General features: G+C 64.0%; 209 protein-coding genes, 4 pseudogenes and 1 riboswitch (2 of these 214 cut by a window edge). Of the genes and pseudogenes, 103 read left to right on the top strand and 110 right to left on the bottom strand.

All coding sequences use genetic code 11. From position 1 onward, the window contains the following. From ACSSVC_RS15930 to ACSSVC_RS15905, 6 genes are all read left to right on the top strand, one after another. Positions 1-571 carry the final stretch of an aminotransferase class III-fold pyridoxal phosphate-dependent enzyme gene (locus ACSSVC_RS15930; protein WP_492612522.1) on the top strand. 2477 nt of this gene lie to the left of the window's left edge, so the window shows 571 of its 3048 coding nt (coding positions 2478-3048); its start codon lies off the left edge, out of view; its stop codon occupies positions 569-571. Between the two features lie 190 nt (positions 572-761). After that, positions 762-1550, top strand: a complete 789-nt coding sequence (locus ACSSVC_RS15925) for an ABC transporter substrate-binding protein (RefSeq protein ID WP_492612521.1) — start codon at positions 762-764, stop codon at positions 1548-1550. 63 nt (positions 1551-1613) lie between these two features. Further along, on the top strand, positions 1614-2261 hold the full coding sequence (locus tag ACSSVC_RS15920; protein ID WP_346636052.1) for an amino acid ABC transporter permease: 648 nt from the start codon (positions 1614-1616) through the stop codon (positions 2259-2261). 9 nt (positions 2262-2270) lie between these two features. Further along, positions 2271-2930, top strand: a complete 660-nt coding sequence (locus ACSSVC_RS15915; RefSeq protein WP_346636051.1) for an amino acid ABC transporter permease — start codon at positions 2271-2273, stop codon at positions 2928-2930. Then, a complete protein-coding gene (locus ACSSVC_RS15910; protein WP_346636050.1) occupies positions 2927-3691 on the top strand; it encodes an amino acid ABC transporter ATP-binding protein in 765 nt (254 codons plus the stop codon). The genes ACSSVC_RS15915 and ACSSVC_RS15910 overlap by 4 nt, the downstream gene beginning before the upstream one ends. A gap of 205 nt (positions 3692-3896) precedes the next feature. Then, positions 3897-4289 (top strand): MerR family transcriptional regulator, encoded by a 393-nt coding sequence (locus tag ACSSVC_RS15905; protein ID WP_346636049.1) that lies wholly within the window; start codon positions 3897-3899, stop codon positions 4287-4289. On the opposite strand, the gene ACSSVC_RS15900 is transcribed toward ACSSVC_RS15905, so the two are convergent. Continuing rightward, positions 4275-5255: an NAD-dependent epimerase/dehydratase family protein gene (locus ACSSVC_RS15900; protein ID WP_404939301.1), complete on the bottom strand. Its 981-nt coding sequence runs from the start codon at positions 5253-5255 to the stop codon at positions 4275-4277. The genes ACSSVC_RS15905 and ACSSVC_RS15900 overlap by 15 nt on opposite strands. 359 nt (positions 5256-5614) lie before the next feature. Here ACSSVC_RS15900 and ACSSVC_RS15895 point away from each other — a divergent pair, with 359 nt between their 5' ends. From ACSSVC_RS15895 to ACSSVC_RS15885, 3 genes are all read left to right on the top strand, one after another. Further along, on the top strand, positions 5615-6322 hold the full coding sequence (locus ACSSVC_RS15895; protein ID WP_346636128.1) for a lecithin retinol acyltransferase family protein: 708 nt from the start codon (positions 5615-5617) through the stop codon (positions 6320-6322). A gap of 190 nt (positions 6323-6512) precedes the next feature. Further along, positions 6513-7172, top strand: a complete 660-nt coding sequence (locus ACSSVC_RS15890) for a hypothetical protein (RefSeq protein ID WP_346636047.1) — start codon at positions 6513-6515, stop codon at positions 7170-7172. A 109-nt stretch (positions 7173-7281) separates the two neighbouring features. Further along, a complete protein-coding gene (locus ACSSVC_RS15885; protein WP_446439992.1) occupies positions 7282-7710 on the top strand; it encodes a hypothetical protein in 429 nt (142 codons plus the stop codon). Between the two features lie 156 nt (positions 7711-7866). Here ACSSVC_RS15885 and ACSSVC_RS15880 read toward each other — a convergent pair whose 3' ends face one another. Then, positions 7867-8553, bottom strand: coding sequence for an HD domain-containing protein (locus ACSSVC_RS15880; protein WP_492612520.1), 687 nt, complete (start codon positions 8551-8553; stop codon positions 7867-7869). Next, positions 8550-9158 carry a TetR family transcriptional regulator gene (locus ACSSVC_RS15875; protein ID WP_492612519.1) on the bottom strand — a complete coding sequence of 203 codons (609 nt, stop codon included), beginning with the start codon at positions 9156-9158 and terminating at the stop codon, positions 8550-8552. Before ACSSVC_RS15875 ends, ACSSVC_RS15880 begins: the two co-directional genes overlap by 4 nt. Before the next feature lie 105 nt (positions 9159-9263). On the opposite strand from ACSSVC_RS15875, the gene ACSSVC_RS15870 reads away from it, so the two are divergent. After that, positions 9264-10778: a 2OG-Fe(II) oxygenase gene (locus ACSSVC_RS15870; protein ID WP_492612518.1), complete on the top strand. Its 1515-nt coding sequence runs from the start codon at positions 9264-9266 to the stop codon at positions 10776-10778. A gap of 128 nt (positions 10779-10906) precedes the next feature. Here the strand turns inward: ACSSVC_RS15870 and ACSSVC_RS15865 are convergent, their stop codons facing one another. Continuing rightward, complete coding sequence (locus ACSSVC_RS15865) at positions 10907-11593, bottom strand: pYEATS domain-containing protein (protein WP_446439988.1); 687 nt, start codon at positions 11591-11593, stop codon at positions 10907-10909. 495 nt (positions 11594-12088) lie between these two features. On the opposite strand from ACSSVC_RS15865, the gene ACSSVC_RS15860 reads away from it, so the two are divergent. After that, positions 12089-12625: a hypothetical protein gene (locus ACSSVC_RS15860; RefSeq protein ID WP_492612517.1), complete on the top strand. Its 537-nt coding sequence runs from the start codon at positions 12089-12091 to the stop codon at positions 12623-12625. 765 nt (positions 12626-13390) lie between these two features. On the opposite strand, the gene ACSSVC_RS15855 is transcribed toward ACSSVC_RS15860, so the two are convergent. The 6 genes from ACSSVC_RS15855 to ACSSVC_RS15830 form a co-directional block, all read right to left on the bottom strand. Further along, a complete protein-coding gene (locus ACSSVC_RS15855; protein WP_161466957.1) occupies positions 13391-13798 on the bottom strand; it encodes a hypothetical protein in 408 nt (135 codons plus the stop codon). Between the two features lie 331 nt (positions 13799-14129). Then, positions 14130-15065 (bottom strand): PoNe immunity protein domain-containing protein, encoded by a 936-nt coding sequence (locus ACSSVC_RS15850; protein WP_492612516.1) that lies wholly within the window; start codon positions 15063-15065, stop codon positions 14130-14132. A gap of 160 nt (positions 15066-15225) precedes the next feature. Further along, positions 15226-15774 (bottom strand): cupin domain-containing protein, encoded by a 549-nt coding sequence (locus ACSSVC_RS15845; protein ID WP_015635120.1) that lies wholly within the window; start codon positions 15772-15774, stop codon positions 15226-15228. Positions 15775-16043: 269 nt separating this feature from the next. Then, positions 16044-17324, bottom strand: a complete 1281-nt coding sequence (locus ACSSVC_RS15840; protein ID WP_492612515.1) for an NAD(P)/FAD-dependent oxidoreductase — start codon at positions 17322-17324, stop codon at positions 16044-16046. A 55-nt stretch (positions 17325-17379) separates the two neighbouring features. Beyond that, on the bottom strand, positions 17380-18870 hold the full coding sequence (locus tag ACSSVC_RS15835) for an aldehyde dehydrogenase (RefSeq protein WP_492612514.1): 1491 nt from the start codon (positions 18868-18870) through the stop codon (positions 17380-17382). Between the two features lie 33 nt (positions 18871-18903). Next, the gene (locus ACSSVC_RS15830; protein ID WP_072452431.1) at positions 18904-20280 is read right to left on the bottom strand and encodes a glutamine synthetase family protein; all 1377 of its coding nucleotides are present in this window, start codon (positions 20278-20280) and stop codon (positions 18904-18906) included. 266 nt (positions 20281-20546) lie between these two features. On the opposite strand from ACSSVC_RS15830, the gene ACSSVC_RS15825 reads away from it, so the two are divergent. The 5 genes from ACSSVC_RS15825 (at position 20547) to ACSSVC_RS15805 (ending at position 25753) form a co-directional block, all read left to right on the top strand. Then, complete coding sequence (locus tag ACSSVC_RS15825; RefSeq protein WP_123393014.1) at positions 20547-21302, top strand: gamma-glutamyl-gamma-aminobutyrate hydrolase family protein; 756 nt, start codon at positions 20547-20549, stop codon at positions 21300-21302. Positions 21303-21538: 236 nt separating this feature from the next. Continuing rightward, on the top strand, positions 21539-22681 hold the full coding sequence (gene potA, locus ACSSVC_RS15820; RefSeq protein ID WP_346636035.1) for a polyamine ABC transporter ATP-binding protein: 1143 nt from the start codon (positions 21539-21541) through the stop codon (positions 22679-22681). Between the two features lie 44 nt (positions 22682-22725). Beyond that, positions 22726-23607, top strand: a complete 882-nt coding sequence (locus ACSSVC_RS15815) for an ABC transporter permease subunit (RefSeq protein WP_172681993.1) — start codon at positions 22726-22728, stop codon at positions 23605-23607. Then, positions 23604-24500 (top strand): ABC transporter permease subunit, encoded by an 897-nt coding sequence (locus ACSSVC_RS15810; RefSeq protein ID WP_072452432.1) that lies wholly within the window; start codon positions 23604-23606, stop codon positions 24498-24500. The genes ACSSVC_RS15815 and ACSSVC_RS15810 overlap by 4 nt, the downstream gene beginning before the upstream one ends. A 146-nt stretch (positions 24501-24646) precedes the next feature. Beyond that, on the top strand, positions 24647-25753 hold the full coding sequence (locus ACSSVC_RS15805; protein WP_404939970.1) for a polyamine ABC transporter substrate-binding protein: 1107 nt from the start codon (positions 24647-24649) through the stop codon (positions 25751-25753). Positions 25754-25981: 228 nt separating this feature from the next. Here the strand turns inward: ACSSVC_RS15805 and ACSSVC_RS15800 are convergent, their stop codons facing one another. Next, the gene (locus ACSSVC_RS15800) at positions 25982-27496 is read right to left on the bottom strand and encodes an MFS transporter (RefSeq protein ID WP_492612513.1); all 1515 of its coding nucleotides are present in this window, start codon (positions 27494-27496) and stop codon (positions 25982-25984) included. A 135-nt stretch (positions 27497-27631) separates the two neighbouring features. Between ACSSVC_RS15800 and ACSSVC_RS15795 the strand changes: the two genes are divergently transcribed. From ACSSVC_RS15795 to ACSSVC_RS15765, 7 genes and pseudogenes are all read left to right on the top strand, one after another. Beyond that, the gene (locus ACSSVC_RS15795) at positions 27632-28522 is read left to right on the top strand and encodes a LysR substrate-binding domain-containing protein (RefSeq protein WP_346636032.1); all 891 of its coding nucleotides are present in this window, start codon (positions 27632-27634) and stop codon (positions 28520-28522) included. A gap of 309 nt (positions 28523-28831) precedes the next feature. Continuing rightward, a complete protein-coding gene (locus ACSSVC_RS15790) occupies positions 28832-29356 on the top strand; it encodes a DUF2867 domain-containing protein (protein ID WP_492612512.1) in 525 nt (174 codons plus the stop codon). A gap of 26 nt (positions 29357-29382) precedes the next feature. Next, positions 29383-30552: an N-methyl-L-tryptophan oxidase gene (gene solA / locus ACSSVC_RS15785; protein ID WP_492612511.1), complete on the top strand. Its 1170-nt coding sequence runs from the start codon at positions 29383-29385 to the stop codon at positions 30550-30552. Positions 30553-30720: 168 nt separating this feature from the next. Next, positions 30721-31161 carry a CBS domain-containing protein gene (locus tag ACSSVC_RS15780; RefSeq protein WP_123724511.1) on the top strand — a complete coding sequence of 147 codons (441 nt, stop codon included), beginning with the start codon at positions 30721-30723 and terminating at the stop codon, positions 31159-31161. A gap of 449 nt (positions 31162-31610) precedes the next feature. Next, positions 31611-33836 (top strand): LTA synthase family protein, encoded by a 2226-nt coding sequence (locus tag ACSSVC_RS15775; RefSeq protein WP_404939268.1) that lies wholly within the window; start codon positions 31611-31613, stop codon positions 33834-33836. 213 nt (positions 33837-34049) lie between these two features. Further along, positions 34050-34826: pseudogene (locus tag ACSSVC_RS15770) on the top strand (CHASE3 domain-containing protein); the annotation flags it as partial. After that, on the top strand, positions 34818-35681 hold the full coding sequence (locus ACSSVC_RS15765; RefSeq protein ID WP_404939968.1) for a methyl-accepting chemotaxis protein: 864 nt from the start codon (positions 34818-34820) through the stop codon (positions 35679-35681). The pseudogene ACSSVC_RS15770 and the gene ACSSVC_RS15765, both read left to right, overlap by 9 nt. Here the strand turns inward: ACSSVC_RS15765 and ACSSVC_RS15760 are convergent. Next, positions 35671-36882, bottom strand: a complete 1212-nt coding sequence (locus tag ACSSVC_RS15760; RefSeq protein WP_492612510.1) for an MFS transporter — start codon at positions 36880-36882, stop codon at positions 35671-35673. The genes ACSSVC_RS15765 and ACSSVC_RS15760 overlap by 11 nt on opposite strands. A gap of 159 nt (positions 36883-37041) precedes the next feature. Here ACSSVC_RS15760 and ACSSVC_RS15755 point away from each other — a divergent pair, with 159 nt between their 5' ends. Continuing rightward, positions 37042-38007 carry a helix-turn-helix transcriptional regulator gene (locus ACSSVC_RS15755; protein ID WP_346636022.1) on the top strand — a complete coding sequence of 322 codons (966 nt, stop codon included), beginning with the start codon at positions 37042-37044 and terminating at the stop codon, positions 38005-38007. A gap of 83 nt (positions 38008-38090) precedes the next feature. Then, the gene (locus tag ACSSVC_RS15750) at positions 38091-38933 is read left to right on the top strand and encodes an NAD-dependent protein deacetylase (RefSeq protein WP_446439977.1); all 843 of its coding nucleotides are present in this window, start codon (positions 38091-38093) and stop codon (positions 38931-38933) included. A gap of 3 nt (positions 38934-38936) precedes the next feature. Here ACSSVC_RS15750 and ACSSVC_RS15745 read toward each other — a convergent pair whose 3' ends face one another. Continuing rightward, entirely contained in the window at positions 38937-39839 is a 903-nt protein-coding gene (locus ACSSVC_RS15745) for a LysR family transcriptional regulator (protein WP_346636020.1), read from the bottom strand. Positions 39840-40061: 222 nt separating this feature from the next. On the opposite strand from ACSSVC_RS15745, the gene ACSSVC_RS15740 reads away from it, so the two are divergent. The 3 genes from ACSSVC_RS15740 to ACSSVC_RS15730 are packed head-to-tail and all read left to right on the top strand — an operon-like array spanning position 40062 to position 42646. Further along, positions 40062-40760, top strand: coding sequence for a CoA transferase subunit A (locus tag ACSSVC_RS15740; RefSeq protein WP_011060621.1), 699 nt, complete (start codon positions 40062-40064; stop codon positions 40758-40760). Between the two features lie 36 nt (positions 40761-40796). Then, positions 40797-41456 (top strand): CoA transferase subunit B, encoded by a 660-nt coding sequence (locus ACSSVC_RS15735; protein ID WP_011060620.1) that lies wholly within the window; start codon positions 40797-40799, stop codon positions 41454-41456. Positions 41457-41467: 11 nt separating this feature from the next. Then, on the top strand, positions 41468-42646 hold the full coding sequence (locus ACSSVC_RS15730) for an acetyl-CoA C-acetyltransferase (RefSeq protein WP_492612509.1): 1179 nt from the start codon (positions 41468-41470) through the stop codon (positions 42644-42646). Positions 42647-42679: 33 nt separating this feature from the next. Here the strand turns inward: ACSSVC_RS15730 and ACSSVC_RS15725 are convergent, their stop codons facing one another. After that, the gene (locus tag ACSSVC_RS15725) at positions 42680-43603 is read right to left on the bottom strand and encodes a LysR family transcriptional regulator (protein WP_446440588.1); all 924 of its coding nucleotides are present in this window, start codon (positions 43601-43603) and stop codon (positions 42680-42682) included. A 129-nt stretch (positions 43604-43732) separates the two neighbouring features. Between ACSSVC_RS15725 and lysA the strand changes: the two genes are divergently transcribed. Further along, positions 43733-44965 (top strand): diaminopimelate decarboxylase, encoded by a 1233-nt coding sequence (gene lysA, locus ACSSVC_RS15720; protein WP_446440589.1) that lies wholly within the window; start codon positions 43733-43735, stop codon positions 44963-44965. A 7-nt stretch (positions 44966-44972) separates the two neighbouring features. On the opposite strand, the gene ACSSVC_RS15715 is transcribed toward lysA, so the two are convergent. Both ACSSVC_RS15715 and ACSSVC_RS15710 read right to left on the bottom strand, forming a co-directional pair. After that, positions 44973-46697, bottom strand: coding sequence for an alkaline phosphatase D family protein (locus ACSSVC_RS15715; RefSeq protein ID WP_346636372.1), 1725 nt, complete (start codon positions 46695-46697; stop codon positions 44973-44975). Between the two features lie 36 nt (positions 46698-46733). Then, positions 46734-48170 (bottom strand): MFS transporter, encoded by a 1437-nt coding sequence (locus tag ACSSVC_RS15710; RefSeq protein ID WP_492612508.1) that lies wholly within the window; start codon positions 48168-48170, stop codon positions 46734-46736. Positions 48171-48297: 127 nt separating this feature from the next. On the opposite strand from ACSSVC_RS15710, the gene ACSSVC_RS15705 reads away from it, so the two are divergent. Together ACSSVC_RS15705 and ACSSVC_RS15700 are read left to right on the top strand one after the other, a co-directional pair. Beyond that, complete coding sequence (locus ACSSVC_RS15705; RefSeq protein ID WP_492612507.1) at positions 48298-49221, top strand: LysR family transcriptional regulator; 924 nt, start codon at positions 48298-48300, stop codon at positions 49219-49221. A gap of 26 nt (positions 49222-49247) precedes the next feature. Further along, a complete protein-coding gene (locus ACSSVC_RS15700; RefSeq protein WP_346636369.1) occupies positions 49248-49703 on the top strand; it encodes a hypothetical protein in 456 nt (151 codons plus the stop codon). A 75-nt stretch (positions 49704-49778) separates the two neighbouring features. Here the strand turns inward: ACSSVC_RS15700 and ACSSVC_RS15695 are convergent, their stop codons facing one another. From ACSSVC_RS15695 to ACSSVC_RS15645, 11 genes and pseudogenes are all read right to left on the bottom strand, one after another. Continuing rightward, a complete protein-coding gene (locus tag ACSSVC_RS15695) occupies positions 49779-51071 on the bottom strand; it encodes a methyl-accepting chemotaxis protein (protein ID WP_492612569.1) in 1293 nt (430 codons plus the stop codon). 120 nt (positions 51072-51191) lie between these two features. Then, positions 51192-51539 (bottom strand): annotated as a pseudogene (locus ACSSVC_RS15690) (cache domain-containing protein); the annotation flags it as partial. 543 nt (positions 51540-52082) lie between these two features. Continuing rightward, the gene (locus ACSSVC_RS15685; RefSeq protein ID WP_346636367.1) at positions 52083-52499 is read right to left on the bottom strand and encodes a fascin domain-containing protein; all 417 of its coding nucleotides are present in this window, start codon (positions 52497-52499) and stop codon (positions 52083-52085) included. 324 nt (positions 52500-52823) lie between these two features. Further along, positions 52824-53117 (bottom strand): DUF3144 domain-containing protein, encoded by a 294-nt coding sequence (locus ACSSVC_RS15680; RefSeq protein WP_047285710.1) that lies wholly within the window; start codon positions 53115-53117, stop codon positions 52824-52826. A 212-nt stretch (positions 53118-53329) separates the two neighbouring features. Further along, positions 53330-54442, bottom strand: coding sequence for a site-2 protease family protein (locus ACSSVC_RS15675; protein ID WP_492612506.1), 1113 nt, complete (start codon positions 54440-54442; stop codon positions 53330-53332). A gap of 151 nt (positions 54443-54593) precedes the next feature. Further along, the gene (rtcA, locus tag ACSSVC_RS15670) at positions 54594-55622 is read right to left on the bottom strand and encodes an RNA 3'-terminal phosphate cyclase (RefSeq protein ID WP_492612505.1); all 1029 of its coding nucleotides are present in this window, start codon (positions 55620-55622) and stop codon (positions 54594-54596) included. Positions 55623-55630: 8 nt separating this feature from the next. Beyond that, complete coding sequence (locus ACSSVC_RS15665) at positions 55631-56419, bottom strand: nucleotidyltransferase domain-containing protein (protein ID WP_346636364.1); 789 nt, start codon at positions 56417-56419, stop codon at positions 55631-55633. A gap of 15 nt (positions 56420-56434) precedes the next feature. Beyond that, complete coding sequence (locus ACSSVC_RS15660; RefSeq protein WP_404939256.1) at positions 56435-57064, bottom strand: hypothetical protein; 630 nt, start codon at positions 57062-57064, stop codon at positions 56435-56437. Between the two features lie 16 nt (positions 57065-57080). Continuing rightward, entirely contained in the window at positions 57081-58424 is a 1344-nt protein-coding gene (locus tag ACSSVC_RS15655; RefSeq protein ID WP_492612504.1) for a HEAT repeat domain-containing protein, read from the bottom strand. Between the two features lie 4 nt (positions 58425-58428). Continuing rightward, entirely contained in the window at positions 58429-59655 is a 1227-nt protein-coding gene (locus tag ACSSVC_RS15650; protein ID WP_492612503.1) for an RtcB family protein, read from the bottom strand. 761 nt (positions 59656-60416) lie between these two features. Beyond that, positions 60417-61967, bottom strand: coding sequence for an RNA-binding protein (locus tag ACSSVC_RS15645; RefSeq protein ID WP_492612502.1), 1551 nt, complete (start codon positions 61965-61967; stop codon positions 60417-60419). 204 nt (positions 61968-62171) lie between these two features. Between ACSSVC_RS15645 and rtcR the strand changes: the two genes are divergently transcribed. Further along, positions 62172-63776 carry an RNA repair transcriptional activator RtcR gene (gene rtcR / locus ACSSVC_RS15640; protein ID WP_446440595.1) on the top strand — a complete coding sequence of 535 codons (1605 nt, stop codon included), beginning with the start codon at positions 62172-62174 and terminating at the stop codon, positions 63774-63776. On the opposite strand, the gene ACSSVC_RS15635 is transcribed toward rtcR, so the two are convergent. The 3 genes from ACSSVC_RS15635 to ACSSVC_RS15625 form a co-directional block, all read right to left on the bottom strand. Then, positions 63773-64192: a PaaI family thioesterase gene (locus ACSSVC_RS15635; protein ID WP_346636359.1), complete on the bottom strand. Its 420-nt coding sequence runs from the start codon at positions 64190-64192 to the stop codon at positions 63773-63775. The genes rtcR and ACSSVC_RS15635 overlap by 4 nt on opposite strands. An 87-nt stretch (positions 64193-64279) precedes the next feature. Further along, positions 64280-64510, bottom strand: coding sequence for a helix-turn-helix domain-containing protein (locus ACSSVC_RS15630; RefSeq protein WP_123725008.1), 231 nt, complete (start codon positions 64508-64510; stop codon positions 64280-64282). A 9-nt stretch (positions 64511-64519) separates the two neighbouring features. Next, positions 64520-65080, bottom strand: coding sequence for a DUF2975 domain-containing protein (locus tag ACSSVC_RS15625; RefSeq protein WP_346636358.1), 561 nt, complete (start codon positions 65078-65080; stop codon positions 64520-64522). A 364-nt stretch (positions 65081-65444) separates the two neighbouring features. Here ACSSVC_RS15625 and ACSSVC_RS15620 point away from each other — a divergent pair, with 364 nt between their 5' ends. Further along, positions 65445-66242: a DUF4349 domain-containing protein gene (locus ACSSVC_RS15620; RefSeq protein WP_346636357.1), complete on the top strand. Its 798-nt coding sequence runs from the start codon at positions 65445-65447 to the stop codon at positions 66240-66242. A 264-nt stretch (positions 66243-66506) separates the two neighbouring features. Here the strand turns inward: ACSSVC_RS15620 and ACSSVC_RS15615 are convergent, their stop codons facing one another. Both ACSSVC_RS15615 and ACSSVC_RS15610 read right to left on the bottom strand, forming a co-directional pair. Then, positions 66507-67130, bottom strand: a complete 624-nt coding sequence (locus ACSSVC_RS15615; RefSeq protein WP_446440597.1) for an ATP phosphoribosyltransferase regulatory subunit — start codon at positions 67128-67130, stop codon at positions 66507-66509. Between the two features lie 490 nt (positions 67131-67620). Then, positions 67621-68712, bottom strand: a complete 1092-nt coding sequence (locus ACSSVC_RS15610; RefSeq protein WP_492612501.1) for a DUF1615 domain-containing protein — start codon at positions 68710-68712, stop codon at positions 67621-67623. 228 nt (positions 68713-68940) lie between these two features. On the opposite strand from ACSSVC_RS15610, the gene ACSSVC_RS15605 reads away from it, so the two are divergent. Then, positions 68941-69555, top strand: a complete 615-nt coding sequence (locus ACSSVC_RS15605; RefSeq protein ID WP_123725004.1) for a LysE family translocator — start codon at positions 68941-68943, stop codon at positions 69553-69555. A gap of 63 nt (positions 69556-69618) precedes the next feature. Next, positions 69619-71169: an FAD-dependent oxidoreductase gene (locus ACSSVC_RS15600; protein WP_446440599.1), complete on the top strand. Its 1551-nt coding sequence runs from the start codon at positions 69619-69621 to the stop codon at positions 71167-71169. Here ACSSVC_RS15600 and ACSSVC_RS15595 read toward each other — a convergent pair. Continuing rightward, complete coding sequence (locus tag ACSSVC_RS15595; protein WP_492612500.1) at positions 71156-72013, bottom strand: SDR family NAD(P)-dependent oxidoreductase; 858 nt, start codon at positions 72011-72013, stop codon at positions 71156-71158. The two genes, ACSSVC_RS15600 and ACSSVC_RS15595, sit on opposite strands and share 14 nt — an antisense overlap. A gap of 198 nt (positions 72014-72211) precedes the next feature. Here ACSSVC_RS15595 and ACSSVC_RS15590 point away from each other — a divergent pair, with 198 nt between their 5' ends. Then, positions 72212-73120, top strand: a complete 909-nt coding sequence (locus ACSSVC_RS15590; RefSeq protein WP_404939242.1) for a LysR family transcriptional regulator — start codon at positions 72212-72214, stop codon at positions 73118-73120. A 55-nt stretch (positions 73121-73175) separates the two neighbouring features. Here ACSSVC_RS15590 and ACSSVC_RS15585 read toward each other — a convergent pair whose 3' ends face one another. The 6 genes from ACSSVC_RS15585 to ACSSVC_RS15560 all read right to left on the bottom strand — a co-directional run bounded on the left by ACSSVC_RS15585 (position 73176) and on the right by ACSSVC_RS15560 (position 81110). Continuing rightward, on the bottom strand, positions 73176-75650 hold the full coding sequence (locus tag ACSSVC_RS15585; protein WP_492612499.1) for a TonB-dependent siderophore receptor: 2475 nt from the start codon (positions 75648-75650) through the stop codon (positions 73176-73178). Positions 75651-75753: 103 nt separating this feature from the next. After that, complete coding sequence (locus ACSSVC_RS15580) at positions 75754-76725, bottom strand: FecR domain-containing protein (protein ID WP_346636349.1); 972 nt, start codon at positions 76723-76725, stop codon at positions 75754-75756. Beyond that, a complete protein-coding gene (locus ACSSVC_RS15575; protein ID WP_492612498.1) occupies positions 76722-77243 on the bottom strand; it encodes a sigma-70 family RNA polymerase sigma factor in 522 nt (173 codons plus the stop codon). Before ACSSVC_RS15575 ends, ACSSVC_RS15580 begins: the two co-directional genes overlap by 4 nt. A gap of 118 nt (positions 77244-77361) precedes the next feature. Further along, entirely contained in the window at positions 77362-78336 is a 975-nt protein-coding gene (hemB, locus tag ACSSVC_RS15570) for a porphobilinogen synthase (protein ID WP_346636347.1), read from the bottom strand. Between the two features lie 220 nt (positions 78337-78556). Continuing rightward, positions 78557-79399 (bottom strand): PhzF family phenazine biosynthesis protein, encoded by an 843-nt coding sequence (locus ACSSVC_RS15565; protein ID WP_492612497.1) that lies wholly within the window; start codon positions 79397-79399, stop codon positions 78557-78559. 1006 nt (positions 79400-80405) lie between these two features. Next, entirely contained in the window at positions 80406-81110 is a 705-nt protein-coding gene (locus ACSSVC_RS15560; RefSeq protein ID WP_346636431.1) for a glutathione binding-like protein, read from the bottom strand. Between the two features lie 218 nt (positions 81111-81328). Between ACSSVC_RS15560 and ACSSVC_RS15555 the strand changes: the two genes are divergently transcribed. Together ACSSVC_RS15555 and ACSSVC_RS15550 are read left to right on the top strand one after the other, a co-directional pair. After that, positions 81329-81991, top strand: coding sequence for a histidine phosphatase family protein (locus ACSSVC_RS15555; protein WP_492612496.1), 663 nt, complete (start codon positions 81329-81331; stop codon positions 81989-81991). A gap of 101 nt (positions 81992-82092) precedes the next feature. Beyond that, the gene (locus tag ACSSVC_RS15550; RefSeq protein WP_404939236.1) at positions 82093-83148 is read left to right on the top strand and encodes a permease; all 1056 of its coding nucleotides are present in this window, start codon (positions 82093-82095) and stop codon (positions 83146-83148) included. 169 nt (positions 83149-83317) lie between these two features. On the opposite strand, the gene mnmH is transcribed toward ACSSVC_RS15550, so the two are convergent. The 3 genes from mnmH to ACSSVC_RS15535 are packed head-to-tail and all read right to left on the bottom strand — an operon-like array spanning position 83318 to position 85860. Then, a complete protein-coding gene (mnmH, locus tag ACSSVC_RS15545) occupies positions 83318-84415 on the bottom strand; it encodes a tRNA 2-selenouridine(34) synthase MnmH (RefSeq protein WP_492612495.1) in 1098 nt (365 codons plus the stop codon). Beyond that, a complete protein-coding gene (gene selD, locus ACSSVC_RS15540) occupies positions 84415-85449 on the bottom strand; it encodes a selenide, water dikinase SelD (RefSeq protein WP_492612494.1) in 1035 nt (344 codons plus the stop codon). The genes mnmH and selD overlap by 1 nt, the downstream gene beginning before the upstream one ends. 45 nt (positions 85450-85494) lie before the next feature. Then, complete coding sequence (locus tag ACSSVC_RS15535) at positions 85495-85860, bottom strand: nuclear transport factor 2 family protein (protein WP_404939230.1); 366 nt, start codon at positions 85858-85860, stop codon at positions 85495-85497. A gap of 250 nt (positions 85861-86110) precedes the next feature. Here ACSSVC_RS15535 and ACSSVC_RS15530 point away from each other — a divergent pair, with 250 nt between their 5' ends. Next, positions 86111-87067 (top strand): nucleoside-specific channel-forming protein Tsx, encoded by a 957-nt coding sequence (locus ACSSVC_RS15530; RefSeq protein ID WP_446440605.1) that lies wholly within the window; start codon positions 86111-86113, stop codon positions 87065-87067. A gap of 107 nt (positions 87068-87174) precedes the next feature. Then, positions 87175-88203, top strand: a complete 1029-nt coding sequence (locus ACSSVC_RS15525; protein ID WP_404939228.1) for a purine-nucleoside phosphorylase — start codon at positions 87175-87177, stop codon at positions 88201-88203. Positions 88204-88310: 107 nt separating this feature from the next. On the opposite strand, the gene ACSSVC_RS15520 is transcribed toward ACSSVC_RS15525, so the two are convergent. From ACSSVC_RS15520 to ACSSVC_RS15510, 3 genes are all read right to left on the bottom strand, one after another. Then, the gene (locus tag ACSSVC_RS15520) at positions 88311-89267 is read right to left on the bottom strand and encodes a quinone oxidoreductase family protein (protein ID WP_492612493.1); all 957 of its coding nucleotides are present in this window, start codon (positions 89265-89267) and stop codon (positions 88311-88313) included. A 41-nt stretch (positions 89268-89308) separates the two neighbouring features. Next, positions 89309-89482, bottom strand: a complete 174-nt coding sequence (locus ACSSVC_RS15515) for a DUF1427 family protein (protein ID WP_346636422.1) — start codon at positions 89480-89482, stop codon at positions 89309-89311. Between the two features lie 222 nt (positions 89483-89704). Beyond that, entirely contained in the window at positions 89705-90481 is a 777-nt protein-coding gene (locus tag ACSSVC_RS15510) for an AraC family transcriptional regulator (RefSeq protein WP_346636421.1), read from the bottom strand. A gap of 235 nt (positions 90482-90716) precedes the next feature. Between ACSSVC_RS15510 and ACSSVC_RS15505 the strand changes: the two genes are divergently transcribed. Next, the gene (locus ACSSVC_RS15505; protein WP_011060569.1) at positions 90717-90944 is read left to right on the top strand and encodes a DUF6555 family protein; all 228 of its coding nucleotides are present in this window, start codon (positions 90717-90719) and stop codon (positions 90942-90944) included. A gap of 46 nt (positions 90945-90990) precedes the next feature. Here the strand turns inward: ACSSVC_RS15505 and ACSSVC_RS15500 are convergent, their stop codons facing one another. Further along, positions 90991-91161, bottom strand: a complete 171-nt coding sequence (locus ACSSVC_RS15500; protein ID WP_123723590.1) for a metallothionein — start codon at positions 91159-91161, stop codon at positions 90991-90993. Between the two features lie 252 nt (positions 91162-91413). Between ACSSVC_RS15500 and glcD the strand changes: the two genes are divergently transcribed. Genes glcD through glcF form a run of 3 tightly spaced genes read left to right on the top strand, consistent with a single transcriptional unit; the run spans position 91414 to position 95198 of the window. Beyond that, entirely contained in the window at positions 91414-92913 is a 1500-nt protein-coding gene (gene glcD, locus ACSSVC_RS15495) for a glycolate oxidase subunit GlcD (protein WP_492612492.1), read from the top strand. Further along, entirely contained in the window at positions 92913-93977 is a 1065-nt protein-coding gene (gene glcE, locus ACSSVC_RS15490) for a glycolate oxidase subunit GlcE (protein WP_492612491.1), read from the top strand. The genes glcD and glcE overlap by 1 nt, the downstream gene beginning before the upstream one ends. 3 nt (positions 93978-93980) lie before the next feature. Further along, positions 93981-95198 (top strand): glycolate oxidase subunit GlcF, encoded by a 1218-nt coding sequence (glcF, locus tag ACSSVC_RS15485; RefSeq protein ID WP_346636418.1) that lies wholly within the window; start codon positions 93981-93983, stop codon positions 95196-95198. 19 nt (positions 95199-95217) lie between these two features. Here glcF and ACSSVC_RS15480 read toward each other — a convergent pair whose 3' ends face one another. After that, positions 95218-95664 (bottom strand): DMT family transporter, encoded by a 447-nt coding sequence (locus tag ACSSVC_RS15480; protein WP_492612490.1) that lies wholly within the window; start codon positions 95662-95664, stop codon positions 95218-95220. A gap of 2 nt (positions 95665-95666) precedes the next feature. Further along, positions 95667-96092 (bottom strand): DMT family transporter, encoded by a 426-nt coding sequence (locus ACSSVC_RS15475; protein ID WP_404939964.1) that lies wholly within the window; start codon positions 96090-96092, stop codon positions 95667-95669. Positions 96093-96284: 192 nt separating this feature from the next. Here ACSSVC_RS15475 and ACSSVC_RS15470 point away from each other — a divergent pair, with 192 nt between their 5' ends. Further along, complete coding sequence (locus ACSSVC_RS15470) at positions 96285-97247, top strand: LysR family transcriptional regulator (RefSeq protein WP_346636415.1); 963 nt, start codon at positions 96285-96287, stop codon at positions 97245-97247. A 378-nt stretch (positions 97248-97625) separates the two neighbouring features. Here the strand turns inward: ACSSVC_RS15470 and ACSSVC_RS15465 are convergent, their stop codons facing one another. Beyond that, complete coding sequence (locus tag ACSSVC_RS15465) at positions 97626-98945, bottom strand: Nramp family divalent metal transporter (RefSeq protein WP_446440610.1); 1320 nt, start codon at positions 98943-98945, stop codon at positions 97626-97628. A gap of 157 nt (positions 98946-99102) precedes the next feature. Here ACSSVC_RS15465 and ACSSVC_RS15460 point away from each other — a divergent pair, with 157 nt between their 5' ends. Continuing rightward, positions 99103-99564, top strand: a complete 462-nt coding sequence (locus tag ACSSVC_RS15460) for a thiol-disulfide oxidoreductase DCC family protein (protein WP_346636413.1) — start codon at positions 99103-99105, stop codon at positions 99562-99564. 19 nt (positions 99565-99583) lie between these two features. Here ACSSVC_RS15460 and ACSSVC_RS15455 read toward each other — a convergent pair whose 3' ends face one another. From ACSSVC_RS15455 to folE, 3 genes are read right to left on the bottom strand one after another with little or no spacing between them, the layout of a single operon-like run. Beyond that, entirely contained in the window at positions 99584-100111 is a 528-nt protein-coding gene (locus ACSSVC_RS15455; protein ID WP_492612489.1) for a DUF3833 domain-containing protein, read from the bottom strand. Positions 100112-100135: 24 nt separating this feature from the next. Then, on the bottom strand, positions 100136-100663 hold the full coding sequence (locus ACSSVC_RS15450) for a chalcone isomerase family protein (RefSeq protein ID WP_346636411.1): 528 nt from the start codon (positions 100661-100663) through the stop codon (positions 100136-100138). Then, positions 100664-101224 carry a GTP cyclohydrolase I FolE gene (folE, locus tag ACSSVC_RS15445; protein ID WP_404939218.1) on the bottom strand — a complete coding sequence of 187 codons (561 nt, stop codon included), beginning with the start codon at positions 101222-101224 and terminating at the stop codon, positions 100664-100666. 433 nt (positions 101225-101657) lie between these two features. On the opposite strand from folE, the gene ACSSVC_RS15440 reads away from it, so the two are divergent. After that, on the top strand, positions 101658-102422 hold the full coding sequence (locus ACSSVC_RS15440) for a hypothetical protein (RefSeq protein WP_346636409.1): 765 nt from the start codon (positions 101658-101660) through the stop codon (positions 102420-102422). 190 nt (positions 102423-102612) lie between these two features. Next, on the top strand, positions 102613-103191 hold the full coding sequence (locus tag ACSSVC_RS15435) for a DcrB/PsbP domain-containing protein (RefSeq protein WP_346636408.1): 579 nt from the start codon (positions 102613-102615) through the stop codon (positions 103189-103191). Positions 103192-103204: 13 nt separating this feature from the next. Here ACSSVC_RS15435 and ACSSVC_RS15430 read toward each other — a convergent pair whose 3' ends face one another. From ACSSVC_RS15430 to ACSSVC_RS15410, 5 genes are all read right to left on the bottom strand, one after another. After that, positions 103205-103918 (bottom strand): alpha/beta hydrolase, encoded by a 714-nt coding sequence (locus ACSSVC_RS15430; protein ID WP_492612488.1) that lies wholly within the window; start codon positions 103916-103918, stop codon positions 103205-103207. Next, positions 103915-104379 carry a hypothetical protein gene (locus ACSSVC_RS15425; protein WP_346636406.1) on the bottom strand — a complete coding sequence of 155 codons (465 nt, stop codon included), beginning with the start codon at positions 104377-104379 and terminating at the stop codon, positions 103915-103917. The genes ACSSVC_RS15430 and ACSSVC_RS15425 overlap by 4 nt, the downstream gene beginning before the upstream one ends. Positions 104380-104500: 121 nt before the next feature. Next, positions 104501-105613 carry a succinylglutamate desuccinylase/aspartoacylase family protein gene (locus tag ACSSVC_RS15420; protein WP_404939214.1) on the bottom strand — a complete coding sequence of 371 codons (1113 nt, stop codon included), beginning with the start codon at positions 105611-105613 and terminating at the stop codon, positions 104501-104503. Between the two features lie 114 nt (positions 105614-105727). After that, positions 105728-106507, bottom strand: coding sequence for an ABC transporter substrate-binding protein (locus tag ACSSVC_RS15415; RefSeq protein ID WP_346636404.1), 780 nt, complete (start codon positions 106505-106507; stop codon positions 105728-105730). A gap of 274 nt (positions 106508-106781) precedes the next feature. After that, positions 106782-107216: a rhodanese-like domain-containing protein gene (locus ACSSVC_RS15410; RefSeq protein WP_346636403.1), complete on the bottom strand. Its 435-nt coding sequence runs from the start codon at positions 107214-107216 to the stop codon at positions 106782-106784. A gap of 103 nt (positions 107217-107319) precedes the next feature. On the opposite strand from ACSSVC_RS15410, the gene ftrA reads away from it, so the two are divergent. Beyond that, positions 107320-108288, top strand: coding sequence for a transcriptional regulator FtrA (gene ftrA / locus ACSSVC_RS15405; protein ID WP_346636402.1), 969 nt, complete (start codon positions 107320-107322; stop codon positions 108286-108288). 152 nt (positions 108289-108440) lie between these two features. Here the strand turns inward: ftrA and cobF are convergent, their stop codons facing one another. Both cobF and ACSSVC_RS15395 read right to left on the bottom strand, forming a co-directional pair. Beyond that, on the bottom strand, positions 108441-109202 hold the full coding sequence (gene cobF, locus ACSSVC_RS15400; RefSeq protein WP_404939210.1) for a precorrin-6A synthase (deacetylating): 762 nt from the start codon (positions 109200-109202) through the stop codon (positions 108441-108443). A gap of 87 nt (positions 109203-109289) precedes the next feature. Beyond that, positions 109290-109853, bottom strand: a complete 564-nt coding sequence (locus ACSSVC_RS15395; RefSeq protein WP_404939208.1) for a histidine phosphatase family protein — start codon at positions 109851-109853, stop codon at positions 109290-109292. A gap of 214 nt (positions 109854-110067) precedes the next feature. On the opposite strand from ACSSVC_RS15395, the gene ACSSVC_RS15390 reads away from it, so the two are divergent. The 11 genes from ACSSVC_RS15390 (at position 110068) to ACSSVC_RS15340 (ending at position 124085) form a co-directional block, all read left to right on the top strand. Beyond that, positions 110068-112065, top strand: a complete 1998-nt coding sequence (locus ACSSVC_RS15390; protein ID WP_446440616.1) for an EAL domain-containing protein — start codon at positions 110068-110070, stop codon at positions 112063-112065. Between the two features lie 598 nt (positions 112066-112663). Then, on the top strand, positions 112664-113518 hold the full coding sequence (locus ACSSVC_RS15385; protein WP_492612487.1) for a MurR/RpiR family transcriptional regulator: 855 nt from the start codon (positions 112664-112666) through the stop codon (positions 113516-113518). Between the two features lie 2 nt (positions 113519-113520). Continuing rightward, positions 113521-114165 (top strand): cysteine hydrolase family protein, encoded by a 645-nt coding sequence (locus ACSSVC_RS15380; protein WP_346635725.1) that lies wholly within the window; start codon positions 113521-113523, stop codon positions 114163-114165. Next, positions 114162-115517: a glutamine synthetase family protein gene (locus ACSSVC_RS15375; RefSeq protein WP_404939204.1), complete on the top strand. Its 1356-nt coding sequence runs from the start codon at positions 114162-114164 to the stop codon at positions 115515-115517. The genes ACSSVC_RS15380 and ACSSVC_RS15375 overlap by 4 nt, the downstream gene beginning before the upstream one ends. Further along, on the top strand, positions 115501-116253 hold the full coding sequence (locus tag ACSSVC_RS15370) for an N-formylglutamate amidohydrolase (protein WP_404939202.1): 753 nt from the start codon (positions 115501-115503) through the stop codon (positions 116251-116253). Before ACSSVC_RS15375 ends, ACSSVC_RS15370 begins: the two co-directional genes overlap by 17 nt. Before the next feature lie 184 nt (positions 116254-116437). Then, on the top strand, positions 116438-117787 hold the full coding sequence (locus ACSSVC_RS15365; RefSeq protein WP_123723563.1) for an APC family permease: 1350 nt from the start codon (positions 116438-116440) through the stop codon (positions 117785-117787). Positions 117788-117960: 173 nt separating this feature from the next. Next, entirely contained in the window at positions 117961-118977 is a 1017-nt protein-coding gene (locus ACSSVC_RS15360) for an arginine N-succinyltransferase (protein ID WP_346635722.1), read from the top strand. A gap of 49 nt (positions 118978-119026) precedes the next feature. Further along, positions 119027-120100: an arginine N-succinyltransferase gene (locus ACSSVC_RS15355; RefSeq protein ID WP_346635721.1), complete on the top strand. Its 1074-nt coding sequence runs from the start codon at positions 119027-119029 to the stop codon at positions 120098-120100. 33 nt (positions 120101-120133) lie between these two features. Then, positions 120134-120336: riboswitch (cobalamin riboswitch) on the top strand. Between the two features lie 29 nt (positions 120337-120365). Then, positions 120366-122414 (top strand): TonB-dependent receptor plug domain-containing protein, encoded by a 2049-nt coding sequence (locus ACSSVC_RS15350; RefSeq protein ID WP_492612486.1) that lies wholly within the window; start codon positions 120366-120368, stop codon positions 122412-122414. An 11-nt stretch (positions 122415-122425) separates the two neighbouring features. Beyond that, the gene (locus tag ACSSVC_RS15345; RefSeq protein ID WP_346635719.1) at positions 122426-123178 is read left to right on the top strand and encodes a (2Fe-2S) ferredoxin domain-containing protein; all 753 of its coding nucleotides are present in this window, start codon (positions 122426-122428) and stop codon (positions 123176-123178) included. Next, complete coding sequence (locus tag ACSSVC_RS15340) at positions 123171-124085, top strand: ABC transporter substrate-binding protein (RefSeq protein ID WP_446440621.1); 915 nt, start codon at positions 123171-123173, stop codon at positions 124083-124085. Before ACSSVC_RS15345 ends, ACSSVC_RS15340 begins: the two co-directional genes overlap by 8 nt. A gap of 184 nt (positions 124086-124269) precedes the next feature. Here the strand turns inward: ACSSVC_RS15340 and ACSSVC_RS15335 are convergent, their stop codons facing one another. After that, complete coding sequence (locus ACSSVC_RS15335) at positions 124270-125352, bottom strand: diguanylate cyclase (RefSeq protein WP_346635717.1); 1083 nt, start codon at positions 125350-125352, stop codon at positions 124270-124272. A 309-nt stretch (positions 125353-125661) separates the two neighbouring features. On the opposite strand from ACSSVC_RS15335, the gene hglS reads away from it, so the two are divergent. Both hglS and ACSSVC_RS15325 read left to right on the top strand, forming a co-directional pair. After that, positions 125662-127056 carry a 2-oxoadipate dioxygenase/decarboxylase HglS gene (gene hglS / locus ACSSVC_RS15330; RefSeq protein WP_492612485.1) on the top strand — a complete coding sequence of 465 codons (1395 nt, stop codon included), beginning with the start codon at positions 125662-125664 and terminating at the stop codon, positions 127054-127056. A 145-nt stretch (positions 127057-127201) separates the two neighbouring features. Continuing rightward, on the top strand, positions 127202-128608 hold the full coding sequence (locus ACSSVC_RS15325) for an FAD-binding oxidoreductase (protein WP_346635715.1): 1407 nt from the start codon (positions 127202-127204) through the stop codon (positions 128606-128608). Positions 128609-128623: 15 nt separating this feature from the next. On the opposite strand, the gene ACSSVC_RS15320 is transcribed toward ACSSVC_RS15325, so the two are convergent. After that, a complete protein-coding gene (locus ACSSVC_RS15320) occupies positions 128624-128980 on the bottom strand; it encodes a hypothetical protein (protein WP_317072614.1) in 357 nt (118 codons plus the stop codon). 208 nt (positions 128981-129188) lie between these two features. Between ACSSVC_RS15320 and ACSSVC_RS15315 the strand changes: the two genes are divergently transcribed. Next, positions 129189-129575 carry a hypothetical protein gene (locus tag ACSSVC_RS15315; RefSeq protein WP_404939190.1) on the top strand — a complete coding sequence of 129 codons (387 nt, stop codon included), beginning with the start codon at positions 129189-129191 and terminating at the stop codon, positions 129573-129575. Positions 129576-129912: 337 nt separating this feature from the next. On the opposite strand, the gene ACSSVC_RS15310 is transcribed toward ACSSVC_RS15315, so the two are convergent. The 4 genes from ACSSVC_RS15310 to ACSSVC_RS15295 all read right to left on the bottom strand — a co-directional run bounded on the left by ACSSVC_RS15310 (position 129913) and on the right by ACSSVC_RS15295 (position 134827). Continuing rightward, positions 129913-130500, bottom strand: coding sequence for a hypothetical protein (locus ACSSVC_RS15310; RefSeq protein WP_404939188.1), 588 nt, complete (start codon positions 130498-130500; stop codon positions 129913-129915). A 104-nt stretch (positions 130501-130604) separates the two neighbouring features. After that, entirely contained in the window at positions 130605-131687 is a 1083-nt protein-coding gene (locus ACSSVC_RS15305) for a lipocalin-like domain-containing protein (RefSeq protein ID WP_346635712.1), read from the bottom strand. Then, positions 131677-134157, bottom strand: a complete 2481-nt coding sequence (locus ACSSVC_RS15300; protein ID WP_492612484.1) for an ABC transporter permease — start codon at positions 134155-134157, stop codon at positions 131677-131679. The genes ACSSVC_RS15305 and ACSSVC_RS15300 overlap by 11 nt, the downstream gene beginning before the upstream one ends. A 1-nt stretch (position 134158) precedes the next feature. Further along, a complete protein-coding gene (locus tag ACSSVC_RS15295; protein WP_346635710.1) occupies positions 134159-134827 on the bottom strand; it encodes an ABC transporter ATP-binding protein in 669 nt (222 codons plus the stop codon). A gap of 184 nt (positions 134828-135011) precedes the next feature. On the opposite strand from ACSSVC_RS15295, the gene ACSSVC_RS15290 reads away from it, so the two are divergent. Next, on the top strand, positions 135012-135560 hold the full coding sequence (locus ACSSVC_RS15290; RefSeq protein WP_346635709.1) for a YniB family protein: 549 nt from the start codon (positions 135012-135014) through the stop codon (positions 135558-135560). On the opposite strand, the gene ACSSVC_RS15285 is transcribed toward ACSSVC_RS15290, so the two are convergent. From ACSSVC_RS15285 to pedF, 11 genes are all read right to left on the bottom strand, one after another. Continuing rightward, positions 135534-136385 carry a VanW family protein gene (locus ACSSVC_RS15285; protein WP_492612483.1) on the bottom strand — a complete coding sequence of 284 codons (852 nt, stop codon included), beginning with the start codon at positions 136383-136385 and terminating at the stop codon, positions 135534-135536. The two genes, ACSSVC_RS15290 and ACSSVC_RS15285, sit on opposite strands and share 27 nt — an antisense overlap. Before the next feature lie 136 nt (positions 136386-136521). Further along, the gene (locus ACSSVC_RS15280) at positions 136522-138249 is read right to left on the bottom strand and encodes a PAS domain-containing hybrid sensor histidine kinase/response regulator (protein WP_404939178.1); all 1728 of its coding nucleotides are present in this window, start codon (positions 138247-138249) and stop codon (positions 136522-136524) included. Continuing rightward, positions 138233-139396: an alcohol dehydrogenase-like regulatory protein ErcA gene (gene ercA / locus ACSSVC_RS15275; protein WP_346635706.1), complete on the bottom strand. Its 1164-nt coding sequence runs from the start codon at positions 139394-139396 to the stop codon at positions 138233-138235. Before ercA ends, ACSSVC_RS15280 begins: the two co-directional genes overlap by 17 nt. Before the next feature lie 273 nt (positions 139397-139669). After that, entirely contained in the window at positions 139670-140584 is a 915-nt protein-coding gene (gene pqqB / locus ACSSVC_RS15270) for a pyrroloquinoline quinone biosynthesis protein PqqB (protein WP_492612482.1), read from the bottom strand. A 61-nt stretch (positions 140585-140645) separates the two neighbouring features. Beyond that, a complete protein-coding gene (gene pqqA, locus ACSSVC_RS15265) occupies positions 140646-140717 on the bottom strand; it encodes a pyrroloquinoline quinone precursor peptide PqqA (RefSeq protein WP_011060521.1) in 72 nt (23 codons plus the stop codon). A 313-nt stretch (positions 140718-141030) separates the two neighbouring features. Then, complete coding sequence (gene exaC, locus ACSSVC_RS15260; protein WP_492612481.1) at positions 141031-142551, bottom strand: acetaldehyde dehydrogenase ExaC; 1521 nt, start codon at positions 142549-142551, stop codon at positions 141031-141033. Between the two features lie 287 nt (positions 142552-142838). Then, a complete protein-coding gene (gene pedH, locus ACSSVC_RS15255; protein WP_346635703.1) occupies positions 142839-144614 on the bottom strand; it encodes a PQQ-dependent alcohol dehydrogenase PedH in 1776 nt (591 codons plus the stop codon). 139 nt (positions 144615-144753) lie between these two features. Continuing rightward, positions 144754-145683, bottom strand: a complete 930-nt coding sequence (locus ACSSVC_RS15250; RefSeq protein WP_492612480.1) for a quinoprotein relay system zinc metallohydrolase 1 — start codon at positions 145681-145683, stop codon at positions 144754-144756. A gap of 35 nt (positions 145684-145718) precedes the next feature. Next, the gene (locus tag ACSSVC_RS15245; RefSeq protein ID WP_346635701.1) at positions 145719-146489 is read right to left on the bottom strand and encodes a quinoprotein dehydrogenase-associated SoxYZ-like carrier; all 771 of its coding nucleotides are present in this window, start codon (positions 146487-146489) and stop codon (positions 145719-145721) included. Positions 146490-146497: 8 nt separating this feature from the next. Beyond that, positions 146498-147373: a substrate-binding periplasmic protein gene (locus ACSSVC_RS15240; RefSeq protein WP_446440687.1), complete on the bottom strand. Its 876-nt coding sequence runs from the start codon at positions 147371-147373 to the stop codon at positions 146498-146500. 5 nt (positions 147374-147378) lie between these two features. Next, on the bottom strand, positions 147379-147840 hold the full coding sequence (gene pedF, locus ACSSVC_RS15235) for a cytochrome c-550 PedF (protein ID WP_346635699.1): 462 nt from the start codon (positions 147838-147840) through the stop codon (positions 147379-147381). Positions 147841-148093: 253 nt separating this feature from the next. Between pedF and exaA the strand changes: the two genes are divergently transcribed. Next, entirely contained in the window at positions 148094-149989 is a 1896-nt protein-coding gene (gene exaA / locus ACSSVC_RS15230; protein WP_492612479.1) for a quinoprotein ethanol dehydrogenase, read from the top strand. Between the two features lie 208 nt (positions 149990-150197). Then, positions 150198-150857, top strand: coding sequence for a pentapeptide repeat-containing protein (locus ACSSVC_RS15225; RefSeq protein WP_492612478.1), 660 nt, complete (start codon positions 150198-150200; stop codon positions 150855-150857). Between the two features lie 946 nt (positions 150858-151803). On the opposite strand, the gene ACSSVC_RS15220 is transcribed toward ACSSVC_RS15225, so the two are convergent. The 5 genes from ACSSVC_RS15220 to ACSSVC_RS15200 form a co-directional block, all read right to left on the bottom strand. After that, complete coding sequence (locus ACSSVC_RS15220) at positions 151804-152028, bottom strand: type II toxin-antitoxin system RelE/ParE family toxin (protein ID WP_346632062.1); 225 nt, start codon at positions 152026-152028, stop codon at positions 151804-151806. Between the two features lie 101 nt (positions 152029-152129). Further along, a complete protein-coding gene (locus ACSSVC_RS15215) occupies positions 152130-152366 on the bottom strand; it encodes a type II toxin-antitoxin system ParD family antitoxin (RefSeq protein WP_011060512.1) in 237 nt (78 codons plus the stop codon). Positions 152367-152408: 42 nt separating this feature from the next. After that, entirely contained in the window at positions 152409-153047 is a 639-nt protein-coding gene (locus tag ACSSVC_RS15210) for a response regulator (protein ID WP_041117219.1), read from the bottom strand. Further along, on the bottom strand, positions 153047-154318 hold the full coding sequence (locus ACSSVC_RS15205; protein ID WP_346631579.1) for a sensor histidine kinase: 1272 nt from the start codon (positions 154316-154318) through the stop codon (positions 153047-153049). Before ACSSVC_RS15205 ends, ACSSVC_RS15210 begins: the two co-directional genes overlap by 1 nt. Before the next feature lie 2 nt (positions 154319-154320). Next, positions 154321-154443 carry a hypothetical protein gene (locus ACSSVC_RS15200; protein WP_019092738.1) on the bottom strand — a complete coding sequence of 41 codons (123 nt, stop codon included), beginning with the start codon at positions 154441-154443 and terminating at the stop codon, positions 154321-154323. 191 nt (positions 154444-154634) lie between these two features. Between ACSSVC_RS15200 and ACSSVC_RS15195 the strand changes: the two genes are divergently transcribed. From ACSSVC_RS15195 to ACSSVC_RS15170, 6 genes are all read left to right on the top strand, one after another. Further along, positions 154635-155819 (top strand): ABC transporter substrate-binding protein, encoded by a 1185-nt coding sequence (locus tag ACSSVC_RS15195; RefSeq protein ID WP_492612477.1) that lies wholly within the window; start codon positions 154635-154637, stop codon positions 155817-155819. A gap of 30 nt (positions 155820-155849) precedes the next feature. Next, positions 155850-156824, top strand: a complete 975-nt coding sequence (locus ACSSVC_RS15190; RefSeq protein WP_041117213.1) for a YVTN family beta-propeller repeat protein — start codon at positions 155850-155852, stop codon at positions 156822-156824. Continuing rightward, positions 156821-157579, top strand: a complete 759-nt coding sequence (locus ACSSVC_RS15185) for an ABC transporter ATP-binding protein (protein ID WP_492612476.1) — start codon at positions 156821-156823, stop codon at positions 157577-157579. The genes ACSSVC_RS15190 and ACSSVC_RS15185 overlap by 4 nt, the downstream gene beginning before the upstream one ends. Continuing rightward, positions 157576-158367: an ABC transporter permease gene (locus ACSSVC_RS15180; protein ID WP_233323636.1), complete on the top strand. Its 792-nt coding sequence runs from the start codon at positions 157576-157578 to the stop codon at positions 158365-158367. The genes ACSSVC_RS15185 and ACSSVC_RS15180 overlap by 4 nt, the downstream gene beginning before the upstream one ends. Before the next feature lie 231 nt (positions 158368-158598). Further along, positions 158599-159141: a PQQ-dependent catabolism-associated CXXCW motif protein gene (locus ACSSVC_RS15175; protein ID WP_311168208.1), complete on the top strand. Its 543-nt coding sequence runs from the start codon at positions 158599-158601 to the stop codon at positions 159139-159141. Positions 159142-159190: 49 nt separating this feature from the next. Next, positions 159191-159856: a response regulator gene (locus tag ACSSVC_RS15170; RefSeq protein ID WP_492612475.1), complete on the top strand. Its 666-nt coding sequence runs from the start codon at positions 159191-159193 to the stop codon at positions 159854-159856. 189 nt (positions 159857-160045) lie between these two features. On the opposite strand, the gene nahK is transcribed toward ACSSVC_RS15170, so the two are convergent. The 4 genes from nahK to ACSSVC_RS15150 form a co-directional block, all read right to left on the bottom strand. Then, on the bottom strand, positions 160046-162697 hold the full coding sequence (gene nahK / locus ACSSVC_RS15165; protein WP_346631584.1) for a hybrid sensor histidine kinase/response regulator NahK/ErcS': 2652 nt from the start codon (positions 162695-162697) through the stop codon (positions 160046-160048). Then, positions 162627-163790, bottom strand: a complete 1164-nt coding sequence (nosP, locus tag ACSSVC_RS15160) for a nitric oxide-sensing protein NosP (protein ID WP_446440579.1) — start codon at positions 163788-163790, stop codon at positions 162627-162629. The genes nahK and nosP overlap by 71 nt, the downstream gene beginning before the upstream one ends. Positions 163791-164183: 393 nt before the next feature. Beyond that, entirely contained in the window at positions 164184-165368 is a 1185-nt protein-coding gene (locus tag ACSSVC_RS15155; protein WP_492612474.1) for a porin, read from the bottom strand. Positions 165369-165576: 208 nt separating this feature from the next. Continuing rightward, positions 165577-166623, bottom strand: coding sequence for an Ldh family oxidoreductase (locus ACSSVC_RS15150; RefSeq protein ID WP_492612473.1), 1047 nt, complete (start codon positions 166621-166623; stop codon positions 165577-165579). 131 nt (positions 166624-166754) lie between these two features. On the opposite strand from ACSSVC_RS15150, the gene ACSSVC_RS15145 reads away from it, so the two are divergent. The 6 genes from ACSSVC_RS15145 (at position 166755) to ACSSVC_RS15120 (ending at position 172018) form a co-directional block, all read left to right on the top strand. Beyond that, complete coding sequence (locus tag ACSSVC_RS15145; RefSeq protein WP_047285528.1) at positions 166755-167630, top strand: MurR/RpiR family transcriptional regulator; 876 nt, start codon at positions 166755-166757, stop codon at positions 167628-167630. A gap of 16 nt (positions 167631-167646) precedes the next feature. Further along, positions 167647-168399: a transporter substrate-binding domain-containing protein gene (locus ACSSVC_RS15140; RefSeq protein ID WP_346631588.1), complete on the top strand. Its 753-nt coding sequence runs from the start codon at positions 167647-167649 to the stop codon at positions 168397-168399. Between the two features lie 87 nt (positions 168400-168486). Further along, positions 168487-169206, top strand: a complete 720-nt coding sequence (locus tag ACSSVC_RS15135) for an ABC transporter permease (protein ID WP_053150433.1) — start codon at positions 168487-168489, stop codon at positions 169204-169206. Continuing rightward, positions 169203-169913, top strand: coding sequence for an ABC transporter permease (locus ACSSVC_RS15130; RefSeq protein WP_350404616.1), 711 nt, complete (start codon positions 169203-169205; stop codon positions 169911-169913). The genes ACSSVC_RS15135 and ACSSVC_RS15130 overlap by 4 nt, the downstream gene beginning before the upstream one ends. A 46-nt stretch (positions 169914-169959) precedes the next feature. Continuing rightward, positions 169960-171201, top strand: coding sequence for an NAD(P)/FAD-dependent oxidoreductase (locus ACSSVC_RS15125; protein ID WP_492612472.1), 1242 nt, complete (start codon positions 169960-169962; stop codon positions 171199-171201). A gap of 16 nt (positions 171202-171217) precedes the next feature. After that, positions 171218-172018, top strand: a complete 801-nt coding sequence (locus tag ACSSVC_RS15120; RefSeq protein ID WP_108542691.1) for an amino acid ABC transporter ATP-binding protein — start codon at positions 171218-171220, stop codon at positions 172016-172018. A gap of 774 nt (positions 172019-172792) precedes the next feature. Here ACSSVC_RS15120 and ACSSVC_RS15115 read toward each other — a convergent pair. Beyond that, positions 172793-176485, bottom strand: coding sequence for a YobI family P-loop NTPase (locus ACSSVC_RS15115; RefSeq protein ID WP_492612471.1), 3693 nt, complete (start codon positions 176483-176485; stop codon positions 172793-172795). A 571-nt stretch (positions 176486-177056) separates the two neighbouring features. Here ACSSVC_RS15115 and ACSSVC_RS15110 point away from each other — a divergent pair. Further along, positions 177057-177338, top strand: a complete 282-nt coding sequence (locus ACSSVC_RS15110) for a hypothetical protein (protein ID WP_492612470.1) — start codon at positions 177057-177059, stop codon at positions 177336-177338. 637 nt (positions 177339-177975) lie between these two features. Here the strand turns inward: ACSSVC_RS15110 and ACSSVC_RS15105 are convergent. Further along, entirely contained in the window at positions 177976-178677 is a 702-nt protein-coding gene (locus ACSSVC_RS15105) for a hypothetical protein (protein WP_492612469.1), read from the bottom strand. Between the two features lie 18 nt (positions 178678-178695). Here ACSSVC_RS15105 and ACSSVC_RS15100 point away from each other — a divergent pair, with 18 nt between their 5' ends. The 5 genes from ACSSVC_RS15100 (at position 178696) to ACSSVC_RS15080 (ending at position 181910) form a co-directional block, all read left to right on the top strand. Further along, positions 178696-179736, top strand: coding sequence for a hypothetical protein (locus ACSSVC_RS15100; protein ID WP_404939132.1), 1041 nt, complete (start codon positions 178696-178698; stop codon positions 179734-179736). Between the two features lie 153 nt (positions 179737-179889). Continuing rightward, positions 179890-180408, top strand: coding sequence for a hypothetical protein (locus ACSSVC_RS15095; protein ID WP_311168195.1), 519 nt, complete (start codon positions 179890-179892; stop codon positions 180406-180408). A gap of 97 nt (positions 180409-180505) precedes the next feature. Further along, entirely contained in the window at positions 180506-180700 is a 195-nt protein-coding gene (locus ACSSVC_RS15090) for a hypothetical protein (protein ID WP_375379733.1), read from the top strand. 590 nt (positions 180701-181290) lie between these two features. Further along, entirely contained in the window at positions 181291-181473 is a 183-nt protein-coding gene (locus tag ACSSVC_RS15085; RefSeq protein WP_492612468.1) for a type II toxin-antitoxin system HicA family toxin, read from the top strand. Between the two features lie 35 nt (positions 181474-181508). Continuing rightward, positions 181509-181910 carry a type II toxin-antitoxin system HicB family antitoxin gene (locus ACSSVC_RS15080; protein WP_015634980.1) on the top strand — a complete coding sequence of 134 codons (402 nt, stop codon included), beginning with the start codon at positions 181509-181511 and terminating at the stop codon, positions 181908-181910. Positions 181911-182066: 156 nt separating this feature from the next. Here the strand turns inward: ACSSVC_RS15080 and pdxR are convergent, their stop codons facing one another. Continuing rightward, the gene (pdxR, locus tag ACSSVC_RS15075) at positions 182067-183470 is read right to left on the bottom strand and encodes a MocR-like pyridoxine biosynthesis transcription factor PdxR (RefSeq protein ID WP_492612467.1); all 1404 of its coding nucleotides are present in this window, start codon (positions 183468-183470) and stop codon (positions 182067-182069) included. Positions 183471-183557: 87 nt separating this feature from the next. Here pdxR and ACSSVC_RS15070 point away from each other — a divergent pair, with 87 nt between their 5' ends. From ACSSVC_RS15070 to ACSSVC_RS15060, 3 genes are read left to right on the top strand one after another with little or no spacing between them, the layout of a single operon-like run. Further along, positions 183558-184004: a GNAT family N-acetyltransferase gene (locus ACSSVC_RS15070; RefSeq protein ID WP_346631605.1), complete on the top strand. Its 447-nt coding sequence runs from the start codon at positions 183558-183560 to the stop codon at positions 184002-184004. Then, positions 184001-184621 carry an FMN-dependent NADH-azoreductase gene (locus tag ACSSVC_RS15065; protein WP_346631606.1) on the top strand — a complete coding sequence of 207 codons (621 nt, stop codon included), beginning with the start codon at positions 184001-184003 and terminating at the stop codon, positions 184619-184621. Before ACSSVC_RS15070 ends, ACSSVC_RS15065 begins: the two co-directional genes overlap by 4 nt. A 28-nt stretch (positions 184622-184649) precedes the next feature. Continuing rightward, the gene (locus ACSSVC_RS15060; RefSeq protein ID WP_346631607.1) at positions 184650-185081 is read left to right on the top strand and encodes a carboxymuconolactone decarboxylase family protein; all 432 of its coding nucleotides are present in this window, start codon (positions 184650-184652) and stop codon (positions 185079-185081) included. Between the two features lie 623 nt (positions 185082-185704). On the opposite strand, the gene ACSSVC_RS15055 is transcribed toward ACSSVC_RS15060, so the two are convergent. Both ACSSVC_RS15055 and ACSSVC_RS15050 read right to left on the bottom strand, forming a co-directional pair. After that, positions 185705-186259, bottom strand: coding sequence for a hypothetical protein (locus ACSSVC_RS15055; protein WP_492612466.1), 555 nt, complete (start codon positions 186257-186259; stop codon positions 185705-185707). Between the two features lie 242 nt (positions 186260-186501). Next, a complete protein-coding gene (locus ACSSVC_RS15050; protein ID WP_346631609.1) occupies positions 186502-186930 on the bottom strand; it encodes a MarR family winged helix-turn-helix transcriptional regulator in 429 nt (142 codons plus the stop codon). A gap of 132 nt (positions 186931-187062) precedes the next feature. Between ACSSVC_RS15050 and ACSSVC_RS15045 the strand changes: the two genes are divergently transcribed. Next, entirely contained in the window at positions 187063-187431 is a 369-nt protein-coding gene (locus ACSSVC_RS15045; RefSeq protein ID WP_346631610.1) for an antibiotic biosynthesis monooxygenase family protein, read from the top strand. Between the two features lie 32 nt (positions 187432-187463). Further along, positions 187464-187922 (top strand): hypothetical protein, encoded by a 459-nt coding sequence (locus tag ACSSVC_RS15040; RefSeq protein WP_492612465.1) that lies wholly within the window; start codon positions 187464-187466, stop codon positions 187920-187922. A gap of 410 nt (positions 187923-188332) precedes the next feature. On the opposite strand, the gene ACSSVC_RS15035 is transcribed toward ACSSVC_RS15040, so the two are convergent. Further along, a complete protein-coding gene (locus tag ACSSVC_RS15035; RefSeq protein WP_446440587.1) occupies positions 188333-189121 on the bottom strand; it encodes a methyl-accepting chemotaxis protein in 789 nt (262 codons plus the stop codon). Positions 189122-189190: 69 nt separating this feature from the next. Then, positions 189191-189943 (bottom strand): annotated as a pseudogene (locus tag ACSSVC_RS15030) (MCP four helix bundle domain-containing protein); the annotation flags it as partial. 533 nt (positions 189944-190476) lie between these two features. Between ACSSVC_RS15030 and ACSSVC_RS15025 the strand changes: the two are divergent. Continuing rightward, entirely contained in the window at positions 190477-190833 is a 357-nt protein-coding gene (locus ACSSVC_RS15025) for a DUF6572 domain-containing protein (protein ID WP_346631613.1), read from the top strand. Between the two features lie 125 nt (positions 190834-190958). Here ACSSVC_RS15025 and ACSSVC_RS15020 read toward each other — a convergent pair whose 3' ends face one another. The 4 genes from ACSSVC_RS15020 to ACSSVC_RS15005 form a co-directional block, all read right to left on the bottom strand. After that, positions 190959-193328 (bottom strand): penicillin-binding protein 1A, encoded by a 2370-nt coding sequence (locus ACSSVC_RS15020; protein ID WP_446440567.1) that lies wholly within the window; start codon positions 193326-193328, stop codon positions 190959-190961. Between the two features lie 116 nt (positions 193329-193444). Further along, positions 193445-195355: a penicillin-binding protein 2 gene (gene mrdA / locus ACSSVC_RS15015; protein ID WP_492612464.1), complete on the bottom strand. Its 1911-nt coding sequence runs from the start codon at positions 195353-195355 to the stop codon at positions 193445-193447. A 23-nt stretch (positions 195356-195378) separates the two neighbouring features. Continuing rightward, complete coding sequence (locus ACSSVC_RS15010; protein WP_492612463.1) at positions 195379-197076, bottom strand: peptidoglycan D,D-transpeptidase FtsI family protein; 1698 nt, start codon at positions 197074-197076, stop codon at positions 195379-195381. Between the two features lie 82 nt (positions 197077-197158). Beyond that, positions 197159-197461 carry a peptidoglycan-binding domain-containing protein gene (locus ACSSVC_RS15005; protein ID WP_346631617.1) on the bottom strand — a complete coding sequence of 101 codons (303 nt, stop codon included), beginning with the start codon at positions 197459-197461 and terminating at the stop codon, positions 197159-197161. A gap of 193 nt (positions 197462-197654) precedes the next feature. Here ACSSVC_RS15005 and ACSSVC_RS15000 point away from each other — a divergent pair, with 193 nt between their 5' ends. Then, the gene (locus ACSSVC_RS15000) at positions 197655-198566 is read left to right on the top strand and encodes a LysR family transcriptional regulator (RefSeq protein ID WP_346631618.1); all 912 of its coding nucleotides are present in this window, start codon (positions 197655-197657) and stop codon (positions 198564-198566) included. Positions 198567-198695: 129 nt separating this feature from the next. On the opposite strand, the gene ACSSVC_RS14995 is transcribed toward ACSSVC_RS15000, so the two are convergent. Beyond that, positions 198696-199565: an AraC family transcriptional regulator gene (locus ACSSVC_RS14995; RefSeq protein WP_492612462.1), complete on the bottom strand. Its 870-nt coding sequence runs from the start codon at positions 199563-199565 to the stop codon at positions 198696-198698. A 370-nt stretch (positions 199566-199935) separates the two neighbouring features. Here ACSSVC_RS14995 and ACSSVC_RS14990 point away from each other — a divergent pair, with 370 nt between their 5' ends. Beyond that, entirely contained in the window at positions 199936-200367 is a 432-nt protein-coding gene (locus ACSSVC_RS14990; protein ID WP_492612461.1) for a hypothetical protein, read from the top strand. On the opposite strand, the gene ACSSVC_RS14985 is transcribed toward ACSSVC_RS14990, so the two are convergent. Together ACSSVC_RS14985 and ACSSVC_RS14980 are read right to left on the bottom strand one after the other, a co-directional pair. Then, positions 200308-200562, bottom strand: coding sequence for an Imm32 family immunity protein (locus ACSSVC_RS14985; RefSeq protein WP_346631622.1), 255 nt, complete (start codon positions 200560-200562; stop codon positions 200308-200310). The two genes, ACSSVC_RS14990 and ACSSVC_RS14985, sit on opposite strands and share 60 nt — an antisense overlap. A gap of 145 nt (positions 200563-200707) precedes the next feature. Further along, positions 200708-201592 carry a LysR family transcriptional regulator gene (locus ACSSVC_RS14980; RefSeq protein WP_077933763.1) on the bottom strand — a complete coding sequence of 295 codons (885 nt, stop codon included), beginning with the start codon at positions 201590-201592 and terminating at the stop codon, positions 200708-200710. A gap of 117 nt (positions 201593-201709) precedes the next feature. Between ACSSVC_RS14980 and ACSSVC_RS14975 the strand changes: the two genes are divergently transcribed. Together ACSSVC_RS14975 and ACSSVC_RS14970 are read left to right on the top strand one after the other, a co-directional pair. Next, positions 201710-203089, top strand: a complete 1380-nt coding sequence (locus tag ACSSVC_RS14975) for a M20 family metallopeptidase (RefSeq protein WP_492612460.1) — start codon at positions 201710-201712, stop codon at positions 203087-203089. A 75-nt stretch (positions 203090-203164) separates the two neighbouring features. After that, the gene (locus ACSSVC_RS14970; RefSeq protein WP_492612459.1) at positions 203165-204451 is read left to right on the top strand and encodes an MFS transporter; all 1287 of its coding nucleotides are present in this window, start codon (positions 203165-203167) and stop codon (positions 204449-204451) included. Positions 204452-204996: 545 nt separating this feature from the next. On the opposite strand, the gene ACSSVC_RS14965 is transcribed toward ACSSVC_RS14970, so the two are convergent. The 6 genes and pseudogenes from ACSSVC_RS14965 to ACSSVC_RS14940 all read right to left on the bottom strand — a co-directional run bounded on the left by ACSSVC_RS14965 (position 204997) and on the right by ACSSVC_RS14940 (position 211238). After that, entirely contained in the window at positions 204997-205719 is a 723-nt protein-coding gene (locus tag ACSSVC_RS14965; RefSeq protein ID WP_492612568.1) for a hypothetical protein, read from the bottom strand. A 145-nt stretch (positions 205720-205864) separates the two neighbouring features. Continuing rightward, complete coding sequence (locus ACSSVC_RS14960) at positions 205865-206938, bottom strand: 2,3-butanediol dehydrogenase (RefSeq protein WP_492612567.1); 1074 nt, start codon at positions 206936-206938, stop codon at positions 205865-205867. Between the two features lie 88 nt (positions 206939-207026). Continuing rightward, positions 207027-208139, bottom strand: a complete 1113-nt coding sequence (locus ACSSVC_RS14955; protein ID WP_446440563.1) for an acetoin dehydrogenase dihydrolipoyllysine-residue acetyltransferase subunit — start codon at positions 208137-208139, stop codon at positions 207027-207029. Further along, on the bottom strand, positions 208139-209152 hold the full coding sequence (locus ACSSVC_RS14950) for an alpha-ketoacid dehydrogenase subunit beta (RefSeq protein ID WP_065363510.1): 1014 nt from the start codon (positions 209150-209152) through the stop codon (positions 208139-208141). The genes ACSSVC_RS14955 and ACSSVC_RS14950 overlap by 1 nt, the downstream gene beginning before the upstream one ends. 30 nt (positions 209153-209182) lie before the next feature. Next, entirely contained in the window at positions 209183-210160 is a 978-nt protein-coding gene (locus ACSSVC_RS14945) for a thiamine pyrophosphate-dependent dehydrogenase E1 component subunit alpha (RefSeq protein ID WP_236204160.1), read from the bottom strand. 2 nt (positions 210161-210162) lie between these two features. Further along, positions 210163-211238: pseudogene (locus tag ACSSVC_RS14940) on the bottom strand (ATP-NAD kinase family protein). Between the two features lie 355 nt (positions 211239-211593). Between ACSSVC_RS14940 and ACSSVC_RS14935 the strand changes: the two are divergent. Further along, a complete protein-coding gene (locus ACSSVC_RS14935) occupies positions 211594-213462 on the top strand; it encodes a sigma-54-dependent Fis family transcriptional regulator (protein ID WP_492612458.1) in 1869 nt (622 codons plus the stop codon). 107 nt (positions 213463-213569) lie between these two features. Here ACSSVC_RS14935 and ACSSVC_RS14930 read toward each other — a convergent pair whose 3' ends face one another. Continuing rightward, on the bottom strand, positions 213570-214583 hold the full coding sequence (locus ACSSVC_RS14930; RefSeq protein WP_492612457.1) for an AraC family transcriptional regulator: 1014 nt from the start codon (positions 214581-214583) through the stop codon (positions 213570-213572). A gap of 171 nt (positions 214584-214754) precedes the next feature. Between ACSSVC_RS14930 and ACSSVC_RS14925 the strand changes: the two genes are divergently transcribed. Together ACSSVC_RS14925 and ACSSVC_RS14920 are read left to right on the top strand one after the other, a co-directional pair. Further along, on the top strand, positions 214755-215606 hold the full coding sequence (locus tag ACSSVC_RS14925) for a 3-hydroxybutyryl-CoA dehydrogenase (RefSeq protein WP_492612456.1): 852 nt from the start codon (positions 214755-214757) through the stop codon (positions 215604-215606). After that, positions 215599-216195 carry a TetR/AcrR family transcriptional regulator gene (locus ACSSVC_RS14920; RefSeq protein ID WP_346631631.1) on the top strand — a complete coding sequence of 199 codons (597 nt, stop codon included), beginning with the start codon at positions 215599-215601 and terminating at the stop codon, positions 216193-216195. Before ACSSVC_RS14925 ends, ACSSVC_RS14920 begins: the two co-directional genes overlap by 8 nt. A 3-nt stretch (positions 216196-216198) precedes the next feature. Here ACSSVC_RS14920 and ACSSVC_RS14915 read toward each other — a convergent pair whose 3' ends face one another. Both ACSSVC_RS14915 and ACSSVC_RS14910 read right to left on the bottom strand, forming a co-directional pair. After that, positions 216199-216834: a response regulator transcription factor gene (locus tag ACSSVC_RS14915; protein WP_492612455.1), complete on the bottom strand. Its 636-nt coding sequence runs from the start codon at positions 216832-216834 to the stop codon at positions 216199-216201. Next, positions 216831-218720 carry a PAS domain-containing sensor histidine kinase gene (locus tag ACSSVC_RS14910; protein WP_492612454.1) on the bottom strand — a complete coding sequence of 630 codons (1890 nt, stop codon included), beginning with the start codon at positions 218718-218720 and terminating at the stop codon, positions 216831-216833. Before ACSSVC_RS14910 ends, ACSSVC_RS14915 begins: the two co-directional genes overlap by 4 nt. A gap of 328 nt (positions 218721-219048) precedes the next feature. On the opposite strand from ACSSVC_RS14910, the gene ACSSVC_RS14905 reads away from it, so the two are divergent. The 5 genes from ACSSVC_RS14905 (at position 219049) to ACSSVC_RS14885 (ending at position 224515) form a co-directional block, all read left to right on the top strand. Continuing rightward, the gene (locus tag ACSSVC_RS14905; protein ID WP_346631634.1) at positions 219049-220671 is read left to right on the top strand and encodes an acyl-CoA synthetase; all 1623 of its coding nucleotides are present in this window, start codon (positions 219049-219051) and stop codon (positions 220669-220671) included. Positions 220672-220889: 218 nt separating this feature from the next. After that, on the top strand, positions 220890-222662 hold the full coding sequence (locus ACSSVC_RS14900) for an acyl-CoA dehydrogenase C-terminal domain-containing protein (RefSeq protein ID WP_346631635.1): 1773 nt from the start codon (positions 220890-220892) through the stop codon (positions 222660-222662). 121 nt (positions 222663-222783) lie between these two features. Next, complete coding sequence (locus ACSSVC_RS14895) at positions 222784-223197, top strand: LIC_13387 family protein (RefSeq protein WP_346631636.1); 414 nt, start codon at positions 222784-222786, stop codon at positions 223195-223197. 47 nt (positions 223198-223244) lie between these two features. Continuing rightward, positions 223245-223850: a hypothetical protein gene (locus ACSSVC_RS14890; RefSeq protein WP_346631637.1), complete on the top strand. Its 606-nt coding sequence runs from the start codon at positions 223245-223247 to the stop codon at positions 223848-223850. Positions 223851-223900: 50 nt separating this feature from the next. Next, positions 223901-224515: a hypothetical protein gene (locus ACSSVC_RS14885; RefSeq protein WP_446440558.1), complete on the top strand. Its 615-nt coding sequence runs from the start codon at positions 223901-223903 to the stop codon at positions 224513-224515. Positions 224516-224582: 67 nt separating this feature from the next. On the opposite strand, the gene ACSSVC_RS14880 is transcribed toward ACSSVC_RS14885, so the two are convergent. Together ACSSVC_RS14880 and ACSSVC_RS14875 are read right to left on the bottom strand one after the other, a co-directional pair. Continuing rightward, complete coding sequence (locus tag ACSSVC_RS14880; RefSeq protein ID WP_346631639.1) at positions 224583-224768, bottom strand: DUF2188 domain-containing protein; 186 nt, start codon at positions 224766-224768, stop codon at positions 224583-224585. A 95-nt stretch (positions 224769-224863) separates the two neighbouring features. Next, positions 224864-225070, bottom strand: a complete 207-nt coding sequence (locus ACSSVC_RS14875; protein ID WP_185073403.1) for a DUF6021 family protein — start codon at positions 225068-225070, stop codon at positions 224864-224866. 164 nt (positions 225071-225234) lie between these two features. Here ACSSVC_RS14875 and ACSSVC_RS14870 point away from each other — a divergent pair, with 164 nt between their 5' ends. Continuing rightward, positions 225235-225308 carry the beginning of an HAD family hydrolase gene (locus ACSSVC_RS14870; protein ID WP_346631640.1) on the top strand. Its footprint extends 547 nt past the window's final position, so 74 of the gene's 621 nt are visible here — the first part of the coding sequence; it begins with the start codon at positions 225235-225237; its stop codon lies off the right edge, out of view.

The raw sequence follows: 225308 nt of genomic DNA, 5'->3' as shown, positions 1-225308 counted from the left end.
TGAAGTCCAGGTCGGCTTTGGCCGAGTGGGCAGCCACTGGTGGGCCTTTGAAACCCAGGGCGTGGTGCCCGATGCCGTGTCCATGGGCAAACCCATTGGCAACGGCCATCCCATGTCGGCGGTGGTGACCACACGCGAGATGGCCGACAGCTTCAACAACGGCATGGAGTACTTCAATACCTTCGCCGGCAGCCCGGTTTCATGTGCCGTGGGGCTCAGCGTTCTCGATGTGATTGAGCGCGACAACCTGAAACTCAACGCGTTGACGGTGGGCAACTATCTGCTCGAAGGCTTTCGCAAGCTGCAGCAGCGATACGCGGCCATTGGCGATGTACGCGGACTGGGGCTGTTCCTCGGGATCGAACTGGTCACTGATCGCAAGAGCAAATCTCCGGCCACGCAACTGGCCAAAAAGGTCGCCGATGGTGCCCGGGAGCGCGGCGTTCTGATCGGCACCGAAGGCCCCTATGACAACGTTCTGAAAATGCGCCCATCGATGATTTTCAGTCACAAGAACGCCGACTTCCTGCTTGAGGTGCTGGACGAAAGCTTCCAGGCTGCCCTGCGCTAGAGCGTCCGGATCGGCGCGCGAGTGACAGCCTGCGCGCCCGGCCGACATAGTGTCGGCCAACTCCGGCAATGTGTCCGGCTGGCGGACACCTTGCCTGGTGCTTTCCAGAACGGCCTATGCAAAGCTTTTCCCGAGGCCTGGGTGAAGAGCCCAAAAACAATAATTAATAATTCTTCAAAGGTGCCATCCAATGCTAACCAGAACGCTCAAGGGTCTGCTTGCTGCATCCACCGTCGCGGCCGCGGCGCTCCTCTGTCCTACAGCCGTTCAGGCAGATGACTTGCAGTCGATCCAGGAGTCCAAAGAGATTCGCATCGCCATGAGCGGTCAATACTCGCCCTTCAGCTTTGCCAACGAGCAGAACCAGATCGTCGGATTCGACGCCTCCATCAGCGAAGCCCTGGCCCAACGGCTCGGGGTGAAAGTGAGCATTGTCACCACGCCCTTCGACGGGATCATTGCCGGGCTCCTGGCCAAGAAATATGACGCCATCATCGCCTCGATGACCATTACCCCGGAGCGCCTGAAGGCCGTGGATTTCGTTGGCCCCTATTACCACGCCGGCCGCACCATCGTGGTGAAAGAGGACTCGCCGATCAACAGCCTGGATGACCTGAAGGATGTGACGGTGGGCGTTACCCTTGGCGATGCCCACGACAAATGGGCCAGGGCGCGCGGCAACCTGAAGGTGAAGACCTACAAAGGCCTTCCCGAAATGCTGGTCGACCTGGAGGCCGGGCGCCTCAACGCGCTGGTGATGGACAGCGTTCCGGTGCTGGTCGCCGTCAAGGAAACCGGGCAGAAAGTTCGCATCATCACGCCACCCGACAGTGACGGCGGCGTTGAAGGCATGGGCATTGCGCTGCGCAAGCACAACCCTGAACTCAAGGCTGCAATGCAGAAGGCGCTGGACGACATGCTCGCCGACGGCAGCTACGAAAAGATCTCGATGCAGTGGATCGGCAAAGACATTCGCTGACTCAGCTGCAGCCTGGCTCGACCTGTCGTCGGGCCAGTCAATCCGACTTTTCCGAGCCTGCCCATGGATCTGACACTTATACAGCGCACCCTGCCGTTCTTTCTGGAGGCGGCCTGGATCACGGTGCAAGTTTCGCTACTGGCACTGGTGCTGGGTTTGCTGGTGGCAATCGTGCTGGTTGCTGCCCGACTGTCCGGCTTTTTCCTGCTTCGATGCCTGGCCAGGGTCTACGTCAGCGTTTTTCGCGGCACGCCCTGCCTGGTCCAACTCTTCCTCATCTACTTTGGCGGCCCGCAAATCGGCCTTGAGCTGGAACCGTTTTCCGCTGGGGTCCTGGGCCTGGGCCTGAACATCGCGGCCTACATGGCCGAATCCATTCGTGGTGCGATCAGCAACGTCGATCCCGGTCAGGTCGAAGCCGCACGTTCAATCGGTTTCGGCAAGGGCCAGACCCTATGGCTGATCACACTTCCGCAAACCGCGAAGCTGATGATCAGGCCTCTGGGCGTCAATGCGGTCGCGCTGATCAAAGGCTCGGCCCTGGTTTCGACCATCTCCGTGGTTGAACTTTCCTACACGGCGCAGCGCTTTATCAGCTCCACGTACAAGCCGTTCGAGATATTCATGGTGTCGGCCATTTTGTACATCGCCATGGTCTACACGGTCAGGCTGATGGTTGACCACCTCGATAAACGCTTCGCGGCAAAGTGAGACGCCTCAATGCCAAGCCTTGACCTGAGTATCGTGACACCCTATTCCGAGCTGCTGGCGACCGGGCTCTGGTGGACCATCGTCTTGTTTCTCTGCTCCAGTGTATTGAGCCTGATTGCCGGAATAGCCTTTGCCCTGATCGTTCTCTACACCCCCAAACTGGTATCCCTGCCCATACGTTTCATGACCTGGCTGCTGATGGGTACGCCACTGCTGCTGCAGCTGTACGTGATCTATTACGGCCTGGTGCAAGTGGGGATTGATATCCCGGCACTGATGGCCGGCATCATCGGCCTCAGCCTGCACTTCGCCGTCTACAACGCCGACGTTATTCGTGCCGGGGTGATGTCGGTCGACCCCGGGCAGATTGAAGGTGCGCGCTCCATTGGCCTGAGCCGCAGTCAGACCCAGCGCTACGTGATTGTGCCGCAAGCACTGCGCAGCACTCTGGCGCCGCTGGGCAACAACCTGATTGTCCTGTTAAAGGACACATCCCTGGTGTCCATCATCGGTATTGCCGAGCTGGTCTACAGCGCCCAGCGCGCTGTGAGCGAGACCTATAGCCCGTTCGAATTCTATTTGGCCGTCGCGGTGATTTATTACGCGGTCAATCTTGTTCTGGAAGCCGGCCTGCACCTTCTTGAAAATAAGGTAGAGATGTCACGATGACCACAGAAAAGCTCATGGTTGAAGTCAAGGGTGCGCGCAAGGCTTATGGCGCACTTGAAGTGCTCAAAGGCATCGATCTGTCTGTCTCGCGCGGACAGATCATCGCCATCATCGGCCCCAGTGGTTCGGGCAAAAGCACCCTGCTGCGCTCAATCAATCACTTGGAAGTGCTGAACGAGGGTGAAGTCTGGCTAGAAGGCGAACACGTCAACCGGCCCTTGAAAGGTCGCGCATTCGAACAGCACATCAATAGCGTGCGCCAGCAGATGGGCATGGTGTTCCAGCACTTCAATCTGTTCCCGCACTTGACCGTGCATGAAAACATCGCCCTCGGACCGATCAAGCTCAAAGGGTTGAGCAAAACAGCGGCTCGCGAACTGGCCATGGAGTACTTGGCCAAGGTGGGCCTGGCCAACAAGTTCGACGAGTACCCTTCTCGCCTGTCCGGCGGACAGAAGCAGCGCGTGGCCATTGCCAGGGCCCTGGCGATGCGCCCCAAGGTCATGCTGTTTGATGAGGCCACCTCGGCGCTGGACCCGGAGCTGGTGGAAGAGGTCAACCAGGTCATGAAACAACTGGCCGCCGAGCACATGACCATGTTGATCGTCACTCACGAAATGCGCTTTGCCGGTGAAGTGGCCGACCGGATCATCTTCATGGACGGCGGGGTGGTGGTCGAGGAAGGAGCGCCGCAAGAGATCCTGCAAAACCCGACTCACGAACGAACCCGATCATTCTTGAAAAAGCACCTGCACGCCTAGATGAGTTGCGCTCGCCCCCTGTCGAAGGTTGTTTTGCGTCAGGGGAGCTGTGTTTTCCGAGCACTTGCCGACCTCTCTGTTCGTGGCCCGCGGATGCTGGCACTAGCGGGTGATGGTGCCTTCACGGCAAACAGATCCAGCCAAGCGTCATCGAACCACAGTCAGTAAACTGCGGGCCGGAACTGGATGAGCGAGAGAGCGTTGTATGTACATAGGTGAACTTGCCACGTTGTCGGGATGCACGCCCAAAGCCCTGCGTCTGTATGAGCAACTGGGCCTGCTGACCCCGCAGCGCCGTGGCAGTTATCGGCTGTACAGCCCCCATCACTTGACGCTGGTGCAGATGATCCGCAGCGCCCAGGCGGTGGGGTTCAAACTGGCAGAGATGAGCGAGTTGCTGGCCGCCAAGCACCATCAGGCCCCCTTCCCCCTGGCACTGGCCAATCAGGGTATCGAGGCCAAGCGCCTGGAGTTGCAAGCGCAGATCCAGGCCTTGCAGAGCCAGGAGCAGCAACTGACGCAGTTGCAACAACAGATCAACCAGCAGTTCGCCCCCGCAGCAGTGCCGAGTGCTGCGCCAGAATCAGCGCAGCAATAGATGGGCAAATGCCTCCCTGAGGGCGTCATGGGGTGAGCGCGGCTGGTAGCCCAACTCGTTGATGGCCTTATCGATGCAGTAACGCTGGCGCACCCCATAAAACATCCGCACCTGGCTCAGCAGCAACTCCGCGGGCTGACCGGTGTAGCGCGCCCGCTGTTCTTGCAGCCAGGCGATCAGCAACAACAAACCCTTGGGCGCGCGGCGCGGTAGCCGATATTCGGGGCAAAGCGTGTTGAGCGCTGCGATGACCTCGGCCAACGATGAAGACTGTTGATTGGCCAGTAGGTAGCGCTGGCCCGGGCGACCCTGCTCCGCCGCGCGGATCAAGCCATCGGCCACGTCACGCACATCGACAAAGTTGAAATGAAAATTCGGGTCCAGCACCAGCTTGCGCCCCAGCACCGCCGCCAGAAATCCCATCGTGTCCGTCAGCCGCGTGGCATGAGGGCCGATGATCGCCGAGGGCAATACCGCCACCGTCGGCAGGCCATAGGCCTGGGCCATGTCCCAGGCGGCGCGCTCAGAGAGAATTTTCGACCGGTAGTACGGGTTTTGCTGATCGCTGTTCCAGCTGTTTTCATCCAGGCGCTGACCGTTGTGCCCAACCGCTGCCACGGAGCTGACATAGACCACACGCCGGACCCCGGCCTCGGCCGCAGCGCGCAGCACATTACGCGTACCTTGCACGTTGGCCTCGACGATCTCGGCGTAGGGATTCCTCGCCCAGTGCTTGAACACGGCCGCCACCTGATACAGCACCTCTACCCCTTGCAGGGCCTGACGCAGAGAGTCAGGGTCTTGCAGCTCGGCGCGTACCTTCTGGCAGTCGAGGCCGTTCAGGGCGGAGCTTCGGTCCGGGTCACGCACCCCGGCGCGCACCTGTTGCCCGCGAGCCAGCAGCGCCCGCACCAGGGTGTTGCCCAGATGCCCATTGGCACCGGTGACCATCGATACTCTACTCATGGATTGCCTTATCCGCTGACGGCGGAAGCTGAAACAGACAAGACAGGATGCGGGTTGTCCCAAGGGACAGAGTCAAGCACTGATCTCAGACACCGTTGTAGACGAGGACACAGCCCCTTCCCTGCCTGCCTATTCGGCGCACGACACGGTGCCGCGCCCCGATAGCGGCATTTTGATAGCAATGTCCTTGTGCCGTTGTTTATGATGCAACCCATGCTCGGGGCGACAATATTGGCTATACGCCCATGAGCCACTGGAAATGCCTGCATGAAGACTGCGACACGGATCAAGCCCCTCGATATCACCGGAACGCTTGCGAATGCCGCCTCCAAAAGCACATCACTGGAGCCTTGTTGGACATGTACCCCACTGGAACTCATCTGATTGTCGGCCGAGGTCTCTATACCCATCACGGGATTTTTGTCGGCAGGAATCGCGTGATCCACTACTCAGGCATGGGTTCGGGGCTTCATAAGGGATGCATCGAGTCGACCTCCCTTGCAGACTTCCTGCAAGGCAAGAACGCCAGGATCAAGACTTACCGGAAAGTCTATTTCAGGGGGCCCGATATCTGCCGTCGGGCCCGATCCAGACTGGGTGAGGATCAATACAATCTTGTGTTCAACAATTGCGAGCACTTTGCCAACTGGTGCGCCACCGATCGACACACCAGCGAACAAGTCAGAGTCGCCAAACAGCGTCTGGGCGCACTTGCCAACAGCCTGCTGATGCACCACGCAGCCAGACAAACGGCAGAGCAAACCACCAAGGTCTTGCTCACCCAAGGTGGCGCCGCCGCTGCACGCAACATGCTGGCCAGAAAGGCCGCCAGCACCACCGCGAGCCAAGTAGCGCAGTCATTGACCAGCCAAGCCCTGGCCAAGGGTGCCGTCAGTACCGCATCTGGTCTGGCCGCCGCTGGCGGTACCTCCAGCTTGACCGCTGCAGGTCTTGGCGCCCTGGGGTTCGCTGGAGGAACAGCCCTGGCCCCCGCACTAGCGACCGCAGCAGTGGCCGCAGGCGCGGCGTATCTGGTGGGCAGCCTCTGGGATTGGCTTACGGATTGATCGTGGCTGGTCGGATGCTCATCAACGCCTCGATAAAATGCGCCGTGCCCTGCTCTTTTCCTATGGTTGGTACTCAGAAAAAATCAGCAAGAAACCCGAAAAACGCAGCACCAACGCCTGCTAAACTCCCGTCCCCGAACCCACTTGAAGGTGACCACAGCTTCCGGTCGCCCATTGAAAGGACTCTCCCATGAACAAGCTGACCTACAGCCTTTTTGCCTCAACACTGGCACTGTCCGTTGACGTTGCCCATGCCGCCTCCGTGGCCGAAGTCTTCACCGGCGACATGCTGGGCACCAATCAGCGTTACTTTGAATCCGTCGCCGGAATCCCTCGGGAGTCCTTCGGCGATGAACACAAGTTCAAAGTCCAGGGTTGCGACATCACCGCCACGGTAGAGGGCGGCAAAGTCAGCAAACTGCGCATGGAACTGACGCCCAAATGCCAGGCCGACCTGACCCAGTTCGTCGGCACCTACGCCCCGGCGCCAGGCAAACCTCTCACCGTCGGCGCCTTTACCGAGTCGTCCGGTGGCGGCCTGAGCTACAGCGCCAGTTGCCTGAGCATGTGCGGCAATGCCGCCGACCCTTCGGTCTATGCCCACTGGGAAGGCCCCCATGCCGTGGATTTCAAGGAAGTGCTGCTGGAGGTGGTGCTGGTCTCCGATGCCGCGCTCAACGCCGCCGACCAGTGGGAATCGCAGATGCGCAAAGCAGAAGGCGAAGACTACGTGATGGAAACACGCTTCAACTGCGACCGGAAATACGACGCCGCCGCGCAGAAGGCCTTTGACAAAGTGCAGGTCAGCGCGGTCACCATCGGCACCGGGCTCAAAGCGTCCGGTTGCTGACATTCAGCCCAAGAAGCCACACAGCAGCCGGGAGTGGACAACGACCGGCTGCGACGCTGCTGCCTCCACTTTCCACCCAACGCCCCCAGAGAACGCCCAAGGGAGGGAGATGAAACCCTTGTCCTCCCATGCAGGCACGCGCCGGCCATGGTACGTAAAGCTGCTCTGGATACCGCTGCTGTTTGGGCTGGTCACGCATTGGGACTTTGCGTTGCCAAGGGTGAATGTGCACTACTCCCAAGCCGGCCGGGATGAGCTCAGGTACATCTGGAATGTCCAGGATCGGATTGATAAAGGAGCAATGCTGCCCGGAGGCGGCGCAACCGGTCATGGCGCGCTCTTCCCGGACGATGAGTTCTTCATGGAGTTTTCCTGGTGGAGCAAGAACACCGGGCGTAATCACTGCATCAGCATCACCCCGCAATGGCCCAACACCCATATCTACCTGAACGCCGACGGCGACATCGACAGGCGAGAAAAGAGCGCAACCGATGGGCACCGGTTGGCGGAGTGTCGATGGGATCGGGCCAAGCCTTAGGTCGAGATCACGGGCGCAGCGGCAGCCTGTGTGACCTGTAACCATGGTTTTTGGGCCGGCGATGCCCCGTCATCTGTTTACGGTGACGGCTTGAACTGCAGAATGGCAAGGCACGTGCGAAGGCGAAATACTCGCCCCTCCACTGGGGTCCGTTCCTCAGCCGAGGCGGTCGATGGCGCTTGCAAGATTGACGCGGGCTTGCTGTTCGAATGCATCGAAGTACGGTGCGGTCGTATAGATGCGCCCGCGTGCCAGGAAGCCCTCCAGGACCTGGCGCCGCTTTCGGCGGTACACAAACAGAGGCACATATCGGTACTCGCGACGGACTTGGCGGTCGTACTCCTCAAACCGCGCGGCCGATGCCCCAAGGATCGCCAGATCCGTGTCCACCAACACGGCCTCGTCTGCCGACGCTGGAGCGCCGTCGTGTCGCGTCACCATGATCAGGCCGTAAAGCCTGCGTCGGATTTCATCGCCCAGGCCGCTATCGCGTGCCACGTCGTCCAGCCATTGCGCACTGCGCAGCTCGTTGTCGCTGCGAAGTGGGTCGTATATGGCGTCATGAAACCAAAGTGCGAGATCGACTTCAGCGGGAGCGTGGCAGGCTGCGTTGATGAGTCGGCGCACCTGGAGGCATTCCTGCAAATGCTGGCAGTTGTGGTACGCACGGTGCGGCTCGCGGTAGCGTCGAAGGAGCTCTTCGTAAGTTTCTCGCGCCGGGCATCCGACGCCAAGCTCCGCCCAGAGGCGAGCCCAGGCGGCGAAATCCACACCGTCAGGCACCTCGGGGGCGCTGTGCGCGCCGACCGGGAAGAGGCTGCTCCCTTCTGGCGTTCCCCTCATCGCTCCTCCTCCCCATCAATGTAACGCTCGACCCAGGCGATCAACGTCGGTGCGGCGAAGGCCGTCGGCAGCAGTGGCCGCGCCGTGGTGGACAGCGTGAACGCCCCCTGGATAAAGCATGTAATGCCCGCCACCAGCGCGTCGAGCCCTCGGGCGCGGCGTCCGCGTTCGGCGAATCGCTGCCGGAGCAGGCCCTTGAGGAGCTTCATCTGCGCCGCTAGCACAGCCTGATAGACCTCGCGCACGTCTGGGTCGTGGGCCGACTGCTCGCCGATCATCACCCATGCCGCCACCGCATCGGGCTGCGCGTCCGCACCATAGGCAAGGTGTGCGGCAATGTAGGCCTGAAGCCTTTGCTCCGCCGTCTGGGCCGCAGCGGCCCGGGACTCGTAGCGCTGATGGGCGTAGCCGGCCAGTGAGTCGACCAGTGCCACCAAAATCTCGCGCTTGTCCTTGAAGTGGTAGTGCACAAGGCCAGGCGCTAGCTCCGCATGCCGGGCGATGGCCGCTATGGTTGCGCCTGCGTAGCCGGCCTTGGCCATGACGGCCTGGAGTGCCGCCACGATCTGGCCGCGTCTTTCATCAGTGTTCGAGCGCCGTGCCATGTCACCTTTCCAATGTTGGTTGCGCGACCAGCTTAGCATTGACATCGACCCCGTCGCACCCTAGCTTTGCAAATATTGGTTATCAGACCAACTTTGGAGATCACGATGAATTCCTTCGCTGAAAAACTGGTGGCCGGGGCGACTGCTCCGTCGGCCTCGGTCGAACTACCGCTGGGTGACCGGGTGCGGTGTGTCCTGGTCCACGAGTTCCTTGCGGCCAGCGAATGCGAGGCATTGATAGAAGCCACGGAGCAGTGCGGGTTCGCCAGCGCAGGGTCGGACTACCCGTCCTCCTACCGCGATAATGACCGGATCGTGGCAGACGACCCAGCTCTGGCCGGGCGACTATTCGAACGTTTGAAGCACTGCGCCTTGCGGATGCCGAGGCTCGGGACGGTGATCGATGAGGACGGCTGGCATCTGGTCGGCATCAATGAGCGGCTGCGCTTCTGCCGCTACCGGCCCGGCACCCAGTTCCGCGCCCATCAGGATGGTGTACACCATCGCCAGCGCCAACAGTCACGCCTGACCTTCATGATTTATCTTAACGACGATGCATTCAGCGGCGGAGAGACGCTGTTCTTCGAGGGACGGTCCGCAGCCATGTCGAACCGGGATTCCACGCTCAGGCTGCGCCCCCGAAAGGGCAGCCTGATCGTATTCGATCACACCCTCTGGCACGCCGGCGCCTTAGTGGACGCTGGCCAAAAATACGTCATGCGCAGTGACCTGATGTACGAGCCACAGCAATCCTTGCACGTCGACGGCCCCTTCCAGCCGGGCCACCGCGGTTACGTATGGGCGCTTGCCGACCTTGGCGACAGGGGCTTGGCAAGCGCCGGGCGTGACGCAACCATCCGGCTGTGGGATCGCGAGGGCCGGTGCCTGGGCCAGCTTGACGGACATACACAATCCATTCTGGGTCTGGTGGACGTGGCGCCTGGCGAGCTTGTTTCTCACTCGCGGGATCGAACAGTCCGGCATTGGTCCTTGGCGACCGGAAAATCCACGTTGGTCGGCACATCGGACTCGGCCGTCCTGTCCTCGGCAAGGTTAGGCGCTGACCGCCTCGTGACCGGGGCTGCTGACGGTTGCCTGACAGTCTGGAACCTGACGACAGGTGCCACGGACAAGCGTCGGGCCCACGCCTGCTGGGTCTGGGCGATCGCGCCTACGGCCAACGGTGGTTTCGCCACCGCATCGGAGGACGGAACCGTCAGGCTGTGGCACCCCGAGGAGCGGGACTGCGTACAAGTGCTCGATCTGGGCCGCCCCCTGAGAACGCTGGCGAGCTGGATCGACGCCGATGGCAGCGTCACCTTGGCCGCTGGTGATCTCGACGGCGCGGTGCACCTGCTAGCGACCGAACCGATGCTCGCGCTCCTGGATTGCCTTGCCGCTCATGACGGGCCTGTGCGGCGCGTGCGCTTCAAGGCGCGACACATGCTGCTGACCTGCGGCGAGGACGGATTCGTCAAGCGCTGGAACCTGCCCTCACGGCAGGGGGCGATCATCGGCTCACACGACAACTTTGCAACCGATGTGCTCCCCACCCGCGCCGGTGGCTGGATCAGCTGTGGGTATGACGGCCGGATATTGGTGCATGGCGACAAGGGCTAGGGTTCAGGTGGGCACCGTCGCCGACTCCGTGTCTACCTATTGGCCGGGGCCGCTTTCGGCTGTGGACTCAACGTATAGGTTGCCACTTGCTCTGGTGCATTAATGTACAAATGCTGAGGGCGAGTGTTCTAGATGCGTGGGCCGTCGGGGCGCAAATCAATGAAGCGGTTAAGCTTCAGAGGTTGGTCGCTACCGCGAAAGTAGACGTCGGCCTCGACAATTGAAGTTCCATTGGCCAAGTCCTTCATCTTGAATCTTGACGCGCGGTCGCGAGTCTCTCTTGTTCTGAGCGCTTCAGGCCAAGTGTTTTCGAGGCGGTAAACTACCCTGTCCACGTGCTCCATGACGACGTCTGGCGCCATAACAACCACCTCAAACTGGTAATACGCTCGACCGTCGCCACCGTACAAACGTGTTCCTGTCTCCGAAAAGAAGCTCGTGTGCAGCAGGGCGATGTTTTCCAGCGTTACATTCTGCTCCTCGCTGGGCACAGGAATCTTCCGCGCTTGCTCGGGAAGACTCTGGATCTCAAGAAAGCTTCCAATTTTTAAGCCGGCCCCTCCCTTGATTCGCTCGGCTATCTCTAAGAAAAGTCTTTCGACGTACGGCTGGAATAGAACCATTACTACAAGGACGATAATCGGCCATATGAGGCTTGTAATAATGCTGACAACTGGCACGGTCATTCGCTCAGGTGGAACCAGGAAGAGCGCGTGTACAAACAAAACTCCACATAGTGCAATGATCGCAGCCTTACGCTGCCGAGCCCTTGCCTTCAACTTGCCCTTATCTTCCGGCGAACGTGTGCTATCCATGTGTTGATCCTCCTGTATTACCCCCGAAAGCGTGCTACTGCCGTGCAGCGTTCAATTGGCCGTGAACAAAAAACGGCAGAGTCCGTCTGCAACTAAAATCAGGTTAGGTGAGGAAGTGGATGAGCGGATTTTTTTTATGGAACGTGCGTGCGCCACATCTGTATGACATCTCCCGGAACTGAAGGCCCGGTGGGCAAAGAGACACGCTCAAAGTTAAAAACGGCCAATAGCGGACGTTTAGAGTAGAGAAATAAATCTGTCCGTGTTTCTTGTGGCGACCACTACAGTTCAGCTTTCATGTAGAAACGCGGGTTTCGATTTTTACTTGGGCTCTTCACACCGCCTGGGCCGGAAGCAGACAGCTGTAGAGATGGGATTCGATAGCCGAGTTAAAGGGCCACCCTGCCTTTCTGCGCCTTTGGTCAACAGGTCGCTGGTATGATCCGCGTCCGGAGCCGCCTGCTGGAGGCGGTGTGTTTGAGCACAGGAAGTCCCATGAAAAGAATGCTGTTCGGTGTGTGTCTGCTTTCACTGGCCGGTTGTGTCAGCTCGCCCGATACCTCCTTCACCCAGGCCACCCCAGGTTGCAAAGCGGCCACCTCTGAGGTCAATGGGAAACCGGTCACCACGCAGTTCTGCATCAAGACCATCGCCTTCAAACCCTCACAATACCGAGTCACTGTTAACGATCAGGTGCTGTTCACCGGTACTGACTTCCAACCCGTCGCCTTTACCAAAACCATTAAGGAAGGTCCGGCCAAGGGCACATGCAACGAGCTGATCGAATTGCAGGGCTCCGACTCGACAACAGTGCCATTGAACGAGTTGCCCACCGAATTGGTGGCAGGCTGCCGAATTACGGCAGACGCGGCCGGCAACTCCCAAGCCTTCAGCAAAGACGACGCCTGCGACAAGGCGTTCTACAAGTCGCTGGCGCCGTTGCTGGGCAAGGTGATGCCGGTTGAAGTGGCCCGCCAATGCAGCGTGACGGTAGGCGAGCAGACCGTGTTTGACCAACGTTTCAACTTTTAGAAAAAGGCACTGGAGCAGAGGGGCAGATTGACTTTCTCTGCTCTAGCCGATAGCAATCGGCACAAAACAGCGTTAACCGTCGAACAATCGCTAAGAAATCTGATCACCTATCACTACGATAGATACTCCGAACGTTACGCTAGATAGCCGGGTAAGCTCAGCCAATGCCCGCAAAGGGGCAGGCAAGTCGTAAAGTCTTAATGGATTCAGTGGACGGTATTGCAGCTCATATCCGTTCAAGGCTTGGTGTGCATCGCGATGAACGTCCGACCAGTCATATGCAAACAATCCACGTTTGGCAAAGGCAACGAAAGCGTTTGCGCTAGACATGGAGGTGACCAGACTTACATCGGACACCTCCGGCAATGAACAGACCCATTCTTCGGAGTGCTCGACGGAGGGAATTGCGGAGTCAGGAATCGGCCCCGGACCAGCCGTAGTGAAAAGCGCAACCTGCCCGATGGCATCAGTGGCGATCCATCCAACATCAAAGCCCTGAAGATCGTGGGGAGTAACCATTGGCACCTACTTAGAAAAAAGAGGCTAGTTGATTTTTAAACCCTAGTTTCCCAGATCTGAGTGTGTAAAAGCGCGTCGACGAATTGCCAAGTCGGGAAGAAATGCGACGATATTATCTCCCCGCTCCAAATGTCCGATCCTGGCCGATTGCGGCCTGTCACGAACGGTAGAAATCGGCCAAATGCAATCATTGAGTATCAAGAGGCGATTCAGTAGAACCGCGGCCTGTAGATCCTTTTGCGTTCTTCAGTTCAATGCAGTGGCCTTTTTTTCAACTAGCCCAGCTCCCACTACCAGCATTTCAGGCAAGCTTTTTCTATCTTCGTCTGATGCAGCGCCGATATGAACATCACCTTTCCACAGCTCCCCAGCTACAACTCTAAGATCTAGGTCTGTCTGAGTGCTTCTTAAATCCTCGTGCCCAACGTAGTGCCAGCGTTTTTTTTGAATAGGTGCTTTTGATGTGTAAAGCAGGAGATCAAATCTGTCAGGTAACTCGTCCGGAAGTCTTTGTTCAGTAGAAAAAAATTTATATATTCCAAGCAAAATGGTGTCTTTGTATCGCTCTGATACATACAAAACCTTGGCTGGCTTAAATCCTCCTTCTACAGGGATCAATACGATGTCACCAGCTATCGTTTTCTTGAGTTTCACAGTCCGAGTCTCTTCAAAGTTTCATTAAATAACTGATCGGTACCGGTTAGCGACGGCCCGTCTTCGGCCGTCGCTATGCATGGTCAAACCTCAGTCTGCTTCGCCCTCTCCAGGGCGTCATCGGTCTCAATACCCAGATATCGAACGGTGCTCTCCAGCGTCGAATGGCCGAGCAGCAGTTGAACCGCCCGCAGGCTCTTTGTCCTGCGATTTGAAGCCTTACTCGGATGGCCGAGATTTCTCTCAGGATGCCATTGAGTCGATAGCAGCCCCTTCTGCACTCGACCAGAAACTAGCGTTGGAAAACGCTACAACGAATGGCAGCCCACCCCTACCCCTGCGCCACCCAATACCAAACCGCTCCCCCCTCAAACGCCGGCATCACTTCCCCCTGCGCAAAGTAGCGCCGCGACTCCGGCTCCGCCGGGGTAAACCAATAACCGGCCTTACTACAGGTCTCCCCCGCCACCACCGGCGCTACACGTTTCGGGTGGCTCGGCCGGAGGTTCCTCGCATAGGCCACCAGATCCTTGGGATAGACCCTATGCTCGACCCCGCTGTCATCAAGGCCATACAGAAAGGCGATGGCTGCCGCCTCGAACGCCCAATACCCGCAATAGCTGCCCTCGTCCCCTTGCAGGTGGCTGTCGTGCCAGGGTGCCTGTTCGAACTCGGGGTACCAGTCGTCACAGTACTGCTGCAGAAGGTCGCTGGCTTCGGCCGGGTCGTCGGCGTAGATGGCCTGTATCAGCGGTGTGTAGACATCGTGGTACCAACGGTCCACGTCATATCGATCGGGCAGCAGTTTGCACAGCAGGTCCTCGTAGAGGGTGTCGTCCCCGGCGTAGCCCGCCGGGTCGATCAGGGCCACGAAGCGTTGGAGCAGGTCGCTGCGGTGCAGCAGGATGCACAGGCTGAACACCTGGACGCACTCTTGGTACTGGTCGAGCCAATCGTCGATCGCCAAGGGGGTGATGTTCGGAATCTGGTTGTATTCGGCCAGTTGTTTTTGCAGGTGTTCGTAACTGTCCACCAGGGTTTCCAGCAGGGGAATCAGCAGGTCGATGCTGTGGCCGGCGGTGTAGCGGATGAGGATTTCCTTGAAGATCCACTTCTGGAAATGCCGGGCCCTGAGGGACTTTTCCTGTGCTTCGGAGTCGGACTCAAAGGTGTGTTCGGCAAAGAATTCCACGCTGTGCTGGTAGTTGCTGAAGAAGTTCTCCAGGCGTGCGGCGCTGAGGAATGCTTGTCGTCTGTCCTTGATCATTTGTCGTCCTTGTTTGCCCGACGCCCGCTCCAGACCCTGTCCGCAAGCGTGGTTACGGCAGTCTCCGGGGCGTGGGCCGGTCTAAAAAACAAAGCCCGCGACACAAGGCGCAGGCTGGATAGGGTTGCAACAGGTCGAGCCGGATCAGTCACCCAGCCACTTAGAAGTTCGCCGGGGTGTTGGCGCTGATGATTTCCGCCTCATCCTGGCCAATGTTGCGAAAGCTGTGGGGCAAGGTGGTGGGGAAGTAATAGCCATCCCCCGGGTTGAGCACGCTGACTTGACCGTCCACGGTCAATTCCACGGTGCCGCGGGTTACCAGGCCGCACTCTTCGCCTTCGCTGTGCACGATGGCTTCTTCGCCGGAGCTGGCGCCGGGGGCGTACTGCTCGCGCAGAAAGCGCATCTGCCGGTTGGCCACCGGGGCGCCGATCATCAACAGGCGCAGGCCGTCGCGGCCCAGGTCCGGCTGTTCGTTGGCGCGGAACACGTATTGGTGCTCCCGGGGTGGCTGGTCGAAGGTGAAGAAGTCGGCCAGGGACATGGGGATGCCTTCCAGCAGCTTTTTCAGGGAGCTGACGGAGGGGCTGACGCGGTTCTGTTCGATCAGGGAAATGGTGGCATTGGTGACGCCGCTACGCCGGGCCAGCTCGCGCTGGGAGAGTTTGTAGCTTTCGCGAACGAGTTTGAGTCGGGTGCCCGTGTCCATAACAGCCTTATGTGAGAGGAACTTAAGGGTATTTTTGCGGCGGTTGGGTCGCGAACTTCGCGATTTGGCTGCCCCTGGAGCCTGAAAAGGCGGCTATTTAAACATGTTTGACAGGCAAGCTGTAAAGACTGGCGATGGGCGTGAAGGCTGGGTGATGGAGTGTCGGTTTTCCGGGGCTTTGCGAGGCTTTTTCCGGGGCGGGTCAAGGGCCGGAGCTTCGCGAGCAAGCTCGCTCCTACAGGAGTGTGGGCTGTAGGAGCGAGGTGGCGTCAGATGCCGAAGCGGTCGCGCAGGGCGTAGTACGCGGCGCCCATGGCGGTCAGTGGGGCCTGGAAGGTGCGGCCGCCGATCATCGGCATGTGTGGCAGGGAGGCGAAGGCGTTGAAGCGCTCGGCGTCGCCGCGGATCATTTCGGCAATCAGCTTGCCCGCCAGGTGCGAACAGGTAACGCCGTGGCCGCTGTAGCCCTGCATGTAGTAGGCGTTCTTTTCAATACGGCCGAATTGCGGCATGCGCGACATGGTCAGCAGGAAATTTCCGGTCCAGCGGTAGTCGATCTTCACGTCCTTGAGCTGGGGGAAGGTCTTGAGGATCTTCGGCCGGATCAGTTGCTCGATGTCGTCCGGCTCCCGGGCGCCGTAGACCACGCCACCGCCGTACAGCAGGCGGTTGTCGCCAGTGAGGCGGAAGTAGTCCAGCAGGTAGTTGCAGTCTTCCACGCAGTAGTTGTTGCTGATCAGGCTGCGGGCCAGTTGTTCCGGCAACTGTTCGGTGACCACGATCTGTGAACCGCAGGGCATGCTCTTGCGGGTGACGCGGGGGTCGAGGTCTTGCTGCAGGTAGGCGTTGCCGGCGATCAGCAGGTATTTGGCGCGCACCACGCCCTTGGCGGTGCGCACCACGTTGGGTTCGCCGTAGGTGATTTCCACCGCCGCCGACTGTTCGAAGATCTTGCCGCCCAGGCCGATGATGGCGCTGGCTTCGCCCAGGGCCAGGTTCAGCGGATGGATGTGACCGCCCTGCATGTCCAGCAGGCCGCCGATGTAGTTCTTGGTCCCGACTTCGCGGTCGATCTGCGCCTTGTCGAGCATCTTCAGGTTGTGGTTGCCCAGGCGTTCCCAGTTGCGTTTCTGTTCCGCCAGGCCCTTGAGCTGCTTGTTGTTCAGGGCGGCGAAAATGCCACCGGGGCGGTAATCGCACTGAATGTCGTAGTGCTGGATGCGCTGACGGATGATGTCGGCGCCTTCGAAGATCATGCTGCCGAGCACTTCGGCGCTTTTTTCGCCGTAGCGTTCTTCGATCACGTCGACGTCGCGGCTATAGGAATTGACCAATTGCCCGCCGTTGCGTCCGCTGGCGCCGAAGCCGACCTTGGCCGCTTCCAGCACGGTGACGCTGTAACCGGCTTCCGCCAGGAACAAGGCCGAGGACAGGCCGGTGTAGCCGGCGCCGATCACGCAGACGTCGCACTCCACACTCTCTTCGAGTTGCGGGTAGTCGGTGGTCTGGTTGCGGGTCGCCGCGTAGTAGCTGTTCACGTAGGTTTGCATGAGAAATTCCCCAGCGGGTACGGGCCCAGGCCCGCCGCCGCTGTTGTTATAAGAGTTAGAGCTTGATCCAGGTCGCTTTGAGCTCGGTGTATTTGTCGAAGGCGTGCAACGATTTGTCGCGGCCGTTGCCGGACTGTTTGAAGCCGCCGAACGGCGCGGTCATGTCGCCGCCGTCGTACTGGTTGACCCATACGCTGCCGGCCCGCAGGCCACGGGCGAAGCGATGGGCGCGGCTGAGGTTGCTGGTCCAGACCCCGGCCGCCAGGCCGAAGATGCTGTCGTTGGCAATCTGCAGCGCCTCTTCTTCCGTATCGAAGCTGATGAGCGACAACACCGGTCCGAAGATTTCTTCCCGGGCGATGGTCATGGCGTTGGTCACCCCATCGAAAACAGTCGGCTCGACATACAGGCCGCCTGTGCTTTCCAGGGTGCGGACACCGCCGGCCAGCAGTTGGCCGCCCTGCTCCTTGCCGATCTCGATATAGCGCAGCACGTTGTCCAGTTGGCGCTGGTCCACCACGGCGCCGACCCGGGTTTCGGGATCGAGGGCGTGGCCCGGCTGCCACCCCTTGAGGGCCTCCACCAGCAGCGGGATGAACTGCTCGCGGATCGAGCGTTGCACCAGCAGGCGCGAACCGGCGGTGCAGACTTCGCCCTGGTTGAAGGCAATGGCTGCAGCTGCCGCTTCTGCGGCTTCGCGCAGGTCCGGGGCATCGGCAAACACCACGTTGGGGCTCTTGCCACCGGCTTCCAGCCACACCCGCTTCATGTTGCTTTCGCCGGCATACACCAACAATTGCTTGCCCACGGCGGTGGAGCCAGTGAAGGCCAGCACGTCCACGTCCATGTGCAGGGCCAGGGCCTTGCCGACGGTGTGGCCGTAACCCGGCAGGACGTTGAACACGCCCTGGGGGATACCGGCGTCCAGGGCCAGCTGGGCGATGCGGATCGCGGTCAGCGGCGACTTTTCCGACGGTTTGAGAATGAACGAGTTGCCCATTGCCAGGGCCGGAGCGAACTTCCAACTGGCCATGATCAGCGGAAAGTTCCACGGCACGATGGCCGCCACCACGCCCGCCGGTTCCCGGGTCACCAGGCCCAGCTGGTCGTGGGGCGTGGCCGCCACTTCGTCGTAGAGCTTGTCGATGGCTTCGGCGTTCCAGCGGATGGCGTTGGCCGTGGCCGGAATGTCGATGGCCATGGCGTCGCCAATCGGCTTGCCCATGTCCAGGGTTTCCAGGAGCGCCAGTTCTTCCTGGTGCGCAAGGATCAGTTCGGCGAAGCGAAGCAGAATGCGCTTGCGCTCGGCCGGGGCCTTGCCCGACCAGACGCCACTGTTGAACGCCTGGCGCGCCACGGCTACTGCACGATCGGCATCGGCCTGATCGGTGCTGGCGACGTTGGCCAGAAAGCGCCCGTCCACCGGGCTCAGGCATTCAAAGGTGGCGCCACTGGCGGCGGCGCAGTACTGGCCGTCGATAAAGGCACGGCCTTCGAGGCTGAGGGACTGGAAGTGCTGCTCCCAGTCGCTGCGGGATTTAGTCATGGCAAATACTCAAGGCAGGCAGTGACACGGTCATCAGACCGTGTGCAGGTACCAGTTGTATTCCAGGTCGGAGATGGAGTTTTCGAACTCCGCCAACTCGCTTTCCTTACAGGCCACGAACACGTCGATGTACATCGGGTCGATGTACTTGGCCATCACTTCGCTGTCGTCCAGTACGCGCAGGGCGTCACGCAGGTTGGTGGGCAGGCTTTGTTCGTTCTGCTCGTAGGAGTTGCCTTCAACCGGCGCTCCCGGATCGATCTTGTTCGTCAGACCATGGTGAATACCCGCCAGCACCGAAGCCATCAGCAGGTAAGGGTTGGCGTCGGCGCCGGCCACCCGGTGCTCGATACGCACCGCATCGGCAGAACCGGTGGGTACGCGCACGGCCACGGTGCGGTTGTCGATGCCCCAGGTCGGCGAGTTCGGCACATAGAACTGTGCACCGAAACGGCGGTAGGAGTTGACGTTGGGGCACAGGAAGGCCATCTGCTGCGGCAGGGTGTCGAGCACGCCGCCGATGGCGTGGCGCAGGGCTTCGTTGGTTTGCGGGTCTTCGCTGGCGAAGATGTTGTTGCCCTGCTTGTCGAGGATCGAGATGTGCACGTGCAGACCGTTGCCCGCCTGGCCCGGGTAGGGCTTGGCCATGAAGGTGGTGTCCATTTCATGGTCGTAGGCGATGTTCTTCACCAGGCGCTTGAGCAGCACCGCGTAGTCGCAGGCTTTGATCGGATCGCTGACGTGGTGCAGGTTGACTTCGAACTGCGCCGGGGCGCTTTCCTTGACGATGGCATCGGCAGGAATGCCCTGCTCTTTCGCGCCTTCAAGGATGTCTTGCAGGCAGTCGACGTACTCGTCCAGATCGTCGATCAGGTAGACCTGGGTGGAATGCGGACGCTTGCCGGAAATCGGCGAACGGGGCGACTGCGGACGGCCGTTCACGTTGTCCTGGTCGATCAGGTAGAACTCCAGTTCAAAGGCCGCGCAGATGGTCAGGCCCATCTCATCGAACTTGCTCACCACCTGGCGCAGCACTTCACGGGGGTCGGCGAAGAATGGCTGGCCTTCGATCTCGTGCATGGTCATCAGCAGTTGCGCGGTGGGGCGCTTCTGCCAGGGTTCGACGCTCAGGGTGCCGGGGATCGGATAGCAGATGCGGTCGGCATCGCCGATGTCCAGGCCCAGGCCGGTGCTTTCCACCGTGGAGCCGTTGATATCCAGGGCAAACAGCGAGGCCGGCAGGTTGATGCCCTTCTCGTAGACCTTGTGCAGCGCGGTGCGCTCGATGCGCTTGCCGCGCACCACACCGTTCATGTCTGCAATCAGCAGATCGACGTAGAGAACCTCGGGGTGTTTTTTCAGGAAGGCATTGGCTTCATTGAGTTGAATGGCACGCGGGGGGACCGACATGATGCACCTATTGTGTTAATTATTATGTTCACTGCTGTGACACGCCAGCAGTCAACCCGAAAGAAAAACCGGAGTCAATAGCCAACAGCAGGCGCCATTCGTCAATTATTTTGCCTCACGAAAGACCAATACACCCCGAGATCCGCGCCATTCGCGGCTTTCAAGCGAACAATGTTTAGAATTTTTTACATGGAAGTTGTTAATTAAAATCAACGAGGATAAGCTCTGGAAAAACTCGTTCCAGCGTGAATTTCGAGGTGATAAAAATGGCATTCAAGCCATTGATCGGCGTTACTGCGTGCGTCAAAGAGATCGGCCTGCACCCCTACCACGTCAGCGGCGACAAGTACTTGCGTGCTGTCAGCGTCGCGGCCGAGGGCCTGCCCCTGATCATTCCTTCCCTGGCGGATCTGATCGATATCGACGATCTGCTGCACAACATGGACGGGCTGCTGTTTACCGGCTCGCCGTCCAATGTCGAACCCTTCCATTACCAGGGCACGCCCAGCGAGCCGGGCACCGCCCACGACCCGCAGCGCGATGCCACCACCCTGCCCCTGCTGCGCGCCGCCATTGCCGCTGGCGTACCGGTGCTCGGCATCTGCCGTGGCTTCCAGGAAATGAACGTGGCCTTCGGCGGCAGCCTGCACCAGAAGGTGCATGAACTGCCGGGCTACATGGACCACCGTGAAGCCGACGATCCACGCATCGAAGTGCAGTACGCCCCGGCGCACCCGGTGGCAATCCAGCCCGGCGGTGTGTTCGAGGCCATGGGCCTGGCCGGCGAGATCCAGGTCAACTCGATTCACAGTCAGGGCGTCGACCGCCTGGCCCCCGGCCTGCGGGTCGAGGCCGTGGCCCCGGATGGCCTGATCGAGGCACTGTCGGTGGAACACAGTAAGGCCTTCGCCTTCGGCGTGCAGTGGCACCCGGAATGGCAGGTGCTGTCGAACCCGGCCTACCTGCGGATCTTCCAGGCCTTTGGCGACGCCTGCCGACAACGGGCTGCGCAACGGCGCTGAGCGCCGATCGAAAAACCCAGGCATTCAATAGGATTCACCACGCCCTGCCCCACGGCGAGCGCGCCTGTGCGCGCCCGACGTCCGGCGTGAGCAACACACGGCAAGACCACAACAACAAATAGCGTCAGGCCGCCAGGGAGGCAGCGCCGAATCAGCCCGCACCCCCTGCGGGCTGGCAATCAAACTTTAAGCCCGGCCGAATTGGCCAGGCTGCTGACACCTGTTGGGAGTTTCACATGGCAAACGCCTCCAGCACTTACCGCAAGGCCCTCGAAGGCACCCCGAGCCCGCAGAAGGTCTTGGTCAAGATCGACCGCGTGACCAAGAAGTTCGATGAAACCGTGGCCGTGGACGATGTCTCCCTGGAGATCCACCAAGGCGAAATCTTCGCTCTGCTGGGCGGTTCCGGCTCCGGCAAATCCACCCTGCTGCGCATGCTCGCCGGCTTCGAGCGCCCCACCGAAGGCCGCATCCTGCTGGATGGCGTGGACATCACCGACATGCCGCCCTACGAGCGGCCGATCAACATGATGTTCCAGTCCTACGCCCTGTTCCCCCACATGACCGTGGCCCAGAACATCGCCTTCGGCCTCAAGCAGGACCGCCTGCCGGCCAGCGAGATCGACGCCCGGGTCGAGGAAATGCTCAAGCTGGTGCACATGACCCAGTACGCCAAGCGCAGGCCGCACCAGCTGTCCGGCGGCCAGCGTCAGCGCGTGGCCCTGGCCCGCTCCCTGGCCAAGCGCCCCAAGCTGCTCTTGCTGGACGAACCCATGGGCGCCCTGGACAAGAAACTGCGCTCGCAGATGCAGCTGGAACTGGTTGAGATCATCGAACGCGTGGGCGTGACCTGCGTGATGGTGACCCACGACCAGGAAGAAGCCATGACCATGGCCCAGCGCATCGCCATCATGCACCTGGGCTGGATCGCCCAGACCGGCAGCCCGGTGGACATCTACGAGGCCCCGGTGAGCCGCCTGGTGTGCGAATTCATCGGCAACGTCAACGCCTTCGACGGCACCGTCACCGAAGACCTGGAAGGCTACGCCATCATCGACTGCCCGGACCTTGAGCAGCAGATCTACGTCGGCCACGGAGTCAGCACCTCGGTGCAGGACAAGTCGGTGACCTACGCCATCCGCCCGGAAAAGATGCTGGTCACCACCCTCAAGCCCGACACCCGCTACAACTGGTCCAAGGGCAAGGTACATGACATCGCCTATCTGGGCGGCCACTCGGTGTTCTACGTCGAGCTGCCCGGCGGCAAGATCGTCCAGTCGTTCATGGCCAACGCCGAGCGCCGTGGCTCGCGGCCAACCTGGGACGACGAAGTCTACGTCTGGTGGGAAGACGACAGCGGCGTGGTACTGCGAGCATGAGTACCTCGACCATGAGCACTTTCAATCAGAAGCTGTTCCGTATGCTGCCCAGCGGTCGCAAGCTGGTAATCGGCATCCCTTTCCTCTGGCTGTTCCTGTTCTTCATGCTGCCGTTCTTCCTGGTGATGAAGATCAGCTTCTCGGAAGCGGCCCTGGCGATTCCGCCCTACTCGGAGATCTACAGCTACGCCGAGCAGAAATTCCAGCTGCTGCTGAACCTGGGCAACTACGCCATGCTCGCCGGCGACGAGCTGTACATCTCGGCCTACCTGGGTTCGCTGAAAGTGGCGCTGCTCAGCACCCTGATGTGCCTGGTGGTGGGTTTTCCCATGGCCTATGCCATCTCCAAGACCGGCAAGGAAACCCAGAACGTCTTGCTGCTGCTGATCATGATGCCGACCTGGACCGCGATCCTGATCCGCGTCTACGCCTGGATGGGCATCCTCAGCAACAACGGCCTGCTCAACAGCTTCCTGTTGTGGACCGGGCTGATCAGCCAGCCGCTGGAAATCCTCAACACCAACACCGCCGTCTATATAGGCGTGGTCTACGCCTACCTGCCGTTCATGGTGCTGCCGCTGTACGCCAACCTGGTCAAGCATGACCAGAGCCTGCTGGAAGCCGCTTCGGACCTGGGTTCGAGCAACTTCAACAACTTCTGGAAAATCACCGTACCCCTGGCCAAGAACGGCATCATCGCAGGCTGCATGCTGGTGTTCATTCCGGTGGTGGGCGAGTTCGTGATTCCGGAGCTCTTGGGCGGTCCGGAAACCCTGATGATCGGCCGCGTGCTGTGGCAGGAGTTCTTCAACAACCGTGACTGGCCGGTGGCCTCCGCCCTGGCGGTGGTGATGCTGGCGATCCTGATTATCCCGATCCTGCTGTTCAACCGCAGCCAGGCCAAAGAGATGGAGGCACGGGCATGAAACGCTTCGAATTTTCCAAACTGATGCTGGTGCTGGGCCTGCTGTTCATCTACTTGCCGATGCTGATCCTGGTGATCTACTCGTTCAACGCCTCCAAGCTGGTGACGGTGTGGGGCGGCTGGTCGATCAAGTGGTACGTCGGCCTGCTGGACAACCAGCAGTTGATGGGCTCGGTGATGCGTTCCCTGGAAATCGCCTGCTACACCGCCATTGCCGCGGTGGCCCTGGGCACCCTGGCGGCCTTCGTGCTGACCCGAGTCACGCGCTTCAAGGGCCGCACCCTGTTCGGTGGCCTGGTCACCGCGCCGCTGGTGATGCCGGAGGTGATCACCGGTCTGTCACTGTTGCTGCTGTTCGTGGCCATGGCGCAATTGATCGGCTGGCCCATGGAACGGGGCATCGTCACCATCTGGATCGCCCACACCACATTCTGCGCGGCCTATGTAGCCGTGGTAGTCTCCGCGCGCCTGCGGGAGCTGGACCTGTCCATCGAAGAAGCGGCCATGGACCTGGGAGCGCGACCGTTCAAGGTGTTCTTCCTGATCACCATCCCGATGATCGCGCCGTCACTGGCGGCCGGCGGCATGATGTCCTTTGCCCTGTCCCTGGATGACCTGGTGCTGGCCAGCTTCGTTTCCGGCCCGGGCTCCACCACCTTGCCGATGGAAGTGTTCTCGGCGGTGCGCCTGGGGGTCAAACCGGAGATCAACGCCGTGGCCAGCCTGATCCTGCTGGCGGTGTCCCTGGTGACCTTCCTGGTCTGGTACTTCGGCCGTCGCGCCGAAGCCGCCCGCAAGCGGGCGATCCAGGAAGCCATGGACTTCACCGCCAACGAATCCTGGCAACCGCCGGCGGCGAAAAAACCTGCTGTACGAGCACCGGCGACGGCCTAGCCATCGTCTCTTCGCCAGCAAGCTGGCTCCTACAGGGTCTGCACTGTCTCTGTAGGAGCGAGCTTGCTCGCGAAAGTCTCCACCCTGATATCCACCTTGCACACGCAGCAATCTGCACAATAAGAAATGGAGTTGTAGTGATGAAAATGCCTGGCAGGATACTGCTCGCCAAAACCCTGCTCTCAGTGTCCTTGATGGGCGCACTGGTGACCGGCGCTCAAGCCAACGACAAGGTGCTGCGCGTCTACAACTGGTCGGACTACATCGCCCCGGACACCCTGAAGAAGTTCGAGGCCGAAACCGGTATCCACGTCACCTACGACGTCTTCGACAGCAACGAAACCCTGGAAGCGCGCCTGCTCACCGGCAAGTCCGGCTACGACATCGTGGTGCCGTCCAACAGCTTCCTGGCCAAGCAGATCAAGGCCGGGGTCTACCAGGAGCTGGACAAGTCCAAGCTGCCCAACTGGAAGAACCTCAACCCGGTGCTGCTCAAGAACGCCTCCGCCAGCGACCCGGACAACGCCCACGCCTTCCCCTACATGTGGGGCTCGATCGGCATCGGCTACAACCCGGACAAGGTCAAGGCGGCCCTGGGCACTGATGCCCCGACCAACTCCTGGGACCTGCTGTTCAAGCCGGAGAACGCCGAGAAGCTCAAGGCCTGCGGCATCAGCTTCCTCGACTCGCCCACCGAGATGCTCCCGGCGGCCCTGCATTACCTGGGCTACCCGGTGACCAGCAAGGACAAGGCGCAGATCCTCGAAGCCCAGGAGCTGTTCATGAAGATCCGGCCTTCGGTGACCTACTTCCATTCTTCCAAGTACATCTCGGACCTGGCCAACGGCAACATCTGCGTGGCCGTGGGTTACTCCGGCGACGTGCTGCAAGCTCGTTCCCGCGCCGAAGAGGCCGGCAACAAGGAGAAGGTCGCGTTCAGCATTCCCAAGGAAGGCGCCGGCAGCTTCTACGACATGATGGCCATCCCCAAGGACGCCACCAACGTCGACAACGCCTACCTGTTCATGAACTTCCTGATGCGCGCGGACATCATCGCCGAGGTCACCAACAGCCTGGGCTACAGCAACGCCAACGCGGCAGCCACGCCACTGGTGGACGAAGCGATCCGCAATGACCCGGCGTCCTACCCGCCGCAAGATGTGCTGGCCACCCTCTACGCGGTGCCGGACCAGCCGATTGCCATCCAGCGCGTGATGAACCGCGGCTGGACCCGGATCAAGCTGGGTAAATGATTCAAGGTGCCCGCCGCTGGCGGGCACGGCTCGCCTTTTTCCGTTCATGTCGCGCCTTACCACCGCGACACTCCTGCGAACGGCTTCACCCGGCTCCCTCGGTTGGGGTGAATCCTTGGCGCCTTCGGGCGCCTTTTTTGCTTTCCCTGCCGCCGCAGGCTGCGAACGGCTGGGGCAACACAAGGGCCTGCGACCGCTTTTCGCAATCTCGCTGACGCGCGGCAGCGGCTACTGCGCGATCGACTCCGCTGGCTTTTGCTGCCATGGGGCGAATATCAGCAGGCTGAACAATGCCAGCCCCCAGACACTCAAGCCGCCGTACAGCATGACCCAGCCAAAGCCATGGACCAGGGCCGCCTGCGGCGTACCTTCCGCCAGCCACGGCAAAGCGTCCAAAGAGCCGCTGCCAGAGGCAATCTGCTGCGCCCAACCCCGCAGTTGCCCGGCATCCAGCGCCCCACTCAGGTGACGCCGCAGGTAGGCGCCCACCCCCGCCACCAGGATCAAGCCCATCAAGGCAATGTTCAGCGCCAGGGAAATCATCCGCGCACTCATGTCGATCCCCGAGGCCATGCCGGCCTGATCGGCGGGCACCGACCCGGTGGTGGTATTGGTCACCGGCGTATTGCAGATGCCCAGACCGATCCCCGCCAGCAGCGCGCCGGGCAGCATGAACACACCGCTGCTGGCGGCCCACTGGCTGGCACCAAACATCGCCACAAAGCCCAGGCCGATGCCGGACAACCCCAGAGGAATCACCCAACCGGCCTCGAAACGCAGGGCCAGGCGTTCGCCCACGGGCGGCAGGATCAGGGTCGGCAAGGTATAGGCCAGCAGCGCCAGCCCGCTGTGCAGGCTGTCGTAGCCCAGGGCACCGTGGAAGTAGATCGGCAGGTAGATCATGAACGGCCAGAAGCTGAAATTCATCCCCATGGAACCGAGCAACGCCCCGGAAAACCGGCGGTTCCTGAATACCCCCAGCTCGAACATCGGTTGCCGGCTGCGGCGCTCGGCACGGATAAAGGCAGCGAAGCAGCCCAGGGTCGCAAGCACCACGGCCAGGGCGCTGAAGCGGCTCAGGGTCGGGCCCTGGGTCAGCACAAAGGTCAGGCCGAACACCGCCAGCGACAGCAGCACGATGCCGGCGCTATCGAGCTTGCCGACCCGTGCCTGACGGGCCTCCTCGACCCCGGCCACGGCAAGCCCCAGGGTCAGCAGCGCCAGCGGCCCGTGCACCAGGAAAATCCACGGCCAGCTGGACAGCGACAGGATCGCTCCGCCAATGATCGGCCCGAACCCCAGGCCAATGCCGAACACCACGCCCCACGCGGCGAAGGCCCGGCTGCGCTCACGGCCCTGACGAAACTGCTGGGACAGGATCGCCACCTGGGTGATCAGCATCGCGCCCCCGGCCAGGCCTTGAAGGGCCCGGCTGGCGATCAGCACCGTCATGTTCTGGGCCAGACCACAGAGCAGCGAGGCCAGGCCGAAGGCGACGATGCTGAAGACAAACACCCGCTTGCGGCCAAAGCGATCGGCCAGGGCGCCGGTGGCCATCAGCACCACGGTGCAGGCGATGGTGTAGGCATTCATGATCCATTGCAGGTCGGTAAAGCGGCCCTGCAGACGGTCTTCCAAGGCCGGGAGAATCACCGGCACGCTGGAGATTTCCAGGCCGAACATCAGCGCGGCCAGGCAGACCGCCGCCAGGGCCAGGGTGTTGCGTGAAGAAGGTTGAGGCATCGAGGGTTGTCCGCAAGTGGTGTCGCCACCCGTCCCGGGGCGACTGAGGGGTCAAGTCTGGGCAACGCCACTCAATGACGGAAATGATTAGATTTTGTAGGATTGAGCAATCTCCATCATGAATGGCAGCCTGCCTTGAACATCGATCCCACCCTGCTGCGGGCCCTGGTCGCAGTCCATGAATGTGCCGGCTTCACCCGCGCCGGCAAGCGCCTGAACCTGACCCAGTCGGCGGTCAGCCATCAGATCCGCCGTCTGGAAGAGCAACTGGGCCGGCCCCTGCTGCTGCGCACCACCCGGCGCCTGAGCCTGACCGAAGACGGCCAGGAAGTGCTGCAGCACGCGCAACAGATCCTCGCCTCCCTGGACGCCCTGGCCCGGCGTTTCCAGCCGTCGCGGCTGAGTGGCGTGGTGCGCTTCGGGGTGCCCGAGACCTTTATGGGGGAGCGCCTGCCGCCACTGCTCTGCCAGTTTTCCCGAGCCTTTCCCGAGGTGCGCCTGGACGTCAGCGTCGGCACCTACCTGGACCTGCGCCAGATGCTCAAGGCCGGGGAACTGGACCTGGCGGTGGTGCTCTCGGAGCCGGGGCGGCGCGACAGCGGCACCGTGCTGCGCAGCGCCCGGTTCGTCTGGGTCGCCGCCGAGCACTTCGACCTGGCCCCGGGCACCTCGCTGCCACTGGCCCTAGCGCCGGCCCCCTGCGTCAATCGGCAGATCGGCCTTGATGCCCTGGGCGAAAGCGCCGCCAGTTGGCATGTGGCGTTCAGCTCGCCAAGCCAGGAAGGCATTCGCACGGCAGTGCTCGCCGGTCTCGGAGTCACCGTGCAGATGGCCAGCGACCTGCGCCCGGGCCTGCGCATCGTCGATGGTGAATACGGCCTGCCGGGGTTGCCCGGAGCGCGCTTCCTGCTGGCCTGGAGCAGCGGCGAAAAGACGGCGGCGGCCCAGGAGTTCGGCCAGTTGCTGCTACAGAACGCCGAGCCGGCCGCCAAGGGGGAAAAAGCCGCGGTCCGCCAGCAGGCTTAAGTGGCAAGCAGCCATTGCGTTGGCGGAATTCAGTCCGCGTGCCAGCCAATTCCGTCGTTCAATGGCCGGCACAGGTCCCTTCGACCTACTGGCAACTTCGTGCGTGTTTTTGCTGATTCCGGCCCGAGCAGCGCGGATAACCGCCGAATCCCTGCGCGCTGCCACCTGGCAATGGCAACCCTTGCCCAGCGGCAACTGGCCGCTGCACAACAGTAAGTTCTGCGCCCCAAGAAGTGGTATTTTTTGCCGCTTCTGGCGTGGCTGATCGGCATGCAGCCCAAGCCGCCAGTTCTACAGGGAGCCGTATCGATGAAAACCGCTGTTCACCCTTGCCCACTGCCCAGTGACTCCAGCATCGCCGCCCTGGCCCCGGGCGCGACTTTCATCGACTGCCGCCGCACCCTGGCGACCGACGCCGAACGCAGCGCCATGCGCCACCTGCTGAACCTGATGAGCCAGACCCCGGCCTGGATCGACCGCATGATGGGCCTGCGCAATCGCGTGGTGCAGCTGTTCGGCCTCAAGGACCTCGGACGCCTGACCCGCATCGACCTGGCGCGCCCCGACGAGGATTACCAGCCCGGCGACCGGGTCGGCATCTTTACCCTGATCTCCCAAAACCCCGATGAAGTACTGGTGGTGGACCGCGACAAACATCTGGACGTGCACCTGTCCCTCAACCGCCAGCCGCTGAACGCCGAGGGCCTGCGCCCGGTGGTGCTGTCCACCGTGGTCCATCCGCATAACGGCCTGGGGCGCCTGTACATGCTGCCGGTGGCCCCCTTCCACCGGATCATCGCGCCCATGACCCTGGCCACTATCAATAACCGCTGAGCCTTCATCCCCCCAAGGATCTTGCCGTGCAGACACCTGATTTCGATGTTGTCGTCGTAGGCCTGGGCGCCATGGGCGCCGCCACTCTCTATCAACTGGCCAAGCGCGGGGTGAAGGTGGCGGGCATCGACCGCTTCGCCCCGCCTCACGACCAGGGTTCCAGCCATGGCGACACTCGCATCACCCGCCAGGCGGTGGGTGAAGGTGCGGCCTATGTGCCCCTGGCGATCCGCTCGCAGCAGATCTGGCGCGAACTGGAAGGCGAACTGGACGTGCAGCTGTTCGAGCAGTGCGGCGTGCTGGTGATGACCGCCAGCACCGACCCACAGCGGCCGGCGGACGCCCGGGATTTCACCGACAACAGCATCGAGCTGGCCCGACGCTATGGCATCGAGCACCAAGTGCTGGACGCCACCGAGATCCGCCGGCGCTTCCCGCAGTTCGCCCCGCTGGATGACAGCGCCCGGGGCTATTTCGAACCCGGCGGCGGTTTTGTCCGACCGGAGCGCTGCATCGACGCGCAACTGACCCGGGCCCGGCAACTGGGCGCGACCCTGATCACCGGCCAGACGGTGCTGGAGCTCAAGTCCGCTGCCGAGGGGGTGGAGATCATCAGCGCCGGTTCGTCGATCAGCGCCCGGCGAGTCATCGTCAGCGCCGGCATGTGGTCGGCGCAACTGCTGGGGACACCCTTCGACTCGCTGCTGCAGGTCTGTCGCCAGCAGCTGTACTGGTTCCGCCTCGATGAACCGCAACACTACCCGACGCGCTCGCCGAGCTTCATCCTCCACAGCGCCGACGATGTCGACACCTGCTACGGCTTCCCGCCGATTCCCGGCGAAGGCTGCGTGAAGATCGCCACCGAGCAGTACAGCGCCAGCAGCCAGCCGGACAGCCTCGACCGCCAGCCCAGCGATGCCGATGCCCAGCGCCTGTTCCGCGACCTGGTGGCGCCGCACATGGCCGGGCTGGCGCCGGAACTGGTGAAGGCCAGCGTCTGCGCCTACACCGTGACCCCGGATTCGGGCTTCATCATCGACCGCCATCCGCGCCTGGCCAACGTCACCGTGGTCAGCGCCTGTTCCGGCCATGGCTTCAAGCACTCGGCGGCGATTGGCGAAGCCCTGGCCCAGCAACAGGTCGAGGGCCGCAGCGAAATCGACCTGAGCAGCTTTTCCCTGCAGCGCTTCAACTGACGGCAACGGCCTCCAAATGGGGGCCGCCCTGAAAAAAACCTCCAGGCTGACGTTTTTCGCCGTTTATCTGCCGTTTTCAGCCTTGCCGGTTGGCCCAGTCTCTACGATTCTTTAGAAACCCCTCAGGGCGGCGCATCGCCGCCCCACGTAGAACCATCGGAGCGCCCCATGAAGAGCGTCGCAGAACTGCTGAAACTCAAGGCCAAGCACAACCAGCAAGTGCACACCATCGCCCCGCACCAGATGGTGCTGGAAGCGCTGATGCTGATGGCCGAGAAAAACGTCGGCGCCTTGCCGGTGATGGAAAACGGCGCAGTGGTCGGGGTCATCAGCGAGCGCGACTATGCGCGCAAACTGGTGCTCCACGGCCGCTCTTCAGTGGGCACCCCGGTGAGCGCCATCATGAGCTCGCCGGTCATTACCGTGGACTCCCACCAGAGCGTGGAAACCTGCATGAGCATCATGACCGACAGCCACCTGCGTCACCTGCCGGTGGTGGAGAACGGCCAGTTGCTGGGCTTGCTGTCCATTGGCGACCTGGTCAAGGAAGCCATCGCCGAACAGGCCGATCTGATCCGCCAGCTGGAGCAATACATCCGCGGCGAATAGGCCCGCTCCCCGTAGTCGGCTTGCCGGCGAACAGGCGCGCTAGCCCTGCACCGCCCTGGCCGACGCCTTCGCTGGCAAGCCAGCTCCTACATAAGCCCCACAAAATTGCACAGCCCCCCGTAGGAGCCGGCTTGCCGGCGAAAAGCCCCGCAAGCCCGGCACCGCCCTCGCGGACGCTTTCGTTGGCAAGCCAGCGCCTGCAACAGTTCGGCGCCATCAACGTGGAGCAGATCCAGCGGTGCTGGTTTTTTCACACTCTGAAATAGTAAATCCCGCCACGTACGGCTCCGCCCCTAACCGCCGCCAGACGCCTGAGCACGGCCCCTCAGCCCAATCTGAAGAACACCCAGGCCAATTCGCAACTCGGCGAAAACTGAATTCCCCCCACGAATAAGAAACGTCTTGCCTGCCACTCTTGTTAACATCGCGCACATTTGTGTGAAGATTTAATGACAGGCAGGTTATTTGTGAAGTTGATCCGTCGTTGCCTACAACACCCTCTCGCTCCCCTGTGTGCCTTGTTCGGCCTGCTGTTGCTGGTGCCAATGGGCGCGCGCCTGGCCCTGGGCTGGTCCAACCCGCTGGGGTACCTGTCCGACCTGGCCAGCGCCAGTCTGCTGACCCTGCTCTTGTACCGCCGCCCCTGGTGGCTGGCGCTGCCAGTGCTGCTGGTCTGGGCACTCTTGACCCTGGTCAGCGCCGAGCTGGTGAGTGCCGTGGGCCGCATGCCCAACCTCGCCGATCTGCACTACCTGGTGGACCCGCAATTTGTCGGCAATTCCACCGGCGGCGGCCTGACCCACCCTGAGCTGGGGCTGACCCTGCTGCTGGGGCTGGTGCTGTGGCTGGTGGTCCAGCGCAGCAGTCGCGCAGTGAAGGCCCCGGCACTGCCACGCACACTCTGGATTCTGCCGCTGGGCTTGTTCCTGGCCCACGGCGCCACCCAGTACCTGAAACCCAGCGAAGCCGATCAGTGGCAGCTGTTCAACCTGCCCCACCAGGCCCTGGCCACTGCCACCGGCCAGGCGCAGATGCGGGTCGAAGACTGGCTGCAAGGCGATGTCGCCGATGTGCCGCCGCCCATGGCCGGCCTGACCCGTCTCGACCTCGAAGGCCAGCCGCTGCTGCCCAGCGCCGGTCGCGCGCGCAACGTGCTGCTGATCACCCTGGAAGGCATTCCCGGAGCCTATATCCGTACCAACCGCGAGGCCCTGAACAGCCACTACCAGGAAGACCTGATGCCCAAGCTCAGCGCCTGGGCCGAACGCGGCATGAACACCCCGGACTACGTACTGCACAGCCACCAGACCATTCGCGGCCTGTACGCCATGCTTTGCGGCGACTACGACAAGCTCGACAACGGCACCCCCAAAGGCGTGGAGATGCTCACCCAGAGCCAGCGCAACCAGGCCTGCCTGCCCGCGCAGATGCACAAGTTCGGTTTCAACACCCACTACCTGCAAGGCGCCGGCCTGCGCTTCATGGCCAAAGACAAGATCATGCCGCACATCGGCTTTGACGCGACCCATGGCCTGGAGTGGTTCAAGAACGACAACTACCTGGAGTTCCCCTGGGGCAAGGACGACAAGGCGTTCTTCGAAGGTGCACTGACCTACGTCGATCAGTTGAAGAAGAAAAAACAGCCTTGGATGCTCACCCTGCTCACCGTCGGCACCCACCAGCCCTACTCCGCGCCCGAGGACTACCTGGAGCGCTATGAGACGCCGAAGCAGGCGGCGGTCGGCTACCTGGACGACGCCATCGACCAGTTCCTCAAGGGCCTGGAGCGCAAGGGGGTGCTCAAGGACACCCTGGTGATCATCACCTCCGATGAATCCCACGGCATCGACGGCGTGCGTCTGGCCTCGTCCTGGGGTTTCAACCTGACACTGGCCCCGGACCAGGACCTGCTGCCCCATCTCAAGTCCGGGACCTACGGCCACGTCGACCTCAGCGCCTCGGTGCTGGACTACTTCGGCCTGCCGGTGCCCGCCAGCCTCAGCGGCCGCTCGCTGTTTCGCGACTACGCCCAGGGCCGGGAAATCATGTCCTACACCAACGGCAAGCTGCGCTACCACGACGGCCAGGGCACCTTCACCGAGTGTGATTTCCAGCAACGCTGCCGCTACTACGCCAGCCCCGGTTTCATCGCCGACAGCGCCAGCCTGCAAGGCCAGTACGGCGGTCTGCGGGCCCGGCAGATCAGTGCCCGGGCCGCGCACCTGGATCGCAGCCTGCTGCAATCGCCACTGAACCAGCACTATCAGTTCGGCAGCCCGGCGATCATCCCGCTGCAGGCGCAGATCAAGGATGACTGGGCCGACAACCTGATCGGTGCCCAGTACCTGGAAATGCCCAAGGGCTCCCAGACCCGGGTGCGCTTCACCGTGCGCTCCGCCGACCCGCAGCAGAACGCCTACATCCTGCTCAAGGGCAAGGAACTGGAACAGGACGTGCCCCTGGGCCTGCCGGAAGAGATGCTGGTAACCCCCGACCAGCCGTTGCAGATGGACTTCAGCTTCGACAACCCGGAAACCCGCAAGGCCTTCTCCTTCCACCTCCTGGGCTACGGCCTGGGTGCGGTGGAAGTCAGCGATTTCAGCGTGATCACCGAGTTGCCGGGGCAACCTGAAAGCGTCGATCCCGAGGAAGACAGCAACGCCCACTCCAGCTGAACCCTGCCGCACATCGAGCAGCGCCCTTCAGGGCGATGCTCGATGTGCCCCTGTGCAAACCCCGCAAAAAAAACTTTCCTGTACATGAAACTTTTTTTGTACAGAAAAAGTCGGACCGTTGATGTCATTTAAACATCATTGAGCTATCACGCTGCGTCTTCGAGGCACGGCCTTGTGAAGCATTCAGTCAACGGTTTAGGAGCGGTCCTTCCTATGTTTTCCAATCTGAGCATTTCGCAAAAGCTCTATGCCGGTTTCGGCGTCGTCCTGCTGATCCTCCTGCTGCTGGTGCTTGCGGCCCTGCGCGGCTTCGATCAGGTCAGCAGCAGTGTCAAAAGCAACATCCACAGTTACCAAGTGCTGAGCCAGTCCGACGCCCTGCTGCGCAGCCTGATCAACATCGAGACCGGCATGCGCGGTTATGCCCTGACCGGCCGCGACAGCTTCCTCGAACCTCTGGAGCAAGGCGAAAAAGCCTTTACCGACGACTACGCCCGGATCAAGAACAGCACCGCCGACAACCCCGAACAGCAGGCGCGCCTGGAGCGACTCAAGGCCCTGCACGACCAGTGGCTGCAAGACGACGTCCAGGGCAACCTGGCCCTGCGCCGGGCGATCAATGCCGGGAGCCAGCCTGCAGCAGCCATGGCCGCGCAGATCAGCGCCGGCCGCGACAAGGCCAAGATGGACGCCATGCGCCAACTCACCAGTGAGTTGCGCGAAGCGGAAAAAAGCCTGCAGGACGCTCGCAGCCAGGCCATGGACGCCGCCAAGTCTTCCGCCCTGGCGGTCCTGATCGGTGGCGGTTTGCTGGCGGCGGTGCTGGCCATGCTCGTTGCCTGGTCGCTGTCCAGCAATCTGGTGGGACGTATCCGCCAGGCCGTGGAGGTGGCCAAGGCCATCGCCGCCGGCCGTCTCGACAGCAGCATCAGCACCACGGGCCGCGATGAAGTGAGCAACCTGCTGCAAGCCTTCGCCGCCATGCAGGAGCGCCTGCGGACCATGATCAGTCAGATCAAGCTGGGGGCCGACCAGTTGGTCAGTGCCTCCCAGAGCATTTCCAGTGCCTCGTTGCAGCTCTCGGCCTCGGCCCAGGAACAGTCCCACTCGGCCTCCTCCATGGCCGCCACGGTGGAAGAGCTGACGGTGAGCATCAACCATGTGGCAGACAACGCCGGGGATGCCCACGCCCTGTCCAGCGAGTCCGGGCGTCAGTCCGAGGAAGGTGGCAGCGTGATCCAGGACACCCTGGGCAGCATGCGCCTGATCGCCGAAACCGTGCAGGCTTCGGCCAGTCAGATCGGCGAACTGGGCCAGCACGCCGAACAGATCTCCAGCATTGTCAGCGTGATCAAGGGCATCGCCGAACAGACCAACCTGCTGGCCCTCAATGCGGCCATCGAAGCCGCCCGGGCCGGGGAACAGGGCCGTGGTTTTGCCGTGGTCGCCGATGAAGTGCGCCTGCTGGCCCAGCGCACGGCCAATTCGACCCAGGAGATCACCGAGATGGTCGACAAGATCCAGATGGGCACCCGGGAAGCGGTGAGCAGCATGGACGTCGGGGTCAATCAGGTGAAGAGCGGCGTCGAACTGGCCCAGCAGGCCGGCGAGGCCATCGTCAACATCCGCACCTCGTCGGGCAATGTGGTGCGGGTGGTGGACCAGATCTCCCTGGCCCTGCGGGAACAGACCGCCGCCAGCCAGGATGTGGCGCGCAATGTCGAACGCATCGCCCAGATGTCCCAGCAGAACAGCCAGGCCGTGGAAGAAACCACCGAAACCGCCCGCTCCCTGCAGCAACTGGCGCAAAACCTGGAGCAGCAGGTGAACGTGTTCAGGCTCTAGGACTGGCGTTGGCACTGCCCGACTCAAGAGCTCGGGCACGCACCAGCAGCAGACTCAGCACCGCCCCCAGCAGCAGGACCGCGATCAGCATCAGCCAGGCGCTGGCAAAATCCGCCACGCCTTGCTGCACGGCACCGAACAGCACCGGCCCAAGGGCGAACCCGGCGAAGAAGCCCGCCGAGAGCAGACCCGAGGCGGAGGCCGGGCTGCCAAAGGCCGGATCGCGCAGCAGCATGCTCATGGCGATGGCATGGGTGGCCACGGCGGTCAGGCCCATGCCCAGGGCGCCGAACCACAAGGGCCAGTGCGCCTGGGGCGTGGCCTGGGCAGTGACCGCCAGGGCCAGGCTGGCCAGGAGCAATAGCGTCAGGAGCAGCCAGGATTCCTCGGTCATACGTGCCGCCAATGGCGTCAGCAGGGTCCGGGCCAGGATGCCCATGACCCCGAACCCGGCGACCATGGCCCCGGTCTCGCCGACCGCCACCCCTTGGCGAGCCGCGAATACCCCAAGAAAGGTCACGAAGGACGAGAGCACCAGGCCGACACACAACTGCACGCTGAGCAGCAGCGTCAGCCGTGAATTCGGCCGGGGAATCTTCAGGCTCATGGTCTTGCCCGCTGCGCTGCCCGGCGCCACCTTTGGCCCCCACAGGGCCAGCAGCAAAGTCGGCAGGAGCAGGCAGGCCAGGGCTGCGCGCCAGCCCAGAGACCCGGCCAGAGGCGGCAGCAACAGGCCGGCGATCAGCGCGGACAGTTGCACCCCGGACTGTTTCAGCCCCACCACCGCGGCCTTGCTGCGGGCCTCGACACACTCGGCCACCAGCAGATTGGTCACCGGGTTGGCCAGGGCCTGGGCCACTCCACAGATCGCCAGGGCCAGCAGCAGCCCGGCAAATCCCGGCAAGCTGACCAACAGGCCATACCCCGCCAGGGTCGCCCAGAACAGCAAGGCCAGGCCTCGTCGGATGCCGAGCCGGTTCACCAGCGGCCCGGCCCACAGGGACAGCACTGCCGCCAGGCCAAAGGCGCTCATCACCAGCCAGCCCAGCCAATGGGGCGCCACCCCAAGATCGGCGATCAGCAAGGGCCCGAGGGTGCCGATGGCGTAGAAGATCAGCATCGGCAGGCCCATGGCACAGACCAGTACCACGCGCAGCCAGAGCCCCCGGGGACTGGCAGTTTTCAAGTTCTGAGGGTTCATTGCTTGCTCCTTTGCAGGTGGGGCGCCGCAAGATTGCAACGCTCACCCCAGCGTGGGAAACAGCTTACTTTTTAGCGAGAATGCTTATCATGCGTGTTCATATGGGAAACGGATCCATTCCCATGGCAAACGCAGAACATCCATTGCAGGAGCGCGAACATGGCCGTTGCACCCGGTTCTTCCCAGTCCTATCGCTTGCCGTGCCACGCACCACGCGAGCACAGCCAGGCCCCGGGCGGCGGGTCACGCCAGCAGTTGCCCCAGGCCCTGGGCGATTGCCATTTCGAGAGCCTGCCCCTGGCCCCGGACCTGACCCTGGTGCGCTCGCGCTATCACCCCAATCGCCCCTTGATCGAAGAGGCCAGCAGTTGCCACGCCGGCCGTCTACTGGTGATCACCTGTGCCCTGCAAGGCACCTCGGGCTACCTGGACGCCAAGGGTTCGAGCCTGGCGTTTCGCGCCGGACACACCACCGTCACCGCCTTCCAGGCCAGCCGGGGCGAACGCCGTTATGGCGCCAATGAAACGGTGGAGCAACTGCGCCTGCTGGTGGGCGAAGCCCTGCTCCAGCAGTACCTGGGCCCCGCCCGGGCTCGCCAGTTGCTGGGCCAGGACGCCTTGCAGCTGTTGGCCTGCGGGCCCACTTCCCGGGCCAGTGCCGGCCATCTCAGTGCCCTGGCCCAACCCTTGGGCCGGCAGCCGCCACCGACGCTGGAGCTGCACATCCACGCCCTGAGCCTGCTGTCCTTGCAATTGCAGGCCCTGGCCCCCGCCCCTGTCGCCCCGGGCAGACGCCTGAAGGCCGCCGATCTTGAACGGCTGCAGCAGGTGCGCGACCTGATGTTCGAGCAGATGCACCAGCCCTTGAGCGTGGCTTATCTGTGCGCCGCTGTGGGTCTCAACGAGTTCAAGCTCAAGCAGGGCCTGCGCGAGCACTACAACACCACGCCGCAACGCATGCTCCTGGAAATCCGCATGGGCCATGCCCATCGCCTGCTGGAAGGCGGCTGCCAAGTGGCCCAGGCGGCCTATCAAGTGGGCTACCGCTTTCCCGGCAACTTCAGCGCGGCCTTTACCCGGTTCTATGGCAAATCGCCCAAGTCGGTGTTCGGCCCCCGGCGCTGAACCTTGGGTAAAACACTGGCGCCGCGAAGGCTTTGCGTCTATTTCTGGTAGGCGTCCCTGGCCACTGGAAACGAGTGCAGCCCATGATCGACCACCCTACTGCCCCACCGTTCGAGCAACTCGCCGCCGCCATGCACGGCAAGCCTTTCATGGTCCTGACCGGGGCCGGCATCAGCACCCCGTCGGGCATCCCCGACTACCGCGACAGCGAAGGCGTGCGCCGTGGCAAGCAGCCGATGATGTACCAGGAGTTCGTCAGCCAGGCCAACGCCCGTCGTCGCTACTGGGCCCGGGCCATGCTCGGCTGGCCGCGCATTCGCCAGGCCCGGCCCAATGCCGCGCACCAGGCGTTGGCGCAATTGCAGGCAGCCGGCCGGATTGCCGGAGTGATCACCCAGAATGTCGACACCCTGCACGATCAGGCCGGCAGCCTGGAAGTCATCGAATTGCACGGCAGCCTGCATCGGGTGCTGTGCCTGGACTGCGGCCAACGCAGCCAGCGTGATGCCATCCAGCTGCAGTTGGAGGCGCACAATCCCTACCTGGCCGGCGTCGACGCGGTGCAGGCGCCGGATGGCGACACCCTGCTGGACCCGGCGTTCGAGGAACGCTTCCAGGTGCCCCGTTGCCCCTACTGCGACGGCGACCGCTTGAAGCCCGACGTGGTGTTCTTCGGCGAAAACGTCGCCCAGACCACCGCCGCCCGGGCCTTGGGGGCGGTGCACGAGGCCGCCGGCCTGCTGGTGGTGGGTTCATCGCTGATGGCGTATTCGGCGTTTCGTTTGTGCCGAGCGGTGGCTGACCAGGGCAAGCCGCTACTGGCCATCAACTTCGGCAAGACCCGCGCCGACGAGTTGCTGGACCTCAAGCTCGGCGAGCCCTGCGACCGACTGCTGCCGCTGCTGGCCGAGCGCCTGCTGCGCTAAGCCTCAAAGCATTGCCACGCGCAGGCCGAGGTTTTCCTCGCGCAGGATGTCGAACAGCGCCTGGGCCGCGGTGGACAGTTCGTCCCCCGGCTTGGTCAGTACGCCGATGGCCCGCTCCACCACCGGCTCGTCCAGAGTCAGGCAATGCCCGCCCAGCTCGCGCATATGCTGGGCACACAGCGCCGGCACGGCACTGACGCCCAGGCCGCTGGCGACCATGCGTCCCACGGTCGCCAACTGATGGCTTTCAAATTCCACCGGCAACTGCACGCCCCGGGCCCGCAGGTGATCCTCCAGCATCACCCGCACCATGGACGGCCGCTGCAGGGTGATAAAGGGCTCCTGCAACAGCGTCTGCCAATCGATGCGGCTGCGCTGCGCCAGGGGCGAATCCTTGGCCACCACCGCCACGAAACGGTCGACGTACAGCGGGGTGAACTGCAGGGAAGAGCTGTCCTGAGGTTCGAAGGCCACCCCCAGTTCCACCTCGCGGTCGCGGACCATTTCCAGGACCTGCTCGTTGACCACGTCGTTGACCGTGACGTTGACCTGGGGGTAACGGGCGCGAAAGTGCTTGAGGATCGGCGGCAGCAGGTTGCCGGCAAAGGACGGCATGGCCGCCACGGTCACCCGCCCGCGTTGCAGGGTGAAACGCTGGCGCAGTTCGTCCTCGGCGTTGTCCCAGTCGGCGATCAGCCGTCGCGCCAGAGGCAGCAGGGCCTCGCCTTCCGGGGTCAGGGCGACGTTGCGCGTGTTGCGGGTAAACAGGCGCCCGCCCAGGCCTTCTTCCAGGGCCTTGATGGTCAGGCTCAGGGCCGACTGCGACAGGTGCAGGCGTTCGCAGGCCAGGGCAAAGCTCAAACTGTGGGCCACCGCCAGAAAGGCCCGTATCTGTTTAACCGTCATCTGTCATCCTCAGGAGAGCAGCGGCAAGCTATAAGCTTCAAGCCGCAAGCTTGGAGCTTGGAGCTTGGAGCTTGGAGCTTGGAGCTTGGAGCTTGGAGCTGATTATGCTGTTTTTCAAATCAATCAACCTTAAAAATCAACTTAACAAATCAATCCCGCAGCGCAACACTGATCCGCAAACGGCTGGCCAGCCGCCAACGAACAAGAAAGAGGATGGTGCAAATGGCAGGTTTCGATAAGCGCGTGGCGTCCTACGAGGAAGCCCTGGAAGGTCTGCAAGACGGCATGACCGTGATCGCCGGCGGCTTCGGTCTGTGCGGTATCCCCGAGAACCTGATCGCCGAGATCAAGCGTCGCGGTACCCGCGACCTGACCGTGGTGTCGAACAACTGCGGGGTCGACGGTTTCGGCCTGGGCGTGCTCCTGGAAGACCGCCAGATCAGCAAGGTGATCGCCTCCTACGTCGGTGAAAACGCCCTGTTCGAGAAACAGCTGCTCAGCGGCGAAATCGAAGTGGTACTGACCCCCCAAGGCACCCTGGCGGAAAAAATGCGCGCCGGCGGCGCCGGTATCCCGGCCTTCTTCACCGCCACCGGCGTCGGCACCCCAGTGGCCGACGGCAAGGAAACCCGCGAATTCAAGGGCCGCACCTACCTGATGGAAGAGTCCATCACCGGTGACTTCGCCATCGTCAAGGGCTGGAAGGCCGACCATTTCGGCAACGTGGTCTATCGCCACACCGCGCAGAACTTCAACCCCCTGGCGGCTACCGCCGGCAAGATCACCGTGGTCGAAGTGGAAGAAATCGTCGAGCCGGGCGAGCTGGACCCGACGCAGATCCACACCCCCGGCATCTACGTCGACCGGGTCATCTGCGGCACCTTCGAGAAGCGCATCGAACAGCGCACCGTGCGCAAGTGATCGCCCTTCCCCAGCCCGACTAAAAGGACAACAAACATGGCTCTTACCCGCGAACAAATGGCTCAGCGCGTCGCCCGCGAACTGCAGGACGGCTTTTACGTCAACCTCGGCATCGGCATCCCGACCCTGGTGGCCAACTACATCCCCGACGGCATGGAAGTCATGCTGCAATCGGAAAACGGCCTGCTGGGCATGGGCGCCTTCCCCACCGAAGACGAAGTCGACGCCGACATGATCAACGCCGGCAAACAGACGGTGACCGCACGCATCGGCGCTTCGATCTTCTCTTCCGCCGAATCCTTCGCGATGATCCGCGGCGGCCATATCGACCTCACCGTGCTGGGCGCCTTCGAAGTGGACGTGCAAGGCAACATCGCCTCCTGGATGATCCCCGGCAAGCTGGTCAAGGGCATGGGCGGCGCCATGGACCTGGTGGCCGGTGCCGAGAACATCATCGTCACCATGACCCACGCCTCCAAAGACGGCGAATCCAAACTGCTCAGCCGCTGCAGCCTGCCGCTGACCGGCGCCCAGTGCATCAAGCGCGTGCTCACCGATCTGGCCTACCTGGAGATCGAGAACGGCGCCTTCATCCTCAAGGAGCGCGCCCCCGGGGTCAGCGTCGAGGAAATCGTCAGCAAGACCGCCGGCAAGCTGATCGTGCCGGACCACGTGCCTGAAATGCAGTTCGCCTGAGGAGCCCCATCATGCAAGACGTCGTCATCGTTGCCGCCACTCGTACCGCCGTAGGCAGTTTCCAGGGCTCCCTGGCGGGCATTCCCGCCGTTGACCTGGGCGCCGCCGTGATCCGCCAACTGCTGGCCCAGACCGGCATCGACCCGGCCCAGGTCGACGAAGTGATCATGGGCCAGGTGCTCACCGCCGGCGCCGGGCAGAACCCCGCCCGCCAGGCCGCGATCAAGGCCGGTCTGCCCCACGCCGTGCCCGCCATGACCCTGAACAAGGTCTGCGGCTCGGGCCTCAAGGCCCTGCACCTGGGCGCCCAGGCCATTCGCTGCGGCGATGCCGAAGTGATCATCGCCGGTGGCCAGGAAAACATGAGCCTGTCCAACTACGTACTGCCCGGCGCCCGCACCGGCCTGCGCATGGGCCACAGCCAACTGGTCGACACCATGATCAGCGACGGCCTGTGGGACGCTTTCAACGACTACCACATGGGCATCACCGCCGAGAACCTGGTGGACAAGTACGGCATCAGCCGTGAAGCCCAGGACGCCTTCGCCGCCGCTTCCCAACAGAAGGCCGCAGCGGCCATCGAGGCCGGGCGCTTTGTCGACGAGATCACCCCGATCCAGATTCCCCAGCGCAAGGGCGAGCCGCTGACCTTCGCCACCGACGAGCAGCCACGCCCCGGCACCACCGCCGAAGCCCTGGCCAAGCTCAAGCCCGCGTTCAAGAAAGACGGCAGCGTCACCGCCGGCAACGCCTCGGCGCTGAACGACGGCGCTGCCGCGGTGATGCTGATGAGCGCCAGCAAGGCCCGGGCCCTGGGCCTGCCGGTCCTGGCCAGAATCGCCGCCTACGCCAACGCCGGGGTTGACCCGGCGATCATGGGCATCGGCCCGGTCTCCGCCACCCGTCGCTGCCTGGACAAGGCCGGCTGGACCCTGGACCAACTGGACCTGATCGAAGCCAATGAAGCCTTCGCCGCACAATCCCTGTCCGTGGCCAAGGAGCTGGAATGGGACGCGAGCAAGGTCAACGTCAACGGTGGCGCCATTGCCATCGGGCACCCGATCGGCGCGTCGGGCTGCCGGGTGCTGGTGACCCTGCTGCATGAAATGCTCAAGCGCGATGCCAAGAAAGGTCTGGCGACCCTGTGCATCGGCGGCGGTCAGGGCGTGGCATTGGCCATCGAGCGCTAGGGTTTCCTCGCCACACTAGAGGCGCTGTTGCAGTTACAGCGCCTGCACTAGCCTGCTCAACTGCTCATCCAGACGCCCCGCCTCACCCCGCAACGACTCGCAGAAGCCCTCGACAAAACTCGATGAAGGCCGGTAGTCAGGGCGGATCAGCATCACTCGATACGGCACCGACAACTGCAACGGACGGATCGCCAAGCCACGCCCCACCTCTTCCATGGCGCTCAAGGGATTGATGATCGCCACCCCCAGTTTCTGTCGCACCATGGCGCACACCGAGGCGGCGTTGGTGGTTTCCACCACCACCCGGCGGTCGACCCCGGCCTGGCGAAAGTGCTCGTCCAGGGTCTGCCGGTAGATATCCAGGCCCGAGAGGTTGATGAAGTTCTGCCCACGAAAATCTTCAGAGGCCAGCCGCGACTTGACCAGCAGCGGATGGTCGTCCGGGAGGATGCAGACCATGTCGGCGCAAAACAGCAGTTCCCCCTGGGTGCCTCGTGGCAGGTGCTCGCTTTCGGTGAGGCCCAGGTCATGGCGCTGGGCACTGAGGGATTCTTCCAGCAGCGGCGATTCCTGGGCGGTGATGCTCAGGCCGATCCCCGGGTGCCGCTCCTGGAAGTGCTTGCACACCCTCGGCAGCAGGGTCTGGGAGAACAGCGGCAGGCAGCTCAGGCTCAATTGGCCATGCTCGAAACGACGGATCGACTGAGCCACGCTGTTGATCCGCTCCAGCCCCACATAGGCCCGTTCCACTTCCTCGAGCAGCAGCATGGCCTGGGCCGTGGGCAGCAGGCGCCCGCCTTCACGGTCGAACAGGCGCAGACCGGAAAGCGCTTCCAGCCGCGCCAGTTCCCGGCTCACCGTGGGCTGCGAGGTGAACAGCAGGCGCGCGGCGCCAGTGACGCTACCGGCCTGCATGATGGCGCGGAATACTTCGATATGCCGCAGGGAGATGTCCATGAACAAAGGCTCGCTTGATCGCTCGACCCATATCAAATCTGAATCATGTAACAAAGAATAGATATTTTATTGAATAGCCAGAAATCGGCATGCTGCAGCCACTCTCACTGACCACAGACCGCAATCGCCATGGCCATTCCCTTCTCTCCCGCTCAACTCGTCGCCGCTGCCCGCCAATATGGCACCCCGCTGTGGTGCTATGACGCCGCCACCATCCAGGCGCGCATTGCCCAGTTACAGGCCTTCGACGTGGTGCGCTACGCGCAGAAAGCCTCGTCCAACCTGCACCTGCTGCGCCTGATCCGCGAAGCCGGGGTGCGGGTCGACGCCGTATCCCTGGGGGAAATCGAGCGGGCCCTGCTGGCCGGCTTCAGCCCGGTCGATGCCGGTATCGTCTTCACCTGCGACCTGTTCGACGAAGCCACCCTCAAGCGTGTGGTGGAGCTGCAAGTGGAAGTCAACGCCGGCTCCATCGACATGCTCCGTCAACTCGGGGAACAGTCCCCGGGGCATCGGGTCTGGCTGCGGATCAACCCGGGCTTCGGCCACGGTCACAGCCGCAAGACCAACACCGGCGGCGAGAACAGCAAGCACGGCATCTGGCACGATCAGGTCGACGAAGCCCTGGCGGTGATCCGCCAGCACGGCCTGCACCTGGTGGGCCTGCACATGCACATCGGTTCCGGGGTCGACTACGACCACCTGGAGCAAGTGGGCGCGGCCATGGTGGCGGCGGTGAAATCCCTGGACCACGACATCGAGGCGTTCTCCATCGGCGGTGGCCTGTCCACCCCTTACCGCGACGGCGACACTGCGGTGGATGTGCAGCGCTACGCCAATGCCTGGAGCGTTGCGCGCCGGGAGATCGAGGCCTACCTGGGCCACGGCGTGCGCATGGAAATCGAACCGGGGCGTTTCCTGGTGGCCGAGGCCGGTTGCCTGGTCAGCGAAGTGCGGGTGGTGAAGACCGCCGGCCAGCATCACTTCGTGCTGGTGGACACCGGCTTCAACGACCTGATGCGCCCGGCCATGTACGGCGCTTACCACGGCATGAGCCTGCTGGACGCCGCCGGCCAGCCGGTGCAGCGCCCGCAACAGCTGACCGTGGTCGGCGGCCCGCTGTGCGAGTCCGGCGACATCTTCACTCAGGACGACGAATGCCTGACCCCGCGCCTGCTGCCCCAGGCCCAGGTCGGCGACCTGCTGGTGCTGCACGACACCGGCGCCTATGGCGCCAGCATGTCCTCCAACTACAACAGCCGGCCGCTGCTGCCGGAAGTGCTGTTCGCCAACGGCCAGCCACAGCTGATCCGCCGGCGCCAGCCACTGGCCGACCTGCTGGCGCTGGAACTGGGGCTGTAAGGCGCCGTTACCAGGGCTCCAGCCGCAGCCGTTCCGGCTGGTTGTTGACCCCATCGTCCTGCTTGCGGGTCACCAGCGGCTCACCGTCGGCGCCGTAGAACTGCACCACCAACTCGGCGCTGTCGGGATGCAAGTCGAGACGGGCGAAGTTATCAGCCTGGGTAAAGGCCCAGGTGTGGTAATCCATGGTGTGGGTACCGTCGAGGAGCGCAAAGCTGTCCGGCGTCTGCGGCGCCGTTGAGTCGTGCACGTAACCGGCCGGGTCACCGTCGGCAAAGGGAAAGGGCCAGTAGAAGGCCGACGAGGTGACGGCGTAGGACTTCAGGGCCTGACCCGCGGCACTGAACGCCAACCGGGAAATGTTCGAGCAGTGAATGTCTCCGGACAGGAACACCACGTTCTGCACCTGGTGCTCGATCATGGTTTCCAGCACCGCGCGCCGCGTGGCGGGGAAAGCCGACCAGGAGTCGCTGTCGTTCTTGTGGCGCACGGCATCAGAGTCTGTGCCCACGGTATCCACACCGTTGGGCACAAAGACGCTGGAAGTGACCACGAACTTGGGGATGTTGCCCCGATCCTCTTGCATGTGCCGCAACCAGGCACACAGCCGGTCGAGCTGACCCGGTTCGCTGGGATGCAATGAAGGACGGCCCAGCAGATGGTTGTCCTCCAGGGCGTCCGGCACATCGTCGAGGAAGCGCTGGGTACGGGTGTCGAGCACGAAGAACGGGTAGTTGCCACAAGAGAAGTCATAGAACAGCTGGTTGGTCTGCAACTGCTGCAGGTACTTGTCGTCACCGGTCATGGCCCGGCCATGGACATAGCTGTCGGCAAAGCGCGGTCCATGGCTCCACTGGTAGCTCATGTAAGCCCCCATGGCGAAGTTGAACAGCAGGCGCTTTTCACGGTCCTTGCGAATCCGGTCCTGGGTCCAGTTGTCCTCGATCTCGTGGTCGTCAAGGATCATGTAGGTGGGCAGGTGGGCCAGCAATTGGCGGATGTTCGGCGAGCCGAAGGCGCTGTGGTAGCGCTCCTCGAATTCCTCGAAAGTATCCGCCAGGCCCACCGGCACCAGGCGGTTGAACAGGTCGGCATAGATCTGGTCACCCACCATCAGCACCAGTTGCGCATCCCCATGGTCCGCCAGCATCGGCCCGAAGATGGTGTCGGAATGCTTGCGTTTCCACAGCAGCCCCGGGTAGCGGCAGGACCCCAGCAAAAAGCTCAGGGGCGCCGGTTTGGCGGCGGCGCTGGCGTGGGTGGTGAACTCGGCCTCGACGTACATCTTGTCGACCCCGGTGCGGTTCAGGTCATTGGCCCAGGCTCCAGGCTCGGGCAGGCGCTGCACCACCGACTCGCTGGAAACATCATCATCGTTGTTGCCCGAGTCATCGACGTTGAGCGACGCCATGCGCACCCGATACCGGGTGTCAGGCGTCAGCAAAAAGGGCTTGAGCTGCTTGCGCGCGGCCTGGCTGCCCCACAGGCTGGTGTCCACCCCGAGATTGAAAGTGCCGGTACGGTGATACTCGCGTCGCAGGCGAAAGTAGAAGATGTTGTCCGCCGCGACCCGGCCGTTGCTGCCCACCACGCCAATCACGCCGATGGTGCGGATATCCTCCGCCACGCCCTTCTCGTCCAGGGCATCGGAAGCGGCGATCCATAAACGGCAGGACGTATCGGTGGTGTGCCCGACAATCGGGCCTAAAGAAGGAGTGCGAAGTGTGCTCACGGTGACCTGCTCCTTGGTGGGGTGTGCAGGCCAAGCTTAGTTCGGGCGCGGCAACCGACAAGCCCGATCAGGCGCCTCGGACAACCGGTCGCAACGGGCGACAATCAGCGCCAGCAGCATCAAGACGGCGGCGACCGCAAAGGTCCAGTGCATGCCGCGGGCCACCGCCGCGACATCGGCAGGACCGCCCTCGCCCGTCTGCGACATCCCGGCAAACAACGCCCCCATGGCGGCGGCGCCGCTGATCAGACCAAGGTTGCGTGACAGGCTCAACAGGCCCGCCGTCAGCCCCCGTTGCTGCGCTGTCACGTCGAGCATCACCAGGCTGTTGTTGGCGGCCTGGAACACCGCATAGCTGGCGGTCACCAGGGCAATGGGCAACAAGTACCCCGCCAGCCCCAGGCTCGCGGGCAACAGTGCCAGCAGGCACAGACCGATGAACATGCCCAGCAGCCCGAGCCGGCACAAGAGCCGGGCGCCGAGCCTATCCACCAGGCGCCCGGCGGGCACCCCGCTCAGGGTCGCCACCAGCGGGCCCAGGGACAGGCACAGGCCCACCCAGACGGTCGCCAGCCCCAGCCCCTGGGACAGATAGAAAGGCCCGATCACCAGAGTGGTCATGATCACCGTGGACACCAGCAGGCTCAGTAGCAGGCTGCGGCGCAGTTGCGGCCGGCGCAGCAAGGCAGGCTGAAACAGCGGCGCGGCGGCCCGTCGCTCTACCCACGCCAACAGCACGCCCGCTGCCACCGCTGCCGACAACAGCCCCAGGTTCAACAGGGCCAGCGGGTTGTCCCCCAGGGTCAGGGCCAGGGCATAGGCACCCAGGCTCAGGGCCAGGAGCACAGTCCCGGGAAGATCGAAAGCGCTGGCTGAGGTGGCCTTGGGGTCCTCGGGCAAGCAACGCCAGGCCAGCAGCCAAGCGAGTAGTCCCAACGGCACATTGACCAGGAAAATCCAGCGCCAGCCAACACCGGCCAGCAACAGGCTGCCCAGGGACGGACCCAGGGTGGTGCCCAGGGCCGACATGCTGCCCAGCACGCCCATGGCCGTTCCCGTGTGGGCCTTGGGTAGCGCATCGCCCACCAGGGCCATGCTCAGGGCCAGCATCAGTGCCGCCCCCAGGCCTTGCAGGGCCCGGGCCGCCAGCAGCCAGCCGAGGCTGGGGGCCAGGCCACAGAGCAGCGAAGCCAGGGTGAACAGGGCGATCCCGCCCAGCAGCACCCGGCGCCGACCCAGCAGGTCTCCCAGGCGCCCGGCGCTGGCAATCAAGGTGGTGATCACCAGCAGGTAGGCCAGGACAATCCACTGCACCTGCTGGAAGGATGCCTCCAGGCTCCTGGCCAGGCTCGGCAGCGCAGCGTTGGCGATGCTGGTGTCCAGAGACGGCATCAGCATCGCCAGCGACAGGCTGGCCAGGGCCCAGCGCGCCCGGGGTTGAAGCGCGGGACGGTTCGACTCAAGGGTGGGCATTGCGCAGACTCCATCAAGGCATTGCCCGCAAGCCTATGTCCGCACCAGACCCGGCGGAAGACGCAAGCTTTGCAGTTAATTGATGCACGCAACGCCATGTCAGCTTTAGGCGTGCTAGATTCCGCCCATGTCGACTCCCGATCTGAATCTGCTACTGACCCTGGACGTACTGCTGAGCGAAGGCAGTGTGGCCCGGGCCGCCCTGCGCCTGAACCTGAGCCCGTCGGCCATGAGTCGGGCCCTGTCCCGCCTGCGCCAGGCCACTGGTGACCCCTTGCTGGTCCGTGCCGGACGCGGCCTGGTGCCCACACCCCGGGCGCTGGAGCTGCGCCAGCTGGTCGGGCCGCTGGTGGAGCAAGCTCAGGCCGCCCTGCGCCCGGCCGAGCAGATCGACCTCAGGCAACTGGTACGCACCTTCACCCTGCGCAGCCGCGACGGTTTCGTCGAGAACTTCGGCCCGGCACTGGTCAACCGCCTGCGGGCCGAAGCGCCCGGGGTACGGGTGCATTTCGTGCCCAAGCTGGACCGCGACAGCAAGCCCCTGCGCGAGGCCAGCGTCGACCTGGAAACTGCAGTGATCGATGCCGACACCAGTCCCGAATTGCGTACCCGGGCGCTGTTTCGCGATCGCTTCATCGGCGTGGTGCGCAGCGGCCATCCCTTGAGCCGCGGCCCGGTGAGCCTCGACCACTACCTGGCCGGCCAGCACATCCTGATGTCCCACCAGGGGCACGACCACGGCCGTATGGACGATGCTCTGCAGGCCCTGGGCCGGCAGCGGCAGATCGTCACCCTGGTCAGCGGTTTTTCCGCGGCCCTGGCCCTGGCCCGGGGATCGGACCTGATCGCCATGGTGCCCGAACGCCATACCAGCAACCTGCGTGAAGGCCTGCACAGTTTCAGCCTGCCGGTGCGGCTGCCGGAGATGACCATTTCCCTGCTCTGGCACCCGCGCATGGAGGCCGATCCGGCCCATCGCTGGTTGCGCCAATGCGTCCACGAACTCTGCAGCGATACCACCGCTACCCTACCCGGCGGCCACCACCGCTGATGCCCCTTGATCGTCGAGACTCTGCAATGCCCTCACCCTCACTCGCTGTACCCGTTGCCCCCCTCAAGTACCTGCCCGCCCTCGTCGCGCTCCTCTGGGGGCTGTCCCTGGCAGTCGTCCGGGCCTGGCAACCGCTGGATTATTTCTGGGAAAACTTCGCCGCCTACTGGCTGCCCCAGGGGCTGATCCTCGGCCTGCTGCTGTGCACCCGGCCCACGCCGGCGCTGTTCACCGGGGTGGCCCTGGCCCTGGCCGCGCACCTGCAGCTGTTCAGCCTGTGGATCAGTTCCCCGGAGGACGCCATGGGCTGGCTGTTCTACCTGTTCGACTTTCCCGGCGCGCTGATCGGCGCCGCCATCGCCCGTTTCCTGGCCACGCGCGTGGCGCCCGGCAAGCCGCTGATCCATGGCCTGCTGGGGATCGGTTGGGTGTCGTTGGGGCTGTTGCTGAACTTCAAGCTGATGATGTTCAGCCAGATCTGAAACGGGCCGGCGACTGCGGCCCGGGGGGGGGACTGCAACCCGCCCGGAGCACTGGCGGCCCGGGCAGGCAATGCCTCAGCTGTGGCCCTGGCTGAGGTTCGACAAGCGCCCGGACAGGGCCTGCATCGCCTCGCTGACCTTATCCAGGGCCTGGGCGTCCCGGGCGTTGTCCTCGCTAATGCCGTGGATACGCACCGCCAGTTCGTTGATCTCCTGGGTCACATGGCTCTGCTGCTGCGCCGCCACAGCAATCTGCTGCGCGCGCTGGGAAATATCGTCGAAGCTGGTGACAGTGCTCGACAGTGCCTGCGACGCGCCGGAGGCCTCGCCCACGGCTTCACGGGTACGTGCTTCGCCGGCCTGGATGGCCTGCACCGCCTGACGTGACGCCAGCTGCAGATCGCTGATCATGCCGCTGATCTCGTTGGCCGAGGTCTGGGTCCGGCCGGCCAGGGTCCGCACCTCATCCGCCACCACGGCAAAGCCGCGGCCTTGCTCGCCGGCCCGAGCGGCCTCGATGGCGGCATTGAGCGCCAGCAGGTTGGTCTGCTCGGAGATGGCCTTGATCACATCCAGCACCGCGCCGACCTGTTGGCTGTCCTGTTCCAGGCGCTGGATCACCGCAGTGGCCTCGGCCATTTCCGTGGACAGTTGCTGGATCGACTGACTGTTGGCCGCTACTCGCTGCTGGCCGTCCTGTACCACCACCAGGGACTGGCGGGCGGTGTCGGCGCAGTTGTTGGTGTTCTGCGCCACTTCCAGGGCGCTGGAGGACATCTCGGTAATGGCCGTGGCCAACTGGGTGTTTTCCTGGCGTTGCTGCTCGGCCCGCTGGGCCAGGGTGCCGCTCAACTCGCCCAGACGCCCGGCCTCGTTCTGCAACTGTCGGGCTTCGCTGGCGATCTTCTGCAGCATCTGCCGCAACTGCCCGGCGTAGCGGTTGACCGCGCCGCGCAAGGCACCGATCTCATCGGCCCGGGCCACGTGCAGCTCGGCGTTGTCAGTGGCCTGGCCACGCCCCAGGGCGTCGATCTGCTGGGTGGTTTCTTCCAACTGGGCAATCAGCTTGTGCCCGCCCAGCCAGGCGAAGAACAGCAGCAGGGCCAGCAACGGCAAGAGAAACACCAGGATCTCGGTGGTCATGGCCCGGGCCAGGCCGGTGACCTTCTGCTCCGGGGTCACCAGGCCAATGGTCCAGCCACTGCCGGGCATGCTGAACAGGCTGACCCGCGCCGCTTCCTGCAGCCGGCCATCTTCCGCCAGATCCAGGCTGCGCACCTGACCGGGACTGCCCGCCGTCTTGCTCAAGGCCTCAGCCACCGGACCCAGCCAGGGTTGCTGTTTGCTCAAGGCCTCGAAGCTGAGCATCTGCCCGCCAGCGCTGGCCTGGGCATCGGGGAAATACAGGACATTGCCGGCCTGATCCAGGGCAAAGGCATAGCCACCGGTGACCGAGCCCTGCTCCTTGAGGAAGCGCGCCAGGTCATCCAGGCGCAGGTCGATGGTGGCGACCCCGGCGAAGCTGCCGTCCTGACGATAGGGCACGCTGCACGTGGTCATCGGCACCTGGGTCACCGGGTCCTGATAGGCCTCGGACCACAGGCAACGCCCCGGCGCACTGTTGCGCGCGCCGGTGTACCAGGCTTCGTGGTGATAGCCGGCGCTGCCGGCAGCGTTGTAGTCATCGGAAAACGCCAGGGGCCCGGCATCGCTGCGGGCCCAGAAGAAACTGCGGCGCTCGACGCCCGCCTCGAAGGCATTGGGTTGCGGCCAGATACCGCCACCGGCAATCGCCTTGTCGCCTTCGTGGTCGATCACCTTGGGCAAGGTGGCCATGACCAGCGCCTGCTCCTTGGGCAGCCCCTCCACCAGATGAGCCATGCTGGCGGTCACCCCTTCGATCCCGGCCAACTGCAAGGCCAGTTGCCGGACGATGGCACTGCCGGTCTGTTCGATCAACGCCGAGCTCGCCTCCACCACTCTGGGCTGCCCCCGCAGGGTCATCACGGCAAATACCGCCAACGCCGTGAACAGCAACAGCAGCACACTGCCGAGGGTCAAACGATGAGACAGACGAACCGGTAGCAAGGCCATGACGAACTCCATATCAATAGGCATTCAGAGCTTATCGACCAGGGTCATGGATCACTTGAGAAAAGAGTGACGCCGGTCACGTTTTCTGTGACCAGTATGTGTGTGTGTGTGTGTGTGAATACCCGCGACCGGCTCGACAACGGCGCTGATGACAGCACTGGCGCTCGACAGAGCGTGTCCGGCCCTGCACCACGGGTTCAATCGGTGGACGAATGCTCGCACCTGCGAAAGACCGTCACCGTCTTGCCCCGGCCGGCGCCTGGGAGCTACTCGATCACCCGGGCATCAACCTTCCAGGACCAGCATGAACTGGCTGAACCGGTCGATCCCGTCCTTGGACAACTCGAGCCCTGTCTCGCCCATCCGCGACATCCACTTGCCGTTGTCGCCGCGCAGGGAAATCTGCCCGCTGGCGGTATCGATGGCATAGGCGAATTGGCAATACTGATCGATGCTGTCCTTGGACAACTCCAGCCCCGTCGCCCCCATGCGCGACATGAACTTGCCTGTGTCGCCCTGCAGCGCGAGTTTCTTGTCGGTGCCGATTTGCACCAGCACCACCCGGAACTTGCAGTATTGGTCGATGGAGCCCTTGGAAAGCTCAAGCCCGGTCGCGCCCATCCGCGACATATAGTTGCCCGAGTCGCCGCGCAGCGAGATGACACTACCGTTTTCAATGACACGTTGTGGAATGACGATCATGGTTGGCACTCCTTGCTGATTAGGTGTGTTCCTGTGGGTCGCGGGGCCTGAAACCACCGGGCCGTCGGCCTCCCTGAGAAGGAGGTATGACGACCGGCAAGGCTTGCCGCAGGCGCAGTGTAGTTGAGCCCCTGGCGGCGCTCGGGATGGCCGCAAGACAACAGGACCAACGGTTGCCACGGTCCTGGAACGCTCAGATCAAAGGGCTATGCAAGGTGCGCGGCAGACAACCCGAGGCGATAAGTGCCCGGGTTGCAACGGGGCAGCAAGCGACTGCCCGACCGACTCACGAAAGCGGCCTGGGCAAGACCGCGGCGACTGTTTTCAATCCGGATTGGCGTTCATGTAGCGCGAGTAGTTCTCAACGTAATCGGTGAGGTTCTCCTCCAGCATCAGGCGGAACTCCTCAAGGAAATAGTCCACCGCCTGCTGCTTGGACGCCGCCAGTTCCTCGGCATTGCGGCAACCGCAGGCGCTGACCCAGGCGCTGAAACGCGCGTTGGCGTACATCAGCGAAGCGCTGGCCTTGCCCCGGCTGCTGTCGGCAATGTGAGAGTTGGTCAACTCGATGATGGCGTCGGCGCGGTTGAAGAAATCCTGATCCGGTTCGTTGGCCACGGGGTGTTCCTCTTGCTGGGTAGGGAAAATAAAGCGCCGGAGTATAAGAGTTTTGCGCGCGCATACCGATCACTTTCGCCCACTGCATCACCCCGGCAGAAACCGGCCCGCCGGCGAAGAGGCCGGTCAGCCCGGCGCCCTCCTCAGGGACGCCTTCGCTGGCAAGCCCGGGGCTCCCCTGACTCTCACGAACAGCCGGCGCAACGGCCGGGCTATAGCTTCGGCAGGGCCCGCAGGTGCTCGGCCAGCAGGGCTTCGCTCTGGCCTTGAGAGAGCACCACGCAGTTCTGCGCCGCCTGCAGTGCTTGCTGCATATACGCCTCGCCCTGTTGTCGATCACCCTCAAGGATCGCCTGCAAAGCCAGGCAGCGCGGCCGCAGCCAAGGCGCATACCAGTCGACATCGGCTCCCATCGGTGCGTTCTTCAGGACGCTGGCGTCGCGCTGCAGATAGGCACGGCTGAAGACCAGTTCGCCGCGCAACAACTCGATCACAACGCTCATCCCCGTGAGCTCCCCGGCCCGGGCTTCAAGCAGCTCATCCAGCTCCTGCTCCATTTGCAGCACCCCGGGCCAGTCGCCCTGGTCCTGCCTTGCGTTGAGCCGGTAGCCGAAAGCGACCAGGGGTTCTGGCATGGCGCCCCGGGCCAGACGTTCAAGGTCCTGGGCCGGCAGCTGCGCGCTGGGGACACCAGACACGGTCAAGGCCAGCAGGCGCGCCTGGGCCAGTTCCGGACGTTGATCGTCGCGATGCACATACCAACTCAGCAAGAGCATGCCGTCGCTGGGTGATACCCGCCAGGCCGGCAGCAGGTTGCCCACCCCCATCACCAGATTGATGACGGCAAAGGCCAGGGCAATGGCGCCGGGCACCCCTTGCCAGTGCAACCCCAGCCCCAGGGCCGCACCGCCCACCAACAGGTTCAGCAGCGGCCCGCTCAGCGCCACCACCATCCACTGACCACGCAACGGCCGTTGCGGATTGCTTGCGGCCATCACGTAGCCCCCCAGGCGATTGCGCTTGAGCTGCGGCGACCACCGCAGGCGCCAGCCGCGGCGCAGCACCTGCAGCTCCACGGCAGCAATCCGTACCTGCAACACCGGCATCCCACACCAGCGGGCGCCCAGGTAATGCCCGCTTTCATGCACCAGCACGCTGATGATCACCAGCAACGAGGCCAGGAACATGGCCAGAAAGGGCTGCAACCCGGACTTGATGGTGAGCCCCAGCACCAGAGCGGCGAGAAACCAGCCACTGAGCAACACCACGCGCTGCACCATCGTCAGCAGTTTGTTCAAGGCCTTGAGCCAGGCGTTGCCATCCATTGCGTACTTCCCTGAGAGTCAAACCAACCGTTGCACAAACTGTAGGAGCCGGCTTGCCGGCGAAGAGGCCCTTGAGCCCTGCATCATCCTCAGAGCCGCCTGCGCTGCAGCAGGGCGAGAACGTCCGGATGGCCGCAGCACTCTACACAGGTCAAACCAGAGCGTGACACTCCACGCGCAGCCGTTGCTCGCTCAGCAAACGCGATTCGATACGTACCGGCAGGAACGCTTCGATCACCCGCATGTTGCTCTCCAGATGCTCGGTCATGCGCGGCGTGGTGAAGCTGCCGCCACCGGCCAGGGCCATGGGCAGCAGCAGTTGATCGGCCAGGTGCTCAGCCACCGCCGCGCCGGAATCCAGCCAGTCCCGGGCCTGATCGATGGCGCCGTCGGCAACCTTTTCCGCCCGCAGGCTGTTCTGGCCGAAACCGCTGAACAGCTCGGTCAGGTGCTCGAAGGCGAACTCCAGCAACAGCACATTGCCCGGGCCGTATTGTTCATCCAGCTGCACCGCGGTGAGGTGCTCCCGAGGCAGTTCCAGACGATTGTGCACCCGACGCAACTCGCGCTCCGCTACATGCTCGGGCAGGCCCGCGCTCAACGCCCAGGCCCGACTCCCCAGCAATGCGCCACGCTCCTCCAGGTGCAGGGGCTGCAGCACCGACGGTTGGACAAAGGCCTCCAGCTCACCACCGCCGGCCGGGACAAAGCCGTGGCGCAGCAGTTGCAGCTCGACCCGCCCCCCCATGCGCCGCAGCTGTGGCAACCAGGCCTGCTGGAGAAAATCCACCGGCGGCGCCAGGGGATTGTGGGTGCCGCCGCTGATGCTCACGCGGCTCGGCTGCGGCGCCTGCAACAAGGCCGGCAGCAGGGTCTGCAGCACCAGGGTGCAACTGCCCGCAGTGCCGATGGCAAAGCGGTAGTCGCCGCCACGGATCGGCCCCGGCTCGAAGCTCAGCGCCTGGGAGCCGAGCTCGACCCCCGAGATCTTGGCGCCACAGACCTGAGCCGCAGCCTGCACCGCCGTCAGGTGCTGACGCAGCAACCCCGGGCGGCTGCGCCGGGCACGAATATTATGAATGCGCAGGGTCTTGCCGCTGATCATCGACAGACTCAAGGCGCTGCGCAGTACCTGACCGCCGCCGATGGCGCCGTCCAGTTCGATTACATCCTGTTTCATCACATTCCTCAGGCGTAGTGCCGGACCGTTTCTCGCAAGTAGGCGTCCAGCAACGCGTTGTCTTCATGGGTACGCGCCAGTTTCGGCACCGGGCGTTCCAGCTCGGCGGCGATAAAGGCGTGCAGCGCCTGGCGCCGCGGTCCGTAGGCGGACTCGTCGGCACTGCGCTTCAAGGCCAGCAGCTCAGCCACTTCGTCCAGCAGTGGCTGATGGTCGACGGTGGTCAGCAGATCGGCAAAGGTCATCGGCGGTCGGCCGCGGCCCTGGTCGATCCAGCGCACCGCCAGCAACGGCCGCAGCACGTAGAAGTACTTCTTGAAACGCACGCTGTCGCCTTGCAGGTAACCGCGAAAGTTCTTCTTGGCCATCGACAGATAATGATTGCGCGCTGCCGGCGGGCTGTAGAACGCCTCCGCCAGCTCGCGCAGGCGCGCAGCGGCGACCGGCTCGCTGCGATACACCAGGGGCGAATCCAGCCATTCCAGCAAGGTCGGGTTGGACTTGCGCAACAGCCCGAGGGTCTTGCGCAGTTCCCAGCCGCTGATGTCCAGCTCGTCATCCAGGGGTCGCTCGATCACGTCGCGCCCGGCATCGACCTGGATGAACCACTCGGGCTTTTCCACATAGACAAAACGCACGTCGTAATCACTGTCGGTGGAGGCAAAGCCCCAGGCCCGACTGCCGGATTCGCAGGCATACAGCACCTGCACATTGCGCTCGCGCTCGATCCGCGCCAGCTCGGCCAATACCCGTTCGCGCATGGCGCTGCTCAGGGGATGGCGCTCTAGGTGTTCCATGATCCTGTTCCTTGTTCAATCCGTGGCGCTGGCGGCCAGCACACTCAGGGTCCGGCGCTCGGGGTTCCACACCGTCAGGCACCAGACGCCCCACCACTCCAGGCCTTCGTCGAAATACTCACTCCAGGGCTGCAAGTGCGGCCCCATGTCCGGCGCCTGACAGTCCAGTTCCAGGTTGCCCACCCAGTTGATCACCTGGGGCTGCTGTTCGGGGTCCAGCCCCAGCAAGTCCAGCCATTGGCCGTACACCTGCCGAGCCTGCTCGGCGCCGCCAGGGAAATGCAGCCCGTATGGCGGCTGGCGAAACGCTCGGTACAAGGCCAGGTCCTGCTGCTCCAGGTTTTCGCAGACCAGTTGCCGGACTTGTTCCTGGCTGAGTACCTCAGGCAGCGCACGCTCTGCTTCCCAGCGTAACTGCGGTTCGCCAACGTCGGCGTAACGCGGGTCCTGACGCAGTTTTTCCAAGGCCTCGCGGCGCGAGGCCATCAAGTGCTGATACAGGTACTGCAATCCCTGGCGGTGCAAGGCTTGATTCACCTCAACACCCGGCTCCACCGTCAGCCGCACAAAATCGAACACGCAAAACGCCGCTTGCAGTTGTTGGCGCAGCGCCCGGCTGTGCTCATCTTCAAATGGGCTCAACATCTCGGCTCTCCCTTCTTCACAGCAGCCGTTTGGCCGAACCGGCGGGCAGTTCCCCGGCCGCTTCCATGGCCTGCAAACGCTGCACCATGGCTTCGCGCAGCGGCTTGGGGGTGACCGGGTCGAACATCCCGTAGCGGCTATCGCACCAGCGCGCCAGGGTCTCGCGCCAATAGGCGGCTTCACTGCCGCCCTGCCCCAGGCGCCACAGCAGGTACTCCAATTGACGCCAGCCCGGCTTGAGGGCCAGCAGGGCCCAGCGCCGCGCCTTGGGCAGCTCATGCCAGTGCTGATCCAGACGCTGTTCCAGGGCCTCGTCGAACACCGCCCAGGGTTGCTCGTGCAACAGCCCCAGCGCGCAGTTGAAGACCTTGTCCGAAGCATCGTCCAAGGCTTGCAGTTGCTGAGCCATGCCACGCTCGCCCAGGGTCTGCAGGGCCAGCAGACGCACACTCGGCGCCGGCGAGGCCAGGGCCTGTTGCACCATGGCGTCGGCACGGGGCTCCTGCAGTTCCTTGACCAGTCCCAGCAGGCCCAGCCAACCACGCTTGTTCCGTGGTGCCGGTAGTTGCAGGCGCTGCAGCAACACCTCACGCGGGTCCAGCCCGTGACGGGGCGCGGCCCAATGGGCCAGGCAACGCAAGGCCCCCGAAGGGTCCAGCAATGCCTGACTCAGATACTCGCGAGGATCGGCCAGCAACGGCAGCAACAAGCGCAGAGCCTTGACCCGCACACTGGCACCGCAGCTGTGCATCACCTCTTCCAGCAAAGGCACGGCCTGCGCGGCCGGCAGTTCGGCGCAGGCATCCACCGCCATCTGCCGCACACTGACCTCACGGTGGCGCAGAGCCCGAGCCAGCAGCGCCGCCCGATCCTTCGCCCCTTCGAGCAACAGTTCGAAGACAAAGCGCGCAGCCTTGCCCCGACAACCGCCAAAAGCGCCTTCAACTTCTTTGCGTACCTGGGCCAACTGCAACACCGAACGCGCCCGTTCCAGGGTCGCGCCGTGGTCAGCGCGCTGTTTGCCGGCCAGGGCCAGCAGCGGTGTCAGGCTCTGCAACAGCAGCTCGGCGCGCTCGGGTGCCAGATAACCCTCGAGCGCCGCGGCCGCCTCCTGGCGCACCTGGGGCACCCAATCGTTGAGGCGTTCCAGCAAGGCCGCCAAAGCCTCGGCCGAAGGCTGCGCGGCCAGGCCGCGCACGGCGGCCTGACGCACGAAACCGTTGCCGAAGCGGCTCAGTTCCAGCCAGGCGCTGTGCCTGTCCAATTCGTCCATCACTTCCCGCACGCGGCGGGCTTCGTAGTCGCTCAGCTGGTAATGCCAGCCGGGCGGCGCCGCTATCAAGGCGTCCATGTCGTCCATTGTTCTACCCCTTAACGCACACCACCTGACGCAGGGTGTGCAGCACTTCCACCAGCTCGCGCTGGGCGTGCATCACTTGGTCGATGTCCTTGTAGGCCATCGGGATTTCATCGATCACCGCTTCGTCCTTACGGCACTCCACATGGGCGGTCGCGCGGATCTGGTCGGCCAGGGTGAAGGTGTTCTTGGCCTTGGTGCGGCTCATGGTACGCCCGGCACCGTGGCTGCAGGAGCAGAACGCCTCTTCGTTACCCAGCCCGCGAACGATGAAGCTCTTGGCCCCCATCGAACCCGGAATGATCCCCAGCTCGCCCTTCTTCGCCGACACCGCGCCCTTGCGGGTCACCAGCACCTCTTCACCGAAGTGGCGCTCCTTCTGCACGTAGTTGTGGTGGCAGTTGACTGCCTCCAGCGCCACTTCGAAGGGCTTGCTGATCACCTTGCGGGTGGCCTGGATCACCAGTTGCATCATCAGCTCACGGTTTTGCCGGGCAAAATCCTGGGCCCAGGCCACGGCTTCCACGTAATCGTTGAAGTGCTGGCTGCCTTCCTCGAAGTAGGCCAGGTCGCGGTCCGGCAGGTTGGCGATATGTTGACGCATATCGGCCTGGGCCAGGTGAATGAACAGGTTGCCGATGGCGTTACCTACGCCACGGGAACCGCTGTGGAGCATGAACCAGACACGGTTGGCTTCATCCAGGCAGACCTCGATGAAGTGGTTACCTCCGCCGAGGGTTCCCAGGTGCTGGCGGTTGTTGCTGTTGGCCAGGGCCGGGTACTTATCGGTGATCGCCTTGAAGCGCGGATGCAAGGCCGCCCAAGCCAGGTCGGTCTGCTGCGGCACATCACCCCAGGCACCTTTATCGCGACCGCTACGGGGCGAGGTACGGCCGTGGGGCACCGCCTGCTCGATGGCGCTACGCAACCCGGCCAGGTTATCCGGCAGGTCGGAGGCAGTCAGCGAGGTACGGGCGGCGATCATTCCGCAACCGATATCCACCCCGACCGCGGCCGGGATGATCGCGCCCACCGTGGGGATCACGCTACCGATGGTCGAACCTTTACCCAGGTGCACGTCCGGCATCACGGCCAGGTGCTTGAAGATGAACGGCATCTTCGCGGTGTTCATCAACTGCTGGCGGGCTTCGTTTTCCACGGGCACGCCCTGGGTCCACATCTTGATCGGCTTGCCGTTGGTGACTTCCAGCAGTTGGTAGGTTTTGTGTTCCATGTCGTTGACTCTTTTTCCTGTGGCCGGTGATTCGGCCTTGTTCAATAGGTTGTGCAGGAGCCGGGGCGCAGCAGACGATCTCGGGGGCCTCTTCGCTGGCAAGCCAGCTCCTACGGAGTTGCGGTGTTCGGTGCAGACGGCGACAAGTGGAGGTGGAACATGCAGCGCGCTCTGCCTCTGAGCTAGCACCTTGCGGTGAACGGGACTCGAACCCGCGACCACGCTGTCCTGTAGTTCCACCGGCATTCGCCGGGTCAATCGGTGCAGGCCGGGCCTGCGGGCAGCGACAAGGGAACAGGCACATTTGCTCTACCAACTGAGCTACAGCCTTGCGGCTGGCGGGGTTCGAACCCGCGACACCATGTAGTACCTGTGGCATTCGCTGCCATCCCGCCGAGGCGGGGAAAAAGATGCGACGACAAGGGTCGATGAAACATTGCGTTCGTGTTCTGACCATTGAACCACGGCACCGTTTTCCAGCACCGGCGGGAATCGAACCCGCATCTCGAACCTGGGATGTAGTTCCATCAGCATTCGTCGCAAAAAACCAAAGGGTGGCACGACAAAAGAAGTGACTGATAGCCGGAGTCGAACCGGCAGAACCAGGATGTACAGCCACTGGCATTCGTGCCCTCACCGGCCCTGACAAAAGTTGCTGAGACGTCTTTGGATGTAGTCACAGCGGCATTCAGGGCCAATGATCAAAAAGTCTGTGGGGTGCGCCGGCTGGCCGGCGCACGGTTTATCTCATGTTCCAGCGATCAGAGCGGCATCGCCTCGATCGCCTCCACCCAGTGCTGCGCACCGTAGTTGCCTGCGGTGAACTGTTCGATCACATCGAACACTGCGTCACTGAAGCCGCCGACGTTGAGGATGTCCTCGCGGTCTGGCGCCTGGGTCGTGGCGCCGGGTTGCATATCGATGCACACCAGCCGCGCCTGCGGATTGATGGCACGGATCCGCTCCCATTGGCGCATCGTTTCCGTGGCCCCATGACGCCGCGCATCGATCCACGACTCGTTGTCCGAGACCAGGATCAGGGTATCCACGCGGCTCTTGGCGTTGGCCAGTTGGGCCAGGGGTGCCGAGCAGTTGGTCCCACCACCACCGATGTCCGCCAGCTTCTGGGCGTTGCTCATCACACTGTCCCGAGGGTTGAGGCGGATGTTCACCACCTCCCGCTCGAACGGCATGACCCGCGCCGCCGGCTGCTTGCGCAGCACCGCTGCCGCCACCAGTGCCGCCACATCGATGCAACGCACCGCCGTGGTGGCGCCCTGGCGATAGCCGGTGACCGGGCTGTGCATCGACCCCGAGACATCCGGGCACACCACCACGTTGCCTTGCAACGCCGGGACGTTGGCCAGAGACAGTTCCAGGGCATCCTGCAGCGCCTCGCGGACCAACTGCGGTACATCCTCACCAGCCATGCGGTAGGCCGCCAGCAGTTGGTACGGGTAAACCCGGGCCTTGGCCACTTCACCGGCATCCGCCAGCCGCGCCGCCACATACTCAGTGCAACCCGGCACCTGGAACGCGCCGTGGCGGGCCAGGGTGTTGAGGTTCATGCGCAGTCCCTGCCAGCCCATGTTGCGGGCCTGAGCGGCCCATTGCTCGGCACTCAGCGTCTCGTTGCCCAGCAACTGGAACGGCACCTGCGGCACCTGGGTTGTCGCGCCACTGCGAAACGCCAGCAGTTCGCGGGTCAGCTCAGGCAACGCCTGCACATCCACCGGCTTGCCGATCAACCAGGCAAAGAAGGCTTCACGCCAGGCTTCACTTGGCTTGGGGTGAACCATCTTCACCACGTCCGCCAGGGACGGCTGGTTGCCCACCGAGGCCTGCAACAGCTGGCGCTCGGTAGCACTGTTCAACCAGTTCTGCACCAGACGCTTGGGCTGCGATCCCAGGGATCTGCGCCCGGTCACGCCGCTGCGCAGGATCTGCACGAAGTTGCGCAGCATCTTGCCGTTGTCCACTACCTGAGCGAACAGCTCCGGTACCAGGGCCGAGCGTTGCGCCGTCAGCGCCGCCAGCAGCAGCGCCGGCATGTCTTTCATATGGCCTTGCTGCCGAGCGTAACGGGCGGCCTGGGCGACGAAGCGGCTGTCCAGTTCGCTCACCAATTGCAGTACCGCTTCCAGTTGACCTTCAGGCGAGGTGTAGAAGGTCGAGTTCAGGCAACCGGTGACCGCCAGCTGGGCCAGGCGATGCTTGGCGTTGTAGGCATAAGCCGGTGCCTTGGAAGCGTTCAGGGTGGTGCTCGCTGGCGCTTTTGCCTGTTGGGTGTTGAACAGCTGGAAGTTGGCCATCTTGGCGTCTCGCTCTGTTGTCTTGTTCGTTGCCAGATACATTGCAGCCGCTGTGCCAGGTTTTGTTTTTCCAGCAAATTATTTTTTAACTTACTGATTTATAACGTTTTTATTTTTAATCGCTTTTTCACTGAGCGTTCGACAAGACAAACGCCTCGATAATTTTATATCTTTGCTTATCGCTTTTTATCTTCAGGTATAAACATGTCGAGCAAGCCCACGGTCGCCATAGGTTTTGTCGGTTCCACCCTCGATCGCGTCGGCAAGGGCGCCAATCGCTGGAGCCATTGGCGTCCCACGGTTGGCCTGTGCCAGCAGCAGGACGTGCTGATCAATCGCCTGGAGCTGATCCACGGCCTGGATGCCCGCGACGTCAGCCTGGCCGAACGGGTGGCCAACGATGTGCGCCAGGTGTCGCCGGAAACCGAAGTGCGCCTGCACCCCATGGGCTTGAAAAATCCCTGGGACTTCGAAGAGGTGTACGGCGCCCTCCACGACTTCACCAGCGCCTACCCGTTCGACACCGAACGCGAGGACTACCTGGTGCACATCACCACCGGCACCCACGTGGCGCAGATCTGCTGGTTCCTGCTGACCGAGGCGCGCTACCTCCCCGCCCGACTGATCCAGACCTCGCCGGCCCGGCGTCGCGACCCCGACGAACACGCCACCGGCACCCATGCACTGATCGACCTCGACCTGTCGCGCTATGACCGCATCGCCTCACGCTTCGCCCACAAGCGCCTGGAAGGCCTGGCCTTCCTCAAGTCCGGGATCGCCACCCGCAACCCGGCATTCAACCGTTCCATCGAGCAGATCGAGCGGGTCGCGGTGCGCTCCAAGGCGCCGATGCTGCTGATCGGCCCAACCGGTGCCGGCAAGTCGTTCCTGGCCCGGCGCATCTATGAACTCAAGCGCGGACGGCATCAGGTGCAGGGGCGTTTTGTCGAGGTCAACTGCGCCACCCTGCGCGGCGACGGTGCCATGTCGGCACTGTTCGGCCATATCAAGGGAGCCTTCACCGGCGCCCAGAACGCCCGGGAGGGCCTGCTGCGGGCAGCCCACAGCGGCATGCTGTTTCTTGACGAGATTGGCGAACTGGGACTGGACGAACAGGCGATGCTGCTCAAGGCCATCGAGGAAAAACGCTTCTTCCCCATGGGCGCGGACCAGGAAGTGGAGAGCGACTTCCTGATCATCGCCGGCACCCACCGCGACCTGCGCGGCCGAGTGGCCCAGGGCCTGTTCCGCGAAGACCTGTATGCGCGGATCAACCTCTGGACCTTCAACCTGCCGGGGCTGGCGGGACGCCGCGAGGACATCGAACCGAACATCGATTTCGAACTGGAGCGCCACGCCCGGGAACAGGGGCAACTGGTGCGCTTCAACCTGGAAGCGCGACGCCGCTACCTGGCCTTTGCCAGCTCCAGCGAAGCGGCGTGGCTGGGCAACTTCCGCGAGCTGTCGGCCTCCATCACCCGCATGGCCACCCTGGCCGACAGCGGACGCATCGACCAGGCCCAGGTCGAGGAGGAAATCCAGCGCCTGCGCCACGCCTGGGGCCTGGAAAACACCGAGGACCAATTGCAGGAACTGCTGGGCGACGCAGCGGAACTGGACCTGTTCGACCGCCTGCAGCTCAAGGCGGTAATTGCCGAATGCCGTCGCGCCGACAGCCTGTCGGACGCCGGGCGCCGGTTGTTCGGCGTGTCACGCCTGGGCAAGGCCAACCCCAACGACGCCGACCGTCTGCGCAAATACCTGGCGCGTTTCGGCCTGGACTGGAAGCAGATCACCCCCGGCGACTAATCCCGCGGTGCCGGCACCGCGAACACCCCGCTGGCCCGCGCCACTTCACGCTCGCCGACCCGCAGCAGCACCGTGGCAAAGGCCATCTGCCGACCGCGCTTGGCATGCTCCAGGCGCACCTCGATCCAATCCCCTACCTGCACCGCCCCCAGGTAGTCGAGGGTCATGCTGGCGGTGATCAAGGGCAGCGGTGGATCGCTGGAAAACGCCATGGCGTAGCCCATGCCGATGTCCGCCAGGGTGGCGATGATGCCGCCATGCACCGTGCCCCGGCCATTGGCATGCCGGGTGTCGGCACGCAGACCGAGGCACAGCTCGCGGCCACTGCCGCGACCATAGACCGGGCCGATCAGCTCCAGCAGCGGACTGCTGCGAGGCAAGGGACTGAAACCCTGGGGGATAGTCGATTCACTCATGGTGTTTTCCTTGAAAAAGGTAGTCCGATGGGTAGTTACCAACGCCAGCCTCCAGAGCCCTCCAACCAGCAGCTCGCAATGAGGCGGCTAAACAGAATCGGTCAACACGTAGGGTTGCGGTTGATACACCAGCAGGTCACCAGGCTGGCAACTCAAATGGCGACAAATCGCTTCTAGCGTACTGAGGCGCACCCCCTTGACCTTGCCTTGCTTCAACAAGGACAGATTTTGTTCGTTGATGCCAATCGCTGCCGCAAGGTCTTTTGACTTCACCTTGCGTTTCGCCAGCATCACGTCCAACTCAATAATGATTGTCATGAAGTGACCTTATACAAAAGTTTGATTTTCAGAGTCGACTTCACTCGCCCGCAGCAAAATCCGGGCGATCACAGCAATGCATCCGGCAAGGAAAAGCGCGACGAAATCGGCAGGCGTGAAGCTGACAGTAAAAATATGCTCGCCGGGCGGCGCATGCAGGGTGACCAGAATGCTCAGTAGCGGCGTACATATAAAGCCTGAAACCACCCAGAGCACGACCCCACGCCCCACTTTCCCCAAGTGAACCGCAGCGCTACTGGAAAAGTACTCGCCACGGGCATATCCCTGAAACAGGCGACGAAGGTGATTCAAGCCACTGGCCAAGGCGACCAAAGGCACACTGGAGACCAGAATCGCCCCTACCACTTGCCACCATGCAAGCGTTTCAATTTTTACAGCAAGCTGGTTGAGCATCACTCCGCTTAGTGAAAATCCGACTCCCAATCCATCGCTTGACCCCAGTATCGGAAAGATCCACAGCGCGGCATTGAAAACCAGCATGCACGTAATGAACACCAGCGTTAGAACAGCCATACGCTGGCTAAATTGAGCGAGAGGGTTAAGGGACATCGGTTTGCCTCATGAATGATTGAGGCGCAGACAATACAAATTAAATTATCGTGTAGCAATAATTTTTATACGTAATTTGCTAATTAATTTCTTATTAAGGCGATCGTCATTACAGTCTAGCCCTAGACAGGGATGACGACCTTGTTGGCTGTGTTCGACAGTTGTGGGCCAGCCTCATCGGCTGGGTGACGATGCGCCTAGCCCGATCACGAACGGCCGCATCGCTGCGAGCGATCTGGCGAAACGAAGTGCCTGGGCGGTATTTGGCTTTCATGAACCACAACAAGATCGTAGCCATCCCGAGAAGGACGCTAAGATGCGCGCCTGCGCCATAGTCGCAGTTTCAAGTACTCAAGGAGCCCCCATGCAACATCAGGACGATCACCCTTCCATCCCACGCCGACTGGCCTTTGCCCTGCTGGGCGCCCTGGCCCTCAGCGCCTGCTCTCCCAGTGATCACAACAGCTCTGCGGTGGCCCTCGGTGGTGCCCAGGGCAAGGCCGGCGCCCTGCTGGCCTACGAGCACGAACTGACCCTGTCCCTGCCTGCCGAGCAAATCGGTCCGCACCTGACACAAACCCGTGAAGCCTGCGAAAAAGCCCAGTTCGGCGCCTGCAACATCTTGCTCCTGGAGCAAGGCCCGTACCGCGCCCGGGTGGTGCTGCGAATCGTTCCGGAGGGGGTCGAACCCATTGTCCAGCAGGCATCACAGGGAGCGGAACTGGGTGAGCGCATCACCAGCGCCGAAGACCTGGCCGACGCCGTGGCCGATGTACAACGCCAGCAACAGCGACTCAAGGCCCAGCAACAGCGCCTGGATGAACTGGCGGCACGCAAGGACATCAGCGTCAGCGACCTGATCGCCCTGAGCAAGGAGCAAGCGGGAATCGAGAACGACCTGCAGGCGTTGGCCCAGGCGGCTGCCGGACAACAGCGTCGCCTGGACACCAACCGCCTGACCTTGAACTTCCTGCCCAGCAACGGCACCGAACGCGGCTCGAACCTCAAGCGCGCCTTCAGCAACCTGCCGGACAACCTGGCCGACGGCACTGCCGCAGCCCTGGAGAAAGGCAGCCAGGCCCTGCCCTTCTTGATCCTGGCCTTCCCGCTGGCGCTGCTGTGGGTCTGGCTGTGGCGCAAGTTCGTGCGTCGTCGCCCCTGAGTTCTGCTGCGCTCTCAAGGGCGCCTTCGCTGGCAAGCCAGCTCCTACGGTTAGCCTACACATCGCGTAAAGCCCAGTAGGAGCCGGCTCGCCGGCGAAGAGGCCCGCGAATCCTGCAGCGCTCTCAAGGACGCCTTCGCTGGCCAGCCAGCTCCTACGGTTAGCCTACACATCGCGTAAAGCCCAGTAGGAGCCGGCTCGCCGGCGAAGAGGCCCGCAAATCCTGCAGCGCTCTCAAGGACGCCTTCGCTGGCCAGCCAGCGCCTACGGCTGGGGTTGCAGCGCCAGTTGCAGGCGCTCCAGGCCGATGCCGAATCCGGCACCTTCGCGGTAGGCGCCGGCACCCACCACTTGCTGTTGCGCGCCCAACTGCGGGCAACGCACCTCGAAACCTTCGCCATTGAGGTAGTAGGTCAAGCCGCGCTTGACCCCAAGGTTGAGCTCGTACTCCAGGCCCAGGGCATCCAGAAAGCCGACGCACAGTTCCCGCGCGCGCTCCAGCGCCTGCAAGGGTTCGGGCCCCAATATCTCCAGACCCAACTGGGTGAATTCTCGATACCGCCCGGCTTGCGGCCGTTCATAGCGATAACAGCGAGCAACGTAGAAAAAGATCGCCTGCTCCCGTCCCGCCAACAGCTCGCGGGCGGTTTCCTGGAACAGTGCAGTGGCTTCCGGAATCAGGCAGCACGGACGGCCGGCCTTGTCGTTGAAGGCCCACATCTGGCCGATGACTTCGCTGCCTCCGGCCTTTTCAATAAAGGTGTCCTGGCCCCACAGCGCCGGGACTATGACTTCTTCAGCGCCCGCTTCGATGAAGCCAGCTCCGGAAGCGTCCTTCCAGAGTGCGCAGGGCGGCGGCTTGCGGGCCAGTGATGATGCGGGTGCCACGGAGCATGGTCATGGGTGTTTCCTCTTGGTTTTTGACAGGCAATAAAAAAGGCGCCTTGCGGGGCGCCTTGGTTTTTTTCATCGACGGTCAGTGATCGCGTTCTCTCGATAACTGACGGCTCGACGCGCACAAGCGACCACGGCCCCGGGAATGAGGTCGATGGTGATGAGTGCGGGAGACGAGACGGAAAAAATTCATGGCGCATCCTGCCACGCCGCTCAAGCGTCTGACAAGCGGCCCAATCATCCGGCATTCGGGGCAGGAACCGACTGGCCCCTGGGTCCTGCAGCGCCCTCAAGGACGCCTTCGCTGGCAAGCCAGCTCCTACGGTTAACCTACACATCGCGTAAAGCCCCGTAGGAGCCGGCTGGCCGGCGAAGAGGCCAGCGAATCCTGCTGCGCTCTCAAGGGCGTCTTCGTTGGCATGCCAGTTCCTACTGGTTAGCCCGCACATCGCGTGAAGCCCGCGTCGACAACGCCTGAGCCGTTCTACAGCGGCTTTTGCAGGCAGCGCTGGTAGCGTTCGTCCACGCGCTTGGCGAACCAGGCGGTGGTCAGCTGCCGGGTGATCTTCGGGCTCTTGAGTTCGATGCCCGGCAACCGTTGGCGAGGCACCGGCCGGCCCGCTCCACGATCGGCCAGGGCAAACACCTGGCGGTACAGCTCGGTCTGGGCAAAGGCCTGGCTGTCGCCCTTTTCCAGCTGGGCGCGAATCTGCGGGTTGCGCAGCCCCAATTGTTTGCCCAGGGTGCGCACCGCCAGTTCGGTGCTGCCAGGCAGGAGCGAGTCATAGCGGATCAGGTCGCCATCCAGGGCCAGCTTGATCCCGCTGAGCCGGCTGACCGCACTCTGGAACGCCGCATTGCGGCTGGCATACCAGCCGGCATTGAAGTCGGCGAAACGATACAGCGGCTGCGGGTAGTCCACCGGATAGCCCAAAAGGTGGGCGATGCCGAAGTACATACCGCCACGACGACTGAAGACTTCATGGCGGATCGAGTCCTGCACCGGGTACGGATACCCCCGGGCCTGTTGCTGGGCGAACTCGATGCTGACCTGCATCGGCCCGCCGGTATGCACCGGGTTGAAGCCGCCAAACAGGGTCCTGCCCAAGGGCACCATGCCGATGAAGTCATCGAAGATCGCACTGAGCTCCTTCTCACTGCGAGCCTTGGCCAGACGCTGACTGTAGGACTGGCCGTTCGCGCCGCGCACCTGCAGGGCGGCACTCACCAGCAGCGCCGGCACATGCACCTTGGCCGCGCGGCGGTCGATTTCCTCCCGGGCAATGCGCCCCAGGCCCGGCACTGTCGGATCGACCTGGAAGGTGGACTCCTGTTCGGTCACCGCCAGCACCGCGCACAGGTTGCTCTGGCTCGGCTCAAGATCCTGGGCGCTGAAGGCCACCTGGATATCCCGGGCCCAGCCCTGGCGGTCGCTCACCTGGGACGGCAGCAGGCGCAGGATGCGCGCCTGAGCCTGGTCCGGGGTCAGCGCCGGCGCCTGGGGGCCGCGCTGGCTGGCACAACCGGCCAGCAGCAACAGGCCAAGCAGACTGCTGATAAGACGGTAGGAAGTCATGGTTCTCCACAGTGCGCGGGACAGGGTCAAGTGCAGTAAAGCATCGGCACGCCGCTTTCGACCGGAGATGAACGGGGCTGTTCCACTCAGGCTTGGGCTTTCTTCAAGCCGGGCTAAAATCCCTCTACTGATCGGCGCCCTCAAGGTGTACTTTGATGACCCCGATCTCGGTGAGCACCCAACCCTGAATCAGGCTCGATGCTTGCCCCGCCATGGAGTGATACCCGGATGCTGACCCTGGATTTTCTGCTCACCAGCCTGATTGTCGTGCTGATTCCCGGCAGCGGCGTGATTCTGACCATTTCCACCGCCCTGGTGGCCGGCAAGCGCGCGAGCCTGTTCACCGCCATCGGCTGCACCGCCGGGATCGTCCCCCACCTGCTGGCCTCGATCCTCGGTCTGTCGGCGATCCTGCACACCAGCGCCCTGGCCTTCCAGGGCCTGAAGTTCGCCGGAGTCGCCTATCTGCTGTACCTGGCCTATGCCACTTGGCGTGATCGCTCGGCCTTTGCTGTGGACAGCAACGCGGTCAGCCACGGCGCCGGCGCGCTGATGCTCAAGGCCTGCCTGCTGAATATCCTCAACCCCAAGCTGACCATCTTCTTCCTGGCCTTCCTGCCCCAGTTCATCGCCCATGACGGCAGCGACCCGATCCCGCAGATGCTGCTCCTGAGCGGCGTGTTCATGGCCATGACCTTCTTCGTGTTCGTGCTCTATGGCCTGCTGGCCAATCTGTTCCGCACCGCGGTGATCGAGTCGCCCAAGGTCCAGAGCTGGTTGCGCCGCAGCTTTGCCGCGAGCTTCGCGGGACTGGGCCTGAACCTGGCCTTCGCCCAGCGTTGATTGCGCGGCAGGCGCCGCCCGCAGCCAGATGCATGACGTTGATCTCTTACCGAGGGCAAACACATGAACTGCAGCGACGTACTGATCATCGGCGCCGGCCCCACCGGCCTGGTGCTGGCGCTCTGGTTGCGCCAGCAGGGGATCAAGGTGCGGATCATCGACAAGACCCTGGGGCCGGGCACCACCTCCCGGGCCCTGGCGGTCCAGGCCCGGACCCTTGAGCTGTATCGCCAGCTGGACCTGACCCGGGCCATCGTCGAGCGCGGCCACCATGTGCCGGCGGTGAACCTCTGGGTCAAGGGCGAACGGGCCGCGCAACTGCCGTTCAACGCCATCGGCGAAGACCTGACCCCCTACCCCTTCCTGCAGATCTTTCCCCAGGACGAGCACGAGCAACTGCTGATCGAACGCCTGGCCCTGCTGGGCGTCAGCGTCGAGCGCGACACCGAGCTGCTGGCCTTCACCGATCACGGCAACCTGATCAACGCCCGCCTGCGCGGCCCCGACGGCCGCGAGGAACACTGCCAGGCCTTCTATCTGGCCGGCTGCGACGGTGCCCGCTCCACGGTGCGCAAGACCCTGGGCAGCGGCTTTCCCGGCGGCACCTACCAGCAGGTGTTCTACGTCGCCGATGTCGAGGCCGACGGCCCGAGCATCGACGGCCAATTGCACGTGGACCTGGACGACGCCGACTTTCTCGCAGTGTTTCCCCTGGCTCACAGCGGCCGTGCACGACTGATCGGCACCGTGCGTGACGAGCGCGCCGAGCACCCGGAAAACCTGCGTTTCGAAGACGTCAGCCAGCGCGCCATGCATCAGCTCAAGGTCAACGTCACCCGAGTCAACTGGTTCTCCACCTACAAGGTGCATCACCGGGTGGCCGAGCAGTTTCGCCTGGGGCGGGTGTTTCTCCTGGGGGACGCCGCCCACGTCCATAGCCCCGCCGGTGGCCAGGGCATGAACACCGGGATCGGCGACGCCATCAACCTGGCCTGGAAGCTGGCGACGGTACTCAAGGGCAACAGCGCCGAAAGCCTGCTGGACAGCTATGAGATAGAACGCATGGAATTCGCCCGGCGCCTGGTGGCCACCACCGACCGGGTGTTCAGCTTCGCTACCGCCGACGGCCCGATCGCCTATCTGGTGCGCACCCGCCTGGCACCCTTGCTGCTGCCGAAGATCGCCGCCTTCGACAGTGCCCGGGAATTTCTCTTTCGCACCGTGTCGCAGATCACCCTGAACTATCGGGGCATGCCCCTGAGTGCCGGCGGCGTCGGCCCGGTGCACGGTGGCGATCGCCTGCCCTGGGTCAGGGACGGCGAGCATGACAACTTCGACAGCCTGGAATACCTGGGCTGGCAGGTGCATGTCTATGGCACCACCAGCGATGCCCTGCGGGACTGGTGCAGCGCGCACCGGGTGCCTTTGCGGATTTTCGACTGGCGCCCGGCCCATGCAGCAGCAGGGCTGGCGCGCAATGCCTTCTACCTGCTGCGCCCGGATACCTACGTGGCCCTGGCGGACCGCTCTGGCGACCCGCGGCTACTGGAGCGCTACTTCCGCGAGCGCGAGCTCTCCCCGCAGAGCGGCACAGCGCCTCTCAAGCCCCGGTGAAAGGCAGCCTGATCTGCGTCCAGCGCTGGGCGAACTGCTCCGGCGTGGCCGCCCGCACCCGCTTCAGGTCCCGGGGATAATCCACCCCGGGCGCCTCTTGCGGGCGCCAGGCGCTGAACTGGCCGTTGCTGGCCCGCAGGATATAGCCGCTGTCCTGGCACCCCTCGCTGACCAGAAACATCACCCCCGGCGTCACCCAGTCCGGCTTGAGTTCGAGCGGCTCGTCGCTGACGCCCCACATGCGGGTCTTGGCCACCGGCGACACCGCGTTGACCCGAATCCCGTAATCCGCGCCTTCCTGGCTCAGCGCATTCATGATGCCCACCTGGGCCATCTTGCCCGCGCAATAGGCCAACAGCCCGGGCTGTGCATATTCCGCATACAGGGCGCGGTCGGAAGTGGTCAGCAACAGCCGGGGTGCCGTGGATTGCCGGAGAAAGGGCCAGGCGTGCTTGGCCAGCCAGATCGGCGCATGCAGATTGATCCCCAGCATGCGCTGGAGAAACTCGGCGTCGAGCTCCTCCAGCGCCTGGTAGCCGACCCAGCCGGCATTGTGAATCAGGATATCCAGGCCGCCAAAGGCCGCCACGGCGCACTGCACCAGCCCCCGGCACCCGGCTTCGGTGCTCAGGTCACTGGTGTCGGCCACCGCCCTGGCGCCGCTGGCCCGCAAGACCCGCACCGCCTCATGGGCGACGCTTTCATCCATCCCCAGGCCCGTGCCGTCGCTCCCGCAATCACTGATCACCACCTGGGCGCCACGGCTGGCCAGGGCCTTGGCATAACTCAGGCCCAGGCCACGCCCGGCACCGGTGACAATGGCCGTCCTGCCGCTGAAATCCATCGCTTTTCCTCCTGTTTGAACCTCGGGCCGCTTAAGCCTCAGGCCGCTTCAATCTCAGAGTAACAGCATGAAAATCAACGACTTAATACTAAATTCCAGACCCTGTGAGAGGTTCTGAATATCAAAGAAAAACCTGTGAAACCATGAACCTCCAGGTTTACAGTCCCAGCGGTTCCCCCCAAGCAAGGAGCATTCGCCATGATCGAGACGCGCCTGTTGCGCCAGTTCATCGTCGTCGCCCAGGAGCTGCACTTTCACAAGGCCGCTGCGCGCCTGCACATGGCCCAGCCGCCCCTGAGCCAGGCCATCGCCCGCCTGGAGGAAAAACTCGGCTTCAGCCTGCTGCTGCGCAATCGTCGTGGCGTAACCCTGACCCCGGCCGGGGCGGACTTCCTGCACAGCGCCCAACGCACCCTGGAAACCCTGGAGCAAGGCATCCAACAGGCGCGCGATGTCGCCCAGGGGCTGGCCGGCACCCTGCGTATCAGCAGCCTGTCACTGGCCGGCTACCCGCTGCTGCTCGCCAGCCTGCGACGCTTTCGCCAGACCCTGCCTGGGGTGCGCCTGGCGTTGCGGGAAATGCCATCGGCCGGGCAGCTAAAGGCCCTGCTCAACGACGACACCGACCTCGCCTTCATGCGCGACCTGCCGCTACCCGCAGGGCAGATTGTCTCGCGGCTGATCCTCGATGAACCGATCGTCATCGCCCTGCCCCACGACCACCCCCAGGCCCGAGCATCCGAGGTGGACCTGCAGGACCTGGCCACTGAAGATTTCGTGTTCACCCCCCAGGCCCTGGGCAGCGGTTACCACAACCAGCTGATGGCGCTGTGCACGGCAGCCGGCTTCACCCCGAAGGTGGCCCAAGAAGCGGAGCGCATCCACACCCTACTGGGTCTGGTGGCCTGCGGTTTCGGCGTGGCCCTGGTACCGCAATCGATGGCCGACACGGCGCTGCAAGGCAGCGTCGCCTACCGCCCGCTACGCGCCGTCGGCACGCAATCCAGGCCGAGCATCGGGCTCTACATGAACTGGCACCGGGACAACCCGTCGCCGCAATTGCAACGCTTCATGGCCCTGCTCGACGCCCACCCGCCCACGGCCTGAAGCGGCCGCGCCCGGTCCCTGCACAGCCAACACCGGCGCGACCGTCAACCCGACCTCAGAAGTTGGCCTTGACCGACAGGGTGAAGTTGCGCGGATCACCATAGAAGTTGCCGAAGCCTTCGGTGCCGATGGTGGTGTAGTAGCGCTTGTCCAGCAGGTTGTTGCCGTTCAGCGCCAGGGACCAGGTGTCGTCGATGCGATAGCCGATCCGGCCGTTCCAGATCGCATAACCGGCCTGGCGCACGTGATTGCCGCTGATGGGCGAGACTCGGTAGTTATCGCTTTGCGCATTGACCCCAGCACCCACATTGAAGCGCTCCAGCGCACCTCCCAGCTGATAGTCGCCCCAGACCCGCAGCAGGTGGCGCGGCACGTAGGTGGTGAACGGCAAGCCGTTGTTGGCGCTGTTGGCGTCCTCCAGGGTCTTGGTCTGGGTGTAGGTGTAGCCGGCCAGCAGTTGCAGGCGCTCGATCACCTCACCGCTGAGTTCCGCTTCAAAGCCCTGAGCGCGGACCTTGCCCGAGTTCAGCGAGCAGGTGCTGTCCGGGCAGGCCGGGTCGTCCTGCTGCGCATCCTCCTGAATGGTGCGGAACAGACTGAAGGCGCTGTTCAGGCGGCCGTCGAACCACTCGCCCTTGATCCCCAGCTCATAGCTCTTGCCCACCAGCGGCTTGAGGGAGGCGCCATCCAGGGTCCGATAGCTGCCCTGGGGGGTGAAGATGCTGGAGTAGCTGGCATAGGCCGTGAGGTTGTCGTTGAGGTCGTACAGCACCCCGGCGAACGGCGTGACCTCGCCGGTTTCCTTGGAACGGGCACTGCTGGGCGTGCGGGTATCGCGCCAGTAGGCCACGGAATCGTTCTGCGACTTGTACCAACTGACCCGGCTGCCCATGACCAGAGTCAGCGGGTCGGCGAGCTTCAGGCGCAGAGTGGAATACAGCCCTTGCTGCTGGATCCGCAGATCAGTGGGGCCGCCCCGGGTGGAATTGCTTTCGTAGTAGCTGTCATCGGGCTTGGGCAGGTGGTGATCGGGGTCCAACACGTTCTGCCGCTGCGGCAAGCCGGCCACAGCATAGAAGTCGTCCTTGATCGAACGGCTGGCGTTGGCGCCGAAGGTCAGTTCGTGCTCCTGGCCAAAGGCCTGGAAGTGCCCGTCGACATAGGCATCGAAGCCGTAGTCCACCTGGTCGTAGTCATAGGTGCTGCCCAGCATCAGGGTGCTGGAGCGACCGGCGCCCACCGGCACCGAACCGCTGGGGAAGGCGTACTCGATGTCCTGGGTGTTGCGGGTGTAGACCCCGGCCACCTTCAGTGCCCAATCGTCGTTGAGCTGCTGCTTGAGGTCGGCGAAATAGGTCGCGCGCTTGCTGCGCGAATTGTTCCAGGCAGTGTTCAGGCAGGTGGAGCGGCCGAGCTTGAGGTCGCTGCCATCGCTGTAGCGCGGCAGGCCGCCCCAGCAAGGACGTGAATCGACGTCTTCATAGGCCATGCCCAGGCCCAGGGTGGTGTCGTCACTGAGGTCGAAGTCCAGGGCGCCGTAGTAGACCTGGTCCTTGCGATCCCCCAGATCATAGAAGTACTGCCGGGTCTGTTGGCTCACCACCGCCCGGCCGCGGATGGTCCCGGCGTCGTTCAACGGCCCGCCGGTGTCCACCTGGGCCCGGTAGTTGTCCCAGCTGCCGGCCGACAGGCTCAGCTCGGTGTGGGGCGTGGCCTGGCCACGCTTGCGCACGAAGTTCACCGAACCGGCGGTACCGCCTGCGCCCTTGAGCATGCCGGCAGCGCCGCGCAGGATCTCCACCCGGTCGTAGAAGGCCATGTCGCTGCTGAAGCTGTCGGCCTGCAAGTAGCTGCTGCCCATGTCCAACGGCACGCCGTCGTACTGGTACTGGCCGGTCATGCGAAAGCCCCGGGAGTAGAAATACTTGCCGCCCATGGGCGAGTCGTAGAGGGTGATGCCCGGGGTCTTTTCCATCACCTGGTCGATGGTGTTGAGGTTCTGGTCATCGAGCATCTTGCGGGTGATTACGGTCACCGACTGCGGGGTTTCCTTCAGCGAGTGCTGGCCCTTGCCGATGGTCACGGCACCGGTGGTGTAGGAGCCGGAATACTCGGTGGTGGCCCCCAGTTCCTGGCCCTGGACCTGAGTGGTGCCCAACTCCAGGGTGCCATTGCCCTTGGGCGCGGGACGCAGCACATAGCTGCCGTTGCTCTGCGGCTCGGCCTGCCAGCCGCTGCCGGCCAGGATCCGGGCAAAGCCTTCCTGCACCCCGTAATCCCCCTGGAGCCCCGCCGAACGCAAGCCGGCTGTCTGTCGCGCATCGAAGGAGATCGCCGCCCCGGCGGCGCTGGCGTAACGGCTCAGGACCTCGGTGAGGTCCCCCGCCGCGATATCGAAGCGGCGCACCGCCGTCTGTTCGCTGGCCGCCACCGCGGTCAACGGCAGCAGCGCTACGCCATACACGGCCAGTGCTCCCCAGAGCCCGATCTTGATGGCCTGGGCCAACTTCGACTTGTGAACTTCAGACATGCTTTGCCTTCCCCGCTCTCGAAAATGAATCCACTGGGGGATGAGCCGGACCAGGATGGGCAAAAGTGCAAAGACCGGAAAAATTATTTTCAGCCGCGCCGTTTCAGCCGACGCGGCGGTGGGACACCCGCACCCAGTAGCGGGTGTAGCGCTCGATCTGCAGCGAGAAACCGCTCTCAAGCGCCGCCAGGGCGCGGTCGGTGTCATCGATGGGAAAGGACCCGGAGATTTTCAGCCCGGCAATCTGCGGATCGCACTGCACCACGCCGCGGCGGTAGCGCGACAGGTCCGCCAGCAGCTCGCCCAAGGGTCGGTCGAGGGCGATGATGCTGCCCTGGCGCCAGGCGCCTACTGCAGCGTCGTTGGGCCGCAGCGCGGCGAAACTCCGGGTGTTGAAGGCCAGTTGCTGCCCGGCTTCGACCCGGCGCACCAGCGCCCCGTTGCCCAGGCTGACCTGCACGTCATGCTCCAGCACCGCCAGCTGATCCTCGCGCTCGTCGCTGCGCAACACGAAACGCGACCCCAGGGCCTGGACCTCGCCGTGGCGCGTAATGACCCGCAATGGCCTGTGCAGCGCATCAACGCCAGTGCTCACCAGCATCTCGCCCCAGAGCAACTGCAGTCGACGCTGCTGACCGTCGAAAGCGACATTCACCGAGGTGTCGGTATTGAGCAGCAATGCACTGCCGTCCGCCAGACGCACCTCACGGCGCTCGCCGACCTGGGTCCGATAGTCCGCCAGCAGTTGCTGGGCACTGTCGCTGCGCCAGCCCAGCCAGCCGAGGGAGCCGGCCGAGGCCAGCACCATCAGGTTGCGCATCAGCTCGCGGCGCGAACGCCCGGCCCCACGCAAGGTGGAGCCAGCCAGGCCGCCAGGCAGGGCCGACATCTGCTCGCCCAGTTGCTGCATGCGTTCCCAGGCCTGGCGATGCAACGGGTCGGCGGCCAGCCATTCACGCCAGGCCGCCTGTTCCTGTTCGCTGGCAGTGCCGGAGCGCAACTGCGCATACCAGCGCGCCGCACCGCTGATGGCCTGGCGCTCGCCCACGCTCAGTTGCAGGCTGGCGAAGCTCATGAGAGTTGCATCCGCATCTGCATCAGGCAGCAATGCTCCATGGCCTTGGCCATGTAGTTATTGACGCTGCGCACCGAGATCTGCAGGCGTTCGGCGATCTGCTCGTAGGTCAGGCCATCGCACTGGGACAGCAGGAAAGCCTGCTTGACCCTGGCCCCCAGGCCGTCCAGCAGACGGTCGACTTCCAACAGTGCCTGGAGCATCAGGTTCTGCTCCTCCGGCGACGGATGCTCGCCCTCGGGCACCAGGGCCAGGGCCTCCAGGTACGCCTGCTCCAGGGAGCGGCGGCGAAACAGGTCGATCAGCAGGCCATTGGCGATGCGCGACAGGTAGGGCCGCGGCTCGCGGATCTCCAAGGCATTGCGCGCTTTGAGCACCCGTACGAAGGTGTCCTGGGCCAGGTCGGCGGCATCTAAGGTGTTGCCCAGGCGCCTGCGCAGCCAACCCTGCAGCCAGCCATGGTGATGGGTGTACAGATCGGTGACGGCACAGCGCAGGGATAAGTCGTCGGCGGGCATGACAATAAGGATTCATATTTGATAATGAATCGCATTGTCATGTAGAGGTGGAAGTCTTGGCAATAGCCACGAACGCCGCCAGGGCGTCCGTGGAATCGCGCAGGGCCGTGGCCCGGTATCAGATCCCGGCCAGGGCCAGGTCCATGGCGAAGTAGGTGAAGATCAGGTCGGCACCGGCGCGCTTGATCGAACCGAGGCTTTCGCGCACCACCCGTTGCTCGTCGATGGCCCCGGCCTGGGCGCCGAACTTGATCATCGCGTACTCGCCGCTGACCTGATACGCCGCCACCGGCAGGCGCGAGGCCTCGCGGATATCGCGGATGATGTCGAGGTAGGCTCCAGCGGGTTTGACCATCAGCGAATCGGCGCCTTCCTGCTCATCCAGCAGGGATTCACGTACCGCCTCGCGACGGTTCATGGGGTTCATCTGGTAGCTCTTGCGATCACCCTTGAGCGCGCTGCCACCGGCCTCGCGGAACGGACCGTAGAGCGCCGAAGCGAACTTGGTGGAATAGGCCATGATCGGCGTCTGGGTGAAACCGGCAGCGTCCAGGGCCCGGCGAATGGCCTGGACCTGACCGTCCATGGCTGCCGACGGCGCAATCACGTCGGCACCGGCCCGGGCCGCGGCCACGGCCTGCTTGCCGAGGTTGGCCAGGGTCTGGTCATTGTCCACTTCATGACCGTGCATCACGCCGCAGTGGCCGTGATCGGTGTATTCGCAGAAACAGGTATCGGACATGACGATCATCTCCGGCACCGCGTCCTTGGCGATACGCGACATGCGCGACACCAGGCCGTTTTCCTTCCAGGTATCGCTGCCATCGCAATCCAGGTGGTGAGACACGCCGAAGGTCATCACCGACTTGATCCCGGCGCGGGCATAACGCTCGATCTCCCCGGCCAGCCTGGATTCCGGAATGCGCATCACCCCGGGCATGCTCTTGATCGGCACGAAATCGTCGATTTCCTCCTCGACGAAAATCGGCAGCACCAGGTCATTGAGGGTGAATTCGGTTTCCTGGAACAGGCTGCGCAGTTGTTCGGAGCGACGCAGGCGACGGGGACGGGCTTCTGGGAACTGACTGGACATGATTTTTCCTAAGGCTGAGCGCGGGACAACACAAGCGATGGCGAAAAAAGGCTGAAAGCTTATGCCCGCAGCCGCCGTGGTACAAACCCGCGGCGCCCAAGAGAGCCTTGTCTATTCGGTAACAATCCAGGCAAAGCCCCATATCCCGGCACTCTGCGCACATTGCCGGGAGCGGCCTGCGACCATCCGCCGCAATCGAGCGACCCCGCCGCCTCGCGGTTCAGATGTGCAGCTTGCCTTCGATACAGGTGACCGCTGCCCCACCGATCCACACTTCGTCGCCCAACTGCTGCACCTCGATCCTGCCGGCGCGGCCCATGCTCAGGCCCTGGCTGACCCGATAGCGCGACGGTGCCAGCCCGGCGCCCAGCAGCCACTGGGCGATACCGGCGTTGAGGCTGCCGGTGGCCGGGTCCTCGGGCATGCCATCGCCGGCGATAAAGGCCCGGACCTCGAACTGTGCGTCGCTGTCATCACGCTGGGGATCACAAGGCGCGATCACCCCAACCGCCAGACCGATCAGCGCCGGGTAGTCGGGTTGCAGGTCCAGCACCTGCTGGCGTTCGGCGAGCATCACCGCCAGCCAGCCGGCGCCGTTGTCGACCCACTGCGCCTGCACGATGTCCCCGAGCGCCAAGCCCAGCCCCTGGCGCACCTGCTCCAGCACCTCGGGCTCCACCGGGCCGGACTTGAGCAGCGGCGGCGCGAGAAACGCCAGCTGATGGTCCTGACGGCGAATGCGCACCAGACCGACTTCACACTCCTGGATGATCTCCTCGCCCTGAGGCACGCCGCCGGATTCCAGCCAGGCGTGGCAACTGCCCAGGGTCGGGTGACCGGCGAAAGGCAGCTCTTGAGTGGTGGTGAAGATCCGCAGGCGATAGTCGGCCCGCGGGTTGCGGGGTTTGAGGAGGAAGGTGGTTTCGCTGAGGTTGGTCCAGGTGGCGAAAGCGGCCATGCGTTCGTCGCTGAGGTTGTCGGCGTTGAACACCACGGCCAGGGGGTTGCCTTTGAGCGGGGTGGAGCTGAAGACGTCGACTTGTTTGAAGTTCAGGGCGGGCATTGGGGGGGCCTGTGAGGGGGCGGTTGGTGATTGTAATGGGTTCGGGGTGGGGTATATATCCGGTGCTGCGGGTGGGGCTGCTTCGGGTTCGGGGGGTGGGGACATATCCATTCCTGCGGGTGTGGCTGCTGGCGAGCGGGGTTTGGGTACATATCCATTCCTGCGGTAACGGCCACTTAGGGTTTCGCCCTTACGGCGAGTCACTTTGGAAGGAGCCCAAAGTAACCAAAGGCTCTTGCCCCTCCACTCGGTGCCTCGCTGGGGCTCGGCATGCCCTCACTCCGGCATTGATCCGTGGGCCGCCGCCACCGGCCATCCATGGCCGGGTGGCGGCTAACCCGGCGTCCTGCCGGGTTACCCACGGCTCAATGCCTGCGTTCGGCCATCGTGGTTAACGGGGCGCTCAGATCAAGATCAAAATCAAAAGCGCGACGGCGGCCTTGCGGCCGGCCTGAAGCTAAGGGTGGGTGCGTTTCTGTAGGAGCTGGCTTGCCAGCGAAGGCGTCCGCCCAGACGCCGCATGTCTCACGGGCCTCTTCGCCGGCAAGCTGGCTCCTACGGACAGCGCGTAACACGCGCTTGGCTTTTGCTTTTGATCTTGCTCTTCAGGCCCCTTCCCAGCCGGCCGAGCGTAGGCGTTGCGTAGGGGGCAGCTCGGCAAGGATGCCGAGCTAGCCGCCACCGGCCATGGATGGCCGGTTGGCGGCGGGCCCCCGGAGCAATGCCGGAGAGAGGGCACCCCGAGCCCCAGCGAGGGGCCCATGGAGGGGCAAGCGTTTTTGCTTACTTTTTTGGCGTTTGAAAAAAGTGAGTCGCCGTAAGGGCGAAACCCTAAGTGGCCATAACCGCAGCAACGGATATGTACCCCCCCTCCATCGCCGTAAGGGCGAAACCACCAGCGGCCATAACCGCAGCAACGGATATGCACCCCGCCCCCCATCGCCGTAAGGGCGAAACCGCCATCACCACAACACTGGATATGTCCCCTACCCCCTAAAAAAACACCTCAAACAACCTTGGGAATCTCCAACCCCCTCACCACCGCCGGCCGCGCCAGGAATTTCGCCAGCACCCGCTGCACCTCAGGGAAGCTATCAATCCCCACCAACTCACCCGCCTCATAAAACCCGATCAAATTCCGAATCCACGGAAAGGTCGCAATATCGGCAATGGTATAGCGCTCGCCCATGATCCACTCCCGCCCCTGCAGGTGTTTGTCCAGCACCCCCAGCAAACGCTTGGCCTCGTTCACGTAACGCTCCAGCGGCCGCTTGTCCTCGTATTCCTTGCCGGCAAATTTGTTGAAGAACCCCACCTGCCCGAACATCGGCCCGATGCCCCCCATCTGGAACATCAACCACTGGATGGTTTCATAACGGGCCGCCGATTCCTGAGCCAGCAGTTGCCCGCTCTTGTCCGCCAGGTAGATCAGGATCGCCCCCGATTCGAACAACGCCAAAGGCTGATCGCCAGGACCATGGGGATCGAGAATCGCCGGGATCTTGTTGTTCGGGCTGACGCTGAGGAACTCAGGGGTCATCTGATCCTGGGTCTCGAAGCTGACCCGGTGCGCTTCATAAGGCAGGCCGATCTCTTCGAGCATGATCGAGACCTTGACCCCGTTGGGAGTCGGCAGGGAATACAGTTGAATCCATTCGGGAAACTGCGCAGGCCATTTCTGGGTAACGGCAAAAGCGGAAAGATCGGTCATGACAGGCTTCCAATGACAGTCAAAGGGGGGCGCCACACAAGGCAACGGTCGGCGATTATCCGCCGGGTTTTCTTAAATCGGCAACATACCGCGGTTAGTCTGACGCCTCATCGAACCAAACGCCGTCCAGGGACTCAGAAGCACTGCCTTCACCGGCCGTGATGACAGGGAATACACAGGTTTGTCAGCCTCCACCCCTTGCGCTGAAGAATCCCGCCATGCCCCTGCTCCGCCGCTTCAAGAACCGCGCCTACCTGCTGCTACCGACCTTGTTGCTGGGTAGCGCCCTGTGCCTGTCCCTGGAGTCCAGCATCAGTCGTGCACAACCGGCGGACGGCACTCAGACCCTGGTGTTCCTGCGCCATGCCGAGAAACCCGCCGGCGGCCTGGGCCAGCTCAACTGCCAGGGGCTGAACCGGGCCATCGACCTGGCCTCGCTGCTACCGGAAAAGTTCGGTAAGGCGCAGTACGTGTTCGCCGCCGACCCGACACGCAATGTCGAGGAAGGCGAACTGGACAACTCCTACAGCTATATCCGCCCCTTGATGACCATCAGCCCCAGCGCCATCAAGCTCGGCCTGCCGGTGAACATCGATTTCGCCGCCAATGACACCAGCGACCTGGCGGATGAGCTGCTGCATGACCGCTACCACAACTCGATCATCTACACCGCCTGGTCCCACGGCTATCTACCTGAGCTGATCAACAAGGTCGCCGAAGAAGCGGTGGGCGAGAAGCGCCCGATCACTGAGGATTGGGCCTCCAACGACTTCGACTCGCTGTACGTGCTGACCCTGACCTGGCACAACGGCAAGGCCAGCCTGCACAGCCAGAGCTACAAGCAGGGCCTGGACAATGGCGAGCAAGACTGCCCGAGCTGAGCGCAGCGGTAGCAGCGACCGAGGACCGGCTTATCGGTTCGCGGCGCACCGGCGCCAGCGGCTACAATTCGCGCCTATTGTCTTTGTGCGGAATTGCCTCAATGTCCAACCTCGCCCCCACCCAGCCCACCCGCGGCTGGGCGTTCTGGTGCAAACCCCTGCTGTTTCTACTCGTGGCCGCCATCGGCCTGTATTACGTGAAATGGTCGCCCTACTACCTAAAGGCCTTTGTCGCCGCCGACAGCCATAGCATCGGCGCGTCGATCCTCAACGATCAGCAAAGTTCGCCCTGGAGCGCCGCCCTGGCCTATTCCCAGGTGTACTTCCTGGCCATCTGGAAGGCCGCGGTGCTGGCGGTGATCCTCGGCTCGCTGCTGCAAGTGCTGATTCCCCGGGACTGGCTGCTGCGCCTGTTCGGCCGCGCCGGCTTCGGCTCGACCCTGCGCGGCGGGCTGTTCGCCCTGCCGGGCATGATGTGCTCCTGCTGCGCAGCCCCGGTGGCTGCTGGCCTGCGCCGACAGAAGGTCTCGGTGGGCGCGGCGCTGGCGTTCTGGATCGCCAACCCGGTGCTCAACCCGGCCACCCTGGTGTTCATGGGCTTTGTCCTGGGCTGGGGCTTTTCCGCCCTGCGCCTGGTGGCGGGCATTGTCCTGGTGCTGGGCGTGTCCCTGGTGGCGCAACGGGTCGCCGGCCCCGAGCAACTACCCGAGGCCGCAGTGGATGCGGTGGTGGAAGCCAGCACGGTGAACGATCAGCCGTTCCTCAGCCGCTGGGGCAAAACCTTGTGGCAACTGTTCTGGAGCACCATTCCGATCTACGTGCTGGCGGTGCTGGTGCTGGGCGCAGCGCGGGTCTGGCTGTTCCCGCATATCGACGGCGCCATGGGCGACAGCCTGTGGTGGCTGGTACCGCTGGCGATTGCCGGGACCTTGTTCGTGATCCCCACGGCGGCAGAGATTCCCATCGTCCAGACCATGATGACCCTGGGCCTGGGCACCGGGCCGGCGGTGGCGCTGCTGATGACCCTGCCAAGCATCAGCCTGCCGTCGCTGCTGATGCTGCGCAAAGACTTCGATGCCCGGGTGCTGGTGACCGTGGCCGTGCTGACCATGCTGGTGGGGATTGTCTGCGGGTTGATTGGCGCGGCGTTGTTGTAGGGCTGGAGGGCCCTTTCGCTGGCAAGCCAGCTCCTACGGTCGGTGGGGAGCTGCCCATGTAGGAGCCGGCTTACCGGCGAAGGCGATCTCGCGGGCCCCTTCGCTGGCAAGCCAGCTCCTACAGTTGGTGGGAGCTGCCCATGTAGGAGCCGGCTTGCCGGCGAACGGGTCAGCGCGGTGAGCGCTGGCGCAGGTAATCGAGCACGGCGCCGTGGTCGCCGCTGAACTCGATCCGCGCGCCCTTGCTCTCGCGCTGGAAGGCGTACATCGGGTCGTAGTATTCGCCCAGCAAGCCTTCGATCCAGGCCCGGTGCAGCTCCACGTCACCGCTGCGGGCCTGTTCCGCCAGCGCGGCTTCCATCAGCAGGAACAGGCGCTGGTGACGCTCGCCCCCCAGGCGCTTGTGGATCTTGTTCAGGCTTTCCAGCAGGCGCTCGGCAAACAGGGCAAAACCTTCTTCGCCATGCAAGGCCACAAACTCGGCGCTGAGGTTGACCACGTAATCGTCGAGGATGCGCTGCACCCGGCTGTCGAGGCGGTCCTCCAGCCAGACCATGGGCAAGCCCTGCATGCTCTGGTACAGCGGCAACGGCAAGGCGCAGCTGCCGATCATGCGGTTCTCGTCTTCCAGGACAAAACCCTGCACGCCGCGCTCGCGCTTTTTCAGCAGATCCACCGCCAGGCGGTTTTCGAAGTCGATGTTGCTTGGCTGCCCGGTGGCGCGCCGGCCAAAGCTGGAGCCGCGGTGGTTGGCGTGGCCTTCCAGGTCCAGGGCGTTGTCCAGCAAGCCCAGCACTTCGGTCTTGCCGGTGCCGGTCATGCCCCCCAGCAGGACGAATTCGCACTGCTGCAGAGCCTGCTCGGTGGTGTCCAGAAGAAAGGTACGCATGGCCTTGTAGCCGCCGCCGACCCGCGGGTAGTCGATGCCCGCTTCGTCCTTGAGCCATTGCTGGACGATCTGCGAGCGCAGGCCGCCACGGAAGCAGTACAGCAGGCCGTCGGGGTGGGCACGGGCAAACTCGGCCCAGGCCTGGATGCGCTGTTGCTTGATGTCGCCGGACACCAACTGATGGCCCAGGACAATCGCCGCCTGTTGGCCCTGCTGCTTGTAGCAGGTGCCGACCCGCTGGCGTTCCTGGTCGGTCATCAGTGGCAGGTTGAGCACCCCGGGAAAGGCGCCCTTGGTGAATTCGATCGGCGCCCGGGTGTCCATCATCGGCCGGTCGCGGAGGAAAATCTCACGGTAATCGGTGCAGTCAAAAGGCATCAGAACACCTCGACCGCGTGACTCTGTCGCTCTACCAGCTCGCCGATAGGCGCCAGCTGCAGACCCAGTTCTGCCGCCAGGGCGAGGAACTCGGCATTGCCTTCAGGCGTCACCGCCACCAGCAGGCCACCGCTGGTCTGTGGGTCGCAGAGCACCCGTTTGTGCAACTCCTGAACCCGGCCGATTTTCTCGGCGTAGCTGCTGTAGTTGCGCAAGGTGCCGCCGGGCACGCAGCCCTGGTCCAGGTAGTACTCGACGCCTGGTAGGCGGGGCACCCGGTCGTAGTGAATCTGTGCGCTGAGGCCACTGCCGTCGGCCATTTCCACCAGGTGCCCGAGCAGGCCGAAACCGGTGACGTCGGTCATCGCGGTCACCCCTTCGAGCTTGCCGAAACGGCTGCCGGGCTTGTTCAAGGTGCACATCCAGTCCCGGGCCAGGCCGATGTCGGCGCTGCGCAGCTTGCCCTTTTTCTCGGCGGTGGTGAGCACGCCGATCCCCAGGGGCTTGGTCAGGTACAGCAGGCAACCGGCCGTGGCGGTGTCGTTGCGCTTCATGAAGCGCTTTTCCACCAGCCCGGTGACCGCCAGGCCGAAGATCGGCTCAGGGGCGTCGATGGAGTGGCCGCCCGCCAGGGGAATGCCCGCCGCGTCGCACACGGCGCGCCCGCCACGGATCACTTCCCGGGCGATTTCCGGGGCCAGCACATTCACCGGCCAGCCGAGAATGGCAATGGCCATCAGCGGGTCGCCGCCCATGGCGTAGATATCGCTGATGGCGTTGGTGGCAGCAATGCGACCGAAATCGAAAGGATCGTCGACGATGGGCATGAAGAAGTCGGTGGTGGAGACCACACCGCGCTCGCTGTCGATGGCATAGACCGCCGCGTCATCGCGCGAGGCATTGCCGACCCACAGCTTGGGATCGAGGTTCTGCGCCCCGCTGCCGGCCAGGATCACCTCCAGTACCTGGGGCGAAATCTTGCAGCCGCAGCCGGCTCCGTGGCTGTACTGGGTCAGGCGAATCGGTTCGCTCATGGGACACCTCGTCAAGTTCAGGACGGCGGATTCTAGCAGAGGGGGTCAGGCACCGGGCCGGGGCGTACCCTGATGGAACAGCATCTGCCAATGGCCCTCACGGCAGCGCCACAGCGAGCTGCGCCAGGCGCTGCTGGCCGGGCGCTCGCCCACTGCGGCGTTATGGCACAGGTAGGTGACCTGAACCAGATCGACCGCCAGCGGCTGCAGCGAAAACTCACTGATCCGGCGCTCGATAAACACTTGCTGCGGCAGGCTTTCCAGCACCTGCGCCTTGTCCCAACGCCCGCCACTGGCGCCGAATTCGAGAAAATCATCGGCCAGCAAGGCGTCCAGCGCCTGGCGATCGCCACGCACCTCGGCCTGCTGCAGGCGGGTTTCCAATTCCAGCAAGAGTTGATGCAACGCCATGTCCGAGCTCCGCAGAAAATCCAGCCCCGGACTTTAACAGTGCCCCGCTTTCGCGCACACCGCCCCCTGCCCGGGCATTTTTTGACCCAAGAGCCAGCTTCCGAGGCGTTTCCAATTGTTTTTCAACTGCCTATTTCAAGTTGGTACGCCATGTGCAAACGTTTGCTAGTTGCAATTTTGTGGGTGTTCGCCACCGCCATGCGCGCGAGCGGACATCAGGGACTTCACACCGCAAGAACAGGGACTTTCCATGCACAACCGCTTTCCACGCTTCGTTTCCCGCCACCGATGGGCTGTTTCCCTTGGGCTGGCCGGCGTTACGGGTCTACTCAGCAGCGCCGCGCTGGCCCAATCGCCCCCGCCGGACGAATCGGCCCAGGGCGAAAGCCTCAGCAACGACGTACAACCGGCCAAGCCCGGGGCCTACCTCTCGGACTGGTACAACCAGGACCTGATGCTGATCGGCAGCAAGGACATCAGCTTCGGCCCGCGTCCGGCAGACGACATCTACCTGGAATACGAATACTTCGGGCGCAAGGGCCCCTTCGAACTGTACGGCTACATCGACCTGCCGAAGATCCTCGACATCGGCAACAGCCACGACAAGGGCATCTGGGATCACGGTTCGCCGCTGTTCATGGAGCACGAGCCGCGAATCTCCATCGACTACCTGGCCGGCCGCAGCCTGGCCATCGGCCCGTTCAAGGAGTGGTACGTGGCCTTCGACTGGATCTACGACCACGGCAGCCGCACCGCCAACCGCGCCAACACCCTGTACAGCGGCCTGGGCACCGACATCGACACTCATTCGCGGGTCAACCTCTCGGCCAACTTCTACGGGCGCTACCAGTGGGAAAACTACGGTGCCAGCAATGAATATTCCTGGGACGGCTACCGCGCCCAGCTGAAATACATCGTGCCCATCGACACCTTCAGCAACGGCGCCTCGCTGACCTACATCGGCTTCACCAATTTCGATTTCGGCTCCGACCTGCACCAGGACAATCCGGCCCGCACCGCCAACGCCACAGTGGCTACCAACGTGTTGCTGTACGCCTTCACTCACCTGCGCTTCACCCTGGTGGGCCGCTACTTCCACAACGGCGGCAACTGGGAAGACGGTAGCGTGCTGAATTTCGGCGACGGCGAGTTCCGTGCCCGCTCCAATGGCTGGGGCTATTACGCCGGGGTCGGCTATCAGTTCTAGAAGCAGTTGCAAGCGGCAAGCTACAAGCGGCAAGTCAGGGGCAGTCGATGAATTGCCATCTGGATCAGGCAGGATTAGCGCCGGCTAACGGCAGTCATGGAGGTTGTATGCGTGGGATTCAAAAGGTTTCGTGGGGACTGGGCTTGAGTGTTGCGCTCGCCAGCAGCGCCTGGGCCGGTGAGGCACCGATCAAGCCCAAGGTGGTGCTGATCAGCATGTTCGCGCCGGAAGCGCAGCACTGGATCGAGCGCCTGGAGCTCAAGCGCGAGATTCGCGTGCCGGGGCTGGCGGCGGAGTATCCGAGCATTCGCTGCAATGACCGGGACGTGTGCCTGTTGACCACCGGCATGGGCCAGACCAATGCCGCGGCGTCAACCCTGGCGCTGGCCCTGTCGCCGAAGTTCGACCTGCGCAAAAGCTATTTCCTGATTGCCGGAATCGCCGGCATCAGCCCGCACCAGGGCACCATCGGCACCGCGGCCTGGGCTCATTACCTGGTGGAGTTCGGCACCCAGTGGGAACTCGATTCCCGGGATGCGCCCAAGGACTGGCCCACCGGTTACCTGGGGATCAACACCAAGAGCCCGAACGAAAAACCGCCCCTGGACTACAAGACCGAAGTCTTCGAGCTGAACCCCAAGCTCCAGGCCAAGGCCTTCGCCCTGAGCCACAAGGTGAGCTTGAGCGAGAGCCAGGAGTCGGCGGCCTGGCGCCTGAAATACCCCAAGGCCCCAGCCAACCAGCCACCCGTGGTGACCCGCTGTGACACCCTGGCGGGCAACACCTGGTTCTCCGGCACTCGCCTGAGCGAACGGGCCGAAGTCTGGACCCGCCTGCTGACTGACAATAAAGGCACCTATTGCACCACCCAACAGGAAGACAACTCCACCTACGAAGCCTTGCTGCGGGCCAGCCGTGAGGGCCTGGTGGACATCCAGCGGCTGGCGGTGCTGCGCGCCGGTTCCGACTTCGACCGCCCGGCACCGGGGGCCAGCGAAGTCGACAACCTGCTCAAGTACGCCGACCAGGGCGGCTTTGTCCCGGCCCTGGAGAACCTGTACCGGGCCGGCAACCCCCTGGTACAGGACATCCTCACCCACTGGTCGACATGGGAAAAAGGCGTCCCCGAAGCCTGATCCCCCAACCTATAACCCGTAGGAGCCGGCTTGCCGGCGAAGGCGGTCTCAGGGGCCTCTTCGCTGGCAAGCCAGCTCCTACCGGGGCGCAGGTGCATCGTGGGGTTTCAGGGGATGAGGATGACTTTTTCGCTGCGCCCCTGGTTCACTTCGGCATAGCGCTCCAGCCCCTGCTCCAGCGGCGATTCGTACAAGCCTTCCGGCAAGGGCAGCAAACCCTCATCGAAATAGCGGCCGAACTGCTCCAGCATCGCCGCGCACGCCTCGACGCCGTACAGCAGCGAGTTGATCCCCACCACCGAGCCGCCCTTGCGGTACAAGCCCAGGGCCGGCAGTTGCACATGCCCGTCCACCGGCGCGGCAATGATGGCGATGCGGCCGAAGGTGGCCAAGGCCGGCACCGCCGCCGGCAGCCAGAAGCCAGTGGTGTCGAAGATCACGTCAGCGCCATCGGCGTAATGTTCCGCAACCTGGGCCGCCAGGGCCTCGGGCTGTGCCAGTTGCAGGCTCGGATAACCCTGGACCTGCAGCATCCGGACCTGCTCCGGACGTCGCGCCGCCGCCAGCACCCGAGCGCCGCGCACCTTGGCCAGGGCCAGCGCCGCAGTGGCCACTGCACCGCCGCCAATCACCAGCAAACGCGTACCCGCCACCACGCCACTGCGCTCCAGGGCATCCCAGGCAGTGGTGTAAGGCACGCCGAGGCTGGCGGCCTGGGTAAAGCTCAAGACCCTGGGCTTTAGGGCCACGCCCCTGGCCGACAGGACCACGTATTGGGCATGGCTGCCGTCGGCGAAAAAGCCCAGTTCCCGGCCGGTGCCCCAGACTTCAAGGCCCAGCAGCTCGGCCGGCCCCTGCTCCACGACTCCGGCGAAATCCCGGCCGGGAATCCGTGGCAGCGTGGTGTAGGGAAAGCGCCCGAGGACGTTCTTCACGTCACTGGGGTTGAGGCCTGCGGCCTTGATCCGCACCCGCACCTGATCGGCGCCGGGGACCGGGGTCGGGACCTCCACCACGCGCAGGGCAGCGAGGTCGCCTGTCTTGGAAAATTGCAGTGCTTTCATCGTCGGTTCCAAAGAATGGGGATCAGCAAGAAAAGGCCTGTTCAGGACAACCAGTTGCTGAACAACTGCCGCCCCAGGGGCCACAGCTGTTCGCCGCCGAGCATGCCCAGCAGGCCCACCAGGGCGATGGCCGGAGGGGCCGGGGAGCGCACCTGCAAGGCGCCGTAGAGCAGTCCGACCAGCAGGCCGGCCGCCAGGGAAATCAGGTAGTTCATGCTGCGCTCCAGAAGCCGTGGCGATCACGCCGAAGGGTGGTGGCGTCTGGGGCAAAGTCTAGGCAGCGGGCGCCTGGGACATCGGTCAAGTGCTTCAGGATTTCGGCCAAAACCACCGTCATTCAACGGCGCCCCTGTCGTGGCTCGCAGGCCCGCGAAACAGCTGCAAGGTCCGGCCACAGGGCCTGGTTCCAGCGCCCTTGAGCCGATCACGACGGGCGATCAGGCAGTCGCTTCGCCACCGGCGTACTGGGACGGCGCGACACCCAGCTCACGACGGAACATGTCGCTGAAGCTGCTGGGTGAGTAACCCAGCTCCCGGGCAATACGGCTTACCGGCACGCCCTGGATCAGCTCGGCGGCCGCGGTGGCCAGTTGCACCTGGCGCCGCCATTCGGCAAAGCCCAGGCCCAATTGTTCCTTGAACAGCCGCGCCAGGGTGCGCACGCTGGCACCCACCGCATCGGCATGCTGCTCAAAGGAAATGGCCAGGGACGGCGCGGCCATCACCGCCTGGCACAGGCGGCCAAGACGGCGGTCGGAGGCGTCCGGCAAGGCGATCTTCAACTGCGAGCGGCGGGCCCGTTGCAGCTCCAGCAACGCCAGACTCACCAGGGCTTCGTAGTAGTCCGGCTGCGGCGGCTCCAGCTCCACCAGGCGCACGATCAACTCCCGCAGCAGGCTGTCCACTTGCAGCACCTGGACCCTGGCGTCCAGGGTCGCCGCCAGGGACGGACGCAGGTAGATATTGCGCATCTGCAAGTCGCTGACCACGCGAATGCCGTGGACCACGCCGGGCGGCAGCCACACCGCCCGCTGCGGCGGCACCACCAGGGCTTCGGAAGGCGTCTCGACCCACATCACGCCGCTCATGGCATACAGCAACTGGCCCCAGGCGTGCTCGTGGGGCTCGATGAACAGGCCCCGGGGATAGGTGCGCGCCAGGGGCTGCACCGGGATCGCGGTGTCGCTCAGATCGGGTGGGGTGGCCAGGGCCATGGCTAGCTCGCAAAGGGTCGGCGGGGGCCCATGGTAACTAGCTGCCCTGCGGCCCGCCAGACACCCGAAAACACTCTGAAGGCCACTGTTTGCCAAGGGGCTTGGCGCCGCTTGCACGGCCTCTGGAGCGCCGCTGCAGGGCGCCATGACCGTTGGTGCCAGAGTCGGGCAATCAAAGTGAATTTTTGCGCGTGCGCGGGATCACTCAAGGATCACAGGGAGGAATAGAGGCTTTATGAACAACGCAAAACTCTTCGTCATCGAATACACCCTTCACGGCGCTCCCAAGTCCTTCATCATCCGCCAGGAGAAGATGGACAACGCCGAGGCCTGGCACTGGGCAAGTTGTGATGCGGGAGTGGGCCGCATCGGCCGTTTCGGCCGGGAACGGGTGAAGAAGACCAGCAAGCCCATGGCGGAAAAGTTCGGTATCGAGAATGTCACCTGGCGGCCATCGGTCTAGGCCTGCCGGCAACGGGTGGAGCCGCAGCCCCACCCGCATCCGCTCCTCAGCCGTGGGCGCCCTTGGCGCATTTGCACCCTTCGGTGGACGCACAAGGCTCACCGTGGGCGTGATGATCGGCGCAAGCCTGACAGCAGTAGTGCTTGCCGTGACGGACAATCGCATGAGCCCCCAGCTTGCAGGTGCAGGCCGGACAGGCGCAGGTTTCATTGGACATGGCAGGGTTCCTTTTTATCAGTCTTTCAGGGGACTCGATCACCGGACCACCTGAGACAGCGGCGGCCACTGCACGGCACGAGTACTCCAAAGACTAGGCCAACCCGGCCCCACCGCCACGCCAGCAGCGACTAAAGTGGTTCGGCCAGCGCACGCACGGACCGATGGACACCCAGGCCCGGCAAGCCAATGATGCAGGCAGTCGTATTGCTGTCTCGACCTGACAAGAACAACCCAAGGTCATTCGCCGCCCATGACGATTCTCTATGACGAAACCCTCGACGGCGCCCTGCCCGACGTCGACAAGCAAGCCCTGATCCGGGCCTTGCGCAGCCAATTGCCGGACCTGGAACTGCTGGATCAGGAACAGCAGCTCAAGCCTTACGAATGCGACGGTCTGAGTGCCTACCGCACCACACCGATGCTGGTGGCCCTGCCGCGGCAGCTGCACGAGGTCCGGCGCTTGCTGCAGATCTGCCACGAGCACCGAGTGCCGGTGGTCGCCCGAGGTGCCGGTACGGGGCTGTCCGGAGGCGCCCTGCCCCTGGAAAAAGGCCTATTACTGGTGATGGCGCGCTTCAAGGACATCCTGCACATCGACCCTGCCGCCCGCTGCGCCCGAGTCCAGCCGGGGGTGCGCAACCTGGCGATTTCCCAGGCGGCGGCGCCCTTCGGTCTGTACTACGCCCCCGATCCTTCATCGCAGATCGCCTGCTCCATCGGCGGTAACGTCGCGGAAAACGCCGGGGGCGTGCATTGCCTGAAATACGGCCTGACCGTGCACAACCTGCTGCAGGTGCAGATGCTCACCGTCGAGGGCCAAGCCATGACGCTGGGCAGCCAGGCCCTGGACTCCCCAGGGTTCGACCTGCTGGCACTGTTCACCGGCTCCGAGGGCCTACTGGGGGTGATCACTGAAGTCACGGTCAAGCTGCTGCCCAAACCCCAGGTGGCCAAGGTGCTGCTGGCGGCCTTCGACTCGGTGGAGGCCGCCGGCCATGCGGTGGCCCAGATCATCGCCGCAGGGATCATTCCCGGCGGCCTGGAAATGATGGACAACCTGGCCCTGCGCGCCGCCGAGGACTTTATCCACGCCGGTTACCCGGTAGACGCCGAAGCCATCCTGCTGTGCGAGCTGGACGGGGTGGAAGCCGATGTGCATGACGACTGCGAGCGAGTGCGCCAGGTCCTGCAGCAGGCCGGCGCCACCGAGGTGCGCCAGGCCCGGGACGAAGCTGAGCGGATACGCCTCTGGGCCGGGCGCAAGAATGCCTTTCCGGCGGTAGGCCGCTTGGCCCCGGACTACTACTGCATGGACGGCACCATTCCCCGGCGCCAGTTGCCGGGGGTGCTGCGGGGCATTGCCCGTCTCGCCGCCGAGCATCAACTGCGGGTGGCCAACGTGTTCCATGCCGGAGACGGCAACATGCACCCGCTGATCCTGTTCGATGCCAATCAGCCGGGGGAGCTGCAACGGGCCGAGGCCCTGGGGGGCAAGATCCTCGAACTGTGCGTGGCCGTGGGCGGCAGCATCACCGGCGAACACGGCGTGGGCCGGGAGAAGATCAACCAGATGTGCGCCCAGTTCAACGCCCACGAGCTGGCCCTGTTCCATGGGGTCAAGGCGGCCTTCGATCCCGGCGGCTTGCTCAACCCCGGCAAGAACATCCCGACTCTGCAGCGTTGCGCCGAATTTGGCGCCATGCACATCCATGATGGGCAACTGCCCTTCCCCGAACTGGAGCGCTTCTGATGACTACGCCCCCCGACGGCGATGCCAGCGCCGCGCTGCTGGAACAGGTCCGTAATGCTCTGCAGGACAGCACTCCGCTGCGTATCCAGGGCGCCAACAGCAAAGCCTTTCTCGGCCGCGAGTGCGCCGGGGAAATCCTCGATACTCGCAGCCATTGCGGCATCGTCAGCTACGACCCCACGGAGCTGGTGATCAGTGCCCGGGCCGGCACGCCGCTGGTGCAACTGCAGGCCACCCTGGACGCCGCCGGGCAGATGCTGCCCTGCGAGCCCCCGGCCTTCGGTGCCGGCGCCACCTTGGGGGGCATGCTCGCCAGCGGCCTGTCCGGCCCGCGCCGGCCCTGGGCCGGGGCCGTGCGCGACTACGTCCTGGGCACCCGGATCATCAGCGGTACGGGTCAGCACCTGCGCTTTGGTGGCGAGGTGATGAAGAACGTTGCCGGCTACGACCTGTCGCGCCTGATGGCCGGCAGTTTCGGCTGCCTGGGGCTGGTCACCGAAGTGTCGCTGAAGGTCCTGCCCAAGCCCCGGCAATGCCTGAGCCTGAGCCTGGAAATGTCGCCCCGCCAAGCCTTGGCCAGACTCGCCGAATGGGGCCAGCAGCCGTTGCCCATCAGCGCCGCCTGTCATGACGGCACCCGCCTGCACCTGCGCCTGGAGGGCGGTGAAGGCTCGGTGGCGGCGGCTCATGACCGGCTCGGCGGCGAGCCTCTGGACTCGCAGTACTGGAGCCTGCTCAACGAACAGCAGCTGGATTTCTTCGATCCCGGCCCGCCGCTGTGGCGCCTGTCGCTGCCCCATAACACTGCGCAACTGGAACTGCCCGGCGCCCAACTGCTGGACTGGGGCGGGGCCCAGCGCTGGCTCAGGTCCGAGGCACCCGCCGCATCCATTCGCGCTGCCGCCAGCGCTGTCGGCGGTCACGCCACCTGCTACAGCCACGGCCTGCTGGACAGCCCCTTCCAGCCCCTGGCGCCCACCCTCTTGCACTATCACCAGCGCCTCAAGGCGCAACTGGACCCCCAAGGGATCTTCAACCCCGGCCGACTCTACGCGGAGCTCTAGCCCATGCAGACCACCCTCAGCCCAGAGGCCCGACAACTGCCCCGGGCGGCAGAAGCCGAGCGCATCCTGCGCAGCTGCGTGCACTGCGGTTTCTGCAATGCCACCTGCCCCACCTACCAGTTGCTGGGCGACGAACTGGATGGCCCGCGGGGCCGCATCTACCTGATCAAGCAGGTGCTGGAGGGCGCCCCCGCCACCGCGCAGACCCAGCAACACCTGGACCGCTGCCTGTCGTGCCGCAACTGCGAGACCACCTGCCCGTCCGGGGTCGATTATCACCACCTGCTGGACATCGGCCGCGCCGTGGTGGACGCCGCCGTGCCCCGGCCCCTGGGCCAGCAATGGCTGCGTCGCGGACTGCGGGCCCTGAGCGCCAATGCGCAATTGTTCAAGGCCCTGATCAACAGTGGCGCCCGCCTGCATCCCCTACTGCCCCAGGCGCTGCAGGACAAACTGCCGCGCCAGGTGCCCCCAGCCAAGGCGCGGCCGGCCATGAGCCACCCACGCCGGGTGCTGCTGCTCGAAGGCTGCGTGCAGCCGGGGCTGTCACCCAACACCAACGCCGCGGCGGCGCGAGTCCTGGACCGCCTGGGGATCAGCGTGCAAGCGGTGAGCGCGGCCGGCTGCTGCGGCGCCGTGGACTATCACCTCAACGCTCAGGAAGCCGGGCTGCAGCGCGCGCGGCGCAATATCGACGCCTGGTGGCCGTACCTGGAACAGGGGGCCGAAGCCATCATCCAGACCGCCAGCGGCTGCGGCGCCTTTATCAAGGACTACCAGCACCTGCTGGCCCATGACCCGGTCTATGGGCCCCGGGCCCGGCGGGTCAGCGCCCTGGCCCGGGACCTGGTGGAGGTGCTGCGCGACGAGCCCGTGGAACAACTGGGAGCCCACAGCCAACAGCGCCTGGCCTTCCATTGCCCCTGCACCCTGCAGCACGGGCAAAAACTCGGCGGCGCCGTGGAGGCGCTGTTGCAGCGAGTGGGGTTCAACCTGACCACGGTGCCTGACAGCCATCTGTGCTGTGGCTCGGCAGGCACCTACTCCCTGACCCAGCCAACCCTGGCCCGACAACTGCGGGACGATAAGCTGCGGGCCCTGGAAAGCGGCCAGCCGGAGTTGATCGTCACTGCCAACATCGGCTGCCAGACGCACCTCGACAGTGCCGGCCGCACCCCGGTCCGCCACTGGATCGAGGTGCTGGAAGCCGCCCTGCCCTGATCGAGTCCGGGCGCCGCGGCTAACGCCGGCTGCTGCGGTACATGAACAGCAGCGCCAGGGCCAGGCACAGCATCGCCAGAATCCGGCTGGCGGAGAGCTCGATGGCCGGGTTGCCGAACCAGCCGAAGTTGTCGATCAGCATGCCCATGCCCAACTGCCCAAGGATCACCGCCACCGTGGCCACCGCCGCGCCGACCCGGGGCACCGCCCCCACCATCACCAGCATGTAGACCACGCCGAACAAGGCCCCGGTCAGCTGCCATTTCGGCGCCTGGTGCAAGGTCATGGCCTGGGGCGGCTGGAAAAACACGATCAACAGACCGGTGATCAAGGCCCCCACGGCAAAGGTCAGCAGGCTGCTGCGCAACACCCCGACGCTTTCACCCAGGCGGCCATTGATCGCCGCTTGCACACTGAGCACCGCACCCGCGGCCACCACCAGCACCAACAATAGAATCAGGTTCATGTTCAACCTCGGGCAATCAGGATCAGGGCCACGACAATCAGCACCAGGGCCAGCCAGCGTTCGCCGTTGACCGGCTTGCGGGCGCTGCCGAACCAGCCGAAATGGTCGATCAGCACGCTCTTGCCCACTTGCCCGGAGAGGATCGCGATCATGGTCATGGCAATGCCGATATGGGGCGTGGCCAAGGTCAGCACCACCACGTAGATCGGTCCCAGCACCCCACCGAGCAATTGCCAGCGCGGCAGTTGGCTGAAGGCCGGCCCCGGCTGCGGACCGCTGAACAACAGCAGCAGAAACAGCAATGCCGTGCCCACACCGAAGATGCTCAAGGTCGCCCACAGATGACCGACCTTGGCTCCCAGCGGCCCCAACAGACCAGCCTCCACCGACAGCCCCATGCCCGCCAGGATCACCAGCGGCAACAACATCCAGCGCTGCCAGCCAGCGCGGGGTTCAACCAGGGCCGCCGGGGTCGGCAGCGCCGGATCTAAAACATTGGAAGACATGCAACACCTGCTTGGAGATCAAGGAATGGCGGGCATTATCGATTGCGTCAGCTTTGCGATAAATGGGAGCATGCCGACAACACCTTTGCGCAAAACGCACAGCAAGGATTTCCCATGCAAGGCTTCAACGACCTGGGCTTCAAGGCCCTGCGCCTGTTCGTCGCGGTGCTTGACCAGGGCAGTTTCTCCGCCGTGGCGCGCCGCGAGGGGCTGGCGCCGTCCTCCATCTCGCGGCAGATCCAACTGATGGAGCAAGCCCTGGGCCAGCAACTGCTCTATCGCCACACCCGCGCCGTCAGCCCCACCGAAGCCGGACGCCTGCTGGGGCATCACGCCCGGCGGGTATTGGCGCAATGGGAAGAGGCGGAACAAGCCTTGCAGGAACAGCAGGACGAACCCGCCGGGTTGGTGCGGATCAATGCTCCGGTGGTGTTTGGCCAGCGGCACCTGTCGCCCTGGCTGGGGGAACTGCACGGGCGCTATCCGAAGCTGCAACTGGATATCCAGCAGACCGACAGCTACATCGACCCCTTGCAGGACGGCACCGACCTGCTGTTTCGCATCGGCGTCCTGGAGGACTCCTCGATGCAGGCACGCCTGCTCGCCCCCCAGCGCTATCGGGTGGCGGCCAGCCCCGCCTATCTGGAACGCCATGGCACACCGCGACACCCGCAGCAGTTGCAGCAGCACCAGTGCCTGGCCTACAAGGGCGAAACCGGCCAGCAGCGCTGGTTCTTCCGTCAGGGCCGGGGCGACTGGACGCCTTACAGCGTCAAGGGCCCCCTGACCGGCAACCACGCCGACACCCTGACCCAGGCCGCCGAACAGGGCCTGGGGCTGGTGATGTTTCCTTCATGGCTGATTGGCGAGGCCCTGCATCAAGGCCGCCTGGTGGCCTTGTTCGAAGACTTCGATGTGGCCACCAGTCTCGAGCCGCAGCAGATTGCCGCCCTCTGGCCCGGCAGCCGGCGCCTCTCGGTGAAGGTGCGCACGGTGATCGACTTCTTCGTCGACAAATTCGGCCCGGAGCCGTATTGGGACCGCCGCCCAACCCCCACACCCACCACCGCCCCGTAGGAGCTGGCTTGCCAGCGAAGGCGTCGGCAAGACTTGCACCAGGCTCAACGGCCCCTTCGCCGGCAAGCCGGTTCCTACAAAAAAGGCCATCTGCGCCCGTAGGAGCTGGCTTGCCAGCGAAGGCGTCGGCAGGACCTGCTCAAGGCTCAACAGCCCCTTCGCCGGCAAGCCGGCTCCTACAAAAAGGCCAGCTGCGCCCGTAGGAGCTGGCTTGCCAGCGAAGGCGTCGGCAAGACTTGCACAAGACTCAGCAGCCCCTTCGCCGGCAAGCCGGCTCCTACAAAAAGGCCATCTGCGCCCGTAGGAGCTGGCTTGCCAGCGAAGGCGTCGGCAAGACTTGCACAAGACTCAGCAGCCCCTTCGCCGGCAAGCCGGCTGTTAGAGGAAGAGTTGGGCGATCAGCCAGGTGTTGGCTGCGCTGATGACGGCGAACAAGCTCCAGGCCAGCCATCGCGTCGGCCAGCGGTTGACGAATTCGCCCATCAGGCGCCGGTCGTTGGTCATGCGGATCAGCGGGTACAGGGCAAACGGCAGTTGCAGGCTCAGCACCACCTGGCTCAACACCAGCAGTTGGCCCACTGCGCCATCCCCCAGCAGCCAGACGCCGATAAACGCCGGAATCAGCGCCAGCCCCCGGGTGATCAGGCGCCGCTGCCAGCAGGGAATCCGCAGGTTCAGGTAACCCTCCATGATCACCTGCCCGGCAATGGTCCCGGTGAAGGTCGAGCTCTGTCCCGAGGCCAGCAGCGCCACGCCGAACAGCACGCTGGCCAGGGCTCCACCCACCAGCGGGTCCAGCAGGTGGTAGGCATCCTGGATTTCCACCACATCGCTGTGTCCGGTGTTGTGGAAGGCCGCGGCGGCAAGGATCAGGATCGCCGCGTTCACCAGCAGCGCCAGGGCCAGGGAGCCGATGGTGTCGATCCGCGCCAGCTTGATGGCATCGGCGCGGCTGGCCCGGTCCTGGCCGATCAAGCGGGTCTGCACCACCGAAGTGTGCAGGTAGAGGTTGTGGGGCATCACCGTAGCGCCAAGGATGCCGATGGCCAGGTACAGCGGCGCGGCGTCGCTGATGGCCGAAAGCGAGGGGGTGAAGCCCCGGGCCACGTCCGGCCAATAGGGTTTGATCAGCAGCAGTTCAATGAAGAAACACACGCCGATGGTCGCCACCAGCGCCAGCATGATCGCCTCCAGCCGGCGAAAGCCGCGATTCTGCAAAGCCAGGACCAACAGCGTGTCGAAGGCGGTGATGACAATCCCGGTGCTCAGGGACACCCCTAGCAACAGGTGGAACGCCAGGGCACATCCCAGCACTTCGGCAAGGTCGGTGGCGATGATCGACACCTCTGCCGCCAGCCACTGGGCCCGGGCCGAACGGGGGCTGTAGCGTTCCCGGCAGAGCTGCGCCAGATCGCGCCCGGTGGCGATACCCAGGCGTGAGCACAGGCATTGCACCGCCATGCCGGCCAGGCTCGCCAGCAACACCACGAACAGCAGGTTGTAGCCATAGCGCGACCCCGCCTCGATGGCCGTGGCCCAGTTGCCCGGGTCCATGTAACCGATGGAAATCAGCAACCCGGGACCGGCAAAACGCAACAAACGCTTGAACAGCGAGGCGCGGGGATCGACGGACACGGAGCCCGCCACTTCCGGCGGACAAAAGGGGGCGGTGGCTATGTTCGGTAGGCTGAATTTCACGGGGATTTCCACGACGAGTTGACGCAAGGGCCCAGCTTAGAGGTTTCAGCGCAGGCACCCAAGCCTGAATTTTCACCCTGAAGGCGAGTATGCTGCTGCCATTCCAGACCCTTGCGACGCCTGCTGCAGGCATCGACTTCCTGCCCAAGGTGGCCCCGTGAACAGCAGTGCGCCAGTTCCAGAACCCGACACCCAGCCCCCCTTCCTGCATCCCGGCGACCGGGTGCTGCTGTTCGACGGTGTGTGCAAGCTGTGCAATGCCTCGGTGCGTTTCGTCATCCACCACGACAGCCAGCGGCGAATCAAACTGGCGTCGATGCAATCGCCCCAGGGCCAGGCGCTGCTGAAATGGTTCGGCCAACCCACCGAGCAGTTCGACACAGTGCTACTGATCGAGGACCAGGGTCTGTCCCAACGCTCCGAGGCCTTTATCCGCCTGATGGCGCAACTGCCCGCCCCCTGGCGCTGGCTGCGCCTGCTGCGCTGGATTCCCCGGCCACTGCGGGACTGGGGCTACGACCGTATCGCCGGCAACCGCTACCGCTGGTTCGGTCGGCACGACGTCTGCCTGCTGCCCAGCCCCGACCATCGCGGGCGCTTTCTCGACGACCCGTCCTGACACCCCGGAGCGAGCCCCATCAGCCGGGCTGGCGCCGGAAGAACAGGGTCACCTGCCCCAGCTCGAAGCCGAACTTGGTCATGTAGGAACGATTGGCCAGGGTGTTTTCGTCCAACAGGTACATCCAGTCATCGAAGTGCACCTGATAGGTCTTGCCGTCCACCGGCAGGTTGAGCACATAACGCCAGCGCAGGGCATTGCCGGAGACTTCGCCCTGGGCCTCGCCGACCACATCGTCGGCAGTGCCACGCCACAGACCGGGGCCCGTCGGGACCAGGGTCCAGACCCGGGTCTGGCGGCTGCCGTCGCTGTAGGTAAAGTCCTCGTGCATGATGAACTTCTCGCCTTCGCTGCGGCTGTCGATCTGCACATGAAAGCGCTTGATCACCTCGCCGGAGCGCTTCTGGAACAGGCCCCAGGCCTCCACCCGGCCACTGAAGAACTGCCGCAGCTCCAGCTCGGGCTTCTGGTCACGGTACTGCTTGACGTCGGTGTCGCTGCAAGCGACCAGGCCGAGGCACAGCACCAGCAAGTATTTCTTGAACATGGAACATCTCCTTTGCTGCGCCCGCTATCGGCCCAGCAGTTGTGCGCGCAACTGTGGATTGCGGGTGCGCGGGTCGAGCCAGATGGCGAAGAACGCTCGGGCGAAGGCTTCGTCGTCGACCGTGTACTGCAAGCGCTGGTCGACAAAGAACTGCACCCCGCGACCGGGCAGGAACACCCCGGTGATGCGCTGACCCGGTTCGACATCGACGAAGGCGCGCTGCATCTGCGCCTGCCAATCCTTGAGTTGCGCCGCACTGACCGCCGTGCCGGACAAGCGCTGGATCTCATCCAGACTGGTCTGCACCAGCTCGTCACGCCGGATCGTGCGCCGGTAGGTCAGCTCCAGGGCAAAGGGGCTGTCGTCCGCCAATGGCAACGCCGTGCCCCAGAGCCGCGCGCTGTAGACCTTGAAGCCGAACCAGCTGAACTCACCGCTGCCCAGCAGTCGGGCATTGGGCAACGACGCTTGCCAGCCGGCATTGGCCGTGGCGCAGAGCAGCATCAGCAGCCACAACCACCGGGCCGCGCCCACTCGCCGGATGCGCTTCATTCAAGGCTGCCTGCGCAACAGTTGGAGAAACTCCTGGCGGGTGCTGCTGGACTCGCGAAAGGCCCCCAGCATCACCGAGGTGTTCATCAGCGAATTCTGCTTCTCGACCCCGCGCATCATCATGCACATGTGCCGCGCTTCGATGACCACCGCCACCCCGGCAGCCCGGGTCACTTCCTGGATCGCCTCGGCAATCTGCCGGGTCAGGTTTTCCTGGATCTGCAGGCGTCGCGCATACATGTCGACGATCCGCGCCACCTTGGACAGGCCCAGTACCTGGCCGGTGGGGATGTAAGCCACATGGGCCTGACCGATGAAGGGCAGCAAATGGTGCTCGCACAGGGAATACAACTCGATGTTCTGGACCATCACCATCTCGTCGCTGGTGGAGCTGAACAACGCACCGTTGACCAACGCTTCGAGGCTGGTTTCGTAACCATGGCACAGATAACGCAAGGCCTTTGACGCTCGCTGCGGGGTGTCCCGCAAGCCTTCGCGGGACGGATCTTCACCCAGCCCCTGGAGAATGCCGTGAAAATGTTCGGAGAGTGGATCGTACATGGCGCACAGATTCCGCAAGGTTGATGAAGCGGGCATTTCCTTGCACGCACCAAGGAAAAAAGGGTCCCGAGGTGGCCAACCACACAACTGACCCAGCCCCGATTCCACCAGGGCTTGACCTCGGGAACCCAAAAGCGCGGGGAGTGAAAGCCTGAGCCGCAAAAACTGGCAGTTATCACCTCATCCCACACTGAAAAACCTATACGAGAATTTAATTTTTGTACAACTTTTATCGATAAAAACCCGATAAAACTCACTAATACTTGTACAAAAAGCTCAAAACCCGATTCATCCTCAATGTTTCGTACAAGAAAATCCGGCACTGTCCTACCCTCTCCGGCGCTTGGCTATTTGCCAGGTACAGGTATCAGATACGCACCAAATGCCGGGTTGGATGCTAGGGTGGCGCACCGTTCATCCACCGAGTCCTCCCATGCTGCTGTTGAAACTGCTGACAGTTCCCGGATTCCTGCTGTTGATTTCCCTGGCGAGCAAGCGCTGGGGGCCGAATGTTGCCGGCTGGCTCGCGGGTTTTCCGGTAGTGGTGGGGCCGATCCTGCTGTTTCTGGCCCTGGAGCAAGGCCCGGTGTTCGCCACCCACGCCGCAGTGGCGGCCCTCTCGGCATTGTTCGCCATGATCGCTTTCAGCGTTGCCTACACCCATGCCGCGCAGACCCTGGCCTGGCCCGGGGCCCTGAGCATCGCCACCCTGGTCTGGGTGCTGCTGGCCAGCGTGATCGCCCAGGTCCCGGCCTCCCTGGGGTTCTCGATTTTCTGTGCCGCCAGCGCCCTGTTACTGGCGCCCCGGGTATTCCCCCGGGTCAGGACTGTGCCCGCCCTGCCCGGCACCCAGTCCGACAAACTGGTGTATCGCATGCTCGCCGGGGCCCTGTTGACCCTGGCCGTCACCTTACTGGCCAGCACCGTCGGCGAACGCTGGAGCGGCATGCTGGCGGTCTTCCCGGTGTTGGGCAGCGTATTGGCGGTGTTCTCCCATCAGAGCCATGGGGTGGCCTTCACCACCGTGCTGCTGCGTGCCTTGAGCACCGGCCTGTACTCCTTCGCCGCGTTCTGCCTGGTGCTGGCCACAGCCCTGCCCTCGCTGGGGCTGTGGGCCTTCGTGCTGGGGGTGGCGGTATCAATGCTGGTGCTGGCCCTGAGCAAACGATTGTTGAGCACTCCCCGCGCCGCCACGTAGGCACCGGCTTGCCGGCCAAAGCCCTTTCGCGGACTTCTGCGCCGGCCAGCGCAATGCCGCCCACCGCTCCAGCACAAGCCGCGCCGGCACGCATTCCCGGCCATTGGTCCGTCGGGAAAAATCCCTCTGGAGCAGGCCGTGACGGCCGTGGGATGATGCGCGCCTTCGATCCAATGCCTGGAGATTGTGCATGTCATCCTTCGCTAGAAAAGCCCTGATCCTGGTGTTCGCCGCAGTGGCGGGCCTCGGTGCGCTGAACGCGGTTGCCGCCGGCCAGTCCTCGGCCAAACCGGCGCCGGGGGAGAAGGTCTCGATGCTCGACGGCAAGCTGGCCTTTACCCTGCCCAAGGGCTTCAGCGCCTCGGCCCTGCCGGCCGGCAGCGAGGCCGACGGCACCGCGGGCGCCAGCGGCACCCTGTACTCCAACGCCACCACTCGCACCGTGGTGATCGCCGCCCAGAACACCATTCCCAACGGTGCTCGGGTCAAGGACAACGACGGCGCCTTTCTCGATGCCGCCGTCAGCGGATTCCTGTCGCAACAGGCCGCAGCGCTGCCGGACTTCAGCAAGCAAAGTGAAAAGAGCATGACCCTCAAGGGGCTCGGCGTGCGCCAGATCGACAGTACCGCCACCCAGGGCGGTGGCCTGACCCTGAACTCGACCCTGATCGCCGGCTCCGGCACCCGCATGGCGGTGATCCAGGTGATTTCCCGGGGGACGGACAAGGCCGGTCACGCAGCGTTGATGAAACAGATCCTGCCTCAGTAACCTGGCCCCCGGCTCAGGGGTTGAGCCCCTGCAGCCAGCGGTTGAGGTCTTCAATCTCCACTTCGCTGATGCTGTGGCCCATGCCCGGGTAGGCATGGAACTGCGGCGTCAGGGACTGCTCCTGCAGCAAGTCGTTGGCCTCGACCCCATCGCTGTAGGGCAGGCGCTGGTCAGCGGTGCCATGACCGATAAAGATTCCCAGGCGCTGCAAGGTCGGGTTGTTCTTCACCTGGGAGGCCAAAAGCGGCAGGATCTTCCCGCTCAAGGCGGCAATGCCCCGCACCGACTGCGGATGACGCAGGCCCACTTCATAGGCCATCACCGCACCCTGGCTGAAGCCCACCAGCACCACCTTGTCCGGCTGGGTCTGGTACTTGGCCACCGCACCGCGGACAAACTGGCCGATCAGTTCGGCGCTGCTGGAAAGCTCCTCGGTGACGCCGTCATAGGCGCCCTGCCCCTTGCGGTTGAACCACTGGTAGCTGCCCTCTTCCAGGGTCTGTGGCGCCCGGGCCGACAGGTAGGTATAGCTGGCCGGCAAACGCTCGCTGATACCGAACAGGTCGGCTTCGTTGCTGCCGTAGCCATGCAGGAAGATCACCAGCGGCTGGTTGCGGGTGTCGCTGGGAGCCTGCTCCAGATAGCGCAGCGGCAAGTCGTGCAGCGGGGTCTGGGCGTGAACCAAGGGCACGGCCAACAGCGCCAGAAGCGCCAGGTAGCGGATCATGTCCTGCTCCTTTTTTGCGAAGGGGTGACGAAAAATGCAGTGTCAGAGCCTAGCATCGCCGGGCCTGCAAGATCAGTTGCCGCGCGCTCCAGCGCCAGACCGCGCCAGGCCCAGGGCAACAGCACCACCACCGCCAGGCCAAAGCCCACCTGAGACAGGTAGAAGGTTTCCAGCCACTGGCTGTGGGCGGCCACATAGAAGCTGTTATGCAGGACATCCAGCAGGATGATGGCCAGGGTCAGGATCAGCCCCCAGCGCGCACGCACGAACAACAGCAGCGCCGCCAGAGGGTCGAACAGGGTCAGCGAGCCCCAGAAGGCGCGGCTGGCCAGGGGCGTTTCGGCGCCGTAGCCATAATCCCAGAGCAGGCCGTGATCCAGGGCCGCGCGCAGGTGATTGAAAGTCGCCGCCAGCAGGCAGAGGGCAAACAGCAGGCGGATGCACAGCGACACTCGGGACATGGACACCTCTGGCGCAGGAGCCGGCTTGCCGGCAAAGGGGGCAAAAGCAGATCGACGGCGGACGCGCCGGGGGTTTCGCTGGCAAGCCCGCTTCTTCCCCGGTCGACGTCACCTTGGCGGGTCAGTCGTTGATCAACTTGCCGCTGCGGATCGCTTCGCGTCCGGCCACCTTGGCCAGCCAGATTCCCGGCTGGGTATAGCGACCGCGATCCAGGGCAAAGAGCACGCCGCTGATGCCGGCACGCACGGTGCTGACGATGTCGTTCAAGGGGTCGACCACTTCGAACAGGGCGTCGCCGCGCTCCACCCACTCGCCGGCATCCCGCAGAAAACTGACCACGCCAGGGTGCGGGGCGAACAGGTATTGGGTGCCTTCGAAGGGCATGCCTTCACAGCACTCACCCGGCGCAGCGGGCCACTGGCCACTGATCAGGCCCTGCTCGGCCAGAAAGCCGAGGATGGCTTCACAATTGGCCCGGGCCTGCTCGACCCGGGTGTCACCCATGCTGCCCAGCTCCAGGGTGGCGGCCAGGTTGGCCGGGGGAATCGCCGCCCGGGGAAAGTCCCGGGCCAGGCGCAGCCAGGGCGAGGAGCAGGATTCGTCGAAGGAACTGCCGCCGGAATCCTCGCAGAGCAACGCCACCCCGGCCTTCAGACGTGCCGCCAGGGACTGCCACCGCGGCCAGTGCTGGGGCAAGGCATAGAGGTGGATCGCCGCCTCGAAATCGCAATGCAGGTCGAGGGTGATATCGGCGTCGCAGGCGTGGCGCAACAGCAGCCGGTGCAAGGCTTGCAGCTGCGAGTCCGGAGCCGGCAGCTGATCCAGCACCTGGAGCATGGTGTGGCGGATCAGGGCAACGTTGGCCGCTGCGTCATCCCCCAGCTGCTTGCCGATCAGGTCGCCCACCGGACCACTGAGTTCGACGAAGGCACGGTTGAAGTTCTTGCCACTGCCCAGTTCGAAACGCCCCAGGTGACTGCCCTGAACCTGCTGGTCCAGGCCGATGGGGTTGGCCACCGGCACCAGTTCGATCACGCCCTGCAAACGCCCCTGGCGCTCCAGTTCCGCCAGGCGTTGCTTCAGCTCCCAGGCCGTGCGCATGCCCGGCAGTTCATCGGCGTGCAGGCTGGCCTGGATATACACCTTGCGGCCAGCGCTGCCGAAGCGAAACACGCTGAGCTGGCGCGCCGTGCCCAGGTGGCCCCAGGGCAAGGAATGGTCGATGCGTTGCATAGTGGCTCCGGGGATCAAAAAAGGCGTGGCGCAGAATAAAACAGCGGCGCACAAAAAAGGTGGCGACCGGATCACGGGCGCCACCTTTTTTAGCCAAACTTTGCAGCCTGCGGCTTACTCGCCGTAGACATCAAAGTCGAAGTATTTGTCTTGCACTTGCTTGTACTTGCCGTTGGCGCGGATCTCGGTGATGGCGGTGTTGAATTTCTCTGCCAGCTCCTTGTCGCCCTTGCGTACGGCGATGCCGGCACCGCCACCGAAGTATTTCGGGTCGTTGTACTCGGGACCGACGAAGGCGAAGCCCTTGCCGGCGTCGGTTTTCAGGAAACCGTCGTCGAGGTTGACCGAGTCCGCCAGCAGCGCGTCGACGCGACCGGACACCATGTCCAGATTGGCCTCCTGCTGAGAGCCGTAGCGCACCAGGTCGATACCGGCCGGCACCAGCACTTCAGTGGCGAAGCGGTCGTGGGTACTGGCGCGCAGCACACCGACTTTCTTGCCCTTGAGCTCGGTCAGCGGGTCCTTGATGGCGGTGCCGGTCTTCATCACGAAGCGCGCCGGGGTGTGGTAGTACTTGATGGTGAAATCGACGTTCTTCTTGCGATCGTCGGTGATGGTCATGGACGACAGGATGGCGTCGATCTTCTTCACCTTCAGCGCTGGGATCAGGCCGTCGAATTCCTGCTCGACCCAGGTGCACTTGACCTTCATCTGCTCACACAGGGCATCGCCCAGGTCCACATCGAAACCGGTGAGCTTGCCGTCGGGAGTCTTCATCGAGAACGGTGGGTAGCCGGCTTCGATACCGATACGGATCGGCTTGGCCTCGTCGGCGGAGGCGGTGAAGGAAAACAGCGACAGTGCCAGGGCACCAAACAGCACAAACTTGTTCATTTATAACTCCAGGAGACGGAGACTTTTATTGGCTGGTTTCGATTATGGGCAAATCGAAGTGGCCAGCAGTCTAGAGCGGCTCCCGGGAAGCAAATTGTGTTTATGCGACAAATACTTATAAAAAATATGCAACCGCGACCCTCTACCTCCTCCCGCGCCCCGACGTGGTGCGTTTGTCCCTGAAAAACCCGACGTTCGCCTCAGAACGCGCCATGTTTACCGACACATCACCCGCTGGCCCCAGCCTGAGGCCGCTGCCAGCGCAGTGACCCCTTCAGCAGGCGCAGGACAGATCCGCTCCCTCGCGGCGCGCTTGCCCGGTGCTGAGCTGGAAGCCTTCATCGAGCCAGCCGGTGACACCGCCGATCATCTCCTTGACCGGGTATTCCAGGGCCGCCAGCTTGACCGCCGCCTTGTTCGCGCCATTGCAGTGAGGGCCGGCGCAATACACCACGAACAGAGTGTCACGAGGATAACCGGCCAGGTGTTCTGCAGTGAGCAAGCGCCCGGGCAGATTGATCGCCCCGGGGACATGGCCACGGGCAAAGGCTTCGGGGCCACGCACATCCACCAGGACAAAATCCACTTCCCCGGCCTCCTGGCTGCTGTAGACGTCGGAACAGTCGGTTTCAAAGGTCAGGCGGTTGCAAAAATGCATCAGGGCAATGGCCGAAGGGGCGGCGGCAGTGCTGCGGACCAGGCTGGTCATGGGCGTCTCCAGAAACTCGCGATTAAGGTGAGAAGGACTTTATAGGCCCTGCCCTACCGCGCTAAAGTGGCGCTCCGGACACCGACTGGTAACTTTCCGCCAAATGCACAATCCCCCCGGTTTGGTCGCGATCCTGGCCTACGACGGCCTTTGCACCTTCGAATTCGGCATTGCCGTGGAAATCTTCGGCCTGGCCCGGCCGGAGTTCGATTTTCCCTGGTATGAGCACTGCATCGTCGCCGTAGACCCGGGGCCGATGCGCGCAGCGGGCGGTATCCGGATACTGGCCGATGGCGGCCTGGAACGGCTGGAACAGGCCCGGACCATCATCATTCCCGGCTGGCGCAACCGCGACGAGGCGCCGCCGCCCGAGCTGCTGCAAGCCCTGCGCCGGGCCTACCATCGCGGCGCGCGGCTGCTGTCGATCTGCTCGGGGGTGTTCGCTCTGGCGGCCAGCGGCCTGCTCAACGGCCTGGGCGCCACCACTCACTGGCGCTACACCCAAGAGCTGGCCGAGCGCTTCCCGGACATCTCGGTGGACCCGGACGTGCTCTATGTGGACGCCGGCCAACTGATCACCTCTGCCGGCAGCGCCGCCGGCATCGATGCCTGCCTGCACCTGGTGGCCCGGGACTTCGGCACCCAGGTGGCCAACAGCGTGGCCCGGCGCCTGGTGATGTCGCCCCAACGTACCGGCGGCCAGGCCCAGTTCATTCCAGCCCCGGTCAGCCGCACCCCGCGCAGCGACCTGTCACGGGTCATGCAATGGGCTCGGCAACGCCTGCATGAACCGCTGGCGGTGAGCGACCTGGCGGCCCGGGCGCTGATGAGCGAACGCACCTTCTTGCGACGTTTCAACGACGCCACCGGCGCCTCGCCCAAGGCCTGGCTGCAGCATGAGCGAATGGCCCGGGCCCGGGAGCTGCTGGAAAGCAGCAGCGAAACCACGGAAAGCATCGCCCTGCGTTGCGGTTATCGCTCGGTGGAAAGTTTTCGCGTGGCCTTTCGCAGCCTGGTGGGCCTGCCGCCCTCGGCCTACCGCGAACGCTTCGGCGAAAAATCCCCCCCGTAGGAGCCGGCTTGCCGGCGAAGAACACGACGTTCATCCGGTGGTGTCCATCCCGGCCTCTTCGCGGGCAAGCCCGCTCCTACGGGAAAAGAGGGAGACCCCGCTGCCGGCGAAGAACACCACGCTTATCCGCCGGCGTCCAACCCGGCCGGCGCCTAAGGCTCCGGTTTGCGCAGAAGGTAGGTGTCCATGATCCAGCCATGTGCCTCGCGCGCTTGGCGACGAACCCGCTGGATGTCGTCGGCAACCTCGTCGAGGCGTCCGGAAATGAGGATCTCGTCCGCCGTGCCCAGGTAGGCGCCCCAGTAGATGTCCAGGTCCTGATGGCGCAGCTGGCGGTAGGAATCCTCGGCGTCGAGCATCACCACCCGGCTGTCGGCATCACCGGACTGCCCCGCCGCCAGGCGCCGCCCGGTGGTGATTTCCACTGAGCGGCCAATACGGTTCAACGCCACCTTGTGCTGCGCCGCCAAGGCCTGGACGCTGGTGATGCCGGGGATCACCTGATACTCGAACTGCGCCGCACCACTGGCCAGGATCTGCTGCAGGATGCGCAGGGTACTGTCGTACAGCGCCGGGTCGCCCCAGACCAGGAAGGCGCCGGTCTCGTCCTGCGCCAGTTCCTCATTGATCAGGCGCTCGAAGATCTGCTGCTTGTCCTGGTTCAGGGCCTGGACGCTGGCCTGGTAGTCCACATCGCCGCGCTGGCGTTCCGGGGTCTGGGCTTCGACGAAGCGATAAGGACGCTCGGTGAGGTAGCGCTGGCACAGCTCGCGCCGCAGATCGATCAGCGAATCCTTGCTTGGCCCCTTGTCCATCAGGAACACCACGTCACTGCGGTTCAGCGCCTTGATCGCCTGGATGGTGATGAAGTCGGGGTTGCCGGCACCGATGCCGATGACCAGGAGGGTTTTCATGGGGTTCAGGTTCTCGCTGCTGGGCCAAGGGGCAAGTATGGGCGGCTTTGGCGCCCGGAGAAATGCCCCAACACCCGACACTGCTCCTCAATCGCGGCCATCCAGGCGCAGGCGCCAACGATCGGCATGGCTGAGGTCGATCCGTGACAGGGGCTCGATATCCATCAGGTTGAAACTGGCCAGGGGCGCCTGCAGCAATTGCAGCAGCACGGCACGCATGACAAAGGGATGGGTCACCGCCAACCAGTGCCCGGGACGCTGGGCCATCAGCTCCAGCCACTGCGCCACCCGCTGGCACAACTCGGCGACCGACTCGCCTCCCGGCGGGGCGCTGTGGGGGTCCTCCAGCCAGGCCTGCAAGGCTTGCGGCTGCTGCCGTTGCAGATCGCCGATAGCCATCCCCTGCCAGGCACCGAAGCCACAGTCGCGCAAGGCTTCCTGCACTTGCGGCGCCGCGCTGAACAGCGCCGCCGTCTGACAGGTTCGCCGCTCCGGCCCGCAGAGCACCTGCAGCTTGTGCCTGAACGGCTGCGCCCGGCTCAGGGCCTGGGCCTGCCAATCCATCTCCACGGCTTCGTCCAGGGGAAAACGCCCGAGCTTCTGGGCGGCGGTACGGGCGTGGCAGATCAGGGTCAAACGGGTGGCCGGCAAGGGGCTATCTCGACAAAGGACAATCAGGGCTGAGGCAGGGTTTTTAGCACGGCGACCGGGCAGATTCCCAGCAGAAAGCTGGTGGAAAATTCTTCATAAACTCAAGAAAAGCCTGACCACCAAACAGGAAACAGCCTATAGGCAGCCCAAGCAGGACGCCTTTATCCTCCGCGACCTTCCCACGCTTCGACTCGAATTCAGGTACCTCGACACCATGCACAGCGGTATTTGGGAGCTCTTGTCTCTCGACCTTGCTCTCAACGCCTCGCTCCTGCCCATCATCCTGCTGCAATACGTTGCCCTGGTGGGGATCTTCAGCATCCTGCTGATGCTGCGTCAGGACGCCCAGCGCCTGATCAAGTCGAAAAAGATCCTGCTGGGTTTGATTCTGGGCACCAGCAACGCCGCTTTGATCGCCCTCGCCTCCGGGTTCATGCAGGCCCCGGTGAAGATTTTCCTGAGCAACGACATGCTGTTTCTCGCCGGATTGCTGGGGGGCTGGTGGGGCGGTATGACCTGCCTGACCCTGGTGGCGCTGGCTCGCTACTGCATTGCCGGCGCCGAGCAGTTCGAAGAGGCGCTGTTCAGTTTTGGCCTGGTGACCCTGGGGGGCATGCTGCTCCATCGCTGGTTCGAGACCCGCGACCTGTGCGCCCTGAGCCTGAAGGAAGTGCTACTGGTGATTCTGGTACGAGTCGGCGCCGCCATCGTCCCGATGCAGATCATCGACTGGATGGGCACAATCAGCTCCAGCATCACCGCGCAACTGCTGTCCTTGCGACTGAGCTCGACCCTGCTCTCTCTGCCCATGATCATCCTGATACTTGCCATGCTGCGCCGCGAAGCACGCTACCAGCAGGCCCAGCACAGCCTGCTGCAACAGGCCCTGACCGATCCGACCACCCAACTGCCCAATCGACGCGCCCTGCGCAACCACCTCGACCAACTGCTGGAACAAAGCGAAGAGCAGCGCGCGCCCCACACCCTGATCGTGATCAACATCAGCAACCTCAAGGACCTGGTCGCCATCCACGGCCATGACTGGACCGACCAGTTGCTGATCTCCCTGGCGCAAGAGTTCAGCAGCGGGGCGTCCAGCCATGCCCTGCAAGCCAGTGCCGCCCCCCGCACCTTCATGTTCTCGGACCTGAACCTGGCACTGATCGTGCCGCACCGTTCCATCCAGCAGGTCGAAGAGTCGGCGCTGCTCGCTACCCTGCAGATGACCTTGCAGGCCGGCTTGCCCAGTGACGGCAGCCTGGCGCCCAAGCTGCAGTTCTGCGTGATCGATGCGTGCGCCGGAGACAGCGCCAACGTCACCTTGCGCAACATCAGCCTGGCCCTGCAGGACTGCAGCCAGCCGGTGCGTTACCTGCACCAGTCGCTGATCGAACAGGCCCAGAGCAACGAACGCATCCGCCAGCAACTGCTGGAGTGGGTGCGATCGAACACCCCGCCGCTGTATTACCAGCCGAAGTTCTGCCTGAGCCAGCGCACGATCATCGGCGCCGAAGCCCTGCTGCGGGCCCAGGACGACCAGGGCGCAACGATTTCACCCCTGCTGATACTGGAAGTGATCCGCCACCACGACCTGCAGCAAGCCTTCGAATGGGCGACCATCGAAGCGGTGATCCGCGACGCCCGGCACTACATCGATGCCGGCCTCAAAGGGCCGCTGGCGGTGAACGTCTCCTCCTCGACCCTGAGCGATGCCAACTTTGCCGTCCTGCTGATCCAGCGCCTCAAGGAAGCCGGTCTTCCCGGTGCACGCCTGACCCTGGAACTGACCGAGAACACCCTGTTGCAAGACACTCGGCAAGTGGCGCACAACATGCTCCTGCTCAAGGATCACGGCGTGGGACTGTCCCTTGACGACTTCGGCACCGGCTACTCGGCCCTGAGCATCCTGGCCAAGTATCCCTTCAGCGAAGTGAAGATCGACCACTCGATGATTTCCCTGCTGCACTATGAGCGGATGCGCACCGCGGTCTCCATCGCCCAGGAAAGCGCCCGCCTGTACCAGGCGATACTGACGGCCGAAGGGGTCGAAACCCAGGAGCAGATCGACATTCTCCAGAAGATTGGCATCCGCTGCGCCCAGGGCTACTTCTTCTCCCCGGCGGTGCCCCTGGCCGAACTGATCGCACTGGGGAGCGTTGGGACAAAGGGAACCGCCCGGGCTCGACCGCTCGACGGCCCGGATCAAGCCTGAGCGCCTTGATCGGAGTTTTTCGCCCCCCGCCTGGGCGGAAGCCTTCGCTGGCAAGCCAGCTCCTACAGAAACGCACCCACCCTTAGCTTCAGGCCGGCCGCAAGGCCGCCGTCGCGCTCTTGATCTTGATCTGAGCGCCCCGTTAACCACGATGGCCGAACGCAGGCATTGAGCCGTGGGTAACCCGGCAGGACGCCGGGTTAGCCGCCACCCGGCCAGGGATGGCCGGTGGCGGCGGCCCACGGATCAATGCCGGAGTGAGGGCATGCCGAGCCTAGGCGAGGCACCGAGTGGAGGGGCAGAGCGTTTTGCTTACTTTTGCGCTTTTCAAAAGTGAGTCGCTGTAAGAGCGAAACCCTAAGTGGCCGTTACCGCAGGAATGGATATATACCCAAACCCGAACCCGAAGTGGCCAAACCCGCAGCACCCGATATGCCCCCTCCCCCCTCCCCCCTACAACCACAACCACAACCCAACGCCCCAGTCCAAAGCATTTCGCCACCAAAGCAAATTTCACTAGACATGTAACGTCCATTACATAAATATCATTTAGCCATTTTATGAAACAAAAACGACATTCAGCTTCCAAGGCACCCCGATGCCCTCTCTCAGAGACCTGATCACCGACCCCGCCCTCGACCTGACGCCTTCAGAGCGCAAAGTCGTGCGCGCCCTGCTCGACCACTACCCGCGCAACGGACTGGGGCCGATGTCACGCCTGGCGGAACACGCCGGGGTCAGCGACCCGACCATCGTGCGGCTGGTGAAGAAACTCGGCTTCAGCGGCTACGGCAAATTCCAGGAAGCCCTGCTCAGCGACATGGACGACCGCCTGCGCTCGCCCAGCACCCTGCTGCGCCCACGGGCGCAAGTGGCACAGGGCGATACCTGGGGCCGCTACCTGGCGGACAGCCAGCGCGCCCTGCAAGACACCCTGGCCCTGACCCAGCCCGAAGACATCCGCGTACTCATGGACTGGCTGCTGGACAGCCGCCACCAGCTGTACTGCTTCGGCGGACGCTTCAGCAGCTTCCTGGCCCACTACCTGCTCAACCATCTGCGGTTGATGCGCCCAGGCTGTTTCTTTCTTGAAGACAACGCGCAACTGCCGGACCGCCTGTTCGATGTGCAGCGCCAGGATCTGGTGCTGCTGTTCGACTACCGCCGCTATCAGTCCCAGGCCCTGCGGGTCGCCAGCGCGGCCAAGGCGCGCAACGCCCGGGTGGTGCTGTTCACCGACATCTATGCCTCGCCGTTGCGGGAGTTGGCGGACCTGATCATCAGTGCCCCGGTGGAGTCCCTGTCGCCATTCGACACCCTGGTGCCGGCGCTGGCCCAGGTCGAGGCGCTGATCGCCTGCCTGACCCCGCGCAGCGCCCATCTTGATCAGCGCCTGGAGGGCATCGACGCCCTGCGGGCGCAATTCGATACCCATGTGCTGGAGGAAAAATAAGGATGTTCAGCCTGCCCCACCGTTCGCCCCGGGACTTGCCCTTCGTCGTCGATCACACCGCCCTGCTGCTGGTGGACATGCAGCGCGCCTGGCTCGAACCGCAGTTCGACCCGCACCTGCAAGGCCCCGAGGGCGAGGCCTTTCTCAAGCGAGCCCGGGAACAGGTGATCCCCAACCAGCAACGCCTCCTGGCAGCGGTGCGCGAAGCACGCCAGAACGTGCTGCACACCATTATCGAAAGCCTGACCGCCGACGGCCGTGACCGCTCCCTGGACCACAAGCTGTCGGACATGCACTTGCCCAAGGGCAGCCCCCAGGCAGCGATCATCGACGAGCTGACGCCGGTGGAAAACGAGATCGTCCTGCCCAAGACCTCTTCCGGGGTGTTCAACTCCACCAACATCGACTACGTGCTGCGCAACCTGGAAACCCGCCACCTGATCATCGCCGGGATCGTCACCGACCAGTGCGTGGACATGGCGGTGCGCGACGCCGCCGACCGCGGTTATCTGGTGACCCTGGTCGAGGACGCTTGCGCCACCTATGGCGATACCCGGCACCAGGCCTGCCTCAACGCGATCAAGGGCTACTGCTGGATCACCGACACCAACACCGTGCTCGGCCGCCTGCGGGAGATCCGCGGATGAGTCGCGGCCAGGGCATCGAGGCCCTGACGCCATTGGCCATGACCAGCATCGTCACCACCGACCTGATCGGCGTCACTCGGGGCCGTTCCTTTCCCAGCGACGAGCTGGAGCGCTACCGGATCGGCGGCTGTGGCTGGGTGCCGGCCAACAGCGCCCTGACGCCCCAGGACCTGATCGCCGAGGACAACCCCTGGGGCGCCCATGGCGACCTGCGGCTGATTCCCGACCTGGAGAGCCGGGTCACTGTCGGTGCCGGGCCGGATGCCACGTCGGCGCCCCTGGACTTCATTCACGCCGACATCTGCGAGACCGATGGCCGACCCTGGGCCGCCTGCCCGCGGACCCTGCTGCGCAACGAGGTGCAGCGCTACCGTGAACTGGGCATCCAGATCACCGCCGCCTTCGAACACGAGTTCAATCTCGACAGCGGCGCCGCTCAGCGCGAGCACCTGGCCTTCTCCCTGGAGGCTCAGCGCCAGGGCGCGGCCTTCGGTGGCTGGCTGCTCTCGGCATTGCGGGCGGCCGGTGTCGAACCGGAAATGTTCCTCCCCGAATACGGCAAGCAGCAATACGAGATCACCTGTCGCCCGACCCAGGGCCTGGCCGCCGCCGACCGCGCAGTGAACGTGCGCGAGATCACCCGGGAGATTGCCCGGCAACTGGGGCAACGGGTCAGCTTCGCCCCCAAGACCGCGGCGGATGCCGTGTGCAACGGGGTGCACCTGCACCTGAGCCTGCAGGACCTGGACGGCACGCCACTGCTCTACGATCCCCAGGCGGTCAGCGGCGACGACCTGTCGCGGCTGGGCCAGCACTGGGCCGCCGGGGTGCTCAAGCACCTGCCGGCACTGTGTGCCTTCACCGCGCCGACGCCGCTGTCCTATGAGCGCCTGCTGCCCCATCACTGGAGCGCCTCCTACGCTTGCCTGGGCCTGCGCAACCGCGAAGCCTCGCTGCGCATCTGCCCCACCGTGGACATCGGCGGCAAGCCCGTGGCGCCGCAGTACAACCTGGAATTCCGTGCCCTGGACGCCACCGCCTCGCCACACCTGGCCATGGCCGTGATCCTGATCGCCGGACGCCTGGGCATTGAACAGAAGCTGCCCCTCAACGCGGTGACCGACAAGGTCCCCGACGAGCTGAGCACCGAACAGCGCCTGGCCAGCGGCATCGTGCCCCTGCCCGGCACCCTGACCCAGGCCCTGGAATGCCTGCGCAGCAACACGGAGTTGCTGCAGACCCTGCCGCCGGAGCTGCTGAGCACCTATTTCGCCGTCAAACAAAAGGAAGTGTCCCTGACCGAGCACCTGACCGCTGCCGATCTCTGTGAGCACTATGGACACCTGTACTAAACCCGCCGAGCTGGGGTTCTACACCGAGCCGGCCTATCGCCTGTTCCGCGAAGACTCCACGCATCCGCTGATCCTGGTGTGCGAACACGCCAGCCACTACATTCCACCGGCCCTGCACGACCTGGGCCTGGACCCGGTGGCGGCCCGGGAGCATATCGCCTGGGACCCGGGCGCCCTGGAACTGGCCCAAAGCCTGTCCCAGGCCCTGGGCGCAACCCTGATCGCGGCCAATTATTCGCGCCTGCTGATCGACCTGAACCGGCCGCGGCATGCCCCCGACAGCATCCCGCTGCAAAGCGAGATCTATCAGGTGCCGGGCAATCAGCACCTGGACGAGGCCACCCGCGAGTACCGCCGCCAGCAACTGTTCACGCCGTTCCACCAGCGTCTGCAGCGGCTCATCGACCGGCGCCTGGCCGAAGGCCGCGAGGTGCGCGTGGTGGGGATTCACAGCTTCACCCCGATCTACTACAGCCAGCCACGTGCGCTGGAAGTCGGCGTGTTGTATGGCAGTGCCACGGCCTACGCGGCGCGAATACTGGAAGGTTTGTGGACCCTGCCGATAAAGGTGGCGGGCAACCAGCCTTACGAGATCAACCCCTTGAGCGACATGACCGTGCCGGTGCACGGTGATGCCCGGGGCCTGGAATCGGTACTGATCGAGGTGCGCAACGACTTGTTGCGCAGCCCTGAAGCGGTGCAGCACTGGAGCGACTGTCTGGCGCCGCTGCTGTAACGGATATTGAAAGACGCTTGAACGCAACAAAGGCTGTTTGCAGGACAGGTACAACAACAAGAAAAACCGCTGTGGTGTGTCTTTAACCCTGCCAGGTTCAAACACAGACCGGCGCACGAGGCGTCAATGACGACCCTCGCCGCCGGATGCGCCCACTTACATTGGCTACAAGGAGAACTGCTTCATGGAGATTGAAGAATTCGGCTACAAACAGGAACTCAAGCGTGGCCTGAGCCTGCGCGACCTGGTGGTCTACGGGATGATTTTCATGATCCCCATCGCCCCGTTCGGGGTCTATGGCTACGTCAACCAGGAAGCCCCGGGCATGGTGCCCCTGGCCTACATCATCGGCATGGTGGCGATGGTCTTCACCGCCCTGAGCTACGGCGCCATGGCCCGCGCCTTTCCCATCGCCGGCTCGGTCTACTCCTACGCCCAGCGCGGCCTCAACCCCCATGTGGGCTTTCTCGCCGGCTGGCTGATGCTCCTGGACTACCTGCTGATCCCGCCGCTGCTCTACGTCTACGCGGCCATGGCCCTCAACCACCTGTACCCGGAAGTGCCCAAGGTCGGCTTTATCCTGGCGTTCCTGGTCAGCGCTACCTTCGTCAACCTGCGGGGTATCACCTTCACCGCGCGGATGAACATCCTGTTCCTGCTGGCACAACTGGTGGTCCTGGGGATCTTCCTGTTCTACGCCTGGAACGCTCTGCACGGTGGCACCGGCAACGGCCAATTGACCCTGGCGCCGCTGTACAGCCCGGAAAACTTCCACTTCGGCATGCTGATGCAGGGCGTATCGATTGCGGTGCTGTCGTTCCTGGGCTTTGACGCCATCTCGACCCTGGCCGAAGAGGTCAAGGGCGACCCGGGCCGCAGCGTCGGCCGCGCCGCCCTGATCACCCTGGTGGTGATGGGGGCGATCTTCGTGGTGCAGACCTGGATCGCCACCGACCTGGCCGCCGGCATGGGCTTCAAGTCCGCCGACACCGCCTTCTATGAAATCGCCGAACTGGCCGCCGGCAGCTGGCTGGCGACCCTCACCGGGGTGGCCACGGCGCTGGCCTGGGGCGTGGCGGTGGCCATCACCTCGCAAGCCGCGGTATCGCGCCTGCTGTTCGGCATGGCCCGGGACGGCAAGCTGCCCAAGGTGCTGGCCAAGGTCCACCCGAAACACAACACCCCGCACATCAGCATCTACCTGGTGGCGGTGCTGTCGCTGCTGATCTGCTACCTGTTCATCAACTCGGTGGACACCCTGACCTCACTGGTCAACTTCGGCGCCCTGAGCGGCTTCATGCTGCTGCACATCACGGTGATCAATTTCTACTGGCGCCGGCAGAAATCCGGCCAGGTGGTGCGTCACCTGATCTGCCCGGTGATCGGCTTCGTGATCGTCAGCGCCATCATGTACAACATGGGCGTGGATGCGCAGAAACTCGGCGCCATCTGGATAGTCGCCGGGCTGGTCTACCTGTTCCTGCTGAACAAGCTGGGCAGCGGTGCCGCCCTGCCCGATCCGCTCAAACCCTAAGTGACTTCCCTGCGGCGCCGGATGGCGTCGCGCTTCCCCCCGAGGCAACCGCCAAGAGCCGCCCGGGGACAGGCCGCCGGATGCCGTGGCCGTGGAACTGCGTGGTAACCGACAGTGATGTCTGGCCAATGTTCGCCCCCGGGGCGAGCGGCCCTTGATACAGGAGTGCACCCATGCTGGCCTTGCGTCCCGTGGCGTTATTCGATCTGCCCCAACTGCGGCGCCTGGCCCGCGAACGCCTGCTGGGCGTAACGTCCCTGGTGGATGACGAAACCTGCCTGCGGGAAAAGATCCTCGACTCCCTGGCGTCCTTCGCCAAGGCCGAGGCCAGCCAGGGCCCGGAGAACTACTTTCTGGTGCTTGAGGACCCTGCCAGCGGCCTGCTCCACGGCTGCTCCGACATTCTCGCCACGGCGGGCTTTGCCGCGCCGTTCTACAGCCTGCGCAACCGGCCCTTCATCAGCAGCTCCAGGGAGCTGAACATCGAGCACGGGGTGCCGACCCTGTCCCTGTGCCAGGACCTCAGCGAACAGACCCTGCTGCGCAGCTTCCATGTGGACCCGGCGTTGTCGGGCACGCCCCTGGCGCAGCTGACGTCCCGGGCGCGCCTGCTGTTCATGGCCGCTCACCCCCAGCGTTTTGCCGAGAGCACCATCAGCGAGATCGTCGGCTACAGCAACGCCGCCGGCGAATCGCCGTTCTGGGAGGCGGTGGGCCAGCACTTCTTCGACCTGCCCTACATCGAGGCCGAACGCCTGTGCGCCCTGCAGGGCCGGGGCTTTCTGGCCGAACTCATGCCCCAGTACCCGCTGTACATCCCGATGCTGCCGCAGTCGGCCCAGGACTGCATCGGACAGATTCACCCCGATGCGCGAGAAGCCTGCGACATCCTGGTCGACGAGGGTTTTGCGCCTACCCAGTATGTGGACCTGTTTGATGCCGGACCGACCCTGCAAGCCCGCAACAACCAGCTACGCTCGATCGTTCAGAGCCGGGTCGCGATCAGCTACCTCAGCCCCCAGAGCGGCCGCGGTCGCCACTGGTTGCTGAGCAATGACCGACTGCAAGGATTTCGCGCCATTGTCGCGCCCCTGGATGAAGCCCCGGGCGATGTGGTCGGGCTCGACCTGTCGATGCTCCAGGCCCTGCAACTGACACCGGGCGAACCGGTACGGGGAATCGCGTTATGAGTTGCCCGCTGTTGCTGCGCTGCCCGGGACCGCTGCAAGGAGTCCACCGATGATCGTCCGTCCGATCCGTGTTACCGATCTGCCGGGGGTGCTGGCCTTGCTGGAAGGCAGCTGTCGCGAGTTGAACAACCTCTCCACCGACCCCGAGCGCCTGGCCCATCGCTTGCGCTGGGCTCAGCGCACCTTCGCCAGCCAGGTGGAACGGGCCGATGCCGACTACCTGTTCGTGCTGGAGGACGACGACCAGCAAGTCATCGGCATTTGTGGCCTGAGCGGCGCTATCGGCCTGCGCGAGCCTTGCTACAACTACCGGGTCGGCATCACCCGTGGCAGAGCCCCGGGGCTGGGTATCGACAAGCAGGTTCCGACCCTGTTCCTGTGCAACGAGATGACCGGGCAATCCCAGCTGTGCTCGCTGTTTCTGCGGCGCGACCAGCGCCAGGGCTACACCGGCCGCCTGCTGTCCACTGCACGCTTGCTGTTCGTCGCCGAGCACCCGGCGCTGTTCGGCGACAAGCTGGTGGCCGAATTGCGTGGCCAGCTCGACAGCCAGGGCTGCTCACCGTTCTGGGACAGCCTGGGGCGACACTTCTTCAAGATGGACTTCCAGCAGGCCAATCGCCTGTCCAGCCATGGCAGCAAATCCTTCATCGCCGAACTGATGCCGCGCCAGCCGCTGTACACCTGCCTGCTCAGCCCACAGGCCCAGGCGGCCATCGGCCAGGCCCACCAGAGCACCGAGCAGGCGGTGAACATCCTGCGCGACGAAGGCTTCAGCCATCAGGGCTGCATCGATATCTTCGACGGCGGGCCGCTGATCGAGGCCGAAGTGGCGAAGATCCGCAGCGTGCGTGAAAGCCAGACCCTGCCCTTGCTGGTGGGCAGCCCGGACGAACAGGCGCCGGTGTGGCTGATTCACAACCGCCGCCTGGAAAGCTGCCGCATCACCGCCGCCCCCGGGCGCCTGGTAGCCGGCTGCCTGCTGGTGGACCGCCTGACCGCCAAACGCCTGCAACTGCAGCCAGGGGACTCGGTACGCGCCGTGCCACTGTTGGCCTGCCCGGCGCGGCCTCTGGGCCCGTCCGGCATCGCCCTCGCGCCTGGCGCCGCCCTGCCCCTGTAGCCACGAGATTGACGAACGCCGGGGCGAATGTTCATATGCCGCCCAGTTTCAGGTGCCTCATGCCGCCGTGCACGAGGTGAAACGGGAAACCGGTGCGCCCCTTCAGGGCCAGTCCGGTGCTGCCCCCGCAACGGTAAGCGAGTGCTGCATTCAACACGCCACTGTACCCAAGGTATGGGAAGGCGAATGCCGCCAGACTCGCAAGCCCGGAGACCGGCCTGGAACTTCTGTTTGGCAATCCTGCGGTGGGCGGGCATGGGCCGGTATGGTCGCGTGCCTGTGGCCGATACCTTCTCCTGCGTGCTTCCCGAAGACACTTTCGAGAAGACCAAGAATGACAACAACCTTCGACACTTCCCCTGCCTGCGACTGGCGTGCACCGCGCTGCTCCCTGGGGGGCGCCCTGCTGGGCTGCCTGTTCAGCCCCCTGCTGCTGGCCGAGGACAGCGGCTTGCAACTGGAGCAGCAGTTCGTTTCCGCGCCTTCGGTGGAATCCACCACCGTGGCCGAGATGGCCAGGTACGGCAGCAAGGTGGAGATCATCGATCGCCAGCAGATCGAACGCGCCGGCCCCAGCAGCGACATCACCCGGGTCCTGCAGATGTACGTGCCCGGCCTCTACGTCGCGCCGAAAAACGGCCCCTTCGACTACGGCACCTATTCCCTGCTGGGGGGCCGCAACGACGACACCCTGATCCTGCTGGACGGCGTACGCCTGAACAACCGCCTGTACGGCGGCCTGTACCTGGACACCTTGCCGGCCAATGCCATCGAGCGCATCGAGGTGCTCAAGGGCGGCCAGAGCCTGCTGTTCGGTACCCAGGCGGTGTCCGGGGTGATCAACATCGTCACCCGCAGCCCCCAGACCCGCGACACCTCCGGCGAGGTCAACCTGGGCCTGGACAGCTTCATGGGCCAAAGCGGCGATGCCCGGGTGGAGCGCATCCTCAGCAACGGCTTGGGCGACCTGGGCCTGCTGGCCTATGTCAGCCACAACGTCTCCGATGGTTACCAGCCCTATCGCAACAGCGCCTACAGCGCCAGCACCCGGGACAAGAAACGCGCCTATGAAGTGACCACCTTCGGCGCCAAGGCGATCCAGGGCTTCGCCGACGATTCGCGCCTGGAACTGTTCTACCAGTACAGCGATGCCAACCTGGATTTCGCCCGCCCGGTGAACAACAAGAAAACCACCAACGACCGCGTCCAGCAGATCGCCACCGCGACCTTCGAGCAGCGCCTGAGCGAGCGCTTCAGCTACTTCATCAAGGGCCATGTCAACGACTGGGACACGCGCTACACCAAGATCGACAGCCTCAAAGACGGCAGTCTGGTGACCAGGAACCGTAACGACTACTGGGGCTTCACCGACTGGGGCCTGCAGGCCGAAGGCAAGGCCGAGCTGGACGGCGGCCATGTGCTGGTGTTCGGCACCGACAACCAGTGGTTCAAGGGCCAGGACGATGTGCTAAAGATCGACAATAACCAGGCCCAGGCCAATGCCCTGTACACCCAGTTGCGGCCGGTGTTCGCGGCCCTGCCCGACTGGCATCCGGGCCTGGGCATCCGCCACGAGAAGATGAGCGGCGGCGAGAGCGCCACCGTGGGCATGCTCACCTCCCTGTACGACCTCAATGCCCATTGGCAGCTGCGCGGCCAGTACGGCAGCGCCTTCAAGCTGCCCAACGCCGAGCAGCTGTTCGTCAACGAGGACTACGAACAAGGCAACCGCAACCTCAAGCCGGAAAAGAGCCTGAATGCTGAACTCGGCCTGGACTACAAGGGCAGCCTGCTGGCCGGCGAGTTCAACGCCAGCGTCACCGCCTTCCAGCGCAAGATCGACGACCTGATCGCCCTCGATGGCATCCGCTGGGTCAATGGCGAGGGGCGGATCAAGGTGCGCGGCATGGAGGTCGACGGCCGCTGGCAGTTCAGCCCGCGATGGAACCTCTCGGCGGACCTGACCCGCAATCTGCTGGAGTCGCGCAACGGCGTGACCCTGAGCAATATCCCCGGCTTCTTCGCCCGCTCGCGACTGGGCTACGAGTCCGAGGATCGTCAGTGGGGAGTGGGTGGTGCACTCCGCTACATCGGCCAGATCGACAGCGCGAAGAAGGTCGACTACGGCCACTACTCGGTGGTCGACGCCGATGCCTATCGCTACCTCGACAGGGCCCAGCAACATCGCCTGAGCCTGCTGGTGGAGAACCTGTTCGACCGCGACTACACCACCAGCATGACCAGCAGCTCGCCGGCGGTGGACAACCTCGGCCGCCCCTTCACTACCGAAGTACGCTACACCTACCGCTTCTGAGGCCCATCGACATGCACAAGGACTATCAACGGGTGCTGTTCGTCGGCCCCGGCCTGCACGGCGGCGCCCTGGGCGAGGCCTTTGGCCGGGAGCTGAAGGCGCTGCGCAGCGATGACGCCGGCACCCGGGTGATCGACACTCTGGACGGCTTCGACAGCCTCTGGGCCGCCCTGGAGGAACCCTTGCCCGAGGACGGCGCGGCGCTGCTGGTGGTGGACCTGGAGCCCAGTTCCGACAGCGCCTACCTGGACTGGCTGCGCGATGAACTGGGACGCCTGGCCCGGGCCCACCCCCAGGCGCCGCAGCTGTGGATCACCGCCCAGGCCCTGGGCCGTCGCGGGGTGGATGCGGCGCTGGCCTGTGCCAGCATCGCCCAGCGCGAACGGCACCTGCCCTGCGATCAGGTCAATGCCGTGGCCAGCGACCCGGACTGGTCCCGGGTGCCGCCCCATGCCCGGCAGGTGTTCCTGTGCACCGGCCCGCGCTGCGTGCGCCGCGGTGCCCTGGCGCTGTGGAAGACCCTGCGCCGTGAACTGCTGCGCCTTGAGCACATGGAAACCCCCGGCGGCGTGCTGCTGACTCGCACCGCCTGCCAGTTCCCCTGCAACCTGGGGCCGGTGCTGACCGTACACCCCGATGGCTGCTGGTACCGGGTCAGCGACGACAGCCAGGTCGTGCGCCTGGTGCAAGGGCATCTGCTGGCAGGTGAGCCGGTGCAGGATCTGCTGATCCCCTCGCCTTATGCGGGGGTGGCGGATGCCTAGGAAAATCCTCGGCCTGCTGCTATGGCTGGCGACCGGCCCGGCCCTGGCGGCCAGCTATGACAATTGCGGCAAGACCTGGACTGTCGAGGACGCCCCCCGGCGCATCGTTGCCCTCAACCAGCACAGCGCCGACCTGTTGCTGGCCCTGGGCGCCGGGCCATCGATGATCGGCGTCGCCTACCTGGACGACGACAGTCGGGCCCAGGCTCAGGGGCAGTACCACGGCGTGCCGGTGATCGCCCGGCAATACCCGTCGGCGGAGGTGCTCTACAGCCTGAAGCCCGACCTGGTGGTGGGCGGCTTCGCTTCGGCGTTTCCCGACAACTTCAGCTCCCGGGAGCGCCTGGGGGCCATCGGCGTCGGCAGCTACCTGCTGGAGTCGGCCTGCGCCGGGCATGATGAGGACTACTTCGGGCATATACGCCGCGACCTGCAGACCCTGGGCCGGCTGTTGCATCAGCCAGCCCGGGCCGAGCAACTGATCGCGGCCATGGACGCCGACCTTGCCGCGGCAGCAGCCTTGTATCGGGGCCGCGACACGCCGGCGGTGTTCTACCTGGACAGTGAGGTCAACGGCCTCGCCAGCCAGGGCCAGCGTGGGTTTGTCGGGGTATTGCTGCAGGCCGCCGGGGCCCGCAACAGCTTCGCCGCCATCGACCGCCCGCGCCTGACGGTAGACAGCGAAACCCTGCTGAACAACGACCCGGACGTGCTGCTCCTGGCGGACGCCCTGTGGTCACCGGCCACGCGCAAACGCCAGCTGCTGCAGCGTGACCCGGTGCTGTCGCGGCTGCGGGCGGTGCGCGAGGAGCGGCTGCTCGACATCCCCTTCACCCAACTGGTACCGGGCATCGCCAGCGGCCGCACCGCGCTGGAACTGGCCCGACGCCTGCACCCCGCCCCGTAGGAGCCGGCTTGCCGGCGAACGGAACACCGCCAACCTCGCGGCGTCCCTCCCGACGCTTTCGCGGGCAAGCCCGCTCCTACCAACCACAGCCTCTGTAGGAGCCGGCTTGCCGGCGAAGGGAGCACCACCATCCCCGGGGCGTACCCCCGGTGCTATCGCAGGCAAGCCCGACAAGAGGCAGGTATTACAGGGGATTCAACACCCTGCGCGAAGGCAGTTCCGGCGGATGGCAGGTGACGTTGTTGCGACCGCAGGTCTTAGCGGCATACAAGGCCTGATCGGCATCGTTCAACCAACCCATGGCGTCCTCGTGCATGGAACTGAACGCCGCCAGGCCAATGCTCAAGCTCACCTGCAACGTCGGACTCTGTTCGTAACCCAGGGCCGCGAAACGCCCGCGCAGGGCTTCCATCAGGTCGGCGGCATGTTCCAGCGGCACGTCCGGCAGGATCACGCAGAACTCGTCGCCACCATAACGCCCGGCCTGATCACTGACTCGCAGGTTCTGCTTGAGGATCTTGCTCAACTGGCGCAGCACCACATCCCCGGCCACATGGCCGTAGGTGTCGTTGATGGCCTTGAAGTGATCGATGTCGATCAGGGCGATGGCGCCGCCATGGGTCTGGCGCTGGCAACGCTGGAACTCGATCTCCAGCTGGTCCTTCCAGGCGCCGTGGTTGAGCAGCCCGGTCAGGCTGTCGGTACGACTCAGGGCCAGCAGCTCGCGCTTGTGCCGACCCAGGGTCACTGCCTGCTGGTAGCAGATGTAGCCCAGCGCCATCGGGTACAGGGTCAGCATCGGCAGGCAGGCATACAACTGCTCCGGCGTGGTCAGGGCAATGAACGACGGCCCGAACACCCACAGGCCGATGCCGATGCCCAGGACCTGGGCCCCACAACCGGCCAGAAAGAAACGCACCCCGCCCAGGGCGATATTGTTCATCGCCATCATGCCCAGGGTGGTGGCCAGCGGCAGCGGATTGAAATGCATGGCCGCGACCCAGAACCCGCCCAGCAGCGAATCCATCAGCAGGTTGCGGTACTCGGCACGAAACGGCACCCGGGACAATCGGGCCCACTGATAGGCCAGGTGCGGCCAGGCGAAGGCGTTGAACAGCATGAAGCCCCAGACCCAGGGCGCCGGTTGCAGCGGCGACATGCCCGTGGCGACGCAGAAAAAGCCCAGGGCCAGGCCCAGGGTACGCGAGGTGTAAAGCCTCCTGGCCAGTGACAGTCCCTTCCCTCTGGTGTACTGCGCAGGGGCCAAGTCGCCTCCGTCCAGCGATGGAAAAGGTGGATCGAGTGGGTACCCATCAACCGGTGAAAGTCTATCAGCATGGGTTCAAAGCGCCATCAGTGTACACCCCCTACCCGGGCCCGGTCGGGCCCGCACGGCGGGAATCTGCGGCGCTCAACCTCCAGCCTTCCACCAGCCGGAACGGGGCCGCGCGCCATGCATTCATTTGCAGAATGAAGTTCAGAGGAAACTTCGTTTGTCAGCCCCCGCAGCCCCCAGCAGAATCAAGGCCGCCCCGCCCTTTTCATGCCTCGATCCACTGCCACGGGAACCCTGTCCATGAGCAACCAGCACTTCGTCAGTCCTGATCTGATCCGCCAGGGATTTTCCCGGGCGATGTCGGATATGTACCGTGAGGAGGTGCCCCTCTACGGCGCCTTGATGGAGCTGGTGGCCCAGGTCAATGCCCAGGTCCTGGAACAGCAGCCGGCCATTGCCCGGCACTTGCAGCACAGCGGCGAACTGCAGCGCCTGGACCTGGAGCGCCACGGCGCCATCCGTGTCGGCAGCGCCGCCGAGCTGGCAACCCTGGCCCGGCTGTTCGCGGTGATGGGCATGCAGCCGGTGGGTTACTACGACCTGACCCCCGCCGGGGTGCCGGTGCACTCCACGGCCTTTCGCGCGGTGCATGAAGAGGCCCTGCACGTCAGCCCGTTCCGGGTCTTCACCTCGTTGCTGCGCCTGGAACTGATCGACAACCTCGAACTGCGGCGCTTTGCCGAACAGGTGCTGGCCCGGCGTTCGATCTTCACCCCCAAAGTGCTGGAACTGATCGAACAGGCCCACGCCCAGGGTGGCCTGGATGACCGCGATGCCCAACGCTTCATTCAGGAAGCCCTGGAGACCTTCCGCTGGCACCACCACGCCACAGTGACCGCCGCCCAGTACGCCAGCCTCAGCACCCAGCACCGGTTGATCGCCGATGTGGTGGCGTTCAAGGGCCCGCACATCAATCACCTGACCCCGCGGACCCTGGATATCGATGAAGTGCAACGGCTGATGCCCGAGCACGGCATCACCCCCAAGGCGGTGATCGAGGGTCCGCCCCGCCGGGCGTGCCCGATCCTGCTGCGCCAGACCAGCTTCAAGGCCCTGGAGGAAAGCGTGGCCTTCACCGACCAGGACCTGCGCCAGGGCAGCCACAGCGCCCGCTTCGGCGAGATCGAACAACGCGGCGCGGCACTGACGCCCAAGGGCCGGGCCCTCTACGACCGCCTGCTGAACGCGGCCCGCGACGCCCTGGGAGACTTCCCCAGCGAGAGCAACGCCCAGCGCTACAACCAGCTGATGCAGGCGCACTTCGACGAGTTCCCCGACAACCACGACGCCATGCGTGAACAGGGCCTGGCCTATTTCCGCTACTTCGTCAGCGACGCCGGACTGGCGGCGCGCAACCAGCCCCAGCGGCCCACCACCTTGTCAGCGTTGCTGGCGGCCGGGCACCTGCGGGCCGAACCCCTGGTGTACGAGGACTTCCTGCCAGTGAGCGCCGCCGGGATCTTCCAGTCCAACCTGGGGGACGACAGCCAGAGCCACTACGCCGCACACTCCAACCGCCAGGCCTTCGAAACGGCCCTGGGCCGCGCCACCCTGGATGAGTTGCAGCTCTACGCCCAGACCCAGCAGCGCTCCCTGGAGCAATGCGCCGCCAGCCTGGGCCTGCCTGCGCTCTGAGCCCTGTCCGGCATCGGCCTTGCGGGTCGATGCCGTCTCCCCTGCCGTCGTTTCCCCCCATGGTCATGGCCTGGCCGGAGCGCTATTCTGCCGTCACTTGCGCCCGAACCCGCGGCGCGCCACCACCAAGGATGGACACGGCGACATGAGATTCGCGACCGCCCTGCTTTTATGCTGTGCCCTCGGCGCAGCGCTGAGCACCCACGCAGCAGAAACCGTCAACGACATCACCCAGCTCAACCCCATCGTGGTGGACCAGGTGGCACGCCCCACTACCCTGGAGCAGATCGTCAAACTGGTGGCCGAACACCCCGGCCCCATCGCCATTGGCGGCGGCCGCTACAGCATGGGCGGCCAGACCGCCACCGAGCATGCCTTGCAGATCGATATGCGCGGCTTCGACCGGGTGCTCGGCTTCTCCCGGGAGCACAAGGAAATCACCGTGCAGCCCGGTATCACCTGGCGCGCCCTGCAGAGTTTCATCGACCCCTACGATCTGTCCGTGAGCATCATGCAGAGCTACGCCAATTTCACCGTCGGCGGCGCCCTGAGCGTCAACGCCCATGGCCGCTATGTCGGCTATGGACCGCTGGTGACCTCGGTGAAATCCATCAAGCTGGTGCTGGCCGACGGCCAGGTGGTCGAGGCCAGCCCCCACAGCAACGCCGAACTGTTCTACGGCGCCATCGGCGGCTACGGCGGCCTCGGGGTGATAGTCGAAGCCACCTTGCGCCTGAGCGACAACGTGCGCCTGCTGCGCAGCTTCGAAGAAATGCCCCTGAGCGACTACCGCCCCTACTTCCTCGCCCAGGTCGAGCACAACCCCAAGGTCATTCTGCATAACGCCGTGCTCTACCCCGACCAGTACCAGACCCTGCGCGCGGTTTCCTACAGCCAGACCGACCTGCCGGTAACGGTCAAGGAACGCCTCACGCCCCTGGACCAGAACTACTGGAAAGAACAGAAAGCCCTGAAAGTGGTGAGCCAATGGCCCGGGGGCAAGACCCTGCGCCAAGAGGTGATCGACCCCCTGGTGCTGAAGAAGCCCCAAGTGTCCTGGCGCAACCACGAAGCCAGCCTCGACGTGCGTGAACTGGAACCCGGCTCCCGGGCCAAGCGCACCTACGTGCTGCAGGAATACTTCGTCCCCCCCGACCAGCTGGAAAGCTTCGTCGCTGAAATGGGCGCGACCCTGCGGGCGCACAAGGTCAATGTGATCAACCTGTCGATCCGCCACGCCAAGGCCGACCCCGGCACCCTGTTGGCCTGGGCCAAGACCGAGGTCTTCGCCCTGGTGCTGTACTACCAGCAGAGCACCGCGCAGGCCGAGCGCAATGAGGTCGGCGAATGGACCCGCGCCCTGGTGGACAGCGCCATCAAGCGCGGCGGCAGCTACTACTTGCCCTATCAGATCCACGCCACCGCGCAGCAGTTTCGGGCGGCCTATCCGCGGGCGGGGGAGTTTCTGGCGCTGAAGGCGCGGGTCGATCCGCACAACAAGTTTCGCAACAAGCTATGGGATGCCTACGGCAGCGACACCCGCAACCAATAGGTCGCACTCCGGGGCTCAACGGGCCCCGGACTTGTCGTCGGCCAGCACCTTGCGTTGCTGCAGGTAAATCACCCCGTCGCCGTCAAAGGCGATCACATCGTCAGCGCTGAACGGAGCACCGCCGCCGTGCTCATGCCGCAGCCAGCCCTCGGACCACAGGTCGCCGCTTTCATAACGCATCTGGACGAAGTAGTAAGGCGCTTCGCTGCGGGTGACTTCAACGTAGTACCCACCATCGACACCGCCCTGCCACCGGGCTAGGGGATGTTCCGGCAATGTGTGCACGGCTTCTTTGAAAGGGCTCGTCCAGGCAATCCCGAGGGCAACCAGTATCAGCGTCAGTGCGCCGATCGACATGAGAAAACGCTTCAACCAGATCAATCCAGGATCTCCACTACCATCCACCTCCGCGAGCGGTCCCGCGGAGCAGTCGGCCATTTTGTTGAAGGCCCCGCGACTGCGCAATGAAAAACCGTGGGCACTTGCCAGACGCCGGCAGAGCCTTCAGCCTTGCCCGGCGCGGCAACCGCGCAAACAGCTTGGCGCCACTCCCATTCACTGCCTATCGGGAAACCCTGGCATGCGTATCACCCTGACGGATATCCACCTCACTGCAGCGCAAGACCTCTGCGTCGGCTTCTCCAGTGCCTTCGGCAACGGCCGCGGCCACTGGTTGGGGCCCCGGCCGCAGGTCGGGCAAGACTATGAAGTGGAACTGAGCCTGGAAGACGAATTCAGCTGGAATGACAACCTGGAGCCCTGTACCCACGGCCCGGCCCGCCTGCACTGGGACCAGGGGGCCTTGCAAGTCAGCGGGCACCTGGTTCGGGTCGAGGAAGAGGGTGTCGCGGCTCTGGCAATAGGCCAATCGATCGTCCTTCTGTCCCTTCTGGGCGGCCCCGAGTGCACACCCCAGTGGGTCAGCCTCCGCGCCCGCCAGGTCAGCCTGCAGCCCATTGCCCTTTGAGCGCCCACGACGAACCACGGCGCAGCACAGCAAACCTGCCGGGGAGTGTTTGAATGGGAGGCCGAGCGCCTTTCAAGGGCTCGAAAAACGCAGGACGCGACAGTCACAAAACGCAGTGCTCGCAGGATACGGCAGTCGCAGTACAGGACTCAGGGAGGGTGTTCGCCCAGTGCTCTGGCCTTGGCAATCCATGCACCGGTAAAGAGCCCTTGCACCGGGCGAACGATTGGCATTCTAGTGCAACTGAGGGGGAAAGTCCGTGAGCAGATTCTGAATAAAACTGGACGCCAGCATTATCCGCAACTCCCGGAGCAATACGCCCCCCAGCCCTGCCGCATCAGCCCTCGTTGGCGGTGGTGACCTGCAGGATATCGGTGTAGGTCACCAGTACGCTCTGACCGACCTTGAGGTCCTTGAGGCGCTGCTGGACTTCGGGTTTCTCCACGCTCACCACTTTCTTGTTGCCCGCCGGGCCTTCGAAGGTCAGCTGGTTCTTCTTCAGATCGATGTCGGTGATCTTCAGTTGCACCTGCACCTGGCGATACGCCGCGCCGCCCGGGTGGGGATTGTCCGCCGTGGCGCGCACCACACCGGTGGATTCGGCAGCCTCCGGCTTGCCTTTGTGCACATCGGTATCCAGCACCGCCACCACCGAGTGGGTCACGGTGACCTTGACCTGATCGCCGCTCTTCAAATGCCCCAGGTCCTTGGCCTGGTCACTGAGTTGCACATGCACCGGCTTGCCACCGGCGCCCTCCAGCACCACCTGATGCTTGGCGGCATCCACCGAGATGACCTTGGTCACCAGTTGGTCGGCTTCAATGGCGCCCGACAGCGGGATATCCGCAGCGTGGGCACTGAGGCTGGCAGCACCGAGCACAGTGGCCAGGGCGATGGCGCGGGTCAGGGTATTGAGGGTTTTCATGGTTCGACCTTCCTTAGTGGTTGAAAAAACCTGTCCGTGGGTTCAGACCAGGCCCCTGAGCATAGACGCCTTGACGGCTTTCACCGGGAAGAACGCCCTCCCCCTCAATACCCAGTCATCTCCAGGTAACCGCTGCCGCTGTGACTGCCGCTCAAGTGCACAGGCCCCTCCCAGTAAGGAATGCTCAGGTTCATCCAGGCCTGGGGATTGAGCGCTCGGGTGTTGATGTCCAGCCCCTTGTCAGGGATCTGCAAGTGCCAGGACGTAGGCAGGCGACGCCCCAGTACCTGGGAATAGTCCACCGGGGTCAGGCGGATCTGCTCGCGCCCCAGGCTCTGGGTATGGCCATCGGCGCTGATCCAGGTGCCGGTGATGTAAGGCGCGCGATTGTTTTCCCGCACCTGGAACAGCATCAAGCGTTCACCGTTGTCCAGGTGCAGGGAGAACCAGTCCCAGCCGGTCTGGTCGGCGGCCAGGGGCTGGCTGCTCCACTCCCGATCGAGCCACGCCGGGCCGCTGACCTCATAGTGTTGGCCGTCGATCTGCAACTGCCCCGACGCCTGGAAGAACGGCTGGCTGTAGTAATAGGACGCCTGGCCCTGGTCCGACTTGCGGCTGTAGCCGCCCGCGCCCTGCAGCACCAGAGGCTGGCTGCTGGACAGGTGCAACCGATAGGCGAACCCCGGCCCGCTGGCCTGCACCTGCATCTGTGCCAGGGGATTGTCCCCGGCGGACAGGCTGGTGAAACGCCAGTCATCGATCCAGGCCTGGAACGGCTGCGCCGTGACCCCGGCCTGCCCCACCCCGCCCCGGGCAAAACGCTCGGCGGCATGGTGACTGTTGGCCGAAGTGGCCGCCGCGTGCCCCAGCCAGACTAGCGGTGCGCCCCAGCCCGGCTGCTCGGGCGCGGCGCGCAAGGCGCTGCGAAACAGCGTCCATTGCACGCCGAAATGCCGGCCTTGGGCGTCCTTCAGGTCGGCGGTCAGGTACCACCACTCGATGCGAAAACCGTCGTGGGGGCCATGATCGGCAGGAAAGCTGAACCTGCGCCCCGGCAGCACCGGGGTAAAGGCCGAGGCCTCATTGCCCAGCCCGGCGAAACCCTGGGGCGCCGCGGCGTCCTGGTCGCAGCCGGCCAGCGCCAGGGCCAGAAGCAGCAGCGACAGCCACCGGCAATCAATCTTCATGGGCAAAGGTCCTCAGCAAATCCGCCGGTTGTGCACGGTACAGCTTGAACAGCGGCCAGGCCGAGGCCGCCAGAGTGGCCAGCATGGCCAAGCCCAGCAGTTGCAGGAGCTGCCATGGAAACACCCGCAACGGCAGGCTCCAGCCAAAGGCCTGGACATTGATCACGCTGTTCAGGCACCCGGCCAGGACAATCCCCAGGGGCAACGCCAGCATCAGGGTGAGCACCGCCAGCAGCCAGGTCTGTCCGAGGTTCAGCAGCATCAACTGGCGCCGGCCCACCCCCAGGGCCCAGAGTGGCGCCAACTGCCCCAGGCGGCTCTGGCTCTGGGTCAGCAAGCTGATGAACAGCGCCACGCCGGACACCCCCAGGGTCAGGCTATTGAGCGCCGCCGTGGCGGCGAAGGTGCGCTCGAAGACCTGCAGCGACCAGCCCTTGAGCCGGGCCTGATCGATGATCCGGCTGTCGTCCAGGTGAAACTGCTGTTGCAGCGCGCCGATCAGCGGCGCAACCGCACCCGGTTCCAGGCGCAGGTTGAAACGGCTCGGCGCCAGCTGCGGCCAATGCTCCAGCAGGTGCTGCACATTCACCAGCAAGTGCCCCTTGGGATTACCGTAGTCGGCATAGATCCCCACCACCTGGGGCGCCCAATGCCCGGCAGGCACCGCCAGTTCCAGGCGATCCCCCAGGCGGACCTTGAGCCGCCGGGCCAACTGCTCGCTGAGCATCAGGCTGTCGTGCGCCGCCAACTGCGCCCAGGGATCGGGCCCCAGGGCCTCCAGCAATGGCCAATGCTGGCGATAGCTCGGATGGTCGATCACCCCGTACAGGTCCGCCGGCCAGCCCTGAACCTGCAACGCCACCTGCCAGCTGGGCAGCACCGCCGCTACCTGGGGCTGACGCGGCAGCCAGTCCAGCAGTTGCCGGGCCTGTTCGGGACTTTGCGGGTTGACGTAAAGCTCGGCGCTCAGGCGCTGCTCCAGCCAGTCGTTGAAGGTCTGGCGAAAACCGGCGGTCATGCTGCCGGCGCCGATGTTCGCCGCCAGGGCCAGGAGCAAGGCCATCAAGGCCAGGCTCAGGGCCGGCAACTGCTGCCGGCAATCGGCGAGAAACCACTGCCCCAGCACCCCGCGACTGCGCCCCAGCAAGCGACCCAGCACGGCATTGAGCAGCACCGGCAAGCCCAGGGCCGCCGCCAGCAGCAAAGCCGCCATCAGCACGAAACCGCTGGCCAGACTGTCACCCCAACGCCACGCCGCCAGGGCGACGAACAACGCCAGAGAGGCAATCCAGCCCTGGCGCCGCAACCAGCGGGCATGGGCCTGATGCCAGGCCTGGGGGTTGGCCAGGGCCAGCAACGGCAGGCGCGCCGCCCGTAACAGACTGGCGCCACCGGCCAGCAAGGCCCCCAGCAGACTGAGGCCGATGCCGCTGAACCACCACCAGGGACTCAGGCTCAACTGCCCCGGCACTTGCGCGCCGTACAAGCCCCGCAGGCTGGCGGCCACGTCCGGCAGCAACAGCCCGGCCAGCAGGTAGCCGCTGACCACCCCAGCCACACCGCCCAACAGCGCCAACCCTCCCAGCTCTACGCTCAGGCAGCCGATCAGCAGCCGTGCACTGATCCCGCAGGCACGCAGGGTGCGCAGCAAACCGCGCCGCTGCTCCAGGGCCAGGCCGATGGCGGCATGCACGATAAACAGCCCCACCACAAAGGAGAGAAATCCCAGGGCATCCAGGTTCAGGTGAAAGCTTTCGGTCAGGCGCGCCAGGTCGCTCTGTGCTTCGCCCTGACGCAGCACCAGTTGCCCCGCCAGTGCCGCCGGCAGTGGCGGCGCCTGGGCGGCAAAGTCCTTGGGCAGCAGCAAGCGGCTCAACTGCCCGGGCTGGCCCAGCACCTGCTGGGCAAAGCCGATGTCCATCAACAGCAGCCCCGGGGCCATGTCCGCCCGCACCCGCAGCGGCGGCAAACGCTGGCCATCCAGTACCTGGGGTTGCCCGCCCTCTTGGACGCCCAGGCTGGCCAGGGTCTGCGGCGCCAGCCAGGTGGTGCCCGGCGCACTGAAGAACTCGACCATCTGTTGCAGCCCCAGGACCTGCCCGGCCACCGCGGAGCTGGCGGGCAGCGATAACGGCTCGATGCCCATCACTTGCAGGGGCTGGTCCGGGTGATCCTTGAGCAGCACCCGCCCCTGGAGCACCGGCGACACCGGCCAGCCGGCACGGCGCAGGTCGACGAACCACTGCTGGGAAAAACTCGCGTCATTGGCGCTGCTCAGGCTGGCCTGGGGCTCGCCGCCGATCAACTGGCTGGCCCGGGCATAGCTGTCCCGGGCCTGACTGTTGAGGGCCAGGACCCCGGTCAACAGGCTGGTGGCCAGCCAGAGTCCGGTGAGCACACTGAAAAACTGCACCGGATGCTGACGCCAGTGGCTCAGCAGCGCCTGCATCGCTGTGGCAAAGACCCGCATCTCAACCCCCGACCGGGTCGGCCAGACGACCGCGTTGCAGCACCACCGTCTGTTGCAAGCGGCTGGCCACCCGCTGGCTATGGGTGACCATCAACAAGCTGGTGGGGCTGTCGGCCAGGAGTTCCAGTAACAGCTGCAACACCTCGTCGCTGGTGGCCTCGTCGAGGCTGCCGGTGGGCTCATCCGCCAACAGCAGCCCGGGCTTGGAGGCCAGGGCCCGACCCAGGGCGACCCGCTGCTGCTGACCGCCGGAGAGCTGCTCGGGGTAACGCCGCAGCAAGTCTCCCAAGCCCAGGCGCTCCACCAACTGCGCCTGCCACAGGGAATCGAAACGTCCGGCCAGGCGCGCCTGGAAGCTCAGGTTGTCCTCGACCCGCAGGCTGCTGATCAGGTTGAACTGCTGGAACACCAGGCCCACTTCAGTACGGCGCCAGTGGGCCAGCTGGTGTTCGTTCATCTGCTCCAGGCAGTGCTCGCCAATGCGGATGCTGCCGCGATCGACCTTGTCCAGCCCCGCCACCAGATGCAGCAGGGTGCTCTTGCCGCTGCCCGACTCGCCCATCAGCGCCAGGCTGCTGCCCTGCCCCAGGTGCAAATCGACACCCTGCAGCACCGCCAGCGGCCCCTGGGGCGTGGCGTAGCTCTTGAACACTCCTTGTACTTCAAGCATGGGCTGACTCGTCCGACCTGAGAGGGGAGCCAAGGATAACCCGTGTCGCCCCCGGACTTGCGCAAACCTTCACCGCCCACAGGCCGTCAGGAGCTCTGCGACCGATGGACGACTACTGGCCCCTATCGTCCAGCCGCCACGAAATATAGTATTGCGCCCCTTTTCTTCATCGCAGGAAGCACCCATGACCTACACCAGGGCCCAATTGCAGTACCGGCTGTACATCGCCGCAGGCGCACTGTTGTTTGCCGGTGCCTTGATCTCGACCTTTTTCTCGACCCTGAAAATGCTCTATTGGCGCCTGGACAGCTACACCGCCATGGCCTCGACCATCAATCGCCCGATCAAATACTTCGTGTACCAGGTCAATGCCAATACCCAGCCGCTGAACTGGTTCTGGGACAACAGCCCGACACCCAGCTTCATCGACCTGAGCTACTCCTCCCACTGGAAGTTCCTGGTGATCTACCTGCTGATCTTCGTCGGCGCGGCGCTGTTCGCCACGGGCCGGGGGATGATCCGCAAGGTCGAAGAGGTCGAGCCGCTGATCGAAGCCCAGCTCAACGCCCCGGTCGAGGAAGGCGTGCCCGCCAAGACCCTGCAACAGCTGGAGGATTCGACCCTGGTGGGCAAGGCGCCATCGTTCTTCAGCCAGACCCGCCTGCTGGTGGTCTGGCCCCTGGGCTGTGCGGCGGTCTACCTGGGCCTACTGTGGATGCTGGGCATCATCTGAGCCCGGCGCCGACTGATCGAGCAGCGCCTCGGCCACCGGGTACTTGACCACCACCCGGTTGCGATACAGGCACTCCTGACGCAGCAGCACAGCGTCCTGCCCCTTGGTGCGGATGTCGCGCCAGATCTGGTTCTCCCGGTACACCCGGGCACCCTCACGAACAAAGCGATGGGCCCGCTGGTAAACGTGATAGCGATGCTCGCGCGGCTGCTCGCAGAGCAGCTCGCCTTCCAGCTGTTGCGCGCCGACCTGCAGCTTGAGCTGCAAGGTCTGGGGCCCGGGGTTGTACAGCACCAGATCAATGTAGTTGTAGAAGATCGCCGCCCCGGAACCGAAGGGCAGCACCCGACCCTCGTCGGGGAACGGGTCGAAGCTGTGGTTGGCCCGTTCCACCACCTCAAGCGGCGAGTGAATCGCCATCCAGTGGATCAGGTTGCTCAACTGGCAGATGCCACCACCGATGCCGCTGCGCGCCTCGCCGAACGACAACTCCATGCCCTCGACAAAACCGCGCTCGCGACTGGGCCGGCCCACCAGTTTGCAGAAAGAAAAATACTCCCCAGGGGCGATGCGCACGCCATCGATGCAGGCCACCGCCAGCCTGAGGTTGATCACCTTGTTGTGCTGCAGCGCCAGGTCGGAGTCGCCCAGGGTGCGAATCAGTTTCGAGGTGTGCTTGATCAGGCGATGGGGCAAGCGCGGGCTGTCGGCCTCGGGCCGGGCATAACGGCGCCCGGAAAAGCGCCAGGCCAGGTGACGCATCAGGCGCTTCTGACGTACTCGCAGCCAGTACAGCAGCGGGTGGTACGAGGACAAGGGTTTCATCGATGGCTAAACGGCGGCCCGGCGCGACGGCGCAGGAACCGGCTTCGTCCTTGAAAAAAAGAGCGGCATCTTAGCGGCAAGCCTGAACCCATACTAGAAGCCCCGCACTCGAGTGCCACGTTCTAGAAATCCGGCCCTAGCCCAGCAACTGACTGAGCACGGCCCGCAGCTTGCCCGGCTTCACCGGCTTGTTGAGCAACGGCGCCCCCAGCTGCTGCAAGGCCCGGCGACACGGGTCGCTGCGGTCGGCGGTGATGATCACCGCCGGCAGTGGCTGCTGGAAGTGCTCACGCAGCTGCTGCACCACCTCGCAGCCGGTCACCCCGTGATCCAGGTGAAAATCCGCCAGGATCAGTTCCGGCGCCCGCCCCTGGAGCACCGCCAGGGCCGCAGCCTGATCGGTGGCGGTAAGCACTTCGCAACCCCACTGCCCGAGCAGCGCGGCCATGCTCTCGAGGATGCTCAGCTCGTTGTCCAGCACCAGCAAACGCCGGCCCGGCAGCGGGTTGCCGGTGCCCGGCTGCGGTGCCTGCAAGCTGATGGGCAATGGCACCCGTTCCGCCAGGGGCACCTCGATGCTGAACCGTGAGCCCCGTCCTGGCCGCGACTGCACCTGCACCCGATAGCCGAGGATCTTGGCGATACGCTCGACGATGGCCAACCCCAGACCAACCCCTTTGCGGTCGGCGGCGCGGCCCACATCCAGCTGATTGAACTCCAGGAAGATCGACTCCAGCCGGTCGGCGGCAATGCCGCGCCCGGTGTCCCACACCTCCAGCCGCAGCTGATCGCCGCGACGGCGCGCCGCCAGCAGGATGCTGCCGCGTTCGGTGTAACGGCAGGCATTACTGAGAAAATTGCGCAGAATCCGGGTCATCAGCCGCAGGTCGGTGAACAGGGCGAAATCACCGAACCGTACTCGCAGATCCAGGCCCGCGGCCTCGGCCACCGACTGGAACTCCGACACCAGCGGCGCGAGCATTTCATCCAGGCGATAAGCCGCCAGGTCCGGCTTGACCGCCGCCTGATCGAGCTTGGAGATGTCCAGCAGATCGGTGAGCAGGTCCTCGGCACCCTCCAGGGCCTGGTGGGTGCGTTCCACCAGCAGTTGCTCGGCGGCCGGCAGGCGCCGCTCGCGCAAGGTGGAGATCAACAGGCGCGCGGCATTCAGGGGTTGCAGCAGGTCGTGGCTGGCGGCGGCCAGGTACTTGTCCTTGCTGCGATTGGCCGCCTCGGCGGCGTCCCGGGCATCCCGCAGGTCGCACTCGATACGTTCGCGCCGGGCGATCTGCTGCTGCAGGTTGCGGTTGGCTTCCAGCAACTCATCGGTGCGCGCGGCGACCCGCTGCTCCAGCTGGTCGTTGAGCTGTTCCAGATGCTGCTGGGCCAGCTTGCGTTCGGTGATGTCGGCGACGAAACCTTCCACCAGCCCGTCCTGGTCCGGCTTGAGCAGCAGGTTCATCAGCACATCGATGCTGCTGCCGTCCTTGCGCCGCAGCTGGGTTTCATAGCCCAGCAGGCTGCGCTGGCGCTGCAACTGCTCGCCGATGGCCGCCAGTTCCGCAGCGCCACCCACGAACAGATTGCCGGCCAGGTCGGCCAGGGAGAACAGCACTTCCTGCGGGTCCTGATAACCCAGCATGCGCGCCAGGGCCGGGTTGGCCGCGCGCAGGCCGGCCTGCAGGCTGGCCTGGAAGATGCCGTGCACTGCATGCTCGAACAGCCACTTGTAGCGGTTGCGCTCGGTTTCCAGGTCCTCCAGGCGCGCCGCGAGTTCCGGGTAATGGCTCTTGCGCGCGGAGTGGTTGCCCAGTCCCAAGAGCCCGGCCAGGGCCCGTTGCTGGTCGTCAGAGGGCCTCGCCATAGACCACCTCGACGTCACGCTGGCTGGATTCGCGCGGGTTGGTGAGGATGCACGGATCGTCCATCGCATGCTGGGACAGGAACGGAATATCGCTGCTGCTGACCCCATGCAGGCCCAGGGTTTCGTGGAAGCCGATGGCGCGCTTGAGGGCGATCAGGTGCTCCACCAGACGCCCGCAGATCTGCCGCTGGTTGAGCCCGCGGCAGTCGATGCCGAAGGTCTCGGCAATCACCTTGAAGCGCTCCGGCGCCGAGCTGTAGTTGAAGGCCACCACATGCTCCACCAGCACCGCGTTACACAGACCGTGGGGCAGGTCGAGAAAGCCCCCCAGGCTGTGGGACATGGCATGCACCGCACCGAGAATCGCGTTGGAGAACGCCAGCCCGGCCTGCATGCTGCCGAGCATGATCTTCTCCCGCAGGGCGATGTCCCCGGGGTTGGCGATCATCTGCACCAGGTTGCCGTTGATCAGACGCATGGCTTCCAGGGCATGGGGATCGGTGAGCGGGCCGTGGCCGGTGGAAACGAACGCCTCGATGGCATGCACCAGGGCGTCGATACCGGTGCAGGCGGAGAGGAACGGGTCCATGCCCTGAGTGGTTTCCGGGTCGATCAACGACACATCCGGCACCACCGCCTTGCTGACGATGGAGAACTTCATCCGTTCCTGCTGGTTGGAGATGATCACGAACTGCGAGACGTCCGCCGAGGTGCCGGCGGTGGTGGGAATCATGATCAAGGGCGGGCTCGGCACGCGGATCATGTCCACCCCCTCGAACTCGAGGATGCTGCGCCCGTGGGCCACCACGATGCCAATGCCCTTGCCGCAATCCATCGGGCTGCCGCCGCCGACGGCGACGATCACGTCGCAGGCGTTTTCGCGGTAGACCTCGGCGCCCTGCATCACCTCCTCCACCCGCGGGTTGGGCGACACCTGGCTGTACAGGCAATAGTCGACGCCCTGGGCCTGGAGACTGGCCTCGACGTCGGCGACCCAACCGGCGGCGATCACCCCGGGGTCGCTGACCACCAGGACCTTGCGCGCACCGAAGGTCTTCGCATAGTTGCCGACGTTATGCCGGCAACCGGCACCAAAGATGATTTCCGGGGACACGAACTTGCGCAGCAGACTGAGATTCTGGCTCATGGGGGAAGCCTGTTTTCTTATTGTTCTGGAAGGAGAACGCCAGCCTAAAGCATCCGTTGCTGAAAGCAATCCGACCATCGGCTGGGGTGATCCGGACCCTGCCTGCATCCCCCCTGCAGGAGCCGGCTTGCCGGCGAAGGCAATCTTGCAGCCCCACGCATTGTAGGAGCCGGCTTGCCGGCGAAGGCGGTCTTGCGGGCCCCTTCGCCAGCAAGCTGGCTCCTACGGTATGTAACGTACGGCGTGCGGTGCATGCGACGCGCGCTGTGCAGATCAGAGGTGAATATCCATGCCGTCGTACGCCACTTCGATGCCACGGCGGGTCAGTTGCGCACGTTCGGCGGAGTCTTCGTCGAGGATCGGGTTGGTGTTGTTGATGTGGATCAGCACCTTGCGCGCCCGGGGAAAACGCTCCAGCACTTCAAGCATGCCGCCGGGGCCGCTTTGCGCCAGATGGCCCATTTCGCTGCCCAGCTTGTCGCCGACGCCACAGATGCGCATTTCATCGTCGCGCCACAGGGTGCCGTCCACCAGCAGGCAGTCGGCGCGATCCATCCACGCCAGCAAGGCCTCATCCACCTGCCCCAGCCCCGGGGCATAGAACAGACTGGCGCCGCTGCGCCGATCCTCGATGAACAGGCCGATATTGTCCCCCGGATGCGGGTTGCCGCGATGGGGCGAATACGGCGGCGCGCTGCTGCGCAGGGCAATGGCCCGCAAGGCGAGGTCCGGGCAGGCCGGCAGGCTGAACTCACGGCCGTCGAGGTGGATCGGTTGCCACCCAAGGCCACCGTTCCAGTGGCTGAGCATGTTGAACAAGGGGAAGCCACTGCAGAGGTCCTGGTGGACCATCTCGGTGCACCAGACTTGATGCGGACAGCCCTCGCGCAGGCTGAGCAGCCCCGTGCAATGGTCGATCTGGCTGTCCAGCAGAATCACCCCGGCCAGGGCCGTGTCCCGCAGCTGCCGGGCCGGTTGCAGCACCGGGAATGCCTCCAGCTGTTGGCGAATATCCGGCGAGGCATTGCACAGAATCCAGTCGCTGCCGTGGTCACTCAGGGCAATGGACGATTGGGTGCGGCGCTCGGCGCGTAGGCTGCCGTCGCGCACCCCGGCACAGTGGCGGCAGTTGCAGTTCCACTGGGGAAAACCGCCACCCGCCGCGGAACCGAGAATGCGGATATGCATGACGTGCTCCAGAAGGGCAAAAGACTCCGGCCAACACCAGGAGCGGCCGGAGTGGGACGGCTCAGCGGTTGGCGAAGTACATGGTCACTTCAAAGCCAATGCGCAGATCGGTGTACGCGGGTTTATGCCACATGGGTCAAGCCTCTTGTTGTGCCGGGGGATTCCGGTAGAGGCATTAATGCACGGGAGGCGCGGGGGCCGAATGCTACTTTGGGACGAGCCGGCGGGGTGCGTTGGTAGGGGGAGATTGGGGGCTGGTCTTGCGGGCCTCTTCGCCAGCAAGCTGGCTCCTACAGGGATGGCGGTGGTGCGAGCTTGCCCCGGTAGGGGGCGCGCATCGCGTGCTGCGCCCACAACGCACACGGGGAGGTGCCCACCCATGAGCCCTCCCCGTGTCCGTCCCGCACAAGCGCGGTGGCACCCAACCACCGCGCCTGCTGTTGCCCTTAGAAGAAGCCCAGGGGATTGATGTCGTAGCTCACCAGCAGGTTCTTGGTCTGCTGGTAGTGGTCGAGCATCATCTTGTGAGTCTCGCGACCCACGCCGGATTTCTTGTAGCCACCGAACGCGGCGTGGGCCGGGTACAGGTGGTAGCAGTTGGTCCACACGCGACCGGCCTTGATCGCCCGGCCCATGCGGTAGGCGCGGTTGATGTCACGGGTCCAGAGCCCGGCGCCCAGGCCGAACTCGCTGTCGTTGGCAATCGCCAGGGCTTCGGCTTCGTCCTTGAAGGTGGTCACGCCCACCACCGGGCCAAAGATCTCTTCCTGGAACACGCGCATCTTGTTGTGGCCCTTGAGCAGGGTCGGCTGGATGTAATAGCCGCTGGACAGGTCACCTTCCAACAGCTCGGCGGCGCCACCGGTGAGCAGTTCGGCGCCCTCTTCCTGGGCGATCTGCAGGTAGGACAGAATCTTCTCGTACTGCTGCTGGGACGCTTGGGCGCCGACCATGGTTTCGGTGTCCAGCGGGTTACCGCGCTTGATCTTGACGATCTTCTTCATCACCTCGGCCATGAATGGCTCGTAGATCGATTCCTGGACCAGGGCCCGGGACGGGCAGGTGCAGACTTCACCCTGGTTGAAGAACGCCAGCACCAGGCCTTCGGCAGCCTTTTCGATGAATTTGGGCTCGGCCTGCATGATGTCTTCGAAGAAGATGTTCGGCGACTTGCCGCCCAGTTCCACGGTGGACGGAATGATGTTCTCGGCGGCGCATTTCATGATGTGCGAGCCCACCGGGGTCGAGCCGGTGAAGGCGATCTTGGCAATGCGCTTGCTGGTGGCCAGGGCCTCGCCGGCCTCACGGCCAAAGCCCTGGACGATGTTCAGCACCCCGGCCGGCAGCAGGTCGGCGATCAGCTCGGCGAAGACCATGATCGACAGCGGGGTCTGCTCGGCAGGCTTGAGCACCACGCAGTTGCCGGCGGCCAGGGCCGGGGCCAGCTTCCAGGCGGCCATCAGCAGCGGGAAGTTCCACGGGATGATCTGCCCGACCACGCCCAGGGGTTCGTGGAAATGGTAGGCGGTGGTCAGTTCGTTGATCTCGGCGGCGCCGCCTTCCTGGGCGCGGATGCAGCCGGCGAAATAACGGAAGTGGTCGGCGGCCAGGGGCACGTCGGCATTGAGGGTTTCGCGCACCGCCTTGCCGTTGTCCCAGGTCTCGCTGACCGCGAGGATTTCCAGGTTCTGCTCGATGCGGTCGGCAATCTTCAGCAGCAGCCGCGAGCGGTCCTGGACCGAGGTCTTGCCCCAGGCCTCGGCGGCGGCATGGGCGGCGTCCAGGGCCAGGTCGATATCGGCGGCGCTGGAACGGGGGAATTCGGCGATCACTTCACCGTTGACCGGCGAGGTGTTGGAGAAGTACTGGCCAGCCACCGGCGGCACGAACTGGCCGCCGATGAAATTGCCGTAGCGTGGCTTGAAGGACACGACGGCGCCTGGGGTTCCGGGTTGTGCGTAGATCATGCTGAGCCTCTGCTGGTCGAGGCCTGTCCAACGACAGGCGATGGACCGATGGTAGAGAGCCCCGGGTGCCGGACGAATCCATCGTTGGCAGGGGGGCTCTCGTCATTTGGTCGTAGGTTGATTGCCCTGTGCGGGAGCCGGCTTGCCGATGAAGGCGCTCTTGCGGGCCTCTTCGCCAGCAAGCTGGCTCCGACGGTTGGCAGGGATATCGCGGGGGCTTTGTAGGAGCCGGCTTGCCGGCGAAAGCGGTCGTGCGGGCGCCTTCGCCAGCAAGCTGGCTCCTACGATTAGCGTTTGCTCACCAGCTCCTTGGGCAGTTTGAAGGTCCAGAGCATGCCGCCCTGGTTGAAGTCCTTGACCCGCTTGGCCACTTCGCCGCCCCACAGCGGCACCGCACCGCCCCAGCCGGAGAGCACCGAGACGTACTGTTCGCCGTCCATCTCCCAGGTCACGGGCGAACCCAGGACCCCAGAGCCGGTCTGGAACTCCCAGACCTTCTCGCCGGTCTTGGCGTTGAACGCCTGGAGGAAGCCTTCAGGCGTGCCGGTGAACACCAGGTTGCCCTTGGTGGTCAGCACCCCGCCCCACAGCGGCGCGAAGTTCTTGTGGCGCCAGACTTCCTTGCCGCTGATCGGGTCGATGGCCCGCAGCACGCCGATGTAGTCCTCGTTGAGTGGCTTGATGGTGAAGCCCGCGCCGAGGAACGCCGCGCCCTTCTTGTAGGCGATGCCTTCGTTCCAGATGTCCATGCCCCATTCGTTGGACGGTACATAGAACAGCCCGGTGTCGCGGTTGTAGGCCATGGGCATCCAGTTCTTGGCGCCGAGAAAGGCCGGAGCGACGAACACCGAACTGCCCTTGGCTTCGCTGCCCGGGGCGCCGGGACGGCTGGCCTCGTTGTAGATCGGCCGACCGTTCTTATCCAGGCCGGTGGCCCAGGTGATCTTGTCGACAAAGGGGAAGCCGCGGATGAACTTGCCGTTGGTGCGATCGAGCACGTAGAAGAAGCCGTTGCGGTCGGCGGTGGCGGCGGCCTTGATCTCCTTGCCGCCCTCCTTGTAGTTGAAGGAGATCAGCTCGTTGACGCCGTCAAAGTCCCACCCGTCGTGGGGGGTGCTCTGGAAGTGCCACTTGATGGTGCCGTCGTCCGGGTTCAGGGCCAGGCGCGACGAGGAATACAGGTTGTCGCCGGGGCGCAGGTGCGAGTTCCACGGCGCCGGGTTGCCGGTGCCGAACAGCAACAGGTTGGTTTCCGGGTCGTAGTAGCCACCGAGCCACGGCGCCGCGCCGCCGGTCTTCCACAGATCGCCCGGCCAAGTCTTGCCCGCCTCGCCACCGGAAATACCGTTCTCGATGGCCTTGCCGTCCTTGTACACATAGCCCATGTGGCCTTCCACGGTGGGACGCATCCACAGCAGCTCGCCGTTTTTCGGATCGTAGGCCTGGATCTTGCCAACCACGCCGAACTCGCCGCCGGCGACCCCGGTGATCAGCTTGCCGTTGACCATCATCGGTGCCGCGCTGATGGAATACCCCTCTTTGTGGTCAGCGACCTTCTTGCTCCACACCACCTTGCCGGTGTCCTTGTTCAGGGCCACCAGCTTGGCGTCCAGGGTGCCAAAGAACACCAGGTCGCCGTACAGCGCCACGCCGCGGTTGATCACGTCGCAGCAAGGGCGAATGTCATCGGGCAGGCGCGCGTCGTACTGCCAGAGCTTCTTGCCGGTGCGCGCATCCACGGCGAACACCCGGGAATAGGAACCGGTCATGTACATCACCCCGTCCTTGATCAGTGGCTGGGCCTGCTGGCCGCGCTGCTTCTCGCCGCCGAAGGAGAAAGCCCAGACCGGCCGCAGTTCCTTGACGTTATCGACGTTGAGCAGGTCCAGCGGGCTGTAGCGCTGGCCCTGGACGCCCAGGCCGTTGGTGACGATCTGCTCAGGGTTCTTCGGGTCCTGGAGGATCTCTTCATCGGTGACGGCGGCCAGGGCCGCGCTGGACAGCAGCATGGCGCTGAGCACCAGGCTCACGGCGAAAAAGGGACGACGTGGGGGTTGGGTCATGACGGCTACCTCTGCGGTTATTGTTGTTCCCGGGAAATTTTCCCGGTCTGCCGGGAATTCTTGGTCCCGGCCTGTTTGCCAACAATTGCCCGCAGTGCGGAGTTTTCTAGTTCCTTGGTACTGGAGCGGCAGCCGGCGCCTACAGGCCGTCGATACGCTGCAGGCGCTGGCGTTCGTAACGCGGGTACAGGTGGCTGACGCTGCGGATCAACTCGTAGCGAGTCAGGCTGATGCCGGCAAAACGCTCGGGGATCGGGCGGCGGATCATCTCGCTCATGTCGTCACCCCGGGCCGCGCCGTCGCGCATCAACCCGTCGAGCCAACCCAGGTAGTCGCGCATCTGGGCAAAGGGCGCAGCATCGCTGGCCACCGGTCCGTGCCCGGGAACGATCAGTTTCCACGGCAGGCCCTGCAAGGTGTCCAGGTCCTTGAGCCATGCCTCCAGCCCCGGGCTGTTGGGGGTGGTCAGCGCCCGCTGGTAGAACACCAGATCACCGGCAAACAGCACCCCGGTGTTCTCGTCGAGAATCGCCAGATCGGCACCGGTGTGCCCACTCAAACCGAGCAAGCGCAAGCGATGCCCGCCCACTTCGAGAACGCCGGGCTCCAGCACCTGGGTCGGCAACACCACCTCGGTGCCGCGCATCCAGTCGCCGACCATGCGGTACAGGTTCTCGGCCATGGCGTCGCCCTGCTGGCGCAGCAGGGCGGTGGTGCCGGCCAGGGCGCCGATGGGCACGTCACTGAAAGCCTGATTGCCCAGCACATGGTCAGGGTGATGATGGGTCAGCAGCAGCTGGATCACCGGCTTGTCGGTGGTGGCGGCAATGGCTTGGCGCTGGGCCTCGCCGTAGCGCTTCGATGGTCCGCTGTCGATCACCACCACGCCGCTGTCGGTGACGATAAACGCCGTGTTGACGATGTTGCCGCCATTGGCCTTGGCGAAATTGTCGGTGCTGCCTTCCAGCAGCCAGGTCCCCGCGGCGATCTGCCGGGGCTTGAGTTGATAGTCCAGATCGGCCCGGGCCGGCAGGCCCAGGCACAGCAGCAACAGCAGGATCCAACGCATGGTGCGCCTCGGCTCGGGTGGGTCAAAGGATGCGCTCAGGGCAGCTTGGCCTCGAACTGATTGCCGCTGTTGTCGCGCAACAGCAAACGGGTCTGCCCTGCCCCTCGGATATCGAACCCCAGGCTGGGGTTTTCGCTGACCGCCGGGAACAGTTCGAGGCTGGCCAGACGCTGATCGTTCTGGTCGCGCAATTCGGCGTGATTGAGGAAGAACTCAGGGATGCCGCTGACCAGGCCGTTGTCCATCGGGTGGGACACTTGCAGGCGCAGGCGGCTGGCATCACCCCGGGGATAGCGCCCGCCCAGCACCTCGCCGATGTGCTCTTCCCAACCGGGCTGGGTACGCACCACGCTGGGGGCGGTGCAGCCACCACCCGCAGCATCGATCAGGGTCGAGCCCACGTGCCACAGGCCATCGCGGGTCAGCACGGCGGCGCGCAACGGCGTGGCCTGCTCGATGCGGATGCGGATCGACAGCCAGGGCAGCACCCGCTCCCCCGGCTCGAAATCGACAATGCGCGGCAAGGGGTTGAGCTCGGCCCAGGCGAGGATGCGCACCACCTCGCCGCTGAAGGCCCGGGCGTCGATCTCCAGGGGCACCTGCCGCGCATCCTCGGCAAAGGGCGGCGCCAGCAGCTTGACCCGGTCATCGAAGACGAACGCGGCATCGCCCAGCAGTTGCTTGTGGTAGAAGGCCCACATCACCGAGGGCACCGGGTCCGGACCCGGGGCCTGCGGATCGGCGGCCAGCGCCGAGGTCGCCAAGGGCAGCCAGCACGCCAACAGACAGGTCGCTCGCCAGTTCATCGCAGCTCCTATTGATACATCTGTGGGACCTCGTAGCGCAGGCCATAACGGGCATAGAGCGCCTTGAGCCGACCGTCGCGGATCAGCCCCTCCAGGGCCTCCTCCACGGCATAGGCCAGCTGGCGGTTGCTTTCATGCACCGCCATGCCGATCTCCCACACCTGCTTGCCCATGTTCGGGTAGGCGTTTTCCGCCAGGGCCAGTTGCGGGTCACCGGCCTCGTGCAACTGCCAGTCGATCTCGCCGCGCATGGCCATCACCGCGTCCACCTGCCCGGCCCGCAGAGCGCCGAACGCCTGCTGCACGCTGGGGTAATGATGGGTCTTGGCACTGAGCATGCCGTTGAACACCGAGGTCAGGTAGAACGACGGCACGCTGTCCACCTCGACCCCGATCGGGTGCTCCTGGAACACCGCGACACTGGCCACCGAGTCCAGCCGGCGGCGGTCGAATGCCACCTGCCAGCGCTCCTCCTGATAGGGGCCGAACATCACCACGTGATCGTTGGCCAGCTCCCCCAGTTCGTTGCGCTTTTGCGCGTAGTCGTGGTCATAGGGCACGCGCATCATCAGGTCGGCCAACTGCTGGTGGCGCAGCGGACTGCCGCGCCAGATGTAGTCCCGCAAATCGTCGTCGAGCTTCTCCCCCGGGGGCGCCCAGATCAGTTGCAGGCGCACTCCCAGGGCCTCGGCCAGGGCTTGCGCCAGCTCGACGTCGACGCCCCGGGGCTGGCCCCGATCCTCGAAGCTGTAGGGGGCGAAATCCTGGTACACCGCCACCTTCAGCTCACCGGAGGCGATCATCGTGTCGTAGTTGCGCACCCCGGCCTGCGCCGCCGCGCAGCACAGCAGCAAGCCACTGAAAAACAGCGCCAGGCGGCCCATGGCGATCACTCCTCGACGCGCACGCTGTCCAGGTAGGTGCGCACCGCCCACAGGGCTTCCTGGCTCAAGTAGTCGGCCATCTTCGGCATGTATACCCGACCATCGCGCACCGCGCCGTGGCGCACCCGCTCGACGAACCATTCATCCCCGGCCTCGCCGGCATCGAGCATGCGCAGGTCCGGAGCGATGCCGCCGGACTTGGCTTCCAGGCCATGACAGGCGGCGCAGTTCTGGTTGTAGGCCGAGGCGCCGATTTCCACTGCCTTGTCGTGCTCGGGCGAGGTGCGGTACGGGTTGACCGCGGCCCAGCCGTCGCCATCGACGCTCACACCGGCATCCTTGATCGGCGTCAGGCCCTTGGTTTCCACCGCCTGGGGCACCACGTTGCCATGGGCCCATACGGAACCGGTGAACACGGCACCGGTCAGCAGCCCTACCGCGAGCAAGGCGTTGCGTTTTGTTGTCATTGTTATGCCCTCAAGATTGCACGCAAGACCTCAATACAGAGGCCATGGCGCCATCTTAGAAACAGCCGGCGGGCGGCCGTATGCTGCTTTGGTGGTCGCGCTCTACTCCCTTGGTAGTAGGGCTTGTGGCGCGGGCCTAAATCAGGTGCCGCCCGGGAACTATTCCCGGCAAGGGCGGGACTTTTTCCGTATCTCAACCCCCGTCCCGGGGCAGACCCTAGTCAGGCCAAAACCTCCACTGGGAACTGCAACCATGACAATAAGATCGCTCCCCGCCCTCTCCCCCCTGAGCCTCGCCGTCCGGGCCCTGCTGCTGGCCGGCAGCCTGTCCCTGGGCGCGGCGGCCACAGCGGCCACCGCCCCGGCGGCACCTGCCAGCAAGAACGTGACCTGGGAAGACATCGCCAACGACCACCTGAGCACCCAGGACGTGCTGCAGTACGGCATGGGCACCAACGCCCAGCGCTGGAGCCCGCTGGCCCAGGTCAACGACAAGAACGTGTTCAAGCTGACCCCGGCCTGGTCCTACTCCTTCGGTGACGAGAAGCAGCGCGGCCAGGAATCCCAGGCCATCGTCCGCGACGGTGTGGTCTACGTCACCGGCTCCTACTCGCGGGTATTTGCCCTGGACGCCAAGACCGGCAAGCGCCTGTGGACTTACAACCACCGCCTGCCGGACAACATTCGCCCGTGCTGCGACGTGGTCAACCGCGGTGCGGCGATCTACGGCGACAAGATCTACTTCGGCACCCTCGACGCCCGGGTCATCGCCCTGGACAAGAACACCGGCAAGGTGGTGTGGAACAAGAAATTCGGCGACCACAGCGCGGGCTACACCATGACCGGCGCCCCGGTGCTGATCAAGGACAAGACCAGCGGCAAGGTGCTGCTGATCCACGGCAGCTCCGGCGACGAATTCGGCGTGGTCGGCCAGCTGTTCGCCCGTGACCCGGTGACCGGCGAAGAAGTGTGGATGCGGCCTTTCGTCGAAGGCCACATGGGCCGCCTGAACGGCAAGGACAGCACCCCCACCGGCGACGTCAAGGCACCGTCCTGGCCGGACGACAAGACCAGCGAAACCGGCAAGGTCGAAGCCTGGAGCCACGGCGGTGGCGCCCCTTGGCAGAGCGCCAGCTTCGATGCCGAGACCAACACCATCATCGTCGGCGCCGGCAACCCCGGCCCGTGGAACACCTGGGCGCGGACCTCGAAAGACGGCAACCCCCACGACTACGACAGCCTCTACACCTCGGGCCAGGTCGGCGTCGACCCGAGCACCGGCGAAGTGAAATGGTTCTACCAGCACACGCCGAACGACGCCTGGGACTTCTCCGGCAACAACGAACTGGTGCTGTTCGACTACAAGAACAAGGACGGCAAGGTGGTCAAGGCCACCGGCCACGCCGACCGCAACGGCTTCTTCTACGTGGTAGACCGCAACAACGGCAAACTGCAGAACGCCTTCCCCTTCGTCGACAACATCACCTGGGCCAGCCACATCGACCTCAAGACCGGGCGCCCCGTAGAGAATCCCGGCCAGCGTCCGGCCAAACCGCTGCCGGGTGAAACCAAGGGCAAGCCGGTGGAAGTCTCGCCGCCGTTCCTGGGTGGCAAGAACTGGAACCCCATGGCCTACAGCCAGGACACCGGGCTGTTCTACATCCCCGGCAACCAGTGGAAGGAGGAGTACTGGACCGAGGAAGTGAACTACAAGAAAGGCTCGGCGTACCTGGGAATGGGCTTCCGTATCAAGCGCATGTACGACGACCACGTCGGCACCCTGCGCGCCATGGACCCGACTACCGGCAAGCTGGTGTGGGAGCACAAGGAACAGCTGCCGCTGTGGGCCGGCGTCTTGGCGACCAAGGGCAACCTGGTATTCACCGGCACCGGCGACGGTTTCTTCAAGGCCTTCGATGCCAAGACCGGCAAGGAGCTGTGGAAATTCCAGACCGGCAGCGGCATCGTCTCGCCGCCCATCACCTGGGAACAGGACGGCGAACAGTACATCGGCGTGACCGTGGGCTACGGCGGCGCGGTGCCACTGTGGGGCGGCGACATGGCCGAGCTGACCAAGCCGGTGGCCCAAGGCGGTTCGTTCTGGGTGTTCAAGATCCCGAGCTGGGATAACCAGAGCGCCCAGCGCTGATCGTCACCGCCCTATCTGTGGCGAGGGAGCTTGCTCCCGCTGGGCCGGGCTGGCGTACCAGCGCGCAGCGGCCCCGAAACCCGCCCCGGGATGTGCCAGACACACCCCGGGGGCCGGGCTCTGGACGGCTACGACCCCAGGGCGCCGGTCGACCGGGAGCCCGCCTTCTCGCCACACCCGTCTTCACTCCCGCCTGGAGCACCGCACCATGAACTACCTGCCCCTTGTCCTGCTGTTGAGCCTGTCCCCCGCCTTCGCGGTGAACATCGACGACGACGGCAACGACGTGCCCCTGACCATCAACGGCTGCCTGATTGCCGAATCCAGCCAATGCCCGGGTGCCAACCTGCGCGGCGCCAACCTGGCCAACCAGGACCTGCGCAAGATGAACCTGGCCGGCGCCGACCTCTCCGGCGCCGACCTGCGCCATGCCCAGTTGGACCTGGCCAACCTGGAAAAAGCCCGCCTGCAGGGCGCCAACCTGACCCGCGCCAGCCTGCAACAGAGCAACCTGCGGCTGGCGGACTTCACCGACGCCAAGCTGATGGCGATTCAGGGCTGGGGCCTGTTTGCCCAGGGCGCGCAATTCGAGAACGCCAACCTCAGCGCGGCCTATCTGCAATTTGCCCGGCTGTCCGGAGCCAAGCTGCACCGGGCCAACCTGCAGGCGGCGGATCTGGAGATGGCCTGGTTGAACAAGGCCGACCTGCAAGGGGCCAATCTGAGCGAGGCCAATCTGCAAGAGGCCAAGTTGGGCGAGAGCAATCTGGAGCGGGCCGATTTGCGCGGGACGCGGCAGCATTATGGGAATTTTCAGGATGCCAATATGGAGGGGTGCCGGGGGTGTCCGGGGACGTGGGATAAGTAGGGGGGGCATATTCGGTGCTGCGGGTGGGGCTACTTCGGGTTCGGGGGGTGGGGACATATCCATTCCTGCGGGTGGGGCTGCTGGCGAGCGGGGTTTGGGTACATATCCATTCCTGCGGTAACGGCCACTTAGGGTTTCGCCCTTACGGCGAGTCACTTTGGAAAGAGCCCAAAGTAACCAAAGGCTCTTGCCCCTCCACTTGGTGCCTCGCCTAGGCTCGGCATGCCCTCACTCCGGCATTGATCCGTGGGCCGCCGCCACAGGCCATCCATGGCCTGGGGCGGCTAACCCGGCGTCCTGCCGGGTTACCCACGGATCAATGCCTGCGTTCGGCCATCGTGGTTAACGGGGCGCTCAGATCAAGATCAAGAGCGTGACGGCGGCCTGCCGGCCGGCCTGAAGCTGGCGCGGTGTGTAGCGCCCCCATGTAGGAGCTGGCTTGCCAGCGAAGGCGTCCGCCCAGACGCCGCATGTCTCACGGGCCTCTTCGCCGGCAAGCCGGCTCCTACGGACAGCGCGTAAAACGCGCTTGGCTCTGGCTTTTGATCTTGATCTTGATCTTGATCTTCAGGCCCCTTCCCAGCCGGCCGAACGCAGGCGTTGCGTAGGGGGCAGCTCGGCAAGGATGCCGAGCTAGCCGCCACCCGGCCATGGATGGCCGGTTGGCGGCGGGCCCCCGGAGCAATGCCGGAGAGAGGGAACCCCGAGCCCTAGCGAGGGGCCCATGGAGGGGCAAGCGTTTTTGCTTACTTTTCGCTGGGCCGGCACTCCGGCGTTTGAAAAAAGTGAGTCGCCGTAAGGGCGAAACCCTAAGTGGCCGTTACCGCAGCACCGGATATGTACCCAAACCCCAAACCATCAAGACGAAACCACCAGCAGCCACACCCGCAGCAACGGATATACACCCCACCCCCTCACCACAAAAAGCCCCCAACATCCCCCACCACTACCGGAAAACACCTTCAGCCAACCACTCAGGAAAGTCCCGCATACCATGCAAAACCCGCCATACGTCGATGTAGTCATCGCGTTCAACGTAGAACACCAGATAGGGATAGCGCTTCAGCGGCCAGCAAAGCCCCCCCGGCAGATCCAGCTCGTGGGCGTAGCGAGACATACCCGAGGCCGGATGGCGGCCGATATGAAGATAGGCCTTTTCCAAAGCATCGATAAAACCGAGCGCAGCCTGCTCGGCCTGTTGGTCAAGCTAGTCGCTGATAGCGCCTCCCACGTCCTGGCTGGCAAGGGCACGTGGCATGACCGGCTTGGCTTTCATCCTCGCGCCTTGTGAACCCTGGCACGCAGGGATTCGAAATAGTCACCCTGCACAGCAGTGCCCGGCGCCGATTGAGCACCGGCCAACAACAGGCCACGCAGATGTTGCCGATCCTGATCCTTGCGAATCAGCTCACGCACATATTCACTGCTGGTGCTGTAGCCGCGCTGGCTGACTTGATCATCGACAAAGGACTTGAGAGCGTCCGGCAGGGAGATGTTCATGGTGCTCATGGCTTTGTCCGTTTTTGACAAAATTTACCAAACCATACCCCCTCACCCCGCCACCCGCACCACCCCCATATCAATCCCCAAATGCACCAGCTCGGCATGGGAGCTGACCTGCAGCTTGCTCTTGAGCAAGGTCAGGTGGTTGGACACGGTCTTGGCGCTGATGCACAACTGCTCGGCAATCACCCGCGCCGGGGTGCCCCTGGCCAGCATCACGAAGATCTCCAGCTCGCGCTGGGTCATGCTCTGCAAGCGTGGATCGCTGGCGTTCTGCGCCGGGGTGCAGGCCAGTTGGGTGGCCAGGGGCTGTTCGATGTAGGCGTGCCCGGCCAGCACTCGGTGCACCGCTTCGATCAGCACCTGGGGCGCGGAGTTCTTGGTCAGGTAACCCGAGGCGCCCGCCTCCAGGGCCTGGCGCACCAGGGGCAGTTCGTCGTGCATGCTGAAGAACAGCACCCGCAGTTGCGGCAGGCGCTGGCGCAGGCGGCGGGTGGTCTCCAGGCCGCTGATACCCGGCAGGCCGAAATCCATGATCACCAGTTGCGGCACGTCTTCGGCCACTCGGGCCAGGGCCTCTTCGCCGCTGGCCGCTTCGCGTACCTGCATCGCCGGCAATACCGCGCGCAGCAGGCTGGCATAGCCCTGGCGGACCACGGCGTGGTCATCCACCAACAAGATGTTCATCAGGCCTCCATGGGAATGTTCAAGGGCATGTTCAAGGCCAGTGCCCAACCGGCGCCGGGACGGCTGAGGATGTGCAGTTCGCCACCCAGGCTGCGGGCGCGTTCGGCCATCGAGTGCAGGCCGACGCCGGGGCGTTGGGGCTGGGGGGCGCCGCAACCGTTGTCGCGCACCAGCAGGCGCAGGCCCCGGGCGCTGCGTTGCAGGCGCACCCGAACCTGGCTGGCGCCGGCGTGCCGGGCGACATTGGTCAGCGCTTCTTGCAGCAGACGGTAGAGGTGGGTCTTGCTCACGTCGGGCAACGCCGGAAGGTCGGCGCCAACCCGCAACTGGCAATCGATGCCCTGGCTGTCCTGCCATTGGCTCACCAGCAAACCGAAGGCTTCGGCCAGCGGCAAGTGCTGCAGCACCACCGGGTACAGGTCCTGCACCAGGGCGCGAAAGCCCTGCTGCAAACGCTCGCAGTTGAGCTCCAGGGCTTGGGCCGTGTGTTCCACCACCGTAGGCTGGTCGGCCACCATGCGCAGCAGGCAGACCTGAGCGCGAATGCCCGCCAGGTATTGCCCGAGGTCGTCGTGCAGGGTCTGCGCCAGGTAAGTGCGTTCGCGCTCCTGCACCGCCAGCAGGGCCTGGGTCAGTTGGGTGTTGTCGGCCCGGGTCTGTTCCAGGGTCGTGGTCATGCGGTTGAAGTGTCCGGCCAGTTGTCGCGCTTCCGGCAGGCCGGCCTCGCGCAGGCGCACCGCCAGTTGCCCACCGGATACCTGCTGCAAGGCCCGCAGTAAATCGTCCAGCAGGCCCATGCCGCGGCGCACCGCCCAGCGGATGCTCAGCAGGCTCAAGAGCAGGGCCAGGCCGCACAGGCTCAACAGCTGTTGCAGGGAATCCCAGACTTCATCGATCTCGTCGCGCGCGTCCACGGCGATCAGCACCCGGCGCCCGTCGCCCAGGTCCAGCTCGCGGGCGCTGTGGCGGCGGTCGCTGAACAGTTGGCGGCCGAGCCAGGCATCCAGCCCGGCCTGCTCGGGCATCTGTGCGGCCTCGTCCGGTGCCAGCCAGTGCACCCGCACATGACGCAGGCTTTGGGTCAGACGCGGTTGCAGGCCCGCCGGGTTGCGCTCGGCGCTGTCGCTGAGGTACTCCACCACCGCCTCGGCGGACTGCATCTCACGCTCGACATCGGCCACCGCCTGGTGCAGCAGCAAGCCGGCGCAGGCCAGGGTCACCACGGCAAAGAACGCCGTCACCCACAGGTTGATCCGCCACAGCGCCGACATGCCTAGCGCCCCGGAACCAGCGGCACCGCCAGGGGCACGACCGGGCGCGGGCCGTGCAGGCGATCGACGCCGATCAGGCTGAGAATCAGCAGCAAGGGCAGGAGCAGCACTTTGATGATGCGCATGGGCGTCACTCTCAAGGTTCGGGCTCAGGGCTCGGGGCGGGTTCAGGCCAGGATCGAGGCCGCTGGGACCATGCTAAGACCGCCGCGCCCGCGCCGGGTTACTACCTTGGTACTGCCCGGGCGCTACTTTCTGCATATTTCCCCGTCCCGGCACTGTTCCTATGCTGGCGCCACCTGCCGTGGAGCGCCCTATGCACAAGCCTGCCCCGCTTATCCCGACTTGCCTGCTGGTCCTGGCCTCGGTGCTGTTGTCCATGACCGTCAGCCAGGCCAGCGAGGAACCCTTGCAGGTGCGCATCGGTTACCTGGGCTATCGCCCCGATCCCGGCCCGCTGCTGTCCAACATCATCCCCGAGCCCACCGACGCCGGGCTGCAAGGCGCCCAGTTGGCGATTGTCGACAGCAACAGCACCGGGCGCTTTCTCAAGCAGCAGTTCCAGCTCGACAGCGCCAGCGTCGACAGCCCCGCGGCCCTGCTGCAAGCCGCCAGGGCCCAGCACGACCAGGGCCTGCGGCTGTTCGTGGTGAATGCCCCGGCGGCCAGCCTGCGCGAATTGTCGGCGGCCCTGCCCGACAGCCTGCTGTTCAACGCCGGCAGCCCCGACGACCGCCTGCGCAGCAGCCAGTGCCTGGGCAACGTGCTGCACAGCCTGCCCGGCCGGGCGATGCTGGCCGACGCCCTGGTGCAGTTCATGGTGTTGCGCAAATGGCAGCGGGCCTTGCTGATCGTCGGCCAGACCGAGGACGACCGCGCCTACGCCGACGCCCTGCGCCGGGCCATGCAGCGCTTCGGCCTGAAAATCGTCGCCGAGAAGACCTGGAGCTTCGACAACGACCAGCGCCGCAGCGCCCAGGCCGACATGCCGCTGTTCACCCAGACCGCCGAGTACGACGTGGTGCTGGTGGCCGACGAGCGCGGCGACTTCGGCGAATACCTGCCCTACCAGACCTGGTACCCGCGCCCGGTGGCCGGCACCCAGGGCCTGACTCCCACCGGCTGGCACAAGAGTGTCGAGACCTTCGGCGCCGCGCAGTTGCAAAAGCGCTTCGAAGCCCAGGCCGGACGCTGGATGAACGACCGCGACTTCGCCGCCTGGATGGCCGTGCGCAGCGTCGCCAGCGCCGTCAGCAAACTGCGCCAGGCCGACCCTCGGCCCCTGCAAGCGCTGCTGCTCAGCGACCAGCTGCCACTGGACGGTTTCAAGGGCCGCAAGCTCAGCTACCGCCCGTGGAACGGCGAACTGCGCCAACCGATTCCCCTGGTGCAGCCCCGGGCCCTGGTCAGCACCTCGCCCCAGGACGGCTTCCTGCACCCCTTCAACGAAATGGACAGCCTGGGCTACGACCGTCCCGAAGTGACCTGCCGCTACCCCTGATCCGATCACCACAACAACAAGGAATCCGCCATGCGCCGCCCCCTTCTCTGCCGCTCCGCCCTCTGCGCGGCCCTGCTGCTCGCCACCGGGCACGCCATGGCCGCCACGGCCTGGGTCTCCAACGAAAAGGACAACAGCCTGAGCCTGATCGACCTGCAGACCCTGGAAGTCACCGAGACCCTGCCGGTGGGCCAGCGCCCGCGCGGGCTGCTGCTGTCCCATGACAATAAGCTGCTGTACATCTGCGCCAGCGACTCGGACCGGGTCCAGGTGATGGACGTGGCCACCCGCAAGATCGTCAAGGAGCTGCCATCCGGCAAGGACCCCGAGCAGTTCGCCCTGCACCCCAACAACCGCTGGCTGTACGTGTCCAACGAGGACGATGCGCTGGTCACGGTGATCGACACCGAGACCGCCAAGGTCCTCGGCCAGATCAACGTCGGGGTCGAGCCCGAAGGCATGGCGGTGAGCCCCGATGGCAAGTGGGCGGTGAACACCAGTGAAACCACCAACATGCTGCACTGGATCGACACCAGCACCCAGACCCTGGCCGACAGCACCCTGGTGGACCAGCGCCCGCGCTTTGTCGAGTTCAACCAGGACGGTTCCAGGCTTTGGGCCTCGGCGGAAATCGGCGGCACCGTGACCATCCTCGACGTGGCCACGCGCCAGGTGCTCAAGACCCTGAACTTCAAGATCAAGGGCGTGCACCCGGACAAGGTGCAGCCGGTGGGCATCAAGCTCAGCGCCGATGGCAAGTACGCCTTCGTCGCCCTGGGCCCGGCCAACCACGTGGCGGTGATCGACGCCAAGACCTACGAGATCCTCGACTACCTGTTGGTGGGGCGGCGGGTCTGGCAGCTGGCATTCACCCCGGACCAGAGCCAGCTGCTGGCCACCAACGGGGTCAGCGGCGATGTTTCGGTGATCGATGTGAACAGCCTCAAGGTGCTCAAGTCGGTGAAGGTCGGGCGCTATCCCTGGGGCGTGGTGGTGACCCCATGAACGCCCTGGAGGTCAGCCAACTGAGCTTCGCCTATGGCCCGCGCCAGGCCCTCGATCAGGTCAGCCTGAGCCTGGCTCCCGGGCGCTTTGCCGCGCTGCTGGGCCCCAACGGCGCCGGCAAGTCGACCCTGATCGCCCTGCTCACTAGGCTCTACGACCTGCAGCAGGGTGACATCCGCGTCGGCGGCTGCTCCTTGCGCAACGCCGCCCGGGCCGCCCTGCGCCAGCTCGGCGTGGTGTTCCAGCAAAGCACCCTGGACCTGGACCTGAGCGTCGAGCAGAACCTGCACTACCACGCCGCGCTGCACGGCCTGTCGCGGCGCCAGGGGCAGGCGCGGATCGACGCTGAACTGGCACGCCAGGGCTTGACCGAACGGCGCCGGGACAGCGTGCGCGCCCTCAATGGCGGCCACCGCCGGCGGGTGGAAATCGCCCGCGCCCTGCTGCATGAACCGCGCCTGCTGCTGCTCGATGAAGCCAGCGCCGGCCTCGACCCGGCCAGCCGTCTGGCCCTCAACCGGCACATTCGCCAGCTGTGCCAGGAACAGCGCCTGAGCGTGCTCTGGACCACCCACCTACTGGACGAAGTGCAGGCCGACGACCAGTTGCTGATCCTGCATCAGGGGCGCCTGGTGGCCAGTGGCGTGGCCAGCACCATCAGCCAGGAACAGGGCGGCGACCTGGGCACGGCCTTCGCCCGCCTGACCCAGAATCCCCTGCCGCGCCCGGCGCCGATCGGAGAACCCTTGGCATGAACGCCTACTGGCAATGCCTGCGCGGCATCGTGCTGCGCGAATGGCTGCGCTTCGTGCTGCAGCGCACACGCTTTCTCAGTGCCCTGGTGCGCCCACTGCTGTGGCTGCTGGTGTTCGCCGCCGGCTTTCGCGCCGCCCTGGGCATCGCCATCATCGAGCCCTACAGCACCTACATTCCCTACGAGGTCTACATCGTTCCGGGGCTGGCCTGCATGATCCTGCTGTTCAACGGCATGCAGGGCTCGCTGTCGATGGTCTACGACCGGGAAATGGGCAGCATGCGCGTGCTGCTCACCAGCCCCCTGCCCCGGGCCTTCCTGCTGGCCAGCAAGCTGTTGGCCACTTCGCTGATCTCGCTGCTGCAGGTCTACGCCTTCCTCGCCGTGGCCTGGCTCTACGGCGTGCAGCCGCCGGCCATGGGCCTGCTGGCCGCGCTGCCGGCCCTGCTGCTGGTGGCCCTGATGCTCAGCGCCCTGGGGCTGCTGCTGTCCAATGCCATCCGCCAACTGGAGAACTTTGCCGGGGTGATGAACTTCGTGATCTTCCCGCTGTTCTTCCTGTCCTCGGCGCTGTACCCGCTGTGGAAGATGCTCGAAGCCAGCCCCTGGCTGTACTGGCTGTGCGCCCTCAACCCCTTCACCCACGCCGTGGAGCTGGTGCGCTTTGCGTTGTATGAACGCTTCAACCTCCTGGCCCTGGCGGTATGCCTGGGGCTGACCCTGGTGTTCTCCCTGCTGGCGGTGCTGACCTTCAACCCGCAGCACGCCGCCCTGCGCAAAAGCACCTGAGCCACACCCCTCACACCCACCTCCCCCCCCGTAGGAGCTGGCTTGCCAGCGAAGAGGCCCGCACGCCCAACGCCAAACCCAATGCCCCTTTCGCCGGCAAGCCGGCTCCTACACAGCGCCTGCCGATGGGCGATCTACGACTTTGGTACTGCTTTTGCTGTCGATGGTCGCATTCACAAATGCCCTCGCCCTGGCATGTAATGACCCCCATAACAAGAAGGACAACCCCTTATGCCCCGTGCCCTGCAGACCCTGGCCCTGCTCTCCCTGAGCCTGACCCTGGGGATGGCCCACGCCGAAACCCCGCTGTTCTCCGCCGAGGGCTATCGCACCAGCCTTTACCGCAGCCCGACACCCACCCGGATCGAAACCGCGCAGATCATCGACACCAAGGGCTTGCAAGCCCTGCTCCAGCAGCCGCGCAAACCTTTGCTGATCGACGTCTATCGCCGGCAATGGCTGCAAGGTCGTTTCATTGACAGCGAGCCCCACGCCAACCTGCCCGGTAGCCACTGGCTGGCCAACACCGGCGACGGCGAACTGAGCCCCGAGTGGCAGCACTACTTCAGCCGCTATCTGCAACAGCTCAGCGCCGGCGCCCTGGACCAGCCGCTGGTGTTTTACTGCCGCGCCGATTGCTGGCTGAGCTGGAACGCGGTAAAACGCGCCGCAGCCCTGGGCTATACCTCTGTGTACTGGTATCGCGACGGCCTGGACGCCTGGGAGGCCGCCGGGTTGCCGGTGGTGGCGGCCCAGCCGGAAGCCTTTCCCTGAAGCTGCAAAAGCCCCCCCCCGCACACTCACAATAACGAGGTGAAAGGCCATGTATAAAATTCTGATAGCCGACGATCACCCACTGTTTCGCGAAGCCATCCACAACGTCATCAGCGACGGATTTCCCGGCAGCGAGGTGATGGAAACCGCCGACCTGAACAGCGCCCTGGCCCTGACCCAGGAACACGACGACCTGGACCTGATCCTGCTGGACCTGAACATGCCCGGCATGCACGGCCTCAACGGCCTGATCACCCTGCGCAACGAAGCGCCGACCATTCCGGTGGTGATCGTTTCCGCCGAACAGGACAAACAGATCGTGCTCCAGGCCATCACCTACGGCGCCGTGGGCTTCATCACCAAATCCTCGCCGCGCTCGCAGATGACCGAGGCCATCGAACAGATCCTCAATGGCAATGTGTACCTGCCACCGGACATCATCCGCACCCAGAAAAGCCCGCCGGGCCGACGCAGCAGCGAGACCCCGAGCTTTCCCCCGGAACTGCTGCAGGCCCTGACCCGCAAACAGCTCCTGGTGCTGGAGCGCATGACCAAGGGCGAGTCCAACAAGCAGATCGCCTACACCCTGGACATTGCCGAAACCACAGTGAAGGCCCACGTCTCGGCGATCCTGCGCAAGCTCAATGTGCACAACCGGGTGCAAGCGATCCTGAGTGCCGGGGACATCGATTTCGGCGCCTACCTGCGCCGCTGAATGCAGCTGATCGTGCACCGTTCCTGTAGGAGCCGGCTGGCCGGCGAAGGCGATCTCTCGGGCCTCTTCGCTGGCAAGCCAGCTCCTACGGTTGGTAATGACAGTGGCCTGGGCCCGTAGGAGCCGGCTTGCCGGCGAAGGCGATCTCGCGGGCCCCTTCGCTGGCAAGCCAGCTCCTACGGTTGGCCGTCAGTGATGGGGCGTGGGGGTGGCCGGGCTCAGCAGGTGGCTGATGGCAGTCTTGAGTTTCATCGGCCGCACCGGTTTGTGCATCAGGGTGTGGCCCAGCTCGCGCAGTTGCTGCTTGAGCTCGTTGCTGTAGTTGGCGGTGATCATCATCGCCGGGATCGCCAGGGCGCGGCGGGCGTTGATTCGCGCCACGGCGTCGATGCCGTTCTGCTGGCGGTCCAGGTGGTAGTCGGCAATCAGTAGATCGACTTCGGCGCGGTAGTCGTCCACCTGGCGTGCCAGGTCTTCTTCGGACAGGGCGGTGATCACTTGGCAGCCCCAGCCTTCAAGCAGGGTGCGCATGCCGGCGCAGATCGCCGCGTCGTTATCCAGGACCCAGATCCGTGCGCCGTGCAGACGTTCCAGCAGGGCTTCCCCCAGTTCCGGGCGCGGCGCCGGCAAGGGTGCGCTGGCGCTGATCGGCACCTGCACGCTGAACACCGAGCCGCGCCCCGGCCAGGAACGCACGCCGATGCGGTGCCCGAGAATCCCGGCAATCTTCTCCACGATGGCCAACCCCAGGCCCAGGCCGCGATCCTGGTCCGGGCGCTGTTCTTCGCCGCGCTTGAACTCCTGGAAGATTTCTTCCAGACGTTCGGCGGCGATGCCCATGCCGCTGTCCCAGACTTCGATCGACAGCCAGCGCCCCTGGCGCCGACAGCCCAGCACCACGCGGCCCTGGCGGGTATAGCGGATGGCGTTGCTCAGCAGGTTGCGCAGGATCCGCGCCAGCAGTTGGATGTCGCTGCGCACCAGTGCCGAGCAGGCCACGAAGTGCAGTTCCAGGCCCTCGCTGCGGGCCACCTGGGCGTACTCGGCGGCAAGGTTTTCCAGCAGCTCGCTCAAGGCAAAGGGCGCGATATCGGCCTTGATCACCCCGGCGTCGAGCTTGGAGATGTCCACCAGGGTGCCCAGCAGGTTTTCCACGTCCTCCAGGGAGTTGCTGACATTGCGCACCAGGGCGCTGCTGGCCTGGGGATCGCGGCGCTCCAGCAAGGCGCTGGTGAACAGCCGCGCGGCATTCAAGGGTTGCAGCAGGTCATGGCTGACCGCGGCGAGAAATTTGGTCTTCGACAGGTTGGCCTGTTCAGCCTCGCCCTTGGCTTCCCGCAGCCGGGATTCAACCCGGCTGCGCTCTTCGATCTCGCGCAGCAGCTGCTGGTTGAGGGTGGTCAGTTCGGCGGTGCGTTCGCGCACCCGCAGCTCCAGGTTCTGGTAGGCCTGATGCAACGCCTCGGCGGTGCGCCGGCGTTCGGTGATGTCGCGGATCAGTACGAAGATCCCCACCACTTCACCATTGGCCAGGCGATTGGGCACGTAGGAGCGCAGCATGTAGCGCTCCTGGTTGTTGATGTTGGTTTCGGCGAATTCGAAGGTCACGCTCTCCCCCGCCAGAGCCCGCTCCACATAGCTTTCCAGGCGCTGGTAGTGCTGTTCGCTGTGCACCTCGCGCAGGCTCTGACCGAGCATCACGCCCCGGGGCCAGCAGTACCACTCCTCGTAGACCTTGTTGGTGAACTCGTACACCAGATCGGCATTGAGGTAGGCGATCAGCGCCGGCACATGGTCGGTGATCAGGCGAATCCAGCGCTCGCTTTCACTCAGGGCTTCGGCGTGCTGGTAGCGCTCGGTGATGTCGGTGAAGGTGTTGACGAAGCCGCCGGTGGGCAGCGGATGGGTGCGGATTTCCAGCACCCGGCCGTCGCTCAGGCGCTGCTCGCATTCATGGATCACCCGGCCATTGCAGTCGCGACTGGCGGGGGTCAGCAGGCTCAGCTCGCTGTCGCCGATAACCTCGGCAAACAAGCGGTGAGCGGCCACCGGGGCCAGCCCGCTGAGTTCCAGGAAACGCCGGTTCCACAGTTCGAGAATGCCCTCGGCATTGACCATGGCCACGCCCTGGGACAGGTTGTCCACCGCCCGTTGCAGCAGGTGCGACTTTTGCGCCACCGCCTGCTCCCGGCGCAGGGTTTCGCTGTGCTTGACCTCGGTGATGTCGGTGAACAGGATCACCCGCCCGCCTTCCCGGGTCGGCCGCTCGCTGACCTGCAGCCAGCGCCCGTTGTGCAGGCGATAGAGCAACTGCTCGTCGGCGCCGCTGCGCGGTTCCTCGCTGAACAGCCCGGTGCTGGTCATCAGCCGCCGCACTTCCGAGAGGCGCATGCCGGCCATGATCCGCACCCGGCTGTGGCTCCAGAAGGCACGGAAGCGGCTGTTGAACAGGACGATGCGCTGCTCCTGGTCGAACAGCACGAAGGCGTCGGAAATGCTCTCGATGGCATCGATCAGATGCTGGTGGGCAGTCTCGGCCCGCAGCCGCGCTTCGCTGAGCAAGTGGTTGCCGGCCTTGAGCTCGGCCATGGCCTGGTTCAGGGCGTCGGTACGTTCGCGCACCTGCTCGGCCAGCACCACCGAATGCTGGAACGCCGCATAAGGGTCGTTGCCCCGGGTGATGCCGGATTCGACCCGCTCGATCAGCGCGCTGTTGATCCGCCGCAGCTTGCGGTTCTCGCGCTGCAGGCAGGCGAGCTGCGCTTGCAGCTCAGCGGCGGGCCGGAGTTCGACTGCGGGCAATGGCGACCCCGGTGAAGGTCTGGTTGATGTGCATGCCATTGAACTGTTCTCCGTAGGTGTTGAACCCCATCACCCGTTGCTCCCGCAAAAAGGCGCCGATCTGCTCCAGGCTGCCGCGGTCCTCCAGCTCCAGGCGGCGCAAAAAGCAGTCGCAGCCGATGGTCAGCAACAGCCCGCCGAGGCGCTGCTGCAAGCCGTCGAACAGCTGTTGCAGGTTGGGCAGCAAAGGGCCGGGGGTCATGGCGGTGAGGACGATGCCGTTCTCCACCGCGCAGTAGAAACTCAGGCTCAGGTCCGGGTGCACCTGCTGCACCGCGCGCACGTAGTAGTGCTGGTTGATCCGCACCGCCAGCGGGTGGGCGGCAAACACCCGGTGGTCGAGCTGCGCAAGCGGCACGCCGATCAGCCGCGCATACTCTTCGGCGGCCGGCTCGGCGTTCAATTCATAGACCCGGCGCAAGGCGCTGTCGGCGCCGGTGACCACCAGTTTTTCTTCCCGGGGCAGGATGTGGTGGGTGGTGAACACCTCGAAATCCAGCCAGGTGTTGACCAGCACCACCACCGCCGCGCCGCTGTGAAATTCGCCACCGAAGTAGACGTGGGTATGGGTCAAGTAGTTGTCATCGCCGGCCGAACCGCCGAAATGCGGAATGTCTCCCAGGGCCGCGCTGAGGGCGGCCAGCACCATCTCTTCGCGGCTCGACAGGCCGTCCAGCAGGGTCAGGGCGAAGCTGTTGCCCTTGATCGGCGCCAGGGTGTTGCTGCGGCAATCCCCCACCAGACGTTCGACCATCTGCTGGGCGTCGATCAGGCTGAAGTGTTCCATCTGGTCGATCAGCTCGGCGGCGATGGAAAAGTGCCGGTGATCGAAGCCGATGGCGGTCACGCAATTGCGCCCGTAGCCCAGGGGGGTGATTTCCCCCGCGCTGGTGCAGCCCACCAGGGGGATGCCGCCAAAGCTGTGTTGCAGGGCCGGGCCGAGGGTTTGCAGGGGGTATTCGGCGGAACAGAAAAACAGCACGAAGCCCAGGTGCGGATGCAGCAACTGGCTGGCCAGGTCCTGGGCCACCTGCTGCGGATCGACGGCCTGGGACATGGCACTGACCACGCCCTCGCTCTGGGCTTGCTGCATCGTCGCCTCCGGCGCCGGTTATCTGAGGGATGAGTGTACGAAGCCGGCCCTGGGGCACGAATGCTACTTGGGTAGCGGGTAGCCGGTTCCATGGGCGTAGGTGCTGGCTTGCGAGCGAAAGTGTCGGCCGGTTTGGTGCAAGGCTGGCGGGCCTCTTCGCCGGCAAGCCGGCTCCTACGGGAAATCCGCCAATGCGGAAAATAGGCGGGGAATGCGCGGCGCGACCTCCGTAGGAGCTGGCTTGCCAGCGAAGGCGTCATCCGGGCTGGTGCAAGGCTTGAGGGCCTCTTCGCCGGCAAGCCGGCTCCTACAGGGGAAGGCGCAAATATGGGAGAAATGGGAATGCGCGGCGCCGGCCCGGGCGCGATGCGCACGCCAGGGCCGGCGCTGGGGTTACCAGGTCAGCACGGCACCCACGGCGAAGGTGTCGGTGTTTTCGTTCTGGGCACTGGTGTGGTGGCCGTCGATCTCGAACTGGTTGTACTCGGCCACCAGCTTGAGGTTGTCGTTGATGTCGTGGAACAGCGCCACGCCCCGGGTCTGGTAATCGGCGCCGCTGCCGATCACGCCGTTGCCGTCGTCCTTCGTCTTGCCGTAGGACAGCGCCAGACGATTCTTGCCCAGCTTGTACGAGCCCTGCAGCAGGTAGCCCTTGCTGTCCACGTTGCGCAGCGTGGCTTCGCCGGCGTTGTTGGTGAAGAACGGATTGATGCCCTTGGCCTGGAACCCGGAACCGGTCAGGGACAGGCCGCCCATCTTGGCCTGCAGGCCGTAGCCCAGGCCTTTGGAAGTCACCGATTGCACGTTGGGGTCGGTGTTGTCGGAGGTCTGGTAGCTGCCGTTGAGCCAGCTGTAGAACTTGGCCCCGCCCAGGTCGAACTGGTAGGTGATCTCGCTCTCGGTGCGCGGGTTCTTCTGGTAGGCCTTGCCCAGGGCGCTGCTGTCGTTGGTATCCACCGGGTCGAGGATGCCCACCGCCACCCGCAAGCCGTCCATGACCGGGCTGCGGTAGGTGATCTGCGACGAAGGAAAGGGATAGGGATAACCGCTGCCGATGTTGCCGAACGACACCCCGCCGCCGTCCACCAGCCCCAGGCTGTCGCTGACCTGACCGTACCCGGCGAGCATTTCATCGAGCAGGATGTTGGAACGGGCGAACAGGCCGAAGTCCTTGCCGATCAGCACCTCGCCCCACTCCGGGTTGGCCACGGTGCCGTAGAACTGGCGCACGTCGATGGCGGTGTCGGTGCCGTTGGTTTCGCTGTCATTGATGGTCACCCAGAACGAGGCCCGGGCGCCGAGCTTGAGGTCGTCCACCTGCTTGCCCATGTTGAAGCCCAGGTAGTTGGGCAGAAAGCCCATCTTCACCCGCGCCTGCCGGCGGTCGTACTGCTCGCCGGCGCGGTCGACCTTGCTGTTGACGTAGAAGGCGTTGATGTAGCCGTCGGTGGAAAAGGTCGTCTGGTCCTTGTCGTACAGCATGATCTCGGCTTCGGCGACAGTGCCCAGGCCAAGGGTCGACAGGCCGACGAGCAGGGCCGGAATCAGAGGGTACTGGCAGTTCTTATTGTTATGCATGGCGCGCTCCGCAAACGGGGGACGAAATGTCGGAGGCGATTATCGAAACGGGGCAAGGCCGCCCATAGGCTGCCTTGGAGGCAAATTCAGCATGCTTTGGAGGGGCTGGCAGGGACCGGCAAATCCGATCCACGACCGGCCCGCTACCGGGCCCACTACCGGGAGTAGCACCAAGGGTTTAGCGACCCCGGTGCCAAGGGATAAGGCCTTAAGCCTCGGCCGCCAAAGCGCGCAGTCGCGCCAGCTCGGCGGTAGCCAGGGGAATGCCGTGCTCCAGCGATTTGGCCCGGGTGCGGTAGCGCCGGTCCCCGGGCATGCGCTCCAGGCCCACGGCCTGCATCTGCCGCACCAGCTCGCCGCTGCGCTGGGCAAAACGCCCGCCGCCCAGGTGGCTGGGGTCGATGACGATCAGCAGTTGCCCAGTCCACGGCGTCTGCGCCCCCGGGTGCTGCGACCAGTCGAATTCGAAGGAGAAGTTGCCGCCGGTCAACGCCGCCGCCAGCAGCTCCACCATCATCGACAGCGCCGAGCCCTTGTGCCCGCCAAAGGGCAGCAAGGCGCCGCCGTCGAGAATCGCTGCCGGATCGCAAGTGGGCTGGCCGTCGCGGTCCACCCCCATGCCCGGTGGCAGTTGCTCGCCCTGGCGCTTGGCGATCTGCACATCACCGTGGGCGATGGCGCTGGTGGCCAGGTCGAAGACGATGGGCTCGGCGCCTTCACGGGGGGCGGCGAAGGCAATCGGATTGGTGCCGAACAGCGGACGCTGGGCGCCGTGGGGCACCACGCAGGTCATGCTGTTGACCAGGCTCAGGGCCACCAGGCCTTCTTCGGCGAAGGGCTCGACGTCCGGCCACAAGGCCGCGAAGTGATGGGAATTGCGAATCGCCAGCACCGCGATCCCGGCGCTGCGGGCCTTGCTCAGCAGCAGCGCGCGGGCCGCCGCCAGGGCCGGCTGGGCAAAGCCGCCTGCGGCGTCCACCGCCACCACGCCGGGGGCCACATCCTCGACCTGCGGCACGGCCTGCCCATTGACCCAACCGCTGGCCAGGGACGACAGGTAACCGGGAATGCGGAACACCCCGTGGCTGTGGGAGCCATCGCGCTCGGCGCGGGCGCAGTTGTCGGCCAGCACCTGGGCTACCTCGGCAGAGGTGCCGTGGCGAAGAAAAATCCGTTGCAGCAAGTCGGTCAAGGCCGGCAGGTCGAGGTACTCGACGTCAGCCTGCGCCGGGGTCGCGTGGTTCGCGTCGGTCATTGCAGCTCCATTGGAATTGTTATTGGAAGGTGCCTGACTATCGCGTCACGCCAGTTAACTGTCAAATGTTGACTTAATGACAGAAAACATTCATTTTCCATTGTCAACGGCCCACAAGAATGAAAACAACCATGAGCCAACCCATCAAACAACGCCTTGAAAGCAGCCTGTCCAGCGCCACCGCATCGGGCCGGGCGATTGCCAGCTACATGCTGGCCAACCTCTACGAACTGCCCTTCCAGACCGCCGCCGACATCGCCGAAAAACTCGGCGTCAGCGAATCCAGCGTCGGCCGGTTCTGCCGCGCCATCGGCTACAGCCATTTCAAGGATTTGAAAAACGACCTGAAGAACGACCTCGGCGAAGGCCCGTGGCTGGTGGGCGACCGCCTGCAGGAATTTCGCCAACAGCCCAACCCGGCGGCCCAGGGCCTGCCCCGCAGCTTCGAGCTGGAAGTGGCGGCGCTGGTCAAGGTCTACGAATACAGCCTGACCCCGGCCTGGCAGACCGTGGTCCAGCGCCTGGCCAGCCGGCGCCGGGTGTACGTGGCGGGGTTCCAGACCGAGCGCGGCATCGCTGCCTCCATGGTCCACCTGCTGCAATACCTGCGCGACGGCGTGCACCTGGTGGACGGCGCCGCCGGGCATTTCGCCGACGTGCTGCTCAGCCCCGCCGAGGACTGCGCCCTGGTGGTGTTCGAGGCAAGGCGCTATTCGCGCCACGCCCTGACCCTGTGCCACAAGGCCCGCGAGGCCGGGATTCCGGTGACCCTGGTCACCGACACCTTCTGCGACTGGGCCGAGCAGAACGCCGACGAGGTGTTCCGCGTGCCCACCGAATTCAACCTGTTCTGGGAGTCCACCGCGGCCATGCTGTCGCTGGTGCACCTGTTGGTCAACGAGGTGTGCAAGCACCTGGGGCCCGAGGTGGAAAAACGCCTGGAAGCCACCGCCGCCCTGCATAACGAGTTTGTTGGTTACACATCGTCCGCCCGACCAAAACAATAAATAACCGAGGTGCTCCATGAACAACGTCCTCCGCTTCGCCGGCGCTTGCGCCCTGGTCATCGCCGCCTCCACGGCCCAGGCCGAAACCTTGAAGATCGCCACCGAAGGCGCCTACCCGCCCTTCAACTACGTGGACTCCAACAACCAGCTGCACGGCTTTGACGTCGACATCGCCAACGCCCTGTGCGAGCGCATGAAGGTCGAATGCACCATCGTCGCCCAGGACTGGGAAGGCATCATCCCGGCGCTGCTGGCGAAGAAATACGACGCTGTGGTGGCCTCGATGATCGCCACCGACGAGCGCAAAAAGAAGATCGCCTTCAGCAACCACTACTACCGCACCCCGCTCTCGGTGGCGGTGCCCAAGGACTCGGACATCAGCGACCCGCAGACCAACTTCAAGGGCCGCACCGTGGGCGCCCAGGCCTCCTCGACCCAGGCCATCTACGCCGAGGACCACTACGGCCCGGCCGGTGCCGACGTGAAGTTCTACCCGACCCTGGACGAAGCCAACAGCGACCTGGCCGCCGGACGCGTGGACGGGGTGATTGCCGACAAGTTCCCGCTGCTGGCCTGGGCTGAAAGTACCGGCAAGGACTGCTGCAAGATCATCGGTGACGTCAATGGCACCACCGCCGACGCCTCGATCGCCGTGCGCAAGGAAGACAACGCCCTGCGCGAGCGCCTGAACAAGGCCCTGGACGAGATCGTTGCCGACGGCACCTACAAGCAGATCTCCAGCCGCTACTTCGCCTTCGACATCTACTGACCGCCCGCCTTTGCCGCTGCCGTTGCCCCCGCGTTCCCTTAAGCGCGGCGGCGCCCTGCACGGTTCATTTTTCCAGAGGGTTCGCGCATGTTCGAACAGCTGTCACTCCTGTCCTTCGCCAGCGGCGGCTGGGGCTCGGCCCTGCTCGCCGGGGCCCTGGTGACCATCGCCCTGGCCCTGGCCTGCGTGCCCATCGGCCTGCCCCTGGGCCTGGCCGTGGCCCTGGCCGCACGCTCGAAAAACCGCTGGGCGCGGGCCTGGGCCACAACCTTTTCCACGGTGTTTCGCGGCCTGCCGGAGCTGTTGACCCTGCTGATCATCTACTACGGCTGCCAGATCGCCGCGCAGAAAATCCTCGGCGCCCTGGGCTACCCCGGTGAAGTGGCGATCAACACCTTTGTCGCCGCGATGATCGCCTTCAGCCTGGTGTTCGCCGCCTTCTCCAGCGAGATCTGGCTGGCCGCGTTCAAGACCCTGCCCAAGGGCCAGTACGAAGCCGCCAGCGCCCTGAGCCTGTCGCGGCGCACCACCTTCAGCCGGGTGCTGCTGCCACAACTGACGCGCATCGCCCTGCCCGGCCTGTCCAACAACTGGCTGTCGCTGCTCAAGGACACCTCCCTGGTCTCGACCATTTCCCTGGTGGACCTGATGCGCCAGACCAACCTCGCGGTCAGCGTGACCAAGGAACCCATGCTGTTCTACAGCGTGGCCTGCTTTGGCTACCTGTTCTTCTCGGCGCTGTCGGGGCACTTGTTCAGCTTTCTCGAACGGCGCTTCAACCGTGCGCAACGGAGCCTGCAGCCATGAACCTGGATGACCTGCTGAACCTGTTCCTCAACCAGGAACTGCTGGAGCGCTACGGCCCGCGCTTTATCGACGGCCTGCTGGTGACCGCCAAGCTGGTGGCGATTTCCTTCAGCCTGGGCGCCGTGCTCGGCCTGCTGATCGCCCTCGGGCGGCTGTCCAGCAATCGTTTCCTGCGGCGCTTCACCGGGGCCTACGTGTACTTCTTCCGTGGCTCGCCGCTGCTGGCCCAGCTGTTCATGCTGTATTACGGCCTGGGCTCGTTCAAAGGCTTCTGGCAGGACGTGGGCCTGTGGTGGTTCTTCCGCGACGCCTGGTTCTGCACCCTGCTGGCCTTCACCCTGAACACCGCCGCCTACCAGGCGGAGATCCTGCGCGGCAGCCTGCTGGCCGTCGCCCAGGGCCAGCGCGAAGCCTGCAAGGCCCTGAGCCTGTCGCGCTGGACCGCGTTTCGCAAAGTGATACTGCCGCAGTCGCTGCTGATCGCCATCGGGCCTCTGGGCAACGAGCTGATCTTGATGATCAAGGCCAGCGCCATCGCCTCCCTGGTGACCATCTACGACCTGATGGGGGTGACCAAACTGGCCTTCTCCCGCAGCTTCGATTTCCAGATCTACCTGTGGGCCGCGGTGCTCTACCTGATCATCGTCGAAGTGGTGCGGCGCAGCCTCAAATACCTGGAAGGCCGCCTGGGCCGGCACCTGAACTGAACCCTTTAGCGGGCCGCCGCGCGGCCCCTGTCATAAGGACCCAAACATGCATTGCCAAACCCTCGTTCTGGGCGCCGGAATCGTCGGCGTCAGCAGCGCCCTGCACCTGCAGGCCCGCGGCCGCCAAGTGGTACTGCTGGACCGCCAGCCTCCGGGCAACGGCACCAGCCACGGCAACGCCGGGCTGATCGAACGCGCCAGCGTGATTCCCTACGCCTTCCCCCGGGAAGTGACCAAACTGGTGCGCTACGGCCTCAACCAGCAATCGGACGTGCGCTACAGCCTGCGCCACCTGCCCAAGGCCGGCCCCTGGCTGCTGCAATACTGGCGCCACTCCTCGCCCAAGGGCCTGGCTGCCGCCACCCGCGCCATGCTGCCGCTGATCGAACGCTGCGTCACCGAACACCTGGCCCTGGCCCGCCCGGCCAACATGCTGGAGCTGATCGCCGACGGCGGCTGGCTCGAAGCCTTCAACGACCAGGAGGCCTTCGACTTCGCCCAGCGCGCCGCCGCCGACCTGCGCGACTACGAACTCAACTACCGGGTACTGGACCGCGCCGAACTGCTGGCCCTGGAACCCGGCCTGCACCCCGACATCGTGGGCGGCCTGCACTGGCTCGACCCCAAGACCGTCAGCGACCCCGGCGGCCTGACCCGCGGCTACGCCGAACTGTTCAAGCAGCGCGGCGGCCAATTCATCATCGGCGACGCCCTGAGCCTGACCCAGGTCGAAGGCGGCTGGCAGGTGCACAGCGAACTCGGCCCGATCAGCGCCCAGGAAGTGGTGGTGGCGCTGGGCCCGCAAGCCAGCGGCATCTTCGAACCCCTGGGCTACCGCATTCCCCTGGCGATCAAGCGCGGCTACCACATGCACTACGCCGCCCTGCCCGGCACCCGCCTGCAGCACCCGATCCTCGACCCGGTGGGTGGCTACGTCCTGGCACCGATGGTGGGCGGCATCCGCCTGACCACCGGCATCGAATTCGCCGACCGCGACGACCCGATCAACGAAATCCAACTGCGCCGCTGCGAAGCCCTGGCCCGAAACTTCTACCCCCTGGGCGAACGCCTCGACGCCGAACCCTGGCTGGGCCGCCGCCCGTGCCTGCCGGACATGTGCCCGGTGATCGGCCCCGCCCCGCGCCACCCCGGCCTGTGGTTCAACTTCGGCCACGCCCACCACGGCCTGACCCTGGGCCCGGTGAGCGGCCACCTGCTGGCGCAGATGGTCACCGGCGAAACGCCCTTCACCGACCCCACCCCCTACCGCGCCGAGCGCTTCAACTGACCGACGGAGAACCGCCATGCAGACCCAGACCGCCCCGCTTCCCGCCGCTTCCGAAGCGCCTGCCCGCCCCGCTGCCGACCCACGCGAAGTGGTGATCGATATTGCCGGGGTGAACAAGTTCTACGGCGCCTTCCACGTCCTGCACGACATCGACCTCAAGGTGCGCCAGGGCGAACGCATCGTCCTCTGCGGGCCTTCCGGCTCCGGCAAATCCACACTGATCCGCTGCATCAACCGCCTGGAGATTGCCGAAAAAGGCCGCATCCTGGTGGACCGCACCGACCTCTCGCAAAACACCCGCGAAGCCGCCCAGGTACGCAGCCAAGTGGGCATGGTGTTCCAGCACTTCAACCTGTTCCCGCACATGAGCGTGCTGGACAACTGCACCCTGGCCCCGATGACCGTGCGCGGGTTGTCGCGGAAAAAGGCTGAAGAACTGGCGCGGGGGTTTCTGGCCAAGGTGGGGATTGAGAATCAGGCGGATAAGTACCCGAGCCAGCTTTCTGGTGGGCAGCAACAGCGCGTGGCGATTGCCCGAGCGTTGTGCATGGAGCCGAAGATTATGTTGTTTGATGAACCGACTTCGGCGCTGGACCCGGAGATGGTGAGTGAGGTGTTGGATGTGATGGTGAAGTTGGCTGGGAGTGGGATGACCATGTTGTGCGTGACTCATGAGATGGGGTTTGCACGGCAGGTGGCGGAGCGGGTGTTGTTTCTCGATGGTGGGCGCATCGTTGAAGACGCGCCGCCGGAGGCGTTTTTTGGGGCGCCGAAGAGTGAGAGGGCTAAGGCGTTTCTTGCACAGATTGTGCATTGAGGTAAGTGGACATATCCGTTGCTGCGGTAACGGCTACTTATGGTTTCGCTCTTACAGCGAGTCACTTTGAAAAGCCCAAAGTAACCAAAGGCTCCTGCCCCTCCACTCGGTGCCTCGCCTAGGCTCGGCATGCCCTCACTCCGGCATTGATCCGTGGGCCGCCGCCACCGGCCATCCATGGCCGGGTGGCGGCTAACCCGGCATCCCTGCCGGGTTACCCACGGCTCAATGCCTGCGTTCGGCCATCGTGTCTAAAGGGGCAGGAAGATCAAAAGCCAAAGCAAGAGCAAAAGCAGACGGCGGCCTACCGGCCGGCCTGTTTTATTGCCGTTCGCGTTCCTTGTAGGAGCTGCCGAAGGCTGCGAACGACCGCGAAGCGGGCGCTGCGATCTCAAGGAAGGCTATCTATCCGGTCAATCCACAGCCGACACCTACGATTATCCAAGCCCCGCTCAGTAACCCCAGCATCTACCAAGGCAAAAAAGGGCACTCCACCGCAACACCTGGAGCGGCCCCTAAGTCACCCTTCACCAAGGATGAGCAAAAGAGCAAATCGACAAACCGAAGATATTACGTACGGCAATGACCACAGCCGAAAGTAAACGGCCATTAAATACCATTCGTTACGGACAGCTATCGACCAAAAACGGACGGTTAATGATCGAATTAAGGCCACCCTAAAGCCCCCATGTAGGGATCGTCGCTTTCATCCAAGATCGTTGGGGCGAAGGTTGCCAGCGCTAGCCATCTTCGTACTGGAGTAACTCCAGTAGCTTAGTCTCGCTTACGCTTCCTATTTACCTCAATCATTACCTTACTATCGTCGTAGGTGCTGACGGTCATTTCCCGTTTAAGACGTTCCAAGAGCGCACGATCAGCAAGCGTATTCGGCACTCGTAACTTACTGCGGCCCACCTCAGTGAGCCCAGGGTAATCACCGTCAAGTGCTTGCAGAGTAGTGAAGAGTAGGTCACGACTGATCACATCTAGGTGTGGCTCTAGTAGCAGTAAGATCTGCTGTGCTGAGATTTTTTCTTGCGCCATCTTTTGTATAACATCGGGCGAGAGTTCACGCCCGGATTTGGTAGCGAATCGTGCCAGTTCGTTCAGCCCTCGAGAATCGGCCACCTCCGCATACTTCGCAGCTTGCTCGACAACCACATTTTTGATCGTCGAATCAATCTCACCGCTTGCCAGAAGCGCCGCCAGGTCCCCCCCCAACAACGCCGGAGTCATGTAGCTCGAAAACCTCCGAGACTCTCGTATAAACGCTTTGCGCGCCGGCCAATCCGTGCCTGCAAGGTGCTCATAGGACGCTGCGTCATCCGCAATGATGTTGCATTTGAGCAACTGCGCGAAGAGGTCGCCAACTTCTGCCGAGATTTTGTCAACAACGAGGTAGTTTTCCAGGCTCAAGCTCTCGACTAGCTTCGTACGTAGTACTGCGGATGGGACGTAATCCGCTGCCGCCAGTATCGCGACCGCCAACTCCGTTTTCGACTCCTCGTTAGCGGTGTTGGTATCAGTGATCTCAGCAGTGGCCGTCAGGATTTTCGCCAGTTGCGCATCGACCTCCCCGCGAGCCGCGACGTATTTGCTAACGTTGCTGAGTGTTGCTGGGAAACGCCTATATTCGGCCAAGGCTGGCCACGCGCCGTCAGACACCTCTGTGAGATCTGTAACCTCACAATCTAGAGCTGCACGCTCAATCACTTCACTAAGACGAGGTTCTTCTAGTGAGAGCAAATCTTCGATCACCGCGAGGAAGTGCTCGTTCGCATCTATCGTCGCGGAAGTACCATCGATAGCATCCAAGTACTTAGTCAAATTCCTGAGCACATAGTCATATACCGTCTCGCTCCGATCCCGGATGACGTCGAGCGCCACGGTCGCTGTATTGTCTATGGCAATCGCGAGGTTCTGGTACGTGATCTCATACAAATTGCGTGACACAAACGACGTACGAGTTTGCTGGCCCAGTGGTTCCAGACGAGGCACGATAATGCCAGCATCTTCGAAGAGCACACCAATACGTTCGGCCAGTGCCGGCAAGGTCGAGTTAGACGTAAGCGCCGCGAACTCAGCGTAGTGCGCAGACAGGTACAACGACACCACAGAGTCTGTCCGCTGCTTTGAAGGCGTAAGGCATGCTAGCGCCACATCCACCAGCTCTAACCGTGAAGCGTCGTCCAGGTCAGCCTGACTCACGAGATAGGTGAGCACTCGTGTGGACGCGACCGTGAACCGTTCGATGAGCGTTAGGCGCTCGCTCCCTGCGGTAAGGTACGCCTGCAGAAAACTCGCCTGACGCTCCCCGAGGCCAACCAGGGAGCCGATCATGATGTCGGCCGCGTCGAAATCGGTGTCCAGAAGACGATCTAGGATATCGATGTTGTAAAGTGCAGCCTCCTTCAACGCGCTCTTGCCTCGTTCGCGGACAACAGCGTCTACGTCCTCCGGAGCAAGCTCGAAGTGTTCGTCCATCAGGTCTCGCTCGACGTGGTGGATGATGAAGTTTGTAGCAGCGGAACCGACGCGATCCCCGTGGAAGGTTGACGTGTAAAGCGTGAAGTTGCGGTTGATATACCCGGCGCGGACGATCTGGTACGCCAAGCCCGGCTTTAGGATGAGTTTCGCGACTTCCTCGAAGCACTGCTTGCTCTCCCTGTACTGGACGAAGAACTCCGGTCGTTTGACGAGATCACCAAGATCAGCGCTACGCAGGAACTTGATGCCCTCCATCTTCTCATCGATTTGCCCAGTGAGTGCCTCACGATCCGCTTCGTTCCAGCTCTCGGCGTCCAGCGGATCACCAAGCGCAGCTACAAGGTTGTCACGATTGAAAGATAGCGTCTCACGGAAGTAGTTGCGCCATTGAAGTGCCGAGTCTCCGTCTAGCGAGACGAAGTTTGTCCAGAACTGCGCTCCCTTGAGGTCATCCGGCGACATCTCTACGCCCGCGAGCGAGTACTTTACATTCTGAGCCTGGTAGCCCACAGCCTGAGCTGTCCGCTGCACGTGCGCCAGCAAACTCTTGCCCAACTGAGTACTGCGAGTGGCAGCCCCGTTGATCCGTGTGATCTGCTGACGAAGCACGCGAAGCTCGCCCTCGATTCGCTTGATGTTCTCAGTCACCAGTTCACGGCTGAGCTTGTAGAGTATGTCCAGCTTGCTATGGCCGAGCCGGATAGCCTCGAAGTCTGCTAGGTGCGTGCTCTTGTAGAGCATCATCGCAAAGAGGTCAGTCTCATTCAGGTTGAGCTGCTTGCCTTCGCCGGAGAAGATCCGGTCGCGGAAAACGATGAATTCGTTACGGACGTTCTTGAGCAACCGCATATCCGGTACGTACTGCGTCGCTAAGTCGAGTAGCTCCGGAGCTACCTGGTGCTCGACTTGACCAAGTAGCTTTAGTGCCAAGTTACGAGCGCTCCGGTGCGTAATAAAGGGGACCACCGGGATGACCAGATCGAAGAATTTCGTGCGGTTGGCGCGTATAGCCTCGGCCTGTGCCGGATCGTCCGTCGTGAGCACTTCTGTATTACGCCTGCGACCTTCTATCTCCAGGCCGATGCGATCGAAGATGCTGTCTTTAATGGCATAGATGAATCGGATTGGTTTCTTGATCTGGGGCGAGGCGTTGAGCAAAGTGTTCAGCGCCCGAAGCGTCTCGAAAATATGAGAGTCGTCGAACCGGTCGATGTCCTCGAAGAGAACAACATCGCGGTCTGAGACCTCAAAGAAGTAGACGATCTCATCGAGGTATTGATCAAAGTACGAGACGGAGCTTTCATTGAGCGTGACGGTTGCAGACCCTGCAGAGAACTGCTTGATATGCAGTTTTCCATAGAATAACCAGCTCACCAGCAGGGTAATCAGCGCCGCAGCGCTCCAAATGACAGGGTGAGCCCAAACACCAATAACCACATATGGCGTGAACACAGAAGCAATCTTCATCGTCCATCCAGTCAGCAGGAAAATTACAGCAACGACAAACCCCAGCAGCACCGACGTTCCAATCGCCCGCCACCATCGGAAACCTTCAATACGACGAAACCGTGAGCCAGGGGTTCTACTCGGATATTCCCGGTAGAGCAGCTGCTTGACAATCTCCTGCTGGATGCGGTTGGTCGGGGTTGTGGCCTGGATAGGTACTGAATTATCAAGCTGGGAAGCTTCGATAGGTGCAAGCGTCGAGAGCGATAACTCTACGATACGATTACCCTGCCGCTGAGCGACTTCCCGCATGATACTGCTCTTACCGACCCCGTAGTTGCCGGACAACGCTATGTTGCGGATCTGATTCTTAGCGAAGGCGGCTTCGATAGCGGCGACATAGCCGCCATGCTCTTCTGCCATGTACTCAGGGGTAAGGGGGACCAGCTTCCACGATTCCTTGGCTGGCGCCTGTTCAGAACAGAAGATGCCCCGAACACGGTTACGGATGCCGCGCAAAAAATGACAAACCACATGTCCTCCTGACGAAATATCCTAAATTGCAGCATTACCACACATTTTTGCCAAAAAGCCGAACAAATCCATTGGCTCTGCTTGCGTCCTTTGCATGCAGGAGCACGGTGTTGCACTAATGCAGGGTGTTGATTCAACTAGATGCTTACAGCGAAATGGTTGGAGCTCGAGTGCGGCAGACGGATGCCATAGTCCGCTATTGGCTGATAGCTGTCTCTGATACCTGCCTGAAAAAACAGAACACGATTTAAAGCCTCTTTACATCCTTACCGCAGCCACTGCTGCAGCTAGACACACCCACTCAAACATCCCCTCCAACACACCGTTGCCGCCCCCACTCCCCGCCCCTATAGTTGTTCCCTCGCAGCAAAATCCGCGACGACCTTGGCCGGTCGAATTACAACGCAGCATCAGCGTCCACAACACCTTTGCAGTCGCCTTTCCGGTGCCCGCGACAGGATATTATGACGGCTGTGCGCGATGGTTCTCCGGTCGTCATAGGCGCGCACAGCAGTCATTTTCTTCGTCGTCGGCAACTCAGGTGATTGCTCCATAAACAGGAGCTGTACCGATGATTGACCAGCCACTCTCGCGTTTTACCGCCGTCGACACCCACGACACCAACCAAGCCGTTTTCTACCTCGACACCCAAGCCTCTCTGAGCGATCTGGCCAGCAGTGCGGCCCATCGTTTCACCGTGGTGCGGGATCTGATGGACACGCTGTCCACCCTTAACCTGAAAGACATTGCCGACTGCGACCTGACGCGGGTCACCCGAGGGGTGCATCTGCTCACCCGGGAGGGTTGCGCGGTGCTGGAGGTGATTCAGTGGCGAACAGAGCAAGAGGCCTGAACGCCATTGAACTCAACAAGCGCGTAAAACGCGCTTGGTTTTGCTTTGGCCTTTGATCTGGCTTTGGCTTTGGCTTTGGCTTTTGATCTTCCTGCCCCGTTAACCACGATGGCCGAACGCAGGCATTGAGCCGTGGGTAACCCGGCAGGACGCCGGGTTAGCCGCCCCAGGCCATGGATGGCCTGTGGCGGCGGCCCACGGATCAATGCCGGAGTTCGGGCATGCCGAGCCTAGGCGAGGCACCGAGTGGAGGGGCAGGAGCCCTTTGGTTACTTTGGGCTGGGCCGGCATTCCGGCTTTTCCAAAGTGACTCGCTGTAAGAGCGAAACCATAAGTGGCCGTAACCGCAGCAACGGATATGTCCACAGAACCGTATGCAGCCAGGTGAAAAGCATCGGCAGGTTTGGCGAGGACTGCGTCCTCGTGCGCAGCCTCACTGCGCTCGACACCGGCTACAGGTTTCGAATGATGAGAAGCAGTGATCAACAAGCAGCTCATTCAACCGCGACACTGTACTCATCAACTACCCTCGCCCCTTGAAACTATGGGCCCATAACCAGGACCCTATTTGCAGCTATGCGCATGAGTATCGAAAGTAACGCAGCATCACCGAGCACCAAGGCTTTTCGTACAAAGCCTAAGGAAAGCGGACACTCGATCCAGAGGCTGCTGCCGACATGACCGCGTTACGCACGGGCAAAGGGGCTTGCTCGGGATGTTGCTGCAAAAAATGCCTGATCGCTTGATCCTGGCGATCCACCACGCATACGTTCACGTTAGGGCTAGGGACGGTACATTCGCCAAGCGCGAGGACCCCGCAATTCAATACACCGTACACCGCAGCCGGTTGCGCGACGGCCGAGCAGCCGTAGACCATCTCGCCAAGGTAATTGAGCTGCCCTTGGGTGACGGTGAAACGCAGCGGTTTGGAGTAAGCCCCCATGACCCCGCGACGGTGACCCAGGCGGCTCACTTCATAGTCACCGGCAGGTAACCATGCCGAGTAGTCATCCTTGGGTCCCCAGCCATAAGTCTTGCCGCTCTTGATATCGCGAAACTCAAGGTAGGTTCCGTAGGGGCCGCCTTCCAGCAGCGCGCCGACCACTAGACCCGCGTTTTGCGCGTTGTAAACAGGCGAATTCAACGCCATTTCAGCTGGCATTGACGAACAACCGGCCAGTAATCCGATCAGGCCAATTGCAAAGATGTTGCGCGAGCCAAACATTCCGCTACCTCGGTGGGAGACAAAGAAAATCCCCAGAAAATTCAGGGACGACAGGCGCGCTGGACGGCGGCGACTGCCTTCTTTAGCATGATGGCCTTTCGCCCACTCGTGCATCAAGGACGATCTATCAACATGTTGTGTTTTTCCCAATGGCGCGTGCGTGGCGCTGTAAGCATTGCCGCGCTGGTACTTGGCGGGTGCAGTTTCAATGGCACCTACCCGGACGCCAGTGCACCCGATGCGGCGAAGCTGCGCTTTATCAGCAGCAGTGACAGCTCGACGCTCGACTTGTTCGATGCCGAACACTGCGGCGGCCAAACCACGGGGCTGCTCAATAACCTGTTCAGCGCCAATACCCGGCGACGGGCAGCCATGAGTGCCGCTGCACCCGAGGATGCCAAGGCCTACTTGGAAGTGCGGCTGCAACCGGGCCATGAGCTATTCGCGCGAGCCAATACCTTGAGCACCGGCAGCGTGTGCACCGTGGGGTTCAACTTCACCCCGCAGAGCGGCGGCGAGTACGAAGCGGACTTCCGCCAAGTAGGTCGCACTTGCCAGGTCACCCTTAGCCGTCTGCGCCAGATCAATGGCAAGACTGTGCGTTCGCCGATCGTGCTGACCAAGAAAGGCCTGCCCGCCTGCGCCGGCCACAACCCTATTTTCCCCAAGCCCACCGAAGCACAACCGCAGTCAGCGGAGCGTGCAGCGCTGATCGCGCAGATCGTCGACGCGAGTGTCATCGCGAAAATGAAGCCCGACGCCGAGGATTCCCCTTCGGTCCAGAAAACACTGCTCGACAAATCCATAGCGGAACGCAAACGGCGCCTCGACTTCAGCCTGCCCGATGCCTATTGGACTGAATATCAGCAGAACCTGGAGCAGTTCGCCAAAGAGATGAGTGGCACCAAGGCCCGTTCATTGCAGTTGTACAAGGATTACTACACCAACCGCCTGGGCCTGCTCGACACCCCGGCGATCAAGGAACTGCTACCCGACAGCGAAGCGGCCGACCGTAGCAAGGCAATGTCGACCAATAATGAAATGCTGGAGTACTACTACCGAGCCCAGCAAGCACTGCTGAAGGAAACGCTGAGCGCACATCAGGCACGCATGGCCGATCTGGATCAGCGCTTTGAGGTGTGCAAGCGTTTCGCGGCCTGCTGGCAACGTTGAAGCGGAGTGCGGCTTGAAAATACTGGCCGACGCACGTACGCCGCCTTAGCCCTGACTGTAGTCGTCTAATGAAGCCGGACACTCAATTAGGCGAGAATGCTCGCTGGATGGAGGTGTCTGATGCCGATCTGTTCCCACATCAATAAGTAAATTATGAAACCTCTTTACCTGTGTTCAATTCTGCTGCTTGCAGGCTGTGCCCCAGTGCCGAAATACCTTGTGCCTGCAGGGGCGCCTCAGGCACTTATCCGCAGCGAATTGGTGTCGATGGAGAATCATCGAAACCACGTGTCTTTGGTCGAAGCGCCTGCCATCAGTTGCAAATACGGCAGAACCGTGGCGACTGGGCAGGGTGGACAGGGACGGCAACTGGTTTCCGTTTACAAGAACGTATCGACACCAGAAGGCTTTTTCCCGATTGAAGCCGGCAAGCCGCTGCACCTGATAATGCGCGGCATGGCCAACGCCAATCGCTCGTGCAACGTAGCGTTCGTCAGCGAATTTACGCCGGGCGCACGTTACGTAATCAAAGGAGGAATTGTCGACAACCCGGGCGCGCTGAGCGGTTGTTACATTGACATATTCAATGTCGACTCGGGCGCACGCGTCCCCATGGCCAATGCGTCGAAAATCGACCGCAATTGTGCGTTGGACCGGCTTCCGGCGCTTTAGTGGGAAACTGCACACTACCTAAACACCCTTTTGCGTTGCATGTGACCGGGTTGACCAGACACTCTCACGCTTTACCGCCGTCGATACCCAAGCCTTCCTGAACGACCTGACCAGCAGTGCGGCCCATCGTTTCACCGTGGTGCGGGATCTGATGGACACGCTGTCCACACTTAACCTGAAAGACATTGCCGACTGCGATCTGATGCGGGTCACCCGAGGGTTGCATTTGCTCACCCGGGAAGGTTGCGCGGTGCTGGAGGTGATTCAGTGGCAAACAGCGCAAGAGCGCTGAACGCCATTGAACTCAACCAGCGCGTAAAACGCGCTTGGCTTTGCCCCAGCCGTTGATCGGCTTTGGCTTTGGCCTTTGATCTTGCTTTGGCTTTTGATCTGCCTGCCCCTTCAGGAGGCCGAACGCAGGCGTTGCGTAGGGGGCAGCTCGGCATGGATGCCGAGCTAGCCGCCCCAGGCCATGGATGGCCTGTGGCGGCGTGCCCCCGGAGCAATGCCGGAGAGAGGGAACGCCGAGCCTTAGCGAGGTGCCGGATGCGGGGGCAAGACCTTTTGGTTCCTTTTGGGGCGACTGCCAAAAGGGACTCGCTGTAAGAGCGAAACCGCCAGTAGCGGCACCCGCAGTAACGGATATGTACACAGCCCCTCGCCGTAAGGACGAAGCCGCCAGCGGCCGTAACCGCAGCAACGGATATATCCCCCAAAGTACAGCGTCGAAGGTAACCCCGCGTCATCGTTCAGGCCCATCACAACAGGCCCCCTGCTCGCTAAACGACATGTCCCGACACATAACTCCAGACACACAATTCAACCTGCGTTACTATGCGCCTGGAGTTATAAAGCACTTCTCACCCCGATAAGGAGATGGAGGTGCAAAACAGACAGTTGATCAAGGAGCTTGAAGCCGCTGGCTGGGTGCTGGAGCGAGTCACCGGAAGCCATCATCTGTTCAAGCATCCTTACAGGCCCAACACCGTTCCGGTGCCTCACCCGAAGAAGGATCTGCCACGGGGTACGGTCAGGGCCATCAGAAAACTGGCTGAACTGATCTAGCTCCCACCACCTTCGCACCTATTGAGGAGATCCCCGTGCAATATCCCATCTGCATCGAATGGGGCGACGAACACACCGCCACCGGTATCCAGATTCCTGATATTCCCGGCGCAGTCACCGCCGGCGACAGCTTCGAGAGCGCCTACAGCGCGGCCATCGAGATTGCCCACGTCATGCTCGAAGAGCTGGCCCGAGCGGGGCACGCCATTCCCCTGCCCTCTCCCACCCGCAAGCACCGCGCCAACCCCGATTTCGAGGGCATGGGCTGGGGCATGCTGGATATCGATATCGCGCCTTATCTGGGCAAGACCGAGAAGGTCAACGTGACCCTGCCGGGTTATGTCATCCAGCAAATCGACCGCTTTGTCCGCGAGCACAACATCAAGAGCCGGTCGTCTTTCCTGGCCGATGCCGCGCTGGAAAAGCTCGGGCGCTGAAAGCGGCTGCAGAGGGCAGGCCGAGCGATGTGAGGGCGGTTGTGGTTGCTGCGCAACCCAGCGGGAGCAAGCTCCCTTGCCACAGGGGGTGTGGCCGGCCAAATGGTGGGGGCTGCCATAGGAAAGACTCCAGCCTCAGCGGCCACAGCCCCCTCCTCACCCAATGACCCGAGCCAACCGCAGCGCCAAGCTCGCCGCCTGCTCCGCACTGACCACATTGGTAAACCCCATCACCAACCCCTGCCTAACCTCTTCCCCCAGATACCACTGCGACAACGGCTCCACCGCAATCCCCACCTCCCGAGCCCGCTGGGCAATCTGCACATCGTCCCCCTCCCCCAGCCCGGCCACCACATGCATGCCCCCGGCCTGCGGGTCTATCTGCAAACGCCCACCCAACGCCTGGTGCAAAGCCTCCACCAGCCACTGCCGCCGACGCGCATACAGGCCCCGCATTTTGTTCAGATGCCGGGCAAAGTGCCCCTCGTTGAGAAAGGCCGCGACGGTCGCCTGCAGCAGGTGCGGGCAGTGGTTGTGCAAACGATCGGCCTGGCGGGCGAACGCTGGGGTCTGTTCGGCGGGCACCACCAGGTAGGCCAGGCGCAGCCCCGGAAACAGGACTTTGCTGAAGGTGCCGGTGTAGAGCACTCGGCCCTGCTGGTCGAGGCTCTTGAGGGCCGGCAAGGGCTTGCCCTGGTAGCGGTATTCGCTGTCGTAATCGTCCTCGATGATCCAACTGCCTTGACGGTTGGCCCAGTCCAGCAGGGCCAGGCGCCGCGGCAGGGACAGCGACACCCCCAGCGGGCTCTGGTGGGTCGGGGTGACCACGGCAAAGCCGGCCTCTGGCGCGCGGGCGATGCCTTGGGCGACGTCCAGGCCTTGATCGTCCACGGGCACCGGCACCAGCTGCGCGCCGGCTTCCAGCAGTGCGTTCCTGGCCATGAAGTAGCCGGGCTCCTCCAGCCAGCAGGTAGCGCCTGGGCGCATCAGCGTGTGGCTGATCAGGTCGAGGCAGGCGCGGTAGCCGGCGCAGACGAAAATCTGCTCCGGATGGCAGGTGATACCCCGGGAAATCCCCAGGTAGGAGGCAATGGCCGCCCGCAACGGGGCGTAGCCGCGCGCGTCCGGGTAGACCAGGCCTTCGACACCCGCCTGGCGCAGTTGCCGACCCGCCAAGCGGGTCCAGAGCTTGCGCGGAAAGGCATCCAGCGCTGGCAGGCCCATTTGCAGTGCCAAGGGCGAGGTGCCGGCATGGGTGGCTTGGTGGGTCGTTGCAGCCACTGGGGCACGCTGTGCGGGCGCGCAAATCGGCGCCAGTTGCGGGGTGACAATGGTCCCGGCGGCCCCGCGAGCAATCAGGTAGCCCTCGCCTATCAGCAGCTGGTAAGCCGCTTCCACGGTGCCCCGCGCCAGGTTGAGCTCCGCGGCCAAGGCGCGAACCGCCGGCACTCGGTCCCCCGGACGCAGACGGCCATCGGCGATGGACTCACGAAACCGCTGGTAAAGCTGGCGATAGATCGGCGCCGTCTGGCTGCGGTCCAATTCGAAAGGAAGGATCATGGCCTAGTCATTTATGCATTTTTTGGCCCTGTAGCTTAAGCCATCGACCTTTTAAAGTGGGTCATCTCTTTTCAGCGGATGACGGACATGCCCTACACCCTTCAACACCTCGATAACGAGGCGGCCCTAGCGGCCAGTTTCGACTTGATGCGTGTCTTGCGCCCGCACCTCACCAGCCCGGCGGCCTATGTCGCCCAAGTGGCCCGGCAAACCGAGCAGGGCTACCGCTTGCTCGCCGCGTGGGACGCAGAGCGCATCGTCGGCCTGGCGGGTTACCGCGAGCTGGAAAACCTGCTCTACGGGCGTTTCATCTACGTCGATGACTTGGTGGTGAGCCCAGACCTCCAGCGCAGCGGCTTGGGAGCGCGGCTGTTGAGCGCCGTGCGGGATGAGGCCGTACAGCGTCAATGCGAGCACTTTGTCCTGGATACCGGCCTGCATATGCCCTTGGCCCAGCGCTTCTATTTCCGCCAGGGGTTGCTGGCTCGGGGCATGCACTTCACCCAGCGACTTCAGGGTGGGGAGCCGGTATGAACACTGTTCTGTTGATCAACGCCAGCCCCCATGGCCAGGTTTCCCAGGGGCATCGGCTGGCACTGGAGCTGGTGAGCTCCCTGCGCCAACGCTATCCGCAGCTTGAACTGGTCGAGCGTGATCTGGGGGCGCAGCCGTTGCCACCGCTGGGCCTGGACTACGCCCACGCCCTGACCACCCCCACGCCTTTCGACGCGCCACTGTTCGACGTGTCCGAAGGGCTGATTCGTGAGTTGGAGCGCTGCGATGTGCTGCTGATTGCCACGCCCATGCACAACTTCACCCTACCGGCGGCGCTCAAGCTGTGGATCGACTACGTGCTGCGCATTCACCGCACCTTCAGCTCCGGCCCGGAGGGCAAGGTCGGCCTGCTCAAGGACCGCCCGGTGCATGTGCTGGTGAGTTCCGGCGGCTTTCACCAGGGCCCGCGGGCACGGCAGCCAGACTTTCTGACGCCTTACCTGCGCCAGGTGCTGAACACCCTTGGCCTGTTCGACCTGCAGTTCACTTATCTGCAGGGCTTGGTGTTCGGTGACGAAGCGGTGCGTGCAACCCTCGACGAGGCACGCAGCGCACTGTCCTCCCAGCCACTGTTCACCCCCCTTGTTTGCGCCTGATCACTTTTTTCTACAGCGGAGTTTCACCATGAGCCAACTCAGACTGCCCTTTGCCACTTTGTCGCCTGCCGCCTATCAAGGCCTGCTCGCCACCAACACCGCCCTGGCCGCGAGCCCCCTGGGCCTGCCCTTGCTGGAACTGGTGTATTTGCGTGTGTCGCAGATCAACGGCTGCTCGTTCTGCCTGGGCAAGCACTCACAGACCCTGCGCGAATGTGGAGTAGCGCAAGACAAACTGGATTGCCTCGCCGGCTGGCGCGTCAGCGAACTGTTCAACGACCGCGAGCGCGCCGCCCTGGCCTGGACCGAAACCCTCACCTATGTCCACGACAAGGGCGCGCCGGACGCGCTGTACGAACCGCTGAAAGCGCACTTTAGCGAGGTTGAAATTTCCGACCTGACATTGGCTGTGTCGTTGATGAATGCCTTTAACCGGCTGGCGGTGGGCATGAAGCTCTGAGAGTGAGGTCGCCGTTGACGGTGTTGGCTTTGCTTTGGACTTTGGCTCTTGATCTTCCTGCCCCTTCAGAAGGTCAAGCGCAGGTATTACGCAGGCGTCAGCCAGGGCGATGGATGGCTTGCGGGCCAATTCGCCGGCAAGCCGGCTCCTACGAAAGCGCGTACAACGCGCTTGGGCTTTTGATCTTGATCTTGCTTTTGATCTTTCTGCCCCTTCAGGAGGCCGAGCGCAGGCGTTGCGTAGGGGGCAGCTCGGCATGGATGCCGAGCTAGCCGCCCCAGGCCATGGATGGCCTGTGGCGGCGGGCCCCCGGAGCAATGCCGGAGCGAGGGAACGCCGAGCCTAGGCGAGGCGCCGGATGCGGGGGCAGGAGCGTTTTGCTTACTTTTGTCTGGGCCGGCATTCCGGATGTTCAAAAGTGAGTCGCTGTAAGAGCGAAACCGCCAGCCGCCGCACCCGCAGCAACGGATATGTAAACCAGCCGCCCCCAACTGCACTCGGTAAGAAGGTGCCTGCGCGTCATCGTTGGCGAGCTTCGCTGGCAAGCCAGCTCCTACAGGGGATCGGTTGCAGGTGGGCGATATCAGGTCGGTCGTGGGGTCGCCGTTTGGCACCCCCTCTCTTTATCCGAGGAAAGCTCCGGTGGCGCCGGCATCGGCCAATGCAAACAGCAGTTCCTCCAGCGCTTCCGCTGGAACCGACCCCAAGTCAACCTTGAACCTGTACCCCTCCTCGGTTGCTTCCGGGTCCGACACAAAATGCACCACCCCTTGCAGCCCTTCTTCGGTCGACGGGTTCTGGTCTTCGCCGTCAAACCATTCAAAGAACCACGTGCGAATCACCTCGCAAGCCTGTTCCAGGCTCACCCCCCGCACCTCCAGCGGTAACCAGTCCCAGCCAAAGGGCGAGATGCCCACCGCCATCTGCTCAATCGCAAAGCGCACCGGCTCAAAGGCCAGCTCGGACTCGGAATCAACCTGCACCGGCTCGCCAGCCGAAGCCCCCTCGCCCGCAATCACATCCACCCGGCAAGGCGTGGCCATGGTTCCTTCAACCGCCAGCGAACCATCGCTGTTGCGGTAGGCCGGCTCAACATGCGGGGCGCCTTCTGCGGCGATACGCGCCAGGGTCTCGACATAGGGTTTACGGATGGCGACAAGCAGTTCGCTGACGGTCATGGATCTGATGACTTCCTTGGCATGGGCCCGTCGATGGATATGCCTTCGACGGAGAGAGAGGGGACTGAAAATCCGCCGCAATAGTGCAATGGGCGGCAATGGCACGTCCATGAAAAACCGAGGGGGCTTTCCTGGACGATGTGGCGATGGAAAAGCTCGGGCGCTAAGCACAGGTTCAACCGGGGAACAGGGCCAATGCAGAACGCCGTCAGGTTGGAGGGTCGTCTTCAGGCCGGCCCGGCTCATTCGCCCTGGTCTTGCTCAAGCCGGTTGCGCAGTTGGTTCAGCACACGGTGGGTCGTCTGGATCTCATCGACTTCCAACCCCTGGGCAAGCTCGTTGATCCAGGGTGCTTGCAGCTTCAACGCCTGATCGAATGCCGCCTTTCCCGCCTCCGTCAGCAGCACCAGTTGCGCCCGGCGGTGGTGCGGGTTCGGCTGAAACTCCAGCAGGCCATCCTTCACCAGATCGTTGACGATCCGCTGAACGTTCTGCCGATTGGCGCCCATATCACGGGCAATCCATGAGACGGGCTGCGCCCGATCAGCAGCGACGATCGTGCCAAGCAGCTGCCAGCGGGCACTGGTGAGACCTATCTCAGCCACCAGGCGATCGCCTGCGGTGAGCATCCGCGCACTGGCTCGAAAGAGCTCGAGGACCAGATCGGTCATGGCGCGTCCAGCGGGGGTGTGGTTTGGTTTTTTCATGCCGCGAACTTTTCCACATTGACACCATGATGTCAATCGAGCTAGTTTTCACCCATCGCACCACATTGTCATCATGTTTACATTCTGGAGACCATCATGCTGTCCATCCGCCCGCTTGATCCCGTGGTTCCCCTTCACCAGCAACTCCAGTGCAGCGAATCGCCGGTGGTGCTGGTCAACCTGTTCACCGTCGACCAGGACGATATCCCCGACCTGCTGCATGCCTGGGAGCTGGATGCCAACTGGATGAAACAGCGTGCCGGTTACATTTCCACGCAGCTCCACCAGGCCATCGGTGGCAGCTGCATGTTCCTGAACTACGCCGTATGGGAATCGGTGGAGTGCTTCCGCGAAGCCTTCAATCACCCGGACTTCGCCAACGCCCTGGGCCGTTACCCCTCAAGTGTCTTGGCCATGCCCCATCTGTTCACCAAGGTAGCCGTGCCAAACATCTGCACGGCTTGAACACAGCCCCATTGACTGACGGGAAGCCCCCCATGCTCAAACGACTCCACCTCACCGCCAGCCTGCTGGCCCTGCTGTGCATCGCCACGTTCTTTGTCTCGACCCTGCTGGTGGAAAGCATGGGAACCCTGCATGCGATCGCTCAACTCAAGCACCTGATCGTCAGCCCCGGGCTCTGGGTGCTGATTCCGGCAATGGCAGTGGCGGGAGCCAGCGGCATGGGTCTGAGCCGGGCCCGACAGGGACGCCTGATCGCCTCAAAGAAAAAACGCATGCCCTTCATTGCCGCCAACGGCCTGTTGGTGCTCGTGCCCTGCGCAATTGTGCTCAACCAGTGGGCGTCGGCAGGCAGCTTCGACACGGGTTTTTACCTGGTGCAGATCATCGAACTGATCGCCGGGGCCACCAACCTCACATTGATGGGGTTGAACGTGCGTGATGGTTTGCGGCTTAGCGGTCGGTTGCAGAGGGCCATGCCTCAGGGCCGGTAGGCCATGCGTTGCCTGGACCGACGCCTTCGCTGGCAAGCCAGCTCCTACAGAAATGCACCCACCCTTAGCTTCAGGCCGGCCGCAAGGCCGCCGTCGCGCTCTTGATTTTGATCTTGATCTGAGCGCCCCGTTAACCACGATGGCCGAACGCAGGCATTGAGCCGTGGGTAACCCGGCAGGGATGCCGGGTTAGCCGCCATCAGGCCATGGATGGCCTGTGGCGGCGGCCCACGGATCAATGCCGGAGTGAGGGCATGCCGAGCCCCAGCGAGGCACCAAGTGGAGGGGCAAGAGCCTTTGGTTACTTTGGGCTTTTCAAAGTGACTCGCTGTAAGAGCGAAACCGCCAGCCGCCACACCCGCAGCAACGGATATGTCCCCCCGCTGCCACCATCCACCCAAAAACCAAACTCAAACCTTGAACCGCGCCACCAACCGATTCAGCTCAATCGCCAGATTGGCCATCTCCCCACAAGCACTGGCCGTCTGACTGGCCCCCGCCGAACTCTGAATCGACAACTCACGAATACTGGTCAGGTTCTGATCCGCCTCACGCGCCACCTGCGCCTGCTCTTCCGAGGCCGTGGCAATCAGCAGATTGCGCTCATTGATCTGGGTGATCGCCTGAGCAATCTGCTTGAGCGACACATCAGCGTTCTGCGCCACCGAAATCGAGCTGTTGGCCATCTCCGCGCTGACGTTCATGGCACTCACCGCCTGGGTCGAATCGGCCTGGATCGCGGTGATCATCTGCTCGATTTCCTGGGTCGACTGCTGGGTGCGGTGCGCCAGGGCCCGCACTTCATCGGCCACCACCGCAAAGCCCCGGCCCTGCTCACCGGCGCGGGCGGCTTCAATGGCGGCGTTGAGCGCCAGCAGGTTGGTCTGCTCGGCAATCGCGCGAATCACTTCCACCACTTTGCTGATGTCCTGGGCCCGGCTGGACAGGGCCTTGACCTGTTCGCCGGTGCTGGCCACGTTGCCGGCCAGACCTTCGATGGCTTTCAGGGTCTGGGCCACGTTTTCGATGCCGGAACGGGTGAATTCCATGGACTCGCGGGACGACTGGGCAGCCGCTTCGGCATTGCGTGCCACCTCGTCCACCGCCGCACTCATTTCGGTCACCGCGGTGGCCGCCTGGCTGACTTCGTCGTTCTGGCGCACCAGCCCGCGGCTGGCGTCTTCGGTCACTGCGGTCATTTCTTCCGAGGCCGAGGCCAGTTGGGTAGAGGAATCGGCAATGTGGGCGATGGTTTTCCGCAGGTTGCTCTGCATCTTCGCCAGGGCGGCCAGCAGGCGACCGGCTTCATCCCGGCCATTGACCCCGATCTCCCGGGACAGGTCGCTGCCGGCAATGCGCTCGGCCACGGCCAGGGCATCGCCGATGGGCGCGGTGATGCTGCGGGTCAGTACGGTGGCCAACACCACGGTGAGCACCACCGTCACCCCCATCAATACCAGCACCAGCGTCAGGCCGCCGCTGTAGACCGAGGCAGCAGTGATCCCCGCCTGCTTCGCGCCCTCGTCATTGAAGTCCGAGAGCTTGTCCATCTTCTCCTGCATGGCGTTGGTCATAGGGCTGATGCGGGTGTTGATCAAGGTGATGGCCGCGGCATTGTCGCCACTGCGCAACAGCGGCTCCAGCTCGTCCACCAGCTTGAAGTAGGCCTGCACATCGGTCGCTACAGCCTGGTACAGCTCACGCTCCGCCGGCCCGGTAATCAGGGGTTCGTACTGGCTGATGGTGTTCTGCAGGGTGGATCGATAACCGCTCAACGAGGCGATGCGGGTCTGGCGCTGCTGTTCGTCGGTGGTCACGGTGATGCGGATGCTTTCCAGACGCAGGCGCAAGACGCCGGTTTTCATCTTGCCGATCTCGCGGATACTGGCCATCCAGTTGGTCTCGACATCCTGCTCCGCGTCTCGCAGCTTGCCCATTTGCAGCACCGCGACAATGCCCAGGGCGAACACCACCAGGACAATGAGCGAGAAAAAGGCGGCAGACCTTGGTGCAAGATTCATTGTCCTGACGTTCATTTTTTATCTCTCTAATAGAATGGTTGGTACTTCCCTGCTGTCATTCCACGCTATCGACTGAGTGTCAGAGAGCTGTAAACAAGCCGACGACTGGATGAGCGGCCCACCCGGCACGGCAACGTCGATACTCACTCGGGTCAATCCAGGCCTGTCGGGATCGCAGGCCCCACTCCGTCCTCCTGCGCCCCTGCCTCCCCTTGGCGGGTGAGCATCAGTCCAGTCGAATAACGCGGCCCGCGCCGTCTCGACTCTTCTGGGCAGTGGCACCTGGAGCCCGGCGTCTATCCACCGGGGGCCTAACAAGCCATAGCAGATAATGGCATTTTGTCACTACCGTCGATCCGACCGCTCTTGAAAACCGCTCGCCGCCGCTCGAGCAGGTTGCGCCTGAACGGGGCAAGACCCGGCAGCCCACCCTGGCCTTGCCCACGTGCCAGAACTGCGACCACCAACTGCCCACTGAAGAAACCAACCGCTACGGCCTATAATGCCGCCCCCCACGTTCTGAAGGATCAGCAATGTCCATCACCCATCCAAAAGTCATCGATATCTGGGCAATCCCCAAATCCGCGCCCGACAGCCTGCTGTTGATCATCGTCGACCCTCTCGAATGGGGTGACGAAGCGGCACACAACGAACACCTGCTCCTGCTGCAAGAGAAGATCAACACCTACATCAGCTTTATCGAAAGTGACGAGATCTACAGCGAAATTCCCGATGCCTGCGGCAAGCACCTGATTATCCGGGTACTGGGTTTGCATGAACTGCCAGAGCAAGTCGATTGGTTTTTCAAACGCATTGCCGAGATCCTCAACGAGCGCAGCATTGGCTTCGATTTCGAGCTCAAAGTGAACGAAGAGGCTCCCAGCCCGTAGCTCGCCCCCTGCGCGCGACCCGATTGAGCAGCGCGCAGGAATACCTTCAGTGCAACGGGTGTTAGAAAATCTGCGGCCATAACGGCTACTGAGTCGCTTCTCGCCACCCGGGTATTGCCCGGCATCTAGAACAGTTCCTGCATCGTGCGCTGCATCTCTGCGGAGCCGTTGAGAGATGAATCCCCTCCCTCGCCCACGGGCACAGTCGGCACGTTGTCACTCCTGAACACCTCCATCGCCGTACCCGGCGCCTGCGCGCTGGCGGCGCTGCCGTCTTCCAGGTTAATGCGGCGGGTCACGATGCCATCCGGCTCCGGCTGAGAATAAGGCGCCGTGCCCTCAAGCGCCGCCGTCATGAACTCCATCCAGATCGGCAGTGCGATGGTCACGCCCCACTCCCGTCGCCCCAGGCTCTGCGGTTGGTCAAAGCCGGCCCAGACGCTGGTGACGTTGTGGCCGTTGTAACCGGTGAACCAGGAGTCCTTGGCCTCGTTGGTGGTGCCGGTCTTGCCGCCGATGTCCGGGCGATGCATGGCCGCGGCGGCGCGGCCGGTGCCATGCTGGACCACGTCCTGCAGCAGGCTGGTGAGCAGGTAGGTGGTGCGGCTGTCGACGATCTGTTCCGCCGGTATCTCGGGGGCCGGCTGCTGCGGGGTGGGCGCCGCTGGCGGGCGGGCCTGGAACAGGACCGCGCCCTTGCGGTCTTCGATCCGTTCGATGAAGTACGGGCTGATCTTGTAGCCGCCGTTGGCGAAGGCGCTCCAGCCTGCGACCACTTCCATGGGCGTGACCGAAGCGGTGCCCAGGGCCAGGGACAGGTTGTGGGGCAGGTCCTCGCGGTTGAAGCCAAAGCGCACGATGTAGTCGATGGTCTTGTCCACCCCCATGGCTTGCAGCAGGCGGATGGAGACCATGTTGCGTGAACGGTTGAGGGCTTCGCGCAGGCGAATCGGCCCCAGGAAGGTGCGGTTCTCATTTTGCGGGCGCCACACCGGGCCGGCGTCGCCGCCGCCCACGACAATGGGTGCATCGTTGACCAGGGTCGCCGGGGTGTAGCCGCTGTCCAGCGCCGCGCAGTAGATGAAGGGCTTGAAGCTCGACCCGGGTTGACGCTTGGCCTGCAACACGCGGTTGAAGCTGCTTTGCTGAAAATCAAAGCCCCCCACCAGTGCCTGGATCGCCCCGTCTTCCGGGGCGATCGACACCAGCGCGCCCTGGGCCCTGGGCACCTGGCTGAAGCTCAGCAGCGGCTCGTTTTGCCGGTCGACGCGCACCACATCCCCGACCTTGACCACATCGGCCGGCCGCGCCGGCACGCGCCCCAGGGCACTGTGGCCCAGGTAGGGGCGCGCCCATTTCATGCTGCTCCAGGGCACGGAGTGTTGCTGGCCGCTGGCGTCCACCAGGCTGATGCTCTGTTCGAAGACCTGGGTCACCGCCATCGCCTGCAAGCCGCCATAGGCCGGATAACGCTTGAGCTGCTCGGGCCATCGATCGCTGACCTTGCCGGCAAAATGGCCTTCGGGGCCGTGGTAGCCGTGGCGCTTGTCGTAGGTCTTCAAGCCGTTGCGCAACGCCGCGGTGGCCGACGCCTGCAATTGGCTGGGCACCGTGGTCACCACCCGCAAGCCCCGGGTATAGGCCTCATCGCCAAAGCGCCGGAGCATGTCCGCCCTGGCCATTTCGGCGATATAGGGTGCATCGATCTCGGGCTCCGGGGCGTGGTAGCGAGCGTCCACCCCTTCTGCCAACGCGGCCTGATAGCGCTCCCGATCAATGCTGCCCAGTTCGTACATGCGCCCCAGGATCCAGTCGCGACGCTGCTGGGCCCGGGCCGGGTTATTGATCGGGTTGTAGCGCGATGGCGCCTTGGGCAGCCCGGCAATCATCGCCACCTGCGCCAGGCTCAGCTGCGATACCGGCTTGCCGTAATAGACGTTGGCCGCCGCCGCGATACCGTAGGCGCGCTTGCCCAGGTAGATCTTGTTGACATACAGGTTGAAGATTTCTTCCTTGCTCAGGCTGCGCTCGATCTGCAGGGCCAGGAGGATCTCGGTCAGCTTGCGCGACAGGGTTCGCTCGCGGCTGAGGAAGAAGTTCTTCGCCACTTGCATAGTGATGGTGCTGCCCCCGGAGCGCACGTGGCCGCTCTTGAGCAGTTGCAGCGCGGCCCGCAGCAGGCCGACCGGATCGACACCGGCATGCTGATAGAAGTTGCCATCTTCGGCGGCCATCAAGGCCGAGCGAAAGTCGGGGGGAATGTCCGCGCTGGCAAGGGGTATGCGCCGCACTTCGCCGAACTCGGCAATCAGCTTGCCATCCCGGGTGAAGACCTGCAGCGGCTCCTGCAGGTGCACGTCCCTGAGGGCTTCGACATCGGGCAGTTGGGGTTGCAGGTAAAGGTAGGTGCCGCTGGCGACGAGCAGCAGCACGCTGATCAGCGCCAGCAGGCTCCAGCCCAGATAGTGAATGACTCGCACCCGTAGTTTCCTCATTGAGCGTTTTTGAATTCGAACGCGGCGGGCCCTGAAGCCCTGGCCGGTGTCTTGCGCGCTACAGGCTGCGGCCTCGTGCCTGCCGCGTTAGCCCCACCTGGAGAACGCCTGCGCGCCTAACTGGCATTCACCGTCAGCGGGCTGGGGTTGGTTTCCAGGGCCGCCGGTGCAGCGAACTGCGCTTTCAGCTGGCCACGGCTATCCAGCAGCCAGGCATCCATGACCTTGCGCACCACCGGGCCGGCGACCCGGGCTCCGGCCTCGCCGTTCTCGATCATCACCGCCACCACGATGGCCGGCCGCTCGGCCGGGGCGAAGCCGACGAACAGGGCGTTGTCCCGATGGCGTTCATGGGTCTTGTTGCGGTTGTAGCGTTCGCCCTGCTTGATCGCCACCACCTGCGCCGTGCCGCTCTTGCCGGCAATGTGGTACTGCACCCCCCGGGCGGCGGCTCGGCCTACGCCACGGGGGTTGTGCATGACCATTTGCATGCCCTGGATCACCTGATCCCAGGTTCGTGCCTGTTTCAGCACGATGTTGGGCATGGGCTTGGGGTCCACCGGCGCCTGGCTACCCACCGCCAGCGCCAGGTGCGGCCGGTGCCAGACGCCGCGGTTGGCGATCAGGCTGGTGGCCTGGGCCAGTTGCAGGGGCGTGACCTGCATGTAGCCCTGGCCGATGCCCAGAATCAGGGTTTCCCCGGGGTACCACGGTTGCCGGCGAGTAGCGCGTTTCCATTCCGGGGACGGCATCAATCCCGCTGCCTCTTCGAACATGTCGATCGAAACCTTTTGCCCCAGGCCGAATTCGCTGAGGTAGCTGTGCAGCCTTGCGACCCCCAGCTTGTGCGCCAGGTCATAGAAGTAGGTGTCATTGGAACGCATGATCGCGTCGTACATGTCCACCCAGCCTTCGCCGCCACGGTTCCAGTTGCGGTACTTGTGCTTGTAGTTGGGCAGCTCGAAGTAACCCCGGTCGAACACCTGGCTGGTGGGGGTAATCACGCCACTGTCCAGGCCTGCCACCACCACCATGGGCTTGATGGTTGAACCGGGCGGGTAAAGCCCGCGCAGCACCCGGTTGAACAGCGGCATGTCATCGGAATCGCGCAAGGCGGCGTAGCCTGGCGCAGAGATGCCCTTGACGAAGGGGTTGGGGTCGAAGCTCGGCCGGCTGACCATCGCCAGCACCTGCCCCGTGGCCGGGTCCAGGGCCACCACCGCGCCCCGGCGGTCCCCCAGCGCTTGCTCGGCGGCACCTTGCAGCCCGGCATCGAGGGTCAGCACGATGTCCTGCCCGGCAACCGGGTTGTGGCGGCGCAACACCCGCATCACCCGGCCCTGGGCATTGGTCTCGACCTCCTCAAAGCCCATCTGGCCATGCAGGGCGTCTTCATAGAAGCGCTCGATCCCGGTCTTGCCGATCAGTTGGCTGCGCAGATAACGGGCCGGGTCGAGGCGCTTGTACTCCTGCTCGTTGATCCGCCCGACATAGCCCACCGAGTGGGCAAAATGCTCGCCCTGGGGGTACTGCCTGAGAAACTGCGCCTGGACCTCGACACCGGGCAACAAAAACTGATTGACCGCCACCTGTGCGATCTGTTTCTCCGTCAGATCCAGCATCAGCGTCACGGGCTCGAAGGCTCTTCTGGCGCGGCGCAGTTCTTTCTCCACCCTGCTGCGCTCGGCTTCGGGCAATTGCAGAATCCGCACCAGGTGGCCGATGACGGCAGCGACATCCCCGGCGCGTTCACGGGTCAGGGTCAAGTTGAAACTGGGTACGTTGTCGGCCAGAACCACGTTATTGCGGTCATAGATAAGCCCCCGCTCTGGCGGGATGAGCCTTATGTGCACGCGGTTCTTTTCCGCAACGGCAACTTGGTAGTCATGTTGCGTCACTTGCAGAAAATAAAGCCTGACTACCAGTGCCGTGGTCAGCAGAACCACCAGCACGGCACTTGCCATTATTCGTTTAGTGACGATGGCATCTTCTGTTTGCGGGTCATTGAAGTGACTGATTTCCGGCATGGGCAACTCTGGCTGCATAGGCTTCAAATACCATCGGGAGCCACGTTAGTGAGGCGCAGAGTCTCCGACATGATCTTGCTGAATAACGGCGCGGATACCAGCCCGCCAAAAAAGCCGTGGTGCCTGGGGTTGTCCACCACGACCACGATCACGAACCTGGGGTTTGCCGCTGGAGCGAACCCGGCAAACATGGCGCGGTAGGATCGGGCCAGATAGCCCTTGGCCCCCGGGCTGGTTTTTCTGGCCGTACCGCTTTTTCCACCGACGTGATAACCAGGAACCTTGGCGCGATAGATGCCCCTGGGGCCTTCAACCACCTGCACCAGCATGTCTTTCACGGTGTTGGCGACGCTGGCCGGGATCGCCTGCACGCCCTTGGGCGCGGCAGACACCCGCAGCAGCGACGTGGGCACCCGGACACCGCCGTTGACCAGGGTGGCGTAAGCCCTGGCCAGCTGTACCGCGGTGACGGACACCCCATAGCCGTAAGCCAGCGTCGCCGTTTCGGTGGGCCGCCACTCCCGGCGCATGGGCAGCACCCCGGTCTGTTCACCGGGAAAACCTATGCCCGTCTCCTGGCCCAGGCCCACTCGGTGCAGCAGGTCATAAATCCGTTCACCGCCGATATCGAAGGCCACCTGGCTGATGGCGACGTTGCTCGAACGCACCAGGATGCCGGTCAGGTCCAGCGTTTCGCCCGCCGTCCTGGACGCATCGCGAATGGTGTATTTGCCGATCTGCAAGGTGCCGGTTGCCACATGCACCCGATCCCCGGGCTTCCAGCGCCCACTTTCCAGTGCGGCGGCCACCGAGAACGGCTTCATGGTTGAGGCCGGCTCGAATACATCGACCACCCCCCGATTACGCATCATCGACGGCGTCAGCCCGGAGCGATTGTTCGGGTTGTAGCTGGGCTGATTGGCCAGGGCCAGGATCTCGCCGGTGTGCACATCCATGATCACCACGCTGCCCGCATCCGCGCCGTTGCGTGCAATGCCTTGGCGCAACTCTCGATTGGCCACGTATTGCAGGCGCAGATCCATAGACAGTTCAAGCGTCTGCCCGGGCCTGGCCAGGCGTGCAACCCCCAGGTCCTCGATCAAGTGGCCACGCCGATCCTTCAGTACCAGTTGCTTGCCATCGCGCCCGCGCAGCACATTCTCATAAGCCAGTTCGAGCCCTTCGCTGCCGCGGTTGTCGATATCGGTAAAGCCGATGACATGTGCCGCTGTTGCGCCCGCGGGATAGAACCTGCGGGACTCTTGCAGCGTATAAACGCCCGAGGCCTTGAGCGCATGCACCGCCTGCATCATCTGCTCCGCCACCTGGGGAGGAACGCGCCGATGCAGGTAGGCAAACTCTTTCTGCGGGTTGCGCAGAATGATCGAACTCAACCGGCTCTGTGGCACGTCAAGCGCCTGGGCCAGTGCTGCCCAGTTGTCCTGCTCGCTCAGCAACTCCCGGGGGTTGAGCCAGACCGTGGTCACCGGCGTGCTGACGGATAGAGGCTGCCCATGGCGATCGGTGATCAAGCCCCGGTAGGCCGGGATAGCCACAGATCGCAGGCTTCGGGCATCACCCTGTTTGATTAGAAATGCCTTGTCGGCAATTTGCAGTTGAATGATCCGACCGCACACAGTTGCGGCCATCACCCCCACCAGAACAACAGCCAGCCTGAATCGCCACGGATAAGCAGACGCTGGGCTATGGGTTAAAGCCATAAGAATAAAACCACTTTCCAGCCACTAATCTTCGATAGCGAAACAATGACGTTTCCCTGTACCGGCCCTTCAAACAACAAACTTATTCCGATAGCCACAAGGGCGGCCTTATATCCAGCCTTTGCAGGATCTGCGAGTTGATACTGCCGGTTAACGGAAGTTCGCAGTCCATCTGGAACAGAAAGATGGCCTCGGCGGTTTTCTCCCCCGCCACACCATCTATTGTTCCCTGATAATAATTTCGCTCTGCCAGGGCCTGCTGCAATCTACCCACAACGTCTTCTCCCAAAGGGGAACCTGTGGCTGTTTCAGACAGGCAAGCAGACAGTTCAAACGCCCAGGCAAAGAGCAGCATGGCCGTAAGATACTTAATGTGGCGCACCATATTTCAACCTCTGGCTTAAAGCTTTCATTCAACAGCCAAGGCTTATGCCCGCACAGAAAAACTGAACTAACTGGAACTAGCCAAGTATTGGAAACATCGACCCCCGACCCTGTAATTGGAGCCGGTGATTGTTTAGGCAGGTCATTTTATGGCTGGTACAATATAGATCAATGCGCCATTCAAGCTATCTGATATGAAATCAATTGATATCGAAAACACAGACCTGAACCTGCTCAGAGTTTTTGTCGCCCTTGTCGAAGAAGGCGGTGCCAGCCGGGCGGCTATCCGGCTGGGCGTCACCCAGCCGGCAGTCAGTGCTTCCCTTGCGCGTTTGCGCGAGATCTATGGCGACCCATTGTTTGAGCGCACAGGGCGCGGCCTACGCCCGACCATGCGCGCCAACGCGCTGTACCCCCTGGTGGAAGAAGCCATCAACCGCTGCCGGCTGGCCCTGGCCATGGCCGCCGACGGCCAGCAAGTGAAGGGCCGAACCCTGACCATCGGCCTATCCGATGACAGTGAAATCGCCCTGGGGCAGAAGATTCTCTGCATGGTGGAAGAGCGCCTGCCGGGGCTGCGCATCATCTTCCGGCAGACCCACAGCGGCGTCGTGCAAGACATGCTCATGGGCCACAAGATAGACATCGCCCTGTCCGCCGGCGGCTTCTCCTCGCACCTGATCACCCGCATCAGGCTCGGCCGCGGCAACTACCTGGGCATCGCCGACGCCCACAACAGCATTCCACTGACCGCCGAGGACTACGCCCAGCGCCCGCACCTGCTGGTGTCGTCCGCAGGCTATGTGGGCATCGTCGACGAAGGCCTGAACAACGTCGGCCTGACCCGCACGATCAAGGCCTCGACCTCGCACTTCGCCGCCGTGCCCTTCCTCCTGGTGGGCTCGAAGCTGATCACCACCGTGCCCACCCATGCCGCCCGTGCCATGGCCAAGATCAGCACCCTGCAAACCTTCCCCAGCCCTGTGCCCATGCCTTCCTACGAACTGGAAATCGGCATGCGCGTGGGCAGCAAGCACGACAGCGCGCTGCAAATCGTCAAGTCTCTACTGCTGGATTCGATCAAGGAGGACTTCTTCCTGGAGTGAGGGGCAGGCGCTCGACCGATGGTGTCGCCGCCAAAGAACCGAAGCGTTTCAACGTTTCCAAAGGTCGAAATCCTGTACCCCTAGGTCATGCTCAAATCCAGGTCATGAGCAAGGTTTGACCCATCCCCACTACTGCAAGGGCACATAAATATCCTTCAGCCACTGCTCCAGCGGGGTCTGCGGATAAATACTCAAGTATTCAAAGAACAGCGGCTGATCCCGCAGTTCCTCGCCACTGCCCGGCAGCCAATCGCGGTAGATCGGGTAGATGCTTTCACCTATGTGATCCGGCGAGCCCACATGCCGCACCACCGCATAGCGGCCACCGGCAATCTGCATCTCGCCAATACCCGCCTCATTGGCAACCACCGCCTCATGAATCTCGCCGCAGATGGCAAAGCGGAATTCCTGCGGCGGGGTGGTATCGGGGTTGTTGAAGGGAACGCCAAAACTGCGACTCGACGCCACCGGCGACTGCCCACTCTGCATCCGCCAATCGATAAACCTGCGCACGCTTGCATTGACCAGCCCGGCAGGCCCGCAGTGCTCCAGCGCTGCAACCCGGGTGTCGGCAAAGTCCACGATTCGTACCTGCATAATGATGCTCCTGGAAAAATGAGGGATGGCAAATACCGCATTCCAGACCTGCCAGTTCGGCTGCTTCCTGAACGCACTCGGGCTCATGCCGAACGCCCGCCCGAACGCCCTGGAAAAGGCCTCGGGGCTTTCGAAACCGGCGCCGAACGCGGCCTCCAGCACCGAGTAGTCCGCCAGGGACACCAGGCGATGGGCCGCACCGCGCAAGCGCATCAGTTGCACATAACGTGCAACCGGCACGCCGACGAAGGCGGTGAATTGCCGATGAAAGTGAAACTCAGAGAAGTTCGCCACCCGGCTCAACGTCCTCACCGACAGATCGCCTTCAAGGTTCTCATTGATGTAGGCGAGTACCGCGTTGAAGCGTTTGGCATAGGCGGCGTTGATCGACAGGTCAGGCACTGGGCAAAGGCTCCGGGAATGACGGTAGGCAAAGGATCGGCTATCCCGGCAGGCACGCGCCTAGCCGCTCTTGCTCAAGGTGCACCCGGGTGGTTCGTGGCAGCCGCCCGGGAAAAAGCCTTGATTCACCCCGCGCCGTGATTGTCCTCATCATTCGACAGCAAGCCAATGGCCTGGCGCGCCAGCAACACAAAGGCGCTCCTGTTTGATAATGGCAGCTGCTTCGACCGAGCGGCCGATTGACCTCACTGACCGCTACCACACACCAGGCAGCTCGAATGATGGTTTATGGCGTCACCGCCAAAGAACGGATATTTTGCAGCCCCCGTTCAGCGGGAGCATTACTCAAACCTCAACACAAGGAGTTGCAATGGGCATCTCGCTCCCCCTCTGGCTCATTCTCACGGCAATGACCGCTTACGCGGCCAGTACACGTGGGCGCTCGGGGCCAAGATGGTTTGCAATCGGGTTGTTCTTTCCTGGTGTCGCCCTGCTTGCCCTGTGGTTGATGCCCCGGCTGGCAAAGACCGGCGTTGACGCGCTGGTGCATGAAGATCTGCGCCCTTGTCCTGCCTGCGGCCAGGACATCAAGGCCAGCGCCTCACGATGCAAGCGCTGCGGCGACGAAGTGGAGCCTATCGCCTTGAGGGATCGCAGCGGTTGGGTGGCGCGCATCAGCCCGCAAACCGATGAAGACTTTGCGCGCATGGCAACATGTAGCCGGGCCGAGCACGGCGCTGCCTCAGGCAGGCTTGATCAGCGCCCGGTTGAGGGCAATTACATCCACATGCTCCTGGTGTGAGAAGTGCTCGATCACGTCTTGCAGGTGCACGTGCTCCAGGCCATCGGCCGCCATGTCAGCTGCAGCCTTGATCAGGAACTCACCCAGCGCCCTGAGCGTGTCCGGCTCGGCGAGTATCGAGATCTCATCCAGTTGAACGCTCCTGTCGCTGCCCACAGCGGTGCCATGCACGGTAAATTTTTTCAGCGTTTTCAACGATTGAATGCCTCCATTCACAGGTAGTTTTTTGCATCGGAGCCACAGCCAAGGCTTGGTCGATAGCCGTATAGAAGAGGTTGATCGGCACCCGCCGTTAACCACGAGCGGCGCAAACAGCCTGCTCCACAGTCAGCCGCATCGCTCAGCCCTCTTTCTGCAACCGCACAATCAAGGTCTCGATAAAAAACGCCAGACTTTCCGGCAACACCCGTTTGGGCATGGTCAGCACCTGAATGTCCCGATCGCCCAAGCGCGGGTTGGACAGCGGCACCGACACCAGCCCATCCATCCCCTGCCCTTCGCCACTGATGGCGCTGGCAAAGGCCACCGTATCCGACTGGCGCACAAACTCATGCAGGGCCCCGGAGAAGTTGCAAGTCATCACCTGTTCAAAGCTCAGGCCATCCATCTGGCACACCAGGTCCAGCAGTTGCCGCTGGGTGGTGCCCTTGGGCGTCAAGGCCACGGGAAATGCCTGTACCTGCTCCAACGACAGCACCCCAGCGTTGGCCAGTGGATGCCCCGCACGCATCAGGGCGCGAATCGGCGAGCGGATCGAGTAGCACACATTCACCCCCTCCACCGGTTCGGTGCTGAAGGTCAGCCCGACATCCGCCTCACCCCGGCGAATACGTTGCACACATTCATGGGGTGAAATCACGTCCAGACGGTACTCGGCCCCGGGTCGCAGGCGGTAATGCTCCAGCAGCACCCGCGGCAGGAAGTACCGCGACAGCCCCTCGGTGGACACCAGGCGGATCACCTTGGCCCCCGGATACCCCTCGCCCCGCAGCTCGGCGAGGATGTTCTCCTGCTCCAGCCAGGTGCGCCGGGCGTGTTCGGCCAAGGCTTCGCCGGCGGCGGTGAGTTGCATGCCCCGCGGGCGCCGCTCGAACAGCGCAACGCCGACGCTCTCCTCCAGCAGGGCAATCTGCCGGCTCACCGCGCTGGGGGCGATATGCAAACGCTCCCCCGCCGCCGCCAGGGAGCCGGCATCGATCACCGCCAGAAAATACCGATAGTCCATGTGCATCCCCTTGCAAGGCATCCAATTTTTAGAATCATGCCTTCAAAAAACAGCAATATACAGATGCCTCCCCCCACTCCACCATGGGCCCGTTCCCCTTGCCCGACCGGAGTTGCAATGACCAAGCAAGCTGCCCTCGCTGGCGTGCGCCAGTACCTGGACGATGGCCACTTTGAACAAGACCTGAGGCGCCGGGTGGCGTTTGCCAGTGACAGCCAGGACCCGGCCCATGCCGATGAACTGCCGCGCTACCTGCTGGAGGAAATCCAGCCGCTATTGCAGCGCCTGGGCTTCGACTGCCAACTGCTGGCCAACCCCGAGGCCGGCGGCCCCTTCCTGATTGCCACGCGCCTGGAAGACCCGGCCCTGCACACGGTGCTCAGCTACGGCCATGGCGACGTGGTGCCCGGTTATGCCGAACAGTGGCGCGCGGGTCTGAATCCATGGCAGTTGACCCTGGAAGGCGAACGTTGGTACGGCCGTGGCACCGCCGACAACAAGGGCCAGCACAGCATCAACCTGACCGCCCTGGAGCAGGTGCTCAAGGCTCGCGACGGGCGCCTGGGCTTCAACCTCAAACTGCTGTTCGAAATGGGCGAGGAAGCCGGCTCCCCGGGGCTGCGCCAACTGTGCCAGGAGCAGCGTGAATTGCTGCGAGCCGATGTGTTCATCGCCTCCGACGGCCCGCGCCTGAATCAGGCCCGGCCGACGCTGTTCCTCGGCTCCCGCGGCTCTGCGCAGTTCCGCCTGGAGGTCAACACCCGGGACAAGGGCCTGCACTCGGGCAATTGGGGGGGCGTGATGAGCAATCCCGGCGTGGTACTGGCCAACGCCCTGGCCAGCCTGGTGGACCAGAACGGCCGCATCCGCTGCCGCGAACTGGTGCCGGCGAACATTCCCGACAACGTGCGCGCCGCCATCGCCGACCTGGAGATCCAGCGCGACTCCCTGGGCCGCCCTCTGGACGAAAACTGGGGCGAACCGGGGCTGACCCTGGGCGAGCGCCTGTTTGCCTGGAACACCCTGGAAATCCTCGCCTTCAGCACCGGCAATCCACAAAAACCGGTGAATGCGATTCCGCCCCGGGCCGTGGCCTTCTGCCAATTGCGCTTTGTCCTCGGCACGCCCTGGCAACAGCTGCAAAGCCTGTTGCGGGCGCACCTGGACCGCGAAGGTTTCAGCCAGGTAGAGATCGTCATGGAGCGCTGCTCCCCGGCCACCCGCCTGGACCCGGACAACCCCTGGGTCAGTTTCGCCAAAGCCTCCATCGGCAACAGCAGTACCCAGCGTCTGGCCCTGCTGCCGAACCTGGCGGGCACCCTGCCCAACGATATCTTCGCCGAAGTGTTGGGGCTGCCGACCCTGTGGATTCCCCACTCCTACCCCGGCTGCTCGCAGCACGCCCCGGACGAACACCTGCTGCTACCGGTGATTCGCGAGGGCCTGGAGATCATGACGGCCTTGTTCTGGGACCTGGGGGACCTGCCCCGGGCCTGAGGCCATCGCTCAACCCGCCCGACTCAAGTCGGGCACCTGTCGCTCAAAATCCAACAATAAGCAGGAGCGTCCTGTATGACAGAGTTAGCCGCCACCTCGACCGCGATCCGGGTCGAACCCAAGCCCTTGTGGAAACCCATAGGCGCCGCCTTGATCGGCAACACCCTGGAGTGGTTCGACCTGTCGATCTACGCCTACTTTGCCCTGACCATCAGCCAGGTGTTCTTTCCCACGGCCGACCCGACCTTCTCCCTGCTGCTGGCCTTTGCCACCTTCGGCATCTCGTTCCTGATCCGCCCCCTGGGCGCGGCGGTACTGGGCTCCTACGCCGACCGCAGAGGCCGCAAGAAAGCCCTGACCCTGTCGATCCTGATCATGCTGGCGGGCACCCTGCTGATCGCCATCATGCCCAGCTACGCCACCCTGGGCCTCGCCGCGCCCATCGGCATCCTCCTGGCCCGACTGCTGCAAGGCTTCTCCGCCGGCGGCGAATTCGGCACCTCCACCGCCTTCATGCTGGAACACGCCCCACCACGCACCCGACACTTTGTCGCCAGCCTGCAATTCGCCAGCCAGGGTTTTGGCGTGGTCATTGCCTCGACCTTCGGCTACTTCCTGACCAAGCACCTCGATGCCCAGCAGATGCTCGACTGGGGCTGGCGCGTGCCCTTCTTCTTCGGCCTGCTGCTAGGCCCGGTGGGCCTGTACATCCGCCGCACCGTCGACGAATCGCCGGACTTCAAAGCCAGCGAACCGGGAGAGCGCCCATTGCGCGAAGTCCTGCTCAGCCAAAAGACCCTGCTGCTGATCGCCATGGGCACCCTGGTGGTGTCCACCGCCTCGAACTACATGATCCAGTACATGCCCTCCTACGCCGCCACCAGCCTGAACATCGCCCAGTCTTCGGGCTTTTTGGCGACCCTCACCGGCGGCCTGATCCTGACCATCGTCACGCCCATCGTCGGCTACCTGTCCGGCCATATCGGGCGCCTGAAGATCATGCTGGCGGCGGCGCTGGTCTACGCCGTAGCGATCCTGCCGGCGTTCTTCTGGCTCAACAGCCGCCCCAGCGCCAGCTCCCTGCTGCTGGTGGTGGCGATGATGGCCCTGATCAAGGCGGTGTACTTCGCCCCCCTGCCATCGCTGATGGCGGACATCTTCCCGGTGCGTACCCGGGTTACCGGCATGTCCCTGAGCTACAACCTTGGCGTCACGATCTTCGGCGGTTTTGCCCCGGTGATCGCTACCGGATTGATTGCCCTGACCGGCTCGCCACTGGCACCGAGTTTCTACCTGATGCTGGCAGCAGCACTGAGCGTCGTAGCCCTGCTGATGGCCCGCAAGAAACTCGGAATGGCCTGAAATCAGAGCGTTTTTTGTTACATGGGATTGAAACGCCGCGTAGGAGCCGGCTTGCCGGCGAAGAGGCCCGTAAGTCATGCAGCGCCCGGGCCGACGCCTTCGCTGGCAAGCCAGCTCCTACAGAAACGCACCCATCCTTAGCTTCAGGCCGGCCGCAAGGCCGCCGTCACGCTCTTGATCTTGATCTTGATCTGAACGCCCCGTTAACCACGATGGCCGAACGCAGGCATTGAGCCGTGGGTAACCCGGCAGGGATGCCGGGTTAGCCGCCACCCGGCCAGGGATGGCCGGTGGCGGCGGCCCACGGATCAATGCCGGAGTTCGGGCATGCCGAGCCTAGGCGAGGCACCGAGTGGAGGGGCAAGAGCCTTTGGTTACTTTGGGTTGGGCCGGCATTCCGGCTTTCCAAAGTGACTCGCCGTAAGGGCGAAACCGCCAGCCGCCGCACCCGCAGCAACGGATATGCCCACCAATCAGACCGCACCCTCAAGTTCTACAACCGCTACGCTCCCGAGCGGGAGCAAGATGAGTGCTCCGCCTCCCTACTACTGCACCGGCAAAAAATTCATCAGCAGCAGACTCTGCGCATAATTGAACCCCACCCGCCGATAGCGCTCATCCAGAATCCGCGTCAACAAATCCAACCGCGCCACAATCTTCCCAAACTCCACGGCAAAACTCAGATTGCTGCCCTCCTCGGAAATCTCATTGGAAAACAGCAACAGCACCCCATTGGCATCCTGGCGCTGGCTCAACAGCCAGGTGGCTTTTTCAATATTGCGCGCCGCATTGCTGATGAACTGCGGATCGATGCTATCGGTCATGTAGAACTCGGTCCGCCCGCCATGCGCCGTCACCAGCATGCTGCCAATGGCGTAGATGAAGGCCCCGACCCGATCGCCCTGAAACTCCGGGCTCAAGGAATAACTCAAGGCCGCCAAGTCACGGCGATCGCCGAGGGCCGGCAACGGTTGGCGTTGTTCAATGGCATTGCGAATCTCCCGTTGCGCCGTGGTGCCATCGGGGAAACCCGACTTGCGCCACTGGCTGGGATTACGCAGGTAGAGCTTGCCCATCAACAGGTACAGGCTCTGCAGGTTGTCGCGCATGCCGATGGTGGCCATGCGGTCGACGCTGGTCTGGAAGAATTCGTCAGGCTTGCCTTCACGAAACTGTTTGGCGATATCACGGCCTTGCTGCTGGGTGCAGGCAGAGACGCTGAACATCAGCAGCGCCGCCAGAAACAGGCGCTGAAAGCGGGTTTGCATCATGCAAGAAGAGGGAGCGTAGGCCATCGGCACCGGGTCGAAATTCACGGGCTGCGGCGGGGATCGGCGCGGCCAGGCCTGGTGATAGAACGCAAAACTGTAAAAAAGTGCGATGGCCGCGGCCGGCCATCGCCAAATCGCTCGCTTACGAGCGTCGCAACTGACCGGGGGACACGATGATCTTGACGTTGTGTTCCTTGTTGTTGACCAGCTCCTCAAAGCCCTGGCCGACGATCTTTTCCAGCTGAATGCGCCCGGTCACCAGGGGCGCAATGTCCAGGCGGCCATCGGCGATGAAGGCGATCACATCGGCGAACTCACCGTTGTAGGCCAGGGCCCCCAGCAGCGTTTTCTCGGTGGCCACCAACTCGAAGAAGTTGAACTCGCTGGGCTCTTCGAAAATCCCCACCAGCACGCACTTGCCGGCCTTGCGGATCAGGTCGATGGCCAGCTTGGCGGTGTGCTTGTTGCCGATGCATTCAAAGCTGACATCAGCGCCCAATCCGCCGGTCAGGCGCTTGACCTCGGCCAGGGCGTCGCACTCCTTGGGGTCGAGCACGTGGGTCGCGCCCACCTCCAGGGCCTTGGCCTTGCGCGCGCCGGACATTTCCAGGGCGATCACCTGGGCCGCGCCGGCGGCCTTGGCGCACATGATGGTGCACAGGCCGATGGTGCCGGCGCCGACCACCACCACGTTCTGCCCCAGCAAACTACCGGCCTTTTTCACCGCGTGCATGCCCACCGCCAGCGGCTCGATCAGCGCCCCGGCCTCGGCGGGAAAGTTCTCCGGCAAGGCGTACAGCAGGTTGGCCGGGACATTGACCAATTCGGCGAAGGCGCCGTTGTTCATCAGCCCGGTAAAGGCCAGGTTTTCGCAGATGTTGTACAGGCCATGGGTGCAGTAGTAGCAGGTGCCGCAGTGCTGGCAGGCGTCGGCGGCCACCGGCTGGCCGACACTGAACCCCTGGACCCCTTCACCCAGGGCGATGATTTCGCCGCAGAACTCGTGGCCGAGGATGCACTGGCCCTTGATCCCGGTCAGCGGGTGCGGCGCGTCTACCGGAATGAACACCGGCCCGGCCACGTATTCGTGCAGGTCGGAACCGCAGATGCCGCACCAGTCGACGCGGATCTGCACCCAGCCGGCCGAGGGCGCATCGGGCAGCGGCACGTCTTCGACGCGGATATCGTGGCGGCCGTGCCAGACCGCGGCGCGCATGCTCGGAACGGACTTGAGGGAAACACTCATCTTGGCTTCTCCTGATTGTTATAGGGCTGCGACGGCCCCCTGGCCGCCGCAGCAAACCTCAGTGCTGGCGGATAAAGTCGAGGATCAGGCGGTTGACCTGCTCCGCCGCTTCCATCTGCAGCATGTGCCCCTGCCCCGGCAGCACCTCGATCTGCGCCTTGAGGTCGGCGCTATGGCTGACCGGGATGATCCGGTCGTCGCTGCCCCAGATCACCAGCACCGGCTGCGCGCCGTCCTGCACCACCGGGCGCAGGTCGGCCTGCTGGCGACCGTCGGCGAACAGCTTGCCGGCCAACTGCCCGAGGGCGGCCTGCACCCCTTCCAGGCGCTTGTACTTGAGCATGTCGTCGAGCATCTGCCGGTTCACCAGCTCGGCGTTGGAGAACAGCTGCACCAGTTGCGGCTTCAGCGCGTTGCGGTTGCTGGCCTCGACGAAACCTTGCAGGTAGTCGCCGTTGATCTCACGGCCCAGCCCGGCGCTGCCGATCAGGGTCAGCGAGCGCACCCGCTGCGGCGCCAGCCGCGCGGTGTTGAGGGACACCGCGCCGCCCATGGAGTGGCCCACCAGATGGGCCACGGGAATGTCCAGGTGATCCAGCAGCGCCAGCAGCACCTCGCTCAATTCGTCCAGGTCGCCCCGTTGCAGGGCCTTGGCCGATTCGCCGTGGCCCGGCAGGTCGAGGGCAATCACCCGGCGCCCGGCGGCCAGAGCTTCGTGGTTGAACAGCCAGTTGTTGAGGTCGCCGCCAAAGCCGTGCACCAGCAGCAACGGTGTACCGCCTTCGCCGCGCTCGAAGTAGCGGATCAGCCGACCGTCGAGTTCGACCTTCTGCGGCGCCGGGCCACTGTCTTCGTCGGCACTGTCGCCGGGCACGAAGCTGGCCTGGAACTGCTCGATCACCGCGTCGATCTCGGCGTCACTGGCCTCGCCTTCGACCACGATGCCCAGCAGCGCGCCCACCGCCAGGGTTTCATCCTGGCGGGCGATCTGCCGGCGCAGGATGCCGGAGAACGGCGCCTCGACGCTGCTGGAGATCTTGTCGGTCTCCACGTCCAGCACTTCATCGCCCTTGCTGATGCTCTGCCCCTCCTCCTTGAGCCAGGCATCGACCCGGCCCTCGGTCATCGACAGGCCCCACTTGGGCATGGTCAGGGTATGGATCTGGCTCATCAGCGGCTCCACTCGATCACAGTGAGCACGGCTTTTTCGATCTTCGCCGCGTCGGGGATGTACAGGTCTTCCAGGGCGTCGGAGAACGGCACTGGCGTATGGGGCGCGGTGACCATTTCGATCGGCGCCTTGAGGGAGGCGAAGGCTTTTTGCGCCACCAGCGCCGAGATGTCGGTGGCCATGGAGCAGCGCGGGTTGGCTTCGTCGATCACCACCAGGCGCCCGGTCTTCTCCACGCTTTCCAGGATGCTGTCTTCGTCCAGCGGGCTGGTGGTGCGCAGGTCGATGACTTCGCAGTCGATGCCGCGTCCGGCCAGGGCACGGGCCGCGTCCAGGGCGGTGTTCACCGTGCGCCCGTAGGACACCAGGGTCACGTCCTTGCCATCGCGCAGGAAGTTGGCCTCGCCGAACGGAATCGCATAGGACTCTTCCGGCACTTCGCCCTGCAGGCTGTAGAGCAGCTTGTGCTCGCAGAAGATCACCGGGTCATTGTCGCGGATGGCCTGGATCAGCAGGCCCTTGGCGTCGTAGGGCGACGAGGGGCAGACCACTTTCAGCCCGGGGATGTGGGTCCACAGCGAGGTGAGCATCTGCGAGTGCTGGGCCGCAGCGCGCAGCCCGGCACCGACCATGGTGCGGATCACCAGCGGGGTCTGGGCCTTGCCGCCGAACATGTAGCGAAACTTCGCCGCCTGGTTGAGGATCTGGTCCAGGCAGCAGCCGGCGAAGTCGACGAACATCAATTCGCACACCGGGCGCACGCCGCGGGTGGCAGCGCCGACTGCGGCGCCGACGTAGCCGATTTCCGACAGCGGGGTGTCCAGCACCCGCCCGGGGAATTGATGGTAGAGGCCCTTGGTCACCCCGAGCACGCCGCCCCAGGCGTCGTTGTCGCCGGGGGCTCCGGCGCCGCCCGCCACGTCTTCACCCATGATGAATACGCTGGGGTCGCGACGCATTTCCTGGGCCAGGGCTTCGTTGATGGCCTGCTGGTAACTGATTTTTCTCGCCATGATGGTGGTCTCTTGTTGTTCTGTGGGGCGTTATGGGTAAGTGACGTACACGTCGGCGAGCAGATCGGCGGGGCTCGGTTTAGGGTCGGTCTTGGCCTTGCGCACCGCGTCTTCGATCAGCGCTTCCACGTCGGCATCGATCTGGTCCAGCTGGCTGGCCTGCACCAGCCCCGAACGGGTGGTGCGCTCGCGGAACTGCATCAGGCAGTCGTTGTGCTCGCGGTAATGCTTGACCTCGTCGGGGGCGCGGTAGGTCTGGGCGTCGCCCTCGAAGTGGCCGTAGTAGCGGGTCAGCTTGACCTCGATCAGCGACGGCCCCTCCCCGGCCCGGGCCCGTTCCACGGCGGCGCCGGCGGCTTCGTGCACCGCAAAGAAATCGAAACCGTCCACCGTCACCCCGGGCATGCCGAAGCCGGCGGCGCGGTCGGCGATGTGATCGCAAGCCACCGACCAGTTGGACGCGGTGGCCTCGGCGTAGCCGTTGTTCTCGGCGATGAACAGGCACGGCAGGTTCCACACCGAGGCCATGTTCATGGCCTCGAACACCGCGCCTTCGTTGGAGCCGCCGTCGCCGAAGAACACCACCGACACGCCGTCGGTGCCTTGCAGCCTGGCGGCCAGGGCCGCGCCCACCACCAGCGGCGCCCCGGCGCCGACGATGCCGTTGGCGCCGAGCATGCCCTTCTCGAAATCGGCGATGTGCATGGAGCCGCCCTTACCCTGGCAGACCCCGGTCTTCTTGCCGTAGATCTCCGCCATCATCCCGAAGACGTCCACCCCCTTGGCGATGCAATGGCCGTGGCCCCGGTGGTTGGAGGCGATGCAATCATCGTCCCGCAGGTGGGCCATGACTCCGGCGGCCGAGGCTTCTTCCCCGGCATAAAGGTGGACGAAACCGGGAATCTCGCCGGTGGCGAATTCCACGTGCAGGCGTTCTTCGAATGCGCGGATGGTGCGCATCACCCGGTAGGCGTGGAGCAACTGATCAGTGGTCAGGGGTGTCGACATTTTTATTCTCCAGGGTGTCTTCGGACTGAAGGTTCACGGGGTGTTGCCGGTGATCGCGGTCGATGGCCAGCAGGCGCTGGCGCGCCGCGTGGGCCAGGACCGCGTTGACGTCGATGCTCAGCGGGCCGCCGGCATCCAGGGTGACCGTGGGCCGGTCGTGGGGGTTGAATTCGATCTCGCGCTCGCCATCCAGGGCCAGGGTGCCGGCGCTCAGGCACAGCGGCTGGGGCACCTCCGGTTGCAGGTAGCCGGCCTCCAGCACGCCACAGCCCTGCAGCAGGCCGGGGGCCAGGGGCACCAGCAGCGCTTCGGGAGACTGCGGGTCCAGGCGCATCCAGGCGCCGTGGGGCTCCTGGCGAGTGACCGGCAGCCACAACCCGCAGAGCGCGGAAATGCCGATGGACTGGGGCTCGGCGAAGGTCACGAAGACCTCGGCCAGATCGCTGGCGCGGCTGATGGCCCGGGCGCCGACGAAGGCCAGGGGCGACACCGCCACGTCCACCAGGGCCACTTCGCACAGGCCCCGGGACGGCTCGCGCACCAGCAGGCGCTTGTTGCGCCGCAGGGCGATCTCGGCGGGCACCCGGCCGCTGGCATAGAGCCCGCCGGCCAGCCCGGCGCTGGTGGCTTCGCGCAGTTCCGGAAAGGCGTTGTTGGTGCCGGTGGACAGGGTCAGCAGCGGGATGTCGCCGACCTCAGCGGCCACCGCCTTGTGGGTGCCGTCGCCACCGAGCACGGCGATCAGCGACACCCCGCGCTCGGCCATCCAGCGCGCGGCCTGGCGGGTGTCCTCGACGCTCTGGCGCAGGGTCAGGTCGAGGAACTCCAGGGCCGGCCAGTGCTGCTCCCGGGCCTGGCGGCTGCGGCTGTTCTTCTGCACCGCGGCGGCGATGCCGGTCATGTCGGTGGGCATCAGCACCTGCTCGATGCCGGTGGCGCCAAAGGCCGCCAGCAGACGCTGGATCACCGAGACCTTGTCGGTGCTGGAGAACAGGCCGGCATTGGCGGTGAGGCGGCGCACGTCGCGGCCCGAAGCCGGGTTGGCGATGATACCGACGGTCAGGGGGCGGCGGCTCATAGGCTCACCGCGGGCGGATCACAGGCAGGAGAAAACATCGGGCACCTCGTTCTTATTCTTCGATGGGCCAGTCGGTGCTGGTTGCCAAGGACTGGTTGCCAAGGGCCAGAGCAAGGCCGGTGCCAGTTGTCGGAAAACCTCTGCAGAAGGCCGTTCCAGAGCGGCTGACCTGCTTGTTGTATAGCGTTGAGGAAAGCCGTCTGTGAGACGTTGCATGTCAGGCTGCACGGAGCCTTGGCGAGACCTTGAGACGTTGCGTCTCAGCGGCGTCGCCGTACCAGCCGGTGCTTGTCGAGGGGCATGGATCGGCGCTTAATGCGCCCACAACGATAAGAAGCTGCAACCGGAGGCCTTCATGCTTTCCGCACACTCCAAAGCCCACGTGGACTGCGTCAGCCGGGTCCTGAAAAATGCCGCGCACCTGCCCCAGGCGCCGGTGCCGAGCCTGATCCTCGATTCCTGGCGCCGCTCCATGGAGCAGCACCAGCTGGACCCCGGCTCGCTGCAAGGGCCGCGCATCCTCTGCGAAAACCTGCTCAAGGAATGCCGCGAGCGTTCCGAGCTGTTCCTGCGCATCGCCAGCGAAGAAGTGGCCCGCCTGCATGGCCGGGTGCGCGACGCCGACTACTGCGTGCTGCTCACCGACGCCCAGGGCCAGACCATCGACTACCGGGTGGAGTCCACCCTGCGCAACGACTGCCGCAAGGCCGGGTTGTACCTGGGCACCTGCTGGTCGGAGGGTGAAGAAGGCACCTGCGGCGTGGCGGCGGTGCTCACTGCGCGCACGCCGATCACCGTGCACAAGCGCGACCATTTTCGCGCCGCGTTCATCGGCCTGACCTGCTCCGCCGCCCCGGTGTTCGATCCCCAGGGCGAGCTGCTGGGGGTGCTGGATGTGTCGGCGGTGCGCTCCCCGGATGACCGCCGTTCCCAGCACCTGATCCGGCAGATGGTGGTGCAGAGCGCCCGGGAGATCGAACAAGCGTTCTTCATGAACAGCGCCCAGGGCTACTGGGTGCTGCGGGCCCATGCCAGCCCGGGCTATGTCGACAGCCAACCGGACTACCTGCTGGCCTGGGACGACGACGGTTGCCTGCGGGCGCTGAACCCGGCGGCGCGTCATTACCTGTTACAACGCTTTGGGCGGCTGCCGCAGCACATCGCCCAGGTGTTCGACTCGCAGCTGTTGCAGCGCGCCCGGGACGAGGCCCTGTGCCCGCTGTCTGCCGAGCTGCATGGCCGCTTGCAGGCGCCGCGCCGACCCCAGAGTCGCCCGCGCCTGAGCCTGGCCGGCGAACCGCTGGACCCACGGGTGGAACAGAGCCTGCGCCTGGCAGTGCGGGTCAAGGACCGGCATTTGCCGGTGCTGATCCAGGGCGAGACCGGTTCCGGCAAAGAAGTCTTCGCCCGCCAGCTGCACCAGGCCAGCCAGCGTCGGGACCGGCCCTTCGTCGCAGTGAACTGCGCGGCGATTCCCGAGAACCTGATCGAAAGCGAACTGTTCGGCTACGTCGCCGGGGCCTTTACCGGGGCCTCGAACAAGGGCATGCAGGGGCTGCTGCAACAGGCCGATGGCGGCACCCTGTTCCTCGATGAAATCGGCGACATGCCCCTGGCCTTGCAGACCCGCCTGCTGCGGGTGCTGGCCGAGGGTGAAGTGGCACCTCTGGGGGCCGCGCAACGCAAGGCGGTGGATATTCAGGTGATCTGCGCCACCCACCGCGACCTGGAAGCGCTGGTGGCCGAGGGCAGTTTTCGCGAGGACCTGTATTTCCGCCTGGGCGGCGCACGCTTTCAGTTGCCGCCCCTGCGCGAGCGCAGCGATCGGCTGGCGCTGATCACCCGGATAGTCGAAGAAGAATCCAAGCGCTGCGGCGCGCTGGTGCAACTGGGCGAAGTGGCCTTGGAATGCCTGCTGGGCTACCGCTGGCCGGGCAACGTACGGCAATTGCGCCATGTCCTGCGCTACGCCTGCGCCGTGTGCGAAGGGCCGCTGATCCAGCTGCATGATTTGCCTGAACAACTGCGCGGCGCCGAGGCCGAAGGCGCCCTGCCCGCCCTGGAAACCGCCACCAGCCCCGAGCGCCAGGCCCTGCTGGATGCCCTGGTACGCCACCGCTGGAAACCCGTAGCAGCGGCCAAGGCCCTGGGCATTTCCCGCGCCACCCTGTACCGCCGTGTGCAGCAGCACGGCATCCAGATGCCCGGCCGCAGCCCGGCCTGACCCCCACCGACCGTAGGAGCCGGCTTGCCGGCGAATGGGCCTTCAGATTGTGCGGTGACCTTGAGGACGCCTTCGCTGGCAAGCCAGCTCCTACAGGGGGCCCGGTGTCAGCGGCCGGGCTGAAAACGCGCGCGGTAGCGCCCGGGGCTTTCGCCGGTCCATTTCTTGAACGCGCGGTGGAAGGCGCTGGGCTCCTGGAAGCCGGTGAGTTCGGCAATCTCGCTGATGCTGGCCGCCGAGCGCCGTAGCAGCTCGACCGCGACGCCGCGGCGCACTTCGTCCTTGATCTCTTGATAGGAGCCGCCCTCGCGCTCCAGGCGCCGGCGCAGGGTGCTGGCGCTCATCTGCACTTCGCGGGCGAAGGCTTCCAGGGTCGGCCACTGGCTGTAGTGGCTGCCCCGCAGGCGTTGGTGCACCTGGGTGGTCAGGCCGTGCTGGTTGCGAAAGCGGATCACCAGCCATTGCGGGGCGCTGCGCAGGAACACCTTGAGCGAGGCCAGGTCCTGGACCACCGGCAGGCGCAAAAAGCGGCTGGCAAATTCGATCTCGGTGCGCCCGGCGTTCCAGGTCAGGTTGCTGCCCCACAGCAGCGGATCGTCGCTGAGGCTCAGGCGTGAATGGCGAAAGTCGGCGCGGTCGATGGGTATCCTCCGCCCGCCGAGCCAGCACAGCAGGCTGATGATCAGCACCAGCAGGGTTTCCTCGGCGTAATGGCTGCGCAGCGGGTCGTCGCAGCGGCTGTCGAGGCTAAGCACCGCACGCTTGCCCCGCAGGCTGAGGCTGGCGCCGACGTCCCGCAGGAACAGGCCGAAGTTGTTCAGGCACTGGCGCAGGGCCTTTTCCAGGTTGGGCTCCTGGATCAGTCCGCGGCAGATCAGGGCGAAAGCCCCCGGCGGCATGCCGCGGGAGTCGAGCTGGAAGAATTCATCCTGCAACTCGCGGATCTGGATCAGCCACAACGCGGCAAAGGCGCTGCCGGGCACCCGGGCCCGGGGCTGGTCGAGCAACGCCGGGTCGATGCCGGCTTCCCTCAGCACCGCCGCCAGGCGTGCCGGCTGCTGGCGCAGGGCGTGGGTCATCACCCGGACAAAGTAGACCGCGACCGAATCCGTTTCACGCATGTAGAGGCTGTGCTCCCGTAGCTGGACCTATGGCAAAAAACGCCAGCACCCTTGACCGCTTTCGGCATAGGCCGGCCACCGTGCCGGGCTCTAGACTCGCGCTGGATAACGCGCTGTGCAAGGCAACCGCGCCATGCTCCGCGAAGGCAATGAACAAAGGAAGAGCTGAAGATGAATCTTGCGAATATCGGTGTGATCGGCGCCGGCACCATGGGCAACGGCATCGCCCAGGTCTGTGCCCAGGCGGGCTTCGAGGTGACCCTGCTGGACATCGCCCAGGGCGCCCTGGAAAAGGCCCTGGCCACCATCGGCAAGAACCTCGACCGGCAGGTGAGCAAGGGCACCTTGAGCGAAGACGACAAGCGCGCCGCCCTGGGCAAGATCCGCATCAGTACCGATTACAGCGTGCTCAAGGACGCCCAGCTGGTGATCGAAGCCGCCACCGAAAACCTCGATCTCAAGCTCAAGGTGCTGCAACAGATCGCCGCCCAGGTCAGCACCGAGTGCGTGATCGCCTCCAACACCTCGTCGCTGTCCATCACCCAACTGGCCGCCAGCGTCAGCGCGCCGGAGCGTTTCATCGGCCTGCATTTTTTCAACCCGGTGCCGGTGATGGGCTTGATCGAGGTGATCCGCGGCCTGCAGACCAGCGACGCGACCCACGCCCTGGCCATGAATATGGCCCAGCGCCTGGGCAAGACCGCGATCACCGCCGGCAACCGCCCGGGTTTTGTGGTCAACCGCATCCTGGTGCCGATGATCAACGAGGCGATCCTGGTGTTCCAGGAAGGCCTGGCCAGCGCCGAAGACATCGACGCCGGCATGCGCCTGGGCTGCAACCAGCCGATCGGCCCGCTGGCCCTGGCCGACCTGATCGGCCTGGACACCCTGTTGGCGATCCTCGAAGCCTTCTACGACGGCTTCAACGACAGCAAGTACCGCCCCGCGCCGCTGCTCAAGGAAATGGTCGCCGCCGGCTACCTGGGCCGCAAGACCGGTCGGGGTTTCCATACCTATGGCTGAGCGCTGCTCACGCTTTGCCGAAAGCCGCGACAAGGCCCTGGAGCTGTTCGCCAGCAAGGGCTTCGGCCAGGTCGGCATGCGTGAGCTGGCGAGCCATCTGGGGCTGACCCCGGGCTCGCTGTACCACCATTACCCGAGCAAGCAGCACCTGCTGCTGGACCTGATCGAAGAGTTCTTCGATGAGCTGCACAGCACCCTCAAGCGTTTGCAGCGGCGCAAGTTGCAGGGCGACTGCCTGCCGGCGCTGATCCGCGCCCACCTGAAACTGCACCGGGAATTGCCGCGGCATTTTCGTCTGGTGGAGCGAGACAGCGGCTGCCTCAACCCCGACCAGCAGTTGCGGGTCGGGCAATTGCGCGAGCGTTACGAGCAACAGTTGCTGCAACTGCTGGGCACCCCGCCCGGCCTCGGCCTGCCGGCCCAACGTGCCGCCGCCCATGCCTTGGCCAATCTGCTGAACAGCGCCCCCAGCTGGTTCAGTGAACAACCGCTGCCCGAACGTGAACGCGAAGCCCTGCTGGAAAACCTGCTGAGCGGCGCCATCGAGCGCCTGCTCGGTGGCATCCCCGTGCGCAGCGCGGTGGCCTGAACCTCAGCGCAGTTGCAGCGGCTCCACCAGCCCGGCGGCAATCGCCATGCCCACCAGCTGCGGCAGGTGCTCGGCCTGCATGCGCTTCATCACCCGTGAGCGATACAAATCGATGGTCTTGATGCTGACCCCCAGCTGCTCGGCGATCTCGCGGTTGGTATAGCCCTGCACCAGGGGCAGCAACACGTCTTTCTCCCGTGGCGTCAGGCTCTCCAGCAAACCTTGCACCCGGGCCTGCCCGGCACTCTGGTGCTGATGGCGGTCGGCGCGGCTCAGGGCCTGCTGCACGCTGTCCAGCAGCAACTGTTCGTTGTAGGGCTTCTCGATGAAATCCACCGCCCCGGCCTTGAACGCCCGGACCACGATGGGCACGTCGGCGTGGCCGCTGACAAAGATCAGCGGCAGACGGATATCGCGCTGACGCAGTTGTTCCTGGACATTCAGCCCGCCCATGCCGGGCATGCGCACATCCAGCAGCACGCAGGCGTTGAGGCTGGGGTCGCAGTGTTCGAGAAACTCCCGGCCACTGGTGAACGGCAGCGCCTTGAGGCCCACCGACTCCAGCAGCCAGACGGTGGAGTCGAGCATGCCCGGGTCATCGTCGACCACATACACCACCTGCTGCACCTCACGGGTCATTGCCTTGCTCCTGTTGTCGGGTGGGAAGCTGCATCCGGATCGGCCGGGGCCGTGGCCGGCAGGTGGCAGCACATCATCAAGCCTCGGTCCTGGAGTTGGGCCTGCAAGTCGCCGCCAAAGCCCTCGACGATGCTGCGGCTCATGGACAGCCCGAGCCCCAGGCCATTGGCCTTGCTGGTGTAGAACGGGGTGAACAGCTGAGGCAGCTGTTCGGCGCAGACTCCGGGGCCCTGGTCGCTGACGCTGACCTGCACTCCGCCCCCGGCAGCCGCTTCGGCCCCCAGGACGATGTGGGAGGCCTGCTGCGGATGCACCTCACGATTGGCCTCGATGGCGTTGCGCAGCAGGTTCAGCAGCACCTGCTCCAGCAGTACCCGGTCGGCGTACACCGGCGGCAGATTATCCGCCAGCCGCAGCTCGATCGCCACCTGACAGGCCTGGGCTTCCCAGGCACACAGGCGCACGGTTTCCCGGGCCACTTCGGCGATATCCAGGGCCTGGACCCGGCGCCCGCCCTTGCGCAGAAAAGCCCGCAGGCGCTTGATCACTTCGGCGGCGTGGGTTGCCTGTTCGGCGATCCGCTCCAGGCCCTGGGCGACCTTGCGAGCGGCCTCCGGCTGAGTGTCCAGGGCCTGCAAATAGCGTTGGCTGGCGTTGGCGTAATTGACCACCGCCGCCAACGGCTGGTTGATCTCGTGGGCGATCCCTGAGGCCAGTTCGCCCAGGGTCACCAGGCGCGCAGTGTGGGCCAGTTCGTCCTGGTGATGGCGCTGCTGGGCCTCGCGCAGTTCGCGCTCGCTCTGGTCGTGGGCCACCAGGGAATAGAAGCGCTCGCCACTGGCGGCGCGGTGGGCCAGGAGCATCAGCGACACCGGCACCGAACTGCCGCCCGCCGGGGGTTGCAGGCGCGTCTCGATGCTCCAGCGGCCGCTGCGTTCGGCACAGCTCCAGCCTTCCTGTTGCAGGCTCTGCAGCACTTCCTGGCTGAGGATCGCCGCCAGTTCCGGCATCGCCTGCCCGGTGGCAAGATCCAGGGTGCGCCGGGCGGCCGGGTTGAGGTAGGTCACCGCGCCGCCGGGCTGGATGAACAGCACCGGGTCGGGGTTGGCTTCCACCACTTCCGCCAGGCGCCGCTTGTTCTCCTCGGCCTGGACCCGGGCAGTAATGTCCCGGGACACCGCCACCACTTCCACCACGGTGCCGGTGTAGGTGTCGCGGATGCCGCGGCAGGCGGTTTCGAACCACAGGTAATGACCGTCGCGATGGCGGATGCGGTAGGTCATGGTGTGGTAGCCGTCCTGCTCCAGGGCGTCCTGAGTGCGCTGCATCAACCCAGCGAGGTCCTGGCTGTGGAACAGGCTGCGGGCCAGCAGGCCACGCAGTTGTTCGGGCCAGTAGCCGAGCAGGGTCCAGGAAGCCGGCGAGGCGTCGAGGAAACTGCCGTCCGGGGTGTGCCGGGAAATCAGGTCGGTGGTGTTCTCGGTGATCAACCGGTACAGGCGCCGGGCCTTGGCCGACTCGCGTTCGGCCTGGACCTGGGCGGTGGCTTCCTGACAGCGCGCCAGCACCCGCTGTCGCAGGGGATCGGGGATAAAGCTCCAGAGCAGGATCCGCTCGCCCCACTGGGCCTCCACCTGTTCGATGGCCCGCTGCTGCTCCAGGCAGGCCCGCACCAGGGCTGGGTGATTGACCGGCAGCAGGGCCGCGATCTCGTCGCTGGCCGCGCCGTCCAGCCACTGGCGCAATGCCGGATTGAGGTCCAGCGGCTGCGCCTGGGCGTCCAGCAACAGGCTGGGTTGCGGGTCATGGCCAAGCCAGGGCGAATCCGGCAAGCAGCCTTCGCGCTGTAGGCGTAGCCAGTGACGCAGGTGGGTGGAGTCGGGCATGGTCGATCAATCTCGGGGCCGGAGTGGCGGATTCTTTTTATAGTATAACTACTATACAACTCAGGTAGTACTTCCATATCAATCGACAAACAGTATATAAAAGACCCCGGATAAGTCACCGAGCTTTCGCTGGGTGTGCTGCGTACCTGCCTGTAGGGCACGATTGACGGGGAACGCCCGGCCGTAGGAGCTGGCTTGCCAGCGAAGGGGCCCGTGAGATCGCCTTCGCCGGCAAGCCGGCTCCTACAGTGGGTGCCCCAGGTACACAGCACACGCCATCCAAGCCTCGGCCAATAGAGCTAATAATCAGCCACCGGGTACCCGAACCATGTCCATCTACGAGCAAGGCCTGGCGCCGACTGCCGTCAATCACATTGCCCTCTCCCCTTTGAGCTTCATCGAACGCACCGCTGCGGTTTACCCCGATTATCCGGCGGTGATCCACGGTTCGATCCGCCGCACCTGGGCCCAGACCTACAGCCGCTGCCGGCGCTTGGCCTCGGCCCTGGCCGGGCGCGGCATCGGCAAGAACGACACCGTGGCGGTGATGCTGCCGAACATTCCGGCGATGCTTGAGGCGCACTTCGGCGTGCCGATGATCGGCGCCGTGCTCAATGCCCTCAATGTGCGCCTGGACGCCGAGGCCATCGCCTTCATGCTGGCCCACGGCGAAGCCAAGGTGCTGATCGCCGACCGCGAATTCTCCGAGGTGATCCACGCCGCCGTGGCCATGCTCGATCACCCGCCTCTGGTGATCGATCTCGACGACCCGGAATACGGCGAAGGCCAGCCGGTCAGCGAGCTGGACTACGAGGCCTTTCTCGCCGAGGGCGATCCCGAGTTTGCCTGGCAGTGGCCGGATGACGAGTGGCAAGCCATCGCCCTCAACTACACCTCAGGCACCACCGGCAACCCCAAGGGCGTGGTCTACCACCACCGCGGCGCCTACCTCAATGCCCTGGGCAACCAGATGACCTGGGCCATGGGCAACCACCCGGTGTACCTGTGGACCCTGCCGATGTTCCACTGCAACGGCTGGTGCTACCCCTGGACCGTCACCGCCCTGGCCGGGGTGCATGTGTTTTTGCGCCGGGTCGATCCGCAGAAGATCCTCAACCTGATTCGCGAACATCAGGTCACCCACCTGTGCGGCGCGCCCATCGTGCTCAATGCCCTGGTGAACATGCCCGACACCGCCAAGGCCGCCATCGACCACCCGGTCAACGCCATGGTGGCCGGAGCCGCGCCGCCGGCCAAGGTGATCGGTGCGGTGGAGGAAATGGGCATCAAGGTGACCCACGTCTACGGCCTGACCGAGGTCTATGGTCCGGTCACCCTGTGCGCCTGGCACGCCGCTTGGGACGAGTTGCCCCTGGAGCAGCGGGCGCAGATCAAGTCACGCCAGGGCGTGCGCTACCCCACATTGGAAGGGGTGATGGTGGCCGACCCGAAAACCCTTGAACCGACACCGCGGGACGGCCAGACCATCGGCGAGATCTTCATGCGCGGCAACACCGTGATGAAGGGTTACCTGAAGAACCCCAGCGCCACCGCCGAGGCCTTCGAGGGCGGCTGGTTCCACACCGGCGACCTGGGGGTGACCCACCCGGACGGCTACATTGAGATTCGCGACCGGCTCAAGGACATCATCATTTCCGGCGGCGAGAACATCTCCACCATCGAACTGGAAGGTGTGCTCTATCGCCACCCGGCGGTGCTGGAAGCGGCGGTGGTGGCCCGGCCCGACGAAAAATGGGGCGAGACACCCTGCGCCTTCATTACCCTCAAGGCCGATCATCAGGACGTGCGCGAAGCAGACATCATCGCCTTCTGCCGCGAGCACTTGGCGGGCTTCAAAGTGCCGCGCACCGTGGTGTTCAGCCAATTACCCAAGACCTCCACCGGCAAGATCCAGAAATTCGTCCTGCGCGACATGGCGAAAAACCTCTAGCCTGAATACACACCCCCTGAAGGAGCCGGCTGGCCGGCGATGGCGATTTTGCCGCCCCCCCGTAGGAACTGGCTGGCCAGCGAAGGCGTCGGCCAGGACCATGCATGGCTTGCGGGCCTCTTCGCCGGCAAGCCGGCTCCTACAAAGGGGATTTACGGTCATTTTCGATTCATGCGGCCACGGCCGTTCAACCTCCCCTTTTGCCCGAGGTTCCTGCAATGCCCGAATTCAACGCTCCGCTGCGCGATATGCGCTTTGTCCTGCATGAAGTGTTCAATGCGCCCAAGCTCTGGGCCCGTCTGCCGGCCCTGGCCGATACCGTGGACGGCGACACCGCCGATGCCATTCTCGAAGAGGCAGCCAAGGTCACCGGCAACCTGATCGCCCCGCTCAACCGCAGCGGCGACGAGGAAGGCGCCAGCTGGCACGCCGGGCAGGTGCGCACCCCGGCCGGTTTCAAGGAGGCCTACAGCACCTATATCCAGGGCGGCTGGGTCGGCCTGAGCGGCAACCCGGCCTACGGCGGCATGGGCATGCCGAAGATGCTCGCGGTGCAGTTCGAAGAGATGCTCTACGCCGCCAACTCCAGCTTCGCCCTGTACTCGGCCCTGAGTTCCGGGGCCTGCCTGGCCATCGACGCCCACGCCAGTGAAGCCCTCAAGGCGCTGTACCTGCCGCCCATGTACGAAGGCCGCTGGGCCGGCTCCATGTGCCTGACCGAGGCCCACGCCGGCACCGACCTGGGGATCATCCGCACCCGCGCCGAGCCCCAGGCCGACGGCAGCTACCGCATCAGCGGCAGCAAGATCTTCATCACCGGCGGCGAGCAGGACCTGACCGAAAACATCATCCACCTGGTGCTGGCCAAGCTGCCGGACGCCCCGGCCGGGCCCAAGGGCATCTCGCTGTTCCTGGTGCCGAAGATCCAGGTCGATGCCAACGGCGTGCTCGGCGCGGCCAACGCGGTGAGCTGCGGTTCCATCGAACACAAGATGGGCATCAAGGCTTCGGCCACCTGCGTGCTGAACTTCGACGGCGCTACCGGCTGGCTGATCGGCGAGGCCAACAAAGGCCTGGCGGCGATGTTCACCATGATGAACTACGAGCGCCTGTCCATCGGCATCCAGGGCATCGGCTGCGCCGAGAATTCCTACCAGAACGCCCGCACCTATGCCCGCGAACGTATCCAGAGCCGTGCCCCCACAGGCCCGGTGGCCAAGGACAAGATCGCCGACCCGATCATCGTCCACCCCGATGTGCGGCGCATGCTGCTGTCGATGAAATCCATGACCGAAGGCGGCCGGGCCTTCGCCAGCTACGTCGGCCAGCAGCTGGACCTGGCCAAGTTCGCCGACCAGCCCCATGAGCGGCAAAACGCCGAAGCCCTGGTGGCGCTGCTGACCCCGGTGGCCAAGGCGTTCTTTACCGACACCGGCCTGGACAGTTGCGTCCTGGGCCAGCAGATCTTCGGCGGCCACGGCTATATCCGCGAATGGGGCCAGGAGCAATTGGTGCGGGATGTGCGCATCGCCCAGATCTATGAAGGCACCAACGGCATCCAGGCCCTGGACCTGCTGGGGCGCAAGGTGGTGGGTAACGGCGGCGTGGCCCTGCGCCTGTTCACCGGCGAGATCCGCGACTACGCCTACCTGCCCGGCGCCGCCTACGCCGCCGAGCTGCTGGACGCGGTGCAACGCCTGGAAGACCTCAGCGACTGGCTGCGCGAACAAGCGGCGCAGAACCCCAACGCAGTGGGCAGCGCCTGCGTTGAATACCTGCAACTGTTCGGCTACGTGGCCTATGCCTACCTGTGGGCGCGCATGGCCCAGGTGGCCGAGCACAAGCGCTCCGAGGACCACGGTTTCTACGGTGCCAAGCTGGCCACCGCACGCTTCTACTTCAGCCGCATGCTGCCGCGCATCCTCAGCCTGGAACAGAGCATCCGCGCCGGCAGTGCCTCCTTGTTCGGCCTCGACGCCGAGCACTTCTGAGCCCCTGGGCAGGGCGCCCGCCGCCCTGCCCCGTGCCGCTAAAAAAAGCCGCGCCCGCAGGTGCAAAACCTCGGGCGCCGCTGCATACTCCGCGCACCCGAGCACCGCCCAAGGAAGAAACGTGTTGGCCCCCGCCCTGATCATCGCCAGCTCAGCCATCGTGCTGCTGCTCGGCACCCTGCACCTGATCTACACCTTCGCCACCGACAAATTCCAGCCCCGTGATCCGGCCCTGGCCGAACGCATGCGCCAGGTGTCGCCGATGATCACTGGCCAGACCAGCCTGTGGCGGGCCTGGGTCGGCTTCAACGCCAGCCACAGCCTGGGCGCCATGCTGTTCGGCCTGGTCTATGGCTACCTGGCCTGGCTGCACCCGGCCCTGCTGCTGGAGGCCCGTGGCTTGCTGCTGATCGGCCTGGGGTTTCTCGCCAGCCTCTGGGTCCTGGCCATCCGTTACTGGTTTCGCATTCCCCTGGCGGGCATCAGCATCGCCCTGCTGCTGTTCGCGGTTGCCTGCGGTTGGCTGTTGGTTTGAACCTGAGCCGCCCTCCCTCATCGTCCCTGTTACTCTCGAGTTCCTTCATGTCCCGCCTGTACACCCTCTGGTCCCGGCTCTACTACCCGCTGTGCTGGATCGCCGTCGCCGCGCCCACGGCCACCATGATCCATTGCAACCTGAACCTGATCGTCCCCCGGGACGTTGGCGGCACCCTGTTCGGCGGTTCCATGGGTTTTCTGATGTACCTGGGCGGCTGGGCCCTCAGCGTCCTGGGCCTGGTGCTGGCGCTGCTGACCCGAGTGCCCGGCGCGCGCCTGGCCTGGATCGTCGCCGGGCTGGTGCAGTTGCTGCTGGGCCTGTGGTGGCGGATCAACTACCCGGATGATTTCGACGGCAACCTGATCTTCAGCATCCAGGCCCGGGAGCTGGACTACGTGATGGTGTTCGGTTTTGCCCTGGTCTACAGCGGGGTCTACCTGTTGCGCCAGCAGCGGCTCAAACCGCGTCCGCCCGCCCATCGCAAGCTGCTGTTGCTGCGGACCCTGTGGGCCCTGGTGCTGGGGGCGGCCTTCATCCTTCCACCGCTGCAGGCCATCACCCGCAAGCCCCTGCCCTATTGCGCCTTCGACCGGGCCGGCAATCAGTTGAGCATATGCCTGGGCCCTGGCACCCGGGTGATTGTCGACTGAGCGTGCCCCTGACTTCATTCCTCCTTTTCTCGACCTTGATGAGTGTGCCCATGTCTCGCCTGTTTACCCTGTGGTTGTGGCTGTACCGCCCCCTGTGCTGGATCGTCGTCGCCATCCCGCTGTCGGTGATGCTGCTGTGCGACGTGCAAGTGATGCAACCGCGGGATGTCAGCGGCACGCTGTTCGGCGGCGCCATGGGTTTTCAGCTGTACCTCTTTGCCTGGGTGCTGTGCCTGATCGGCCTGGTCCTGGCCCTGCTGACCCGGATGCCCGGCGCGCGCATGGCCTGGCTGATGGCCGGGCTGGTGCCGTTGCTGCTGGGGGCCTGGTGGCGGCTCAACTACCCGGATGATGACGATGGCAGCCGCTCGTTCAGCCCCGAGGCCTGGGAGCTGGACTACATGATGGGCATCGTGTGCCTGTTCGTTATCAGCGGCCTGTACTTCTACTGGCGCCGACGCCTCGTCTCACGGCCCGCCGCCCACAGCGCCGATGTGCTGTTTCTGCAAACCGTGTGGGCGCTGGTCCTGGCGGCGGTATTCATCCTGCCGCCGCTGAGCTTCATCAAGCAGCAATCCCTGCCCCGCTGCGCGTTCAACAAGGCCGGGGAGCAATTGACCGTGTGCCTGAGCGATGATCCGAACGAGCCGGTGATTGTCGACTGACCCGGCGCTGGCAGCAGCCCGGACACAAAAAAGCCCCGAACCGATCGGGGCTTTTTTCTGCCGGGCGCTATCGATGCTTGGTGGCCGGTGACGCCCTACGCACTGGCAAGGCGGCAGCAAAGGCCAGGGCTTCTTCCCGGGTGCCGAAAGTGGCGAGCCGGTCACCCGCTGTGCAGACCTTCCAGGGGCCGTGGTTGACGCTCAATACCTGATAACCGTTGATCTGCAACTTGTTCAGCAGCGGCGTACTCATGGACACCTCCTTTTTGTCAGCGTGCCTGGGGCTTGGCCGTTTTACCTTACACCCGCAGAACGACCCGGCGACGGCCGCATGTCGGCGCGCCGGGGTCATTTCCTCAGATTGGCCAGGGGGTCGTAGGCTCGCGAGCGCTTGCGCTGGTGCTCGGGTTCGGGCTGATCCAGGGGCGCCCTGGCCGGGCCTACCGGATCGACCTGGGGGTCGGCCAGGTCCGGCGAATCGGGGTCAAAACCCGGGTCATGGTGATTCGAGGCGTGCTCGGACGAGCGCGGCCCCGTGGGGTTCTTGGCAGCCATGGTCAGTTCCTGTGCTAGCCCGCAAAAGGACGGGTACAGGCGTTGGATCGCGATCCGTTCCAAGGGTGCCGGCCAGCGGACCAATGGCCACCGGCAAATTGCATTGCGCTGCGCAGCGTCGCAGGATGACGCCCTGGCCCACAACCGCTCAACAGGAAGTGTTCATGACGATTCGTGCCGTGGTTTTCGATTTTGGTGGCGTGTTGTTCGACTGGAGCCCGCACCACCTGTACCGCCA

The organism is Pseudomonas sp. E1BtOHC1, assembly GCF_058744285.1.
This window is presented reverse-complemented; position numbering and strand designations above follow the sequence as displayed.

Bases quoted from the DNA above. Each gene is read 5' to 3' on its own strand.
- ACSSVC_RS15925 (WP_492612521.1), top strand. From the start codon at position 762: ATGCTAACCAGAACGCTCAAGGGTCTGCTTGCTGCATCCACCGTCGCG.
- ACSSVC_RS15920 (WP_346636052.1), top strand. From the start codon at position 1,614: ATGGATCTGACACTTATACAGCGCACCCTGCCGTTCTTTCTGGAGGCG.
- ACSSVC_RS15915 (WP_346636051.1), top strand. From the start codon at position 2,271: ATGCCAAGCCTTGACCTGAGTATCGTGACACCCTATTCCGAGCTGCTG.
- ACSSVC_RS15910 (WP_346636050.1), top strand. From the start codon at position 2,927: ATGACCACAGAAAAGCTCATGGTTGAAGTCAAGGGTGCGCGCAAGGCT.
- ACSSVC_RS15905 (WP_346636049.1), top strand. From the start codon at position 3,897: ATGTACATAGGTGAACTTGCCACGTTGTCGGGATGCACGCCCAAAGCC.
- ACSSVC_RS15900 (WP_404939301.1), bottom strand. From the start codon at position 5,255: ATGAGTAGAGTATCGATGGTCACCGGTGCCAATGGGCATCTGGGCAAC.
- ACSSVC_RS15895 (WP_346636128.1), top strand. From the start codon at position 5,615: ATGTACCCCACTGGAACTCATCTGATTGTCGGCCGAGGTCTCTATACC.
- ACSSVC_RS15890 (WP_346636047.1), top strand. From the start codon at position 6,513: ATGAACAAGCTGACCTACAGCCTTTTTGCCTCAACACTGGCACTGTCC.
- ACSSVC_RS15885 (WP_446439992.1), top strand. From the start codon at position 7,282: ATGAAACCCTTGTCCTCCCATGCAGGCACGCGCCGGCCATGGTACGTA.
- ACSSVC_RS15880 (WP_492612520.1), bottom strand. From the start codon at position 8,553: ATGAGGGGAACGCCAGAAGGGAGCAGCCTCTTCCCGGTCGGCGCGCAC.
- ACSSVC_RS15875 (WP_492612519.1), bottom strand. From the start codon at position 9,158: ATGGCACGGCGCTCGAACACTGATGAAAGACGCGGCCAGATCGTGGCG.
- ACSSVC_RS15870 (WP_492612518.1), top strand. From the start codon at position 9,264: ATGAATTCCTTCGCTGAAAAACTGGTGGCCGGGGCGACTGCTCCGTCG.
- ACSSVC_RS15865 (WP_446439988.1), bottom strand. From the start codon at position 11,593: ATGGATAGCACACGTTCGCCGGAAGATAAGGGCAAGTTGAAGGCAAGG.
- ACSSVC_RS15860 (WP_492612517.1), top strand. From the start codon at position 12,089: ATGAAAAGAATGCTGTTCGGTGTGTGTCTGCTTTCACTGGCCGGTTGT.
- ACSSVC_RS15850 (WP_492612516.1), bottom strand. From the start codon at position 15,065: ATGATCAAGGACAGACGACAAGCATTCCTCAGCGCCGCACGCCTGGAG.
- ACSSVC_RS15845 (WP_015635120.1), bottom strand. From the start codon at position 15,774: ATGGACACGGGCACCCGACTCAAACTCGTTCGCGAAAGCTACAAACTC.
- ACSSVC_RS15840 (WP_492612515.1), bottom strand. From the start codon at position 17,324: ATGCAAACCTACGTGAACAGCTACTACGCGGCGACCCGCAACCAGACC.
- ACSSVC_RS15835 (WP_492612514.1), bottom strand. From the start codon at position 18,870: ATGACTAAATCCCGCAGCGACTGGGAGCAGCACTTCCAGTCCCTCAGC.
- ACSSVC_RS15830 (WP_072452431.1), bottom strand. From the start codon at position 20,280: ATGTCGGTCCCCCCGCGTGCCATTCAACTCAATGAAGCCAATGCCTTC.
- ACSSVC_RS15825 (WP_123393014.1), top strand. From the start codon at position 20,547: ATGGCATTCAAGCCATTGATCGGCGTTACTGCGTGCGTCAAAGAGATC.
- potA (WP_346636035.1), top strand. From the start codon at position 21,539: ATGGCAAACGCCTCCAGCACTTACCGCAAGGCCCTCGAAGGCACCCCG.
- ACSSVC_RS15810 (WP_072452432.1), top strand. From the start codon at position 23,604: ATGAAACGCTTCGAATTTTCCAAACTGATGCTGGTGCTGGGCCTGCTG.
- ACSSVC_RS15805 (WP_404939970.1), top strand. From the start codon at position 24,647: ATGCCTGGCAGGATACTGCTCGCCAAAACCCTGCTCTCAGTGTCCTTG.
- ACSSVC_RS15800 (WP_492612513.1), bottom strand. From the start codon at position 27,496: ATGCCTCAACCTTCTTCACGCAACACCCTGGCCCTGGCGGCGGTCTGC.
- ACSSVC_RS15790 (WP_492612512.1), top strand. From the start codon at position 28,832: ATGAAAACCGCTGTTCACCCTTGCCCACTGCCCAGTGACTCCAGCATC.
- ACSSVC_RS15780 (WP_123724511.1), top strand. From the start codon at position 30,721: ATGAAGAGCGTCGCAGAACTGCTGAAACTCAAGGCCAAGCACAACCAG.
- ACSSVC_RS15775 (WP_404939268.1), top strand. From the start codon at position 31,611: ATGACAGGCAGGTTATTTGTGAAGTTGATCCGTCGTTGCCTACAACAC.
- ACSSVC_RS15765 (WP_404939968.1), top strand. From the start codon at position 34,818: ATGCAGGAGCGCCTGCGGACCATGATCAGTCAGATCAAGCTGGGGGCC.
- ACSSVC_RS15760 (WP_492612510.1), bottom strand. From the start codon at position 36,882: ATGAACCCTCAGAACTTGAAAACTGCCAGTCCCCGGGGGCTCTGGCTG.
- ACSSVC_RS15755 (WP_346636022.1), top strand. From the start codon at position 37,042: ATGGCCGTTGCACCCGGTTCTTCCCAGTCCTATCGCTTGCCGTGCCAC.
- ACSSVC_RS15750 (WP_446439977.1), top strand. From the start codon at position 38,091: ATGATCGACCACCCTACTGCCCCACCGTTCGAGCAACTCGCCGCCGCC.
- ACSSVC_RS15745 (WP_346636020.1), bottom strand. From the start codon at position 39,839: ATGACGGTTAAACAGATACGGGCCTTTCTGGCGGTGGCCCACAGTTTG.
- ACSSVC_RS15740 (WP_011060621.1), top strand. From the start codon at position 40,062: ATGGCAGGTTTCGATAAGCGCGTGGCGTCCTACGAGGAAGCCCTGGAA.
- ACSSVC_RS15735 (WP_011060620.1), top strand. From the start codon at position 40,797: ATGGCTCTTACCCGCGAACAAATGGCTCAGCGCGTCGCCCGCGAACTG.
- ACSSVC_RS15730 (WP_492612509.1), top strand. From the start codon at position 41,468: ATGCAAGACGTCGTCATCGTTGCCGCCACTCGTACCGCCGTAGGCAGT.
- ACSSVC_RS15725 (WP_446440588.1), bottom strand. From the start codon at position 43,603: ATGGACATCTCCCTGCGGCATATCGAAGTATTCCGCGCCATCATGCAG.
- lysA (WP_446440589.1), top strand. From the start codon at position 43,733: ATGGCCATTCCCTTCTCTCCCGCTCAACTCGTCGCCGCTGCCCGCCAA.
- ACSSVC_RS15710 (WP_492612508.1), bottom strand. From the start codon at position 48,170: ATGCCCACCCTTGAGTCGAACCGTCCCGCGCTTCAACCCCGGGCGCGC.
- ACSSVC_RS15705 (WP_492612507.1), top strand. From the start codon at position 48,298: ATGTCGACTCCCGATCTGAATCTGCTACTGACCCTGGACGTACTGCTG.
- ACSSVC_RS15700 (WP_346636369.1), top strand. From the start codon at position 49,248: ATGCCCTCACCCTCACTCGCTGTACCCGTTGCCCCCCTCAAGTACCTG.
- ACSSVC_RS15695 (WP_492612569.1), bottom strand. From the start codon at position 51,071: ATGCTCAGCTTCGAGGCCTTGAGCAAACAGCAACCCTGGCTGGGTCCG.
- ACSSVC_RS15685 (WP_346636367.1), bottom strand. From the start codon at position 52,499: ATGATCGTCATTCCACAACGTGTCATTGAAAACGGTAGTGTCATCTCG.
- ACSSVC_RS15675 (WP_492612506.1), bottom strand. From the start codon at position 54,442: ATGGATGGCAACGCCTGGCTCAAGGCCTTGAACAAACTGCTGACGATG.
- rtcA (WP_492612505.1), bottom strand. From the start codon at position 55,622: ATGAAACAGGATGTAATCGAACTGGACGGCGCCATCGGCGGCGGTCAG.
- ACSSVC_RS15665 (WP_346636364.1), bottom strand. From the start codon at position 56,419: ATGGAACACCTAGAGCGCCATCCCCTGAGCAGCGCCATGCGCGAACGG.
- ACSSVC_RS15660 (WP_404939256.1), bottom strand. From the start codon at position 57,064: ATGTTGAGCCCATTTGAAGATGAGCACAGCCGGGCGCTGCGCCAACAA.
- ACSSVC_RS15655 (WP_492612504.1), bottom strand. From the start codon at position 58,424: ATGGACGACATGGACGCCTTGATAGCGGCGCCGCCCGGCTGGCATTAC.
- ACSSVC_RS15650 (WP_492612503.1), bottom strand. From the start codon at position 59,655: ATGGAACACAAAACCTACCAACTGCTGGAAGTCACCAACGGCAAGCCG.
- ACSSVC_RS15645 (WP_492612502.1), bottom strand. From the start codon at position 61,967: ATGGCCAACTTCCAGCTGTTCAACACCCAACAGGCAAAAGCGCCAGCG.
- rtcR (WP_446440595.1), top strand. From the start codon at position 62,172: ATGTCGAGCAAGCCCACGGTCGCCATAGGTTTTGTCGGTTCCACCCTC.
- ACSSVC_RS15635 (WP_346636359.1), bottom strand. From the start codon at position 64,192: ATGAGTGAATCGACTATCCCCCAGGGTTTCAGTCCCTTGCCTCGCAGC.
- ACSSVC_RS15630 (WP_123725008.1), bottom strand. From the start codon at position 64,510: ATGACAATCATTATTGAGTTGGACGTGATGCTGGCGAAACGCAAGGTG.
- ACSSVC_RS15625 (WP_346636358.1), bottom strand. From the start codon at position 65,080: ATGTCCCTTAACCCTCTCGCTCAATTTAGCCAGCGTATGGCTGTTCTA.
- ACSSVC_RS15620 (WP_346636357.1), top strand. From the start codon at position 65,445: ATGCAACATCAGGACGATCACCCTTCCATCCCACGCCGACTGGCCTTT.
- ACSSVC_RS15610 (WP_492612501.1), bottom strand. From the start codon at position 68,712: ATGACTTCCTACCGTCTTATCAGCAGTCTGCTTGGCCTGTTGCTGCTG.
- ACSSVC_RS15605 (WP_123725004.1), top strand. From the start codon at position 68,941: ATGCTGACCCTGGATTTTCTGCTCACCAGCCTGATTGTCGTGCTGATT.
- ACSSVC_RS15600 (WP_446440599.1), top strand. From the start codon at position 69,619: ATGAACTGCAGCGACGTACTGATCATCGGCGCCGGCCCCACCGGCCTG.
- ACSSVC_RS15595 (WP_492612500.1), bottom strand. From the start codon at position 72,013: ATGGATTTCAGCGGCAGGACGGCCATTGTCACCGGTGCCGGGCGTGGC.
- ACSSVC_RS15590 (WP_404939242.1), top strand. From the start codon at position 72,212: ATGATCGAGACGCGCCTGTTGCGCCAGTTCATCGTCGTCGCCCAGGAG.
- ACSSVC_RS15585 (WP_492612499.1), bottom strand. From the start codon at position 75,650: ATGTCTGAAGTTCACAAGTCGAAGTTGGCCCAGGCCATCAAGATCGGG.
- ACSSVC_RS15580 (WP_346636349.1), bottom strand. From the start codon at position 76,725: ATGAGCTTCGCCAGCCTGCAACTGAGCGTGGGCGAGCGCCAGGCCATC.
- ACSSVC_RS15575 (WP_492612498.1), bottom strand. From the start codon at position 77,243: ATGCCCGCCGACGACTTATCCCTGCGCTGTGCCGTCACCGATCTGTAC.
- hemB (WP_346636347.1), bottom strand. From the start codon at position 78,336: ATGTCCAGTCAGTTCCCAGAAGCCCGTCCCCGTCGCCTGCGTCGCTCC.
- ACSSVC_RS15565 (WP_492612497.1), bottom strand. From the start codon at position 79,399: ATGCCCGCCCTGAACTTCAAACAAGTCGACGTCTTCAGCTCCACCCCG.
- ACSSVC_RS15560 (WP_346636431.1), bottom strand. From the start codon at position 81,110: ATGACCGATCTTTCCGCTTTTGCCGTTACCCAGAAATGGCCTGCGCAG.
- ACSSVC_RS15555 (WP_492612496.1), top strand. From the start codon at position 81,329: ATGCCCCTGCTCCGCCGCTTCAAGAACCGCGCCTACCTGCTGCTACCG.
- ACSSVC_RS15550 (WP_404939236.1), top strand. From the start codon at position 82,093: ATGTCCAACCTCGCCCCCACCCAGCCCACCCGCGGCTGGGCGTTCTGG.
- mnmH (WP_492612495.1), bottom strand. From the start codon at position 84,415: ATGCCTTTTGACTGCACCGATTACCGTGAGATTTTCCTCCGCGACCGG.
- selD (WP_492612494.1), bottom strand. From the start codon at position 85,449: ATGAGCGAACCGATTCGCCTGACCCAGTACAGCCACGGAGCCGGCTGC.
- ACSSVC_RS15535 (WP_404939230.1), bottom strand. From the start codon at position 85,860: ATGGCGTTGCATCAACTCTTGCTGGAATTGGAAACCCGCCTGCAGCAG.
- ACSSVC_RS15530 (WP_446440605.1), top strand. From the start codon at position 86,111: ATGCACAACCGCTTTCCACGCTTCGTTTCCCGCCACCGATGGGCTGTT.
- ACSSVC_RS15525 (WP_404939228.1), top strand. From the start codon at position 87,175: ATGCGTGGGATTCAAAAGGTTTCGTGGGGACTGGGCTTGAGTGTTGCG.
- ACSSVC_RS15520 (WP_492612493.1), bottom strand. From the start codon at position 89,267: ATGAAAGCACTGCAATTTTCCAAGACAGGCGACCTCGCTGCCCTGCGC.
- ACSSVC_RS15515 (WP_346636422.1), bottom strand. From the start codon at position 89,482: ATGAACTACCTGATTTCCCTGGCGGCCGGCCTGCTGGTCGGACTGCTC.
- ACSSVC_RS15510 (WP_346636421.1), bottom strand. From the start codon at position 90,481: ATGGCCCTGGCCACCCCACCCGATCTGAGCGACACCGCGATCCCGGTG.
- ACSSVC_RS15505 (WP_011060569.1), top strand. From the start codon at position 90,717: ATGAACAACGCAAAACTCTTCGTCATCGAATACACCCTTCACGGCGCT.
- ACSSVC_RS15500 (WP_123723590.1), bottom strand. From the start codon at position 91,161: ATGTCCAATGAAACCTGCGCCTGTCCGGCCTGCACCTGCAAGCTGGGG.
- glcD (WP_492612492.1), top strand. From the start codon at position 91,414: ATGACGATTCTCTATGACGAAACCCTCGACGGCGCCCTGCCCGACGTC.
- glcE (WP_492612491.1), top strand. From the start codon at position 92,913: ATGACTACGCCCCCCGACGGCGATGCCAGCGCCGCGCTGCTGGAACAG.
- glcF (WP_346636418.1), top strand. From the start codon at position 93,981: ATGCAGACCACCCTCAGCCCAGAGGCCCGACAACTGCCCCGGGCGGCA.
- ACSSVC_RS15480 (WP_492612490.1), bottom strand. From the start codon at position 95,664: ATGAACCTGATTCTATTGTTGGTGCTGGTGGTGGCCGCGGGTGCGGTG.
- ACSSVC_RS15475 (WP_404939964.1), bottom strand. From the start codon at position 96,092: ATGTTGTTGCCGCTGGTGATCCTGGCGGGCATGGGGCTGTCGGTGGAG.
- ACSSVC_RS15470 (WP_346636415.1), top strand. From the start codon at position 96,285: ATGCAAGGCTTCAACGACCTGGGCTTCAAGGCCCTGCGCCTGTTCGTC.
- ACSSVC_RS15455 (WP_492612489.1), bottom strand. From the start codon at position 100,111: ATGTTCAAGAAATACTTGCTGGTGCTGTGCCTCGGCCTGGTCGCTTGC.
- ACSSVC_RS15450 (WP_346636411.1), bottom strand. From the start codon at position 100,663: ATGAAGCGCATCCGGCGAGTGGGCGCGGCCCGGTGGTTGTGGCTGCTG.
- folE (WP_404939218.1), bottom strand. From the start codon at position 101,224: ATGTACGATCCACTCTCCGAACATTTTCACGGCATTCTCCAGGGGCTG.
- ACSSVC_RS15440 (WP_346636409.1), top strand. From the start codon at position 101,658: ATGCTGCTGTTGAAACTGCTGACAGTTCCCGGATTCCTGCTGTTGATT.
- ACSSVC_RS15435 (WP_346636408.1), top strand. From the start codon at position 102,613: ATGTCATCCTTCGCTAGAAAAGCCCTGATCCTGGTGTTCGCCGCAGTG.
- ACSSVC_RS15430 (WP_492612488.1), bottom strand. From the start codon at position 103,918: ATGATCCGCTACCTGGCGCTTCTGGCGCTGTTGGCCGTGCCCTTGGTT.
- ACSSVC_RS15425 (WP_346636406.1), bottom strand. From the start codon at position 104,379: ATGTCCCGAGTGTCGCTGTGCATCCGCCTGCTGTTTGCCCTCTGCCTG.
- ACSSVC_RS15420 (WP_404939214.1), bottom strand. From the start codon at position 105,613: ATGCAACGCATCGACCATTCCTTGCCCTGGGGCCACCTGGGCACGGCG.
- ACSSVC_RS15415 (WP_346636404.1), bottom strand. From the start codon at position 106,507: ATGAACAAGTTTGTGCTGTTTGGTGCCCTGGCACTGTCGCTGTTTTCC.
- ACSSVC_RS15410 (WP_346636403.1), bottom strand. From the start codon at position 107,216: ATGACCAGCCTGGTCCGCAGCACTGCCGCCGCCCCTTCGGCCATTGCC.
- ftrA (WP_346636402.1), top strand. From the start codon at position 107,320: ATGCACAATCCCCCCGGTTTGGTCGCGATCCTGGCCTACGACGGCCTT.
- cobF (WP_404939210.1), bottom strand. From the start codon at position 109,202: ATGAAAACCCTCCTGGTCATCGGCATCGGTGCCGGCAACCCCGACTTC.
- ACSSVC_RS15390 (WP_446440616.1), top strand. From the start codon at position 110,068: ATGCACAGCGGTATTTGGGAGCTCTTGTCTCTCGACCTTGCTCTCAAC.
- ACSSVC_RS15385 (WP_492612487.1), top strand. From the start codon at position 112,664: ATGCCCTCTCTCAGAGACCTGATCACCGACCCCGCCCTCGACCTGACG.
- ACSSVC_RS15380 (WP_346635725.1), top strand. From the start codon at position 113,521: ATGTTCAGCCTGCCCCACCGTTCGCCCCGGGACTTGCCCTTCGTCGTC.
- ACSSVC_RS15375 (WP_404939204.1), top strand. From the start codon at position 114,162: ATGAGTCGCGGCCAGGGCATCGAGGCCCTGACGCCATTGGCCATGACC.
- ACSSVC_RS15370 (WP_404939202.1), top strand. From the start codon at position 115,501: ATGGACACCTGTACTAAACCCGCCGAGCTGGGGTTCTACACCGAGCCG.
- ACSSVC_RS15365 (WP_123723563.1), top strand. From the start codon at position 116,438: ATGGAGATTGAAGAATTCGGCTACAAACAGGAACTCAAGCGTGGCCTG.
- ACSSVC_RS15360 (WP_346635722.1), top strand. From the start codon at position 117,961: ATGCTGGCCTTGCGTCCCGTGGCGTTATTCGATCTGCCCCAACTGCGG.
- ACSSVC_RS15355 (WP_346635721.1), top strand. From the start codon at position 119,027: ATGATCGTCCGTCCGATCCGTGTTACCGATCTGCCGGGGGTGCTGGCC.
- ACSSVC_RS15350 (WP_492612486.1), top strand. From the start codon at position 120,366: ATGGTCGCGTGCCTGTGGCCGATACCTTCTCCTGCGTGCTTCCCGAAG.
- ACSSVC_RS15345 (WP_346635719.1), top strand. From the start codon at position 122,426: ATGCACAAGGACTATCAACGGGTGCTGTTCGTCGGCCCCGGCCTGCAC.
- ACSSVC_RS15340 (WP_446440621.1), top strand. From the start codon at position 123,171: ATGCCTAGGAAAATCCTCGGCCTGCTGCTATGGCTGGCGACCGGCCCG.
- hglS (WP_492612485.1), top strand. From the start codon at position 125,662: ATGAGCAACCAGCACTTCGTCAGTCCTGATCTGATCCGCCAGGGATTT.
- ACSSVC_RS15325 (WP_346635715.1), top strand. From the start codon at position 127,202: ATGAGATTCGCGACCGCCCTGCTTTTATGCTGTGCCCTCGGCGCAGCG.
- ACSSVC_RS15315 (WP_404939190.1), top strand. From the start codon at position 129,189: ATGCGTATCACCCTGACGGATATCCACCTCACTGCAGCGCAAGACCTC.
- ACSSVC_RS15310 (WP_404939188.1), bottom strand. From the start codon at position 130,500: ATGAAAACCCTCAATACCCTGACCCGCGCCATCGCCCTGGCCACTGTG.
- ACSSVC_RS15305 (WP_346635712.1), bottom strand. From the start codon at position 131,687: ATGAAGATTGATTGCCGGTGGCTGTCGCTGCTGCTTCTGGCCCTGGCG.
- ACSSVC_RS15300 (WP_492612484.1), bottom strand. From the start codon at position 134,157: ATGCGGGTCTTTGCCACAGCGATGCAGGCGCTGCTGAGCCACTGGCGT.
- ACSSVC_RS15295 (WP_346635710.1), bottom strand. From the start codon at position 134,827: ATGCTTGAAGTACAAGGAGTGTTCAAGAGCTACGCCACGCCCCAGGGG.
- ACSSVC_RS15290 (WP_346635709.1), top strand. From the start codon at position 135,012: ATGACCTACACCAGGGCCCAATTGCAGTACCGGCTGTACATCGCCGCA.
- ACSSVC_RS15285 (WP_492612483.1), bottom strand. From the start codon at position 136,385: ATGAAACCCTTGTCCTCGTACCACCCGCTGCTGTACTGGCTGCGAGTA.
- ACSSVC_RS15280 (WP_404939178.1), bottom strand. From the start codon at position 138,249: ATGGCGAGGCCCTCTGACGACCAGCAACGGGCCCTGGCCGGGCTCTTG.
- ercA (WP_346635706.1), bottom strand. From the start codon at position 139,396: ATGAGCCAGAATCTCAGTCTGCTGCGCAAGTTCGTGTCCCCGGAAATC.
- pqqB (WP_492612482.1), bottom strand. From the start codon at position 140,584: ATGCATATCCGCATTCTCGGTTCCGCGGCGGGTGGCGGTTTTCCCCAG.
- exaC (WP_492612481.1), bottom strand. From the start codon at position 142,551: ATGATCTACGCACAACCCGGAACCCCAGGCGCCGTCGTGTCCTTCAAG.
- pedH (WP_346635703.1), bottom strand. From the start codon at position 144,614: ATGACCCAACCCCCACGTCGTCCCTTTTTCGCCGTGAGCCTGGTGCTC.
- ACSSVC_RS15250 (WP_492612480.1), bottom strand. From the start codon at position 145,683: ATGCGTTGGATCCTGCTGTTGCTGCTGTGCCTGGGCCTGCCGGCCCGG.
- ACSSVC_RS15245 (WP_346635701.1), bottom strand. From the start codon at position 146,489: ATGAACTGGCGAGCGACCTGTCTGTTGGCGTGCTGGCTGCCCTTGGCG.
- ACSSVC_RS15240 (WP_446440687.1), bottom strand. From the start codon at position 147,373: ATGGGCCGCCTGGCGCTGTTTTTCAGTGGCTTGCTGCTGTGCTGCGCG.
- pedF (WP_346635699.1), bottom strand. From the start codon at position 147,840: ATGACAACAAAACGCAACGCCTTGCTCGCGGTAGGGCTGCTGACCGGT.
- exaA (WP_492612479.1), top strand. From the start codon at position 148,094: ATGACAATAAGATCGCTCCCCGCCCTCTCCCCCCTGAGCCTCGCCGTC.
- ACSSVC_RS15225 (WP_492612478.1), top strand. From the start codon at position 150,198: ATGAACTACCTGCCCCTTGTCCTGCTGTTGAGCCTGTCCCCCGCCTTC.
- ACSSVC_RS15215 (WP_011060512.1), bottom strand. From the start codon at position 152,366: ATGAGCACCATGAACATCTCCCTGCCGGACGCTCTCAAGTCCTTTGTC.
- ACSSVC_RS15210 (WP_041117219.1), bottom strand. From the start codon at position 153,047: ATGAACATCTTGTTGGTGGATGACCACGCCGTGGTCCGCCAGGGCTAT.
- ACSSVC_RS15205 (WP_346631579.1), bottom strand. From the start codon at position 154,318: ATGTCGGCGCTGTGGCGGATCAACCTGTGGGTGACGGCGTTCTTTGCC.
- ACSSVC_RS15200 (WP_019092738.1), bottom strand. From the start codon at position 154,443: ATGCGCATCATCAAAGTGCTGCTCCTGCCCTTGCTGCTGATTCTCAGC.
- ACSSVC_RS15195 (WP_492612477.1), top strand. From the start codon at position 154,635: ATGCACAAGCCTGCCCCGCTTATCCCGACTTGCCTGCTGGTCCTGGCC.
- ACSSVC_RS15190 (WP_041117213.1), top strand. From the start codon at position 155,850: ATGCGCCGCCCCCTTCTCTGCCGCTCCGCCCTCTGCGCGGCCCTGCTG.
- ACSSVC_RS15185 (WP_492612476.1), top strand. From the start codon at position 156,821: ATGAACGCCCTGGAGGTCAGCCAACTGAGCTTCGCCTATGGCCCGCGC.
- ACSSVC_RS15180 (WP_233323636.1), top strand. From the start codon at position 157,576: ATGAACGCCTACTGGCAATGCCTGCGCGGCATCGTGCTGCGCGAATGG.
- ACSSVC_RS15175 (WP_311168208.1), top strand. From the start codon at position 158,599: ATGCCCCGTGCCCTGCAGACCCTGGCCCTGCTCTCCCTGAGCCTGACC.
- ACSSVC_RS15170 (WP_492612475.1), top strand. From the start codon at position 159,191: ATGTATAAAATTCTGATAGCCGACGATCACCCACTGTTTCGCGAAGCC.
- nahK (WP_346631584.1), bottom strand. From the start codon at position 162,697: ATGGCATGCACATCAACCAGACCTTCACCGGGGTCGCCATTGCCCGCA.
- nosP (WP_446440579.1), bottom strand. From the start codon at position 163,790: ATGCAGCAAGCCCAGAGCGAGGGCGTGGTCAGTGCCATGTCCCAGGCC.
- ACSSVC_RS15155 (WP_492612474.1), bottom strand. From the start codon at position 165,368: ATGCATAACAATAAGAACTGCCAGTACCCTCTGATTCCGGCCCTGCTC.
- ACSSVC_RS15150 (WP_492612473.1), bottom strand. From the start codon at position 166,623: ATGACCGACGCGAACCACGCGACCCCGGCGCAGGCTGACGTCGAGTAC.
- ACSSVC_RS15145 (WP_047285528.1), top strand. From the start codon at position 166,755: ATGAGCCAACCCATCAAACAACGCCTTGAAAGCAGCCTGTCCAGCGCC.
- ACSSVC_RS15140 (WP_346631588.1), top strand. From the start codon at position 167,647: ATGAACAACGTCCTCCGCTTCGCCGGCGCTTGCGCCCTGGTCATCGCC.
- ACSSVC_RS15135 (WP_053150433.1), top strand. From the start codon at position 168,487: ATGTTCGAACAGCTGTCACTCCTGTCCTTCGCCAGCGGCGGCTGGGGC.
- ACSSVC_RS15130 (WP_350404616.1), top strand. From the start codon at position 169,203: ATGAACCTGGATGACCTGCTGAACCTGTTCCTCAACCAGGAACTGCTG.
- ACSSVC_RS15125 (WP_492612472.1), top strand. From the start codon at position 169,960: ATGCATTGCCAAACCCTCGTTCTGGGCGCCGGAATCGTCGGCGTCAGC.
- ACSSVC_RS15120 (WP_108542691.1), top strand. From the start codon at position 171,218: ATGCAGACCCAGACCGCCCCGCTTCCCGCCGCTTCCGAAGCGCCTGCC.
- ACSSVC_RS15110 (WP_492612470.1), top strand. From the start codon at position 177,057: ATGATTGACCAGCCACTCTCGCGTTTTACCGCCGTCGACACCCACGAC.
- ACSSVC_RS15105 (WP_492612469.1), bottom strand. From the start codon at position 178,677: ATGCACGAGTGGGCGAAAGGCCATCATGCTAAAGAAGGCAGTCGCCGC.
- ACSSVC_RS15100 (WP_404939132.1), top strand. From the start codon at position 178,696: ATGTTGTGTTTTTCCCAATGGCGCGTGCGTGGCGCTGTAAGCATTGCC.
- ACSSVC_RS15095 (WP_311168195.1), top strand. From the start codon at position 179,890: ATGAAACCTCTTTACCTGTGTTCAATTCTGCTGCTTGCAGGCTGTGCC.
- pdxR (WP_492612467.1), bottom strand. From the start codon at position 183,470: ATGATCCTTCCTTTCGAATTGGACCGCAGCCAGACGGCGCCGATCTAT.
- ACSSVC_RS15070 (WP_346631605.1), top strand. From the start codon at position 183,558: ATGCCCTACACCCTTCAACACCTCGATAACGAGGCGGCCCTAGCGGCC.
- ACSSVC_RS15065 (WP_346631606.1), top strand. From the start codon at position 184,001: ATGAACACTGTTCTGTTGATCAACGCCAGCCCCCATGGCCAGGTTTCC.
- ACSSVC_RS15060 (WP_346631607.1), top strand. From the start codon at position 184,650: ATGAGCCAACTCAGACTGCCCTTTGCCACTTTGTCGCCTGCCGCCTAT.
- ACSSVC_RS15055 (WP_492612466.1), bottom strand. From the start codon at position 186,259: ATGACCGTCAGCGAACTGCTTGTCGCCATCCGTAAACCCTATGTCGAG.
- ACSSVC_RS15050 (WP_346631609.1), bottom strand. From the start codon at position 186,930: ATGACCGATCTGGTCCTCGAGCTCTTTCGAGCCAGTGCGCGGATGCTC.
- ACSSVC_RS15045 (WP_346631610.1), top strand. From the start codon at position 187,063: ATGCTGTCCATCCGCCCGCTTGATCCCGTGGTTCCCCTTCACCAGCAA.
- ACSSVC_RS15040 (WP_492612465.1), top strand. From the start codon at position 187,464: ATGCTCAAACGACTCCACCTCACCGCCAGCCTGCTGGCCCTGCTGTGC.
- ACSSVC_RS15035 (WP_446440587.1), bottom strand. From the start codon at position 189,121: ATGACCGCAGTGACCGAAGACGCCAGCCGCGGGCTGGTGCGCCAGAAC.
- ACSSVC_RS15025 (WP_346631613.1), top strand. From the start codon at position 190,477: ATGTCCATCACCCATCCAAAAGTCATCGATATCTGGGCAATCCCCAAA.
- ACSSVC_RS15020 (WP_446440567.1), bottom strand. From the start codon at position 193,328: ATGAGGAAACTACGGGTGCGAGTCATTCACTATCTGGGCTGGAGCCTG.
- mrdA (WP_492612464.1), bottom strand. From the start codon at position 195,355: ATGCCGGAAATCAGTCACTTCAATGACCCGCAAACAGAAGATGCCATC.
- ACSSVC_RS15010 (WP_492612463.1), bottom strand. From the start codon at position 197,076: ATGGCTTTAACCCATAGCCCAGCGTCTGCTTATCCGTGGCGATTCAGG.
- ACSSVC_RS15005 (WP_346631617.1), bottom strand. From the start codon at position 197,461: ATGGTGCGCCACATTAAGTATCTTACGGCCATGCTGCTCTTTGCCTGG.
- ACSSVC_RS15000 (WP_346631618.1), top strand. From the start codon at position 197,655: ATGAAATCAATTGATATCGAAAACACAGACCTGAACCTGCTCAGAGTT.
- ACSSVC_RS14990 (WP_492612461.1), top strand. From the start codon at position 199,936: ATGGGCATCTCGCTCCCCCTCTGGCTCATTCTCACGGCAATGACCGCT.
- ACSSVC_RS14980 (WP_077933763.1), bottom strand. From the start codon at position 201,592: ATGGACTATCGGTATTTTCTGGCGGTGATCGATGCCGGCTCCCTGGCG.
- ACSSVC_RS14975 (WP_492612460.1), top strand. From the start codon at position 201,710: ATGACCAAGCAAGCTGCCCTCGCTGGCGTGCGCCAGTACCTGGACGAT.
- ACSSVC_RS14970 (WP_492612459.1), top strand. From the start codon at position 203,165: ATGACAGAGTTAGCCGCCACCTCGACCGCGATCCGGGTCGAACCCAAG.
- ACSSVC_RS14965 (WP_492612568.1), bottom strand. From the start codon at position 205,719: ATGCAAACCCGCTTTCAGCGCCTGTTTCTGGCGGCGCTGCTGATGTTC.
- ACSSVC_RS14960 (WP_492612567.1), bottom strand. From the start codon at position 206,938: ATGCGCGCCGCGGTCTGGCACGGCCGCCACGATATCCGCGTCGAAGAC.
- ACSSVC_RS14955 (WP_446440563.1), bottom strand. From the start codon at position 208,139: ATGAGCCAGATCCATACCCTGACCATGCCCAAGTGGGGCCTGTCGATG.
- ACSSVC_RS14950 (WP_065363510.1), bottom strand. From the start codon at position 209,152: ATGGCGAGAAAAATCAGTTACCAGCAGGCCATCAACGAAGCCCTGGCC.
- ACSSVC_RS14945 (WP_236204160.1), bottom strand. From the start codon at position 210,160: ATGTCGACACCCCTGACCACTGATCAGTTGCTCCACGCCTACCGGGTG.
- ACSSVC_RS14935 (WP_492612458.1), top strand. From the start codon at position 211,594: ATGCTTTCCGCACACTCCAAAGCCCACGTGGACTGCGTCAGCCGGGTC.
- ACSSVC_RS14930 (WP_492612457.1), bottom strand. From the start codon at position 214,583: ATGCGTGAAACGGATTCGGTCGCGGTCTACTTTGTCCGGGTGATGACC.
- ACSSVC_RS14925 (WP_492612456.1), top strand. From the start codon at position 214,755: ATGAATCTTGCGAATATCGGTGTGATCGGCGCCGGCACCATGGGCAAC.
- ACSSVC_RS14920 (WP_346631631.1), top strand. From the start codon at position 215,599: ATGGCTGAGCGCTGCTCACGCTTTGCCGAAAGCCGCGACAAGGCCCTG.
- ACSSVC_RS14915 (WP_492612455.1), bottom strand. From the start codon at position 216,834: ATGACCCGTGAGGTGCAGCAGGTGGTGTATGTGGTCGACGATGACCCG.
- ACSSVC_RS14910 (WP_492612454.1), bottom strand. From the start codon at position 218,720: ATGCCCGACTCCACCCACCTGCGTCACTGGCTACGCCTACAGCGCGAA.
- ACSSVC_RS14905 (WP_346631634.1), top strand. From the start codon at position 219,049: ATGTCCATCTACGAGCAAGGCCTGGCGCCGACTGCCGTCAATCACATT.
- ACSSVC_RS14900 (WP_346631635.1), top strand. From the start codon at position 220,890: ATGCCCGAATTCAACGCTCCGCTGCGCGATATGCGCTTTGTCCTGCAT.
- ACSSVC_RS14890 (WP_346631637.1), top strand. From the start codon at position 223,245: ATGTCCCGCCTGTACACCCTCTGGTCCCGGCTCTACTACCCGCTGTGC.
- ACSSVC_RS14885 (WP_446440558.1), top strand. From the start codon at position 223,901: ATGTCTCGCCTGTTTACCCTGTGGTTGTGGCTGTACCGCCCCCTGTGC.
- ACSSVC_RS14880 (WP_346631639.1), bottom strand. From the start codon at position 224,768: ATGAGTACGCCGCTGCTGAACAAGTTGCAGATCAACGGTTATCAGGTA.
- ACSSVC_RS14875 (WP_185073403.1), bottom strand. From the start codon at position 225,070: ATGGCTGCCAAGAACCCCACGGGGCCGCGCTCGTCCGAGCACGCCTCG.